The organism is Bernardetia aquimarina (genome assembly GCF_042180575.1).
Classification (GTDB): domain Bacteria; phylum Bacteroidota; class Bacteroidia; order Cytophagales; family Bernardetiaceae; genus Bernardetia.
In genome coordinates this window covers 1,326,444-1,557,129 of the sequence record NZ_CP170094.1, presented here as the reverse complement: position 1 = coordinate 1,557,129, position 230,686 = coordinate 1,326,444, and the positions used below count along the sequence as shown (strand labels likewise).

At 31.6% G+C, this 230,686-nt stretch carries 208 protein-coding genes, 1 tRNA gene and 1 pseudogene (2 of these 210 only partly in view); 98 read left to right on the top strand and 112 right to left on the bottom strand.

Features of this window, described 5'->3' with window-relative positions; all coding sequences use genetic code 11:
* The 4 genes from carA to ACE193_RS06535 form a co-directional block, all read left to right on the top strand.
* Positions 1 to 237, top strand: partial view of a glutamine-hydrolyzing carbamoyl-phosphate synthase small subunit gene (carA, locus tag ACE193_RS06550; RefSeq protein ID WP_375562207.1) — the final stretch only. 873 nt of this gene lie to the left of the window's left edge; the window shows 237 of its 1,110 coding nt (coding positions 874-1,110); the start codon falls outside the window, past its left edge; it ends in the stop codon at positions 235 to 237.
* 80 nt (positions 238 to 317) lie between these two features.
* Complete coding sequence (locus ACE193_RS06545) at positions 318 to 839, top strand: GNAT family N-acetyltransferase (protein ID WP_375562206.1); 522 nt, start codon at positions 318 to 320, stop codon at positions 837 to 839.
* 207 nt (positions 840 to 1,046) lie between these two features.
* Positions 1,047 to 2,171 (top strand): DNA polymerase III subunit beta, encoded by a 1,125-nt coding sequence (gene dnaN / locus ACE193_RS06540; RefSeq protein ID WP_375562205.1) that lies wholly within the window; start codon positions 1,047 to 1,049, stop codon positions 2,169 to 2,171.
* Positions 2,172 to 2,365: 194 nt separating this feature from the next.
* Complete coding sequence (locus tag ACE193_RS06535) at positions 2,366 to 3,343, top strand: glycosyltransferase family 2 protein (protein ID WP_375562204.1); 978 nt, start codon at positions 2,366 to 2,368, stop codon at positions 3,341 to 3,343.
* Positions 3,344 to 3,614: 271 nt separating this feature from the next.
* Here ACE193_RS06535 and eno read toward each other — a convergent pair whose 3' ends face one another.
* On the bottom strand, positions 3,615 to 4,892 hold the full coding sequence (gene eno, locus ACE193_RS06530; RefSeq protein ID WP_375562203.1) for a phosphopyruvate hydratase: 1,278 nt from the start codon (positions 4,890 to 4,892) through the stop codon (positions 3,615 to 3,617).
* Positions 4,893 to 5,402: 510 nt separating this feature from the next.
* Here eno and ACE193_RS06525 point away from each other — a divergent pair.
* The gene (locus ACE193_RS06525) at positions 5,403 to 6,521 is read left to right on the top strand and encodes a YihY/virulence factor BrkB family protein (protein WP_375562202.1); all 1,119 of its coding nucleotides are present in this window, start codon (positions 5,403 to 5,405) and stop codon (positions 6,519 to 6,521) included.
* 7 nt (positions 6,522 to 6,528) lie between these two features.
* On the opposite strand, the gene ACE193_RS06520 is transcribed toward ACE193_RS06525, so the two are convergent.
* From ACE193_RS06520 to ACE193_RS06440, 17 genes are all read right to left on the bottom strand, one after another.
* Complete coding sequence (locus ACE193_RS06520) at positions 6,529 to 10,647, bottom strand: two-component regulator propeller domain-containing protein (protein ID WP_375562201.1); 4,119 nt, start codon at positions 10,645 to 10,647, stop codon at positions 6,529 to 6,531.
* Between the two features lie 210 nt (positions 10,648 to 10,857).
* Entirely contained in the window at positions 10,858 to 12,183 is a 1,326-nt protein-coding gene (locus ACE193_RS06515) for an ABC1 kinase family protein (protein ID WP_375562200.1), read from the bottom strand.
* 207 nt (positions 12,184 to 12,390) lie between these two features.
* Positions 12,391 to 12,900: a YkvA family protein gene (locus ACE193_RS06510; RefSeq protein ID WP_375562199.1), complete on the bottom strand. Its 510-nt coding sequence runs from the start codon at positions 12,898 to 12,900 to the stop codon at positions 12,391 to 12,393.
* A gap of 66 nt (positions 12,901 to 12,966) precedes the next feature.
* The gene (locus ACE193_RS06505; protein WP_375562198.1) at positions 12,967 to 13,617 is read right to left on the bottom strand and encodes an alpha/beta hydrolase; all 651 of its coding nucleotides are present in this window, start codon (positions 13,615 to 13,617) and stop codon (positions 12,967 to 12,969) included.
* A gap of 154 nt (positions 13,618 to 13,771) precedes the next feature.
* Complete coding sequence (locus tag ACE193_RS06500) at positions 13,772 to 14,203, bottom strand: hypothetical protein (protein WP_375562197.1); 432 nt, start codon at positions 14,201 to 14,203, stop codon at positions 13,772 to 13,774.
* 425 nt (positions 14,204 to 14,628) lie between these two features.
* Positions 14,629 to 15,621, bottom strand: coding sequence for a hypothetical protein (locus ACE193_RS06495; protein WP_375562196.1), 993 nt, complete (start codon positions 15,619 to 15,621; stop codon positions 14,629 to 14,631).
* Positions 15,622 to 15,821: 200 nt separating this feature from the next.
* A complete protein-coding gene (locus ACE193_RS06490; protein WP_375562195.1) occupies positions 15,822 to 19,136 on the bottom strand; it encodes an ATP-binding cassette domain-containing protein in 3,315 nt (1,104 codons plus the stop codon).
* 320 nt (positions 19,137 to 19,456) lie between these two features.
* Positions 19,457 to 19,819 carry a DUF1987 domain-containing protein gene (locus tag ACE193_RS06485; protein ID WP_014798847.1) on the bottom strand — a complete coding sequence of 121 codons (363 nt, stop codon included), beginning with the start codon at positions 19,817 to 19,819 and terminating at the stop codon, positions 19,457 to 19,459.
* Between the two features lie 121 nt (positions 19,820 to 19,940).
* Positions 19,941 to 20,495, bottom strand: a complete 555-nt coding sequence (locus ACE193_RS06480) for a SiaB family protein kinase (protein ID WP_375562194.1) — start codon at positions 20,493 to 20,495, stop codon at positions 19,941 to 19,943.
* A 340-nt stretch (positions 20,496 to 20,835) separates the two neighbouring features.
* Positions 20,836 to 24,303, bottom strand: a complete 3,468-nt coding sequence (locus ACE193_RS06475; RefSeq protein ID WP_375562193.1) for a PAS domain S-box protein — start codon at positions 24,301 to 24,303, stop codon at positions 20,836 to 20,838.
* Between the two features lie 56 nt (positions 24,304 to 24,359).
* Entirely contained in the window at positions 24,360 to 25,148 is a 789-nt protein-coding gene (locus tag ACE193_RS06470; protein ID WP_375562192.1) for a GAF domain-containing protein, read from the bottom strand.
* 50 nt (positions 25,149 to 25,198) lie between these two features.
* On the bottom strand, positions 25,199 to 25,798 hold the full coding sequence (locus tag ACE193_RS06465; protein ID WP_375562191.1) for a chemotaxis protein CheB: 600 nt from the start codon (positions 25,796 to 25,798) through the stop codon (positions 25,199 to 25,201).
* Positions 25,799 to 25,898: 100 nt separating this feature from the next.
* Positions 25,899 to 26,735, bottom strand: coding sequence for a CheR family methyltransferase (locus ACE193_RS06460; protein ID WP_375562190.1), 837 nt, complete (start codon positions 26,733 to 26,735; stop codon positions 25,899 to 25,901).
* 284 nt (positions 26,736 to 27,019) lie between these two features.
* Positions 27,020 to 27,190 (bottom strand): hypothetical protein, encoded by a 171-nt coding sequence (locus ACE193_RS06455; protein WP_375562189.1) that lies wholly within the window; start codon positions 27,188 to 27,190, stop codon positions 27,020 to 27,022.
* Between the two features lie 132 nt (positions 27,191 to 27,322).
* Complete coding sequence (locus tag ACE193_RS06450) at positions 27,323 to 28,192, bottom strand: hypothetical protein (protein WP_375562188.1); 870 nt, start codon at positions 28,190 to 28,192, stop codon at positions 27,323 to 27,325.
* Positions 28,193 to 28,218: 26 nt separating this feature from the next.
* Positions 28,219 to 29,139 (bottom strand): ion transporter, encoded by a 921-nt coding sequence (locus ACE193_RS06445; RefSeq protein ID WP_375562187.1) that lies wholly within the window; start codon positions 29,137 to 29,139, stop codon positions 28,219 to 28,221.
* Positions 29,140 to 29,218: 79 nt separating this feature from the next.
* Entirely contained in the window at positions 29,219 to 29,620 is a 402-nt protein-coding gene (locus ACE193_RS06440; RefSeq protein WP_375562186.1) for a hypothetical protein, read from the bottom strand.
* 286 nt (positions 29,621 to 29,906) lie between these two features.
* Between ACE193_RS06440 and ACE193_RS06435 the strand changes: the two genes are divergently transcribed.
* A complete protein-coding gene (locus tag ACE193_RS06435) occupies positions 29,907 to 31,073 on the top strand; it encodes a glycosyltransferase (protein ID WP_375562185.1) in 1,167 nt (388 codons plus the stop codon).
* Between the two features lie 922 nt (positions 31,074 to 31,995).
* A complete protein-coding gene (gene hisG, locus ACE193_RS06430) occupies positions 31,996 to 32,877 on the top strand; it encodes an ATP phosphoribosyltransferase (protein WP_375562184.1) in 882 nt (293 codons plus the stop codon).
* 53 nt (positions 32,878 to 32,930) lie between these two features.
* Here hisG and ACE193_RS06425 read toward each other — a convergent pair whose 3' ends face one another.
* From ACE193_RS06425 to ACE193_RS06415, 3 genes are all read right to left on the bottom strand, one after another.
* Positions 32,931 to 34,487 (bottom strand): PP2C family protein-serine/threonine phosphatase, encoded by a 1,557-nt coding sequence (locus tag ACE193_RS06425; protein ID WP_375562183.1) that lies wholly within the window; start codon positions 34,485 to 34,487, stop codon positions 32,931 to 32,933.
* 248 nt (positions 34,488 to 34,735) lie between these two features.
* Complete coding sequence (locus ACE193_RS06420; protein WP_375562182.1) at positions 34,736 to 35,398, bottom strand: porin family protein; 663 nt, start codon at positions 35,396 to 35,398, stop codon at positions 34,736 to 34,738.
* A gap of 49 nt (positions 35,399 to 35,447) precedes the next feature.
* Complete coding sequence (locus ACE193_RS06415) at positions 35,448 to 36,032, bottom strand: hypothetical protein (protein ID WP_375562181.1); 585 nt, start codon at positions 36,030 to 36,032, stop codon at positions 35,448 to 35,450.
* 479 nt (positions 36,033 to 36,511) lie between these two features.
* Here ACE193_RS06415 and ACE193_RS06410 point away from each other — a divergent pair, with 479 nt between their 5' ends.
* From ACE193_RS06410 to ACE193_RS06400, 3 genes are all read left to right on the top strand, one after another.
* On the top strand, positions 36,512 to 40,765 hold the full coding sequence (locus tag ACE193_RS06410) for a gliding motility-associated C-terminal domain-containing protein (protein WP_375562180.1): 4,254 nt from the start codon (positions 36,512 to 36,514) through the stop codon (positions 40,763 to 40,765).
* Between the two features lie 98 nt (positions 40,766 to 40,863).
* On the top strand, positions 40,864 to 41,961 hold the full coding sequence (locus ACE193_RS06405) for a PorP/SprF family type IX secretion system membrane protein (protein WP_375562179.1): 1,098 nt from the start codon (positions 40,864 to 40,866) through the stop codon (positions 41,959 to 41,961).
* Between the two features lie 554 nt (positions 41,962 to 42,515).
* Positions 42,516 to 43,526 carry an ion transporter gene (locus ACE193_RS06400; RefSeq protein ID WP_375562178.1) on the top strand — a complete coding sequence of 337 codons (1,011 nt, stop codon included), beginning with the start codon at positions 42,516 to 42,518 and terminating at the stop codon, positions 43,524 to 43,526.
* A gap of 198 nt (positions 43,527 to 43,724) precedes the next feature.
* Here ACE193_RS06400 and fabD read toward each other — a convergent pair whose 3' ends face one another.
* Positions 43,725 to 44,597, bottom strand: coding sequence for an ACP S-malonyltransferase (gene fabD, locus ACE193_RS06395; protein ID WP_375562177.1), 873 nt, complete (start codon positions 44,595 to 44,597; stop codon positions 43,725 to 43,727).
* Between the two features lie 192 nt (positions 44,598 to 44,789).
* On the opposite strand from fabD, the gene ACE193_RS06390 reads away from it, so the two are divergent.
* The 3 genes from ACE193_RS06390 to ACE193_RS06380 all read left to right on the top strand — a co-directional run bounded on the left by ACE193_RS06390 (position 44,790) and on the right by ACE193_RS06380 (position 47,541).
* Complete coding sequence (locus ACE193_RS06390) at positions 44,790 to 45,662, top strand: hypothetical protein (protein WP_375562176.1); 873 nt, start codon at positions 44,790 to 44,792, stop codon at positions 45,660 to 45,662.
* Positions 45,663 to 45,786: 124 nt separating this feature from the next.
* Positions 45,787 to 46,572, top strand: coding sequence for a TIGR02757 family protein (locus tag ACE193_RS06385; RefSeq protein ID WP_375562175.1), 786 nt, complete (start codon positions 45,787 to 45,789; stop codon positions 46,570 to 46,572).
* Between the two features lie 18 nt (positions 46,573 to 46,590).
* A complete protein-coding gene (locus ACE193_RS06380; RefSeq protein ID WP_375562174.1) occupies positions 46,591 to 47,541 on the top strand; it encodes a ketopantoate reductase family protein in 951 nt (316 codons plus the stop codon).
* A gap of 269 nt (positions 47,542 to 47,810) precedes the next feature.
* Here the strand turns inward: ACE193_RS06380 and ACE193_RS06375 are convergent, their stop codons facing one another.
* Complete coding sequence (locus ACE193_RS06375; protein ID WP_375562173.1) at positions 47,811 to 49,001, bottom strand: 5-(carboxyamino)imidazole ribonucleotide synthase; 1,191 nt, start codon at positions 48,999 to 49,001, stop codon at positions 47,811 to 47,813.
* A 170-nt stretch (positions 49,002 to 49,171) separates the two neighbouring features.
* Between ACE193_RS06375 and ACE193_RS06370 the strand changes: the two genes are divergently transcribed.
* From ACE193_RS06370 to ACE193_RS06355, 4 genes are all read left to right on the top strand, one after another.
* Complete coding sequence (locus ACE193_RS06370) at positions 49,172 to 49,591, top strand: hypothetical protein (RefSeq protein ID WP_375562172.1); 420 nt, start codon at positions 49,172 to 49,174, stop codon at positions 49,589 to 49,591.
* A 108-nt stretch (positions 49,592 to 49,699) separates the two neighbouring features.
* Positions 49,700 to 50,275 carry a DUF2452 domain-containing protein gene (locus tag ACE193_RS06365; protein ID WP_375562171.1) on the top strand — a complete coding sequence of 192 codons (576 nt, stop codon included), beginning with the start codon at positions 49,700 to 49,702 and terminating at the stop codon, positions 50,273 to 50,275.
* Between the two features lie 297 nt (positions 50,276 to 50,572).
* Entirely contained in the window at positions 50,573 to 50,953 is a 381-nt protein-coding gene (gene rplS, locus ACE193_RS06360) for a 50S ribosomal protein L19 (RefSeq protein ID WP_375562170.1), read from the top strand.
* A 117-nt stretch (positions 50,954 to 51,070) separates the two neighbouring features.
* Positions 51,071 to 51,973, top strand: coding sequence for a UDP-2,3-diacylglucosamine diphosphatase (locus ACE193_RS06355; RefSeq protein WP_375562169.1), 903 nt, complete (start codon positions 51,071 to 51,073; stop codon positions 51,971 to 51,973).
* A 52-nt stretch (positions 51,974 to 52,025) separates the two neighbouring features.
* Here the strand turns inward: ACE193_RS06355 and ACE193_RS06350 are convergent, their stop codons facing one another.
* A complete protein-coding gene (locus ACE193_RS06350) occupies positions 52,026 to 52,208 on the bottom strand; it encodes a hypothetical protein (protein WP_375562168.1) in 183 nt (60 codons plus the stop codon).
* A 139-nt stretch (positions 52,209 to 52,347) separates the two neighbouring features.
* Between ACE193_RS06350 and ACE193_RS06345 the strand changes: the two genes are divergently transcribed.
* From ACE193_RS06345 to ACE193_RS06325, 5 genes are all read left to right on the top strand, one after another.
* On the top strand, positions 52,348 to 52,734 hold the full coding sequence (locus ACE193_RS06345) for a hypothetical protein (RefSeq protein ID WP_375562167.1): 387 nt from the start codon (positions 52,348 to 52,350) through the stop codon (positions 52,732 to 52,734).
* Between the two features lie 128 nt (positions 52,735 to 52,862).
* Complete coding sequence (locus tag ACE193_RS06340; protein WP_375562166.1) at positions 52,863 to 53,969, top strand: chorismate mutase; 1,107 nt, start codon at positions 52,863 to 52,865, stop codon at positions 53,967 to 53,969.
* Between the two features lie 482 nt (positions 53,970 to 54,451).
* Complete coding sequence (locus tag ACE193_RS06335) at positions 54,452 to 55,282, top strand: succinate dehydrogenase cytochrome b subunit (RefSeq protein ID WP_375562165.1); 831 nt, start codon at positions 54,452 to 54,454, stop codon at positions 55,280 to 55,282.
* A 216-nt stretch (positions 55,283 to 55,498) separates the two neighbouring features.
* The gene (locus ACE193_RS06330) at positions 55,499 to 57,433 is read left to right on the top strand and encodes a fumarate reductase/succinate dehydrogenase flavoprotein subunit (RefSeq protein WP_375562164.1); all 1,935 of its coding nucleotides are present in this window, start codon (positions 55,499 to 55,501) and stop codon (positions 57,431 to 57,433) included.
* 84 nt (positions 57,434 to 57,517) lie between these two features.
* The gene (locus ACE193_RS06325) at positions 57,518 to 58,288 is read left to right on the top strand and encodes a succinate dehydrogenase/fumarate reductase iron-sulfur subunit (protein WP_375562163.1); all 771 of its coding nucleotides are present in this window, start codon (positions 57,518 to 57,520) and stop codon (positions 58,286 to 58,288) included.
* Positions 58,289 to 58,383: 95 nt separating this feature from the next.
* On the opposite strand, the gene ACE193_RS06320 is transcribed toward ACE193_RS06325, so the two are convergent.
* Positions 58,384 to 59,280: an FkbM family methyltransferase gene (locus ACE193_RS06320; RefSeq protein ID WP_375562162.1), complete on the bottom strand. Its 897-nt coding sequence runs from the start codon at positions 59,278 to 59,280 to the stop codon at positions 58,384 to 58,386.
* 344 nt (positions 59,281 to 59,624) lie between these two features.
* On the opposite strand from ACE193_RS06320, the gene ACE193_RS06315 reads away from it, so the two are divergent.
* Positions 59,625 to 60,773 (top strand): cystathionine gamma-synthase, encoded by a 1,149-nt coding sequence (locus ACE193_RS06315; RefSeq protein ID WP_375562161.1) that lies wholly within the window; start codon positions 59,625 to 59,627, stop codon positions 60,771 to 60,773.
* Positions 60,774 to 60,875: 102 nt separating this feature from the next.
* On the opposite strand, the gene ACE193_RS06310 is transcribed toward ACE193_RS06315, so the two are convergent.
* The 10 genes from ACE193_RS06310 to ACE193_RS06265 form a co-directional block, all read right to left on the bottom strand.
* Positions 60,876 to 61,355: a GNAT family N-acetyltransferase gene (locus ACE193_RS06310; protein WP_375562160.1), complete on the bottom strand. Its 480-nt coding sequence runs from the start codon at positions 61,353 to 61,355 to the stop codon at positions 60,876 to 60,878.
* 128 nt (positions 61,356 to 61,483) lie between these two features.
* Complete coding sequence (locus ACE193_RS06305; protein WP_375562159.1) at positions 61,484 to 62,029, bottom strand: transposase; 546 nt, start codon at positions 62,027 to 62,029, stop codon at positions 61,484 to 61,486.
* 340 nt (positions 62,030 to 62,369) lie between these two features.
* Positions 62,370 to 62,780, bottom strand: a complete 411-nt coding sequence (locus ACE193_RS06300; RefSeq protein WP_375562158.1) for a hypothetical protein — start codon at positions 62,778 to 62,780, stop codon at positions 62,370 to 62,372.
* A gap of 432 nt (positions 62,781 to 63,212) precedes the next feature.
* A complete protein-coding gene (locus tag ACE193_RS06295; protein ID WP_375562157.1) occupies positions 63,213 to 63,626 on the bottom strand; it encodes a hypothetical protein in 414 nt (137 codons plus the stop codon).
* A 493-nt stretch (positions 63,627 to 64,119) separates the two neighbouring features.
* Entirely contained in the window at positions 64,120 to 65,076 is a 957-nt protein-coding gene (locus ACE193_RS06290) for a hypothetical protein (RefSeq protein WP_375562156.1), read from the bottom strand.
* A 53-nt stretch (positions 65,077 to 65,129) separates the two neighbouring features.
* Positions 65,130 to 65,990, bottom strand: a complete 861-nt coding sequence (locus tag ACE193_RS06285; RefSeq protein WP_375562155.1) for a hypothetical protein — start codon at positions 65,988 to 65,990, stop codon at positions 65,130 to 65,132.
* A 51-nt stretch (positions 65,991 to 66,041) separates the two neighbouring features.
* On the bottom strand, positions 66,042 to 68,279 hold the full coding sequence (locus ACE193_RS06280) for a cyclic nucleotide-binding domain-containing protein (RefSeq protein WP_375562154.1): 2,238 nt from the start codon (positions 68,277 to 68,279) through the stop codon (positions 66,042 to 66,044).
* A 120-nt stretch (positions 68,280 to 68,399) separates the two neighbouring features.
* Positions 68,400 to 70,088, bottom strand: coding sequence for an adenylate/guanylate cyclase domain-containing protein (locus ACE193_RS06275; protein ID WP_375562153.1), 1,689 nt, complete (start codon positions 70,086 to 70,088; stop codon positions 68,400 to 68,402).
* Positions 70,089 to 70,239: 151 nt separating this feature from the next.
* Positions 70,240 to 71,901 (bottom strand): adenylate/guanylate cyclase domain-containing protein, encoded by a 1,662-nt coding sequence (locus ACE193_RS06270; protein WP_375562152.1) that lies wholly within the window; start codon positions 71,899 to 71,901, stop codon positions 70,240 to 70,242.
* Between the two features lie 197 nt (positions 71,902 to 72,098).
* Positions 72,099 to 73,805, bottom strand: a complete 1,707-nt coding sequence (locus ACE193_RS06265) for a pyruvate dehydrogenase complex dihydrolipoamide acetyltransferase (protein WP_375562151.1) — start codon at positions 73,803 to 73,805, stop codon at positions 72,099 to 72,101.
* A gap of 478 nt (positions 73,806 to 74,283) precedes the next feature.
* Here ACE193_RS06265 and ACE193_RS06260 point away from each other — a divergent pair.
* Positions 74,284 to 74,368 (top strand) — tRNA-Ser (locus ACE193_RS06260).
* A 36-nt stretch (positions 74,369 to 74,404) separates the two neighbouring features.
* A complete protein-coding gene (locus ACE193_RS06255) occupies positions 74,405 to 75,622 on the top strand; it encodes a tyrosine-type recombinase/integrase (protein WP_375562150.1) in 1,218 nt (405 codons plus the stop codon).
* A gap of 92 nt (positions 75,623 to 75,714) precedes the next feature.
* Here the strand turns inward: ACE193_RS06255 and ACE193_RS06250 are convergent, their stop codons facing one another.
* The 7 genes from ACE193_RS06250 to ACE193_RS06220 form a co-directional block, all read right to left on the bottom strand.
* On the bottom strand, positions 75,715 to 75,975 hold the full coding sequence (locus ACE193_RS06250; RefSeq protein WP_375562149.1) for a hypothetical protein: 261 nt from the start codon (positions 75,973 to 75,975) through the stop codon (positions 75,715 to 75,717).
* Between the two features lie 24 nt (positions 75,976 to 75,999).
* Positions 76,000 to 76,446, bottom strand: a complete 447-nt coding sequence (locus ACE193_RS06245) for a hypothetical protein (RefSeq protein ID WP_375562148.1) — start codon at positions 76,444 to 76,446, stop codon at positions 76,000 to 76,002.
* 1,363 nt (positions 76,447 to 77,809) lie between these two features.
* Positions 77,810 to 78,007: a hypothetical protein gene (locus ACE193_RS06240; RefSeq protein ID WP_375562147.1), complete on the bottom strand. Its 198-nt coding sequence runs from the start codon at positions 78,005 to 78,007 to the stop codon at positions 77,810 to 77,812.
* A 32-nt stretch (positions 78,008 to 78,039) separates the two neighbouring features.
* Positions 78,040 to 78,579, bottom strand: a complete 540-nt coding sequence (locus tag ACE193_RS06235) for a DNA-primase RepB domain-containing protein (protein ID WP_375562146.1) — start codon at positions 78,577 to 78,579, stop codon at positions 78,040 to 78,042.
* Positions 78,580 to 79,001: 422 nt separating this feature from the next.
* Positions 79,002 to 80,435 (bottom strand): primase-helicase family protein, encoded by a 1,434-nt coding sequence (locus ACE193_RS06230; protein ID WP_375562145.1) that lies wholly within the window; start codon positions 80,433 to 80,435, stop codon positions 79,002 to 79,004.
* Positions 80,436 to 80,631: 196 nt separating this feature from the next.
* Positions 80,632 to 81,078, bottom strand: a complete 447-nt coding sequence (locus tag ACE193_RS06225) for a hypothetical protein (protein WP_375562144.1) — start codon at positions 81,076 to 81,078, stop codon at positions 80,632 to 80,634.
* Positions 81,079 to 81,118: 40 nt separating this feature from the next.
* Positions 81,119 to 81,418 carry a hypothetical protein gene (locus ACE193_RS06220; protein WP_375562143.1) on the bottom strand — a complete coding sequence of 100 codons (300 nt, stop codon included), beginning with the start codon at positions 81,416 to 81,418 and terminating at the stop codon, positions 81,119 to 81,121.
* Between the two features lie 170 nt (positions 81,419 to 81,588).
* Between ACE193_RS06220 and ACE193_RS06215 the strand changes: the two genes are divergently transcribed.
* Positions 81,589 to 82,032, top strand: a complete 444-nt coding sequence (locus ACE193_RS06215; RefSeq protein ID WP_375562142.1) for a helix-turn-helix domain-containing protein — start codon at positions 81,589 to 81,591, stop codon at positions 82,030 to 82,032.
* A gap of 302 nt (positions 82,033 to 82,334) precedes the next feature.
* Here ACE193_RS06215 and ACE193_RS06210 read toward each other — a convergent pair whose 3' ends face one another.
* Positions 82,335 to 82,745, bottom strand: a complete 411-nt coding sequence (locus tag ACE193_RS06210; protein ID WP_375562141.1) for a hypothetical protein — start codon at positions 82,743 to 82,745, stop codon at positions 82,335 to 82,337.
* Positions 82,746 to 82,986: 241 nt separating this feature from the next.
* Between ACE193_RS06210 and ACE193_RS06205 the strand changes: the two genes are divergently transcribed.
* The 10 genes from ACE193_RS06205 to ACE193_RS06160 all read left to right on the top strand — a co-directional run bounded on the left by ACE193_RS06205 (position 82,987) and on the right by ACE193_RS06160 (position 91,633).
* Positions 82,987 to 83,745, top strand: a complete 759-nt coding sequence (locus tag ACE193_RS06205) for a phenylalanine 4-monooxygenase (RefSeq protein ID WP_375562140.1) — start codon at positions 82,987 to 82,989, stop codon at positions 83,743 to 83,745.
* 41 nt (positions 83,746 to 83,786) lie between these two features.
* Positions 83,787 to 84,884, top strand: a complete 1,098-nt coding sequence (gene hppD / locus ACE193_RS06200; RefSeq protein WP_375562139.1) for a 4-hydroxyphenylpyruvate dioxygenase — start codon at positions 83,787 to 83,789, stop codon at positions 84,882 to 84,884.
* Between the two features lie 325 nt (positions 84,885 to 85,209).
* Entirely contained in the window at positions 85,210 to 85,983 is a 774-nt protein-coding gene (locus tag ACE193_RS06195; protein ID WP_375562138.1) for an ABC transporter ATP-binding protein, read from the top strand.
* 87 nt (positions 85,984 to 86,070) lie between these two features.
* Positions 86,071 to 86,865, top strand: coding sequence for a hypothetical protein (locus tag ACE193_RS06190; RefSeq protein ID WP_375562137.1), 795 nt, complete (start codon positions 86,071 to 86,073; stop codon positions 86,863 to 86,865).
* Between the two features lie 164 nt (positions 86,866 to 87,029).
* The gene (locus ACE193_RS06185) at positions 87,030 to 87,611 is read left to right on the top strand and encodes a hypothetical protein (RefSeq protein WP_375562136.1); all 582 of its coding nucleotides are present in this window, start codon (positions 87,030 to 87,032) and stop codon (positions 87,609 to 87,611) included.
* 232 nt (positions 87,612 to 87,843) lie between these two features.
* Positions 87,844 to 88,227 carry a DUF1987 domain-containing protein gene (locus ACE193_RS06180; RefSeq protein ID WP_375562135.1) on the top strand — a complete coding sequence of 128 codons (384 nt, stop codon included), beginning with the start codon at positions 87,844 to 87,846 and terminating at the stop codon, positions 88,225 to 88,227.
* A gap of 45 nt (positions 88,228 to 88,272) precedes the next feature.
* Positions 88,273 to 88,488, top strand: coding sequence for a DUF3185 family protein (locus ACE193_RS06175; RefSeq protein WP_375562134.1), 216 nt, complete (start codon positions 88,273 to 88,275; stop codon positions 88,486 to 88,488).
* Positions 88,489 to 88,714: 226 nt separating this feature from the next.
* A complete protein-coding gene (locus tag ACE193_RS06170; RefSeq protein ID WP_375562133.1) occupies positions 88,715 to 89,638 on the top strand; it encodes a toxin-antitoxin system YwqK family antitoxin in 924 nt (307 codons plus the stop codon).
* Positions 89,638 to 90,852 (top strand): hypothetical protein, encoded by a 1,215-nt coding sequence (locus ACE193_RS06165; protein WP_375562132.1) that lies wholly within the window; start codon positions 89,638 to 89,640, stop codon positions 90,850 to 90,852. The genes ACE193_RS06170 and ACE193_RS06165 overlap by 1 nt, the downstream gene beginning before the upstream one ends.
* Before the next feature lie 160 nt (positions 90,853 to 91,012).
* Positions 91,013 to 91,633 (top strand): hypothetical protein, encoded by a 621-nt coding sequence (locus tag ACE193_RS06160; RefSeq protein ID WP_375562131.1) that lies wholly within the window; start codon positions 91,013 to 91,015, stop codon positions 91,631 to 91,633.
* Between the two features lie 82 nt (positions 91,634 to 91,715).
* Here ACE193_RS06160 and ACE193_RS06155 read toward each other — a convergent pair whose 3' ends face one another.
* Complete coding sequence (locus ACE193_RS06155) at positions 91,716 to 93,203, bottom strand: phytoene desaturase family protein (RefSeq protein ID WP_375562130.1); 1,488 nt, start codon at positions 93,201 to 93,203, stop codon at positions 91,716 to 91,718.
* A 236-nt stretch (positions 93,204 to 93,439) separates the two neighbouring features.
* Between ACE193_RS06155 and aroQ the strand changes: the two genes are divergently transcribed.
* Together aroQ and ACE193_RS06145 are read left to right on the top strand one after the other, a co-directional pair.
* Positions 93,440 to 93,880 (top strand): type II 3-dehydroquinate dehydratase, encoded by a 441-nt coding sequence (gene aroQ, locus ACE193_RS06150; RefSeq protein WP_375562129.1) that lies wholly within the window; start codon positions 93,440 to 93,442, stop codon positions 93,878 to 93,880.
* A gap of 64 nt (positions 93,881 to 93,944) precedes the next feature.
* Positions 93,945 to 94,376, top strand: a complete 432-nt coding sequence (locus ACE193_RS06145; protein WP_375562128.1) for a DoxX family membrane protein — start codon at positions 93,945 to 93,947, stop codon at positions 94,374 to 94,376.
* A 5-nt stretch (positions 94,377 to 94,381) separates the two neighbouring features.
* Here ACE193_RS06145 and ACE193_RS06140 read toward each other — a convergent pair whose 3' ends face one another.
* The 4 genes from ACE193_RS06140 to ACE193_RS06125 all read right to left on the bottom strand — a co-directional run bounded on the left by ACE193_RS06140 (position 94,382) and on the right by ACE193_RS06125 (position 96,593).
* Entirely contained in the window at positions 94,382 to 95,188 is an 807-nt protein-coding gene (locus ACE193_RS06140) for an SDR family oxidoreductase (RefSeq protein WP_375562127.1), read from the bottom strand.
* 26 nt (positions 95,189 to 95,214) lie between these two features.
* Positions 95,215 to 95,475, bottom strand: a complete 261-nt coding sequence (locus ACE193_RS06135; RefSeq protein WP_375562126.1) for a hypothetical protein — start codon at positions 95,473 to 95,475, stop codon at positions 95,215 to 95,217.
* Between the two features lie 95 nt (positions 95,476 to 95,570).
* The gene (locus ACE193_RS06130) at positions 95,571 to 95,765 is read right to left on the bottom strand and encodes a hypothetical protein (RefSeq protein WP_375562125.1); all 195 of its coding nucleotides are present in this window, start codon (positions 95,763 to 95,765) and stop codon (positions 95,571 to 95,573) included.
* Between the two features lie 3 nt (positions 95,766 to 95,768).
* Positions 95,769 to 96,593: an Rpn family recombination-promoting nuclease/putative transposase gene (locus ACE193_RS06125; RefSeq protein ID WP_375562124.1), complete on the bottom strand. Its 825-nt coding sequence runs from the start codon at positions 96,591 to 96,593 to the stop codon at positions 95,769 to 95,771.
* Positions 96,594 to 96,992: 399 nt separating this feature from the next.
* On the opposite strand from ACE193_RS06125, the gene ACE193_RS06120 reads away from it, so the two are divergent.
* Positions 96,993 to 98,348, top strand: a complete 1,356-nt coding sequence (locus tag ACE193_RS06120) for an NAD(P)/FAD-dependent oxidoreductase (RefSeq protein ID WP_375562123.1) — start codon at positions 96,993 to 96,995, stop codon at positions 98,346 to 98,348.
* A 58-nt stretch (positions 98,349 to 98,406) separates the two neighbouring features.
* Here the strand turns inward: ACE193_RS06120 and ACE193_RS06115 are convergent, their stop codons facing one another.
* Complete coding sequence (locus tag ACE193_RS06115) at positions 98,407 to 100,362, bottom strand: DUF3857 domain-containing protein (RefSeq protein WP_375562122.1); 1,956 nt, start codon at positions 100,360 to 100,362, stop codon at positions 98,407 to 98,409.
* Positions 100,363 to 100,542: 180 nt separating this feature from the next.
* Here ACE193_RS06115 and ACE193_RS06110 point away from each other — a divergent pair, with 180 nt between their 5' ends.
* The 3 genes from ACE193_RS06110 to ACE193_RS06100 all read left to right on the top strand — a co-directional run bounded on the left by ACE193_RS06110 (position 100,543) and on the right by ACE193_RS06100 (position 102,245).
* Positions 100,543 to 101,097, top strand: coding sequence for an RNA polymerase sigma factor (locus tag ACE193_RS06110; protein WP_375562121.1), 555 nt, complete (start codon positions 100,543 to 100,545; stop codon positions 101,095 to 101,097).
* A 30-nt stretch (positions 101,098 to 101,127) separates the two neighbouring features.
* On the top strand, positions 101,128 to 101,769 hold the full coding sequence (locus tag ACE193_RS06105) for a hypothetical protein (protein ID WP_375562120.1): 642 nt from the start codon (positions 101,128 to 101,130) through the stop codon (positions 101,767 to 101,769).
* A gap of 101 nt (positions 101,770 to 101,870) precedes the next feature.
* The gene (locus ACE193_RS06100; RefSeq protein WP_375562119.1) at positions 101,871 to 102,245 is read left to right on the top strand and encodes a DUF4870 domain-containing protein; all 375 of its coding nucleotides are present in this window, start codon (positions 101,871 to 101,873) and stop codon (positions 102,243 to 102,245) included.
* A 75-nt stretch (positions 102,246 to 102,320) separates the two neighbouring features.
* Here ACE193_RS06100 and ACE193_RS06095 read toward each other — a convergent pair whose 3' ends face one another.
* The 3 genes from ACE193_RS06095 to cobT all read right to left on the bottom strand — a co-directional run bounded on the left by ACE193_RS06095 (position 102,321) and on the right by cobT (position 104,292).
* Positions 102,321 to 102,650: a HesB/IscA family protein gene (locus tag ACE193_RS06095; RefSeq protein WP_375562118.1), complete on the bottom strand. Its 330-nt coding sequence runs from the start codon at positions 102,648 to 102,650 to the stop codon at positions 102,321 to 102,323.
* A 33-nt stretch (positions 102,651 to 102,683) separates the two neighbouring features.
* A complete protein-coding gene (locus ACE193_RS06090) occupies positions 102,684 to 103,133 on the bottom strand; it encodes a DUF2141 domain-containing protein (RefSeq protein ID WP_375562117.1) in 450 nt (149 codons plus the stop codon).
* Between the two features lie 112 nt (positions 103,134 to 103,245).
* Positions 103,246 to 104,292 carry a nicotinate-nucleotide--dimethylbenzimidazole phosphoribosyltransferase gene (gene cobT, locus ACE193_RS06085; RefSeq protein ID WP_375562116.1) on the bottom strand — a complete coding sequence of 349 codons (1,047 nt, stop codon included), beginning with the start codon at positions 104,290 to 104,292 and terminating at the stop codon, positions 103,246 to 103,248.
* A 272-nt stretch (positions 104,293 to 104,564) separates the two neighbouring features.
* On the opposite strand from cobT, the gene ACE193_RS06080 reads away from it, so the two are divergent.
* Positions 104,565 to 104,711, top strand: a complete 147-nt coding sequence (locus tag ACE193_RS06080) for a hypothetical protein (RefSeq protein ID WP_375562115.1) — start codon at positions 104,565 to 104,567, stop codon at positions 104,709 to 104,711.
* A 129-nt stretch (positions 104,712 to 104,840) separates the two neighbouring features.
* Here ACE193_RS06080 and ACE193_RS06075 read toward each other — a convergent pair whose 3' ends face one another.
* The 6 genes from ACE193_RS06075 to ACE193_RS06050 form a co-directional block, all read right to left on the bottom strand.
* The gene (locus ACE193_RS06075) at positions 104,841 to 106,442 is read right to left on the bottom strand and encodes a T9SS type A sorting domain-containing protein (RefSeq protein WP_375562114.1); all 1,602 of its coding nucleotides are present in this window, start codon (positions 106,440 to 106,442) and stop codon (positions 104,841 to 104,843) included.
* 111 nt (positions 106,443 to 106,553) lie between these two features.
* Positions 106,554 to 108,173, bottom strand: coding sequence for a T9SS type A sorting domain-containing protein (locus ACE193_RS06070; protein ID WP_375562113.1), 1,620 nt, complete (start codon positions 108,171 to 108,173; stop codon positions 106,554 to 106,556).
* Between the two features lie 111 nt (positions 108,174 to 108,284).
* A complete protein-coding gene (locus ACE193_RS06065; RefSeq protein ID WP_375562112.1) occupies positions 108,285 to 109,916 on the bottom strand; it encodes a T9SS type A sorting domain-containing protein in 1,632 nt (543 codons plus the stop codon).
* 155 nt (positions 109,917 to 110,071) lie between these two features.
* A complete protein-coding gene (locus ACE193_RS06060) occupies positions 110,072 to 111,286 on the bottom strand; it encodes a hypothetical protein (RefSeq protein ID WP_375562111.1) in 1,215 nt (404 codons plus the stop codon).
* Between the two features lie 76 nt (positions 111,287 to 111,362).
* Positions 111,363 to 111,695: a hypothetical protein gene (locus ACE193_RS06055; protein ID WP_375562110.1), complete on the bottom strand. Its 333-nt coding sequence runs from the start codon at positions 111,693 to 111,695 to the stop codon at positions 111,363 to 111,365.
* 112 nt (positions 111,696 to 111,807) lie between these two features.
* Positions 111,808 to 113,127 carry a hypothetical protein gene (locus ACE193_RS06050; RefSeq protein ID WP_375562109.1) on the bottom strand — a complete coding sequence of 440 codons (1,320 nt, stop codon included), beginning with the start codon at positions 113,125 to 113,127 and terminating at the stop codon, positions 111,808 to 111,810.
* A gap of 209 nt (positions 113,128 to 113,336) precedes the next feature.
* On the opposite strand from ACE193_RS06050, the gene ACE193_RS06045 reads away from it, so the two are divergent.
* The 7 genes from ACE193_RS06045 (at position 113,337) to ACE193_RS06015 (ending at position 122,497) form a co-directional block, all read left to right on the top strand.
* A complete protein-coding gene (locus ACE193_RS06045; RefSeq protein WP_375562108.1) occupies positions 113,337 to 115,352 on the top strand; it encodes a histidine kinase in 2,016 nt (671 codons plus the stop codon).
* A gap of 228 nt (positions 115,353 to 115,580) precedes the next feature.
* Positions 115,581 to 117,731 carry a histidine kinase gene (locus tag ACE193_RS06040; RefSeq protein WP_375562107.1) on the top strand — a complete coding sequence of 717 codons (2,151 nt, stop codon included), beginning with the start codon at positions 115,581 to 115,583 and terminating at the stop codon, positions 117,729 to 117,731.
* Positions 117,732 to 117,825: 94 nt separating this feature from the next.
* On the top strand, positions 117,826 to 118,569 hold the full coding sequence (locus tag ACE193_RS06035) for a LytR/AlgR family response regulator transcription factor (RefSeq protein ID WP_375562106.1): 744 nt from the start codon (positions 117,826 to 117,828) through the stop codon (positions 118,567 to 118,569).
* Positions 118,570 to 118,658: 89 nt separating this feature from the next.
* Positions 118,659 to 119,639, top strand: coding sequence for a magnesium and cobalt transport protein CorA (locus tag ACE193_RS06030; RefSeq protein ID WP_375562105.1), 981 nt, complete (start codon positions 118,659 to 118,661; stop codon positions 119,637 to 119,639).
* Positions 119,640 to 119,664: 25 nt separating this feature from the next.
* Positions 119,665 to 120,078, top strand: a complete 414-nt coding sequence (locus tag ACE193_RS06025; RefSeq protein ID WP_375562104.1) for a VOC family protein — start codon at positions 119,665 to 119,667, stop codon at positions 120,076 to 120,078.
* 64 nt (positions 120,079 to 120,142) lie between these two features.
* The gene (locus ACE193_RS06020; RefSeq protein WP_375562103.1) at positions 120,143 to 121,381 is read left to right on the top strand and encodes a hypothetical protein; all 1,239 of its coding nucleotides are present in this window, start codon (positions 120,143 to 120,145) and stop codon (positions 121,379 to 121,381) included.
* A 51-nt stretch (positions 121,382 to 121,432) separates the two neighbouring features.
* A complete protein-coding gene (locus ACE193_RS06015) occupies positions 121,433 to 122,497 on the top strand; it encodes a DNA adenine methylase (RefSeq protein ID WP_375562102.1) in 1,065 nt (354 codons plus the stop codon).
* A 5-nt stretch (positions 122,498 to 122,502) separates the two neighbouring features.
* Here the strand turns inward: ACE193_RS06015 and ACE193_RS06010 are convergent, their stop codons facing one another.
* The 13 genes from ACE193_RS06010 to ACE193_RS05950 all read right to left on the bottom strand — a co-directional run bounded on the left by ACE193_RS06010 (position 122,503) and on the right by ACE193_RS05950 (position 135,675).
* The gene (locus tag ACE193_RS06010) at positions 122,503 to 122,910 is read right to left on the bottom strand and encodes a hypothetical protein (protein ID WP_375562101.1); all 408 of its coding nucleotides are present in this window, start codon (positions 122,908 to 122,910) and stop codon (positions 122,503 to 122,505) included.
* Positions 122,911 to 122,977: 67 nt separating this feature from the next.
* Positions 122,978 to 124,204, bottom strand: a complete 1,227-nt coding sequence (locus ACE193_RS06005; protein WP_375562100.1) for a serine hydrolase domain-containing protein — start codon at positions 124,202 to 124,204, stop codon at positions 122,978 to 122,980.
* A gap of 354 nt (positions 124,205 to 124,558) precedes the next feature.
* On the bottom strand, positions 124,559 to 124,957 hold the full coding sequence (locus ACE193_RS06000) for a hypothetical protein (protein ID WP_375562099.1): 399 nt from the start codon (positions 124,955 to 124,957) through the stop codon (positions 124,559 to 124,561).
* 47 nt (positions 124,958 to 125,004) lie between these two features.
* Positions 125,005 to 125,424 (bottom strand): nuclear transport factor 2 family protein, encoded by a 420-nt coding sequence (locus tag ACE193_RS05995; RefSeq protein WP_375562098.1) that lies wholly within the window; start codon positions 125,422 to 125,424, stop codon positions 125,005 to 125,007.
* Between the two features lie 132 nt (positions 125,425 to 125,556).
* Positions 125,557 to 126,381: a hypothetical protein gene (locus ACE193_RS05990; RefSeq protein ID WP_375562097.1), complete on the bottom strand. Its 825-nt coding sequence runs from the start codon at positions 126,379 to 126,381 to the stop codon at positions 125,557 to 125,559.
* Between the two features lie 55 nt (positions 126,382 to 126,436).
* Entirely contained in the window at positions 126,437 to 127,036 is a 600-nt protein-coding gene (locus ACE193_RS05985) for a hypothetical protein (RefSeq protein ID WP_375562096.1), read from the bottom strand.
* A 30-nt stretch (positions 127,037 to 127,066) separates the two neighbouring features.
* Entirely contained in the window at positions 127,067 to 127,477 is a 411-nt protein-coding gene (locus tag ACE193_RS05980) for a hypothetical protein (RefSeq protein WP_375562095.1), read from the bottom strand.
* Positions 127,478 to 127,555: 78 nt separating this feature from the next.
* A complete protein-coding gene (locus tag ACE193_RS05975) occupies positions 127,556 to 128,491 on the bottom strand; it encodes a bifunctional riboflavin kinase/FAD synthetase (protein WP_375562094.1) in 936 nt (311 codons plus the stop codon).
* Between the two features lie 207 nt (positions 128,492 to 128,698).
* Entirely contained in the window at positions 128,699 to 129,790 is a 1,092-nt protein-coding gene (locus tag ACE193_RS05970; RefSeq protein ID WP_375562093.1) for a hypothetical protein, read from the bottom strand.
* 56 nt (positions 129,791 to 129,846) lie between these two features.
* Entirely contained in the window at positions 129,847 to 130,641 is a 795-nt protein-coding gene (locus tag ACE193_RS05965; RefSeq protein ID WP_375562092.1) for a hypothetical protein, read from the bottom strand.
* A 12-nt stretch (positions 130,642 to 130,653) separates the two neighbouring features.
* A complete protein-coding gene (locus tag ACE193_RS05960) occupies positions 130,654 to 131,835 on the bottom strand; it encodes a DUF3419 family protein (protein ID WP_375562091.1) in 1,182 nt (393 codons plus the stop codon).
* A 74-nt stretch (positions 131,836 to 131,909) separates the two neighbouring features.
* Positions 131,910 to 134,561, bottom strand: coding sequence for a PEP/pyruvate-binding domain-containing protein (locus ACE193_RS05955; protein WP_375562090.1), 2,652 nt, complete (start codon positions 134,559 to 134,561; stop codon positions 131,910 to 131,912).
* A 142-nt stretch (positions 134,562 to 134,703) separates the two neighbouring features.
* Positions 134,704 to 135,675: a UbiA family prenyltransferase gene (locus ACE193_RS05950; protein WP_375562089.1), complete on the bottom strand. Its 972-nt coding sequence runs from the start codon at positions 135,673 to 135,675 to the stop codon at positions 134,704 to 134,706.
* A gap of 298 nt (positions 135,676 to 135,973) precedes the next feature.
* Here ACE193_RS05950 and ACE193_RS05945 point away from each other — a divergent pair, with 298 nt between their 5' ends.
* Both ACE193_RS05945 and ACE193_RS05940 read left to right on the top strand, forming a co-directional pair.
* Positions 135,974 to 136,513 carry a GbsR/MarR family transcriptional regulator gene (locus tag ACE193_RS05945; protein WP_375562088.1) on the top strand — a complete coding sequence of 180 codons (540 nt, stop codon included), beginning with the start codon at positions 135,974 to 135,976 and terminating at the stop codon, positions 136,511 to 136,513.
* A 61-nt stretch (positions 136,514 to 136,574) separates the two neighbouring features.
* Positions 136,575 to 137,348 (top strand): SDR family oxidoreductase, encoded by a 774-nt coding sequence (locus ACE193_RS05940; protein ID WP_375562087.1) that lies wholly within the window; start codon positions 136,575 to 136,577, stop codon positions 137,346 to 137,348.
* A gap of 127 nt (positions 137,349 to 137,475) precedes the next feature.
* On the opposite strand, the gene ACE193_RS05935 is transcribed toward ACE193_RS05940, so the two are convergent.
* The 7 genes from ACE193_RS05935 to ACE193_RS05905 form a co-directional block, all read right to left on the bottom strand.
* Positions 137,476 to 138,663, bottom strand: coding sequence for an ISL3 family transposase (locus ACE193_RS05935; protein WP_375558606.1), 1,188 nt, complete (start codon positions 138,661 to 138,663; stop codon positions 137,476 to 137,478).
* A gap of 26 nt (positions 138,664 to 138,689) precedes the next feature.
* Positions 138,690 to 139,433: a hypothetical protein gene (locus ACE193_RS05930; protein WP_375562086.1), complete on the bottom strand. Its 744-nt coding sequence runs from the start codon at positions 139,431 to 139,433 to the stop codon at positions 138,690 to 138,692.
* A gap of 16 nt (positions 139,434 to 139,449) precedes the next feature.
* Positions 139,450 to 140,703: an HD domain-containing protein gene (locus ACE193_RS05925; RefSeq protein ID WP_375562085.1), complete on the bottom strand. Its 1,254-nt coding sequence runs from the start codon at positions 140,701 to 140,703 to the stop codon at positions 139,450 to 139,452.
* Between the two features lie 188 nt (positions 140,704 to 140,891).
* Positions 140,892 to 141,665: a phosphosulfolactate synthase gene (locus ACE193_RS05920; RefSeq protein WP_375562084.1), complete on the bottom strand. Its 774-nt coding sequence runs from the start codon at positions 141,663 to 141,665 to the stop codon at positions 140,892 to 140,894.
* 141 nt (positions 141,666 to 141,806) lie between these two features.
* Positions 141,807 to 142,580 carry a hypothetical protein gene (locus ACE193_RS05915; RefSeq protein WP_375562083.1) on the bottom strand — a complete coding sequence of 258 codons (774 nt, stop codon included), beginning with the start codon at positions 142,578 to 142,580 and terminating at the stop codon, positions 141,807 to 141,809.
* A gap of 120 nt (positions 142,581 to 142,700) precedes the next feature.
* The gene (locus ACE193_RS05910; RefSeq protein WP_375562082.1) at positions 142,701 to 142,919 is read right to left on the bottom strand and encodes a hypothetical protein; all 219 of its coding nucleotides are present in this window, start codon (positions 142,917 to 142,919) and stop codon (positions 142,701 to 142,703) included.
* A gap of 5 nt (positions 142,920 to 142,924) precedes the next feature.
* Entirely contained in the window at positions 142,925 to 143,482 is a 558-nt protein-coding gene (locus ACE193_RS05905) for an NUDIX domain-containing protein (RefSeq protein ID WP_375562081.1), read from the bottom strand.
* 312 nt (positions 143,483 to 143,794) lie between these two features.
* Between ACE193_RS05905 and sufC the strand changes: the two genes are divergently transcribed.
* The 3 genes from sufC to ACE193_RS05890 all read left to right on the top strand — a co-directional run bounded on the left by sufC (position 143,795) and on the right by ACE193_RS05890 (position 146,621).
* Positions 143,795 to 144,562: a Fe-S cluster assembly ATPase SufC gene (gene sufC, locus ACE193_RS05900; protein ID WP_375562080.1), complete on the top strand. Its 768-nt coding sequence runs from the start codon at positions 143,795 to 143,797 to the stop codon at positions 144,560 to 144,562.
* Between the two features lie 119 nt (positions 144,563 to 144,681).
* Positions 144,682 to 146,010 carry a Fe-S cluster assembly protein SufD gene (sufD, locus tag ACE193_RS05895; protein ID WP_375562079.1) on the top strand — a complete coding sequence of 443 codons (1,329 nt, stop codon included), beginning with the start codon at positions 144,682 to 144,684 and terminating at the stop codon, positions 146,008 to 146,010.
* A gap of 119 nt (positions 146,011 to 146,129) precedes the next feature.
* Entirely contained in the window at positions 146,130 to 146,621 is a 492-nt protein-coding gene (locus tag ACE193_RS05890; protein ID WP_375562078.1) for a hypothetical protein, read from the top strand.
* Between the two features lie 93 nt (positions 146,622 to 146,714).
* On the opposite strand, the gene ACE193_RS05885 is transcribed toward ACE193_RS05890, so the two are convergent.
* Positions 146,715 to 148,289 carry a PglZ domain-containing protein gene (locus tag ACE193_RS05885; protein WP_375562077.1) on the bottom strand — a complete coding sequence of 525 codons (1,575 nt, stop codon included), beginning with the start codon at positions 148,287 to 148,289 and terminating at the stop codon, positions 146,715 to 146,717.
* 250 nt (positions 148,290 to 148,539) lie between these two features.
* Complete coding sequence (locus tag ACE193_RS05880; RefSeq protein ID WP_375562076.1) at positions 148,540 to 149,703, bottom strand: hypothetical protein; 1,164 nt, start codon at positions 149,701 to 149,703, stop codon at positions 148,540 to 148,542.
* 337 nt (positions 149,704 to 150,040) lie between these two features.
* Between ACE193_RS05880 and ACE193_RS05875 the strand changes: the two genes are divergently transcribed.
* Positions 150,041 to 151,129, top strand: a complete 1,089-nt coding sequence (locus tag ACE193_RS05875) for an alkene reductase (protein WP_375562075.1) — start codon at positions 150,041 to 150,043, stop codon at positions 151,127 to 151,129.
* Between the two features lie 275 nt (positions 151,130 to 151,404).
* Here the strand turns inward: ACE193_RS05875 and ACE193_RS05870 are convergent, their stop codons facing one another.
* The 4 genes from ACE193_RS05870 to ACE193_RS05855 form a co-directional block, all read right to left on the bottom strand.
* Positions 151,405 to 152,307 carry a histone deacetylase gene (locus ACE193_RS05870; RefSeq protein ID WP_375562074.1) on the bottom strand — a complete coding sequence of 301 codons (903 nt, stop codon included), beginning with the start codon at positions 152,305 to 152,307 and terminating at the stop codon, positions 151,405 to 151,407.
* A gap of 82 nt (positions 152,308 to 152,389) precedes the next feature.
* A complete protein-coding gene (locus ACE193_RS05865; RefSeq protein WP_375562073.1) occupies positions 152,390 to 153,928 on the bottom strand; it encodes an AAA family ATPase in 1,539 nt (512 codons plus the stop codon).
* Positions 153,929 to 154,066: 138 nt separating this feature from the next.
* Positions 154,067 to 154,795, bottom strand: coding sequence for an SDR family oxidoreductase (locus tag ACE193_RS05860; protein ID WP_375562072.1), 729 nt, complete (start codon positions 154,793 to 154,795; stop codon positions 154,067 to 154,069).
* A 112-nt stretch (positions 154,796 to 154,907) separates the two neighbouring features.
* Positions 154,908 to 155,486, bottom strand: coding sequence for a Crp/Fnr family transcriptional regulator (locus ACE193_RS05855; RefSeq protein WP_375562071.1), 579 nt, complete (start codon positions 155,484 to 155,486; stop codon positions 154,908 to 154,910).
* Between the two features lie 89 nt (positions 155,487 to 155,575).
* Between ACE193_RS05855 and ACE193_RS05850 the strand changes: the two genes are divergently transcribed.
* The 18 genes from ACE193_RS05850 to ACE193_RS05765 all read left to right on the top strand — a co-directional run bounded on the left by ACE193_RS05850 (position 155,576) and on the right by ACE193_RS05765 (position 173,916).
* Positions 155,576 to 156,802, top strand: coding sequence for an NAD(P)/FAD-dependent oxidoreductase (locus ACE193_RS05850; protein ID WP_375562070.1), 1,227 nt, complete (start codon positions 155,576 to 155,578; stop codon positions 156,800 to 156,802).
* A gap of 321 nt (positions 156,803 to 157,123) precedes the next feature.
* Positions 157,124 to 158,656: a GH3 auxin-responsive promoter family protein gene (locus ACE193_RS05845; RefSeq protein ID WP_375562069.1), complete on the top strand. Its 1,533-nt coding sequence runs from the start codon at positions 157,124 to 157,126 to the stop codon at positions 158,654 to 158,656.
* 131 nt (positions 158,657 to 158,787) lie between these two features.
* Positions 158,788 to 159,819 carry a rhodanese-related sulfurtransferase gene (locus ACE193_RS05840; RefSeq protein WP_375562068.1) on the top strand — a complete coding sequence of 344 codons (1,032 nt, stop codon included), beginning with the start codon at positions 158,788 to 158,790 and terminating at the stop codon, positions 159,817 to 159,819.
* 160 nt (positions 159,820 to 159,979) lie between these two features.
* Positions 159,980 to 160,708, top strand: a complete 729-nt coding sequence (locus ACE193_RS05835) for an MlaE family ABC transporter permease (protein WP_375562067.1) — start codon at positions 159,980 to 159,982, stop codon at positions 160,706 to 160,708.
* A 3-nt stretch (positions 160,709 to 160,711) separates the two neighbouring features.
* The gene (locus ACE193_RS05830) at positions 160,712 to 161,227 is read left to right on the top strand and encodes a hypothetical protein (protein ID WP_375562066.1); all 516 of its coding nucleotides are present in this window, start codon (positions 160,712 to 160,714) and stop codon (positions 161,225 to 161,227) included.
* A gap of 198 nt (positions 161,228 to 161,425) precedes the next feature.
* Positions 161,426 to 161,860, top strand: coding sequence for a hypothetical protein (locus ACE193_RS05825; RefSeq protein ID WP_375562065.1), 435 nt, complete (start codon positions 161,426 to 161,428; stop codon positions 161,858 to 161,860).
* Between the two features lie 132 nt (positions 161,861 to 161,992).
* Positions 161,993 to 162,493, top strand: a complete 501-nt coding sequence (locus tag ACE193_RS05820; RefSeq protein WP_375562064.1) for a hypothetical protein — start codon at positions 161,993 to 161,995, stop codon at positions 162,491 to 162,493.
* A gap of 126 nt (positions 162,494 to 162,619) precedes the next feature.
* Positions 162,620 to 163,756: a fatty acid desaturase family protein gene (locus tag ACE193_RS05815; protein ID WP_375562063.1), complete on the top strand. Its 1,137-nt coding sequence runs from the start codon at positions 162,620 to 162,622 to the stop codon at positions 163,754 to 163,756.
* A 46-nt stretch (positions 163,757 to 163,802) separates the two neighbouring features.
* Complete coding sequence (locus ACE193_RS05810) at positions 163,803 to 164,864, top strand: fatty acid desaturase family protein (protein ID WP_375562062.1); 1,062 nt, start codon at positions 163,803 to 163,805, stop codon at positions 164,862 to 164,864.
* Positions 164,865 to 165,158: 294 nt separating this feature from the next.
* Positions 165,159 to 165,713, top strand: a complete 555-nt coding sequence (locus tag ACE193_RS05805) for an acyl-CoA thioesterase (protein ID WP_375562061.1) — start codon at positions 165,159 to 165,161, stop codon at positions 165,711 to 165,713.
* Positions 165,714 to 165,878: 165 nt separating this feature from the next.
* Positions 165,879 to 166,757, top strand: coding sequence for a helix-turn-helix domain-containing protein (locus tag ACE193_RS05800; protein WP_375562060.1), 879 nt, complete (start codon positions 165,879 to 165,881; stop codon positions 166,755 to 166,757).
* Positions 166,758 to 166,835: 78 nt separating this feature from the next.
* Positions 166,836 to 167,684, top strand: a complete 849-nt coding sequence (locus ACE193_RS05795; RefSeq protein WP_375562059.1) for an NmrA family transcriptional regulator — start codon at positions 166,836 to 166,838, stop codon at positions 167,682 to 167,684.
* A 3-nt stretch (positions 167,685 to 167,687) separates the two neighbouring features.
* Positions 167,688 to 168,071: a DUF5367 family protein gene (locus ACE193_RS05790; protein WP_375562058.1), complete on the top strand. Its 384-nt coding sequence runs from the start codon at positions 167,688 to 167,690 to the stop codon at positions 168,069 to 168,071.
* A gap of 387 nt (positions 168,072 to 168,458) precedes the next feature.
* Positions 168,459 to 169,199 carry an RluA family pseudouridine synthase gene (locus ACE193_RS05785; RefSeq protein ID WP_375562057.1) on the top strand — a complete coding sequence of 247 codons (741 nt, stop codon included), beginning with the start codon at positions 168,459 to 168,461 and terminating at the stop codon, positions 169,197 to 169,199.
* Positions 169,200 to 169,265: 66 nt separating this feature from the next.
* Complete coding sequence (gene coaD, locus ACE193_RS05780) at positions 169,266 to 169,766, top strand: pantetheine-phosphate adenylyltransferase (RefSeq protein WP_375562056.1); 501 nt, start codon at positions 169,266 to 169,268, stop codon at positions 169,764 to 169,766.
* A 132-nt stretch (positions 169,767 to 169,898) separates the two neighbouring features.
* The gene (locus tag ACE193_RS05775) at positions 169,899 to 171,656 is read left to right on the top strand and encodes an ABC transporter substrate-binding protein (RefSeq protein WP_375562055.1); all 1,758 of its coding nucleotides are present in this window, start codon (positions 169,899 to 169,901) and stop codon (positions 171,654 to 171,656) included.
* Positions 171,657 to 171,753: 97 nt separating this feature from the next.
* Positions 171,754 to 172,329, top strand: a complete 576-nt coding sequence (locus ACE193_RS05770) for a YqgE/AlgH family protein (RefSeq protein ID WP_375562054.1) — start codon at positions 171,754 to 171,756, stop codon at positions 172,327 to 172,329.
* A gap of 93 nt (positions 172,330 to 172,422) precedes the next feature.
* Complete coding sequence (locus tag ACE193_RS05765; RefSeq protein WP_375562053.1) at positions 172,423 to 173,916, top strand: GH3 auxin-responsive promoter family protein; 1,494 nt, start codon at positions 172,423 to 172,425, stop codon at positions 173,914 to 173,916.
* A gap of 29 nt (positions 173,917 to 173,945) precedes the next feature.
* Here ACE193_RS05765 and ACE193_RS05760 read toward each other — a convergent pair whose 3' ends face one another.
* From ACE193_RS05760 to ACE193_RS05740, 5 genes are all read right to left on the bottom strand, one after another.
* On the bottom strand, positions 173,946 to 174,515 hold the full coding sequence (locus tag ACE193_RS05760) for a hypothetical protein (RefSeq protein WP_375562052.1): 570 nt from the start codon (positions 174,513 to 174,515) through the stop codon (positions 173,946 to 173,948).
* A 15-nt stretch (positions 174,516 to 174,530) separates the two neighbouring features.
* On the bottom strand, positions 174,531 to 175,136 hold the full coding sequence (locus tag ACE193_RS05755; protein WP_375562051.1) for a hypothetical protein: 606 nt from the start codon (positions 175,134 to 175,136) through the stop codon (positions 174,531 to 174,533).
* 95 nt (positions 175,137 to 175,231) lie between these two features.
* A complete protein-coding gene (locus ACE193_RS05750; protein ID WP_375562050.1) occupies positions 175,232 to 183,214 on the bottom strand; it encodes an HYR domain-containing protein in 7,983 nt (2,660 codons plus the stop codon).
* A gap of 284 nt (positions 183,215 to 183,498) precedes the next feature.
* Positions 183,499 to 183,711, bottom strand: coding sequence for a 50S ribosomal protein L32 (rpmF, locus tag ACE193_RS05745; RefSeq protein WP_375562049.1), 213 nt, complete (start codon positions 183,709 to 183,711; stop codon positions 183,499 to 183,501).
* Positions 183,712 to 183,896: 185 nt separating this feature from the next.
* Positions 183,897 to 184,553: a DUF177 domain-containing protein gene (locus tag ACE193_RS05740; protein ID WP_375562048.1), complete on the bottom strand. Its 657-nt coding sequence runs from the start codon at positions 184,551 to 184,553 to the stop codon at positions 183,897 to 183,899.
* 197 nt (positions 184,554 to 184,750) lie between these two features.
* On the opposite strand from ACE193_RS05740, the gene ACE193_RS05735 reads away from it, so the two are divergent.
* The gene (locus tag ACE193_RS05735; protein ID WP_375562047.1) at positions 184,751 to 186,172 is read left to right on the top strand and encodes a metallophosphoesterase; all 1,422 of its coding nucleotides are present in this window, start codon (positions 184,751 to 184,753) and stop codon (positions 186,170 to 186,172) included.
* A gap of 147 nt (positions 186,173 to 186,319) precedes the next feature.
* Here ACE193_RS05735 and ACE193_RS05730 read toward each other — a convergent pair whose 3' ends face one another.
* On the bottom strand, positions 186,320 to 186,829 hold the full coding sequence (locus ACE193_RS05730) for a thiol-disulfide oxidoreductase DCC family protein (protein ID WP_375562046.1): 510 nt from the start codon (positions 186,827 to 186,829) through the stop codon (positions 186,320 to 186,322).
* 177 nt (positions 186,830 to 187,006) lie between these two features.
* Between ACE193_RS05730 and ACE193_RS05725 the strand changes: the two genes are divergently transcribed.
* The 3 genes from ACE193_RS05725 (at position 187,007) to ACE193_RS05715 (ending at position 191,235) form a co-directional block, all read left to right on the top strand.
* Positions 187,007 to 189,178 (top strand): hypothetical protein, encoded by a 2,172-nt coding sequence (locus ACE193_RS05725; protein WP_375562045.1) that lies wholly within the window; start codon positions 187,007 to 187,009, stop codon positions 189,176 to 189,178.
* 426 nt (positions 189,179 to 189,604) lie between these two features.
* Positions 189,605 to 190,498, top strand: a complete 894-nt coding sequence (locus ACE193_RS05720) for a hypothetical protein (protein WP_375562044.1) — start codon at positions 189,605 to 189,607, stop codon at positions 190,496 to 190,498.
* A gap of 218 nt (positions 190,499 to 190,716) precedes the next feature.
* Positions 190,717 to 191,235, top strand: a complete 519-nt coding sequence (locus ACE193_RS05715; protein WP_375562043.1) for a hypothetical protein — start codon at positions 190,717 to 190,719, stop codon at positions 191,233 to 191,235.
* A gap of 39 nt (positions 191,236 to 191,274) precedes the next feature.
* Here the strand turns inward: ACE193_RS05715 and ACE193_RS05710 are convergent, their stop codons facing one another.
* Positions 191,275 to 192,288: an IS110 family transposase gene (locus ACE193_RS05710; protein ID WP_375562042.1), complete on the bottom strand. Its 1,014-nt coding sequence runs from the start codon at positions 192,286 to 192,288 to the stop codon at positions 191,275 to 191,277.
* 289 nt (positions 192,289 to 192,577) lie between these two features.
* Here ACE193_RS05710 and ACE193_RS05705 point away from each other — a divergent pair, with 289 nt between their 5' ends.
* Positions 192,578 to 193,003: a hypothetical protein gene (locus ACE193_RS05705; protein ID WP_375562041.1), complete on the top strand. Its 426-nt coding sequence runs from the start codon at positions 192,578 to 192,580 to the stop codon at positions 193,001 to 193,003.
* A gap of 4 nt (positions 193,004 to 193,007) precedes the next feature.
* On the opposite strand, the gene ppk2 is transcribed toward ACE193_RS05705, so the two are convergent.
* Entirely contained in the window at positions 193,008 to 193,805 is a 798-nt protein-coding gene (gene ppk2, locus ACE193_RS05700) for a polyphosphate kinase 2 (protein WP_375562040.1), read from the bottom strand.
* 140 nt (positions 193,806 to 193,945) lie between these two features.
* On the opposite strand from ppk2, the gene ACE193_RS05695 reads away from it, so the two are divergent.
* The gene (locus tag ACE193_RS05695) at positions 193,946 to 194,794 is read left to right on the top strand and encodes a M23 family metallopeptidase (RefSeq protein ID WP_375562039.1); all 849 of its coding nucleotides are present in this window, start codon (positions 193,946 to 193,948) and stop codon (positions 194,792 to 194,794) included.
* A 55-nt stretch (positions 194,795 to 194,849) separates the two neighbouring features.
* Here ACE193_RS05695 and ruvC read toward each other — a convergent pair whose 3' ends face one another.
* Entirely contained in the window at positions 194,850 to 195,404 is a 555-nt protein-coding gene (ruvC, locus tag ACE193_RS05690) for a crossover junction endodeoxyribonuclease RuvC (RefSeq protein ID WP_375562038.1), read from the bottom strand.
* Positions 195,405 to 195,522: 118 nt separating this feature from the next.
* Between ruvC and ACE193_RS05685 the strand changes: the two genes are divergently transcribed.
* Positions 195,523 to 196,560 (top strand): hypothetical protein, encoded by a 1,038-nt coding sequence (locus tag ACE193_RS05685; RefSeq protein WP_375562037.1) that lies wholly within the window; start codon positions 195,523 to 195,525, stop codon positions 196,558 to 196,560.
* Between the two features lie 8 nt (positions 196,561 to 196,568).
* On the opposite strand, the gene ACE193_RS05680 is transcribed toward ACE193_RS05685, so the two are convergent.
* From ACE193_RS05680 to ACE193_RS05630, 11 genes and pseudogenes are all read right to left on the bottom strand, one after another.
* Complete coding sequence (locus tag ACE193_RS05680; RefSeq protein ID WP_375562036.1) at positions 196,569 to 197,288, bottom strand: phytanoyl-CoA dioxygenase family protein; 720 nt, start codon at positions 197,286 to 197,288, stop codon at positions 196,569 to 196,571.
* Between the two features lie 3 nt (positions 197,289 to 197,291).
* Positions 197,292 to 198,101 carry an endonuclease/exonuclease/phosphatase family protein gene (locus ACE193_RS05675; RefSeq protein ID WP_375562035.1) on the bottom strand — a complete coding sequence of 270 codons (810 nt, stop codon included), beginning with the start codon at positions 198,099 to 198,101 and terminating at the stop codon, positions 197,292 to 197,294.
* Positions 198,102 to 198,129: 28 nt separating this feature from the next.
* Positions 198,130 to 198,696: pseudogene (locus ACE193_RS05670) on the bottom strand (IS630 family transposase); the annotation flags it as partial.
* A 31-nt stretch (positions 198,697 to 198,727) separates the two neighbouring features.
* The gene (locus ACE193_RS05665; RefSeq protein ID WP_375558679.1) at positions 198,728 to 199,171 is read right to left on the bottom strand and encodes a helix-turn-helix domain-containing protein; all 444 of its coding nucleotides are present in this window, start codon (positions 199,169 to 199,171) and stop codon (positions 198,728 to 198,730) included.
* 56 nt (positions 199,172 to 199,227) lie between these two features.
* Positions 199,228 to 199,740 (bottom strand): shikimate kinase, encoded by a 513-nt coding sequence (locus tag ACE193_RS05660; RefSeq protein WP_375562034.1) that lies wholly within the window; start codon positions 199,738 to 199,740, stop codon positions 199,228 to 199,230.
* 126 nt (positions 199,741 to 199,866) lie between these two features.
* Positions 199,867 to 200,364, bottom strand: coding sequence for a hypothetical protein (locus tag ACE193_RS05655; protein ID WP_375562033.1), 498 nt, complete (start codon positions 200,362 to 200,364; stop codon positions 199,867 to 199,869).
* A gap of 209 nt (positions 200,365 to 200,573) precedes the next feature.
* Positions 200,574 to 200,879, bottom strand: coding sequence for a hypothetical protein (locus ACE193_RS05650; RefSeq protein WP_375562032.1), 306 nt, complete (start codon positions 200,877 to 200,879; stop codon positions 200,574 to 200,576).
* Positions 200,869 to 201,360, bottom strand: a complete 492-nt coding sequence (locus ACE193_RS05645; RefSeq protein ID WP_375562031.1) for a hypothetical protein — start codon at positions 201,358 to 201,360, stop codon at positions 200,869 to 200,871. Before ACE193_RS05645 ends, ACE193_RS05650 begins: the two co-directional genes overlap by 11 nt.
* Positions 201,357 to 201,680: a hypothetical protein gene (locus ACE193_RS05640; protein ID WP_375562030.1), complete on the bottom strand. Its 324-nt coding sequence runs from the start codon at positions 201,678 to 201,680 to the stop codon at positions 201,357 to 201,359. Before ACE193_RS05640 ends, ACE193_RS05645 begins: the two co-directional genes overlap by 4 nt.
* 49 nt (positions 201,681 to 201,729) lie before the next feature.
* A complete protein-coding gene (locus ACE193_RS05635; protein WP_375562029.1) occupies positions 201,730 to 202,101 on the bottom strand; it encodes a hypothetical protein in 372 nt (123 codons plus the stop codon).
* A gap of 17 nt (positions 202,102 to 202,118) precedes the next feature.
* Complete coding sequence (locus ACE193_RS05630; protein ID WP_375562028.1) at positions 202,119 to 203,186, bottom strand: sodium-dependent bicarbonate transport family permease; 1,068 nt, start codon at positions 203,184 to 203,186, stop codon at positions 202,119 to 202,121.
* A 129-nt stretch (positions 203,187 to 203,315) separates the two neighbouring features.
* Between ACE193_RS05630 and ACE193_RS05625 the strand changes: the two genes are divergently transcribed.
* Positions 203,316 to 203,762 (top strand): hypothetical protein, encoded by a 447-nt coding sequence (locus tag ACE193_RS05625; RefSeq protein ID WP_375562027.1) that lies wholly within the window; start codon positions 203,316 to 203,318, stop codon positions 203,760 to 203,762.
* Between the two features lie 67 nt (positions 203,763 to 203,829).
* Here ACE193_RS05625 and ACE193_RS05620 read toward each other — a convergent pair whose 3' ends face one another.
* On the bottom strand, positions 203,830 to 204,744 hold the full coding sequence (locus tag ACE193_RS05620) for a carbon-nitrogen hydrolase (RefSeq protein WP_375562026.1): 915 nt from the start codon (positions 204,742 to 204,744) through the stop codon (positions 203,830 to 203,832).
* A 321-nt stretch (positions 204,745 to 205,065) separates the two neighbouring features.
* Here ACE193_RS05620 and ACE193_RS05615 point away from each other — a divergent pair, with 321 nt between their 5' ends.
* Together ACE193_RS05615 and ACE193_RS05610 are read left to right on the top strand one after the other, a co-directional pair.
* Positions 205,066 to 205,728 carry an NUDIX hydrolase gene (locus ACE193_RS05615; protein ID WP_375562025.1) on the top strand — a complete coding sequence of 221 codons (663 nt, stop codon included), beginning with the start codon at positions 205,066 to 205,068 and terminating at the stop codon, positions 205,726 to 205,728.
* Between the two features lie 196 nt (positions 205,729 to 205,924).
* The gene (locus ACE193_RS05610; RefSeq protein ID WP_375562024.1) at positions 205,925 to 207,760 is read left to right on the top strand and encodes an ABC transporter substrate-binding protein; all 1,836 of its coding nucleotides are present in this window, start codon (positions 205,925 to 205,927) and stop codon (positions 207,758 to 207,760) included.
* A gap of 28 nt (positions 207,761 to 207,788) precedes the next feature.
* On the opposite strand, the gene ACE193_RS05605 is transcribed toward ACE193_RS05610, so the two are convergent.
* On the bottom strand, positions 207,789 to 208,679 hold the full coding sequence (locus ACE193_RS05605) for a hypothetical protein (protein ID WP_375562023.1): 891 nt from the start codon (positions 208,677 to 208,679) through the stop codon (positions 207,789 to 207,791).
* 660 nt (positions 208,680 to 209,339) lie between these two features.
* On the opposite strand from ACE193_RS05605, the gene sprA reads away from it, so the two are divergent.
* A complete protein-coding gene (gene sprA / locus ACE193_RS05600) occupies positions 209,340 to 216,734 on the top strand; it encodes a cell surface protein SprA (protein WP_375562022.1) in 7,395 nt (2,464 codons plus the stop codon).
* Between the two features lie 89 nt (positions 216,735 to 216,823).
* A complete protein-coding gene (locus tag ACE193_RS05595; RefSeq protein ID WP_375562021.1) occupies positions 216,824 to 217,420 on the top strand; it encodes a transposase in 597 nt (198 codons plus the stop codon).
* Between the two features lie 231 nt (positions 217,421 to 217,651).
* Here ACE193_RS05595 and ACE193_RS05590 read toward each other — a convergent pair whose 3' ends face one another.
* Together ACE193_RS05590 and ACE193_RS05585 are read right to left on the bottom strand one after the other, a co-directional pair.
* Positions 217,652 to 218,236, bottom strand: coding sequence for an IS630 family transposase (locus ACE193_RS05590; protein WP_375558686.1), 585 nt, complete (start codon positions 218,234 to 218,236; stop codon positions 217,652 to 217,654).
* 20 nt (positions 218,237 to 218,256) lie between these two features.
* On the bottom strand, positions 218,257 to 218,691 hold the full coding sequence (locus ACE193_RS05585; protein WP_375558687.1) for a hypothetical protein: 435 nt from the start codon (positions 218,689 to 218,691) through the stop codon (positions 218,257 to 218,259).
* Between the two features lie 92 nt (positions 218,692 to 218,783).
* Here ACE193_RS05585 and ACE193_RS05580 point away from each other — a divergent pair, with 92 nt between their 5' ends.
* From ACE193_RS05580 to ACE193_RS05550, 7 genes are all read left to right on the top strand, one after another.
* Complete coding sequence (locus tag ACE193_RS05580) at positions 218,784 to 219,353, top strand: hypothetical protein (protein ID WP_375562020.1); 570 nt, start codon at positions 218,784 to 218,786, stop codon at positions 219,351 to 219,353.
* Positions 219,346 to 220,185 (top strand): hypothetical protein, encoded by an 840-nt coding sequence (locus ACE193_RS05575; RefSeq protein WP_375562019.1) that lies wholly within the window; start codon positions 219,346 to 219,348, stop codon positions 220,183 to 220,185. The genes ACE193_RS05580 and ACE193_RS05575 overlap by 8 nt, the downstream gene beginning before the upstream one ends.
* 73 nt (positions 220,186 to 220,258) lie before the next feature.
* The gene (locus ACE193_RS05570) at positions 220,259 to 220,429 is read left to right on the top strand and encodes a hypothetical protein (protein WP_375562018.1); all 171 of its coding nucleotides are present in this window, start codon (positions 220,259 to 220,261) and stop codon (positions 220,427 to 220,429) included.
* On the top strand, positions 220,387 to 220,833 hold the full coding sequence (locus tag ACE193_RS05565) for an SMI1/KNR4 family protein (protein ID WP_375563344.1): 447 nt from the start codon (positions 220,387 to 220,389) through the stop codon (positions 220,831 to 220,833). Before ACE193_RS05570 ends, ACE193_RS05565 begins: the two co-directional genes overlap by 43 nt.
* Positions 220,834 to 220,841: 8 nt before the next feature.
* On the top strand, positions 220,842 to 221,669 hold the full coding sequence (locus tag ACE193_RS05560; RefSeq protein WP_375562017.1) for an NAD-dependent deacetylase: 828 nt from the start codon (positions 220,842 to 220,844) through the stop codon (positions 221,667 to 221,669).
* 212 nt (positions 221,670 to 221,881) lie between these two features.
* Complete coding sequence (locus ACE193_RS05555) at positions 221,882 to 222,319, top strand: hypothetical protein (RefSeq protein ID WP_375562016.1); 438 nt, start codon at positions 221,882 to 221,884, stop codon at positions 222,317 to 222,319.
* A gap of 209 nt (positions 222,320 to 222,528) precedes the next feature.
* Entirely contained in the window at positions 222,529 to 222,990 is a 462-nt protein-coding gene (locus tag ACE193_RS05550; protein ID WP_375562015.1) for a PA2169 family four-helix-bundle protein, read from the top strand.
* Between the two features lie 121 nt (positions 222,991 to 223,111).
* Here the strand turns inward: ACE193_RS05550 and ACE193_RS05545 are convergent, their stop codons facing one another.
* A complete protein-coding gene (locus tag ACE193_RS05545; protein WP_375562014.1) occupies positions 223,112 to 224,446 on the bottom strand; it encodes a serine hydrolase in 1,335 nt (444 codons plus the stop codon).
* A 735-nt stretch (positions 224,447 to 225,181) separates the two neighbouring features.
* On the opposite strand from ACE193_RS05545, the gene ACE193_RS05540 reads away from it, so the two are divergent.
* The 3 genes from ACE193_RS05540 to ACE193_RS05530 all read left to right on the top strand — a co-directional run bounded on the left by ACE193_RS05540 (position 225,182) and on the right by ACE193_RS05530 (position 227,648).
* Positions 225,182 to 225,472 (top strand): hypothetical protein, encoded by a 291-nt coding sequence (locus tag ACE193_RS05540; protein WP_375562013.1) that lies wholly within the window; start codon positions 225,182 to 225,184, stop codon positions 225,470 to 225,472.
* A 477-nt stretch (positions 225,473 to 225,949) separates the two neighbouring features.
* Positions 225,950 to 226,987 carry a quinone-dependent dihydroorotate dehydrogenase gene (locus ACE193_RS05535; RefSeq protein ID WP_375562012.1) on the top strand — a complete coding sequence of 346 codons (1,038 nt, stop codon included), beginning with the start codon at positions 225,950 to 225,952 and terminating at the stop codon, positions 226,985 to 226,987.
* 37 nt (positions 226,988 to 227,024) lie between these two features.
* Positions 227,025 to 227,648, top strand: coding sequence for a hypothetical protein (locus ACE193_RS05530; protein ID WP_375562011.1), 624 nt, complete (start codon positions 227,025 to 227,027; stop codon positions 227,646 to 227,648).
* A 1-nt stretch (position 227,649) separates the two neighbouring features.
* Here the strand turns inward: ACE193_RS05530 and ACE193_RS05525 are convergent, their stop codons facing one another.
* From ACE193_RS05525 to ACE193_RS05515, 3 genes are read right to left on the bottom strand one after another with little or no spacing between them, the layout of a single operon-like run.
* Positions 227,650 to 228,057 (bottom strand): hypothetical protein, encoded by a 408-nt coding sequence (locus ACE193_RS05525; RefSeq protein WP_375562010.1) that lies wholly within the window; start codon positions 228,055 to 228,057, stop codon positions 227,650 to 227,652.
* 32 nt (positions 228,058 to 228,089) lie between these two features.
* Complete coding sequence (locus ACE193_RS05520) at positions 228,090 to 228,593, bottom strand: hypothetical protein (protein WP_375562009.1); 504 nt, start codon at positions 228,591 to 228,593, stop codon at positions 228,090 to 228,092.
* Complete coding sequence (locus tag ACE193_RS05515; RefSeq protein WP_375562008.1) at positions 228,586 to 229,218, bottom strand: VWA domain-containing protein; 633 nt, start codon at positions 229,216 to 229,218, stop codon at positions 228,586 to 228,588. Before ACE193_RS05515 ends, ACE193_RS05520 begins: the two co-directional genes overlap by 8 nt.
* 216 nt (positions 229,219 to 229,434) lie before the next feature.
* On the opposite strand from ACE193_RS05515, the gene ACE193_RS05510 reads away from it, so the two are divergent.
* Positions 229,435 to 230,400 (top strand): DUF2167 domain-containing protein, encoded by a 966-nt coding sequence (locus tag ACE193_RS05510; RefSeq protein WP_375562007.1) that lies wholly within the window; start codon positions 229,435 to 229,437, stop codon positions 230,398 to 230,400.
* 171 nt (positions 230,401 to 230,571) lie between these two features.
* Positions 230,572 to 230,686: the start of an NAD(P)-dependent alcohol dehydrogenase gene (locus tag ACE193_RS05505; protein ID WP_375562006.1), read on the top strand. 953 nt of this gene lie beyond the right edge of the window; 115 of the gene's 1,068 nt are visible here — the first part of the coding sequence; the start codon lies at positions 230,572 to 230,574; its stop codon lies off the right edge, out of view.

Here is a 230,686-nt window from a genome sequence, read left to right as displayed (position 1 = left end):
GAAATTACTTCTCAAAATCACGGTTTTGGTGTCGATAGAGAATTATTAAACACTCAAAATGAAATTGTAGAAACACACAAAAACCTAAACGATAAAAGTGTTGCTGGGATTCGTTTTAAAAATAAAAAAGCCTTTTCAGTACAGTATCACCCAGAATCTTCTCCAGGACCTCACGATTCTCGTTATCTTTTTGACCAATTTGTAGAGATGATGCAGAAAGAAAAAGTGATGGCTTAGAAATAAAATCGTATTTGTAGGGAAAAGGCTTGCCTTTTCCCTTATTCAGTTATGTGCAAAATCTAATTAGGAACTTAAGAATGAATAAAAGTCTAGAAACTAAAAGTTTACTTCTTGTTGCTGGTAATCAAAATCTATTAGAAGCTGCTATTGAAGGAAACGAAAAATTATCACAACAATTGGGTATAATCGTCCCTGAAAATTGGACAGAATTTGGTTTAGAACCTCTAGAATATGCTTTAGATAAAATCAAATCTTCAAAAGAAGAAATGGGTTGGTGGAATTTTTTTGTAGTTCATAAATCAGATAACAAACTTATTGGAAATTGTGGATATAGTGGGCAATCTACTGAAGAGGGAATTGTTGAAATTGGATATGAAATTAAATCAGAATACAGAAATAAAGGACTTGCAACAGAATTAGCAAAGATTCTTATTGATAATGCTTTTAGTTTTGAAAAAGTAAAATCTATTCAAGCACATACATTAGGGCAAGAAAATGCTTCAACAAAAGTATTATCAAAATCTGGTTTTCAGAAAATAGATGAACTAGAAGACGAAGAAGAAGGGATTATTTGGGAGTGGGAATTAGAACGGATATAATATTACTCTCTCAAGTAAAAATACCAGTAATTTATTATAGAAAATCAATTTTTTATTTTCTATAAGCAAATTATCACTTATCTAACCTTTTTAAAATTTCCATAAAAAAAGTCAAAGAAATTTTCTCAAAGGTTATGTTAAGGCACTACAAATTTTTATCTTTGTAGTCCTACAAAAAAAAATAATTTACCATTTAATATATACGATATGAAGTTTATTGTTTCGTCGGCTGCGCTGCTCAAACAACTCAATTCGCTTAAAGGACTTGTTCCTAGCAATCCTGTTATTCCCATTTTAGAAAATTTTTTATTTGAGATTAGTGATGGTCTTTTGCGTGTAACGGCTTCCGATTTACAAAATGCAATGACTTTGGAAACGGCTGTTGAAACAGATGAAAAAGCAAATGTAGCTGTTCCTGCTCGTATGCTTTTGGATACACTTCGCAATTTGCCAGAGCAACCTATCACTTTTACGATTGATACAGAATCTCACGGTATCGAAATTTTATCAGATAATGGTCGTTATACATTGGCTGGAGAAGATGCTGGAGATTTTCCTCGTCCTGCTGAGCCAAAAAATACGACAAATTTAATGTTTTCATCAGATGTTATTTCCAGTGCTATTGCGTATGCTCTTTTTGCTGTTAGTTCGGACGAAATGAAACCTGCAATGAATGGCATTTTTGTGAATCTAACTGATGGAAAAACAAATTTTGTAGCAACAGATTCACACCGTTTGGTACGTTATCGTTATGAAGGAACAGAAGGAAATAGCAATTCTTCGATTATTATTCCAGGGAAAGCATTTGAGCAATTAAAAAATGCGTTGCCTTCTTCTCCTCAAGAAATTCAGTTAGAGTTTAATGATACAAATGTATTTTTTAGTTTTGCCAATATCAAAATGGTAAGTCGTTTGATTGATGAGCGTTTTCCAGATTATGAAAATGTAATTCCGACAAGTAACGACAAAAACTTAAATATTGACCGTCAGCAGCTTTTGGGTTCGTTGAAACGTATTTCTATCTATGCAAATAAAACATCTCAACAAATTCGTTTCAAATTAGAAAACAATAATTTGCTTATTTCGGCAGAAGACGTTGATTTCTCAAACGAAGCAAAAGAAAACTTGCCTTGTGATTATGATGGCGAAAGTTTAGAAATTGGTTTTAATGGCAAATTCTTAATGGAAATGTTATCTAACCTAAATTGTGATACAGTTCATTTCGAATTTTCTGAGCCAAATCGTGCAGCCTTATTATATCCACACGAACCAGCAGAAGGCGAAGATATTTTAATGCTTGTTATGCCAGTTATGCTTAATAATTATTATTAATTATAATTGTATCACAGACTTCCTGTCTGTGTAAAAGTAAAATAAATAGTATTTTCTCAAAAATCCTTTATAAATTAGATTTGTAAAGGATTTTTTCTGTTGAATGAAAATTGAATATTAACTTAAAGGTATTGATAATCAATGCGTTAATTCCGTAATCCGTAATCCGTAATCCGTAATTTTTAATTCTTCTTATGATGCTTTCTCCTGTTATTTTATTTGTTTATAAGCGTTCCAATCATACTAAGCAAGTTTTGGAGGCTTTGTCCTTGTGTCAAAAGTCAAAAGATACTCCTCTTATTATTTATTCAGACGGAGCAAAAACAAATTCTTCTTCAAAGGATAAAGAAGAAATTGAACAGACCAGAACCATTTTGAGAGAGTTTAAAGCACAAAAAGAGACTCATTTTTTGAGTATTGAAATTTACGAATCTGAATCAAATAAAGGATTAGCTAAATCAGTAAAAGAGGGAATTACAGAACAGATTAATAAATATGAAAAAGTAATTGTTTTGGAAGATGATATTGTTCCACAAAAAGGTTTTTTAAAGTATATGAATGAAGCCTTAGAAAAATATGAAAAGGAAGATAAAGTTTGGGGAATTTCAGCTTATGCCTATCCATTGGAAAATGAAACCAGTATAAATCAAGAAACTTTTTTTTTACCTATTAATTCTTCTTGGGGTTGGGCTACATGGAAAACAACTTGGAATAAAATAAATTTTGATATAGAAAGTATATTTAGAAAGTTTGAAGAAAAATCAATTACTGCAAAAGAATATAATTTTGGTAGTTATTATTATTATCAAATATTGGAAGCACAACGAGAACAAAAAATAGATTCATGGGCTGTTTTTTTGATGGCAACAATGTTTTTAGAAAAAGGCTGTTTTTTGTTTCCTAAATATTCATTATCAAAAAATATTGGTTTTGATGTAACGGGAACACATTGTAGCGAAGAAGATTTATTTTTTAATAGTCCTGTAATTGATTTTTTAGAATTAAAAACAATTCCAATCACTATTGAAAATGAAGGAAGAAAAGAAGTAGAAAAGACACTAAAAAAACAGTTTGGAAAACCTTCTTTTTTTAAAAGAATTCAAAATAAGTTAGATCCAAATTCGCCCTATTTTATTACAAAACGACTAAAAAGTATTTTGAATAAGAAATAGCAAAATTTGAAATTAGTAGGGCAAAGGCTTGCCTTTGAGTTTTGTAAAGTGATTTTTTTGTAAAAATCCATACTACTAGACATTTTACTAATTACTGTATAGGTCAGCCTCGTAGAGCAGACTGTTTATAGTCAATTTTACTTGTTTTTAGTTTTATATAGACGGTCTGCCCTCTGGGACTGACCTATTTATTTGAAAATGTCTAGTAGTATGGTAAAAATCCTAATACAGTCAAAAGCAAGCCTTTAACCTACCAATATGATATAATTTCTTAGAAATCCAGTCCAGGGAAATAAGCAGCTTCGCCTAACTCTTCCTCAATTCTAAGAAGTTGGTTGTATTTTGCCATACGGTCAGAGCGAGAAGCCGACCCTGTTTTGATTTGTCCAGTATTAAGAGCTACTGCCAAATCTGCAATGGTATTATCTTCTGTTTCGCCACTTCTGTGCGACATAACTGTTTTATATTCGTTCCTATGAGCAAGATTTACAGTATTTATTGTTTCTGTAAGCGTTCCAATTTGATTTACTTTTATCAAAACTGAATTTGCAACTTGCTTTTCAATTCCTTCTTGTAATCTCTTTACATTTGTTACAAAAAGGTCATCACCTACTAATTGAACTCTATCGCCAACAAGTTGTGTAAGTTTTTGCCATCCATTCCAATCGTCTTCATCCATTCCGTCTTCGATAGATAAAATAGGATATTGCTTGCACCAATCAGCCCAATATTCAGCCATTTGCTCAGAAGTAAGTTTGTCGCCAGTTGATTTATGGAAGTGATAAACTTGTTCTTTTGCATCATAAAATTCAGAACTTGCAGCATCAAGAGCAATAAAAACATCTTTTCCAGCTTTGTATCCTGCTGCTTCAATCGCTTGCAAAACGACTTCAATCGCTTCTACATTTGAGCGAAGATTTGGAGCAAAACCACCTTCATCGCCTACATTAGTAGAAAGTCCATTTTCCTTCAAAACTGTTTTTAAATGATGGAAAATTTCTGTTCCCATTCTCAATGAATCTGAAAAACGTTCTGCGCCAACAGGCATAATCATAAATTCTTGAAAATCAATAGCATTGTCAGCATGCGAACCTCCATTCAAAATATTCATCATCGGTACAGGAAGTGTATTTGCATTTACACCACCAATATAACGATACAAAGGAAGATTTGCCTCTTTTGCAGCAGCCTTTGAAAGTGCAAGCGAAATACCAAGCATCGCATTTGCGCCTACCTTTGATTTATTTGGTGTACCATCAATTTCAATCATCAATTTGTCGACGATATTCTGGTCAAAAACTGAAAAACCAATTAGCTCAGGTGCAATAATTTCATTTACATGTTTTACAGCTTGTAAAACGCCTTTTCCTAAAAATGCAGTTGCATCATTATCTCTAAGTTCGACGGCTTCGTGTTTTCCTGTCGATGCCCCAGAAGGAACGGCAGCACGTCCCATATTTCCTTTCGAAGTGTGTAAATCTACTTCAATAGTTGGATTTCCTCTTGAATCTAAAATTTGACGTGCGTGAATATGCTGAATTTGAGCCATGAATAAAATGTGTTTTTGGGAATGAATCTGAGTAAAGTTGCAAACTTATTATTTCTTGTTATTTTTTGATGAAGTTGTTTAAGAATGTTCATTCTTCCTTAGAAGTGGGTTTGCAACCCCATTTCTAAGGAAAGATAAACATAGCCTTTGTTGGTGTTTTAGCGTAGCGACACCAACAAATACATGCAAACTAATTCTTAAATAACTTCGATATAATAAGTCCAATAAGACAAAGGTAATCTCTTAATTGAAAAATGACAAGTCTGAACGTTAAATCTATCTCTATCTTTAAGTTAGCTTATTATTTTTTGTAAAAATGTAACAATAAAATATTGAAAATACATGTTTTGGGTGTAGAAAAATAATTAATTATTTGAATAATTGGTTTTCTAACTAGATTTTTGTTTAAATTGAATGTAAAAACTATTTGTTTTTTTTATCAGTTGAATAAATTATACACACAAGCAGACTTTATTAGCTACCTTCGCCTAGCTAAACCAACTTGAATTTATGCGTAAAAAAATACAGGAACGACTCAAAAAAACTTCTCACAACATTCGTAACCATAAACGAATAGAAGGTTTTGAGCGTTTTTTGGAAAATATTTATTTTAGAAAAAATCCAGAGTTTAATTTATACTTAATTTTGGGAATTTTTTTTTCCAAAATACAAAAAGATGCCGTTCCAGACCGTGCAAGTGGAATTGCTTTTAATCTTACCTTAGCTATTTTTCCATTTGTGATTTTCTTGTTTACACTTATTCCTTATCTACAAATTCCAGATTTGGAAGAACGTATTTTTACAGAACTCAATGCCATTGTGCCTAATGGAATTTATGCTTTTATAGATACGACAATTTATGATGTAGTTAGCAAACAGCGTGGAGGACTTTTGTCTTTTGGTTTTGTGGCTGCTCTTTTTGCTGCGACAAGTGGAACGATTGGTTTTATGGATGCTTTTAGTCGTTCTCAACGAATTATTGATAAAAGAAATTTTATTCATAAAAGAATTACAGCTCTTAGTCTTACACTTATTTTTACAGTTCTTTTATTATTGACGATTGTACTTATTATTGTAGGAGAATCTTTACTCAATTTTTTGATTTTTCATGACCTAATGAGTCAAGATGGACTGTATTATAGTATTCAGATTCTACGATATATTGTTGCCTTTTTGATTATTCTTCTCACTCTTTCGATGTTGTACCGTTTTGCACCTGCCCTCAAAATTCCTTGGCGCACCTATGGTGTGGGAGCTGTTTTGGCTTCACTTTCTTGTGTATTGGTTTCAGTTGGTTTTTCTTCTTATATCAGTTATTTTAATACTTATAACCGTCTGTATGGTTCTATTGGTACTTTTATTGGGTTTATGTTTTGGCTTTTTGTAATTTCTTTAGTGATTTTGTTTGGCTTTGAAATTAATGTCAGTATAGAAAAAGCACGAAAAATAGCAATTAGAAGACATAGAGTTTGGCAAAAAAATACCTCAAATGATTTGGAAACACAAGATGAAGAAGAAAAAGAAGCTGAAGAAAAAATAATCAATGAACCACAAAAAGCAGAAGACAAAGAAACCGAAGACGCAGAAAAGGAAATTGAAGGTAAAGCTAAAAATGAAGCTAAAGACTAGATAAAAATTAAATCTTAATCCCTATCAAGCTAATATCATCTACTTGTGCGCTCTCTTGTTGATGTTCTTTCAAAAGGTTAAGTAATTCAGTACGCTGTTTGGACATTATTTTTGGAGCATTTTTTTCTATGAAATTTCGCAGGTCTAAAGAACCAATTTTTTTACGTTCTGGGTTAGGTTGGTCTGCAAAACCATCTGTCGTGAGATAAATCAATGAACCTTTTCCTAAAATAATTTCATTATCTGTAAATGGAATTGGGTTGTTTCTTGTGCGTCCACCAATCGAACGACGGTCGCCTTTTATCGTTTTTATTTTTGGAGATTTATCTGATTTTTCAATAAAATACAAAGGTCGTTTTGCACCTGAAAAAGTAATTTTGAATTTGTTTTCTTCCTCTTCTTCCATACAAAAAAGTGCAACATCCATTCCGTCATCATTAGAAGTTTGGTCTTGTTTCAAAACGGCACGAGTATTTTTATCTAACAACTCCAATATTTTGGCAGGTTCTTTTATTTGATGTGTCTGTACAATTTCATCTAAAAGAGTTTTACCAATAACGGACATAAATCCCCCTGGTACGCCGTGTCCTGTACAATCAATGATGGCTGCATAGGTACGTGTCTGAATTATTCCATCAATTTCAGTTTCTATTTTACTTACCCAATAAAAATCTCCCGAAACCATAGAAAGAGGTTTGAAGATTACAAAATGAGAGTCAAAAAGTGAGTTGAGAAGCTCTTTTTCTGGCAACATTGCCTGTTGAATAGTGAGTGCGTAACGAATAGAATCTGTAATATTTCTATTGTTGGTTTCAATGGTTTTGTAAGCTCGTGCATTATCCAAAGCAATAGAAGTATAAGCAGCTAATGAACGCAAAATAGTAAGGTGCTGACTAGAATACGCATTTTTTTCAAAACTCTGAACTGTCAGAATTCCGATAGCATGTTGTTCTACACTTAATGGAAAATAAGCTGCTGATTTTGGTGTTTTGCCAAGTTCCATTTCTATTCCTTTACTGGCATGCTCATTGGTGTAGTTTTTATTTTCTTTTTCAAAATCTTGAATAACAATTTCTTTCTGACTTTCATAACAAAGAACAGAAAGACGTTTTTTGTCTCTCAAAGACTTGGTATGAAATGGAAAATAAGTTTCTCCTTCTACAAAAAATGGAAATTCCAAACGCTGTGATTCTTCATTAAAAACTCCAATTCCAAATCTATCAACAGGCATCAGTCCACTCACATTTTGATAAACAGTTTCTATCATTTGGCGCATATCCAACGTAGAAGTAATTTTTTGTCCTACTTCACTCAGAATATTTACATTATCATAAGCGACTTGAATTTCTTTTGACTGTTTTTCTAAAAGAGAATTTTGATTAGCCAACTGCTTGGTCTGACTTTCTAACTCCCATGTTTTTTCAGCTAGTTCATTTGTTCGTTCTTCTACTTGGTACTCCAAACGACGTTTTTGTTCTTGAATTTGGTAGGTTCTTACATTATATCCACCTATTGTAATCACTAAAAACAGAAAAACACTAAGCGTAATAAACCACCATGCACGCCAAAAAGGAGGTGTTACGATGATTTTTATCTCAATTCCTGTATCATTCCAAATTCCATCACTATTTGAGCCTTTTACTTTCAAGACATAACTACCCGAAGTTAGGTTGGTATAAGTAACAAAATTTCGGTCAGTAAAATGCCATTCTTTATCAAATCCTTCTAAGTAATACGAATATCTAGTTTTATGGGGTGCAATAAAATCCAAAACAGAAAAGTCAATAGAAAAAACATTTGCATCATAAGGCAATGTAATTTCATTGGTGTAAGGAATTGCTTTTTCTAAATATGAATTTTTATCAGAGGGAGAAATTGCTTTATTAAAAAGTGAAAATTGCGTAAAAACAAGTTTTGGAACATCTGTATTATAACTCAAACTATCAGGGTTGAAACGGTTAAAGCCATTTATTCCACCAAAATAAATGAAACCTTGTTTTTCTTCTCCTGTCTGTTTATCAATAATTTTTTCTTGAAAAACCGAACCTGAAATAAATTCGTTGCTCTGTAATCCATCCGACATATCATACGAACGAATCGTTTTTGAATAAGGGTCAATTTCTGCTACTCCTTGGCTAGTAGTAACCCAAATACGGTTTTGTATATCACAAACAACTCCATGAATTATATTGTTTGGTAAACCATCTTTTTCTGTAAAAACTGTAAAAAGCCCCTTTTTTACATCAAATTTATTTAGTCCATTGGCTGTTCCTATCCAAATATTTCCATCATCATCTTCTGTAATAGACAGAATTTCATCATTACTGATACTATTTTCATTTTCAATTTGGTGCATATAACGCACAAATTTTTCACTATTTGGGCTGTTATCGTATAGATTTAGTCCATCTTCTGTTCCTATCCAAAGGTTTCCTATTCTATCCTCAAAAATTACTCTGACATAATTATTACTTAAACTAAAATCATTGTAGGTTTCATTTTTGAAAAGCTGTGTTTCTCCAGAGGGTAATAATTGTAAAAGACCTTGTTGATACAAGCCTATCCAATAATTATTTTTTGTATCTTGATAAATCTCTTTTACTGATGTTTTCTTTGGATTGGTTAGTTTTTCATTATAAAGCAAAACCTGTTCGAAAGTCTGTTTTTTATCATTGAAAAGTTCCAAACCTTCTGATGTTCCTACCCAAATTTGATTTTGTCTATCTTCATAAACAACCGAAACTTTATCACTTGCAATAGTCGTTTCATCTTTTTCTCGGTGTTGATAGGTCTTGAAAATTCTTTCTTTTTGATTTTTAGGTGTTAAGAGAGTAATTCCTCCACTCGCTGTTCCTATCCAAAGGTTATCATTTTGGGCTTTAAAGATACTTGTAATTCTGCTATCAGGAAGACTTTTGGGTTTGTCGGCTTCTTCTCTAAAGTGAGCAAATTTATTTTTGATAGGATTAAATTTATTAATTCCTTCGGCAAGAGTTCCTATCCAAAGACTATTTTGATTGTCTTTAAAAATACTTGTAATATGATTGTTGCTGAGTGAATAACGCAATGAAGGATTAGATTCAAGGCGTTTTATTTGATTGTTTGAAGTATTGATAATCAAAATACCATCTTCTTGTGTACCTATAAAAATCTCATCTCCAAAACTCTCAAAAGTAGTAATTATTTTACCCGAAAAAAGATTTTTTGTAGTTGGTTTTCCTGTTTTATCTATTGTCTTTTGTTCTTGTGCTTCCAAAACTGTAAAAATCTCGGTATCCAAATCTAAACTATTAATACCTCCATCCCGAGTAGCAATCCACAATTTATTAGTTAATTGTCTGCTTTCAGAATCTTGTTTTTTGATTATTTCTAACCCTACAATCTGTTCACTACTTGGTGCGCTTGAGCTACTTCCATAAATACTAGGTCTGAAATGCACAAACTTATTTTCGTTTTCCTCAAAACGGTCTAAACCACCTTCAGCAGTTGCTATCCAAAGACGTTTTTGATTATCTTCTAGTATATCTGTAATATGATTTTGAGCTAATGAATTTTGATTGCGCTCGTCATTTCTATAATGGTCAAAGGTTTTGGTTTGAGGATTAAAAAGATTCAGTCCTCCAATAGAAGTGCCTACCCAAAGTCTGTTTTTAGAATCTTTTAGAATAGAAGTAACAGCCCCAGCACTAAGGCTAAGAGGGTTTTGTGGGTCGTGAGCAAAGGTTTCAAATTGTTCTGTGATGGTATTGAGCTTAGAAAGTCCACCATCTTGAGTTCCTATCCAAATAAAATTATCTTCGGTTTGTAGCAGGAAAGTAATATGATTATCAGGAATTGAATTTTTGTTTTGTTCTACTTTGTAGGTCTTAAAATTACTAGCATCATATCGATTAAGTCCGTTTTGAGTTCCTATCCAAACAAAACCAAGATTATCTTGTAACATGGAAGTAACTGTGTTTTGAGATAATCCATCTTGAGAAGTCAGTTTATCAAAACGCCAATCCAAAATAGTTTCTTGTGCATAGAGAACAGAAACCGTATTTTGAGAAATAAGGAAAATAAGAAAGACTACTATACGAAGAAATGATAAATTATTTTTACTAGAAAATTGAAATAAATATGACATAAATTTTTTTAGTGCCTGCTAAAAAGACAGTTTTCCTGTATTGTGATATTGGTTTTGTTCTTATCTAGGAAAGATAAAAAAAAACTAGCAGAATGCAATAAAAAATTAGATAAACCAGTTTTTAGGTTCTGTTAATTTGGGGACAAAACAAAACCTATCAAATTTCAAAAGAATCTGATAGGTTTGAAGTTTATCTAATAAATGGTAGTATTACGCTTTTTTGTTTTTATACCAATAGGAATCTGTATTTACAGTAGCATTGAGTTCGTGTAATAAGAAGTACAAACCAAAATAGGTTCGGTTCAAATAAAGTGAATGCTGCGACCCTCTTGCTTGTTTTGAGTTGCGAAGTTCTGGCATCTTGGAAAGACGCTCACCAAACTCATTCAAATCATTAAAGTATTTTTTATCTCCAAAATAAAATGTATCACTATGAAAAGGTTTCATAGAAAGCGATAATAATTCTTTAAAAACACCTTTAAAAAACGCTCTTTGTTGTGGTGTATCATCGTCCATCAAAAATCCTAATCCTTCAAAGGCAGTTTCTAATTGAGCATCATCTTCTAATATATTTTTTTCCATTATACTAAAATGCTGTAAATAATATTCTTCTGGGATTACTTTTACTGCACCAAAATCAATAAAACCAACTCTTCCATCTTCTTTCATTAAGAAATTACCAGGGTGTGGGTCTGCGTGTACTTCCTTCAAAATATGCATTTGATAATCATAAAAATCCCACAGCGTTTGAGCAACTTTATTTTTGATTTCTTGCGACGGATTGGTAGCCAAAAACTCTTTTAAGTGCATTCCTTCCAAAAAGTCCATTGTCAGAATTCTTTCTGAAGAATATTCTGGATAATATTCTGGAAAAATAGCATTTGGAACAGCTTCTTGAGTTAGTTTTGCTAGTTTTTGAGAACGTTCTAATTCTAAGTTATAATTGGTTTCAGACTTTAACATATCACCTACTTCTTTCATATAAATCTCCAAATCACGCTCACTAAGTCCCAAAATCTGCATTGCAAACGGTTTTACCATTCTCAAATCAGAATCTATACTTTCAGCTACCCCTGGATATTGAATTTTGACAGCAAAAGTTTTATCTCCAATTTTTGCTTTATGAACTTGTCCAATAGACGCTGCATTGATGGCATCTTTTGTAAAATCATCAAAAATATCATTTGGACTTTTACCCAAATATTGCCTAAACGTTTTGACAACTAATGGAAATGACAAAGGAGGTGCAGTATATTGAGCCATTTTGAATTTTTCACTATATGCATTTGGTAGCATTCCTTCGCTCATAGACATCATTTGTGCGACCTTCAAAGCACTTCCTTTTAGTTCGCTCAATGTTTCATAGACATCACTAGCATTTGCATCATCTAATTCTTGACGGCTAAGGTTTGGATTTATTGTTTTTTTGGCATAGTGTTTTACATAATTTGCACCCAATTTTACACCTGTTTTGGCAAATTTTGCAGCTCGTTGTACTTTGCTAGTGGGAATATTGTCTTGTGATTTGCGTTCCATAAAGTTTTATATATAACTATCGTTTTTTTATAATTTGAATTGATAATACAGTTCTTATCAATTAAACTAACGTTTGATTGAAAGCAATAGTTTTATTATTTTTTGTAAAACTACTCAAAATTAAAAATAGCTAACAGTTTGGAAACCATTAGCTATAACATCAAGAAATTAAAATAATAAGTTAAATCTACTCTGGTCTATTATTTATTAAGTAGTCTGTTGAGCAATTAACTGTGCTTCTTCCCAGTTTTCAAAGTCTCTAATGTCATCACTCAAAGAACCTATTGTCCAAGAAATTAGAGCAAAGTCATCCATCATTCCAACAAAAGGAATAAAATCAGGAATTAAATCTAAAGGTGAAACCAAATAAATAATAGTTGCCGTAGCTTTGACAAGTGAACCCCAAGGAAAATCTTTATATTCTTTCTTATAAAGCGCACGAATCAAACGTAAAAGAGTTTTGAATTTTTCCTTTACCTCTTGACTCATCGGTCGGTCATTTTCTTTATTATTAAAATGATTGTAGGCTTTATTTAGCAAAGCAAACATTTTATTTCTGCTTGCAATTACTTTAATGGCTTTTTTACTTGCTGTTTTATAGAATTGAGATTTTTCTACCTGTTCCTCTACTTCAATTTGAGAATTAGGTGTAACAATAGGATTTTTTTGTTGTTCAAAATCTTCTTCTGTAAAGTTTGTAGGGCTTGCTTTTGTCATATTTAGTATAAAATTTTAGTTTAAAAAATGGGTAATGACTTTCTCTATAATTTAATTAACTAAAAACTAAGGTAAAGAGTTTTCAATAAAATCATTCAATACTTCTGTATAAATTTTATGAGAGCCTTTATAAGGAATTAATTTTGGACTGATACCTAACTTTTCTAATTTCATAAGGCTTGTTTTTAAGCCCTCCTCACTTATAAACTCATCTTTATCTCCATAAAAAAGTGTTATTTTATCATGCATTTTTTTATAAAAAATAGAATCTATATCGTGAGCTATCATTCCTCCCCAAACTAGAAAATTATAGACTTTATAATTTGTATGAGCAATCCAACGACTTGCCGTAGCTGCTCCCTGTGAAAATCCTAAAACAATAATTTTTTTGTCAGTAATAGAGATTTCAGCTAGTTCAGTTTTGATTAAAGTTTCTAAATAATGCAGGTTATTCTCAATATCTAACTCTCTGTCGTGCTTGGTCATCCAATTTGCACCTACTCGTCCTGTAAAACTTTCTAAATAAGCTGTTGAAAGTCCTTGAGGAGCAATTATATAGTTTTTATTCGTATTTAATTTTTCAAATTTTTTTATAAAATATTCAGCTAATTGTCCATATCCGTGAAAAATTATCCAAATATTTTCTGTTTGATTAGATAACTCTCCAAAGGTACAATACCTAGCTTGATGTGAAAATGATATTGTTTTTTTTGTCATGATGCTAATATAAGGGGTTCTGTAGTTTGTACACCAAAAAAAAGAGCAAAAGATTTGCTCTTTTGCTCTGTTAATTTTTGGCTAATTCATACAATTAGCGTACTATTTTTCTAGTACAGTTTTCTATATAGGTAGTGAGTTAGTTTCTAACTTTCTAGCGACGGAAGCCTAAAACGGCTGCTCCACAATAGCTATTTGAATCTTTAAAAGTAAAACTCAAATAATAAATACCAGTAGAAGCACATTTGAAGGTCAAACCATCATAATACTTATTATTAAGGTAACTTGTTGCTAATTGTGAACGACGAGAGTCATAAAGAGTAGCAATAAGACCATTTGGGCCTCCATCTTTACCTGCCATACGAATCATATAATCAGTACCTTTACTGAATACACATGTATATTCAATTTTTTTACGTTGTCCTCCTTTACCGTCAATACGGTAACTCTTGACAAATGTATAACCTGGAGCAAGCTTTTTGAGCGCAAGGTTGTTATAAAGGTCAGTATTACATTGCGCTTGAGCATCAGTAGCTGCAAATGCGACAAAGAAAAAAGCACAGAAAAGAATTAATAAATGTTTCATACGTTTTGCTTATTTGGACAAAAACTTGTTCAATTAGGAATTAGGAAATAGTATAATTAATGTAACAATTAGGTTAATAATGAGTGATGTTGCAAATACTTTTCCAAAAGTAAAAAAGATAGATAAAAATAAAGAAACGTTTCTCCTAACCTAATAAATCATACTCAAATTATACTAAAGGTTTTATTACATTTTAGAAGAGTGGTAAAGGTAAAGATAAATTTTAGTCTATTTATTAATTTATCTTTCAAATAATCAATAACTATTTATTGATTATTATTTTTAGTATATACGCTTCTTCCATGTGATGTAATCAAAAAACCGTCCAATCTTAGAATTTCTAGTAATTTCTTGCTAAAAACACCTTTTTAAGCTAATAAAGACACTTTTTGATTACATTTATACACCTCAAATTATGGTGCAATTTAATTACTAATAATTTTATTACGGATAGAAGCTACCAAACTGTTGATAGATTGTACATCAGATTCGGAAATATTAACGACCGTTTCTTTTGTATCTGTAATGACAATTTCACCATTTACTACTTCCATTTTTGGTTGTCCGTCTTTTTCTACAATTTCTACGTTTTCATACACTTTTTTGAGTTCTTCCAAATCAGCTATGAAACCACTAAAATTAGGTTTGTTTTTATATACATTCAAAACTAAAAGAATTCGATTTAAAACAAGTTTTTGCTCTCCTATTTTTTCTCTTAGGTCTGCATTGTTACTTTCTTTATACACTAAAGATGTGATATAATTTGCTTCTAACCAACCCCCAGTAAGGATAAGAATACTTAAATACTCACGTTTTTGTTTACGAAGTTCTGTATTGATTTTCTCAAAATTTTGAGTAGTAAGCTGTAAAAGAGAATCTAAATCTTTATTTGATTGAGTCAATTTTTTGATGGTCGTATAGTCAAAAAACTGTCCGATATTAAGTCCATCAGCCAATTTTTTGACAGAATTAAGGTAGTTTAGAGCATCTTGATTTTTTTCATAAATATTAGCATAACCCAAATCTGTACTATAAACACCTAAGTTTAGAGCTTTTTTGTAGTTATTGGTATAATTATCTACCAAATCAGGATTACTCAAATTATCTTTGTGATAATCTGTTCCTAAATCTTTTATCAAAATAGAAACTTCTAAAGGGGAAGGAATTGACTGAATAATATCATTCATAACTCCTGGTGCTAAAATATCTTCGTCAGCTCCTGAGTCCGTAGTGCCTGCATTGGCTTCTGTTGTAGTTTCAGTAGAGTCTTCTTTTGGCTTGTCATCACAAGATGTAAGTGTAAAAAGACCAAAAGTAAGCACAAAAGCGATGAGTGGTAATTTTTTCATAGAAAGCATTTTTTTCTCAGATAAAGTGCTGAGAGAACTAATATAGATAGAATAAAATAAATGTTTCATATAAGAGAGTATTGGCGTAATTGAAATAATTTTAATATAACTTTTTGGTTAATGTATTACTTAGCAAATTTGATTTTATGTAAAACAAAATATCTAAAGTAATTGAATTTTAATTTTTAGCCTACTTCAAACGCAAGAGCAAGTGAAATAATAAACTAAATTTAGTAAATCTATTAGAAAAATCAAGTAATAACCTAAAGTTATTTTTTCTTCGTTTTAAAGCTAATGCTTCCAAGTATATCAATTATTTTTTTGAGCCATTCAAAATAAAGTGTAATAAGTAGGAAAATAGTCATTGCCCACATGACAAGTACATTGAACCACATAGTGTCAAAATAACGACCAAAGAAATGTTTTTCAGGAGCATAAAAGTGAGTACGATAATCTAAAGGATTAGAAATATTATTTGGATTACGAATAGCAAAAATAGGATCTGTTTGTTGTACCAAAAATCCATTTCCTTCTACATACTTATCTTTTATCATCTCATTTTTTACTTGTGACTCCAAGTATTCATTTGTGTATTTATTTTTCAAATCAACTACTGATAGTTTATTTGATGGGTCTTGTTCCATAGCATTGATGATACTATCTTTTCGTTCATTAGCAGCAACAAATATAGGGTTATATGCTTTATCACGAATCATTTGTAACACAGCCTTTAATTTATCAGCCATTGCCCTATCAAATTCTATGATTTGAAGCATTTTATCTAAGTCAATATTTAATAGTTTTTGTTCTTCCGAAGAGAGTTCCATGTCTTCAGCTTGAATTTTCAAACGGTCAAGTATTTCATTTACTTTCTCACTTTCCCACTCATGGTGAAGGAGGGCAATGTCATTTTGAAGTAAAACCATAACTGAATCAGCCGTTTCATTTTGTGCGCTTTCTGCATAATTAGCTGCTCGGTCTAGAATTTCTTGCATTTTAGGAATCCAAAAATTAGCTTTATGTTGATACTGACTAATCTCAAATTCTACATCAAAAATCTGCCTTTCGAAAGGATTATCTTTAAACTGTTCGACAGCTAATGCCTCATACGCCCAACGAGAAGCCATAAAATCGGCAATAAGTGGAATACGTCCTTTTTCTACAATAGAGTTATTAAGCTGGTCAAATCTAAAAATTGCACCACTCAAAATCATTTGAGGAATCAAAAGAAGTGGAATCAATATATAAACAGTTACGGCCGAATTGAAAGAAGCTGAAATATTCAATCCTAAGGCATTTGCAAAGCAAGAAATAGTAAATAAAACAAGCCAATATTGCCAGTACATGCCTTGAATTTCTAAAACAGTATTACCAATGAGCGCAAAAGTAAGCGTTTGAATAGCTGAAAGGGTAAACAAAATACCTACTTTCGAAGTCAGATAACTCATTCTACTCAAATTTAAGAATGATTCTCGCCTTTGAATTTTCCTATCCCGAATAATTTCCTCTGCACTTACTGTCAGTCCCATAAAAAGAGCAACAATAATAGCAATTAGCATATAAGCAGGAACATTATCATTATATCTAAAAACATACTCTTCGGCATCTTTTGCATTTTTGAAACGAACAATTACAGAAAGTAAAAGTGCAAGCAAAGGAGCTTCTAATAAATTAATCATCATATACTGCGTATTACTAATCTTAGAGAGAAAATCTCTAGTCGTAAAAATAGCAGCTTGTTTTATCTTTGAAGGAATACTTAATGAGTTGGGTGGTGGCTCATTGACTGTTTCTACTGGTGTAATAGAATGAGTTTGTTTGTAAAGGTCATTCCATTCAGCAGGAGCAATTTTTCTGACACCTGTATATTCTCCGTATTCATTTACTACTCGTGCTTCAATAATATTGAATAAAAGCTCTGGCGTAACAGTACCACAGGTTTGGCATTGTCCATTATCACTTCCAACTTGATTAGTTGCACGCTTAAAGTAAGCAATCGCTTCAACAGGATTTCCATAATAAATAGGATAACCACCTGTATCTAGCAAAATCATTTTATCAAACATTTTATAAATGTCTGATGAAGGCTGATGAATAACTACAAAAATGAGTTTTCCTTTGAGAGAAAGTTCTTTCAAAAGGTCAATTACATTTTCAGAATCTCGGGAAGAAAGACCCGACGTAGGCTCATCCACAAACATGACAGCAGGCTCACGAATAAGCTCTAACGCAATATTCAAACGTTTACGCTGCCCTCCACTAATCATTTTATTCAGAACACTACCAACAGTAATATCTTTAATCCTATCTAATCCTAAACTTGCCAAAACCTCCATTACACGAGCATCTAACTCTTCTTCACTAAGGTTTTTGAAACAAAGTTTGGCATTGTAATACAAATTTTGATAAACACTAAGTTCTTCTATCAATAAATCATCTTGAGAAACATAGCCAATTACACCTTCTACTTTATCAGATTCTGTATGAAGATTAAAACCATTTATACGAACTTCTCCCTTATATGGACTCTCCAAACCAGCCAAAACATTGAGAAGCGTAGTTTTTCCTGCTCCACTTGCTCCCATTATACTTAGGAGTTTGCCTGGACCTTCTGCTATATTTACATTTCGAAGACCAATAGTTCCGTCTGGAAAACGAAAGTCTAAATTAATAGCATTGAATGAAATAGGGTTTTGCTGTGCTGTATCATTATAACGAGTAACTAAGTCACTATAATAAAGAGGCGCACCTTTTGGTGTTTTGAAAACACTACCATTTGAGAAAAGAACAATCGTATCTTTCTTGACAAGCTGACCATTTAAGAAAATCTCATCATTTCCATTATACTTTGTGAAGTATAAATCAACACTTTTCAGACGAATAAACACAATTTCGCCATCTAAAAGCCCTGAATCAATGAATTTTTTTCTACTTTCTATTGGAGGAGCTTCTTCATCAAAAACTAACAGGTCTGGAGAATCAAACATTTGAGGAGAATCTGTTGACATAACAAAATTTTCCATTAGCTCGTACTCTTCTTTTGGTATTTTGAAGATTTGAGAAGCTGTTTTGATAATTTCTAATCTATGACTACTAAAGTTTCTGTCGACGGCAAGCATCTCCAAAATCTTGAATGTAACAATTACTTTTTGTTTTTGTGCAAGTGTTTTATTGATATTCTTACATACTTTTAAAGTACGCATACTATCTTTTAGCTGAATATTACCACTACTTCCTCCTTCTGCTGCTTTTTTTGCTTTTCTAGCTGCTCTTTTTATTGCCCTAGCTTTATCTTTCTCCTGCTGCTCTATTTCTTCAGGAGTTTTCCCTTCTGTTATTATTACTATATCTTCAGGATTTTCTGCTGTTGCTTCTTCGCCTTTTTGAGTTTCTTTATCTTCTCCTCCTACTCCAAATTCTGCATACTGGTCATAGAGCGTAACATATTCACTAAGCCTTTTTCTGTCTAATTCTTGTTCGAAGAATCGAATAACAAAATTACGCTCAGCTTCTGATACGCCACCGTCTTGTTTAGAGACAACTGCAAATAATTGGGTTAGGGCTTTTAGTATTTCCTCACTCATATTCTATTCTTTATCTTTCTTTTGGTAGTACTATGTTATAATGGTATGAATAATTTTCTAAATAGAAAATAGTTTTACTCAAAAGGCATAAAAGGGCAAACTTCGAATAGAGAACACTCTGAGCGAAATTACCCTATAAAAAGTAAATCATTGGTTATAATAGGTATAAGAATAGAAAGTACAAATGATATTTACGTTACTTCAATTATTATATTCTATTATTTTATATAGGATTAAAAAATAATTCTATATATAAAGGCATAGTTAAGATAGTTTTTTATCAAAAAATAAATGTATTTTGATAATCTACTTTATTCATTTTAATAGGTTTTGAAATCAAATGGAATATCTACAAGGTCAGAAAATTCTTCTCCTGCTTCTTCCATATCTTCATCATCCTCGTGAAAATACCAAATTACAGATGCACCTTCAATTTCTTCTAGCTTAGAAAGAATATCTAAGATAAGTTTTGAAGAGGCTGTATTAAAGTACTCTAACTTAAACATAAACTTGGTATCTGGGTTTACTTGATTTTCGTACTCATCAAGCCAGTCTAAGATAGGCTGATAAAATTCGGCTGCATCTTCAGGAAGAGAACGACCAGATATTTCGAATACCTGACGGTCTTTGTCTAAGATTACTTTTGGAGTGTCTTCTGTCGGTTCTAAGTTGATTACGTCCATATTCTTTATAGAGTATATTTAGTATAAATTGCTAAAATGAGTTGTAAGTTGAAATAATATAGTGTCAAATTAAATTGACTGTATTTTTGAAATATCTTTTTTATTTAAAAGTCTTCTTTTATTAAAGATTACGAGAAATTGTCATGCGAAGAGAGAAAAATGAAAGTTCATCATTAATTTTCTCAAAGTCAAAACGAATTTTGTTACCTGACTTTCTTGACATATCAATAAAACCAAGTCCTGCTCCACCTTTATCCGAAAGTTCTCCACGAGGCTTACTTTTGATAATTCTTTTGTACTCTTCTTTGAGCTGGTCAGCATCCATTAAATTAATTTCTTCTAACCTTGCTTTTAGTTTTTCGACCTCTCCTGTATAGAGTGGATTTCCTGACAGTACAAAATAATAATCATCTGTTTTGGCTAAAGAAAAGATTGCATTATTTTTTCCATAAATTTCCTCTTGATAACTTTCAGAGTGCTTTACAATATTTTGCAAAGATTCTACCATGACATTAAAAACCTTTGTTTTGACTTTGCGCTGCTCGCCAAAGGAATCCATATTACGTTCTGCCATTGCCAAAACTGACTTTGTTATTTCTTGATTAAACTCGCCTTCATATACCAAAAGCAAGCTTTGTTTGAGCATAACTTTATGTAAGTCATAAATATATTTCATAATTAGTGGCTTAAATGTCTTGAGAGTATCTTTAAAAATATTTTTAGTTCTGTATAAAATATTTGAATAAAATATTTGGATTGATAAACCTTCTAATAAGTCAGTTTAACAAATGTACATAGAAAATAATGTTCTAAGCAAAGGTTTTGTCCAAATAAAAAGGGTTTTTAGCGAAAATCAACACTATTTATACAAAACCTCTTTTTTTTACTTGTTCTTGTTATGCACCTTTCTTTTTAAACATGCCTTTAAGTTAGGATAAATTATTAGAAGAACAAAGAGAGATTTAAAATAACTTTAAAAAACACCTTGATTTTTTCTTTAATTTCAAATAAGGTTATCAAAATTTAATACCAATCATCAAAATATCATCAATTTGCTTACTATTTCCCATCCATTTTTCAAAACGGTTTTCGAAAGTAACGTGCATTTCTTCCATATTTTGTGTTCTGTTTTCTACCAAAATTTCTCTAATTTGTTTTGATGAAAACTTTTTATCTTCTTTTCCTCCAAACTGGTCTGGCAAACCATCAGAGAATATATAAATTGAATCTCCTTTAGATATAGTTTGGCTGTGATTACTAAAATCATTACTTGCACTATAAATAGCCCCCCCCCCAATCGGTTTTCGATCGCCTTTTAGTTGTATCAAATCGCCTTTTTGTGGCAAAACATACAACGGACGGTGTGCGCCAGCAAATTCCACTTTATTTTGTTTTCTATTAATACGACAAAGCGCAATGTCCATACCGTCTTTGGTATTTCCTTCTGTGTCTTGTCGTAGCGTTTGAGCGACTCCTTTATTAAGTCTATCTAATATTTGAGCAGGAGAAAGAACCGTTTGACTAGAACTCAAAATTTCATTTAGAATAAAATATCCAATTAGTGAAATTAATGCTCCTGGAACTCCATGTCCTGTACAATCAACGGCTGCAATATATACGTTGTCGCCTTTTTGTACGTACCATGGAAAATCTCCACTTACAATATCTCTAGGCTTATAGAATATAAATGAATCTGGAAAAATACTTTGCAAATGACGGCTTTCAGGTAAAATAGCACCTTGAATACGTCTTGCATAATTGATACTTTCGGAAATTTTACGATTGGTTTCTCTTACCTCAAATTCAGTTCGTTTACGTTCTGTAATATCATGAGAAACCACTAAAATAGATTCTAAATAGGCTTGGTCGTTATATTCTGGAATAGCTGTTGTTTGCATTACACGTTCTCCTGCAACCGAATCAATTTCTAGTTCTCTGAGTACTTTATTTCCTGTACGGTTTACTTTTTCTGTAATTTCTTCAATTCGCTTGACAATAGCAACAGGCAACTGTGAACCTCTCATCATCTTATTTGTCAGTGTAGATGGTTCTAGTCCTGTTAGATTTTTGATAGTTGGATTTACATAAAAAATCTTTCCTTCTGGATTTATACGCATGATAAGGTCAGGCGAGTTTTCAGATAAGGCTTGCATTTGTCCACGCATACGAGATTCTTGTTCGGCACGTCTTCGCTCTGTAATATCCCTAGAGTTGATAACAATACCTCTAATGGCTGGGTCACTCAAACGATTTGTTCCTGTTGCTTCCAACCAAACAGGGTCTCCATTTTTCTTGCGATATTCATATTGAATAGTTATATTTTCGTCTGGATGCTCCAAAAGATTTTCAAAAAGCTGTCTAAAGGTTTCTTTACTTGCTTGTTGTACATTTTCTACATCGTTTGTTCCGATAAGTTCGGATTGTTCGTAGCCTAAAATAGATTCAATAGACGGACTTATATAACGAACTTTTCCATTTTTTTCATAAATCGTAATTACTTCTGAGGCATTTTCTAATAAAACCTGCATACGTTTTTGAGTACGATTTACTTCTAATACTTGTTCTTCTAGTCGTGCATTAGATTTACGGAGTTCTTCTTGTGTAGATTCCATTTCTTCTGCATTTTGTCGCAATACTTCTTGTTGTAATTGAAGCTCTTCACTCATTTGTTGAGATTCTTGGAGAAGAGAAATAGTACGGTCATTGACTTTTATATTGAAAATTGTTCTTGCAATGATAATACTAATCTCACGAACAAAATTTACTTCTGTATCTGTAAAACGTGACAGTCCTGCAAATTCCATTACACCATATACTTTCTCATCTGTAATAAGAGGAACGATAAGTAAAGCCTTTGGTTTTTGTTCTCCCAAAAGTCCTGAACTAATTGTCATGTAATTGTCAGGAATTTCAGTACGAAGTATAATATCTTGTTCTATGGCTGCCTGCCCAACTAATCCCTCTGCAAAACGAAACGATTTTTTAAGGTATTTTCTTTTGTGATAGGCATACGTAGCACTTATTTCTATATGACTTTCTTGTGTAATTTCGTCTTCTTCTACGACATAGAAACTGCCTTGAACAGCATTTATTTTTTCTGTAATAAAAGCAATAATTTTTTCTGAAAGAAGTTCAATAGTTTGATATTCACGCAAAATCTGTCCAACTTCTGCTACACCTGAAACAATCCAGTTTCTTTGTTTGTCTTTACTATCTGCATCTTGAATACTATCTCGCATCGTAATCAATGCATTACCAAACGTGTCATTATCTCCCATCGGACGAAAAGAAGCTCTGTAGTTTCCTTTTCCAATTTGATACGCAAAATCTGCCGTTCGCTTTAGAGCCTGCACCAAATTATTAACGGCTTCTGTCATCTGACCAATTTCATCATTGGTTTCTTTTTTTATTTCTTTTGGCAATTCTCCTTTTGCTACAATTCCTAAAACAACTTGCAAACGCTCAATAGGGCGAGTAAGCATAGTAGAAAAGACAAAAGCAAGACCTCCAGCAACAACAATAATAACAAATCCAGTAAAAATAAAGGCATAAACAAGCCCATTCAAATCACTATCTACATCATTCTTATCTACTTGGGTAACAATTCCCCAACCTACTGGCTCAATATAATTCCATGCTGCAAGAGTTTCACTTCCTTTATAATCTATCGAAAATCCGTACCCTGTTGTTTTTTCCTTTAATGCTCTTTCTAATCCTTCAGCTTTTCCATCTCCAGTAATTTTTGGAGTATTTGCTCGCTGTGATTTTAGGTCATTTAAGAAAGTAATTGTAGTAGCACTTTTTTGTCTTCCCAACACAATTTCTCCTGTTTGTCCTAATCCTGTTGTGTCTGCAACAACATCATAAACCTCTTGCATATCTAATTCGGCAATAATATAGCCGATGATAATAAAGTTTTGTTCTGGGTCTTTAATTGTAGCAATCGCTTCCATACGGCTAGGTGTACCTGAGAGTTCTTTTGCTATTCTTGGTTCATTGAAGTAAATACCGTCATTAGCATGAGTCAAAAGAACTTGATAACGGTCATAAATTCTACCAAAAATAAGATAATCTGCTGCTGAATTTGTTTTATAAACTATTCGTCCATCTTTATTTACTAAAATCAAATTTGGATAGTTATAAGCTCTTTGAAAAGGCAATAAAGACTCGTCTAATTTATTACGAAGTTGACTTTGTAATGTGTCTGTATAGTTGTTTTCGCTAATTGTATTGACTTTTCGAAGCGATTGTAATACAGAAGAATATTCTTGAAGTAAGCCAATGTGAGAGGTAATTTGAGAAAAAACACCTTGAATTTCTTTGCTTTTTAGCGTATTGATTACTTTAAGGTTTTGCCAATAACGCTGTTCGACAGCTTCTTTTCCTTTATCGTAAGAAACGTAACTAAGCACAAATGCAGCAGCAAGCACTACTACCAAAAGTACTATCGTGATTTTGTTACGAATGCTGAATCGATTGAGCATAAAGATGAATTAAATATTTAGATTTATTTTTAAAAGTAACTAATAATTTTTAAACTTTATAAATGTTTGGCTATTAAATCAGCAACTTTATCTATATATTCTTTTTCTGAATCAGTAAAGTCTTTAAAAGAAGCTAATTCAATCACTCCTTTTACTGGGTTTTCTTTTACTTCTTTTTTTGTATTGTCTTGTTGAATAGGCACAGCTAATAAAACAGATGGTTGGCTTTCTCCCAAGCCTGAAAGTACATTTAGATACCCTTCTGGAATATCCCTAATATATGTTTTGTGTCCTATTTTGGCTACTTGTCCTGCGATTCCTTCTCCAAACTCATAAAATAAGGTTTGGCTATCAGGTAATGCAAACGCATAAGCAGCAACGAGTTCAATTCTTCTCAATTCTGTATCTGTATGAGCTACATAAAAAGCACCTGAAACAGCTTCTAGTTCATTACAAATATGTTTGAGAATATCATTTGAAAACTGTGTCTTATTTGGATTTTTGAGAAGTTTTGATAAAATTTCTCTCTGTGTATTCCAATCTAAAATTTTGGTTTGAGTTTCTGACTCATTTGTTTCTTCATTTACATATCTATCTACATAAATTACCTCTCCTTGTGCTTGTTTGCGTTGCCATCGAACATAAAAAGCGAACATCAAAACAAATCCTAAAAGTAATTCGAAAAATACAAAACCCATCAACAAATTACTATTTTCATCTGCAATTGAAGCTTTTTCAATTGTTTCTCTTAATTGAAGTAAGAAAAACCCAGACACGAAAATACCGATGAGATATATTCCTGCAGCCAAACCAAACCAAATACTATTTTGAAAGAGTTTTTTCATTTATTCTTAAATATTTTAACTTTTTTGCACCCCAAAGAGTACTTTACATTTTATTGCTGATAGACTTTATTTATTTTTAATAAAAAAGCTATAATTTCTTCTATTTTTAGTTCATAATCAATATCTACGATGTTTTTTGCAGCTAAAGGCATTGCATTAATCATACTCTCTTCAATGTTTTGAATAATGGTAAGACCTTTTCGATATTTTATCTTTTGCATTCCTACTGCACCATCTTTATTTGCTCCTGAAAGCAAAACACCAATAAGTTTGTCACGATATACATAGGCTGCTGACTCAAAAGTAATATCTATGGCAGGACGAGAATTATTTATTAATTCTTCAGTATTGAGAGAAACAGAATTACCAAGCTCAACTGCCATGTGATAATTGGCTGGAGCTAAATAAACGATTCCTTTTTTTATACTTTCCTTGTCCATAGGCTCAATAATATCTTTTTGGCTTTTAATAGAAAGAGCTTCTACAAAACCATGACGGACATGTTTGAGCCGATGCAAACACAGAAATATAGGCAACGGAAATTCACGGGGAATGGACGAAAGAATCTGAACAATAGGCTGAAAACTTCCTGCTGATCCACCGATAACAACTGCCTTGTATTTATCTGTAATATGTGTTTCTTTTACCATTTAGCTCAAAATTAGCTTTTAATTTGTTTATTCTAACCTACCTATCAATTTTGTATAATAAAGAATTGTTAAGAGGAAAACTAAGAAGGAAATTAGTAATTTAATCTTTTATTTTTTTGTAAATTTTTTCTTCATTATTAACTACAATAAATTTGTGTGCAATATCACACCAAATTAAAGATTCCTTCGAACCAATTACTAAATAACCATATTTGAATAAACTCTCATGCAAACGATGCAAAACTTGATTTTGAAGTGTTTGATTAAAATAAATCATTACATTTCTACATAAAACTAAATCAAACTTTGAAAAAACACTTCCCTGTACCAAATCGTGTTTGCGATAGGATACATTTTCTAAAAGAGCTTTATTAATGACAGCTTCTGAGCCTACTTCAGTATAATATTTTTCTAAAGAATACTTGCCTTGATAACGCAAATAATTCTTACGATTTACTTCCATGTGTTTGAGGGGGTAACGCCCTTCTTTTGCTTTTGCAATAATAGAACGGTCAATATCTGTCGCTACAATTTTTGCTTTATCTAAGATTCCCATTTCATCTAAGACAATAGACATAGAAACAATTTCTTCTCCAGACGAACAGCCAGCATGCCATATACTTATTTTGTTGTGATTGAGCATAATGTTTGGAATGATGTGTTCACGCAAGACACGCCAAAATGTAGGGTCACGAAACATTTCAGTAACATTTACAGTCAGTTCTGAAACAAACTCTTCAAAAAAGCCTTCTTTAGTGTTCATAATATGAATCAGCTCGTCGACAGTTTGAAGTTTGTACAAATCAAGCATCCGTTTAATACGTCTGCGAAAAGACGACATAGCATAATCTTTAAAATTATAATCGAACTTTTCTTGAATAAAAGTCGTCAGTTTGCGTAGTTCGGCTATTTCTATTTCGCCCATATTTGAAGACATAAGGGAAGTTTTAAGTTGTTTTGTCGTTTTTAAAATCTAATTTCTCCTATTTTTAAGGTTTATTAGGCAAAGTACATGCTTCTTTTAAACTTTACAAGTCTAAGTTAGCATTTTTTATCAATTATCTAAGTAAATTATTGATAATATGTAAATTAAGTTAGATAAACAGGTTTTTTTAGGAGGTAAAGGGTTTTATAATATATAAATCAAATCTTCAAGGCTTCCCATATCTTTTGCTCATTCCAATAGTTTTTCCAGTATTTTTCAATAACCTCCTCTATTACTTATTTTATATTTGGTTCTATTGTTCTGACTTCTTCTAACCATTCTTTAGAAAAAATATAGTATGCGTCAATACCACTTTCTACATTCCAACGCATTTCTTGATGCAATATGCCTAACCAATGTTTTGTTTTTTCTTCTTGGCTTAGGTTTTTATATTCTTCTTTAGTCATAAATGGACTTATACGAGTTGTATTCAATACTTGTTCCTAATTATTAGACTTGATTTGAGTGTGTAAAATTGTTATTAGAGACATCAAAGACACAATTACAGACAATTAATTCTACACCAGTATTATAGATTGTTAATCAATTCTAAAACTTTTATGTACGTCATAATCGCTAAAAATCATGAACGTATTTTGGTCAGTCTTAATTTTTTTTGAAGTCCTTTTTGATAAATAAACCCAAACAACCTCTTTGAAATCAATATCTTCAAACCATTGAGAAGTCATTATAAATTTTCCGTTGTCTGTTTTACAGGTAGTTCTAACAATTCTTTTCATTGTTCCTTTTGGAGTCCAAGTTTGTCCTAAGCTAATATCGCTAAATTCGTTGGTGGTTTTTAGTGTATAATTTAAAGGTTTATTAAATCTCATCGTAATTAGCACTTGCCCTTTATACTTTTCATCTTTACTCCAGTTAATTGTTATATTATTTCCTTTTTTTAGTTTTGTTGGTTCATAATAATTTTCTTTTGAAACTTTTTCTGTGCCTATTTTAAAATCTACACTTACTTTTTTTGGTAGGTAAATTTGTGTAGAGATGCTATCAATGTTTTCTTTTTTATTACCACCCAAGCTTATCCGAACAGTCTTTCCCCAATATTCATCAAAATTAGGTTTGTTTCCTCCAAACCCTAAATGTCCGTAACCATTCATTTTTTTCCAGAACTCCAAATCATTTACAAACCAAGAACCTCCATCAATATCCTTAATTGTATTATTTTCTATTCGATAAATACCTCCACTTGCTCTATTGCTGTTATCTCCTATTCCATAGAAATCGACACTATATAAACCAAAATACCCAGTGCAGTCATCACAACGAGGAGAATCCATAATCATCTCACTGCAATCAAGTGTTTTGTTGGTGTTATTGCTTTTAGGTTGAAAAGAACAGCTTGATGTTGTGATAACTATCAATAGAAAAATGTAAATTTTTAAAAAGTTCATTATTATTATTTTATAAAGTATCAAAATTATTCCATCTCAGGCAATTTCCCTCCACAATGAGGACAATAACAAAGAGTTGTAGAATGAGTTGTAGAATTTTCTGATTTTTCTTCTACTTCTCCATTTCGTTCTTTAAGTTCTTGTAAAAGCTGTTTTTCGATTTGTTCTTTTGCTTCTTTTTCAGCTTTTTTACGTTCTTCGACTTTTTCTAAAAAACCAGCACTCAAAATACTGGTTGGAAGTGCTACTACACCAATTCCGATAAGAGCAGTTGCTCCATTTAGTATTTTTCCTAGCATTGTTACAGGGACAACATCGCCATAACCAACCGTAGTCAAGGTAACAACAGCCCACCAAAGCGTAGCGATAATATTAGGAAATCCTTCTGGATTGGTTTCGTGTTCTACATAGTACATCAAGGTAGAAGAAACTAAAAGTAAAATCAAGGCAAAGAAGACAGTTGTAACAAGCTCTTCTCCTTTCTCTTTTAAGACATCATAAACTAGATTTAAAGCACGAGAATAACGGTTTAGTTTGAAGACACGCAAAAGACGTAAAAGTCGCATCATTCTCAACAATCGCAAATCTTCTACTCCCAAAAAAGGTAAGTAAAATGGAAGAATAGCAAGTAAATCTACCAAAGCAATAAAAGAAAAAATATACTTTAGATAGGCTTTCCAAGCTGACAAATGAGGATATTTGAGAGGAGCAGTCCAAAGACGGAGCAAATATTCTACTGTAAAAATAGCAATAGAAAAATTTTCAAATATATTAAAATACTCGCCGTATTCGCTACTTGCTTTTGGATAAGACTCCCAAATGGTAGAAATTACACTTAAAAGAACTAAGACAATGATGAAATAATCAAAATAGACACTTTTTTTGTCGTGTTTTTCGCCACGTTCTATAATGGTATAAATGCGTATTCTGAAAGTAGAGTACTTCATAAATGAATTTTTAGTAAAAAGTAAAATGCAGAGACTACTTATGTATTGTCGCTGCATTTATTAAAATATATCAATAAATTTAATTTTCTTCTATTGGTTTTACAAAAAGAATTGAATCAGATGCTGAGATAACTTCGTAACTCTGTTTCTGATCCTCTAGTATGATATTCACAGTGTTTTTATTGTTTTCATTTGTAAAAGTCCATTTGCCTTCTTTAGTTACATATGCATCTGTTGCTCCAATGGCTTGTTTTTTGAGAGTTCCATCTTCTTCAAATCTCCAACCTTCACGACCACGAGCAGGAGGGAATTCATACGTTTCTGGTCGATAGGCTTGTGTACCATCTTTGTCATCTTCAAAAGAACGAATCCAAGTAACATCAACTACTTTTTTCATAATATCTTCGGTTTGACAAGCCATTAATAAAATAGCAAATAAGGAAAATGTAAATAATACACTTAATTTTGTGAGGAATTTCATAGATATATAAAGTTAGAAGTCTGAATTTAAGAAGTATAGAATGAATTACGAATTACGAATTACGAATTTATTTTTTTTAATGACAACAAATTCAAAACAATGAGTATAGAAATACAATTTTTTACTAATCACTAATCACTAATCACTAATCACTAATCACTAATCACTAATCACTAATCACTAATCACTAATCACTATTTTGAAACCTGCTCATATTCTTGTACCGACGTTTTTTTCATTTAGAGATGCACTAACGCAAACTTATACATTGCCATACATCAAAATTATGAAAAAATATTTACCAAAAGATAGTAAAATTTATTTAATGACACTAGAACAGTCTCATTTTAAGATGAGCGAAGAGCAAAAAAAGCAGATTGAAACAGAGTTGCAAGACCAATTTGATATTCATTTGTTAGATTTTCCATATTATCCTTTCGGAACTCGTGCTATGCTCAACTGGACACGAATAATTAGTACCTTAGTAAAAATAATTTATGCAAAAAATATACGTTTTATACATCCTTTTTGTGTAACGGCAGGTTCTGGTGGACTCATTTTATCCAAAATTACAGGAAGAAAGCTAATCATTGATAGTTTTGAACCTCATGCAGAAACAATGCTAGAAAGTAATACTTGGACAAAAAACAGTCGTGCTTTTCAGATTCTTTGGAATTTAGAGAAACAGGAAGCTCGGCATGCCTCTGCTTTTATTCCTTGTGTCAATGAAATGCAAAACTATGCAAAAAATCGTTATGGAGTAGATGTTTCTGACCGTTGTTTAGAATCAAAACCTGCTTGTGTGGATTTAGATTTATTTGATTTTGAGAAAAGAAAAGACCCCAAATTACTTGAAGAGCTAGGATTGAAAGATAAAATAGTTAGTGTATATGCAGGAAAATTTGGAAGCTCGTATTTAGAAAAAGAAATATTTGATTTTTGGAAAGTCTGTCATAACTACTGGGGGGATAAATTTAGAGTTTTGATTTTGACATCACATAAAGAAGAAGAAATAAATTTGTATTGCAAAGTTAGTGCTTTGGATAGAAATATAGTTACTACAAAGTTTGTTTTTCATGAGCATATTCCATCTTACATTGGTCTTGGAGATTTTGGTGTTACTCCATTCAAACCTGCTGCTTCAAAACGTTATGGGACTCCTATCAAAACGGGTGAGTATTGGTCAATGGGATTGCCTGTTGTGATTACACCAAATATTTCAGATGATTCAGATACGATAGAAAAGTATAAAATTGGTTCGATTATGAATGAATTTACGGAAAAAGAATATCTACGAATCGCAGAAGAAATAAATGAACTATTGATTCATAAAGAAGAAACAGGTTTACACCAAAAAATAAGAAAAATTGCTGAAAAATATAGAGGTTTTCAAATCGCTCATCGTGTGTATAATGAGTTGTATGGAGAAAATGGAAGAGCTTGGTTTTTTTAATTTGTAGAGATTGATTTTGATTTAAAGCTTTGATTATTAAGCCTTTATGTTAGCCTTGTTTTGCAAAAAAAAATATAGTATTTCTTTATGGTCATCTGACAATTTTTGTAAAGTTTTGATTTTTACTCCGTTAGGAGTTTTATTTTTGTAGAAAAATAGAAACGTTAAAACTCATCTACTCCGTAGGAGTTGTATAGCATTTTTTACTATCTATTCTAAATGCTACCAATGTGTAGTTCCTAACAGAACAGAATACAGTTTCTAGCTTCTTAACTTTGCTACCAATATCAAGTTCCTACGGAACAAAAAGGCAAATAAGTGTATTAATGAGCTGTAATTTAATTACCCATGTTACACGCTCCACAAAAATTGTCAGATAACCTTCTTTAAAAGTATTCTTTTGTAGGGAAATAAAACTTTTTTGGTATTTGTTTAACACTTAATAAACTTTTAAAAATTTCATATTTATTGTATGTGTCTTTTTTTGGCTAAAAAATATTATTTTAATAAATAAAAGATACTTTTTTGTTTTACAGTAGGGAAGTAAATTAAAAATGTAGCAATCAATAATCATCTTTTTTTCGAATACAGACAAGAGTTTTTTGAATAAAAGTAAACTTATTCGTAGTTGTCAAGGTTCTTAGTGGATTAATCTTTTTTAAAAAGGTAAGTAACTGAGCAAAATAAAACATATCTAGAAAAGAATTAGAAAATGGAAATTTAAACTGTCAAGACACCTTTGAGGTGTCAGACAGATTTTGTTAACCTATAAATAATTTTGCCCAGTTACTTATTATTTTACTTCTGACTTTATTTTTTTGTAAGTTTGCTTTTTTTAAAATAGAAAAATAAGTAAAATTTCAAGGAAAACTACCAATAATTAAAATAGAATTACTCACTAGAACACAGAAAATAAATATCTATGTCGCCTAATAATACAGAAAATTCAAATCGCTTAAAAATAGCAATACAAAAATCGGGACGACTAAGTGAAAAATCCCTTGCTTTACTTAAAGAATGTGGAATACAAATCACGACAAGTCCAAATGCCTTACGTGCAGAAGCCTCTAACTTCCCTTTAGAAATTCTTTTTCTTAGAGATGACGATATTCCAGAATATGTACAAGATGGTGTTGCTGATGTTGGAATTATTGGCGAAAATGTAATGCTTGAAAAGGGAAAAAAGTTAGAGCTTATCGATAAATTAGGTTTTGCAAAATGTCGTTTGTCTTTGGCTGTGCCTAGAGGAACAACTTATGACGATGTTTCTTTCTTTGATGGAAAACGTATTGCTACTTCGTATCCAAAAATATTGGGCGAATATTTTAAAGAAAAAAATGTAAATGCCGAAATTCACATGATTAGTGGTTCGGTAGAAATTGCACCAAGTATTGGTCTTTCGGAAGGCGTTTGTGATATTGTAAGTTCTGGAAGTACACTTTTGAGCAATGGACTAAAAGAAGTAGAAACGGTTTTGAAATCAGAAGCTGTTTTGGTAGCCAATCCAGATTTTAATGGAGAAAAGCGTAAGAATTTTGAGAAACTTTTATTTAGAATGCAATCTGTAAGACGTTCGAATAAAAATAAATATATTCTTTTGAATGCGCCAAAATCAAAATTGGATGCTATTATTTCAGTTTTACCTGGTTTAAAAAGCCCAACCATTATGCCTTTGGCTAATGAGGATTGGGTTTCTGTGCATACTGTAATTAATGAAGATGATTTTTGGGAAAAAATTGATGCACTTCAAGAAGCAGGTGCAGAGGGGATTTTGGTTATTCCGATTGAAAAAATGATTGTCTAGTTTTTAATAAACCTATACTATTTTGAAAATGGTATGGGTTTATTTGACTTTGTTTACTCTTTTTCTTGTTGTGTCTCTTTCATTATTTCTCTAAATAAACGTTCTGATTCAGTTTCTTTTATTGTTTGTTGCTCTTGATTCATATCTATTTTTATTCCCACAATAGTAACATCATCTATCTGTTTGACAAAATTACACCATTCTAAAAATGTCATTTTCAAACGAGTTTTTTGTTTAAAAATAGGAAGAGTATGAATATCAAAAAATAATTGTCTTAGATTTTTACTATAAAACTTTCTATTTTCTTTTCCTCCAAACTGGTCTTGATAACCATCTGTGTACATATAAAAAATAGTTGGAGTAGCAACATCTATTTGATGTGCTGTAAATTTATCAAATGATTTTGAACTAATTTTAGATTTACCAATACTCATTTTATCACCTTGTATTGTTTCCATTTGTCCATTCTGAATATAAGTGATTGGATTTCTAGCTCCTGCAAAGTGTAATTTTTTGGTATCATAATTAATTGTTGATATACAAACATCCATTCCATCTTGGATATTATGAACACTCCCTGTAAAAAGAGTAGAAAAATAAACTTGTAGGGCATCTAAAATAAAAGCTGGTTCTGTAATTCCTTTTTCTAAAACAATATTATTCAAAAGACTTTCTCCTATCATAGTAAGCATTGCCCCTGGAACACCGTGTCCTGTACAATCTGCTACTACAATAATTTTATTATTATTTGTTTCTTTTGCCCAATAAAAATCTCCTGAAACAATATCTTTAGGACTATAAAAAACCATTACATTTTTTTCTCCAAATAAACTACTTAAATCTAAAGGAGAAGGCAAGACAGCTTCTTGGATTCGAAGAGCATATCTGATGCTATCTGTTGTATGTTTATTAGCCTGCTCTAACTGCTCAGACTGGATTTGCAGTTCCTCAGTTTGTTGTGCCAGCTCATTATTAAAAGACATTACTTTATTGCTTTGGTCTTTTAACTTACTATTTAATAGAGTTAATTTTTTTGAAGATTCATTAGAAATATAACTATAATACATCGTAACAATAATTACAATGACAGAAACACTAATAATATTCAAAATTTCGAAAACAAATGCTCCCATTTGGGAAAGAGGAGCTATTGGACTTTCATAATTAGTGTAAATAGCAAGAGCAATATAAAAAATGACGCAAGTTGCATTAATAATGTAAGCAACAATAGCATTTGTTTTAGATGTAACTAAAGCTGCTAAAATGGGAATAAAGAAATAAATATGAAAATTAGATTCCCAACCCAATAAAAAAATAGCAAAGGTAGCATGAACAAGTATCTCTAAACTCGCTAAAATAAGTAGAAGAGTAGGGTTTCTTGATAAAGTTCTATTGAAGTAAAAAATACAGGCAAAAATCGATAAACTTCCTATATTCAAATACATCATAAAGTGAGATTCAAATATAAAAAAGAGTATAAAAAACACAATATGAGCTAAAAAACCGAGTACACCTGCAGTAGAAGTAACAGCAAAATCTTTGTGTTCTTCAATAGGTAAATCTAAATAATGTGGAACATCAAATAGAATCGAAAGGGGATTAAATGACATAGAAAAGTTAAGAGAATCAAAAAAATAAAGTCAAATAAATAAGGGGAATTGACTATTTTTCAAGATACATAAGCAAAGATTTAAAGACTTGTTTATCAAGTGATTTTAATAAATATAGTGAAATAAATTTAAAAATTGAAAGATTTTTTTGATGTAAAAACAACCATAACGTCAATTCTTAAATTTATACAATAAAAAAAGAGCTTGATTGCTCAAACTCTTTTTTTTAAATTTATAAGAGATTTAGTTTAGAAAAAGAAACCAATATCTAAAGAGAAATAATGCAATAAGGCTCTAGCTTGAAATTGAGCATCTTCATCCTTTTTATTGAAACGGGTAAGTCCATTATGATAACTAAGTCCAAAGTCTAAAGTTCCTACATTGTCAATATCGTATTCTACACCTGCACCCACCAAAAAATCAACACTTAGTGGTTGGTAATAATTGCTTGTCTTACGGTCTTCTTCAGTAAAGCCACCAATATCTGTTATTGTTTTTGAAGACACATTTAGACCTAACTGACCTCCAAAAAGACCACGAATACGAAGTCCATCAGCAATATCTCCAGAACGCATTTTGAGAGCTAGAGGAAATTCTACGGCTGTAATTTTTGATTTGGTTGTTACATCAATTCCTTCAAAACTTGTTTCATATCCTTTTGAAACGATAAGCAAACCAGTATGAAAAGCAGCACGCTCAGAAAAATTAAAATCTAACATTAACCCTCCTGAAAAGCCTAGTTTAGAGCTTTGTTCGATGCCATCAATAGATTTTTTGTCTTCATCAGTTATTCGTGCATACGAAAGAATAGGATTGAATTTAAGTCCCAAACGCACAGGAGATTGAGCAAGTGCTTTAGATGAAAAGCCTACAAAAATAAAAAATAAGGCTAAAAAAGTTAGTTTTTTCATAAAAATAGAAGAATAAAAATGATAAAAATTGGTTAAATAAAGATTCAAATTACATAAAAAAACGCTTTATATCCTGTGTTAGTAACTCAAGATTAGAAGCTGTTTTTTCAGAAAAAGTAGTTAGTTCGGATGAAGAAATAGATAATGCTGGCAAAGACAAAGTAGGTGCATTATTCAAAAACTTGTCCTTTTGTTTTTCTATACGATGACGAATAGTTATTAGTTGTTCATTGAGTGTTTGTAAAAGAAGTTCTGTTTGCACTAAGGTTTGTTCTTGTTTTTGCTCAAAAGCATCTTTTAGAGCTTTTGTTTCAAACTTTTGCGACGTTTTGGCTACTTGCTTACGTAGAGAAGATATAGAAAGTGTTGTAAACAGTCTAATTTGCGTTTCTATTTGTTGAATAAAATCTTCCATAAACATCATAAAATCCTCCAAGTAAAACGGATTTTTTTCTACTATTGGAAGCATTAAGTCATCCAAAAAGCCAGCAATTTCTACAATTAATATTTGTAGTTGTTGTTTTTGAGCTTCAAATTTATCCATAGTAATTTCTTTTTGCTCTTGTATTTCTGCTTGAAAAGATTGAAGAGCTTCTAACTTTGATTGAAGAGAGTTTTGAAACGACTTTAACATAGGTTTGGAGATAGATTCTGATACAGACGTAGCAAATAAAGATATAGTATTAGTTTTAAAACTTTGAGAAGAATACATAAACAGAGTAAGGTTTGATAAAATAAATTCGTTTTTGTGTCTGTGTTCTTTTTTAACTTATTTCTAATTATACTAAATTTTAGTGCAAATTTACTGACCTTTTTGTAATTTTGAAGCATTTTAAATTTTATTGCACTTTCAAATAAGCAGAAAATATACACAAAAATCAAAATAAAGATTAAATAAATTGAGCTACTTTTCTGTTTTAGAACTAGAAAACTGTAATTTTGTGCATATACTTTCCGTTATGTATAGTGTAGCACTAATTTTACACATACAGCAGTTTTAATTCAAATAGCGTCATTCTAATTATAAATTAGAATAATCTTGCTTTTCAACTTTAGAAATTCTACGAAAAACAGCGTTCTATTACAAATAGATTAAAACGTTTCTACCATACTATGACTTCAATACAAATACTAAAACATTTTCTTACCAAAAATTTTCTACTTAAAAACAAGTTTTCTAACCTACATATAGTTTGGCAAATACTACTTTTAGGGATTTTTATAGTAGGAATAACAGCTTTTACTTCACCTATTTTAAATAAAAAGTTTGATAATTTTTTTGTTCATTCAACAATAGAAAATTCTTTTGCACAAAATAAAGCCGTTCAAAATTATTTTCCAGTCTCTTTCTCAAACTCTATTCTAAATCCCTTTTCTAAGGCTGAAATGTATCGTTTGATGTGCTTACCTGATGATTCATTGGCTTTAGTGGAGCTTTATAATGCTACTGATGGCACAAATTGGACAAACCCATGGGTTTTGACAGACCCTTGGACGACTTGGGATGGTGTCGTTTTGAATGCAAATGATAGCTGTGTCTTAGAACTAAATTTGAGCAACAAAAATATTATAGGGCAAATTCCTGCTACGATGTTTGGGGGAGATAAATTAAATCAAGTACAAAAAATTGATTTATCTAATAATGAATTAATAGGTGAAATTCCGACAGGTTTTGGTACATTACTTACTTTGGAAGAACTAAATTTAGGAAATAATGATTTGACAGGAGAAATACCTGCTTCGTTAAGTGATTTGTTATTATTACAACGATTAGATTTAAGTTTTAATTCTTTGATTGGTAATTTTCCTGCTTCTCTAACAGATATTTCGGTTCTTTTGGCTCTTGAGTCTATTAATATTGATTCTAACTTTATTGAAAATGTCCCTACTTTTCCAGTAAACCGACCTATTACACTTAATTTTGCTAATAATAGATTAAAATTAAATAGTCTTGTTCCTAATAATAAATCTCAATATACTTTTACCTATTCACCACAAGATAGTGTAGGAGCTTTCAAAATTATTAATGTACCACAAGGAGGGACATTTAAGGATACTGTTTCTGTCAATCAAATAAATGGAACAACGACTTATCGTTGGCTTCGTGCAACAAATTTAATAAACGAACAAACAGATGATAGTATCTTGGTTGTAAATAATGCAAATGTAGCAGACCATGAAGGAATTTATACAGCCGAAGTAACACACACAGGCGCATCCGATATAACTCTTAATAGAAAACGTTTCTTTGTAAATGTAATTGAATGTCCTTCTAATAATACGATTGTTACACCTGACACAACTGTTTGTGAGGGAATAAGATTACCTACTTTGGAAGGTTCGGAAGCTGAGTTAGGAGAGGTATCATTTTTTTCTTATCAATGGCAACAAACTTTAGATGGAGATACTACCAACTGGGTAGATGCTAGTAATGGAAATGTTCCAAATTATGCTTTGAATAATTTTGGTCTTACGATTGCAGACACAGCTTATTTTAGAAGAATTGTTATTCCTGCACCTAATCAAGGATGTAGCAACGATACAAGCGCAAAAGTACGAGTAGTTATTTTGCCTAATATTACAACAAATACTCTTTTTCCATCTATTCAAAATGTTTGTTTGGGAGTTGTTCCTACTAATATTTATGGTACTACTTCAGATTCTTCTGTTACAAGTCCACTTCGTTATCGTTATCAAGTTTCTTTAGACTCTGGACAAACTTGGATCGATAGTCTTCAAACTCAAAATTTTGATTTTACAGATACACTTGCTACGGCTGATACGGTTCAGTTTAGAAGAATTGTTACAGGAGCATGTGCGCCTGATACTAGCAATATAATTACAATTAATGCTATTCCTCGTGTAGTAGCTGATTCTATTTTTGAGAGTCAGACTATTTGTATAAACACTCGTCCTGATACATTAATAGGAAGTATTCCAATAGGAGGAGATGGAATTTATAAACACGTATGGCAAATAGCGACACGATTAGACACAGCAGATTGGTTGAGTGTAGATTCAACAGGAAGAAGTTTTGTTCCACCTATTGCTAATGATACTTTTTATGTCAGAAGGGTTGTAGAGAGTGCTTGTTTTGCAGATACAAGTAATATTGTTGATATTTTTATTTCTCCTGATTTGGGAAATGATACATCTGCTATTACAGCAACAAGAACACGCATTTGTACAGGCGACCCAATTCCGACCATTAATGGAACTGCCCCTACTGCCCCAACAGGTTTTAGATATTTGTGGGAGGTTTCTTTAGATTCTGCGCTTTGGACAAGCGTTGATTCAGTTCAGAATTATACGCCTGTTGATTCTACGCTTTTTGATAGTGTTTTTATGCAAATTCCTGATAGTTTTTTGGTAAGACGTTTGGTAATTGATAGTTGTCGTTCCTATCCTAGTAATGTTATAACATTATTTATGATAAAACCGATTGATAGCATCAGTAATCTAATTTCTTATGATAGTACTGGACTTTGTGAAGGCGATACAGCTTGGCAAATTAATGCAACTCAACCAACAGGAGGAAATGGGAATTATGCTTATCAATGGCAAATTTCGTTTGATAGTTTGGCATGGGCAGATAGAGATGATTCTCTGAATATTTCTAGTTTTGCTTTAATAGAACCCACTTACTTTAGGCGTTTGGTAATTGATAGTTGTAGGACAGATACAAGTAATGTAGCTTTTATTCCTGTTTCAAAACCATTTGGAATTAATCAAATTAGTGCGCCTTTTACAGAAATTTGTGTAGGAGATTCTACTACAATCACACTAACAGGAACAGAACAAGAAAATACAGGAGAGTATAGGTATTTTTATCAGCAATCAAGAGATACAGTTGCTTGGTTTAGTAGTTCTACTTTTACATTTAGTACAGGTAATTTTACACAAACACAAACTTTTGTCCCTGATACATTATATGGAGGTGAAAATTATTTCCGAAGAATTGTTTTAGGAGGTTGTGCGCCAGACACAAGCAATAGACTTTTAGTAAATGTAGTTTTGAATGCACGAAATAATTTTCTTTTTGGTAATCAAACTATCTGTCAAGGTGATACAGCTTCTACCATTACAGCAACTGGAGCAGTTGCTGGACAAGCAGGAAATATAATCACTCAATGGGAGGTTTCCTTTGATAGTCTTGTTTGGATTCCTACTGAAACAGACACAGTAACAGCTTATGAACCTGTCACGCCTCAACGGACAACGTATGTTCGAAGGAGTGTCAAGTCTGGAAACTGCCCCCCTGATTTTAGTAATGTTATAAAAATAAAAGTTATTAGATTTATAGAAGATAATGAAATTTCTTCTCCTCAAACAGTCGTTTGTGAAGGTTTTGCTGCTGATACATTACGAGGTACTTTCCCAACACAAGGAGGAAATGACAGTACAGCTTATAGATTCTTTTGGCAATCAAGAAAACTCAATGATTCGACGGCTATTTGGCGAACTGTAGGAGGTGATCAAGATTATTTTACAGGCGTAATAAATTTTGATACTGAATATCGCCGTCTTGTTCGTGTTTCTTGTTTTACAGATACTTCAAATGTTATTTCTCTTGAAATCAATCCTACTATCAAAAATAATGTTATTGATGAAGGGTTTGTAGATTGTAGCTTAGATACCTTGGGAAGACTTAATGGAACAGTTCTTTTAGATACACTCAATGAAATAGGACAGTTTCGTTATCAATGGCAAAGCTCTAGAAATAGAAGAAATTGGACAGATATTACCAATACGAATACAGCTAGTTATCTTCCTACACCAGTTGATACAACCACTTTTTATAGAAGGTTAGTTATCAATGATTGTTTTACAGATAGTAGTAATATTGCAACTATTACAATCCGTCCAACACCAATTTTGGAAATTATTCAAGATACAACAATCAATATTGGTTATGATGTACAATTATTTGCTAATGGAGGCATAAATTATATTTGGACACCAAGTGAAACTCTAACAGGAGATTCGACTGCTACACCAACTGCCAATCCTACTATAAGTACAATGTACACAGTGCGAGCCGAAAATATTTATGGTTGTGTTACGTATGATAGTGTTTTTGTAACTGTCATCGGAACACCAAAAGTGAGAACAGTAGATGTAATTACACCAGATGGAAATGGATTAAATGACCAACTTTTTATTGAAGAAATTGAGCGTTATCCTGATAATGAACTTGTAATTATTAATCGTTGGGGACAAGAAGTATTTCGTAAGAAAGGATACCGAAATGATTGGGAAGGAACAAATGAAACAGGAGGAGTGCTTCCAGCAGGAACTTATTTTTATATCATAAAATTTGAAACTGTCAGAACAATTTTAAAAGGCTCGTTCGAAATTATTCGTTAAGAAGTAATAAATCATCTACCAGTAATCAGTTAAAATCAATTCTGAATAGTAATTTTCAAAAATTAAATTGCTATTCAGATAGAAATCGAAATTATTTTATGAAACAGATACTACATATACATTCAAAATCTATTTTATTTCTAGCATTCAACTTCTTTTTAAGTAGTTTAATTTTAGGAATAAGTAGTTTTTCGAATCACTCTTTTGCTCAACAAGTACCCATTTATAGTCAGTACTTTTCTCATCCTTTTGTTCAAAATCCTGCTTGGACAGGACGTTCGGATTATAGTTCCGTTTTTATGACATATCGCTCGCAATGGGCAGGTTTTGAAGACGCACCCAAAACAGTTCTTTTGACGGTTGATTTACCTTTTTATGAATACCGTTCAGGCTTAGGTTTTTTTGTTCAGCAAGATCAAATAAAAAGTACAAGTCGTACAAAAGCAATGGTTTCTTATGGTTATCATTTGTTAGGACAATATGAAAATAGCTCAAAATTATCTTTTGGATTAATGGGAGGGCTTGTTTATAATCAAATTAATTTTGATGATTGGTTTATTCGCCATCCTACTGACCCTGTCTTGCTTAATAATACAGGAAATTATTTGGGTTTTGAATTAGGTTTTGGAGCAAGTTATACCTTTCGCCGAAATTTAGAAATTGGTCTTTCTGTACCTCAATTATTAAATCCTGCTTTTAGTCCTGAAGATGAAACAGATGATAATATTCGCCTTCAAAATCACTTTATGTTTTCTATTCGTGGAATGATTCCTGCTGGTATGGGTGAGTTTCGTCCGATGGCAGTAGTCAGACAAGTTCCAAATGTACCTATTCAGTATGAAGGTGGCTTGCAATATATGTACGATAACCAGTTTTGGGTAAGTACAGCTTATAGAAGCAATTTTTCTATAAATGTAGGTGCAGGTGTAAATTATGGACGTTTTAGTTTTGGTTATATTAGAGATTTTCCGATTGGTGATATTGTGGGAGCATTTGGAAGTACCAATGAGTTGATGTTAGGATATAAGTTTAATGAACTTCCAACTGCAGATTATGAAGGAAAACGAGGCTATGGACGTGGACTTATTCGTAAGAAAAAATATCATCCATCTCGTCCAGGTCCTCTTATGAAAAAATATCCTAAGAAACCAAAAAAGAAAAAACCAAAAGCAAAAGGAAAATATCGTAGATTCTAAAAATAAATGTATCAAAAAAAACTTTATAAGTGAGAACAAGATTTTATCTTCATTTATAAAGTTTTTTTGCATTAATCATTTAGATAAAGCAAATAAAGAGTAATTACAGATTGCGATTTTAATTCTCTATATTCTTAACCACTCTGTATTTAAAAAATAATAGAGTACGTAGAGTAAATCTATTTTCAAAATTTTTACTAAAAATACTTTGTATTACCAAAAGGAAAGTGTAAATTAGGTTAGTATTTCGATAAAAGCCGTCAAAATATTTATAAAAGCAGAATTTAAAGGTATAAACAAACCTAATATTACTTTTATTGTTATTAGCACAATGTCTATTTGGTTTCATTTAGTCTAAATTAAACTAGAAAATAAATTATTGAAACAATTCTATCCTATCTGTATAAATCTAGTATTCTTATTCGTTATCTCTTTGATTTTAATGTCAAATAATATAGAAAAATAGTGAGGTAAGTTGAATGAAAATATAAAAACAACCTACACACAAAAAAATAAAAAAGAATATGAAATTTATATAAAATATATATGTATTTATGGAGTCTTCGACACTCAAAGAAAAAAAAGTTATCCAAACTAAACCACCCGTAACCAAAGCAAAAAAGAAAACTTCAAGTAGGTTTTCAAGAGGAAGGCGATTTGCTAAAAGTAAATGGCGTATGCGTCTTGACCGTCTTTTTTTTAAATCAAATACCATTGAAGGAAAAGTGTTTGATACGGCTCTCTTGGCTCTTATTGTACTTAGTTTAGTTGTTGTGATGATGCAAAGTGTATCTGAAATTGATCAACAATATGGTACGTATCTTCTAGCTATCGAAATGGCTGTTACGGCACTTTTTGCTATTGAATATGTACTCCGAGTAGCTACTTCGCATCGTCCTATGCGTTATATCCTAAGTTTTTATGGGATTATTGATTTATTAGCTTTTGTTCCTGCTATTTTTTCTTGGACATTTGCAGGTAGTAACTTTTTTCTTCTTCTTCGTGTAACTCGTATTATCAGTATTTTTAAAGTATTGGATATGAATCAGTACACAGGTGAGGCACAGATTCTTAGTCAAGCCCTGCGTGCTAGTCGTCATAAAATAACTGTTTTTGTGATTTTTGTAGCTACAAATGTCGTATTACTTGGTTTTATTATGTTTTTGGTAGAAGGGCGAGATAACCCTGGGTTTTCAAGTATTCCAAAAAGTATTTATTGGGCAATCGTAACACTTACAACGGTAGGATATGGAGATATTGCTCCTCAAAGTGCATTAGGGCGAGCGATTGCAGCCGTTGTTATGGTACTTGGTTATGGAGTGCTTGCCGTTCCGACAGGAATTGTATCAGCCGAAATTGCTACACAAGTAACTCACAAATCAGATGAAGAAGAATTTGAAGAAGAAAGAGAATTAAGACAAGAATTAGCAAACGAAAAACATAAAAATCAACCCACAGAACAACAAGAAGCTAAAAGTATAATTGAAGAGTGTTCGCATTGTGGAGCAGAACATCATACCGAACTAGCTAGTTTTTGTTATAAATGTGGAAACGAATTAGTTTAGATTTTTAATTGCTAAGTAAAGATGCAAAATAAAATATACCTAATCTTGTATTTTAAATTGGTCAGACCTATGGTACAGACTTCGATAAAATACAAGATAGATTTTTAGGTATAAATAAAATAATTAAGCTCAATTACTTAGAAACTATTAAAGAGATGTAAAAAGAACATTCATCAAATTTCATTCACTAATCACTATTTATACAGAAGCAACTTCTGCACTTCTTTCAATTTTCTTTACCAATCCTTGCAATACTTTTCCTGCACCACATTCTGTAAATTTTGTTACCCCATCGTTGTGCATATTTTGGATAGTTTGTGTCCAACGCACAGGTGCAGTCAGTTGAGCAATAAGATTTTCTTTTATTTTTGAGGCTTCAGTATATGGTTTTGCATCTACATTCTGATAAATCGGACACGAAGGCGATTCAATTTTTACGTTATGAATAGCAGCAGCTAGTTCTTCTCTAGCTGATTCCATCAAAGGCGAATGAAAAGCTCCTCCTACATTGAGCATCAAAGCACGTTTTGCTCCAGCCTTTTTCATAGCTTCACAAGCCATTTCTACACCCTTTATCGAACCCGAAATAACAAGCTGTCCTGGGCAGTTATAGTTTGCAGGAACTACAACTTCGTCTATACCTTCACAAACTTTTTCAGCCGTTGCATCATCTAAAGCCAAAATAGCAGCCATTGTAGAAGGTTCTTTTTCACAGGCTTTTTGCATAGCTTCTGCACGTACTTTTACAAGTCGTAGCCCATCTTCAAAGGAAAGCGCACCAGCAGCTACAAGTGCCGAAAATTCTCCTAAAGAATGCCCAGCTACGGCATCAGGTTTGAAATCTGGTGTTACCTTTGCCAAAATAACAGAATGAAGAAAAATAGCAGGTTGTGTTACATTAGTTTGTTTGAGATCTTCAGTTGTTCCTTCAAACATCAAATCAGTGATTCTGAAACCTAAAATTTCGTTTCCTTTTTCAAAAAGCTCTTTTGCAGTTTCGTTTGTTTCGTATAATTCTTTGCCCATTCCGACAAATTGTGAGCCTTGACCAGGAAAAACATAAGCATTCATATAAAATAGAGTTTTATTGTTGTTTTTGTAAAATATTGTAGAATATCATAAAATTTGATAGACTAAATTAAGCCAAAAATAAGAAATTTTTATGTTCTATTAGTTCATAGATTGCTTTATCTATTTCAGACCAAAAAATATTTATGTAATTTTAGACACTCAAAGAAACAAAACCTCTCAATTAAAAAAACTATGGAAAACGAATCAGATTTTTATGCAGGTGAAGATCTTCCACAAAACAACCTCGGACTTACACCGAAAGATGAGTTTGCAAATCTTCGTATGCAAGGATATAGTGTAGAGTTTAGCGATACATTGAGTCGTTCGTGGGATTTTATGAAACCCTATTTGGGACAGCTTGTTTTCTACACACTTTTTTGTTTGTTTGCTGACCTAACTTTATCTTTTTTTATTCCAGAAATTGTAAATTTTATGGGTAGATTAGGTTATATAGTGGGTACAATAGTAAATCTTACTCTAATTTCAGCTCTTTTGGCTGGTTTTTATGCTTTTTTCAAACCCATTTATCAAAAGGATAAATCTTCGTTTCATAATTTATTTGATGGTTTTCAATATATCGGACAACTTGCTTTGCATCAAATTTTAGTTGTTGTAATAATAACTCTCCCTTTTTTGGGAATATTTTTTTTAGCACAAAAATTTGGTGTCAATCAAACAGTTGATATTTTTGATACAAATACTTACGAAACATTTACACTCTTTTTCTATTTTATTTTTGCGCTTCCTTCTCTCTTGGTTTTTACGCTCTATATTTTTACTCCTCTTTTGATTGTGGCTGCAAAGATGAATTTTTGGTCGGCGATGGAGGTTAGTCGTAAACTTGTTTTAGGAAATTATATCGGTGTTTTCGGATTTGTGCTTGGCTTTACAATCATCAATGGTATAGGTTTACTTTTATTAGGTCTTGGAACATTACTTACAATTCCTTTTACTTTTGCTGCTACCTTTATTCTTTATACAAAATTGATTGAAAAAAATGGAGGAGGAACAGATTTTAGTGGCGATTTTTATAGTGATGAAAACGCTCCTTTAGATGTTTTTTAAATAAAGTTAGAAGTCAGATTTAAGAAGTCAGAAGTAAATACAAATAAAATAATGTCTTTTTCATTATCTTGGTTTTTCTCCTCATTCTCTGTGCCTTTGTGAACTCTGTGTTTAAATAAAAAATATGATAAAATTAAATTCCAAAAACTTCCAAAAGACAAAAGATTTTTTAGAAGAAAAATATGAGAAATACAACCATATTGATTTTATAGAAAATGACCCTATTCAGATTCCTCATCGTTTCACAAAAAAGCAAGATATTGAAATTTCTGCTCTTTTTGCAGCCGTTTTGGCGTGGGGATTACGAAAAACAATTATCAATAAATGTAATTTGATAATGGAATTAATGGGTAATTCGCCTCACGATTTTATCCTAAATCATAAAGCATCAGACCTAAATAATGTCGGTTTTCAAGAATTCAAACATCGAACATTTAATTCTACTGATTTTCTGTATTTTATAGACTTTTTACAGCGATTTTATCAAAAAAATGATTCTTTAGAAATTCTTTTTTCCTCCAAAGAAACTCAAAAAGAAAATATAGCTCATTTTCACAACACTTTTTTTGATATAGATTATGCCCCACAACGCACCAAAAAACACATCAGTACGCCAGAAAGAAAATCAGCTTGCAAAAGATTGAATATGTATTTGCGCTGGCTAGTCAGAAAAGATGACAAAGGAGTAGATTTTGGGATTTGGGAGAATATATCGCCTTCTATTTTGATTTGTCCATTGGATATTCACGTAGAAAGAGAAAGTAAAAAACTAGGTCTTTTGGAACGCAATATTTCAGATTGGAAAGCAGCCGAAGAGCTTACCCAAAATTTGAGATTATTTGATGCAACTGACCCAGTAAAATATGATTTTGCCCTTTTTGGATTGGGTGTGGAGAATAAAAAGCGATAAATTGGTCAAATCAATACTATGAAAAAGATAAAAATACTTATTGCAGGAATTGGAGGAGTAGGTGGTTATTTTGGAGGGCTACTAGCAAATCACTTTTATAATCACTCTGAGGTAGAAATTATCTTTTTATCAAGAGGTCAGAATCTTTTATCAATTCAACAAAGTGGATTGAAAGTTATAAAAGGAGATAAAGAATTAATTTGTAAACCTAAATTAGCCACTGATAAACCAGCAGAAATTGGTACAGTAGATTTCATTATAATTGCTACCAAAACATATCACCTTCAAGAAATAGTCAGACAATTAGAAGTTTGTATAAACGAACAAACAATTATTTTGCCTTTGCTTAATGGTGTTGATAATAGAGAGAAGATACTTAAAATTACACCAAATAATCTTGTTTTGGAAGGCTGTGTTTATATTATTTCACGTTTGACAGAAGCTGGAAAAATTGAAAATATTGGCAATATTGAAAAACTCTTTTTTGGAATAGATGATTATCAAAATCATTCTGAAAAACAAAGCAAAAATATAATCCTTCTTGAAAAGCTATTCAAACAGGCTAATATTGATGCAACTTTATCTACTACTATTTCTCAAGTAATATGGCAGAAATTTATTTTCATTTCTACAATAGCTACTGCAACAACTTATTTTGACACCTCAATAGGCAAAATTTTGACAGACAATGAAAAATTCGAAATTGTAAAAAAATTAATAAATGAGGTTACTCAACTTGCAAAAGGCAAAAACATCACCGTTTCAGAAGACATAAAAGAATTGACTTTGCAAAAACTGAAATCTTTACCCTTCGAAACAACTTCTTCAATGCACTTTGATTTTGAGAATAAAAAACAAAACACTGAATTAGAATCTTTGACAAATTATGTTGTTCTAGAAGGACAAAAATACAATGTCAAAACGCCAATTTTCAGTAAATTTGTTTCAGAAATTAAAGCAAGAAAATAAGGTTATCTGACAATTTTTGTGAAGCGTGTAACATGGAGGAGTTAAATTACAGCTACCATTAATACACTTATTTGCCTTTCTGTTCCGTTAGGAACTACACATTGGTAGAATTTAAAATAGGTAGTGAAAAATGCTATACAACTCCTACGGAGAGATGAGGTTTAATTTTTCTACCAATATAAAACTCCTAACGGAGTAAAAATCAAAATTTTAAAAAAATTGTCAGATAACCGAAAATAACAGGTTGATTTTGATAAATACTAATCAAACTACTTCGTAATCACCCGAATACTACTTTTTACTTTATCGATTTTTTCTTTTAAAGAATCAATATCATTTCCTAAAATGGTAATATGTCCCATTTTTCGTGCAGGTTTGGTTATTTTTTTTCCATAAATATGAGGATAAACGTTTTCCAAATCCAATAATTTGTCTAACCCTTCATAAAATGGCTGACCTGTGTGATTTTCTTCTCCTATTAAATTCAAAATCGCAGCCGAACTTCGAAGTGTGGTTTTGCCTAAAGGAAGGTTCATAATTGAGCGCAAATGTTGTGCATATTGTGAAGTCGTGCAGGCTTCTATGGTGTGATGTCCACTATTATGAGGACGTGGCGCAACTTCATTAACAAGAATATTTCCTTTTTTATGATTATTTTTAGTGAGAAATAATTCTACTGCTAAAAGCCCAACCATTCCATTTATTCCCTCTTTTTGCCCTAATTTTGTTATGACTTCTGTTGCTAACTGTATAGATTCTTCTTTTTCATTTTTTGTAAGAGTGGCAGGAGCTAATAAATAATCAAGCAAATTATACTTTTCATTAACCACCATTTCAACAGCATCAAAAACAGCTATTTCACCTTTTTCATTTCTTGCTACAATCACAGAAATTTCCTTTTCAATGTCTATTTTTTCTTCTAAAACTGAAGGAGCATCAAAACCATTTTGTTTTGCATCTTCTAAATTCTTCAGAATCTGAACACCTTTTCCGTCGTAACCATCTTTTCCTAATTTTTGTACAATCGGAAATAGATTTGAATCATTCTTACTTTTTTCTGTCAAGTATTTTATCAATTCTTCTTTAGTAGAAATCAAAACAAAATCAGAAGTAGGAATATTGTTTTCTTTATAAAACTGTTTTTGCAATCTTTTATCTTGAATAAGACGAATAATAGCTGGTTGAGGAAAAATTTTTTTGCCTTCTTTTTCTAATTGCTCAAGTGCATCAGCCGAAACTTTTTCAATTTCTATGGAAATAATATCCATCTGACGACCAAAATCCAAAACATCTTGATAGCCTGTAATATCTCCTTTATGAAAATTTCTTGAAACTGTCGAACAAGGCGCAGATTCATCGTTTTCTAAAAAATGTAATTCAATATCTAAATCAATGGCTGGAGAAATCAACATTCTACCAAGCTGTCCACCTCCCAAAATTCCTACTTTTTTTTGTTGCATAACTAATTTAAGACGTTTTATAAAAATGCTCTACCTTACACGATTTTTTGGTTATATATCGTTTCAAATTGAGTAGAGTTGTGTAATTTTGCAACTCAAAACTAACAATTATCTAGTAAAAAAAATAGCTCTCAAGAAAAAGAAAATAATTAGCCTAAAAAATTACCACTATGGAAAACTCAATCATTTATACAGATTCTCATGTAGAGATTCATTTTGAAAAAGAGAAAAAGTATTTGCGTTGTCATTGGCGTGGAACAGTTTTGACAGAAGAAGCACTATCAGCCTATAAAACAGGATTGAAATTTATGAGAAAAAATGATATTTTGATGTGGGTAGATGATTTTACAAAAATAAATCTTCCTCCTGAAGAAACACTCATGTACATCGAACACATGTGGTATCCTGATGCAGAAGAGTATGGAATGCAAAAACACGCCTTTTTGGTAGAAAATATGGGTTTTGAAACAAATGTTTTTGAAGATGCTGTTGTGATGGCAAACCGAAAGACAAAAATCAAGGTAAAATTCTTTACAGAAATAGAAGAAGTCGAAAAATGGCTCAATACAATACAAATAGACAAAGAATAAATAATTTCTTCAAACAAAAAAAGGATTCAAAAAGTTAGCTTTTAAGATAATCGTTTAATGTTTAATCTAAAAAGCCTAAACAAAATCCATCTATAAAAATCACTTATTTTGAATACTGTCCTTATGAGCAATAAAGAAAAATCAAGAAAAGACGAGAAGAATAAAAATAAAACAGAAAATCTTTTTTTTGATGAAAAACAAAAACAACAATTCGAAAATTTTGTCAATCCGATTGATGCTGATAAAATAGCGACTAATCCAGGGTTGTTGCCCTATGCTCATACTGTTGGAAGTGCTATTATTGTTCCTACTGAAAAAGGTATCATGAAAAGTAAGGCTCTAGCTGCAATGGAACAACAAACTGAAATGCAGCTTGACCAAATAAGAGAACAAATAAATCTTTTGGCACAACAAGCAAAAGAAATTCAGTCCAGAACGCATATTTCATTAGAGATTTATAATGCTGATATGGGTTTTGAGCCACTTGTAAATCATACTTATTTTCTCTACGAACGCCCAAAAACAGGCGAAAAAGTGCTTTCTATGATTGCTCCTGAGCAATGGGGAAGAAGTTCTAAACTTACTTTTATAGCAGAAGTTTTATTATTGGCTGATAGAACTTGGAAAGTAGTTAGAGAAAATAAAGAAAGTGATGAAGATAATGAGAATAATATTGATATTTAGTTGTATCCTAATATTGTTGGTGTCGCAAAATTTGCAAAGCCGAATAAAAAGCTCTACCTTTGTGGTTCGTTTTGAAATGCACAGCCTCCAACATTTTCCCTTATCTTGTTTTTATTTTTTATAAAAATGGGAATAATAAAATTTCGTTTTGGACTGTCTTTAATAGAACTTTTTTATTAAATGATTATTAAAATCATTCAAAACCAAAATTATTTTCAACCCAAGTTGTGGAATATACTTTGAGGACTTTAATTGTCTATCAAACTCTTTATTTCAAACTTACCTATTTAGTTTCTCATGAGAAATGAATTAATTCAGATGGTAGAGGCTTCTAACGCAGAAGCTCGTAAAAAATTTCCTCAATTTCGTGCTGGCGATACAGTGAACGTAAGAGTTCGTATCAAAGAAGGCGATAAAGAGCGTATTCAGCAATATCAAGGCGTAGTTATTCAACGCAAAAACCCAAATACAAACGGAGAATCTTTTACAGTACGTAAAGTTTCTAACGGTGTTGGTGTTGAGCGTATCTTCCCACTTCTTTCTCCAAATGTAGAAGGTGTTGATATGGTTCGTCGTGGTAAAGTACGTAGAGCTAGATTGTACTACTTACGTGGTCGTATGGGTAAAGCTGCTCGTATCAAAGAACGTCGTGGTAACTATACTGCTTCACAGGCTTAATTTTAAATTATTAAAATTAGCTTAGAAAAATCTTTTTTGAAAACCAACTCTATTTTTTTAGTGTTGGTTTTCTTTTTTTATTTAAACCTATAAGGTTTGAACTTTTATAATTTTTGTATGCAAAATCTAACCCTTTCTCCGTCCAAAAAAATTTACATTGCTTCTGATTTTCATTTGGGATATTCCAAAGATGAAGCTGGTTTGGAATCTTTAGAAAGAGAAAAAAAAATACTTCGTTGGTTGGAAATGGCTCGTAAAGATGCAGAACTTATTATTTTATTGGGAGATATTTTTGATTTTTGGTACGAATATAAAAAAACTGTTCCAAAGGGTTTTGTACGTTTACAGGGGAAGATAGCAGAAATTGTAGATAGTGGAATTGAGGTGGTGTTTTTTACAGGAAATCACGATTTATGGATGTTTGGGTATTTTGAGAAGGAGTTGGGGGTAAAAGTTTATCATGAACCTCAAAGTGTTATTTGGAACAATAAAAAAATTCATTTAGGACATGGCGACGGATTAGGAAATGGCGATTATTCCTACAAGTTTATGAAAAAAGCTTTATTTAAAAATCCTATATGTCGTTTCTTTTTTGAATGGCTACACCCAAATATAGGAATTGGTTTGGCTCATTTTTGGTCGAATAGCCGTAAACCTGCCAAAAAATCAGTAAATAATAATCCTAAAAAAACGAAAGAAATAGACACATATAGAGGAAAAGAAAAGGAGTGGATTTGGAATTATTGTAATGAAATTCATCAAAAAACTCCACAAGATTATTATGTTTTTGGGCATCGTCATTTGCCCTTGATGATTGAGGTGGAGATAGAAAAAGATAAAAAAATAATAGCTTCTACCACCGATTCACAAACTGAACCTAATGATAAAAGCTATTATTTTAATACAGGTGAATGGATGAACCATTTTACCTATTTAGTTTTTGAGGTTGAAAAAATTAGCCATACTGCAACATTTAAACGTCATTGTTTTGAAGCAAATACAGAATGGATTATTGATTGATTGAATAAAAAATAGGCTTTTGACTGATAAGAGTGAAAACTTAAACTACTTCCTAAGCAGAAATATTTATGTTCTTATTATGAAAAGACTGCCAAACATTTTCTTGGTCTGCAAAAAGAACTTGATTTAATGGACTTTTAGAAAGCCATTTTTGTAGCTTTTCAGATTCTTTTTCAGTAATTTGTCCACTTAATTGTTTGGTAATAAGCTGAAGATATTTTATTTTTATTGGCATGGTTGAAATGGATTTTGAAAATAGTAAGAAAATAAACTTTAATTGAGATAAAGACGAACAAAAAACAGTTTTACCCTATTTGTTTATCTTTAAAGAGTGTTAATTTATGTAGTAATTATTTTTAATAAAAAATAGACCAATGAGAAATACTTCTGATACTAATTCTGAAAATCTTGAAAATGAGGCTTTTCAAACAGCTCATCTTACCAAAATCATTGATAAAAATGGAGAACTTATCTTTGTTCAAATTTCAGCTTCTTTATGGAAGGAAATAGAATCAAAAGTAGAACCTATTGTTTATCAAGAACTTAAAGAGCAATTCAGAAAAACTCAAAAACAAAAATCAGATGCTGAAAAAGAAGAGTTTTCTCCCTTCGAACATATAGAAACGCTGCAAGCCGAACAATTAAACAACGATACTTTTATAAAGAAACGTTTCAAGAATAGTACGGAACAATCGCAGCAAGTGCAGCAATATTTATACGCTTTACAGCAAAAATTAGCCGAACATAAACCTGTAAAATAATTTATTTTAACATTTCACTTCTTTTTCCTTGTTTTTGTTCGAAAAATCATTTTGATTACCTTTGAACTTTACTTTATAAGAATTACGTTGTTGTTTGTATTTATACAGACAATTTTATCTATATATTTATGGAATTTGCCCCTTTATCATCTTGGTTTCCAAACAACCCAAACTGGAATACCGAAAAAAATCCTTTGTTTATTGCTGGTCCTTGTAGTGCCGAAACGCCTGAACAATTAATGGAAACTTGTCAAGAAATTGCTAAAAATGACAAAGTACAAGTTTTGAGAGCAGGAATTTGGAAGCCTCGTACACGCCCAAATAATTTTGAAGGAGTAGGAAAAATTGGTTTAGAATGGCTTTTAGATGTCAAAAAAGCAACTGGAAAACTCATCACTACCGAAGTAGCCAAACCTGAACACGTAGAAGAAGCTCTAAAACATGAAGTGGATATTCTTTGGATTGGTGCAAGAAGTGTCGTGAATCCATTTACAATGCAAGAAATTGCTGATTCGTTGAAAGGAGTTGATGTTCCTGTTATTGTAAAAAATCCAATTAATCCAGATGTAGCACTTTGGATGGGGGGAATTGAGCGCATTCATCAAGCAGGAATAAATAAAATGGCAGCCTTGCATCGTGGTTTTTCAAGCTATGGAAATACAAAATACCGTAATGAGCCGATGTGGCAATTAGCTATCGAAATTAAAAGTAAATTACCTTCTTTGCCTCTTCTTTGTGACCCTAGTCACATTGGAGGAAAAAGAGAATTGATTTATCCACTTTCTCAAAAGGCAATGGATTTGAATTATGAAGGTTTGATGATAGAAACGCATCGTAGTCCTAATGATGCTTGGAGTGATGCCCCTCAGCAAGTTACACCACAACGATTAGCCGAAATTTTGGATAAATTAGTTGTTCGTACAGGAAGTTTAGAAACACTTGAAAAGGCAGGACTTTCAGACAAATTACAAGACTTACGTAATCAAATCGATAAAATTGATAGAGAAGTCGTGGAAAATTTTGTTGCTCGTTTGGAGCTTGTCAAGCAAATTGGAGATTATAAAAGAGAAAATAATTTACCTATCTTTCAACTAGACCGTTGGCAAAAAGTTTTTGAAAGCCGTCCAGAATGGGCAGAAACAATGGATATTAATCCCGATTTTGTTTCAGCGATTTTCAAACTTATTCACGACGAATCAATACGTATTCAAACAGAACGAAAAGAAGATTTTTAGATAAACAAAAAACACCTATTAGATTCAAGATTAATTGAAAATGATAGGTGTTTTTTTTGATAAAATTTCAATTATAATAATTTTATAATCGCTTTATTTAGAAATATTCAAAATAAGCAAAAATTACTATTACATATTGCAATGCCATTTTTTGTAGCGTACCTTTGAAAAGGTTTTATGTATTCAATAAAAAACTATGTAAATAGCCTTTTAAACAGTATATTTATCGCATCTTTATAAATGAAGTTTACTCTTGAAGTAGGATAACAAAAGGAAATAAACAAAATCAGTAACGAAAGATTTATTTTATATCCTTTCAATCATTCTCATAATTTAGAAACAAAAATTAATTAAAACACTAATTTTAAAATGTAATTCATTGATATTCAGTGTTTTTAGGTTGTGATTTTTAATTCGTAATTATTCCTTGGTAAATTTCAAATTCTAATTAATTAATTTTTAATCAACTTAACCAACTCCCTATGAATTGGATTATACGCACCCTGACAAGCAGCGTAGGCAAAAAAGTTTTGATGTCGCTGACAGGGTTATTTTTAGTAACGTTTCTGATTGCTCACATGGTCGGAAATATTCAATTACTCATCCCAAATATTGAAAGTGCAAGCGAAAAGTTTAATATGTATGCCGTTTTTATGACGACATTCCCTCTCGTTAAAGCTATTTCTTATTTGCTTTATGGTTCTATTATTCTTCACGCTTTAGTAGCTCTTTTTCTCACTTTACACAATAAAAAAGCTCGTCCAACAGGATATGCTATTGCTGGAAGTGCAGAAAAATCTTGGGCTTCTCGCAATATGGGTATTTTAGGTTCAATCCTATTGTTTTTTATTGTTATGCACATGTATCAGTTTTGGGGGCAATACCATTTTGGAGGTAATCAACCTGTGATGGAAATAGATGGAATGGCTTACAAAAACTTATATGCACTCGTAGCTACTACTTTGTCGGTATGGTGGTTTGCAGCTTTGTATCTTGTAAGTATGGTGGCAGTAGGTTTTCACTTATGGCATGGTTTCCAAAGTGGTTTCCAAACGCTAGGTCTTAATCATGTAAAATATACTTCTCTTATTTCATTAGTTAGTAAAGCATTAGCAGTACTTTTTATTGTTGGCTTTTCTAGTATGCCTTTAGCTATGATGGCTCAATTTGGAGTGTCAAATAGTATTGAAGAAGCAGAAGGTAAAGTAAAAGTAGAATATGAAAAAGAAAAGATAGAATGGAAAGTAACCAACTGGTCAGATTTAGAAGCTGATACAGAATGGGACAAAATACCAACTACTAACGCAGAATAATTTTGGTGAATGATTTTAAATTAGTAGGGAAAAGGCATGCCTTTTCCTAAATATATTCTAAATTAAGGTCAGTTTCAAAACTTTTTAAACAAACAAATTATTCAGTATCATATAGTTAAATAGTTGTTTCAAAACATTCAGTTTAAATTGAATCTCATTGAACCGACATTTGAAAGAAGTGTATTATTTGTAAAATACAAACAAAAAAGAACAATTATGTCAGAACTCAATTCAAAAATCCCTGAAGGCTCAATCGGCGAAAAATGGGACAAACATAAATTCAATATTCGCCTCGTAAATCCTGCCAACAAACGTAAATATACAATTATTGTTGTCGGAACAGGTCTTGCAGGCGCAGCAGCAGCAGCTTCTTTAGCAGAACTTGGCTACAATGTAAAAGCATTTACTTTCCATGATAGCCCAAGAAGAGCACACTCTATTGCAGCACAAGGAGGAATCAATGCAGCAAAAAATTATCAAAATGACGGAGATAGTGTTTATCGTCTGTTTTATGATACTGTAAAAGGTGGGGATTATCGTTCAAGAGAAGGAAACGTACACCGTTTGGCACAAGTCAGTGTAAATATTATTGACCAATGCGTTGCTCAAGGTGTGCCTTTTGCTCGTGAATATGGTGGAATGTTAGATAACCGTTCTTTTGGTGGAGCTTTGGTTTCACGTACTTTTTATGCAAAAGGACAAACAGGTCAGCAACTTCTTTTGGGTGCTTATTCTGCCCTTAGTCGTCAAGTAGCGACAGGAAAAGTAGAAATGTTTACTCGTACAGAAATGCTTGACATTGTCAAAATTGATGGAAAAGCAAGAGGAATTATTACTCGTAATTTAGTAACTGGAGAAATTGAATCTCACGCAGGTCATGCAGTTTTGCTTTGTACGGGTGGCTATTCAAATGTATTTTTCCTTTCTACAAATGCAATGGCATGTAATGCTACGGCAGCTTGGAGAGCGCACAAAAAAGGTGCTTACTTTGCAAACCCTTGTTACACTCAAATTCACCCAACTTGTATTCCTGTTTCTGGTGACCACCAATCAAAACTTACGTTGATGTCTGAATCACTTCGTAATGATGGACGTGTTTGGGTACCTCGCAATCCAGAAGATAAAAATAAAAAACCTTCTGAAATTCCAGATGCAGACCGTTTCTATTATTTAGAAGAAAAATATCCTACATTTGGTAATCTTGTGCCTCGTGATGTGGCTTCAAGAAATGCAAAATATGTGTGTGATGAAGGTTTGGGAGTGGGAGCAACAGGAAAAGCTGTTTATCTTGACTTTAGAGATGCAATTAAAAGAGATGGACAAAGCAGAGTAGCAGATAAATATGGTAATTTGTTTGATATGTACAAGCAAATCACAAACGAAGACCCATATAAAGTTCCAATGAAAATTTATCCAGCACCTCACTATACAATGGGTGGTCTTTGGGTAGATTATAATCTTATGACAAATGTTGATGGATTGTATGCACTTGGAGAAGCGAATTTCTCTGACCACGGCGCAAATCGTTTGGGAGCAAGTGCATTGATGCAAGGTTTGGCAGATGGATATTTTGTTGCACCTTATACAGTTGGAGATTTCTTGGCTACACAGCCTTACCAAATTGAAGATACTTCACACGAAGCATTCGGACAAGCAAAACAAGAAGTAGAAGCAAGAATCAAAAAGGTAATGAGTATTAATGGAAATCAAACTCCTGACGAAATCCATAAAAAATTAGGTCGCATTATGTGGGATCATTGTGGAATGTCAAGAAATGCAGACGGTTTGAAATTAGCTCGTACAGAAGTTCAAAAACTACGTGAAGAGTTTTGGAATGATGTAAAAGTAGTCGGAACTGAAAATCAACTCAATGCAGAACTTGAAAAAGCTCTTCGTATTGCTGACTTTTTAGAACTTGGCGAACTTATGATTATCGATGCCCTTGATAGAAATGAATCTTGTGGTGGACACTTTAGAGAAGAGTACGAAATCAATGGCGAAGCAAAACGTGATGATGAGAATTATTCGTATGTGGCAGCTTGGGAATTCCCTAGAGATAGCAAAGGCGAGTTTATGACAGGCGACCCAGTTCTTCACAAAGAAGAATTAGTCTTCGAAAATGTCAAACTTACGCAGCGTAGCTACAAGTAATATATAATCCTCAGCGACGGCAAAGCCTCGTTGACGGTTGAAAACAAGTAACAACTTTCAATTAAATAGAAATACATAAAAATTATGGCAGAACAACATAATTCATATAAAATAAAAGTTTGGAGACAAGCCAATGCAAATGCAAAAGGCGAGTTTAAAAACTATAAATTAGACGGCGTTTCAACAGATATGTCATTTTTAGAAATGATGGATATGCTCAACGAAACTCTTGTACGAAAAGGAGAAGACCCAGTAAGTTTTGACCACGATTGTCGTGAAGGAATTTGTGGTTCTTGTGCTATGTACATCAATGGACACCCACACGGAAATGTACGTGGTGTTACGACGTGTCAGTTACACATGCGTTCTTTTCCAAACAACACAACCATTACTATTGAGCCTTGGAGAGCATCAGCCTTTCCAGTTATTAAGGATTTGACAGTCAATAGAAGTGCTTTTGATAGAATCATTCAATCAGGAGGTTATATTTCCGTAAATACGGGAAATGCTCGTGATGCAAATGAAATGCCTATTCCAAAAGAAATTGCAGATGAAGCATTTGAAGCAGCAGCTTGTATTGGTTGTGGTGCTTGTGTAGCTGCGTGTAAAAATGCGTCTGCTATGCTTTTTGTTTCAGCTAAAGTTTCACAGCTTGCACTTCTTCCACAAGGAAAAGCAGAAGCTCAAAAACGTGCTGAAAATATGGTGGCTCAAATGGATGAAGAAGGATTTGGATCGTGTACAAACACAGGTGCTTGTTCGGCAGAATGTCCTAAACTTATCGGTCAAGAACATATCGCTCGTTTGAATAGAGAATATTTGACTGCAAAAGCATCTTCTGATTTTGTGAAGTAAAAGTGTAGTTTACTCTTTAGAGTGAGAAAATAAAATTCCCAATACAGAAAATATTTTTTTGTATTGGGAATTTTTGTAGCATTCTTTTTTTTATTTTAAAATTTTTGTCCTAAAACAGTAACTAAAGGTGCATTTTTAATACGTTCTTTTACAAAATCAATATCTTTACAATAAATTGTATTATGATTTCCAAAAGATTTCACTTCTGTTAATTTTCGTTGTAAAGGGTTGTAGGAGTAAGGTTTGTATCCCCAGTTTTCTAATTTTTGATGAATTTTGGCTTCATCATATCCATATCTTTCTCCAGAACCATTGAGTTCTATAATAATTGCTTTTTGTAAAGGAGAAGAAAAAATAGTTTCGCCACCATTTATAACTTCAGTTTTGAATCCCTCTACATCTATTTTTACCAAAATAGGCGTTTTTTTAGCTACATCACTCACTTTTTCAATCTGTACATCAATTCTTTGGTCTTTTGGTGTCTCTTTGGTTGCTACGTGATTGACTGTATCTAATGACTTTGTAAACTGTAAAACACCCTTTTTACTTCCCAAGCCAATATTTAATGCTGTTGCCTTACTTGCCAAATCATTTACTTGAATATTTTTTTGAAGTTTTTGATAAGTTGTTGGAATAGGTTCTATACTTGTTGTTTGTGTGCCAATTACTCCTGCTGCCAAAACAGTATAACTACCAATATTTGCACCAATATCCATAAAATAATCATCGCTTTCTTCTTCTGTATTCCTAAGAAAATGGAGCAAAAATCCCATATCGTTAAATTCATGCAGACCAGTATAAATATTTCCTGTTGCACCTGTCATTCCATTCTGAGCAGCTAATTTTGTGTTTTCTACAAAGGGTACAATATGAACTCCTTTATTTAATCTTGATTGAAATTGCCACTTGAAATACCTAAAAATAGCCGATATTTTTTGATTTTGAGTAAGTGGGTGTGAAGTAATATGTTTTAGGGTAATAGATAGTGACATAATAAGGGTTAGTGATAAAATCCATTGAGAAATATGTGTTTTATAAAACTGTTAGTCAAAATAACTTGTTAAGCAAAGATACTAGAAAGCTATTAATTTAATCTAAAGGAACTTAAAGTAAATTATGAGTTTTCCTAAATTTTTAATCAATTCCTAGGGCAAACGCACGAAATTTTATTTTTTAAGAATTGGTTCAAGCGAGGACGCTTAAACCAGTTTTTATCTAATTCAAGCGTCCTCGCTTGAATTTTAAAACTAAAAAAATAGGTCAAAAAGAGTATAAAATTACACATTTTATTTTCGTGCGTTTGTCCTAATCAATTCCCCAAAAACCCTCATTTTATATGAAATTTGCTACTAAAGCTATACATGCAGGTATAGAGCCAGACCCAAGCACAGGAGCTATCATGACTCCCATTTTTCAGACTTCTACTTTTGCACAAACTTCTGTTGGTCAGAATAAAGGTTTTGAGTATGCACGTTCGTCAAACCCTACTCGTCAAGCCTTAGAAAAATCACTTGCAGCCTTAGAAGATGCCAAGTATGGTTTTGCTTTTTCTTCTGGAATGGCAGCTATTGATGCTGTTATGAAACTTTTAAAACCTAATGATGAAGTTATTTGTGGACAAGATATTTATGGAGGCTCGTATCGTTTGTTTGTAAAAATCTATGAAGAAATTGGAGTTAAATTTCACTTTATAGATATGCAAGATGAAGAAATAGTAAAAAATACTATAAACCCAAAGACGAAAATAATTTGGATAGAAACACCTTCAAATCCACTTTTACAAATTGTTGATATTGAAAAAATAATTAAGATTGCTAAAGAAAATATTCTTGTTTCGGTAGTTGATAATACATTTGCAACGCCTTATTTACAAAATCCGATTACGATGGGAGCTGATATTGTGATGCACTCGGCTACAAAATATTTAGGTGGACATTCAGATGTAGTGATGGGTGCTTTGATGCTTAACAATGACAAATTAGCAGAACGAATTTATTTTATTCAAAAATCCTGTGGTGCTGTTCCTTCTCCTTTTGATTGTTTTTTGGTGCTTCGTGGTATCAAAACACTTCATTTGAGAGTAGATGCAAGTTGTAGAAATGCTGAAAAAATTGCTGATTTCTTAGTACATCATGAAAAAGTAGAAAATGTTTATTATGTAGGTTTGCAACATCACAAAGGACACGAACTTGCTAAAAAACAAATGCGTCAGTTTGGTGGAATGATTTCTTTTGATTTGAAAGAGGACACTCAAGCAAATGCCTATAAATTCTTAGAAAATATTACAGTTTTTGCATTGGCTGAGTCTTTAGGTGGTGTTGAGTCGTTGGCTTGTTATCCTGCGATGATGACACACGCCAGTATTCCTGTTGAAAAAAGACACGAAATTGGAATTACAGATTCACTGATTCGTTTGAGTATTGGCTGTGAAGATGTAGATGACTTGATTGAAGATTTGGATCAAGCTTTGACAAAAATAGATTAAAATGAAGTTTTTTAGATTATGATTATCATAACAGTAAGCTGAAACTAAAGTATTCTAACACAAGATTCTATCTTGCGCCAAATAGACTTCCAAATGACTACTTTAGTTTCCTGTAAATAATCCATTCAAATCTTTCACAAAAAACAATTTATCTAAAGGATTTTTCAAGAAATTAGGAGGTAATTCATTTTCCAAAACTTCTTGAAATCCATTTTTCTTATAAAAAGATTGGGCTGCTTTAAATTGGTTCATTGTTCCAAGGTAGATTTTAGAAATTTGATTTTCCTTGCTCCATTCAATAACAGTTTCAAGTAATAGTTTGGATAGTCCGAATTCTTTTCCACGAAACTCTTTTTTTAACATCATTTTTTTTAAAATTCCAAAGTCATTTTCTACCACAACAACTCCAGCTGTTCCAACAACTTTTCCATTATATAGAGCCACCCAATAGTTATTAGGAATACTAGGAGTTTCAACTGTTACTTTTGGAACTATTTGTTCCTCAAATTCCAATGCAATTTCATTCATCATCTCATCAATTCCGTTTTGATGAACATGGTCATAAATAACAATTTTTGTCATGTGTGTCATATTTCTAGCGCAAAATTCTATCTTGTGCTTATAATTTGGCTACCAGTTCGCAAGCATATGCTTGCTGAAACGGTAGGCACAAGGTAAAACCTTGCGCCAGAGTAAATGAATTATGATTTTTATTCAATAAATAAAATATCTAAAAGCCCTTTTTCTTTTTTTGTATCATCGTAATCTCTTGCACTACTGTAAAGCCACGCACTTGCATCATCTACAAAAGGATTTTGATGAATATATTCTAATTTTTGATCCATCATAAAATTATTAAAAAGTACAATCGGATGATTATCTTGTTGCCAAAATTGCCAATCTAAATTATTTGAATTCTTTTGTCCTTGCCACTCAAAAATACGCAACATCCATTGTTTACGACTTTCAGTAGGATGTCGGTTTATAGCTGCTCGTAATTCTCTTGAAGTAAACGATTTGAAATCTCTCAAAATATCTGAAAGTGGTTTGTCATTCGTTCCGATTATCAAATGTAAATGACTTGGCATAATACACCACGCATAAATTTCTAAGCCTTTATTTTTCTGACAAAACTTCAAACTATCAATAATAATTTCTCTATACTCCTCTCTAATAAAAACATCTACCCAAAAAACAGTTGCAAAACTCACAAAATAAAGTTTTTCATTGTCATCAAATTTATATTTTCTACTCATTTTGTTTCTAAATCAGTTTAAAGTATTCTAGTGCAAGATTCTATCTTGTACTAGCTATTTGGTCAGCATCTGCTGACAGAATCATATACACAAGGTAAAATATTTTTTTGCTTTTTCAATCATTACTACAAAAAAAAGCAGTCTAGCGCAAGATTCTATCTTGTGCTTATGGTTTGGCTACGCCGACTTTCAGTTCGCAAGCATATGCTTGCTGAAATAGTAGGCACAAGATAGAACCTTGCGCCAGATGGGAAGTATTCAAATAACCAACAAACAGCAAAATTATTTCTTGTCTGTTGATTTTTAGATTTCTAAAAATTGGAACAGCAACAAGTTTCTTTCAAAAAAAAGGTTTTTCATCAGATTCGTCTTGATCAATAATTCCATTTTCTACCATATACTTCGTAAAATCAGCATAGAAATGGGTTAGTTCAAATTTACGATATACATCTGCTAATTCTACAACTTGTCCATCTTCAAAATAAAAAAAAAGATTTGATATTTTTTCTCCCTGATTCAGTTCTCTTTTAGGTGTGTTATTCAACACATGATTTATCAACTCTTCATTTTTGTCTTTTATAGCGTTGAGATAATCATAAAGAGAAGCTGTATTATTTATTTGAGATTGATGTAAAAACTCATTCATTCTTTTTATGTGTTGCTCTGTTATGGAAAGAAAAACAGTAGTTATTTTTTCATAAGGACCTAAAGAAGGATTAGTATGCTGGAGTTTTATAGTTTGTATGTTCATGAACGTATATTTAATAGATAGAAAATTTATCTTGTACTATTTGTCAGGCTGTCAGTCATCGTAATTAATGGCATTGTAGGAATGTGGAAGAACAACAAAAACATAGGTTAAAAAATCTGATAACTATTTTTTTATTCTGCCCCTGCTGCTGCTCGGCTATCCAAAAATTGCTGTTGCTTGGCTTTGCCGAGTGACTTATATGTATTCGGCATCTCTGCCGTGTATTTGTATTTCGCTATTCAATACTCACAAATCTAAAAAAATAGCAGTAAAAAATATAATGTTGCAGCTAAATAGGTGCTTTTTTATAGCTTATGTGCTGCCACTAACAACAAATACAAAAACCACGGCTACAAGCCGAATACATATAAATCACTCGTTAAATAACGAGCGATAGCCACAAAAAAAACCTCACTATGATTTTTATAATAATTATTGTTTATTCTGTAAAGTTAAAATGCTAAATGTTTTTGCTAAAAGGCTACTATCTATATCGATACTCATCTTTCGTTTAGATTTTCTATTGGATAGATTAAATAATTGTTCCTTACACTCAGAACTGTAACATACATAATCTATTTTTCCCACCTTTAGATATATCGTATCAATTTTTGTTCTATACTCATCCACAAATGCCTTATCCCATCGTGTACTAAATCCTAACATTACATAACCTACTTGTTTAGGTTGAATTTCGTTAATATGTATTTGAGAGTATTCATTTTGATTTTTAAAAGAACAAGTAACTTTAATATTTTCATCAAGTTTATTTTTAACTTCTATAACTCCAGGTACGTCGCAACTCATTAAACTTGAAACAAGTAAGAACAAAAAGTAATATTTCATTTTTTTATCTAATTTTAAAGTTGAAATAATTAGAGGTTTTTTCTAATTTAATAGCTATTCAGACTAGTAGTTTTAGCTTACTAAGTAGTAAGACATTATTAGCAAGTGATTTGGCTTCGCCGAACTATCGGTTTTATGATTACTATGATAATTACAGGATAATACAATAAAAACAAAATAAGTATTAAAAAGATATTATTACTTAGGTTTTTCTAACTTTCATTTGTATTTATCTTGTATTTCATCTTAAAAATCATATAAATCACTCGCTAATCAGTTATATGTATTATTAATTTTGTACAACTACTTAGTATATGTGTTTGAGTTGTTGGTCAAATACAAAAACCACGGACCACGGCTACAAGCCGAATACATATAAATCACTCGTTAAAAACGAGCGATAGCCATAAAAAAAGCCGAGCAAGGGCAGGGGGATAATCTACGACCAACGAGGGATTGTAGGAATTTGGAAGACCAACAAGAACGTATCAAATTATTGTTTTTTTTCAGAATTTACTTCTTCGTAATCAGTAAAAAACTCTTCTTTATTTTTACCTTCTATTTTTAAAGGTTCTAATAATTCAAATTCTTGTTTTTTTACTCTAATCTTATTACTAAATGTAAATGTTTCCAAAAATATCTCTGGAGTAATCACTACTGAATCTTCAAGTTCAGTTTCTATTTGATGAAGAATATCTACAGTTTCTAAAATATTATTCTTAATATCTGAACTTTCAACTTTGTTAATTATATTTATTGCACCAGTAGCGATTCCACCTAAAGCACCTAGTATAAAAATAGCTTCTCTTATTTTACCTGTAATGACTGCCCAGTTAGAATTATTTGAATCTAATTGACTCAATATTATTTCAAATTCTTTTGTAATTTTATTTTTAGACCCTTTTTTTAGGGAGGTGTCTTCTTCTATTAATCGTATGCACTTCTCAATCAAAAATTTTATTCTGTCTTTACTTGTATTATCTGGGTTGAAGTATCCTTCAAATTCTATATAATGACTATTTTCTAAAACTCTTTTATATGTTGCTATGAACTCGCTATACAATAAGTTAAATGCTCTTTTTATCGCAATATTTCGTTGTTTTCTAAATGAAAATGATAATGGTATTAAAGATGATATTGCAGAAGACAGAATCGAATAATGGGAAGAAAGATTTATAGAAATAGGAGAAGGACTTACTACTACTTCCGTCTTTAATTGATCTGTATATTTCTTCATATTATCTAGAAGCACCAAATCATTATCTAATAAATGTGAACAACAATCAATATACTTATTAATAATAGTATCTAGTATATTAACTTTATTTATTGCAAAATCACTTGACTGAATTTCGTTCAGATAAGAATCTACATAGCTAAATATACTATCAAGGTTTGCTCTATTTTTCACATCTATCCTTAAAAAATCTGCAAGAGATAAATTATTCATTTTCTGTACTATATGTTTTATTTGAAATAGTTTTTTATTTTAAACCTAACTGGTTACTTTCCTATATAATTTGCAATCAAACCTCCAACTACTGAGATTACTAGACCAATTATAACAACTGTATTAACTGTTTTACGTAAACTTTCTCTTTTTCTGAAAGTTTCTAAATAATCTCCCCAACAGAAATTATAAACAGGATAAAGCCATAGAAAATAAAAATAAATAGTTATTACAGAAATTATAAGTACTCCTAGAGCAGCAAAAATATACTTCAATGGGTTTAATCCTTCTAAACTTTGTCCACTTTCCTGTATTCTTAACAGAGCCTCTATTGGTTCAGTAAGTTTACCTGATTCATAGTCAGCTCTAATTTCTTTAATTGTATCACTTCTTTTTGTAAAGCCACCAAAAACTAGGAATATTAATGGAATAAGCATAAATAACGGAATAATTATAACACTAAAATGTCGGTATTTTCTGCCTTTTGAGTCATAACTTAAATTCCATCTTTTAATTTTCTTTATTCTTTCTTCTATCAAAGAACTAGTTACAAATACCCAATCTCTAGTTAATCCATTGATATTATATCGAATACTGACTTCAGTAGAAGCATTAGCAGAATCAGTATTTGTAAATTCTAAGGATATTCGTCTAGTATCTAGTATCTCGCAAACTACCTCTAGTTTTACAATTTTAGATGAACCACTATTTTCTATTATAAATATTTCCTCTATATCATAAGTTTCTGCAACTACACCATTTTCAAAAATAACAGAAAAGCTATTCTGTATATCCCCACTCTCTTCTTTCTTAAGCTGTTCTTGAATTAGGTCATTGAATCTTCTTAACTCTTGTTCACTTAGAACAAAACCTTGATAAAATGATTTATTTGCTTCTACATTTATTTTCTTCATTTTTGTTTGAATAGTTAATCATAATTAATAAGAACGTTTACACATAAATTCCTAAACCCTCCTAAACCGTTTCTCATAACTTTCAATAACCTTCCAATAAACGACAGGAATTTCTTGTATCAAATCGGCTGCAATGGCAAAAAGAGAAGCGTCTTTTGAAAGTGTAACGCTGTATTGTCCTGCATTTTCTTCCCAGTTTTCGGCTGTCAGTATTTCGTTTGCACCAAAAAAATCGCCTTTTTGTAGGGTTTCTACTCGTGTTCCATTTCGTTTTATGTTTACTGTTCCTTCTTCTATGATGTAGAGAATATACTTTTGAGAAAGCTCTATTTCCTGTCCTTTTGTTTGGGTCATCGCTTTGGCTATGCGTGTCAGGATAGGAAAAGAAACCACCTCGCCAAAAAGCCACGTATTTTCTAAAAACAAAATATTTTTTTCTACTCGTTTGAGTTCGCTATACAAATCATTGCGTTCTACAAAATCGTGATACGATTGTAAAGGAATTTGAATAACGGTAATATTACTGGCTGCTCGGTAGGTTTCAAGAGCTTTTCCACCCAAATAACCCGAATAAAAACCTATCAAAGAACCTGCTGGCAAAACATGTTGATTGCCTCGTTGCGAATCTATAAACTCCACCGAACCTGTGATAAGCAAATAAACATATTCGCTATTTTGTCCTTTTTTGAATAAAATTGTTCCTGCATTGAAATGCCTAACCGAATGATTAAGCAAATAATTGACCTCATGCTGAGGTGCGCTAGGAAAATAAAACTGCAAATACTTACTCGCAAAATCAAATAAATAATCATGACTAGCAGGAATAAGCGTATCAATCATTCCAAAGGCTGCCGAAGAACCAATTTCACGCTCTTTGAAAGTGAGTGGCTTGTGTGTGTGCGCCAAAACGATTTTCTTAGAATCATCTTTTCGGTAATCTTCTGCTTGTCCGTGAATCATTCCACCACCAATATCAATTTTTTTGAGATTAGCAGGTATCAAATAATTTTGCGTGATTTTGTCATACCATTCTTGAGAAACTTGTAGATTATCATTTCTTTCTGTCATTTTTTTGAATACATCAAAAGAAACTACATCAGCTAAATGAGCATACGTTTTGTAAGTATCTTTCCATTTTGCTCTAAAATAAAACAAATTCGTTTCGACAGGATGAGGAGAATACAAAGGCATTACTTCCAGTCCGTCGACATCGTTCCATTCATCAAAATTAAGGTCGTGAATATCAAAAAAGTTAGAAAAATTATTTTCTTCAATAGACATCAAAGCACATAATTTTTTGGTAATGGCAGAACGAACCAAAGGCGTTGCATAATATTTAAAACGTCTATCCGTTCGGATAAGTGTAGTAAGTCCTGCAAAATGGTCGTCGTGAGCGTGGGTATGAAAAATACCTTCAATTTCATTGACACTAATTCCTAAATAATTCAGACTTGTCAGAATATTTGGACCTGCATCAACTAAATAAATTTTTCCTTGAAAAATAAGAATACTCGCCATACAAGGACGGTTTATGTCCCAACCGTCACCCTCGCCAGAATGCACGACAGCAAAATATTCTCTATTCAAATAATGATAACCGAGTTGATACGGAGCTTCATAACGGTCTTCTGCACCTAGATTTAGATTTACTTCAACACTTTCATCTTGATAACTAATCTCATAAATATTAAATCCTTTTCGCTCAATAAAAACACCATTTCGGATTTCAGTTTTTTTGTTTTCTTTTTCTACTTCATCCTTATTTTCTGCTTCTTCTATTACTCTTTTATCCAAAATTGCATCGGTAGGATTGATTTTTCCAAACGCAAAATTGAGTTTTATACGCATCATTTGTTCGGCAGTTTCACCTGTTACTCCTGCTGCTTCGTATTCTTCTTTATTTATCAAACCATAATTTCCACGATAAAAATATTTCATCTGAGCTTCGATTTGCTCATCTGTTCCAATAATCATCGGACGAATTCCTGTGTTATTTGGATGATTCGGAATTCCCATTCCTTGCAAATAAAGCATCTGCATGGCAGGAAATTCTATCAAATTAGAAAAACTTCCATTTTGCATTAATACCTCAGAAAGCAAAATACAGTTTGGACCCGATTCATAAGAAACGATATTTTGACCTATCTTTTTGTCTATTGTTTCGACAAGACCTCGTTTTTTCAAATGTTTGACAGCATCGGCAGGACAGCCACAAAGCATAAAAACGTTTGCTTCTGGTATTTCTACCCAAAAAATTCCTGTACTGACACTCAATTTTTTTACCAACATATAATTGAAATTTATGCTCTAAATTATTCTGCTTTTCAACCGTCAACGAGGCTTTGCCGTCGTTGAGGATTATGTTTGAAACCTCGTTGACGGCAAAGCCTCAACGACGGTTATAAATACTTAACTGATAACTGTATTCACAAAGTACATATCTATTTCCCCTTTATTTTTAGCTGTAATTTTCCCTCTATACTCACACTCAAAATCATTTTTGACGTGATTGTATGTAGTTTCAGAAATATTTACTTTTCCAACTTCTCCACTAGACTCCATTCTTGCAGCCAAGTTTACAGCATCTCCCCAAATATCGTAAGCAAATTTATTTTTACCAATAACGCCAGCTACAACAGAACCTGTATGAATTCCTAAGCGAAGTTCGAAAGTTGGTTCTCCTAACTTTTCTTGGTAAGTTTTCCAATCTTTCATAAACTTTTGCATTTCTAACCCTGCTTTTACAGCATCTTTTGGATTGGAAGTATTCGCCACAGGAACGCCACCAGCACACATATACGCATCGCCAATGGTTTTGATTTTTTCTAGATTATTATTCTCACAAATTTTATCAAATTCGGTAAAACAATACTCTAATTTTTTGACTAAATCTTCAGGTGATAATTTTTCAGAAATCTGTGTAAAGCCTTTAAAATCTGTAAACATAACTGTTACAAGGTCGTAAGAATGAGGTTGTGCATGTCCTGTTTCTTTGAGTTCTTGTGCTGTTTCTTCTGGAAGAATATTGAGTAAAAGGGTATCTGATTTTTGACGTTCTAAGTCAATTTCTTTGTTTTTGGAGTTGAGTTTTCTGTTACTATTAAATTTTTGTACAAAAGCAATTACTGAAAGGAGAAGAACGATTCCACCACCAATTAGACCAATCAAATACTGATTATTGGTTGCTTTTTGTGCTTTTGCTTCGGCTTCTTGTTCTCTTGCTATGGAGGCTTGTTTTTCAGCCTCAGCTTTTTGTCTTTTGCCTTCCGTTTCTTTCATTTTTAAGTCAAGGTTTTTGAGTTGAAGCTCTAATCCTTGCCTTTCAATAACATATTTTTGAGAATCAATATCAAGTGTAAGTTCTTTCTTTTGGGTACGCAAAAACTCTAATTCTCTTTGAGAAAGTAGCATAGGGTCAATTTGCATGGCTTCTGCTAATTCTCTTTTTTTATCTCTAGGGTCTGGCTTTTCGTTTTGTGCCTGTTCCCACATGAGTTCGAAGAGTTTTACCTTTTCTTCACTTCCTTGCTTGGTATGTGCTTCCATCAAGACAGTAGAAAGATTTATTCTGTCCTGACGAGTGATTTGAAATGTATCAGATTTTGCTAAAAGTGTTTCGGCTGTCGGGATTAGATTTTCATAATCTCTTTCTTTGTGCGTAATTTTTACTATTTTCCGAAGTATATTTCCTTCTTTCTCAAATTCATTTATTTCATTATAAAGTTGTGCAGCTTCTTGATATTGGCTATTTTTTTTTGTAAAATAATCAGGCATCTCATATTTATCGCCCAGTTTTTCGTGACTTCTTGCTTCTAAGAGTTTGTCATTATTTTTTTCAGCAGAATAAATTGCACGTTCATAGTAGCGCACCATCAAACCTATTTGCTTGATAAGATGATAACTTTCTGCAATTTGCCAACTAAGACTAATTGCTGTTTTGTAATCTCCATTTTTTAAGGCACGTTTTCGCTTTGCATCATAATCTCTAATTTTAGAAATTACTTGACGACGATTATAATTTTGAGCTTTTCCCCAATCATAAGGAACAAAAAGCAATAAAATAAGCGCAATAATAAGAACAAGGTACTTTTTTTTCATGATGAGTGCTCTGTTTTTTTGGATAGAATTTTTAAAAAAAGCTCTTTTGACAATGAATATTTTTATTGAAATAGTATTTTTTATTGTAAAAATAGAATTGGCTTATTTGTAATTCTCCAATTCCTAAATCCCAATCTCTATTTCCCATTTCCTAAAACTTAGAAACGACAAAATACATATCTACTTCGCCTTTATTTTTAGCTTGAATTTTTCCACGGTACGAACAGAAAAAATAATCTCTTACAAGCGAATAAGTATATTCTGAAATATTTACTCTGCCTACTTCTCCACTAGATTCCATTCGTGCAGCAAGATTGACAGTATCGCCCCAAATATCATAAGCAAAGCGTTTTTTTCCAACAACACCAGCCACAACTGCACCTGTATGAACTCCCAAACGCATCTCAAAATAGGGTTTGCCTTGTAATATTTTTTTCTGTTTTAGTTGTTCTATGACTTCTTGCATTTCCATAGCTGCACTGATTGCATCCACAGGATTTGTATAATTGGGAGTAGGAACACCACCTGCACACATATAGGCATCACCCATAGTTTTGATTCGCTCCAAATTCCAACGCTCACAAATAGAATCAAATTCTGAAAAACACTCTGCAAGTTCGTCGATGAGTTCTTCTGGGGTAAGTTGTTCGGCTGCTTGTGTAAAACCTTTAAAGTCTGTAAAAATAACAGTTACTTGGTCGTAAGAACGTGGTTTTAACTCTACATTATGTTTTAGTTCTTCGGCTATTTCTTTTGGTAGAATATTGAGTAGTAATGCTTCTGAGCGTTCTTTTTCTTTTTCTATCATTTCTTTTTGCTGCTCAATTTCCTCATTTTTGGCTGCCAGTTCGTGATTTGCTGAGGCTAATTCTTTGTTAGCTTTCTTTTTTGCTCTTACAGTACTGCTTTGAAGAAGAATAAAAATAATTAGAATAATAGCGAAAACGGCTGCTCCAGCGACAATATAAGTAAAGAGTTTTTTGTCTGCTTCTCGTGCAGCAACTGATTTTGCATGAAGTTGTTCCAAACTATCAGATTTAAAACTATTTCTTTCTAATAATTCTTCTATGGTAAGTGTTTTTACTTTTTGTTGTTCTGAAATACTTTCTGCTACTTTTTTCTTTTTTTCTAGCTCTGTTTTACTAATTGATGCAGAGTCTATTAATAGAGCATCTTTCTGTTCTTCCAAAGCCATTACATCTTGGGCTTGGTCTTTTATCTCCTCTTTTACCTTTTCATACAAATTAGCATTGCTATTATCTCCTTTTTTTCTATATATTTTGGACAGGTATTCGGTACTTTGCAAAACTAGGTCGGTAGCATTAGCTTGGTTAGCTATCCGTATTGTTTCCTTCAAAACAGTAATAGCTTTATCGTATTGTTGAGCATCAGCATATAATATTCCTTCTAAGTAATGCGAACTAGCTACCATTTTTTTATTCCCAAGCAAATTGTAGGCTTGTGTTGCTTTACTATAATTAAAAATAGCTAAACTATAATTTTTATTTTTTTTATAAATTACTCCCAGCAAGGAATATACTTTTCCTAGATTTCCATAGTCTTTTACTTTAAGTGAAAAATCAGTAGCTTCTTTGAGGTAATTAATTGCTTCTCGTTCGTTTCCCTCTCTATAATATCTTTGTCCTATTTGATAAGCTAGTTTTCCTGCTTTATTAGAATTACCTTGATTTTTGGCAGTTTTATATTGTGTTTCTATGTTTTGGGCAAAACTACTTATAGGCATAACGAAAAAACATACTATAAAAAGTAAGAAAGTAAAAAGTAATTTATTTTGAGAAGTAAACTTGTCCATACATTTATTTTTGTTGTGCCTTTTCATTCTGAAAACTAGCTATATAATGACTAAAGAAAGAGTAAAAAAATAGAACACTTAAATTAGATTGATTCTAGTAGAAATACAAATTTTTTTTGAAAAAGTTAAAGAAAAAAAATCCCTTTCTCATTAAAATAATAAGAAAGGGATTAGAAATTAATCTAGCATAAATTAAATTAGACCAACATTTTCAAAGGATTTTCCATAAATTCCTTCAAAGTCTGTAGGAATGCTGCGCCAACTGCGCCATCAACCACTCTATGGTCACATGATAAAGTCATTTTCATAATATTTCCAACTACAATTTCACCTTCTTTTACGATAGGTTGTTGAGTAATTGCACCAACAGCCAAAATACATGCATTTGGAGCATTGATAATAGCCGTAAATTCTTCAATGCCGAACATTCCTAGATTAGAAATTGTAAATGTACTTCCTTCCCAATCTGAAGGTTGTAATTTTTTGTCTTTTGCTTTTCCTGCAAAATCTTTTACTTCTGTATTTATTTGAGAAAGTGTTTTCATTTCTGCAAAACGCACCACAGGAACTAACAAACCTTCATCTACTGCCACAGCAACGCCCATGTGAACATTATCGTAATAACGAATCGTATCACCTTGCCAAGAAGCATTGATAGCTGGATGTTTTTTGAGTGCTAAAGCTGTTGATTTGATGACAATATCATTAAATGAAATTTTTGTATCAGAAAGACCATTGAGCATTTTGCGTGTTTCGATGGCTTTATCCATATTTACAGCAATCGTTAGATAAAAATGAGGTGCTGTAAATTTACTAGCTGAAAGACTTTTTGCAATGGCTTTACGCATCTGCGAAACTTTTTCGTCTTGTGTTCCTTCTTGTGCAAAAGCTGGTGCTGATTTTTGAGCTTGTTGTCCGTTTGATTGACTAGACTGGCTTTCAGAAACCTGTTTTGTTTCTGTTTTAGATGAAGACGAAGCAGCTTTTTGAGGAGTAAAGTTTTCTATATCTTTTTTAGTAATTCTTCCATTTTCGCCACTCCCTTCTATTTGATTAATATCATACCCATTTTCTTCTGCCATTTTTTTGGCTAAAGGAGAAATAAATATGCGTCCTTCCGAATTTGCATTCGAAGAAGTAGAACTACTTGAAGACGACATAGAAGCTGATTTTACCTCTTCTTTTATTTCTTTTTGCTCTTGTTCATTGGTAGTATCAGAGCTATTTAAACTTTCAGCATCTAAAAGAGCTTGATAATCTGCTCCTTTTTCTCCAATAACAGCAATTGGTGTGTCAATAGGAACACTATCTCCTTCTTCTGCTGCCAAATAAAGTACTTCGCCATCATCATAGATATCAAAATCCATTGTTGCTTTGTCTGTTTCTACTTCAGCTATAACATCACCAGATTTGAGTTTGTCACCTACTTTTACAAGCCAAGAAGCCAAAACGCCCTCTTCCATTGTATCAGTCATTTTTCGCATACGAAGAACGATAGCATTGATAGAAGAAGTATCAATTTTTTTGGTAGAAGATTTTTCTTGTTTTGGTTGTTCTACTTCTTTTTTAGAATCTGTTTGTTTTGGTTCTTCTTTAGACTCAGAAGAGCTATTTCCATTTTCTCCACTCTGTCCAAACTTTGCTTTTAAGTCTGAAATATCTTCTCCTTTTTTGCCCAAAATCAAAACTGGGTCATTGACAGGAATACCATCACCTTCACTGACACCAATATATAAGACTTCGCCATCAACAAAACTTTCCCATTCCATTGTTGCTTTATCAGTTTCAATTTCTGCCAAAAGGTCGCCTGACTTTACTTTGTCGCCTTCTTTTACGAGTATGCTTGCTACAACGCCTTCTTCCATTGTGTCGGTAAGGCGTGGCATAATAAGGATTTCAGCCATAAGAACGTATTATTTTATGTGATTTGCTTTTGTGTGTATCTTTATTTCTTTGAATGGAACTCAAAATGAGTTCTGATTTTTTCTAGTACAATCTAAATAAAAAATGATTTGTTTAGTTTTAGTGAGCTAGAAATGAAAATTCGATTCTTGTACTTCAAAGATAAGAATTTAATTTGTGAAGGCAATTTTAGAATAAATTTATTAGTGTTTTTTTGATAAAGAAAGATTTTTAGGAAACTCATTATCAAAAAATGAGCAATATGTAAAAAAAGCGATTTTTTCTAAAAAAAAAGTAACACACTAACCTATTGAAAGTCAATCACTTTTATTTTAAAAACAAAAAAACATCGAACTTTTTCAAAAAAAGTTTGGTTAGGGTGTTGTATAATCAAAAAAAGCGTGGTACATTTGTATCGTCTTAAGGGCAACACCACATAAGTTTTGCAAAATAAGTATTCTTTTTTGTAAGATTTCATTTAGAGAAATGGCAGAGTGGTCGAATGCGGTGGTCTTGAAAACCATTGTACCGTGAGGTACCGGGGGTTCGAATCCCTCTTTCTCTGCAAATCAGCCTTCACGGTATAGTGAAGGCTTTTTTTATGTCCTTGTCGCCAATTTGTCGCCAAAACCTACTAATCTCTTTTTCGATTGGCTTTATTATTACCTTAGATTTATTCAACTTAGGAATGGCAAAACACGAAAACAAAAAATTTCCTTATAAACCTGCAAAATTAGTCGATGGAGTAAAAAAATATGTTGAGTTTTGGGTTTGGAGTAATGAAACAAAAAAACTAATTAGAAAAAGACTTTATAAAAATGCTAGTCTTGAACTGGTAGAAATAATAAACAAAGATTTAGAAAAAGAAAATATATATGCTCCTTCAAAAATTGAGGTTGCTATTGCAGAAAAGGAAGAAAAAAAACAATCTGAAACGGCTATAAATGCCTTTCAATATGCTTTAAATTCTGCTTATCCACGACTAAGAAAAAAAACAAAAGAACGGTATAAAAGTCAAATAAATAACTTTTGTGATTTTCTAACAGAAAATTACAAAGGTCTTACTATTCGTGCCTTACAACAATCTCATGTAATTGAATATTTGAATCTAGTACAAGAAACTAGAAAAATTAGCAATAGAACTAGAAATGCTTACGGCTCTACTATTCGAATAATGTTATCTGACTTAAAAGAACTAGATTATGTTGATACTAATGTAATGAGTGGTTTTAAAAACTTAAAAGAAGGTAGTAGTACGGCTCATAAATTTTACACAAACGAACAAAGACAAAAACTAAAAGAAGTAATTAGTATAGAAAATCCTAATTTATGGCTCATGTGTCAATTTATGTTTTATACTTTTGCACGTCCTAATGAAATACGATTACTAAAAATTGGCTATATAGAAACCGATACAAACAAATTATACATACCTGCAGAAATAGCAAAAAACAAAAAAAGTGAGCGTATAGATATACCTGTTCAGCTCATGCAAATTTTATATAAAACTGGTTTTTTGTCTTATCATTCAGATTCTTATCTTTTTGGAAAAAATGGCACTCCTTCCAATATTCCCACACAAAGGGAACATTACACAAAGGAATATTCAAAGATTAGAAATAGGCTAAAAATCCCAAAAGAATATACTTTATACTCGTGGAAACATACGGGAGTAATAGAGGCATACAAAAACGGTCTTGATATGATAGAAATTTCGCAACAATGTAGGCACGCAGATTTAGACGAAACACGTAACTACATGCGTGGACTTGGTGCATACAGTTCTGAAAAAATAAAAAATAAATTTCCAACACTCTAAAATTTAGGCACAAAAAAAGCATAGAATTTTGTTCTACACTTAATTTGTTATCAGACTATGGCAAGTCCAAAAAAACCGTCTTACATATTTTTCTAGTCCTCAAAAGCATCATCAGAATAGGTTATTTCTTGGAGTAATTCCCATTCTGTCTTTTCTCCTACTACTTTGATAGCTCCGTAAAGTTTTAAACTAAAACCTTCTTCTTTTTTCATCAATGCACGTTCACGCTTTTCGAACTCTTTTTGTGCCTGTTCTGCGCTCATAAATTGCGCCCTTTTGCCCCCTCCTGTTACTCGGTAAATATTAAATACTCCTTCTTGTGGGGTTGCTGCTGTTGTTGCTTTCTTAGCCATTTTTTTACTGTTTTTTGGTTTGTTTTAATTAAATAAATTTTCGTTTCTGTCGTTGTCTCTGTCGTCTAATTCGTCAAGTATATTTTGAACTTCTGAAATATCCACGCCTACTACTTCATCAATTTTTTGTTCTGCTAAATATTTAATCCTTTCTAAAAAGTAAACTAAATGAAGTTTGAATTTAGCTTTGTAATTTTCTTCATCTTCTTCGGTTTTTAGCGTATCACTAAATAATGCTAAGTTTTGGGCGTGTTCTACGTATTCTGTTATTTCTCCTAATGATTCAAATAGTTCTTTACCTTCCTTTGAAATTTCACTTCTTTTGTATTCGGTATTTCCTACGGTTGCGATACATTCACTATATTTTTTTCTACAACGGTCTGAACACGTTTTTTTATCGCTTCTTGATTTTCTTGGTAGAATTGTACCACAACTCAAACATTTTTTTTCTTTGATTATTTCTTTTGCCATTCTCTTTTTATTTATTCTATACTACTAATATACGGCTTAATTGCCTTTTATGATACGTTTTTATGTTCCTTATCTGACACTTAGCAAAGTTCAACAATTACAAAAACCTCAAAATTTATACTCTAATAGCTATATGTACACTTTTTGAAAGTTATAACTTTTCACACTTAGCAAAAAAGTAAATTGATAGGGTAAGATGATTTTTGATTGATTTTTCTACTGGTGCAAATTTGAAGTAAGAAAAAGCTATAAAATTAACCACTTCAAAAACTGACTTTTTTACGAATCATTGTTTGTAGGCTGCAAACACACTTTTTTAATTTTGCCATGCTCTCAGCTTCTTATACTCCTGTTCTCATCAAAATATTTTTCTCTTGTAAGGAATAGAGAAAATAGTAATTTTTAGATTTTGACTATTCTATTTTTTGGCTATTCCTATAAACCTTCAAAAAACCTTAGTAAAACCTTGTAACAGACTAAACAGAAGCGTTTTTTAATCGTTCCGTTTCCTTCGTTCCGTTCCGTTGTTTTGCCTTGGAACGGTTGCGTTATACGGTTGCGTTCCTTCGTTCCTTTTTACTGTTTCGTTCCGTTGTTTTTGACTTGGAACGGCTGCGTATTACGGTTGCGTTCCTTCGTTCTAACAAATGCGTTGTAACCATCAAAAAACCTTATCAAATCCTTATTACAAGATAATTGAGGGCGTTTTTTGATTTTCCTATCTTTCTGTTTTTTTGGCTCTCATTTCTAACCTATTTTTTTGACTTTCCTGTGTGTATCTTATTGTTTTTTTATTGAAACACGCCTTTACGGTGTTGTTTCGGCTGTTTCTTGTTTCTGTTTCTGTTTCGTTTTGGTGTTTCTTGGGAGCTTTTAGGCTGCTGTTGGTCGGTGTTTGTTCCTTCTTTGTTCTGTTTATGAGAATGAAAACCTATGTAAAACCTTAGTAAAACCTTGTTTTGAGCTTTTTTAGTGATTCTGACTATATTTTGTATAAAATCTTTATTTTTGATAGTATAAAGGCTGTTTTTCACCATTTTTACCTCAAAATAAACCTTACTGAAACCTTGATTTTGACCTTTTTCAATGATATACGGCTTTTGTACTCTATTATATGCGTTTCCTTGCTGTATAGTCTGTTTTTGACTAATTAGAGATAAATAGCAACCTTATGAAAACCATTATAAAACCTTATAAAAACCTATCAGAAACCTATACATATACCTTTAATGTAGTAGGAATATGTACTGGTTACTGGTAGGTTTTTTAGTATGTGTCTATCTTTTTATTTTCTGTTTTGTGGCTGTACGCTTGTGTATAGCTGTTTTTCTGTTTTTGTGTTGTTTCTGTTTTCTGTTTTTGATTATCTATTTAATCGCTTTCTAGCGTTTTTGATTGTTGTATCAATATAGTTATCTCTACGACCTTGCGCCTTTTCGCTGTTCTTTAATAATTCATTTCTAATAAACTCATCGGTTTTGTTTTGCCTAATGAGCATACAACATGTATTAAAATCTTGTCGGCTTCTGTCAATTCCTTGCTTTTCCTTTTTTTTAAGCACACAACCAACAAAGTTGTTAGAATGAGTAATATTCAAATCGTAGTCTTTGGCAAATCCAATAGGAATAGTAGAAAAGCGTTTTTTTTTTTGTGTAAAATAACAGTAGGAAAGACACCGTTTTTTTTGTGTTTTTCTTTTTGGTTTGTGAATGAAGGCAATCGCCCCAAGTGGTCAGGTTCTGCGCTTCCTTTATCTGCGTCATGTTCGTTTGCTAGTTTTCTGCAAATTTGGAAAGCGTGTTCTCTATTATCTGGATTGAAAGAAGTTTGAAACCAAATTTGATAATTATCTTTACTGGTTTCCACAAGGGCGCACGGTGCGAGTTTTGCTAGTTCTGACAGACTTTCACGACTTACATCGTCAAGTAGTATAACATTGTATGTTTGAGGTCTTATATAAATGTTATAGCCTTGTACGTTCTTTGCAGCGTAAAATTTCAAACTTTGGTTTATTCGTTCCTTGGTACAAATAAATCTTAATTGAGGTTTTGATTTGTCAAAATGTATCAATGCTATTACGAATAGTTCGCAATGAAAGGCATTGAGGAAATTATTTATTACTGTATAGTTCATTCTACCTTTTGGGTTGTGTGCTTAAAAAAAACAACTTGTAAATAAATTTAAAGTCTTGTACTTTTTTCTTTCAAAACCTAATTTTAAAAAGTGTGTGTAGAGAGTTCAAAAAAAAAGTTACTTTGTTACCTTTTACCATTTTAACACCTTAACTAACTGAAAAACAGATTATTAACTAGGTAACAAAAGTGGTAACAAACTGGTAACAAAATGAAGATTTATTTTTTTTGTTACTACTCACTTTCTAAACACTTTCAATTTGTTACCGATTTGTTACCAACTTTGTTACCTTTATTTTTTAGAAAAAATTAGCTTTACAGTATATTAGAACTAGATTTTATAAAAAAAAGTAACAAAGTAACAAAAGTAACGTTTTTTTGAAGGCGCAAAATTAGGATGTATTTTAAGCGTGTAAGAAATCTTTAAAATAAATCTTTTGTTAAGTTTTTGGTGTTTTGTTCCGTAGCATCAATAAAAGGATTATCAATAGCATTATTAACCTGTTCATTTTCAACGACTTCTTTTTTCAAAGTTTCCGTTTTTGCTTCTAATCCTAAACATTCTCTAGTAAATCGGTAACACCTACCTGTTTTACTAATGTCTTCATTGCTTTCATCGTAGTATTTGTATTTTTTGGGATTACTAGCAGTCAAAGAAAAGTCTTCAAGTAATATTTTTTTTAGATATGATTTTTCTACACTTTTTAAACCTTCCTCTTTCACTATTTCCATAAGCTCCTTCATTTGATATTCTACAAAATCCAAATCATAGGTATCTAAAATATCTCCTATATAATTTTTTAATGCCTTATAAGATTTAGACATATTTGCATCCATAACACGCTGTAATGCTTCTGTATGAATTTGTTTTTCAGTAAACCACATACGAGTTTCATTTTTACTTTTGATGCCTCTATCTTTTAAAAAATGAAGAAAAAAAGGGATTTCACTTATTAGAGTGTCTAACATATTTACATTCTCTTTTACTCCTTTACTTTCAAAAGTATGTATTTTACGTACCCAAAAACGTATCTCTTTTGCATCAACTGGCATAAATGTTTCTTCAAAATTGGAACATAAGATAAATTTACCAAAAAACTTACCTTCTGTTTTATCTTTTCCTTTTGCTTCTGTTTTGTGGCTTCTTGCAGTAGAAAGGCTTTTAATACGTTCATAGACTGCCTTTTTTTCGATTAGTGTTTCTTCTACTGAAATAATTAATTTTGTAGTCCAATCACTATTAAAATTCCCTTCAAAGGCGTGTTGGTCATTGATAGTAGCATTTGAACCAAACAACTCATTAAGCCAAAAAATAAAAGTGCTTTTACCTGTCTTACGTTCATTACTAACAAGCGCAAGAATAGGCAAAATCTGCATTGGCTTCAAATATAAAATAGCTAAGTAATCTAAACCTAATTCGTAGTGTTCACCGAAAATATGTTTTATAAAGTTTAAGGTATTTGGGCAATCTCCTTGTTTTGGTTCGTACTTCAATTTCTTGTACTCATTGTAAAAACCGTGTACACTTTGTTTGTAATCGGTATGTGAAGGAAAAGTAATAAAGCCTTTATATTTAGGTATATCATATAAAAACTTCTTTCCAAAATCATCTATTATAGTTTGTTTTTCCCAAGGTTTCAATACAGATTCAAACATGTATTTATCTTTCTCTTTTGGGTGTTTGCTTATTGGCATATCTGTAAGACGATAATATTTTGTACCTACTCTTAGATACTCGTTATTTACTTCTTTCTCTTTACTCTGTTTTTTTCTAACTACTTCATTTTGAGGTTTTTGAGTAGCTTTGTTTGTTCCATTATTTGAAACAAAATTTGTATTTTCTGCGTTTAATTCCATATATTTACGGTGTTAAATGTTTATAGTATTTTAAATATTTACGTTGTATAATAATTTATTTACTGGAATGAATAAATTTACCTATTGGTAAACTTTTTCGGCTTTCGGCTGCCAAATGAAAAAGTTTGTCATCTTTCACTTAGACACAATAAAAACCGTTCAGAATGCTTCTGAACGGTTTTTTTATGCCCTATTTTTAGGCTGCAATAAGTTGTTTTTTGTTCTTAGTCTGTTCTTTTAATTCTAGTTCAGAAAGACTAATAAGACGTTCGTAAATAGCTATTTTTTTATTAAAAATGTTTTGCCATACCAAACTATCAGTATATTTTTCAAATGTATAACTAGCTTTCTGCAAGTCTTTACTACAAATCAAATCTATAAAAGTAGGAAAACAACCTATTAATTGAGTTACGGACGTTTTCAAGTCAGTTTTACTATTTGCGCCAATGATAGTGCCTACACAACTAAAAAGTTGGTCTATTACTTCCAATTCTTTTTTACTTCCTTTCTTACTGTTTTCGCTATCTACATACAGTCTATATAATTGTATATAAAAGCCATTTAGATTTTTGTCAGTCCATACGCTTTCGAAAACTGGATAAATTGCACCTTTTTGGTCGTTTGTTAATTCAGAGAATTTCATAATAATTTGAGGTTTTGGAATGAATAATAATTGATAAATACTAAGATTTTATTAAGCCTAATTTTTTGTAGTCTGGCTTATTTTTTTGTGATAGTGGATTGTCTTCTGACAAATATTTGAGTGTACACTCGTGTAGCTCGAAAATGTGAACATTGAAATATTTTGCAAGTCTTTGCATTTCATCAAACATCATAGGCTTTTCATTTCTGATTAATTGGTAGAATCTTCTTGAGCCTATTCCTATATGAGTAAAAAAAGCTCTATTAGGCTTAAAAGGCATTTTTGTTTGCTTTTCGTGAGCTTCTAATATAGCTTTTAAGGTATTTTTTGTTTCATTCATATTCTTAAAAGTTTATTTCGTTTCTCAAATATACGATTTAAGACAGATAAATAATAATTATAAGCCTTAAAATACTACAATATTAACACTTATTAATTTTATAGTCTTTATAAGAATAGAAATATGAAGTATAGTTGTATATTTTTGTGTTAATTATAACTATAGTTACTATGAGAGGAAAAGAAATACATGCAGCAATAAAATCAGAAAGAAGTCGAAAAGGATATTCTCAATTAGATATGTCTGAAAGACTAGATGTTACACAAAACGCATACAGTAAGATTGAAAGGGGGATTAGTGCTATGTCTTTAGATAGATTTTTAAGAATATGCGAAATACTTAACTTCAATCCTTCCAAATTTTTAGAGTATTGTAAATACAGTATGGAAAAAGAAAGTTATGATGAATATGAGCAGCGACAAAAATTACAAGATGATAACCGTAGGAATATTATAAATTCTGATTCAGATTTAGAATGGAAATTGTTTACTTTAAAAGAAAGACTAATTGAAAAAGAAAAGCTAGTTAAAGAAAAAGAAAGTTTAATATCTATTTTAATAGAAAAAGTCAATAGTTTAGAAAAGCAGATAAAAGAAAACTCTAAAAACAAATAATATTTTTGTTATTCTTAGAAAAATACCACAAACTAAGGTGTTTTTTTTATTTCGCTGTCGCCAAAAAATAGCCATTTACGTACTCTAAACGCACTTTTTATGCTGTCGCCAAACTTAATACAAACAAAAAAACACACCTACGTGCTTGTATGCGTGTTTTTAGTGGTTTTTGTGGTTTTCCCTCTTTCTCTGCAACTATTCAGTTTTATACTGAGAACCGTTTTTATATTAATTTATAAAAACGGTTTTTTTTATGTCAATTTTCTACCTCAAAGGTATCTTTATAGTTTAAACTTCCTCATTTATTTCATTTTTTCTACTATTTCATCTAAAAAATCTTCGGCTTGTTTTTCTGTTTTGAAGTGTTTGACAGAAAGTTCAGTACGTTCGACAGTTCTCTGAACTTGTAAAAGAGCAATATCATCTTCTGACATAACTGAGGCTGAATAGAGAAAACCATTCTCTAATTGATATTTTTGCAATTCTTCCATTACCTTCTGAAATTTATTAGGCATAGGTTGCATAAGTTTCAAGTCTGCCAATACAGTAAAGTTTTTTTGTAGGCTATCTATTGCTTTTATCCAATCTAATCGAAATTGTTCAATCATATCATCATTTTGCCATTTTGGTTTTAAATGTGTATAATAAATTCTATTTTTAGAATAATCTACTGATAAAGAATAGCATTCTGTTAGATTTATTTCTGTTTTCATTTATATATTAAAGTAAAGGTAGTAAGTGATTTTTTCTGTACGAATTTAATAAAAAAAGTAGTTTTTCTACTTTTAGGTTTGCTAGGCTCTTCAGAATTCTATTTTTGATAATTTTTTTAAAATCTATTACCCTATAAATAAAATAAAACTCTAAAAATTCCGTATTTTTGAGAATTAGCGTAATAATAGAATACAGAACACACATATTAAATAAAACACACATCTATAAACTATCAAAACAATGACACAAAAAGAACGAAGAGATGAACAGCTTTCTCACCAATATTACGAAAAATATACACAAGAAAATCATCAAGTTTGGCAAATTCTTTACGAACGTTTGATGAAAGTATTACCTAATCGTGCTGATGAAGCCTATTTTGAAGGAATGGAAGCAATTGGTTTTGAGCCTGACCGAATTCCTAATTTTGAAGAAGTAAATGAACATTTGAAAGCCATTACAGGATGGAGTTTGGTCGTTGTTCCAGGGCTTATAGACAACGAACCTTTTTTTAATTACCTCAAAAACAAACGATTTCCTGCGACTACTTGGCTTCGTAAAATGGAAGAACTGGATTATTTGGAAGAGCCTGATATGTTTCATGATGTTTTTGGACATGTTCCTATTCTTACCAACAAAAACTTTTGTCGTTTCTTAGAAGAACTTAGCCGAATGGCTCTCAAGCACCTAGGAAATGCAGATTCTATTGAGTTTATTTCTCGTATCTATTGGTACACCGTAGAATTTGGACTTATAAACAATAATGGCAATTTAAGGATTTATGGAGCAGGGATTATGTCTTCGGCTGGAGAGTCTGTCTATTCATTAGAAAGTGATATTCCTAAAAGAGTTCCCTACAATGTAAATGAGATTTTGCATACACCGTATATAAAAGACCGTTTTCAAGAAAAATATTTTGTTATCAATTCGTATAAAGAACTTTTTGATTCATTACCCGAAATCGAAGAAACATTAGATAATATGCTTGTTTCTAAATAAATAAAATAAAACCATTCACTAATAACTAACCATTAAAAACTATGACACAGGAAGATATTTTGCCATTAAAAGGCACAGACCATATAGAATTTTATGTAGGAAATGCAAAACAAGCAGCCTATTATTATCAAGCAGCTTTTGGTTTTGAAGTAGTTGCGTATGCAGGACAAGAAACGGGCGTTCGTGACCGTTCATCGTATGTTTTGCAACAAGGAAAAATTCGTTTTGTACTTACTTCACCAATGACTAGCGATTCGCCTATTGCAGAACACATCAGAAAACATGGCGATGGTGTAAAAGTACTAGCTCTTTGGGTAGATGATGCCGAAAAAGCATATTATGATACAATGAGTAGAGGTGCAAAATCTGCCTTCGAACCTACTCGTTTGTCAGACGAACACGGAGAAGTAGTTGTTTCTGGAATTCATACTTATGGAGAAACAATCCATAAATTTGTAGAAAGAGGAAACTACACAGGTGCATTTATGCCAGGATATAAGCCTAAAAAATCATTTTTTAAGGTAAAATCAACAGGTTTAAAATTCATTGACCACTGTGTTGGAAATGTAGAACTTGGAAAAATGAATGAATGGGTAGAGTTTTATGAAAAAGTAATGGGTTTCAATTTGCTCGTAACTTTTGATGATAAAGACATTTCTACTGAATATACAGCATTGATGTCAAAGGTAGTTTCGAATGGAAATGGTTATGTAAAATTTCCAATCAATGAACCAGCAGAGGGACGTAAAAAATCTCAAATTGAAGAGTATATTGAGTTTTATGAAGGTGCAGGTGTTCAACACATTGCTATTGCTACTGATGATATTTTAGAAACGATCGAAGATTTGCGTAGTCGTGGTGTGGATTTTCTTTATGTTCCTGATAATTACTATGAAGATTTAGCAGAACGAGTTGGCGATATCAAAGAAGATATGGAAGAACTCAAAAAGTTAAATATTTTGGTAGATAGAGATGATGAAGGTTATTTACTTCAAATTTTCACTAAACCAACAGGCGACCGTCCGACTGTTTTCTTTGAGATTATCCAACGCCAAGGCGCAAAATCTTTTGGAAAAGGAAACTTCAAAGCTCTTTTTGAAGCCATCGAAAGAGAACAAGAGTTGAGAGGGAATTTGTAATTATATAATGTAGAAATTGTTTAAGAATGTTCATTTTTCCATAGAATTGGATTTGCAAACCCAATTCTATGGAAAAATAGCACTGCTTTTGTTGGTGTTTTAGCGTAGCGACACCAACAAAAACACGTACAAAACTCATTCTTAAACAACTTTGTAATTTACTTTTTAGAGTGAAAAATTGTACCGTAAACTTTAGTTTTCGGATAAAAAAACATTATTTTCTTATAAATTCATTTCAAATAAAACCCTAAACGTAACTAACAAAGTCAGTCGTTTAGGGTTTTACTTCTAACATTCATTTTATCTAATATAATTCTATAAAAAAGTGATTACAGTAAAAGACATCAAAAAAAGTTTTAACGGAAAAGAAGTTTTGAAAGGAATTAGTGCTGAGTTCAAACAAGGTGTTACCAATCTAATTATTGGCTCAAGTGGTACAGGAAAAAGTGTACTTTTAAAATGCACAGTTGGACTTATAAAACCAGATGAAGGTTCTATTTTTTTTGATGGAAAAAATTTATATGAATCAGATAGAGAACAGCAAAGAGCTATTAGAGAACAACTAGGAATGCTTTTTCAAGGAAGTGCACTTTTTGATTCGATGACAGTAGAGCAAAATGTACGCTTTCCATTAGACATGAGAAGTAGAGGAATGAGTGATGCTGATAAATTAGAGCGTGTAAATTTTTGTCTAAAAAGAGTAGGCTTAGAAGGCTCAAATGATAAAAAACCTGCCGAAATTAGTGGTGGAATGATGAAACGTGTAGGAATTGCACGAGCAATAGTGATGAATCCAAAATACCTTTTTTGTGATGAACCTAATTCTGGACTTGACCCACAGACTTCTATCATGATTGATAATTTGATTTTAGAAATTACAGAAGAATACAATATGACAACAATCGTAGTAACTCATGATATGAATTCAGTTATGGAAATTGGAAAAAATATTGTCTTTTTAAGTAACGGATATAAGGAGTGGGAAGGCACAAAAGAACAAATTGTACATTCGGATGTAGAATCTCTGAATGATTTTGTATTTTCTAATTCCTTAATGGTTGCCTATAAGAAAAGCGAAGAGGAAAGAGCCAATCGCTAAAAATATTCTATCAAAAAAGAACTTTTGAATTTTTATAATAAGAATATTTTGTCTAACTTATAGTAATCTTAAAAAAACAAATAGCTTATGAAAAATTGCAACTTATTTTATTCCTGTTTTTTTACATTATTTTTTATTGTATTATTTACAGCCTGTAATTCTTCTTCAAGCACAATAAGTCAAGATGAAAGTTCGGATTCTACAAAAATAGCAGTTGCTTCTGAAAGTGTAGAAAGTGAAGTAGAAAAAACAACTCTTCCTTTTATAGAAGATAATTTTTCGAAAACTGTTTTTCCTTTACTAATAGATACAGTAGTTTTTGAAGGAAAAAAGAAATTGCCAACTGATTTTATAGTAAAATTAGAAAAAATGGTAACAGAAGAGGATAAAAGATATGCACTTCAATTTCCCTCTTTTGTTAAATTAAATAAACTAAAAAAAGAACAAGACCCAGTAGAAAGTGGCAATTTTGATATTGGAGAATCTATATTAGTAAATCATTATGAGATGGGATACTATTTTTTAGAAGAACAAAAAAAATGGCTTGCTTTTATTGGTGTAGAATATGAATCTTATCCTGCTTGTCCGTGGGGAAATGGGCGTGAAATTGTACTTTGCACATTTGATATAAAAGGAAATTTAATTGATTTGGTTACCATTGCTGAAAATTCTGAAGGAGGAGACCCACCAGCTTGGGGAACAGGAGAAAAAAAGATGCGTTCTCAAAATGGAACTGAATATTTGCTAGAAATAAAAAATGTGTATGGAGAATATGATGATAATGGAGAAAGAGCGTTCGAAGAAATTGACAAACAGACTCAAAAAATTAGTATTGTAGCAGGAGGGAAATTAAAAATAGAAGAACCTAAAAAGCAGCTATAAAAGTAAAATTTAGGAAATAAAATAATAAACTACTTTAAAATTAGTTCTTTTAGTAAACTTTTTGCCCAAAATTTGTATTTTAGAAGCTACAAAACACAGCTACTAAAAATGTTAGATAAAATATAACCCATTTTTATAATTATTAAAAGAATAGAAATATGTTAATGAAAATCGTACTTATATGGGCAGTAATAACAGGAGCAACTTATCTTGTAAGTGCTATTGCTTCTGAAGTAAAACAATGGGCTACTCGTCGTGCCTTGCGTCATGTAAGTCCAAAAGAAATTGCTCAACTTATCAAAGAAAATGAAGGCAAAATTACAGCGCAAGAATTGCATCAGCGCACAGCTATTCCGTATTGGGTGGCACAACTTGTCTTGACAGAACTTACAGAACAAAAACTTTTAGAAGAAAAGTATGAAAAAAATAGATTTGGAAGACGTATCAAACAATTTTCACTGTCGGTATTTCCAACAGAGCAAAATCTTCGTTTTCAGTTGCAAGGACTAACCTCTACAACACAACTAAAAGCAAAAGATCCTTTGTCGGATGCTGATGTTATTCGTCATGCCGTAGATGCACATGGAGATATTACAGCTACACGTCTTTGTTTGAAAGCAAATGTAACAATAGAAGAAGCTGCCAAAAAACTAGACCAACTACACACAAAAGGCGTTTTTGATATCCAAACAAGTGAAGAAGGAGGATTTTTTTATACACTTAATGATAAAAGTTTGCTAATTTAACAGAGCTGAAAATAAAAATAGAGAGTGAAATAGATTAATTTTAATTATTTGATTTTAATTATTTTTTTTCTAAATTTAGAATTACCTTTTACAAAACAATTTGTATTGATATTTTATTACAGCATTAATTTTGTAAATTAGTTCATAACTATTTTTATAGAGTATTCTTATGGAGCTTATTTCTATAAAATACTAGCCATTTTATCACACTTGCTAACTTATCATAAAGTACATGAATCCACCTATTTTTTATATAGAAGGAAAAAAATATATTCCAGAAGTACGTTTTGATGCTACAAAAGGGCTTTTGGAGTTTTCAGGGCAATGTTATCACGAATATACAGAAGAATTTTTTGCTCCAATTTATAAGTGGGTAAACGAGTATTTGGAAGAACCAGCACTTACAATTACATTAGAATTCAAAATGAATTATTATAATACAGTTTGTTCTCGTTGTTTTTTGGAGTTTTTGGAAATATTTGAAGATTATGCACTCAATCAAGGTGGGCAAGTTACAGTAAATTGGTATTACAAATCAAATGACTATGATATGATGGAAAGTGGAGAGGATTATCAAGACGATTTAGAACTAGATATTAATCTCATTTCACATTAGTTTAGTATATATTTTTTAACCTTTATTTTTTAAATCTATTTTTCTATGAAAAAGTCTGTTGGAATTGCTGTTTTAGTTATTGGTATTTTATTAGCTGCTTTTGGTTTTTATCAAAATGAAGCTTCTTCGAAAACACTCGTACAAATTGGAAAAACAGAAATTAATACAAAAAAAGAAGACCCTATGACCAACCCTCTAATTATTGGAGGTGGTGTAGTAGCTATTATTGGTCTTGTAGTAGTGGTTATAGCCAAAAAATAATTTCATGTTTATCAAAAAAATAATAAAGTCTGATTTTTTATATAAAGAATCAGACTTTTCTTCGTTTAAATTACATAAATTTATAATTATTCTAATCCTATTTATGATTTTTATAGTTAAAATTTAGATAAAATAGAATGAATAGGTGTAATTTTTGTAAATTTACAGTAGATAAAACTATAATTGATACTACCTAAGTGTTATTAAAAAACAGAAAAAAAATAATATGAATTTTAATATAAATTATTGCATTTTTATAGGGGTTTTTCTTTCTATATTTTCTCAAAAATTGTATGCTCAAACGGATTCTCTTTCTACTGAACTTCCAAATCAATTAACGACAGATACAAAACCTATTATTTTACTTAATGGAGATAAAAAAAATAAAGATGTAGCAAGTCAATCAAATACAGAAGGTGAAGCTATGCTTTTTTTAGATTTGAAAAAAAATGGCTCTTCTTCCAAAAAAAGAAACAAAAGAAATAAAGAACCCAAAGGGTATTATTATGGATTAGAAACAAAACGTATTTTTAGAAAGTACGAACAAGGACGCAAGACGATTGTAGAAACATTTTATTATCTCAAAGACTTCAAAAATCCTGACCCTTTGGTGGATGTTTATTATGTTTTTGATATAAAATCTGAAAAAATAAAAACACTTCCTCGTATAAGTGCTGACAATCATTTGGTTTTACACGGACCTTATGAGCGAAAAGAAAATGGAAAAGTAGTCGAAAGTGGAATTTATTATGTCGGTACAAAACATGGACGTTGGGAAAGCTATCACTCTAGTGGTGTACTGACCAACAAAGAAATCTATTATAAAGGGTTTCCAAAAAACACAAAGTTTGTTTATTATGACAAGCAAAAAACAAAAATAAAAGAAATAATCCCAATGGAAAGTAATTATATCCACGGACATTATATTATTTTTTATGAAAGTGGAGCAATTAAAGAAGAAGGAAATTATCAATATGGAAGACGAGTAAAACGTTGGATGAGTTATTATGATGGAAAAGCAAAAAATGCAAAAGGGCAACGCCACATAGAAACTCAATATAGAGAAGACCCTTTTGACAAAGCTACAAAGCCCTATATTATAAGGGAATGGGATGAAAAAGGTAAGTATATTCAAGATAATCGAAACTAATGAAATCAATTTATTCAAAACTATTTCTTGCTAGTTTTATTGTTTTATCTTTGCTTCCTTTTCTTGGTTTTGCACAATTAGATAATCGTTCGTTTTATCCTAAAAAAGAGTTTTATTCATTTTCTGACTCTTCTTTGGCATTGAGTCAAAATTCAAATCAAAGACAATTAAATCTTGAAATAGCTTATTTTGGCTTTTTTAGAAATAGAGAATTTTTTGAAACTATTGCAGATGGTTATACACTTTTTGGGTCACAATTTTTGAGTAAATTATCTTATTCTGTTGATACAACACTCAAAATTTCGGCAGGTGTTTTTTTGAGAAAAGACTTTGGAAGTGAGCATAATAACTCTCATTTTAATCAAATTCAGCCTTATTTTCAATTTTTATATAAAAAAGATAAGCATCAGTTTGTTTTTGGAAACTTAGAAGGAAATCTACAACATAATCTAATAGAACCTTTATTTAATTTTGAAAATATTATAAATAGACGGCTTGAAAATGGAGTTCAATATAAATACATATCAAAAAATACATCTTTAGATACATGGATAGATTGGGTAACAATGATTTATCCGTATTCAGATTTTGATGAAGAACTGCATTTTGGATTGAATGTAGAACGAAATATATTCACGTATAAAAAATGGAAAAGTGCAATTCCTATTCAACTTACAGCAATTCATAAAGGAGGACAAATCAATACTACAAATAATCCTTTGGTTACCATCTTTAATGCTGCAATAGGAAATAAAACAACCTATTATTTTGATAATAATGAGAAAAAAAATTCATATTTAAAATATATCCGAACACATCTTTATGGAGTTTTTTTTATAGATAATTCTTCTGTTCCTAGTTTTACCTTTGAAAGTGGAATGGGAATTTATGCAAACTTAGAATTTGCTACCAAAAAACATCAATTCATGTTTTCTTACTGGCGAGGACAAGATTTTGTAGCTCCTTTGGGTGGCGATATTTATAGTTCGACAAGTCGTATATTTGACCCAAATGCAGAAAACGAACCGTTAAGAAGTTTACTTATTCTACGCATTCTGACAAATTTTTCTATTCCAAATCTTGCAAAAGATGATGCCAAAATAGTCTTTCGTGTTACGCCTTATTACAATTTAGGAACACAAGAATTTAATTTTAGCACAGGGTTATATGCTACTTTTACGACTGATTTTTTGTTAAAAGGATTTAAAAATTAATATCTTTGTTCTTTAGGAGGAATAAATATAAGTTACCTTTTAGTAGAAAATACGTTGTTCTTAATTCCACAACTCTATTTAATCTTAGACAACTTTATTTATTTCATTACGTTTTAACAAATCTTGTATCTTTATTATTTAATCAAAATCTATATTTTTTATGAAAAAAATTATTTTCCTCTTTTTCTTTCTTGTTGGTTTTTCTTCTATTGCTTTTTCTCAAAACAAAAAAGCTGATGCTGTAAAAGATAAAATGGCTCAAGAAATCTGTGATTGTATTACTACAAGTGATGTAGATTTGGATGATGAAGAAGACCTAAAATTAAAACTAGGAATGTGCATGATGCAATCCATTAGCAGTAATCAGAAACAATTAAGCAAAGTGGGTATCAATATTAAAGGTGAGGATGATATGTCAGCTTTTGCTGAGGATTTGGGGTTAAACATGGCTACCAAATGTCCTGCTGTGTTTATGGGATTTGCAAAAAAAGAAATGGAAGAAGAGAGAAAAAAAGAAGAAGTTGTAAGTCAGGCACTTACAGGAACTATTTCTTCAGTCGAAGAAGGTAGTTTTGTAACTATAATTATTAAAGATGAAGAAGGACGTTCGCATAATATACTTTGGTTAGAGTTTTTTGAAAATGCAGATGAAGTAAAAGAAAACTATAGCAAACTCAAAGGTATGTCTGTCAGTGTAGAATATTATGAGAAAGAATATTATAACCCTAAAATTGAAGATTACGTAAAAGTAAAAGTTTTGAGAAGTGTAGAGTTTGAATAATTTCTTTTAGGCTAAAAAATATAGTTGTTATTTGTTTCTAATAAGAATAAAAAATGAATAACAACTATATTTTACTACTAAATTAAACTTCCTCAAAAATCTTCTTCGCTTCCTTTGCCACTTCATCAGCCACCACACGACCCGAAATAATGGAAGGAGGAACACCTGGACCTGGCACAGTCAGTTGTCCTGTGAAAAACAAATTACTTATTTTTTTAGATTTCATTTTAGGTTTGAAGAATGCTGTTTGTGAAAGTGTGTTTGCAAGTCCGTAAGCATTTCCTTTGAAAGAATTATAATCAGCCTTAAAATCATCTAAAGCATAACTTCGCTTCAAAATAACATGTTCTCTAATTTTTTGTCCTGTTAGATTTTCCAATCTATCCATCACTAGGTTATAATATTTTTCTCTAATTGTTTCTCCATCTGGCAATCCAGGAGCAATCGGAACTAACAAAAATAGATTTTCTTTTCCTTCTGGCGCAACTTCATTATCAGTCTGTGAAGGACAACACGCATAAAATAACGGCTTTGAAGGCCAACGAGGATTTGTATAAATTTCCTCTGCATGTTTATTAAAATCTTCATCAAAAAATAAATTGTGATGTTCCAAGTTATCTAATTTTTTATCTATTCCTAAATAAAATAGCAAACTGGAAGGCGACATGGTTCTATCATCCCAATATTTCTCGGTATAATTTCGGTCAGCTTTGTCTAATAATTTTTGATCGGTGTTGTGATAGTCATTTCCTGCCACAATCCAATCAGCATGAAACTCTCCTTTTGAAGTCAAGACAGACCCAGCTTTGCCATTTTTAGTAACAATTTTCTGAACTTCGGTTTCAGTTTTGAATTTTACGCCTTGTTCTTCTGCTACGCTTACCATGGCCTCAATGATTTTATTCATTCCTCCCATCGGATACCACGTTCCGAGCGACAAATCAGCATAATTCATCATACTATACAATGCAGGCGTATTTTGTGGAGTTGCACCCAAAAAAAGCACAGGAAATTCTAATAATTTTATTAGTTTTTCATGGGTAAAGAATTGCTTGACATGTTTACTCATCGAAGTAAGCATCTGAATACGCAAACTTTCTTTCATCAAACGATAATCTATAAACTCGGTAATTGAATGGGAAGGACGAAAAACATACTCACTCATTCCAACTTCATATTTATATTTTGCTTGCGCCAAAAACTCACGTAATTTTAAGCTACTTCCTTCTTCATAACTCTCAAAAAGATTTTCTAATTCTTCCATGTTTGCAGGAATATCGACAAAATCATGTTCTTCAAACCAAACTCTATATGCAGGGTCTAGGCGATGCAAGTCATAATAATCACTTACTTTTTTTCCAAATAACGCAAAATATTCTTCAAAAACATCAGGCATCCAGTACCAACTTGGTCCCATATCAAATGTAAACCCTTCTGTTATCCATTGCCTAGCACGACCTCCAAGAGAATCATTTTTTTCTAAGACAGTTACATCAAAACCCTTTTGTGCTAAACACGCAGCAGCCGAAAGACCAGCAAAACCAGAACCAATTACTATTACTTTTTTCATAAATTTAGTAGAAAACGGTCGCTCGTGGGGACACAAGCAACGGTAAAATGTAGCTGACACTTTTTTCCAAGTGTCATTATAAAAAATGCTTATTTAAACGACACTTTGAAAGCATCGGCTATATAGTTACAAAAAGTTTGAAAATAAGTTTGAAAAAATCAATTAAAATATGCTTTTTGCAGAATAAATATAGAAATAAACCTATAAGGTTTTCAATAGGTTTGAATAAATAAACTATGAAAAAACAGTTATGGATAATAAATGGTACAAATCTCAATCTTTTAGGCAAACGAGAGCCGTCTATTTATGGAAATCAGTCATTTGAAGCGTATTTTGAAGAATTGCAACACGATTTTTCGGATAAATCAGTAGAATTACATTATTTTCAATCTAATCACGAAGGCGAAATTATAGATAAATTACACCAAATTGGTTTTAATGCTGATGGTATAATTTTGAATGCAGGAGCTTTTACACATACTTCGGTTGCTATTGGGGATGCCATTTCAAGTATTTCTACACCTGTCATTGAAGTTCATATTTCGAATACTTTTGCACGAGAAGAATTTAGACATAAAAGTTATTTGAGTGCAACCTGTATTGGTGTAATTGTAGGTTTTGGAATGGAAAGCTACCGTTTGGCATTAGAATTTTTTGAAAGAAAGTTTAATAATTGATTTTAAATAAATATTTGTTTTTATTTCATTTGTAATTTATCACGTACAATTTACCATTTCATTTATGTTACTAGATATACTTTCATTTTTTACTAATCCAGCAGAAGCCAAGTTGTTTTTACAAATAATTTGCTCACTATTTTTAGCTATTTTATTTATTCAATCTGGCTTTAATAAGGTTTTTCGTTGGGACGAAAACTGGTCTTGGCTTGTCGATCACTTCAAAGACTCGTATTTGGAAAAACCGATAACTCCTCTTTTAGTTATTGTTACTATTTTTGAAGTAGCAGCAGGTGTTTTTAGTGCTATCGGAGTTATAACACTTTTACTTACAGGCGATGTAAAATTTGCTTATATAGGAGCTGTTTTGGCAACTATCAATATTACAATGCTCTTCTTTGGTCAGCGAATTGTCAAAGATTATGTAGGTGCAGCTAATTTAGTGGCGTATTTTATCTTGTGTGTAATGGCAACTTATATTTTGGGTGGAATATAAATATTTTATTCAGGAGTTTGTTTTCTAGCAATATTGAAAAATAGATTGGGGAAAAATCGTCTTAGATATAACCCTAAACGCTCTTTTCCAAAAGGTTTGCCTACATAAGTTTCTTTTTTTTGATTCTTGATAGCCTGCAAAATTTGATGAGCACATTTGTCAGCAGGATAACCTTCGCCTGTGTTTTTACCCATTTTGGCAAATGTTTCTCCTGTTTCTGTGAGTGCGTTTATGGCAACATTGGTACGAATAAAACCAGGGGCAATCATCGAAACTTTTATATTATCATTATAAAACTCAGCTCTAAGTCCATCAAAGAAACCATACAAAGCGTGTTTTGAGCTTGAATAAGCACCACGCATAGGAGTTGCTAATTTCCCCAAAACACTCGTAATTACTACAAAATGTCCAGTTTGATTTTCTACAAAGTGAGGTAAAATTGCTTTTGTAAGTCCGACATAACCAAAATAATTGACTTCCATAATCTTGCGATAAACTTCCATTTTGGTATCTTTTATATACGAACGCTGACTAATTCCTCCATTATGAACTAGAATATCAACCTTTCCAAAAAATGAAATTGCTTCTTTTGTTTTTTCTTCAAAATCAGATTTTGTCAAATCTAAAGGAAGAATAGCTATATTTTCCCTGTTTTGGCTTATTTCTTTTACTCTTGCTAATTCTTCAATTCTTCTTGCTGAAATAATGATTTTCGTATCAAGATTCAGATTTGATAGTGCATAAACAAGCTCTTCTCCAATTCCAGAAGATGCACCTGTAATCCAAACTGTTTTGTTTTTGAAGTAATTCATTTTTTAGTGGTTTAGGTTTTTAAAAACTACGCTTCTCCATTTACCCTGAAATTATAATGCTGTTTTTTTGATAGATTAATTTTAAGATTAAAGTAACAACTTCCTCCATCTTTAACTTGCACTATTTCTTGTCTCCAATTGCTTTCTGTGTTTCTACAAAAGCAGTTTATCCAAACTTCTTTCTCTCCAAGTTTGTTTTTTACCACTATATACTGTCTATAATAATCGCCTATTTCAATTTTATTTCTTGTAGCTTGATTATGACTTTCAATAGATTCTCTAATCAATTCTTCTATTATTTTAAAATCTGTACTTGTTAATTCTGATTTTTCTGCATCTTCAAATACTTGATGAAGTCCATCTTTTTGATAGTCTAAAATAGCTATTTTTGAAGTATCAAGAGTAAATTTTTGACTAATTGTACATTTCTTTCGTGATTGCTTTTTTCAATGGCATCTCCAATAGCTGTATCAATTACGTTTCTTAAATCTCTATATATTTTTAAAGATTCAAAAGAGTCGCCATGTATTTTTGCATACTCTTCGTAAGTATTAGGGCAAAATTCTTCTAGTGTCATAATTTAGTTATTTTTTAGTTTTTCTACTTCGGTTGTAGATAATTTTAAAATTTGAGATATTTTCTCAATCGGCATTCCTTCCTTCAATAAGTCTTTGGCTATTTCTATATGACTTTCTCTTACAGCCGTATCAATTACATTTTTCATATCTCTATACACTTTCAAACTATCTTGATACGCATATTTTTCTTGTTCGTTATACTTTGTAATTTCAGCAATTTCAAATACTTTTTCAAACATACTTGTCTTTAATTTATCTGGAATTCTGTCTAATCTATGCAAATTTTTGAGTACATAAAGCCATTTATCAAATTGTGTTTCTAGTTCGTCAATCGTTTTATTGAACTTTGGCATTTCTAAATAAATGAACAGCAATTTATCATAAAAAACTTCTTTCGTTGACTTTTCCATTAACGCTACATCGTGCCTTAGCTGGTCTTTGTGTGTATCATCAAAAACAAAATCCATTATAGAAATGGTATAAACCCCTTGTAATTTAAAATTCCACTCACCTCTCTGTGCTTGTTCTTGAATGGGAAAAGTAGAATAATAAATACTTCTATCTTTAAAATAATTCTGTTTTGCTTTCTGTAATTCTATAATAAAACGCTCGTCTTTTTCATTTCTACAATACAAATCAAAAACAGCTTTTCTGTCTGTATCTCCTCTTCCTAAATTTTCATTTTTTAGATACGTAATTTCTTTTATTACTCCTCTTTCTGTAAAAAGTTGATTCAAAAAATCTAATAACAAATCTTTGTTTGCTTCTTCTCCAAATATTTTTTTGAAACCAAAATCAGTAAATGGATTTATATATCTTTCAATCATATTATCTTTATTAATTTAATCGGAATCTTCTCAACACTTATAACTAATTCTACTTTATAAAGAAGGTGTTTAAGAATGAGTTTTGTACGTATTTTTGTTGGTGTCGCTATGCTAAAACACCAACAAAGGCAGTGTCATTTTTCCATAGAATTGGGTTTGCAAACCCAATTCTATGGAAAAATGAACATTCTTAAAACCATTTCAAATAGAATAATCAAATTTACTCAAAAAAATCAAATTATTCCACAAAGAAAACTATCTAAAACTCTTCTATTTTACAATAAAATACTAACATAATCTAAACTTACTAAGCTAATTTACGTTCAATAAAGCGACTTTAGTTAGTCAAACTTAAAAATTAGAATACTAAAACGCCTTTTTAATAAAAAACAACTTATTATGTTAGTGCCTGCCACAAACTCGGAACTCAATTTTACATCAGAGCTACACATTCCTGCTGCCAACAAACCACGTATTGTGATTATTGGAGGAGGTTTTGCTGGATTAGAACTTACCAAAAAACTACGTTCGGTTGATGCTCAAATTGTGATGATTGATAGGTATAATTTTCATACTTTTCAGCCTCTTTTGTACCAAGTAGCGACAGCAGGATTAGAAGCCGATGCTATTGCAGGACCTTTGCGTAAAGTTTTGAAGAGTAGTAAAAGTAAGTCTGATTTTTATTTTAGAGTAGCTACTGTTACCGAAATTCATCACGATAAAAGTACAGTAGATACCAATTTGGGAACATTACGCTACGATTATTTAGTGATTGCGAATGGCTCAAAAACTAATTTTTATGGTAATAAATCGATTGAAGAAAGAGCATTTGCACTCAAACAAGTTCCTCAAGCATTAGCGATTCGTAATCACTTATTAAAGAATTTTGAAAAGGCACAGCTTGCCGAAACTATTGAAGAGCAGCAATCTCTTATGAATGTAGTTATTGTTGGTGGAGGTCCAACAGGTGTAGAAGTGGCTGGGGCTTTAGGAGAATTGAAATTACATGTTTTGCCAAAAGATTATCCTGAATTGGATTTTAGAAGAATGCAGATACACTTGGTAGAAGCAGGAAAAGGTCTTTTGAATGGAATGACAAATAATGCAAGCCGAAAAGCAGAAGAATATCTAAAAGATTTTACAGTTCAGATTTGGAAAGAAGTAAGTGTAAAAGCATTTGATGGGAGTCATGTAGAGCTTTCTAATGGAATGAGTTTGCCTTCTACTACACTTGTTTGGGCAGCAGGAGTTACAGGAAATTTGATAAAAGGATTGCCAGAAGAAGCAATCATGAAAGGAAATAGAATTATTGTAGATGAGTTTAATAGAGTAAAAGGAATCGATAATATTTTTGCTTTGGGTGATATTGCTGCCATGGTTTCGGAAGACCACCCAAAAGGTTTTCCAATGCTTGCACCAGTAGCCATGCAACAAGGAAAAGCACTTGGCGATAATCTTGAAAGAATGCTCAATAAAAAAGAAATGAAACCATTTAAGTATTTTGATAAGGGAAGTATGGCAACTGTTGGGCGAAATCGTGCTGTTGTGGATTTACCTAACAAAATGAGTTTTCAAGGCTTCTTTGCTTGGTTTGTATGGCTTTTTGTTCATTTGATGTTTATAATTGGTTTCAAAAATCGTTTTATTATTCTTACAAGCTGGGTTTGGAATTATTTTACGTATGACCGTAGCAATCGTTTGATTATTCCAACTGAAATAAAATCTAAAAAAGCAGAAGAAGAATTGTATGTTTAGATTTAACCCCTAAGAGTCTTCACAGACTCTTAGGGGTTAATGAAAAAGGGTGAATAAATTACCTTTGCAAAACAATATTTTGTCGATACGCTTTATGCAACTGTTTTACCATTTCATTCCAGTTTCTATATTCTGAAATAGGTAAAATCAAATAATTGCTATAAACGGTATGTTTTAGAATTATCTGTTCGGAAGTACGGGTGTATTCTACTGAAAAACCAAAATATTCTGAATCATAATTTTGATTTTGAGGTAAATACTTTACTGCTGCACCTCTTGGAAGTTCTAGCACATAAACTTGTGTTTTTTCGAATTTATAATTTGCACTTACAGGCGTTTTTCTTAAACTATCAATTTCTGTATTTCTCCAAATAGGATTTAAGTGAAGATTGATATAAAACTCGCTATACAAAGCCTGTGTATGATTTGGAATGTCATATTCATAATTTATCTGCAATGGTTTTTCTCTTTTGGTAGGCAGAATTTCTGTTTTTTTGAGTTGTAATGTTGGCTCATGAGGATTTAAAAGACGTTTGAAGGCTTCAGTTTCTTTTTCTTTATCTTGAAATTGTAAATAAGGAGCTATTGTAGTTTTGGGAAATCCTTTTAAAATTATACTTCCTGTTATAGTTATTTTTGCGCTTTCAATTTTTACTTTTGCACTATCATAAACAATATTTTGAGAGTAAGGTGTAGAATCAACCTTCAAAACTTCAAAGTTTTCAGAATCAATCGCTACTAAAGCCTCTTTATTTTGTGTAAAATAAGAAGGAGTACCAAATATTTCTTGATTTCCTGTAGCATCTAAAAAATAATTCTTTCCATTAATTTTTGCAACCACAATCATGTGATTATCCACCAATGGAATAGGAGTTTGAGAATAAGAATAAGGTAAATCTCTAGAACCCAACCACGCAAAATGTGCCTCAATTCCTTCAATACGCAACATTGCTAAAAGTGCGCTTGCCATATCCTTACAATCTCCATATTTTCGTTTACAGACTTTTTCGGGGTGTGCTGGTCTGAAACCACGTTCTCCATCTTCAAAAGCAATATACTGAACTTGAGTAGCAATCCAATCAAAAATAGTTTTAGCTTTTTTTAGTTGTGTGGTATCATTGGCTGTCAATCCATCTACAAAATACTCTAATTCTGGAAACTCTTTTAGTGTATCAATTTCGTGTATAAATGGATAATACCAATTATATAAATCTTTTATAGAAGATGATAAGGGAGTTTTTTTGATTTCATCATCATCATTTTGAGTAGTTTTTAGACTTCTATTTTTGATAAACAAAACTATATGAGGTTCGTAATAACGAAGGTTAGGTGAAGATTTTTCGTCTGTATATTTTGGTGCATTTTCTAAAGCCCACGTATAAATTTTTCTATTTCCTTGTATTTCTTCTGTAAAGTTGATTTTACTCGTATCCATTCCAAAAAGCTGAAAACCAATTTCTATATTATTAGCTACCGAAACAGAAATTTCTGTTTTTTTAGAAGGAATATAAGAAGTAAAGAAAAAACTACCCAAAAAACGAGGTTCTAAAAGCTCTTCGGTATAAGCAAGATGGGTTTGTGTTCCTGCTGTGATATTAGAAAATAGAAATACTTTTTCTTTTACATCATTATAAAAAACATCATCAGAAACGGCATCACGAGTTTGAAAATTATTAACCTGTTTTTTTTGTATTCCCTCAGCAGTCTGTACCAAAGAATAAGCATCAATAGCTGATATTTTGGTGTAATCTGAATACGTAATTGCTTCTTGTGCGTAGGCTTGTGAGTGAAGGCGCAAATGCAACATGCGTGATTCTATCTGTGAAATAATTTTGAAACTATCCTTTTTTACATCAAAATCAATAGTTACTTTTTTGTTGCGATAAACAAAAACAGCTTTTTCTTTGGGATAAAATTTTCGATATTCTTCTAAAATAGAATTTTGTGAAAAGCCATCATTCCAAAAAGAAAAATAAAATAAAAAGAGAAGAAAGAGAAAAGAATATTTTTTCATGAATAATTTTAATTACAATTAGTTAGGATAGTTTTTATGATTTATACTATTCAAATGATTAGCCATAATTTTTAAAATAGAAAGTAGTAAGAACTAAAATAATTTAATTTTTTTGAATAATTCTGTGAGAAAATACAAACTCTGACGAATAATAGAGTAAACAAACACGTCATCAAAATTATGTTTATCAAAAAAATACTCCGAAGAAAACAAAAAGAACCTCCTCTAAAACAGTCAGCAGAAATAAACAAAGAATTTTTGCAGGTATTGGAAGCAAATAAAGGAATCATTTATAAAATAGCTAATTCGTATTGCAAAGAACCAATGGACAGACAAGATTTGGTACAAGAAATTAGTTATCAGTTGTGGAAATCTTTTAAAAAATATGATAAAACCTATCAATTATCAACTTGGATTTATAGAATTTCTTTGAATGTAGCGATTTCTTTTTACAGAAAAACAAAAAAAAGAACTCGTTATGAAAGTAATTTTGAAGGAAACGAACTCCTTTATTTTGAAGAAAACGAAAATCCAGTAGATGAAAACTTACAACTACTGACTACTTTTATTTACCAACTCAAAGAAATAGATAAAGCAATTATTCTACTGTATTTGGAGGATAAAAATCAGACTGAAATTGCTCAAATAATGGGCTTATCATTGAGTAATATTTCTACAAAAATTTATAGAATCAAAAAAATATTGAGCAAAAAATTTCAAAATCTTAAAAAATAAATCATTTATAACAAATCAAAATATATCATCATGAACGAAATAGAATTAAAACAAATGTGGCAAAACTATGATTCTCAGCTTAATGAAAGTTTGACTATCAATAAAGAAATCTTGAAAGAAGTAAAACTAGGAAAGGTAAATCAACTCATCAACTCTATAAGTTGGACAAGGATTATATCTATATTTATTGGTATAGTTTGGATTATTGGAATAGATTCTATTCTTGTTTTGGCTTTTGAAGTAGAAGGTTATTTTCTCTTCTTTTCTCTTTTGATTCATTCAATGATTACCAAAATTGCGATTGGAATTTCTATTTACCATCTTTTTTTGATTAAACAAATGAATGAAATGGATTCTGTTGTTGAAATACAGAAAAAAATAGCAGATTTTAGGCTTACAACACTTACAACTGTTCGGTTATCACTCTTGCAACTCCCTATTTTTACGACTTTTTATATCAATTCTGAAATGATTGTTACAATGAATTTGACAGCTTGGATTATTCAGATTTTAATTACTTTGATGTTTCTATTTATGGGAATTTGGTGTTTTCTAAATTTTACACCCAAAAACAGTAATAAAAAATGGTTTAGGCTTTTCTTTTCTGATAAAGAATCTATAAATCTAAAAAAAGCTGATGCTATTTTGGAACAGTTAGAAGAAAATAAATAAAATTATTTTTCGATGGGTCTTTTGAATTGTTTTTTTTGTATATTAAAGTCAAAGCCAAATTTTATTTTTTACTAATTTTAAAAAACCAACTACTAAAAATTATGGAATCTCAAGAATCAAAACAATCAAAAAACTTTTCAGATATAGAAACAGCGACTGAAAGAAGTCTTACTATTTCCGAAAAAGAAAAGTCAAATGGTATTATTGCTTATATTACCATCATAGGATTAATTATAGCTTTTGTTCAAAATCAAGAAGAAAAATCAGAATATGTAAACTTTCATGTTCGTCAGATGATAGGATTGGCTCTTATCGGAATTGCAGTAAGTTGGATTCCATTTGTAGGTTGGATTATTGGTCTGGCTACTATTGTTTTTTGGATAATAGGACTTATGGGAGCTATGAATGGAGAGCGCAAACCTGTTCCTATTGTAGGAGAGCATTTTCAAGAGTGGTTTAAAAGTGTAGGTGCTTAAAGCTATCTGAAACTATAAATCATATAAAAATGACCAATAAAATAGATTATTGGTCATTTTTTTGTCTTGAAATAATTACTTTACTTCTGCTAAAGTTTTGGGTTGAAAAACAAAACCTTGTTCGCTGCTTCGCTCTTCAAAATCAATTTCTAATCCTATCAAAAACAACATATCTTTTTTTTGATAAATAACTTCTAATTTTTCATTATTATTTGCAGGGTTTTCTAAAAAATAAGATTCATCTTCTTCTTTTTTCTTATCAAAACCCAAACGAAAATTAACTCCACTACAACCATTTCCACCCTGTACAATCAAGCGCAAGCCGTATTCTTTTGGGATACTTTTAGTTTCTAAAATAGTTTGAATATGAGAAAATGCTTTATCAGTAATAGTAACAGGAATCATTTTTTAACAAGATAATATAAATTGAGAATTGTTTTAGTTTATAATTTTGACTTTTTGAATGGTATCACTTTCTATTTTAAAATCAGCTTCATCAAAATCAGGTGCACTCATCGTCGGTTTGTAATTGGTAGAAAACCCGTAACCTTCTTTAGGTATTCCGAACATATTGCTATCCATTTCATTATTGCCATTTTCATCATGGAATAACGCAAAAGCATACTCTCCAGTTTCCAAATCTGTAAAGGTAATTGTTGCTTTTTTGTCTTTGATATTTACTTTCATTTTTTTGATAGCCTTTGAGTCGTCTTTTGGAAAACCTTCTTCTCCTTTAAAAAGAGCTATCATTATTGTTCCTTTGTCACTTTTGATATTCGAAACTTCTACTGTGAGAGTGTGTTGAGCAAATGTGTAGCTAGAAAACGAAAAACTAGCCATAAATAAAACTATAAATAAAGCTTTTTTGATAAAGTGAATCTTTTTCATAATTGGTTTGATATGAGTTAAAAATAAATTACTTCTTAACTACTCTATTATTATACCAAATGTTTGTGAAATTAGCAGGTAAAATGTGATTTTTAGTAGATTTTATGTTGTATTACACTTTTTCTGAGGATACTCCAGCCGTTTCGAAAGAAGCCATATTATTCAGAAAGCTGACAGCCGATTCTAATAGAGGATAAGCAATGGCACAACCTGTCCCTTCTCCTAATCGCATTCCTAATAAAAGAAGTGGCATTGCTCTCAAGTGTTCTAGCATGTGAATGTGTCCATATTCACCAGATTGATGAGAAAAAATCATATATTCTTTGCTTTGTGGATAAAGTGCATGGGCTATCATGGCAGCCGAAGTAGCAATAAAACCATCTACCAAAATAACTATTTCTTGTTGGGCAGCTTCTAACATTGCACCTACCATGTGAGCAATTTCAAATCCTCCAAAGGTACATAATACTTCAAAAGGTTTTAGGTTTTTTGGATATTTTCGGTCGGCTTGTTTTAAGAGTGTAAGTTTTTTTTGTATTCCATTTTCATTTAATCCTGTTCCACTTCCTATACATTCAGCAAGTTTTATACCTGTCAAGTGATGCAAAATAAGAGAAGCAGAAGATGTATTTCCAATTCCCATTTCTCCAAAGCCGATTATATTTGTTCCGTTTTTTGCAATATCTTCTACGACTTTACTTCCTTGTTTGATACATTTCCAACCTTCTTTCTCTGTCATGGCAGGTTTTTCCATAAAATTATTTGTCCCAGAGGCTATTTTTAAGTTTAAAAAATTGTCTTGCATTTCTTCAAACTCTCCTTTTACTCCTGCATCTACTACTAGAAGTTCAATATTATTTTGCTTAGAAAATATATTAATAGCTGCTCCACCACTCAAAAAATTCTTTACCATTTGATAGGTTACTTCTTGTGGATACTGACTAACACCACTTTCTGCAATACCATGATCAGCAGCAAAGACAACAATGTGAGGATTTGTAAGCGTTGGGGAAAGTGTTTGTTGAATAAGTCCTATTTGAAGAGCTACCCCTTCTAATCTTCCTAATGAACCTAACGGTTTGGTTTTTTGGTTTATTTTGCGCTGTAATTCAGGCCGTAAACCCAAAGAAGGAGCTGAAATAGTAAAGGATAATGACATACAACAATAATAATTAATAAAATAGGTGTTAGATTTTTTCAAAAATACAATACTTTATTTGATTCACAATAAAAATAGTCTAAAAAAGTTGTATAGAAAAAAGAATTTTCATTGCTTTGTCATATTAATGCAATTTGTATTTTTTAAGTATATACAACCTTTTCTTTCCGAATAGAGTATTATAAGGTAACGTTTATTCATTGTTATGTTGCTTGTTATATCTCATAAATAGCTATCATTTTCATTTTTATTACTCTCAATTTATTTTACTTATGCGTTCTATTTGTTTTCGTCTTTTTATTGTTTTTACGTTTTTAGCTTTTGCTAGTGTAGGTACTTCTTGTCAGCGTTCTGCTTGTTATGTCAAGCCAAAAGCAGCTAAACAGAAACGAGCACATTATAATAATCAGTACAAATAATTTTCTATTCTTGATTAGAAATACTGTTTTTTTAGGAAAGATGTATTTTTTTCTAAAACTAAAAAAGCCATTACAATTTCTGTAATGGCTTTTTTAATTTTGTCTTTGATGAAGATTGAAACTATATTTTTATTCCTTTATAATACGAATATGTTCTGTTCCCTCTTTTGTATTTACCTTTAATAAATACATTCCAACAGGAAGATCTCCAATATATAATTCAGTTTTAGTATTCCATTTTTTTACTTCTTGTCCCTGAACATTCAGAAGAGATATAGATATAATCTCTGATTTTGATTTTATATTTAGGACGTTAGTAGCAGGATTTGGATATACAATAGAATTGATTTCTGAATTTTGTATAGCAGCAGTCATTTTTCTACTTGGAGTATGTCCACCTCCTTGTGGTGTAGTAGTTGTTCTACAAGCTCCCAATGATGGACAAAACTCGTATGCACCAATATCTACTGTTCTTTCTAATATTCTACTATTTCCTCCTAATCCTCTAGTCATACTGACAGGAATAAATGAGTTACCTCCTGCATTGCGAGCAGGTGAATTGTTACTTAATTTTAGAAAATCAGTAGAGTTAGGATTAGTGCTAACAAACTGAGGATTTGCTACTATAGTATTTGTGAAACTGACAGTAGTTTGAGGATTAATTAGGCTTGTTGTATTGATAGAAGTATTAAATAGACAGTTTTTGAAATTATATATACCACCTGCCATATATCTATTTACAGAAGGGTAGCCTATGTTGTAAAAAATGCAGTTTTCATAAGTTTGCTCATTCATTGACAGGAACATTTCAGAGCTTGAAAACGTACAATTAGTTGCTACAAGTTCTGATGCTCCATATATATGGAATTGAAGAAAAGGATAATTAGAAGGAGGGTGTAAGGTAGAAAAGATAGAATTACTTGCTTCCACATGAGAGTTATGATTAGCAGTAATTGAGCTGTGCATAAATTTACATCTATCAATAACTATATTACTAACCTTGTTTTGTATAGAGTTTGAATAACAACGGATACTTGAATTTTTAAATGTTGTCTGAGATATATTTAGATCTAAGTCGTCTGGGCTAATTACATAGACATGAATACCAGTATCTATTGTAGCCGATGTGGTAAAGCTGCTTCCTACTATTGTAGATGTAAACCTAGTAAGTGCTCCACCTGAGACAATTCTTGAATTATAAAAGGAGCAGTTTATAATTTTTGCGTTAAATGAAAGAGCAGAGTTTATAATAATTCCGTTTGTAGCATTTCCATTTTCACCACGAAAAAATAAACCGTTTAATATTGTTTGGTTACCCAAATTTTCATCTACTTCAATACCCACATTTTGTCTATGTTCAATAGTGGTAGTAGTTTCATTGAAAAAACGAGTAGCATTAATCAACCAATCGGGTAGTATGCTTCCACTAGAGTTTGTGCGTACATTATAGCCACCCCAAATTTGCACCCCATTTTTTAGTTGAAAACCACTTGCAGGTGTAGGATACATTCCATCTGAGACACGTACTATACCAGCTACTCCATTTGAAGAAAACGTAGCTGCTGCATCATCAATTCCGTCTTGTAAGTTATTGTAAGCACTAGACCAAGACAATCCATTCCCCCCTGCTGGTGCATCTATGTCGACATAAAAATAGCTTTGTGCTTGAGCTTCTATTCCTAAGAATAAGAAAGCTATAAATAGAATTAATTTAAAAGAAATATTTTTCATGACTAAGAAAATTTGTATGAAGTACATTAGACAATTTGAAGTAGATTAAATAAGCCATTGCAACTTTTGTAATGGCTTATTTTTATGTTGTTTTGATAATAAAATAAATTTTTATTCTTTTATTATACGAATATGTTCTATTCTTTCTGTGGTATTAACCTTTAATAAATACATTCCAATAGGAAGATCTCCGATATATAATTTATTTTTGGTATTCCATTTCTTTACTTCTTGTCCCTGAACATTCAGAAGAGATATAGATATAATCTCTGATTTTGATTTTATATTTAGGACGTTAGTAGCAGGATTTGGATATACAATAGAATTGATTTCTGAATTTTGTATAGCAGCAGTCATTTTTCTACTTGGAGTATGTCCACCTCCTTGTGGTGTAGTAGTTGTTCTACAAGCTCCCAATGATGGACAAAACTCGTATGCACCAATATCTACTGTTCTTTCTAATATTCTACTATTTCCTCCATATCCTTTAATGATGCCAACAGGAATAAAAGAGTTATTTCCTGCATTACGTGCAGGTGAATTAGTAGAAATTTTTAAAAAATCATTAGATACTGGATTAGTAGTAACAAATTGAGGGTCTGCTATTATAGCATTTGTCACATTTACAGCAGAATTATTTGTTAAGTTTCCATTGAAAGAATAATAATCAAATAGACAGTTTTTGAAGTTGAAAATTCCAGTTGGAAAAGGATAAGTTATATTACGGAATATACAGTTTTCAAAAGTTTCATTTCTATTTCCAAGTATTCGAGATCTAAAAAATGTACAATTAGTTGCTATAACGCTTGGTGTGTTAGATAAAGAAGATGTACCAAATTGATAAAAAGCATTAGGAGGAATGACAGGATTCAAGTTAAAAAAAGTTGAATTACTTACCTTGATCTGAGTCAGTGGAGTGTCCAAGTCACTATCTATAAATTCACACCTATCAAAAGTTATATTAGCTATGTTTGATTGCATATGATGCCAAAAATACCGAATTTGTGAATTTTTAAATGTTGTCTTAGATATAATTGGATTTAGAACAGATGTGAAAGAATTTCCTGTAATAGAAATAGCTGTAGAATAATAACTTAAGAGAAAATCGCATTCTGATATTATAGGATTAAACAAGGTAGCTTGTCCAGAAATACCATAACTACCACCTGTATTGTCTCTATAATATTGTATATCAAATATACAATTTATAATTTTTGCACTAAATGAGGTATAAGCATCTATCCTAATTCCCATATTCACAGACATCCTTAGACCATTTAACATTGTTTGGTCACACAAATCCTCCCCTGCCACAAAAGCTCTATTACGAGTTAATAGATTAGTTTGTACTTGCCTCGTAGAACCAGTGTTACCATCTGGTCCGATAATCGTAATAGCTCCATTAAAAAAACGTGTAGCATTGATTAACCAATCAGGTGCGCTACGTGCATTATATCCTCCCCAAATTTGAACTCCATTTTTGAGTTGAAAACCATTTACAGTAGGGTACATTCCATCTGAAACACGCACTATGCCAGCTCCATTATTGACAAAAGCAGTAGCTGCATTATCAATTCCATCTTGTAGATTATTGAAAGCAGTAGACCAAGACAATCCATTCCCCCCTGCTGGCGCATCTATGTCGACATAAAAATAGCTTTGTGCTTGAGCTTCTATTCCTAAGAATAAGAAAGCTATAAATAGAATTAATTTAAAAGAAATATTTTTCATGACTAAGAAAATTTGTATGAAGTACATTAGACAATTTGAAGTAGATTAAATAAGCCATTGCAACTTTTGTAATGGCTTATTTTTATGTTGTTTTGATAATAAAATAAATTTTTATTCTTTTATTATACGAATATGTTCTATTCTTTCTGTGGTATTAACCTTTAATAAATACATTCCAATAGGAAGATCTCCGATATATAATTTATTTTTGGTATTCCATTTCTTTACTTCTTGTCCTTGAACATTCAGAAGAGATATAGATACAATCTCTGAGTCTGATTTTATATTTAGGACGTTAGTAGCAGGGTTTGGATATACAATAGAATTAATTTCTGAGTTTGAAACAGCAGCAGTTATTTTCCTAGAAGGTAAATGACTTGAAGAAGAACAGGCTCTTGAAGGACAAAGCTCATAAGCTCCCATATCCACTATATTTTCCAAAATCCTACTATTTCCTCCATATCCTTTAGTAACCCCAACAGGAATAAAAGAGTTGTTGCCAGCATTGCGAGCAGGCGAACTGTTACTTAGTTTTAGATAATCAGAAGAGTTAGAATCAGTACTTAAAAATTGAGGGTTTTGATTATAAATCACATTATTACAAGTAATATGATTAGAAGAAGGATTTATAGCCGAACAAGAACTAACATCTACCAAACAATTATTAAAGGTTGCTGGAACAAAACCTGAAGTACCTGCATCTACTATAATATAATTCGAATCCCAAAAAATACAATTATTAAAAGTTGATAAGACAGTATTAGTTTTCATTATTGGCTGAGACAAACCATATAGAGTACAATTAGTTGCTGTTAAGTCAGTATGAAATCTAAGGTCAATTCCTGTAGAGTTAGTATATGAAAATGAACTTGTAAGTATTGAGTTAGTCACATTTGCATTACTAGTCATATTATTTCCATGGAGTTCTAACCAAATTCCATTACGGTCTATATTAAAACGAGAGTTATTAATATTCAAATCTACATTTCCTATGTTGTTAATAGTTGTAGAATAATGAGAATACAAATGAATAGAAGCATTATGGTTGTTATGAAATGTAGAATTATTAATAGATATATCTGCTGCTATTGTACCACCAATTTCTAAATTAATACCTACAATAGTATAAAAAGTACAGTTATTTATTTTAGGATTGAATGTTCCTGTAACATAACTATTTTGGGTTGAAGCTATTCCATATAAACCAGAAAAAAAGTGGTTCATATCTCTACCAAAGCTACAGTTATTAACACTCATTTCAAATACTTGACAAGTATTTTTTATTTCTATTCCATAGAATGTTCCTGTGCTGGGTGGTAGTATATTCATTCCATCAAGAATTGTTTGATTGCCTAAATTTTGATTAGCTATAAAACAACTTGTACCTAATACAGTAGTGCTAACACCTCCATAAAAACGTGTAGCATTTATTAACCAATCAGGCGCACTACGTGAATTATATCCTCCCCAAATTTGTACTCCATTTTTTAATTGGAATCCAGTTACAGGTGCAGGATATGTTCCATCTGATACACGTACTATACCAGTTCCATTATTAGCAAAAACAGTAGCTGCATTATCAATTCCATCTTGTAGATTATTGAAAGCTGTAGCCCAAGTTAAACCATCTCCCCCTAATGGCGCATCTATGTCGACATAATAGGTAGTTGTTTGTGCTTGTAGAGCAATTGCAGTAAAGGATAAAAATAAAAAAAGCAGTGTTTTGAAAAAATAATTTTTCATAATAAACGGAATTTGTGTGAAATAAACTAGGTAATTGGAGTTAATTTTTTAAAAAAGCCATCATAAAAATTATAATGGCTTTATAGGTTCGCTACTACTACGTGTGCGAGTTATTTTAAATATTTTTCAATTTTATTGAATAAAGAGGCTTTGTATTATTCATCATACCATTCTCTGAACTGCTTAAACCACTTTTCCATTTTTGCAGCTTTATAAACAAAACTAATTGTACCTTCAGCAATTTGAGCTTCGTTATTTCCATCATTATTAGAATACATTTTTACAGTCATTTTGTAAGTTTGTCCTTCTTTCAACTCAGCTTTATTTTGATACAATGTGTACATAAAAGCATAATCAATGATGTTTTCACGAGAAGAAATTAATTGATGTCCGTGGTTATAACAAAATTTATCTGTAACCTTTTTAGCAGAAATCATTTTGTTCCACTTTGCAGTAGAGTTACGAAGAGCTACACGGTCGCCTTTTTTGCCATTCATTTCATAAACAATATTAAGCTGACAATCTGCACCACAGCTTGTTCCAATTTTTTCCTTAAAATAAGCACCTAAGAAAATATCATCTCCCATATCTCTTGTTTTGATGAAGTTTTTTGGATCTTCAGTGGGCTTATCTCCATATTTGTAATTGAAACGAGTATAGCTATCTACAAAAACTACTTTACCTACATTTTCTTTATATGCTTTGTATTCCATAAGCTGTGCTTGTTTTTTCTTGTCTTCTTCTGCTTTACCTTTGTTTATCATTTGCTCAAATTTTGCTTGAGCAGTTTCAAGGTCATACACTTCTAACTTGGTTTCATCCTTAACAAAAACATCTGTTACAGTTTCGTCTCCCCTAAGGATATCTAAATGAGTTGTTTTGTTGTTGAGCGCAATAAGTACCCCTGGTTCTGCTTCAACCAACCAAACAGAATAAAAATTATCTAAGCGATATACTTTTGCACCTAACTTTTTGGTTTCTTTATCTTTAAGATAAAATGGGTGTTTATTTCCTTCTTTGTTGTAAAAAACATCTAGTGTATTTACAAACTTATCACCATCACGCCCTACAAATTTCAATTTTAAAGTTCTCTGACGACGTTTTGCTCCCATTGCATTTTCAAACTCTACACCATCTAGTGCTTTGTATGTTCCAGAAACTCCTGTATCATCTGAAAAATCTTCCCCATAAGGAGCACCTGCTTCTTTTGCTTTCTTAGAGCTTCCACCACTTTCAGCAGCAGCTAGTTTTTTTTCTAGTTTATCTTTTAATTTTTTTCCAAATTGTGCATTTGCATCATTTGAAATTCCGATTGTACACAATAATGCCGTGGCAAGTGTAGCTGTTTTGAATAAATTGACTAATTTCATGATAATTGTTTTTTAGTAGTACGATGATTAAAAATGATTGTGTCTGTTAGATACAGAACTAAAATTGATTGATTTTTTATAAATACTTTGAGAGTTTGATGGTTTTCCCACACATGCTGTCATCTACTTCAAAGATAAAATCGTCTTTACTGCCATTTGGAGCAGTATGGATTTTTCTACCATTATTGCAGCTAATACTTGTAGAGCTTCCATTATTTAAACTTACTACACCAGAACCTGTATGAATACGGATTTTGCTGCCTGTGTCATTTAATAGTTTGAAAGAACTTCCATTTGGAGCAACAGTAGCGTCAATTTTGATAGAATGGTTTGTAGTTTCTGCACTTTGATTGCTATAAAAGCTCATCATAAATGCCATCATTACAAGAGATAAAAAGAGTGTTCTCATTTTATTTTGAATTAAATAGGTTGAATAAATAATAATTTTGTTATTGATTTGAATATCAACAACTGAGTGAGATTGATATTTTGATGATTTTCTTTTTATAGGCTATTTTATTTTACCAGCCGAAACTGACAGTAGAAGTACGAACGTTTACAGAGCCTTTTGAACCTCTGTTTCCATCGTAAGGACTATGATTTTCGTGTTTTCCACCATTTCCACCTTGATTATTGATGGTGTAATTGAAGGTTGTTACACTTGAGTCTTTGATGATAGTTACATCTCCACCGTCTCCACCATTTCCTCCTCGTGTGCTATCTCTGCCATAGCTTCCACTTCCTCCTTGTAAATTGAGTGTGAGAGGAGCATTCGGACTCATTTTTAACTTTCTCAAAACTTGCCCCGAACTAGCATCTTTGATTTCTATTTGATTGACTTTCTCGCCATTTCCTGTTGTGGTTGCTTTTACAGAAACAATGACATCTTTTCCATTTTTTCCTCTATATCCTGCCGAAACAGTCAGATGAACAACACCTCCACGTTCTCCAAAATAATTGACATGCAAACCAGTATTGTAATGTACTGGAAGTTTTGCCATAGTTTTGATAGTTGATTGATGTTTAGATTGAACATTTACTACTAGATTATCACTTGGAATTACATCTGCATTTTCTGCTATTGTGATAGTTTCTTCTCCAAATAATCCACCATTTACAGTGATTTTGAAGTCATCCCAAGGCATTTTTCCTCCTAAGTTTTTTGTCTTGAGAATTTTTCCATCTGCTAGAGTTGCCTCAATTCCATAATTTACTTTTACCAAATGTCCTGTTTCGTTTTTATCACTAATCCATTTTACAGTGATACTTTTTACACTTTTTCCTTTGAGAGAATTAGCTAATGCCTCTGCTGCATCTTTTTCTGCTTGTTCGGCTGCAATTTCTGCTCTATCTTCAGATTGTGCAGCGACTGTTTTTTGGATATAATTTTCTATTTTACTGATATGCTCGGCGTGGTCTTTTCCAACACTTTCATTTTCTGTCAAAATATATTTGATGGTTGCTTTTCCTCCAGACCATTTGATGTAATAGAAATTATCATCAATAAATACAACTCTGTGTTTGATGTCTTTAAAATAAGCAGGATGTTCTGCCAAATCAGGTTCATACGGCTCTTCTATAATACCTGCTCGGTTGATGACAACTTTTGAAATAGCATCGCCATTTTTCTCTATTGTAATAGGCCAAGGTTTGGAGGCTTTTTCAAAAACGTATTTGTGATATTTTGGCTCTGTGAGTTTGAAAACATTGAGCGAAGTTGCTGTAAAATTTTTTAAGAGTTCATTCTGACTTTGTTGTGCAAAAACTGTATTGGAAAGCAAAACAGGATAAATACACAAGAAGAGAAAAGCAATTTGGAAATTTTTTGTTAAAAGTCGCATTGTACTAATTGTTTTAAGTTGATAGTTGTAGTAGTTTTTTGGCTTTTTCCGTTTGATTATGTTTCAAAACTACGCTATCACTAGGGAAGTACAATGTTTAGTTTCATAAATGGTAAGTTTCATTACACAAATGGTACAATATTACTATTAAGCTATTTTAAGAAGTTGTATATTTGTAAAAAATCATTCTCCAACTACTACTCTATTTTATGAAAAAGTTAATTTGTTTACTTGTTTTTAGCTTTATTACTTTATTGGGTTTGGCTCAGAATAAAGAAATAGGTTCTTTGAAGCATTTAGTTGCTCAAAGCGAAGGAAAAGAAAAGGTCAAACACCTACAAACTTTATTTGACAAACAACTTTCCTATAAACCAAAAGATGCTATAAATACAGTATATCAAACGTGGGAAATTGTAGAAAAACTAAAGGAAGGAACAGAAAACACAAAGCTAAAAGCAAATACAGCACAGATGTATATGACCATATATTCTAGTGTCTTGAAGAAACACGATAGCACGATTTATTGGTCAAAAAAAGCTATCAAATGGAGTGAAGAGGTTAAAGATTCATTAGGAATACTACACACGTATCGAAATGTAGCACGTAGTTTTTATTATCAAAAACAGATGGATAGTGCATTTATTTATTACTCTAATGCTATGGATCTGTCAGAAAAAATAAAACAGCCACAAGAGTTAGTAAAATCGTATGATAATATGGCTATGATGTATAATATTACAAGACAATTTGAGAAATCTTTGGAATTTAGAAAAAAAGCATACACTCTTGCTAAGAAACATAATTATGAAAAAGAATTATTAAAAATTTCGGTGAATTTGGGTGCATTATATCGTTCTATAGATTTAGATTCTGCTATTTTTTACACTAGAAATGCTGTGAAAATAGCAAAAAATATAAATTCAAATATCGGATTGCATCGTGCTATGACTAGTCTAGCCGATCTTTTATATCTTAAAAAAGAAAATAAAGAGTCTTTGATGGTTATAGAGCAAGTCATAAATATGCCTAAAGAAAAAAAAGATCCCAATTATGAACTAAGGACTTTAATTACATATTCTGGTATTTTGAAGCAAAATGGAAGGTATGAAGATGCTAAAAATAATATTTATAAAACACTCAAAGTAACCGAAAGCCAAAGTGATGATATTCAAACAGTTGGTAATTATACTTTATTAGGTGTTGTGTATGGATATTTGAATGAGCCTGATAGTACAGATGTGTATATTAAAAAATCTATTGCTCTAAAAAATACAATTACACAACAAGAAATACTAGCTAAAACATCAGAACTCCAAACCAAATACGAAACTGAAAAAAAAGAACAGCAAATAAAAGAGTTAGAGCAACAAAAAACGATTACAGATTTAGAAAATAAAAATCAAGTTGCAGCACTTCAAGCACAAGTTTCAATTTTAGGATTGATTTTATTAGCTCCTATTTCTCTTTTGATTGGTGGAGGTTGGTATGTCAATCGTCGTCGTCTGACATTAAAATTAGAGGCTGAGCAAAAAGAACGAGCCAAACAAATGAGCGAACTAAAGGCGTTGCGTTCTCAAATGAATCCTCATTTTATTTTTAATGCGCTCAATTCTATTCAAGATTTTATTATGCTTTCTGAAAAAGAAAATGCACAACATTATTTAGGTAAATTTGCAACGCTGATGCGTGGATTTTTGGATTCTTCTTCTAAAGAAAAAATTAGTTTAGAGAAAGAATTACCTTTATTAAAATCGTATATCGAACTAGAAGGATTGCGATTAGGAGAAGAGTTTAGTTATGAAATTAATTTTGGTAATAATGAAAACACAAAAATTGATGAAGATGAGTTAGATGAAATTGAAATTCCTCCACTTTTGATTCAGCCCTATTTAGAAAATGCTTTTAAACACGGACTTTTACACAAAATGGGAGAGAAAAAACTACTTTTAGAATTTGATAAAGTAGAAAAACAAAACGAGAATTTTCTTCAACTAAAAATCACAGACAACGGAGTAGGAAGACAAAAATCTGCCGAAATAAATGCACGAAAAGCAAAAACACATCAATCTTTTGCAACACAAGCCACAGAAGAACGACTAGAACTTATGAAAAATCAATCTACAACGAATAAAAACATTGAAGTAGAAATAAATGATTTGAAAGATAATCAAGGAAATGGAAACGGAACAGAAATTGTAATTCTGATTCCTTTTAATAGATATTAATTTTTTACTGGGAACTACGGAAAACTCAAAAAACTGATTATATCAACATATAAATATTGTCTACCAAAAGAATAAAATTTAGTTTTGAACTATAAAAGTTATTATTCGGATACTTTTTGGCTGAAAAATAGAATTTTATTTTTTTAATATTTATTTATAAGATGTTGATAGTCAATTAGTTAATAGCTGCTTTGTAGTTCTCAGTTTACTATTTAACTAAAATTCAAAATGAAGACTATATTATTTTATAATAGATTTTTGCTTTTATCTGTACTATATTTATTACTGTCATTCTCTAGCTTTGGACAGAATGAAGGTGCGATTTTAGAAGAAATAGATAAAAAAATATTAATATTGACAGATAGTTTTATAAGAAAAAATCCACAAAAGTCACTTCAAATTGCAGAAAAGATGCTAGTAATAGCTAATAAGAATGAATATAAAGAAAAAGAGGTTATTTTTTTAGAGAAAAAAGTTTTTATTTGCCTTCTTTTAGCTAAAAATGAAGAAGGTATTTCAAATGCAGAGTTGGCTATAAATTTAATTAAAGAGCATAAACTAAATCATAATTTAGCCAAACTATATACCCATAAAGGTACTGCACTAACCCGAATAGGAGAAGTAGATGCAGCTTTGCTTGTCTTAGATTCTGTAATACATTATCTAGATACAGCTCCTAAGAAAAAAGTGAACTCTATTGAATATCAAATATATTATTTAAAAGGTAGAATCTATGATAGAGAGGGGAAAATGGAACAAGCTGTAGATAGTTATTTAAAAGCTATGAAAATAGCAAAAAAAATGAACTCAAAGCGTAAACTTGCTAATATATTATATGACTTAGGTTATGTACATAATGCACAGGAAAACTGGAGTAAAGCAATAGAGTTTTATGAAGAGAGTTTAAAGTTAAGTACGCAAGTACAAGATACCATGTACATGGTTTTTAATCATGTTTTTATTGCAGGCTCATATATGGAACAAGAAAAGAGGACAGAAAGTAAAAACAATTTTTTAGAGAAAGCACATAGGCATCTACAAGAAGCTCTACAACTTTCTCAAAATCAAATAAATAATAAACCCTACGAATTAGAACTTATATATTTTGAGTTTTCAAACTATTATCAAGGGTTAAAGGAATATGAAAAAGCGATCGAGTATATTTATAAAAGCAGAAAGTATACTAAACAAATAAAAAACAAAGAAACTCTAGTAGCCAATTACACACAAGCTGCAGATTGTTATTTTGATAATAAAAAATATCAAAAAGCAATGCAAGAAATAAAACAAGGCATTAGTTTAGCTAAAGAAATAAAAACATTTTATCATTTAATAGAACTTTATGAATTAGCTGCAAAAGCAACTGAAAAGCAAAACAAAATAAAAGAGTCTTACCAATATTATAAAATATATTCTACGATAAAGGATAGCATTTTTAATGAAAAGAGAACTAATCAAGTCAATGAACTTCAAACCAAATACGAAACCGAAAAAAAAGAACAGCAAATAAAAGAGTTGAAACAACAAAAAACGATTGATGAACTAAAGAGTAAAACTGAAATATCCTCTCTTCAAGCACAGCGTTCAATTTTAGCATTAGTTCTTTTAGCTCCTATTTCTTTGCTGATTGGTGGTGGTTGGTATGTAAATCGTCGTCGTTTGTATTTAAAGTTGGAAGCCGAACAAAAAGAAAGAGCCAAACAACTCAGCGAACTAAAGGCGTTGCGCTCACAAATGAACCCTCATTTTATCTTTAATGCCCTCAATTCTATTCAAGATTTTATTATGCTTTCTGAAAAAGAAAATGCACAACATTATTTAGGTAAATTTGCAACGCTGATGCGTGGATTTTTGGATTCTTCGTCCAAAGAAAAAATTAGTTTGGATAAAGAATTACCTTTGATAGAATCGTATATCGAATTGGAAGGATTGCGTTTGGGAGAAGAATTTAGTTATGATATTATTTTTGATGATAAAATTGATAAAGGTGAGCTAGATGAAATTGAAATCCCACCACTTTTGATTCAGCCCTATTTAGAAAATGCTTTTAAACACGGACTTTTACACAAAATGGGAGAGAAAAAATTGCTTTTAGAATTTGATGAAATAGAAAAATCAAATGAAAAATTTCTTCAATTAAAAATTACAGATAATGGAATTGGAAGACAAAAATCTGCCGAAATAAATGCACGAAAAGCCCAAACGCACAACTCTACACATCAATCTTTTGCTACTCAAGCTACAACAGAACGATTAGAGCTTATGAAAAATCAATCTACAACGAATAAAAACATCGAAGTAGAAATAAATGATTTGAAAGATAATCAAGGAAATGGAAACGGAACAGAAATTGTAATTCTGATTCCCATTAATGAATAAAATAATATAGGTTAAAGGCTCGCCTTTGACTTATTTATACAGTAATTTTTATAATGCAGTCAAAGGCAAGCCTTTTGACCTACCAACTGAATATATGAAAGCTATAATCATAGACGATGAACTCCGTGCAAGAAGAATTTTGAAAACTCTCTTGACAGAACATTGCCCACAAATAAATATTGTTGGAGAGGCTGAAAATGTGCCTGATGCTGTTCAACTTATTCACAAAACAAATCCAGATATTGTCTTTTCGGATATCGAAATGCCTGAATATTCAGGTTTTGAGCTTCTCAAATTTATTACAAATATTGACTTTGCACTTATTTTCGTAACGGCTTATCAAGAGTATGCCATTCGTGCTTTTGAGGTTTCGGCAGTAGATTATTTACTCAAACCTTTAGAAATAGATTTACTCAAAAAAGCCGTACAAAAAGTAGAAAAACGACTTGAGGCAACAGGAAATGCTCAAAACAATCAAAAAATGGAAGCCTTACGAGAAAATTTGAAAGGCGAATACATTACTCGTTTTGCTTTGCCGATGGCAGACGGACTGATGTTTGTCGAAGCTGATGATATTATGTATTTAATTGCAGAAGGTTCTTATACAGAAATTGTTTTTTCGGATAAAAAACGAGTTTTGGTTACCAAAAAAATAAAGTATTTTGAAGAAAATTTAGTCCATCCTTGTTTTTTTCGTTCTCATCGTTCGTATATTGTCAATCTAAACAAAATCAGTCAGTATATCCGAACAGGAAATTATATTGTCATGGATGATGGTTTTAAAGCCAGTGTAGCTAGAGATAGAAAAGATGATTTTTTAAAAATTTATCAAGATTAAAATAAAGTTAGAAGTTAGATGTATGAAGTAATACAATTCAATGTAGGGCAAAGGCTTGCCTTTGACAATCATATATTTCAAAAAACAATATGCCAAAAACATTTTTAGAAAATACGACACTTATTCAGTACAATGAAAAAGAATACCAAAAAAGTAGTTATGATACTCCAGAAGATATTATCGTAACACAAAAAGATGGTCTGTTGCGTTGGATAAATACGTATGGAATGCAATATGAAGACCAACTAAAAGAAGTTATTACTCAAAATAAATTAGATGATTTTCTATTGAAATTAATCAAAGATGACGAACAGTCTAATAAAGTAATTGAGTTAGAAGATTTACTTTTTGTTTCGATTAGAGTATTAATAACTGAACATGATGATTTGGATTCAGAACAGATGTTTTTTATTGTTTCTTCTGATTTTGTGTGGAGCATTCAAGAGCAAAAAGGTGATTATTTTGGTTGGATTAGAGAGCGAATTAGAGATAATAAAGGAATTATCAGAAAAAAGAAATCTGATTATTTGCTTTTTCTTTTGATAGAATCAATTATTGATAATTATTATGAAACGAATCAGAATTATATCGAAATGTATTCTGAAATGCTAGACACAACCAAAGTAAAGCCTACACCAGAGTTTACCAATCAAATTGAAAAACAAAGACGCAACCTTTTAAAGTTTAAAAAATCAGCAAACAGTCTGCGTACTACGCTTCTTCGTTTAGAAAAAGTAAAATACAAAAATATCAAAAACAGCTATTTTTCAGAACTAAAAGAACAGACCAACGACCTAATTACAGATATTGATTTCGAACTCCAAACACTTGAAAGTAGTCTAAACTTAGTTTTTAGTATTCAAGGACACAGACTGAATGAAGTAATGAAAACGCTTACTATTTTTTCAGTTATCTTTATTCCTCTGACATTTTTGGCAGGAATTTATGGAATGAATTTTAAAAATATGCCTGAACTTCAAACACAGAATGGTTATTATGTTTTGTTGGGGGTAATGTCTGCTGTTACAGTCGGAATTATTATTTATTTTAAACAGAAAAAATGGTTTTAGTTTTTAATCTAAACAAACAACAAAAATGAAAAGAGTTACAGGAATTGGAGGAGTATTTTTTAAGTGTCAAAATCCTACAGCCATGAAAGAATGGTACAAAAAACATCTAGGGTTTGATACAGATGAATATGGAACAACCTTTGAATGGCGACAGGCAGAAAACCCAAATCAAAAAGGATTTACACAATGGAGTCCATTCGAACAAACAACAACCTATTTAGAACCTTCTAAAAAAGACTTTATGATAAATTATAGAGTCGAAAATTTAGAGAAATTAGTAGAAGTTTTGAAGGAGGAGGGAGTTACTGTTCTTGACGAAATAGAAAGCTTTGAGTATGGAAAATTTGTTCATATTTTGGACACAGAAGGAAATAAAATTGAACTTTGGCAGCCTAATGATATTGAGTACGATAAAATTGTGAAAGTAAGAACAAAATAGATTCATATAAATTTGTATTTTGCATTCACTTAACACTAATCACTAACAACTTATCACTATTTTCATGTCGCATTTAGAACAGTTACAAAATACTATTTCGGAACTCCAAACCCAAAGCAAAACTCTAAATTCTTTGACGGAAGTCTATGCAAAAGCTGAAAAAACTGAAGAGAATTATAGACAAAATTTAGAGCTTTTCGAAAAATTGCGACTACAACTAGAAAGCTATGAAAATCTGCTTGACCAAAAAATAATTTCTATTTCTAAGCAAAATACAGATTCAGTTTCTGCGCTTCAAGCCACCAATCAAAAAATAGAACAAGCTGAAAATCAAATTAAGCAAACAAGAGATGAGCTAGACGAACAAACAGCATCTATAGAAGCACATTTAAAGGAAGTAAAATCTCAGAATAAGGCTTTCTATGAACAAACACAGGATTTGCTTGTCCAAAAAACAGATAATCTTAATGCCAATCACGAAAAATTTTACTTAGAAACAACAGAAAGAATACAAAACCGACTGGCTGCACTAACACAAAAAAATGAAGATTTTTATTCGCTTACTTCTCACACGTTAGCCACACAATTACAGAGTTTAGACAAACAAACGACTACTTTTTATGAGCGTTCGACGGAAGGAATTAGAAATAATCTGTCTGATTTTGCCTCACATACAAAAGAACGAGATACAGAGTTAGAAAAAATGCTCGTCTTGAAAATTGATACAATTCAAGGGGAAAATCAAGTTCTTTTTATTCAAGTAAATTCACTTTCAGAAAGATTAGAAAAAACATACAATCAGTTTAAGGCTGTTTTGGATAAAATGGCTGAATTCCAAATGCAGTTTGATACCATCGGAACAAACCTAGAAAATCAAGAACGAGAAATTTATAATCAATCCGAACTTTTAAAAGAATCTCAATCTACTTTACAATCAACTCAAAAAAATCAATTTGATACCTTTGCAGATTATCAAAAAAAGGCATTAAAGTTCATTTATGACAACCAAAGTAAAGAATTTAAAGAAATAAAAGAGAATTTAGAAAATAAATTTGAGTTGCAAAGTGAAAGTTATAATCAAAATCAAATTAAGTTAGAAGAAGAAATTTCTTTGCAGCAAAAAAAACAACTTGTGTCATTACAAAAGGCTCAAAATGAAGCAATTATTCCAATCAAAGAGCAAATATCAGAAGAATTGAACCTACAAAAAGGAAAAATAGATAAAATTAGTACGTTTCAAATCATTACCTTTGTAGGATTGCTAATCAATTTGGCTTTACTCATTTATTTGCTAATAAAATAAGTTTAACTACTGGTTCAAGCGTCGACGCTTGAACCAGTAGTTACAATAGAAATGAATTACATCGGCTCAAAACTTCGTCTTTCAGATTGGATAATAGAAACTATTACCAAAACTTATACAAAACTCAGTACTGATTATAGTCCTTCAAAACCTCTTTCTCAAATCACTTTTGCAGAACTTTTCGCAGGAACAGCAATCATTAGTCGTAAACTAAAATCACAGGTAAGTCAAATTATTGCAAATGATTTAGAACCTTATAGTTATGTTTTGTTGAAAAATTATATTGAAAATACAAAAGTAATTCCGAACGAAAGAATTGTTTTTTTGATAGAAGAATTGAATAATTTATCTATAAAAAATCAAGATAATAAAGAAAAAAACGTTTTTATTTATCAAAATTATTGCCAAGGAAGTGGAAGTGAACGCCTTTATTTTAGTGATGATAATGGAAAAAAAATTGATGTAATTAGACAAAAGTTAGAAGAATGGAAAGTAAATAATTTTGTTTCTCAAAGTGAGTATTATTTCCTCTTAGCTTCTCTTTTAGAAAGTGCTGATAAAGTGGCAAATACGGCTTCTGTTTATGGCGCATTTTTGAAACAACTCAAGAAATCGGCTCAAAAAAATCTAGTTCTTTCTCCTGCTCACTTTCCAAAACCTCAAAATGGACACAACCAAGAAAATCAAGTTTTTAGAGAAGATGCAAACGAATTAATACAGAAAATAAAGGGCGATATTCTTTATTTAGACCCACCATATAATGCTCGTCAGTATGGCGCAAATTATCATCTTTTGAATACGATTGCGTTGTATGATAATTTTGAGCCAAAAGGAAAAACTGGTTTAAGAGAATATGAGCGTTCGAAATACTGTCAAAAAAACGAAGTAGAAACGGCTTTTGAAGACTTAATAAAAAATGCAGACTTCGAATTTATATTTTTAAGCTACAACAACGAAGGCTTGATGAACCTAGAAACTATCAAAAAAATAATGAGTAAATACGGTTCATACTCCTTAGAAAAAACAGAATACCAACGTTTTAAAGCTGACAAAGATATTAATAGAGAACATAAAGCCAATGCAACAATGGAGTATTTGCATATTTTGAGAAAATAATACTTCTATCCTTTATTTTTTCTACTTACCCTTTTTACAATTTTCTGTTTGGCTTTATCACTAAAAACAACCTTAACCCAATAAGTTATTATGATATCATATCCTCCAGTATCAATTTTTTGTTGTTCATTTAAGTAAAAAACACGAGTTGCAATTTTGTGTTCTCCTTCATCAAATTCTTTTATGGCATTAAAATAATCAGATTTTGTTGTTATGTCTTTACCTGATGAACCAGTTACAAAAATTACTTTTTTTCCAGTAAAGTCAATGTTTTGGTCAGAAAAATAACTATTGAGAAATTCAGATTCTACTTGTGAGAACTCTGGATTATCATCATTTCCACACTCATCTAAGTTTTGTCCGAAAGTAGTTAGAGAAATTAGAAGCAAAAGTAATGTTAGGTAGTTTTTCATATTTTTCTATTTGTTGAGTAGAGTCTTGTATAAAATAACACTGAATTGTTTTTGTTCGTACAAATTTTTATTCTAATCTATCTTGATATTTTTCAAGTGTATTCCAAACATCCCAAAACGCTTGATTTGCTTCATCACTCTCACTTTCTGTGTTCTTAATTAATATTCGTCCTATTTTTTTTTCTGGGTCAAAAAACATTAAAGTAAAAACACCTAGGTCGCTTCCACTATGCCCAATGACATTTCGTGTAATAAGTTTTTCAATAAATATTCCAATATTATCATCATCTCCTTCTTCAAAATGCTTTTTTTCTAATTGCGATTTAAATAGCTCTGAGTAACTATCTTTATTGAGTAAAGTTCCATTACCAGAATATCCTTTTATGAGTTCTTCTAATAACTTAGCTAAATCACTACTTGAAGTTATCAGATGTCCATCTGGATAAGTGAGTCCGATATAATGAGGAAGTTCTGTCTTATCAATGTAGAGTTTAGAAAATTTATCCAAATCAACCTCATCAAAAAACCATCCTGTAGAATTCATTTCTAAAGGTGTGAAAATATGTTTTTTAGTAAATTCATTGAAAGGAGTCTTAGCTGCAGATTCTATAACTAAAGCACATAAAGCAGCTCCTATATTGCTATACTCATTAAATTCTCCAGGTTTTCTGTTTGCAAAAGTTTCTTTTTTAAACCATTCTGAATCCTTGTGCAATATTTTTTCAAGAAACTCAGACAATGGAAGGTAGCTATCTTGATTATTAAAAAAATCTACAAACTCTTTATTTTTGGCTTGCTCATCACTTAGTTTATCTTTTAATACATAAACTTTTTCCCAGTAGAAATCCGAATCAAGAATGGATGATGTATGTGTAGCTAACTGTCTAATTGTAATTTCTTCGTTAGGAAAATAAGGATTCACAACTTCAAAAGGTAAGTGTTTATTGATTGCATCATCCAGTTTTAATAATCCCATTTCTTTGGCTTTGAGAAGTGCAACTGCAATAGAAATTTTAGAAATAGAGGCAATATTTTGAATCGTATTTTCAGTATATTCTTTTTTATCTTCAATATCAGCATATCCGAAACCGTTCTGATAAAGTGTTTCATTCTGATTTACTATAGCTACAGAAAATCCATTTATATACCCTCTTTTATAAATTTCACTCAACTCATTTGTCAGTGAATCTACTGTAAGTGTATTCTTTTCTGTTGGTTCTTTTTTTGAATTTGTTTTTTGATTACAAGAGGCAATCATAATTCCGATAAATAATAGAAAGATTGTGTTTTTCATGTTTTTTCAATGTATGTGATTAATTCTTGTGCTTTAGAATTAAAGTTTCTTTGTTGTATAGACACAATAATTAAAAGATAGTTGCTTATTTTTTAAATAAAAATTTATTTTCTATTTAAAAGCCATCTTATAATGCTTGTCAGTACAGAGCAAATTATCATTTTTTGAACCAAAATGCAAAACAGGTTTGAGAGAATACGAGCGTTCGAAATATTGCCAAAAAAATGAGTAAGTACGGTTTGTGTTTTTTAGAAAAAACAGAATACCAACGTTTCAAAGCCGATAAAGACATCAATAGAGAACACACAGTGGAGTATTTGCATATTTTGAGAAACAGTATCTAACTTTGACTTGTCACATTCCATTTCCAACTATTAATAGTATTCCAATAGCTAAAAGAACTATCCATCCAGGGTGTTTACCTTTTGTACCAAGCAATACTAAGCAAGAACCTATAAACATTGTAGAAGTTAGTAATTGAATAAGCATTTCCATAAATGCTGCATTTAGCTCATTGTGAATCAATGAAATTTGTATGATAATTCCTGCTAGACACCAGCCAAAAACGGAAGCTAGATGCCAAGTTGCCCATATTATTCTTAGATGCCTTTCTTTTAATCCATCACTTCTCTTTGATGGAACTACACTATTCTTATTTCTTTTACCATTGAAAATCATAATTTCGCCCAAAATTGAGTGAACAACTCCCAAAATAAAACATAGAATCCCAGCAGTTAGAAAATAGTTATTCATTACATATTTATTTTTTGTTTTGAAACTTCATGTTTTTTTACTTCTGATTAATTTGCTAGTTTACCTTTTAAGAAACGAATAACACTTCCCAAAATAGGAACATTTTCATAAAAGAGTTCGCCAGCATCAAAATAATCTCTTTGTCGGATTATTTTTTCTTCAAGAGTCAGTACTGAAATCCCTAATGCTTTTACATTCTTTTTAGGTCTTTTGAGTTTTAGATTCATTTCCCAAGTCAAATAAGCCTTATTTTCGATAATATCTTCATCAGTAAAGGTAAAAGAACCTTCTACTAAATTGTCATTTAGTTTGTTAAAATACTGTTTTAGATTTTCTATTCCTTGTATTTTATGAATGGGGTCTATAAAGACGATATTATCCGAATAAATAGTGTTTAAATCAGCTATATTACTAAAATCCATTTGCTTGAAATAATGCTTAAATGCTTCTATGCTGTTCGTATTCATAAATTTGGTTATTTGGTTAATATCTTTTCCAAAATAGTGATAATTTACCAAATAATATGACTGTACTAATAAATTATTGCTTTAAAAAAGCCAATGCAACTATGGAATATTTGTGTATTTTGAGAAAGGGATTTATTGTGCCTTTTTAAAGTCTTCTAAATCAAGCCCATTTCCTATTAATTCTGTTTCATTCAAAATTCTATCAAAAGGAATTATTTCTTTTTCTTCCAAATTTTCTTTCAATTTGTCAGCATATAAATGAGCAAATGATTCTTTTTCAGATTTTGGTAAATTATGATAATTATTCCATCTTTTTTCCCATTCTTCATACTCTTCTTCTTCAGTTGCAGGTCGTTCAACCATTTCTAAATAATGAACAAAATGCCCAAATTCGTGTGGAAGTGTTCTATAAAGTTGAGTGGCTCTGATTGCATCTAATTCATACTCTGATTCATAATACCTTTTTTCTGTTACGATTTTATGACCATCTTCTTTCAACCTTTTCAGTTCTTTTTGAGAATCAATATCTAGCTTTTTTGTCCATTTAAAAGTTCTTTCTAAATCAACAGCTTCAAGTATAACGGCTGGAAAAAAATCCTTTTCGAATTCATAAGAGTATATTAACCTTCCCCAAACAGGTTTGAGATTTTCTTCTTTTCTAGTGGGTTGTCGTAGTATAATCAACTCTAAATCTCCATAATCTTCTTTAGGAATTTGTAAAAGTAGCTGCTCAATATCTTCTATTGTACAGGCATGAAAAGAATTTTTCCTTGTTTTCTCTATAATAAATCTAAATTTATGCCCTTTGACTATTTTTTCAATGGTTTTATATTCTCCTAATCGCTCAAAAAATGACTTCATTTCAACAGAAGGAAAAGGAACGACTAATTTATTATCCTGTCCATGTCCCTGTTTTGCTGTTCCGATATTTCGATTTCTTCTTATTGGATTTATCATTAGTATTCTAATTAATTGTAGTACATCATTATTTTTTTGTAATCAAAAACTATTTTTAATGCTCATATAACCAATAAATTTTCTCATTTCTGTCTTCTGCTAACCGACAAAATTGAAGGACTTGGTCTAATTTCTTAAAATGCTTCTCATACATTGATGTTTTCTTTAAATAATACTTTCTGCCTTCTATTTTAATCTCATCAGAAATTGTAACCCATATATCCACTTCATTTTTTTCTGTTGGATAATTTATAATTCTAACTTTATCAGAAATTGAATGATAAAGTGATTGTCCTTTTATCCAGCATTTACTTTCATTTATGATTATATCAGTTTCTATATCTTCTTTATCCATTCGTTCGAAATCTAAATCAATTTCGAAGGGTAATAAATCCTTATTTTCCTCTAAATATTTTTTGACTTTCTCAATAACAACTTTTAAGTCATTAGGATTTATCTGTTTTACAGAATTATCTTCAAAATCCTCGTAAAAAGGAGCTTCTAACAAATTAATTTCCTCTTCGCTAAGAAAAGGTTCTTGATTTTCCCTATATCCTCGTGTTATTTCCCAATAAAAATCACGACCAAGAAAAGGAGCTAATTTTTTGTCATCATATTTATCACTTTCTAATCGTATATTAATTTGTGCGCCCATAGTGAAGGTTATTTTTCAATTCATTTTTGCTTATAAGTCATTTGGCTTTTTAATTTCCTTTTTTAATTTCCATTTTTTATTATGTAAATTAATAATTTTATTTTGCTTTATTTTCCACTTGGAATCTTTGAGTACAATTAAACTTGAGCTTGAAAGAGCATACATCAAACTGTCAGATTTATCCAAAGTCTTAGAGTTTAAAATTAAAAAATCATTTGAAGTTTTCCATTTCCCTTGAGTGAAGTCTGAAGCATGTCCTTTATGAATCCAAAATTTGAATTCATTATTATCTTCTAATAATAATTCAACTCTATAATTTTGCTCTTCAATTCCTACATACTTTCCCTCTAAAATATCAGAATTTAAGTTCAGATGCTGAGTTTTGCAGCTAACTAAGATTAGAATTACTAAACAGGATATTTTCAAAAAATGTGTTTTCATTTTATATTAATTAGATTTTTTATAAAATAGTTGAAAACGTTGATAATGATTGATAACCCAACCTTAGCAATCGTTGAACTAAACCTTCAAAACCTCCAAACTCTCCTCTTTATCCTTAGCGAGTTGTATTTTAAGCTCATCTAAAGAATTGTATTTTTCTTCTTCTCTCAAAAATTTCACAAACTGCAAAGTCAAATTTTTATCATAAATATCTTTATCAAAATCAAAAATATTTACTTCAATGGTTTGTTTGAGGTTTTTTCCTATCGTCGGACGAACACCAATACTGAGCATTCCACCATAAAATTCGTATTTATGAAAAATTCGGACGGCATAAATTCCCTGTTTTGGAATTAGTTTGTGTTTGTAATTCAGTTTTAAGTTTGCTGTTGGATAGCCGATTGTTCTTCCGATTTGCTTTCCTTTTACTACTTTTCCAGTAATCGAAAACTCATAACCCAAAAGTTCGTTTGCTGTTTCTATATCGCCATCAAAAAGTGCTTTTCTGATTCGTGTGCTACTGATTGCATTGTCTTCTATGTCTTGTCTTGAGATTTCTTCTACCTTAAATCCAAATCTATCTTCATTTTCTTTTAAATAATCAAATCCTCCTTCTCTATTTTTTCCGAAACGATGGTCATAACCAATTACAAACTGACGAGTTTGCAGCTTTTTTTGAATAATGCGTTTGATAAAATTTTCAGAAGATGTAGAAGCAAAACGCTTTGTAAACGGAATTATGCACAAATGGTCAATTCCCAAATCTTCTAACAAAATTGCTTTTTCCTCCAAAGTAGTCAGTATTTTGAGGTCTTTTTGTTCTGGAAAAAGCACCAAACGAGGATGAGGATGATACGTCAAGACAACCGTTTGAGCATTTGGAGTGCATTTTTTTAGGTCGACAACGTGCTGAATAATTTTTTGATGTCCTAAATGTACGCCGTCAAACGTTCCACTTGTCAGGATTGTATGTTGAAGTTCGGGAAACTCTGAAACCTTACGGTAAATTTTCATCTAGGAAGAAACAGATTTATTAGTAGAAATTTGGAAATAAAAGTAAAGGTAAAATAATCAATTATCAATTAAAAACTTTTAATCAATTAGGAGTTACAAATTAAAAATTACAATAAATTTTATTACAAATCAACCATAAATGCTAAAGGATAGTTTGATTTTATTCCCATTTCCTTGCCGTTGATTTATGTCCCCACAAACGACACACTATTCTACATTCATTCCATAAAGTGTATAAGTTCTGTATTTTTGTTTTGCAAAATTTTGAGAAAGCTCTGACGACAAACTATTTTCTATCATAAAAGCGTGAATAAAAGCCGAAAAGCCATCTTTTTTAGCTTGTTCGGCTACTTTATAAGTCATTACGTGTCCTAATCCTTTATAAAAATCGTCTTGATTTCTACCTATTGTCTTACAAACTAATTGCTTTTCAGATTGAGAATAAATAGAAGAATAAAGATTTGGATAACAAAAAATAAAGCCTACAATTTTAGTTATGTTATTGATTTTATGTTCTGCAATCAAAACATAATCAGGATTTATCAACTGTTTTATGGGTAAGTACTTTTCCTTAAAACTCTCCAAACTAATAGGCGTATAAAGAAAATTTTGCTCAAATAAGTTGCTCACAAATGGAAAAAGGTTTTCTAATTCCTGCTCAAAACTCTTTAAATTAATCTTTCGGATAGTTATATTTTCATTTTCTAATCGCTTTTGTTGTCGCAAAACTTCCTTATTTCCATAATCCATTTTTGTATCTAACAATGAAAAATACGTAGAAATAGGCTCAAAACTAGCATTCAAAAACTGTTTACTGTAATAATTTTGATGAATAGGTTCTAATAAAAAAGTGTTTTGTAGATTTTCTTCTAATGTTGTCGTTTTATCAAAATTCAGAAAACGATATTCATTCCACGTAGAGCCATTCATAGGCGCAATCAAAAATTCGGCTTTGAGTTTTTTTGCTTTCTGCTTACAAAAATCAATAATTTGAGAGGAAATTATATATTCATTTTCTAAGTCGTTGATACATTCATAATTTCCGATACAAAGCGTTTTTTTATTTTTATAAATCAAATTTGGGTTTTGATAGAGCGCAAAATAACCTTTTATTTTTTCTGTATTTTCTTCAAACTCTTTTATACAATAAACCCCTTCCAAAAATTCGGTTGGAAAATGTTCGCTTTTTTTAAATTTTAATTCTTTTTCTGAATAAATTTGATTTACAAAGTTTGATAGTTTTTCTAATTCTTCTCTTTTTATTTTTTGAATTTGATATTTTGAAGTAGTTTGTATCATAAGTAGAAGGCATTTTCAAATTTAAAACCTCGTTGACGGCAAAGCCTCAACGACGGTTAATATGTAACAGGAAGTAAAAAACTAAATAAAAAAAGTACAATGATTACTGTTGCAGGAATTGTTAGGTTATCCCACCCTTTTTTACTAAATGCTTCCGAAAAAGTAGCGCAAAAAGCAATTAAGAAAGCTAAACCAATTCCTACAAAAAATGAAAGTTCATTCAGACTAAAAAACAAAACTATTCCTATCAAAAAAGCACTTCCAAAAAAAGCCGTCGAACCAATAATGGTTTTACAAGGTGTCGTAATTTGATAACTATTAGTAAAATTAGATGTTAAATTTTTTGATAATAATAAACTCAAAATCTTATTATTAGAAAAAAAAGAAAATTGTCTTTTTGATAAATTTCTACCTAAAAGTGCGGCCATTGGGTCAGAAATAGCTAAAGTAAGCATTGGTAAATAAAAATAAATCAAATTTGCATTTTTGCTAATGGCTGGATTTATACTTTGATGCTGCATAAAATCAAACGCCAAAAAAGAAATATAAACAGCCAACGGATACGCCAAACTTCCCACCGATTTTCTTTCGATATTATTGATAGAAGGTAGAAAACTAAATTTCAAACTAAGCAAAAGCAAAACTGCAAAACTAGAACAGAGAAACAAAACCCACAAATGATGAGTCAGAAGCAACGGAAAAAGAAGCGTAATAAGTCCTGTCCCTACGTGAACAAGTTTACGAGTGTATTCTGTTTTTACCTTAAAAAAATTATATAAAATTTCAGCACTTCCAAATAAAGCTAAAAAGCCAAAAGTGAGAAGAATTGTATAAAAAAGATTGTCATTCATAATTTTTTGATTTTATTTTTTTTGAGTAACACAAAATCTATCATAGAAAAAGCCATCGTCTTTTTTTGAAGAATTTTTTAATTCAATATTTTTTGTTTCTTCTATAAAATGATTTGAACTAATGCGTTCAACCATTAGATTCCAGTACGCAAGTTTTCCCTCTTTTGCTGTGGCAGAAAGCAAAGTTTTTGAAGTTTTGATAAAGGTTTCTTCATTCATATACTCAAAAATATTTGACAAATTCATTGCATCAAATTCTATATTTTGATTCTTATATTTTGTTGCTATTTCTTCAGCAAAGCCTTTTTCTAAAATAATTTGAGTAGAATTTGAAAGTAAATTTTGTTTTATTTTGTTGAAGCTTTCTTCTTTCAGATAATGAGGAAGCGTATTTTCAAAATTGCCTATAAAATCTCCACAGAGCATAAACCGAAGCATAAAATTTGTCTGGGCATTGGTATCAGAAAGTTCTTTTGCCGTTTTATTAAAAATATGTTTGCCCACATTTACACCGACTTCTTTCAAAAACTCTGGACTTCTTCCCAATCTTCCCATCCAAAAACGACTGAAAAAAATCTTAAATAAAAGTTTCCATCGCCAATTATTCCATTTTTGATTGTAAAATTTTAGTTGTTCTTCCTGTGATTTAGGTTTGAAAAGTTCGTTTATTTTAGATTGAGAATGAATAAAAGGTAAAATCTTTTGACTAAAAAGAAGTAAATATTTTTCAAATTTTCCTTGATAAATAATTCCATTTTTAATCAAATCAATATGTGTTTCGAAATAGATTTTTGCAGGATTTGAAAGCTCTTTTTTTAAGGTTTCAAATTTTCTAATTCTGAAATCTTCGTAATTTTGTTTATTTATCTTTTTATTTTGATAGCTTTCATAACCTAGAAAAATTAAAATTTCTTGATAATTTAGATTTTCAATCAAGAGTTTTTTGAGTTCAATCAAATACAACTGAACTTCACTTACATCACAAATGACAAGTAATTTTGGATTTTTGGTAAGCAATGAAAAGCTATTATCACCAGCCGAACCAATCGATAAAATGTTGCTATTTTCTTCTAAATCAAGCTTTTGTAATAAAAAATCAGCATCTTCCCAACAACACGCATAACGCAAAACCTTAAAATCTACTTTTTGAGTAAGGTCATTTTTTTGTTTTATTTTTTGTGTAGTTGTATTCATTTTTTATAATTTTTGAAATACCGTTTTATAGTAAAAGGCTTGCCTTTTACCTACTTGGTTTTACTTCTAACTTCTTAAATCTGACTTCTAACTTTATTTACCTCACCTGTGCTTCCGTCCATTTCCACCTCATCGCCAGTTTTTAAAAACTGCAAAAGTCCTGAAAGTCCGACGATACAAGGAATGCCCATTTCCCTAGAAACGATTGCCGAATGACTCAAAACACTTCCTCTTTCCACCAAAATAGCCGAAGCACTTGGAAACAAAACCACCCAACCAGGGTCTGTGCTTGTCGTAACTAAAATATTTCCGTTCAAAGATTCCAATTCTTCTGGATTATTGACAACTTGTACTTTACCACGAACAATTCCGTGAGAACAACCTATTCCTTTCAACGTTTCTCCTTCCATACTTTTTACACTTTCTATCTTTTTTCTACTAAAAAAATCAGTCGCATGATAAGGCAAACCGTAAGAAGCAAAACGTTCGGAAGGAACAGCTAAATTTTGATAATTTTCAAACTCAGCTTTTCGAAGTTGAATTAAAGAAGCGATATTTTGAGTAACACTTCGTCCTTCTATAAACGCAAAAATCTCTTCTTTGGTCATGTAAAAGACATCTCTTTCACTTTCGATGATTGACTCTTCAAAAAACCGTTTTCCTATATGAGTGAATATTTCTCTAACTATTCCAAATGCTCTAGTGCGTTCATAACGTAGGTTTTCTCTTGCACTTACAAGCTCTCTTGCTTTTTTGAGTGTATTTTTAAAAGTCAGTTTTTGTATAAATTTATTCTTTAGATTTTCTTCAAAAATGGCTTCTGCTTGTTTTCTTATCTGCTCTTCGTGGTTTGTACTAAGATTTGATTGATTAATATTTGTTTCTGTGTAAGACTTCAAAATTTTGATAAATTTTGCAGGATTCTGCGTATAAGAAATGGTTTCTAGCTTCAATTCTCCTACACAACGATCTCCAAAATCGGTTATAAATTCATCTATTTTTTGTTTTACTTGTATTTTATTATTGTTTTCTTTTAAATTTTCTGAATTACTCAAAACTTCCCAAATAAATTGAGGAGAATTAGTAATAAAAAGTTTTTTTAGTTCTTCATTATTTTGAATAAAAGTAGCTATTTCGATAGTTCTATGAATGGGTTCTACTGAAATAATATCACTACTTCCACAAAGTAAATCATTATGAATATTTTGATATTTGTTAGATTGTTTTTGTGCTTCTGTAAGAAATTTTTGACTTCGTTTTTGTAACATTCCATACCAAATCATCGCAAAAAAATCATTTAATAAAGGAGCTTTCCATTCGTTTAATAATTTTTTTTCAAAATTGAGATACAAATTCATAAGTTCATGAGCATCTTTTTTATAAAAATTGATTTGCTTATATTCTGAAATTATTTTTTCTACATCTTCAAAAAAATGTTTTCTTTTTTTAGGTAAACTTCTAAATCTGACAAACATTGTTGCTGCCGTTTTAGTGATTTTCCACCACGCTAAAGGTTTAGAAATTTTATAATTTTGAGATTTTGGAATGTCAAAACGTTCGTTTACGCCCATCATTTTTTCCATAAAACGAGCGTTTATGCTATATCCTGGGAGAAGTGCAAGCATATAATACCACGTTTTGAGATTGTAATAAACCCTTCCATTGATAAGGCCAAGCGTATTTTCAAAGATTTTTTCATTATTTTGAATAGTTTTTTTATCCACTCCCATATAATTTGCAAAAAGAGAGTAAGCCGTTTTGTAGGAAGAACTAATAAATGAAAAAGTAAGTGGCGTAGTTGTGTTTGGGTACGATTCTACAATATTACTATTGTCCCAAAGTGTATATTCTCCTCCGTTTTTTTGGGTTGTAAATGTATTTTGAAGTCCTGTAATTGGGCGAGCTTGTAAAAAATAAAACGTGTTATTTTTGATACAAAATTCTATATCTTGAAATTTTCCGTATTCTTTGTGAAGAGTTTTTAAGGTTTTATTTATTTCTAAAATTTGATTTTCATTAAGTGTTGGTTTTTCTTGTTTTTCTAGTGCTACATTTGTTTTTTTTATAATTGTACTTTTTATAGAATTATCTTTTTTATTAGTAACAAAACTATCAGCTTCCAAATTTCCTGAAACCAAACCTTCTCCGACACCAAAAACTGAATTTATGAGTGTTTCTTTTCTACTTCCATTCATTGGATTTATTCCAAAAGCAACTCCTGAAACATCAGCATCAATCATTTCTTGAATGATAATGGCTATTTTAGATTTTTTTGTTGCATCAAAATTTTCTGTGGCATTATGGTTTTCTTGATAAATTTTGATTCTTTCAGAATTGATAGAATTATAAACTTCTTGAACAGCCTTTTCTAACTCTTCAATTTTATTCTCTATAAATAATTTAGTTTCAAATTGTCCTGCAAAAGAAAGTATTTTTCCATCTTCTTCAATAGCAGACGAACGAACAGCAAAAAACTGACTTTTATTATTTCCTTTATCAAAATCATTCTCAAAGTAAATGATAATTTCTTTTAACAAATCCTGCAAAACTATTTTTCCTTTATTTTGTATTGCTTTTTCTATTTCGTCAGCAGGAATAACTATCCAATTCGGAACATTTAGATGCAGTTTTTGAAGGCGTAAAAGCCCATTTGCTTTTCCTCCAATTTTTTGTAAAACTGAATTATCAAAGTCAGATTGATTTTTTGAAGAGAAGAAATTTTGCATAATTGAATTTATATAAATCTAAACTTTGACAGACCTTTCAGAAGGCTGTCAATAGTTTGAAAACCGTTTTTTAGTAGTGAACTATTGTCAGAGTTATTTCGGATTACCGAAAAACTACTTACAAAGTTCTTATAAATAGGGTTTATGAAATTAAATTTTTAATCATCGGAATTGCTCCCAAAGTGAAATACATCATTATTGTCCAAAGTCCTGATGAAATTTCAATCGCTTTTGCTGATTTTTGGGTTTGATTTTTTAGAAAAAATAAAGCTGGAATTAAGAAAATTACAAATAAAATAGTCAGAATTATAAATCCTAGATTGCCATAATCTGCAAAATAGGAAGCTACCAAGCTCAATAAATAGGTGCAAAAAAGTACCACAATCCATAAAAAAGTTGCTTTTTTTGCTCCCAAAAGACTAGAATATGTCAAAACTCCTTTTGCTTCGTCTTCTTTTATCTTTATTTTTCGTCCAATTTCTAATACAACGCCATTCATATACGAAACGGCAAAGAAAAATAATAATCCTTTTGGTGCAGCATCATTTTCTAAAAGCCAATCTAACCCACTTGCATAAACATCAACCAATGGAATAATAAACATGTGAGAAACGACATACCAAAACTGATTTTTTCTTAGCCATTCTTCAATAAAAAATTCTTTTGTCATAAAAAATAAATACACCATTACAAGCACATACAACAAAAGCATTTTAGGGAAAAATAGTGCATTAATAGCTATTTGAAGTATAATAACAATGATTGCAATCGTTTTGAGTTCGGAGAGTTTGACCAAACCACGAGGAACAGGAAGGTTTTTTCGGAACGCTGCATCATCTTTTGCATCTTTAAATTCATCAAAAATTCGGACTAATAAAAAAAGAGTTATTGTAGTGAAAATTCCTATCAAAAAGGCTTTCAGACTTACAAAATCGCTTTCTCCTCGGCTAATTCTGGAATAGGAAATGGCTGAAAAACTAAAGACTGTAATCAAAATTCCGTGAGCGAGAAGTGGAAAACGCTCTTTTTGATAAATATAAAGGCGTTTGAGTAGAGAAGAATTGTTTTCTTTTTCGTTTGAAAATTCGTTTTTGTTGTTTGTGTGTTCTTTCAAAGTTTGAAGTGTTTTTTATTTTTCACTTATAAAAATAGAGAATATCTTTTCGCATCCTAAAGGATAGACTACAAGAATTACGAAAAGCAATATACAATTCGTTGCAGACTATTTTTATAAAACTGACTTTTCAGAATTCAATAACTAAATCCTAGATTATTTCGTTAGGCAAATACTCTTACAGACTTTCAAATTAGATTGAAATTTGAGTTGAAATTTTGTACTTTTATAATAAATTAGCTCATCAGAATTAAACGAAAAATACAAAGAATAACTTAACTATATAATTAATAAGACGATGAAATTAGACGAAGCAAAAGAAAAATTTATCCAAGCATGGGGCGTTTTGGGAACAAGTTGGGGAATTAGTCGAACGATGGCACAAATCCATGCACTTTTATTGGTTTCTGCCGAACCACTTAGCGCACAGGAAATTATAGATACTTTATCGGTTTCACAAGGAAGCGCAAATATGAATTTGAGAGCCTTAATCGACTGGCAACTTATCGAAAAAACAGTCAAGATAGGAGAACGAAAAGAATATTTTTCTGCTGAAAAAGACATGTGGGAAATCACAAGACGAGTAATGAGAGAGCGCAGAAAACGAGAATTAGAACCTATTTTGAAAATGCTAGAAGATGTTAAAAATGTAGAACTTTCAGAAAAAGACAAAAAAGAATTAGAAACAAACGAACTTATAGAACAAAAAAATAAGGAAATAGAAGAGTTTAAAGAAATGATGGAACAAATAGATTCCTTTGCTAATCGTGCCGAAAAAGCATTAGAAGTAATGATAAAAGCCTCTGAATCTAAAATTGTTGAGCGTTTTCTCAAATAGTGATTAGTGATAAATTATTAGTCAGATACAAATTACCTTTATAATTGAATATTATTTAAAAATGAAAACTTTTTGGAATCTCAACTATAAAAAAGCCTTTGTTACAGGTGGCTCAAAAGGAATTGGAAAAGCAACTATCATTGAATTTTTAGAATTGGGGGCAGATGTTTTGTTTTCTGCTCGCAATGAAGATGAAATTCAAAACCTAGAAAAAGAACTAAAAAAAGAGTTTCCTAACTCTGTCATAAAAGGAATAAAAGCAGATGTAACAAGCAAAACAGATAGGCAAAATGTCTTTGATTGGATAGAAAGTAATTTTCAAAAACTAGATATTTTGGTAAATAATGCAGGAATAAATATCAGAAAATCAGCTTTAGAATATAGTGAAGAGGAATATCGTAAAATATTGGAAATCAATTTAGTTGCTCCTTTTGAGATGTCAAGAATTTTATATCCATTACTCCAAAAAACTGGACAGGCTTCGGTTATCAATGTAGGTTCGGTGGCAGGAAGTCAAGATGTAAATAGTGGTTTGCCTTATGCGATGTCGAAGGGTGGAATTAATCAACAAACACGTAGTTTTGCAACCGAATGGGCAAAAGACAATATTCGTGTAAATACTGTTTCGCCTTGGTACACCAAAACACCACTTACAGAAGCAGTTTTTGAAAATAAAGAAAAATTAGAGCGCATACTTTTAAGAACACCATTAGGAAGAATAGCCGAAGCATCAGAAATGGCTTCTGTAATTGCATTTTTGGCAATGGATAAATCTTCGTATCTGACAGGACAAAATATTACTGTTGATGGTGGTATGAGTGTGAGTGTTTTTTAGGGTTTAAGTATTGGAAATATTATTCTCCTCATCTTTTATTTTTTTCATGAGTTCGTCATAATGTTCTACATTTTTCATCATTAACCATTCACGAATAAAAATATTGGCTCTTCCGACTTTTTAGCGATTATATGAATTTGACTATCATTCTCAATCTAAAATTTTGAAAGTTTCTAAACCCATACCCACTCCTTTTGAGGGTCTTAATTTTATTATTAATTCCCTCTACTATTCCGTTAGAATATCTATCTTTGAAGAAATTAATAATATCATTTTTCCAAGAATTAAACGTATTTATAAATCTATTTAGAGCCTTATGATTTATTTTTTGAGCTTCTTCTATCCATTGGTCTAGTAGTTTTTTAGCTTCTTGTTTACTCAAATCAGTATTAAATATATTTTGTAATTCCACTTTCATAAAATACACCTGTCTAAGCGTTGAGCTAAACCTAAACGCTTTAAGTAAAACTCGTCTTTCTTTATAAGTAAGGTCTTTCCATGCCTTGTATAAAAGCCATTTTATTTGCTTGAAATGAACGTTTTTATCATCTTTTCGTCGTAATTCTTTACGAATGCTATCTAGCACTTTATTACAATGCTGAAAAAAATGAAAGCGATCTATTACTACATCAGCGTTAGGAAATACTTCTTTTGCTGTATTTGAAAATCCCTCCCACATATCACAAGAAAATACTTCTATACTAGTACAAAAAACTTCGCCTTTGGATAAAAAATAGGCTTTTAAATACTCTTTATTACGGTATTCTAAAATATCCCAAACTTGACCTGTATCTAAATCTACTAAAACAACAGCATATTCCTTTTTTCCTTTTTTGTAAGCAAATTCATCAATACCTAAACGTCGAGGAAAATAATCTAGGTGTTTTTTTATCTCACGTTTACTATAGGTTTTAAAAATACCATCTAAAACATCCCAAAGTATGTTTTCTCGGATAGCTACTTCTTTGAAACTGCTATCTTTCAAACATAAATAAAGATATTTTTCCAAACGATGAGTTTGATTTTTTTGCTTAGAAACAAAACTAAAAACTTCTTGAAAGTAACGAGTACAATCTTGACAATGAAATTGACGAGAAGTTAAGTGTAAATAAACCTCTTTGTCTAAAATATTTCGGTCACGAACAATACGTTCTGAAGTAGAAGTCACTTTATTGCACTTTTTCAAGCAATTAGGACAAATAGAATCGGCTAAATTACTTTCTCCATAAATAGTTAAGCGAAGTGGAGAAGATTCTATTTTCGTTACTGAAAAATCTGAAAAACCTAATAAAATTGCTATTGTGTTAGTATCCATAGAAAGGCTAAATTAAGAAATTATCGCTAAATTGTCGGAAGAACCAAAATATTCTTTTTTCTCTGCGTTATTCTACATAATATTTTGTCAATATCACGAATGAAGTTAGCTCTTAGTGCTTGTATATATCTATGACTAGAATGCAATAAAATCATAACAACTAAGCAAATCATCGAAAAATATATCAGTTTCTGAGAAATAGTCATAGAATTTTTATTCTGCTCGTTTACTAATTCTTGCTCGTTAGCTAATTCTTTTACAAGTGAGTCTAAAAAAATGTATTGTTTTTTTAACCGATTATCCATGCTAAGTAATGAATCTCTTGAAGGAATAGAAACTTCTGTAGTATCAGTAACATACATAGTAATTGATTTTAACTTGCTTTGTAAATCTTCGTTAATTCTTAAATCATTCTTTATATCTTGTTTAATAAATCTAATACTATTACTACTAGTCGATGACATCAGTAATATTGAATTCGAGCTATTTATTGATAAATTAAATAAAGTAGATATAAATACAAGAATAAGAATAAACCCTAATGAGTTATCATTTTCTGTATGTATTGTTCTTGCAGCTTCTTTTATTAGATAATTTTGGTACACTTTTGAAAAGCGAGCAAGCCATTTGATTATCATTGTTCCTATTTTACGAACAATTGGAACAAGAATGAGTGTTACTATTAATCCTGTAATTAAAGTAGATATACTAATCTCTAATTTCGTGTTTATAAAATCTATTTTCTTGCTTTTGTTTATTTTTTTTATCAAAAATAAACAAAATAATCTATTTCATTTTAGGATAACAAAAATAATTTTTAGTAACAGCTTGTGTAAGTGATTGAAGGTAAGGAATATCGGAAGCGTTTGTAATGTCTATCACTTCGCCAGTTTTTTTCAAAATACAGATTTCTTCACCTGTTCCGAGTGCATACGCTGAATTACTAATTTTTCCTTCACAAACCAAAAAAGACAAATCTTCATCGCTTATCCCAAACTGTTTTTTTACTTTTTCTTTTACGTCAGTTTTGAAGTTTTGGTCTAACTCTTCGGTTGTCAGATGCGTTTTGAAAAGCCTTCTATTCACTAGCATATTGCTAAGAGAAGAAAGAATTTTATCCTCACTTTTTGTCCAAACTTTTATACTTGCCCAAATATCATAATCATCTAATTGAACAAAGAAATCTAAAACATTTTTGTCATTTTTAAACTGGTTCAATGTAATTTCATTTTCTAAGAAAAAAGAAAGAGAAGGAGTAGCAAATAATTTTGTATCAGTATTATTATTGCTTTTTTGAACCAAAAATCTAGCTCTACGAATAGTTTGAATAAGCATTTGTTCTGTCGACACAGTGGTTTTGTGTAGATAAACCTGCCAATACATCATCCTACGAGCATTCAAAAAATGTTCGATGCTATAAACGCCTTTTTCTTCTACAACTAATTTGTCATCACTCAAATTAAGCATTCTGATAATTCGTTCTCCTCCGATTGTTCCTTCCGAAACGCCAGTAAAAAAACAATCTCGCTGTAAATAATCCATTCTATCGACATCAATCTGACCTGAAACAAGCTGATGAAAAAAAGGTCTGTGATAATTTCCTTTAAAAATTTCTATTGCTGTTTTGAGTTGTCCATTAAACTCGTCGTCTAATTTTTCCATAATCAAAAGCGATAATTCCTCATGATGACAATCTTTCAAAATCGTACATTCTAGCGCATGAGAGAAAGCTCCATGACCCACATCATGCAGCAAAATAGCAATCAAAGCTGATTCATATTCTTTATGAGAAATTTTGTGTTCTTTTAATCTCAATGTATCTAAAGCCATTCGCATCAAATTCATTGCGCCCAAAGCATGATGAAAACGAGTATGCAATGCCCCTGGATAAACGAACTCAGTAAGTCCTAACTGTTTTATTCTCCTCAAATGCTGAAAATAAGGATGATTGATGAGTTTCAAAATTAGTTTGGTGGGAATGCGAATAAAACCATGAACTGGGTCGTTTATGATTTTTCTTTGTTGTGGATAATCGTTCATAAGAAAATATATTTTATTGTTGGTGCGACACCAACAATGGCTGGTAAATAGATAGACAAAAGTACAAACAAAAAAACTCTTCAAAGTTTTTGATTTTGAAGAGTTTTTTGAGATAATAATTTGTGCAGTTCTACTTTTGCTATTTATATAACAAGCTATTTTTGATATTGTGTTAATGAAAAAAATATTTATTTTCCATTCAAAAAGAAATCAAAAGTATCTCCACGAAGTCCTAAACGAATGGTTTCTAAAGGAACGAGTTCGTTAGGAGCTATATTTCCTAAGTTTACATTTGCACCAATGAGTTTGATAAAATAAACTTGTTGAGCTTTTTGAGGAGCTTCCCAAATGATTTTTTCAGCTGGAATTTTTGTTAAAATCTCTTGTACAAGTCCTGAACGAACTTCACCAGTAGAACGGAAAAGTCCAACATTTCCACCTTCTCTAGCTTCTCCGATTACTTTCCATGCTCCAGCAGAAAGTTCGTCTTGCATGAGTTGAATCCATTGATAAGGAGCAATTATTTTTTCAGCATCTTTTGAGCCTACTTCTGAAAGAACAGTTACTTGTTTTGAGAAACGTTCAATAAGTTTGCATTTTTCTTCGTGGTCTAAATCTAATGACCCATCCGAAATTTCTGCGTATTGCATTCCATATTTATCCAATACTTTTTGATATTCATCTACTTGATTTCTGACCAAAAAAGCCTCAAAAAGTGTCCCACCAAAATAAGTAGGAATTCCAGCAGCTTTATAAACATCTAGTTTTTCTTGTAAATTCTGAATGACATACGAAGTAGCCCAACCAAGTTTTACAATGTCTATGTAATCGCCTGCTACGCTAATAAGGTCTTCTATTTCTCTGACACTCAAGCCTTTATCCATTACCATAGTAATTCCTGATTGGCGTGGTTTGGAAGGACGTTCTGGAATATGGGTGAGTGAGTAGTTTTGTTCTTGCATTTTTTTGTTGTTCTAGTGCAATTTGAAAAAATGAATATATTGCTCATTTTTTGTCAGTTAATTAAGCAAAATTAGGCTACAAAGATATTGAATTTGAATGAAAAGTATATTTAGAAGCTAAAAAATTATGATTAATTTATTTTAGGGATTCAAAATTTCTGTAATTTCTCTTACATCTAAATGAATATCATCTTCTCCAATTTCATCATAAGGGTGTTCTAAAAACTCTTGAATATTAGTCAGACTTACCAAAATAAAACAGTAAAGCACAGGCATCATATACGCCAAATGCGTTTCGTATTCAGAAAAAGTATAGGCAAAGTAAGAACCATAAATAATAGGAAAAGAGTAAATAAAAACTTTACTATAGGCTCTGAGTGTAATTGGAGTACGATAATAAGCAATATTTCGCATCGTTTCGAAAGCAACAATGGCTTTACTTAAATATTGGTTGGCACGAGAAATTTCAGAAGCATTGAGTCCTACTTCTCTCAGTTCTTGAATCAATTTTGAGAGTTTATCAAACTCTAAATAGACAAGTTTATCATGTTCGAAGGAATTATGTTCTTCTTGCATCAATAGTTTTTTGATGGCTCTTAACGTATGTTCAAACTGAATAGCAAATTTTTGAGGATATGGGTTAGGGGAATAATCTATCCAATCTCTAGAAGCATAAAAAATTCCAATCAAATGACCTTTTATGATTGCATACTGTTGTAAGGCATGTTCTCGTCTTTTGTAAGCACTATTTATTGAAAAGACAATAGGAAAAACAATCGCTAAACTCACAAGTGTAAGAGGAAAATTTGCAACTAAACCAGTTATATGACACAAATGAGTGGAAGCAAGTGATAAGGAAGAAACAATGAATGTCTTATAATTGACAATCATAAAAAAACTACGGAGGGTTTTCATAAAGGAAATATAAAGATAGAACTGTAAACACAAATATAACATTTATTCTATTTTGTTCATATTCCGTTCATATACAAAGAGAGTTTGTGAGTGTTGATAAGTTGTATATTTAGTATTATTTTACTCTAAATTCAAAGCAAATAAACCAACATGATGAGGCAATAAATCTTGATTAATATCAATCATCAATGATTTTAAAATCCTTTCTAAATCTCTAATTTTGAAAGCATCACTATCACTTCTGTCTTCTCTGTTTTTATGAAAAGCTATCATTTTTTGAGTTTCAAGAATTAAATGTAGTGTTCTGAAAATTCTTTTTTCTTCTACTGTTTCTTCCATAATTTCTATAAATTCCCATTCAAAATAACCTTCACTCTCAAAATCCCTGCAATGCTAATCGCATCAGTAATTTCTCCATTCAAAACCATTTCATACGCCTTTTGAAAAGGAAGTTTTTGTATTTTTAAATTTTCAGTTTCTTCCCAAGCCATTTCTCCTTGTTCTAATTCTTGTGCCAAAAAAACATAACCTATTTCATCACAAATTGAATTTGAAGTATGGAGTTTCATAATATTTTGCCATTTTTTGGCTTTTAAGCCTGTTTCTTCCTCTAATTCTCGCTGTGCGTGTAGCAGATAATCGTCTGTTGGTGCGCCTCCCATTGGCAACTCCCAAGAATATTCATTTAAAGCATAACGCCATTGTCCGACCAAATAGGTATTGTTTTCTTCATCTAAAGGAACAATTCCGATAGCTGCATTTTTGAAATGAACGACACCATAAATTCCATTATTTCCACTTGGGTTAATGACTTGATTTTCTTTTACATGAATCCAGTTATTTTCATAAACTGTTTTTGTAGAAAGGGTTTTCCAGTCGTTTTTTTTGTCTTTATTACTCATTAAAATACTATGATAGGATTGGTAAATGATTTATATGATGAAATACAGGATAAATACAAATATATTTTTGAATATCAATAATAAGATTCTTGCCGTTGTCGGTGTTTTACTGACGACTTTTACCTTTACACACTTATTTTCACACAAAATAAATCATAAAAATTGCATTTACCTCAATAGTTTACGAACTTTGCACCCAAATTCTAGTTAGTTTGTAATTAGTCTAAATAATTCATTTCTATTCAGAATATAGTTTTAGGCTTTCTTACTTTATAAATCTAACGTTTTTCATAAAAAAGAAAATACTCAAAAATGCTCAATATAAACAACTTACAGGCTAGTATCAATACAGATGCAGGCGCAAAAGAAATCTTAAAAGGACTTAGTCTTGAAGTAAAAGCTGGCGAAGTTCATGCTATTATGGGACCAAATGGTTCTGGAAAAAGCACATTGGCTTCTGTTTTGGCAGGAAGAGAAGAATACGAAGTAACAGGAGGAAATGTAGATTTTGAAGGAAAAGACCTTTTAGAACTTGCGCCAGAAGAGCGTGCTGGAGAAGGAATATTTTTAGCTTTTCAGTATCCTATCGAAATACCAGGAGTGAGCAATGCGACTTTTATGAAAACGGCTGTAAACGAAATTCGTAAATACAAAGGGCAAGAAGAGCTAGATGCAGTTTCATTTTTGAAATTGATGAAAGCAAAAGCTGCCGAAATGGAATTGGATTCTTCTCTTTTGACAAGAGCTTTGAATGAAGGTTTTTCGGGTGGAGAAAAGAAAAAAAATGAAATTTTTCAGATGGCAATGTTAGAACCAAGGTTAGCTATTTTGGACGAAACAGATTCTGGACTTGATATTGATGCACTCAAAATTGTTGCTAATGGCGTTAATCGTTTCAAAAATAAAGATAATGCAGTTATTGTAGTTACTCACTATCAACGACTTTTAGATTATATCGTTCCAGATTTTGTACACGTTTTGTATCAAGGACGTATCGTAAAATCAGGCACAAAAGAACTTGCTTTAGAATTGGAAGCAAAGGGTTATGATTGGATAAAAGAAGAAGTTGCAGCTCAATAAATTGAGCAATTACGAATTACGAATTAAAAATTACGTATTATTCTTTTAACTTTTATCAGAAAAAAAGCCTTTGTTGGTGTTTTAGCGAAGCGACACCAACAACAAAAACACCACCATTTATGACAACTACCTTAGACGATATAAAATCAACTTTTTTAGCTCCCTTTGAAGAACTAGCTGAAAAAGTAAGTGAAATTACAGGCACAGATAAAATTTCTACTGCCAAAAAAACGGCTTTAGAAGCTATCGAAAACAATGCTTTTCCGACAACAAGAAACGAAGAATGGAAATTTACAGATATAAAATCTATTATTTCCAATAAATTTGAGTTGCAAAGTGATAAAGATTCTTCAAACTCTGATTTAGACTTGAATTTGAATGAATTTGATTACTTTTTGAATAAAAATAAAGACTTAAACTCTCATGTTCTTGTTTTTATCAACGGTCATTTTTCTGAAAAACATTCTTCAATTAAGAAGTTGAATGACAAAATTTCTATCAAAACGCTTTCAGAAATAGAAAATACAAATTCTATTTTTGATAAATTTGAATCTGATTCGGTTAGTATTTTTTCTGATATCAATGCTGCCTTTGCTACCGATGGTTATGTAATTGAATTGGCAGCAAATCAAGAAATGGAACTTCCTGTTTTTGTTTATTTTGTAAATGATGCAAGCCAAAAAAACACGCTTTCACAGGTCAGAAATTATATTTCTGTTGGAGAGAATAGCCGTTGTACAGTTGTAGAAAACTATATTACAAAAGGCGAAAATCCGAACTTGACAAATATCGTAACTTCTGTAAATGTAGAAAAGTATGCAAATGTAAAGCATCTCAAAATTCAAGCTGATGCCAAAAGTCAGTTTCAGATAGGAAGTACGCACGCAAAACAAGCCGATAATAGCAGTTTTACAAATACGACGATTTCACTTGCAGGAAAGCTAATCCGAAATGATTTGAGAATTGTTTCTGGAGAACATTGTGAGTCGTATATGAACGGACTTTATTTATTGAACGATAAAACACACGTTGATAATCATACTGTTGTCGATCATCAACGACCAAATTCGTACAGTAATGAAACGTATAAAGGCGTTTTGGATGGCAAGTCAAGAGCTGTTTTTAATGGAAAAATATTTGTTCGTCAGGCTGCACAAAAAACAAATGCGTTTCAATCCAATAAAAATGTATTGCTTTCCGATGATGCAATTCTGAACACAAAACCTCAATTAGAGATTTGGGCAGATGATGTAAAATGTTCGCATGGTGCAACAACTGGCAAATTAGATGAAGAAGCATTATTTTATTTACAAGCAAGAGGAATTCCAAAACAAAAAGCAAAATCATTACTCTTACAAGCCTTTGCAGAAGAGGTATTGGAAAGTATAGAAATTGAGGTGTTGAGAGAGTTTTTGACAAATGAAATTGAAAATCGTTTGAGTTTGTAATATTTTGTTAAACACAGAGAATAAAAATTCCTTTTTGAATAGATTGTTTTATGCAATTTATCTAAAAAGGAGTTTTTTTGACTAATTTTGATTTTTGAAGCATAAATCGACTTTTACCTATGAAACCCAACGCAAAATTTTCTAAAATAGAATTATTCAAAAATACTATTTTATCTTATGAAATTATAGTATTGATTATTGTGGGTGTCATCGGTTTGGTTTTAGTTTTTAATACAGGAGATGCAACTCAAACAGATATGTTAGGTATGATTGCCGTTTTTATTATTCTGTTGGTTTTGTGGATTTTTGTGCTTTTTGTGTATAGAAATTATGTTTTAAATGATATTCTGAAACAATTAGAAAAAAATAATTTTGAGCTTTTAGAATTTACACTTAATCCTGTTCAAATAGAGTTTCAAAAACAACAACAAGCATTTATGTTAAAAACTGAAGATATAAGTTTGAGAAATATTGATTTTGCAGTAGAACCTACCAACAGAATAAAGACAAAACACAAACAGCGAAATAACTGGAAAAGAGAAGTAAGAACTTATTTTTATACTTCAAAAGTTACTCAAAAACTTCTTGATTTTGCAGAAAGTCAAAAATAAAAAAATCCTTTCTGAATAAACTGCTTAAAACAATATATTCAAAAAGGAATTTTTCTTAACTGATTACTGGTAACTATTTACTGGTTACTGTTTCTATTTTGCTTCCAGTTCAATAAAAGGAATTATCATTTCTTCCAATGAAATTCCTCCGTGCTGAAATGTATCTTTATAGTATTTTACGTAGTGATTGTAATTGTTTGGATATGCAAAGAAGTAGTCTTCTGTCGTAAATACAAAACTTGTTGAAACATTCTGACGAGGCAAAAAGAATTTTGCAGGGTCTTTGGCTACCAACACATTTTTAGGATTGTAATTTAGATTTTTTCCTTGTTTGTAACGCAAATTTGTATTTGTATTTCGGTCACCTATAATTTTATAAGGACGTTTTGTGCGAATTGTTCCGTGGTCTGTTGTGATAATCAAACGACCATTTACTTCTGCAATTTTTTTCAACATATCCCACAAAGGAGAATGTAAAAACCAAGATTTTGTTACAGAACGATAAGCAGCTTCATCAGGCGCAAGTTCACGAACCACAGCCGTATCAGTACGTGCATGTGAGAGCATATCTACAAAATTATAAACGATAACATTGAGTTCGTTTTGTTGTAGGTTACTAAAGTTTTCTACGAGTTGTTTTCCTTGATGATTGCGAAGAATTTTGTTGTATGTAGTTTTTGTATCTCCAAAACCAAATTCTTTCATTTGTCTGCGTAAAAACTCATCTTCAAAGTTATTTTTTCCTCCATCGTCTTGGTCTTCTACCCAAAGGTCTGGATGGTCTTCTGCCATTTCGGAAGGTAAAAGCCCTGAGAAAATAGCATTACGAGCATACGCTGTAGTAGTTGGTAAAATAGAACAATAGACTTTTTCGTCTTTTACTGTAAAATATTCTGCTAAAAGTGATTCGACTACTTTCCATTGGTCGTAACGCAAATTATCTATTAAAATAAAAAATAAAGGTCGTTCCTCATTGAGTTTTTTGTCTTCCAAAAGTGGAAAAACCCATTCCCCCATAATATCGTGCGACATCATCGGATATTCGTCATCTCCTGCATCATTGAGCCAGTATTCGTAATTATTTTGGATGAATTTAGCAAAACTAATATTTGCTTCTTCTTTTTGAGATTCTAAAATCTCTTGCATACTTTGATTTTCGGTATCTTCAATTTCAAGCTCCCAGTAAATCAATTTTTTATAGGCTTCTACCCACTCATCAAAATCCAAATCATCTTGAAAAATCATAGATAGATTCCTAAAATCTTGTTGATAATTTAGATTTGTTTTTTCTGTAACTAATCTTTTTTGGTCTAAAATCTTTTTGATAGAAAGCAAAATCTGATTCGGATTGACAGGTTTTATCAAATAATCAGCAATTTTTGCACCGATGGCATCTTCCATAATATGCTCTTCTTCGCTTTTGGTAATCATAATGGCAGGCAAAGAAGGACGAACTGCTTTTATGGCTGTCAAAGTTTCTAAACCAGACATCCCTGGCATATTTTCATCTAAAAATACAATATCAAAATTTTGTTTTTCGGCTGCTTCAAGAGCATCTGCGCCACTATTTACGGCTTTTACATCGTAGCCTTTTTTCTCTAAAAATAAAATATGAGGTTTGAGGAATTCAATTTCATCGTCTGCCCAAAGAATGGAGTATCGTTGCATAAAGGAGGTTTTAAGGATATAAATTTACATCATTTCTCGTTCAAGCATGTGCTTGGACGCTCTATTTTTGCAAGCATTATGCTTGCGAAACAATAAGTACAAGATAGAATCTTGCACTAGAAAAGAATTATTCTTTTAGTAGAATTTTATCGTATCAGCTTATTTGGGTTTTATTATTATCCTATAAAATCTCACAAAGATACATTTTTTTTGGGGTTTAGCAATTTAAAGAAATGTAAAAAGGTGGGATTTAGTTTTTTCGTTTTTTTAGATATACTACAAGAAAAATAATAGCTATTGCAAAAGCTCCTACCAATAATAGTGAATTATAATCAACTTCTCTAGGAATAAATTTTTCTTTTATTGCTTCGTGAGGTTCATTAAATTCAATTTTAGTAATTTTTTCTGTTGTACCTTTCTTTTCTACTATTTGAGGCTCTACTTTAATTGAATTACTTGCTTTTATACGTTTAGGTATTTGCTCAAAATCTACCAAATTCAACAAAGAATCTACATTAGTATTAATTTTAGACCAGTTTATTTTTTGCATAGGAAATTTTTGCAAAAATTGCTTATAGGTAAGATATGTCATTTTAAAATGGTCAGAGTGATCTACTGTCTTAACTGGATTTTCAATTTCTTTATTTGCATACTTCATCTTCAAACCTTTCGTTTCTTTTATCCTTGTTTGAAGGTATTCAGAGTTATATTCGTAATATTTATTTACAAGGTTATAAAGCGCATTTGCATATTCTACGGATTCTATATTTGTAGCACACTCGGCAAACTCCATAATTAAATGTGCCATTATTTCATTTGGAGGAGGACTAAAAGGAAAACGTTCACGAAGTTGTATATTTATTTGTTCATAAGTCTTCTTATCGTTTTTTTGCTTTTCTGATAATTGTAAAATGCTATTTTTAGTTAAATAAGAAGGGTTTTGTTTTATCTTCTTCTTTGCTTCCAATATTTTTACATGAACCCATTCACTTTCTCTGTGAGAATTTGGATTAAGTTCTAGACCTTTTTTGATATATTTCAATGCACTATCTAGCTCTGAGTTGAGTTCGTAAGCTGTTCCTAAATTTGCTGTAATTTTATAGTCATTTGGATAATGATAGTTTAATGCTTTCAATAATTCTAAAGCAATATCAGCTTTTCCAAGTTTCATAAGTGCAATAGAATAATCAGATAAGTATTTGTAGGAATGTTTTTTTTCTAAATTTTTGATAGATTTTTTGAGACTACTAAAGTGTTTTTGTGAATTAAAGTTCTCATAGAAAAAAGTTTCCATTATATAGGTCGCTTCGTGTGTGTGTCCATCTTTATCTACTCCATAGAAATAATTTAGACAAGCAGTTGCAGAAAATTGAATATTAAATAATAAAAATAAAGTTAGAAGTAGATTTTTCATTGTGATAAAATTTGGGGGCAAAAATAAATCTTCTGCGCTAATCGATACGTATCTGCATGCGCCTCTACAATATCAACAATTTTGGGAGAATATCCAATCCTTTGATTAAAAATAGGTCAGTCTCGTTAGAGCAGACTGGAGGTAGCTTTTATGGTGTATAGAGAAGTATGTTAGACTATTTTTTATGCCAAGTTCATGTTACTTAGAAGGAATTGAATAAACAAATTAAATTAGTTTAGATATTTTAACGTAACCTTTAAACAAAGCAATGCGTTAGTGTTTTGGAACAATCGTTCTGTTATTATTAAATATATTTTTTATAAATTTTATAGACATTATGCTTTTTGATTCATTCAAACTCGGAAATATAACTCTTCAAAATCGTGTTGTGATGGCACCTCTTACTCGCTCAAGAGCAACAGACAATATTCCAAACAATTTGATGGCAACTTATTATGCTCAACGTTCTAGTGCTGGTTTACTTATTACAGAAGGAGTTAGTCCTTCTCCAAATGGTTTGGGCTACCCACGTATTCCAGGTGCTTTTTCTGACGCTCAAACCAAGGGTTGGAAAAAAGTAGCTGAAGAGGTTCATAAAGGAGGAGCAAAAATTTTTATGCAATTGATGCACACAGGTAGAGTTTCACATCCTCTTAATATGGCAAAAGATGCTGAAGTATTGAGTACAACTACAACTCCAGTAGAAGGTGAGATGTACACAGATCAAGAAGGTTTGAAATCATATCCAGCAGCAAAACTAATGACTGAAAGTAAAATCAAAAATACGATTCAGGAATATGTAGATAGTGCAAAAAATGCTATAAAAGCAGGTTTTGACGGTGTGGAATTACATGGTGCAAACGGTTATTTAATAGAACAGTTTTTAAATCCTCTTGTAAACTCTTTAGACAATAGCTATAACGGAAACAACGAAGCAAGAGCAAAATTTGCATTAGAAATAGCAAAAGCAACTATTGCAGAAATTGGAGCAGAAAAAGTAGGTATTCGTCTTTCTCCTTATGGAGTCTATAATAGTACAGGAGTTTTTGAAGATGTCGAAGAGTTTTATGAGTATTTGGCAAAAGAATTAGGCAAACTTAATCTTGCTTATATTCATATTGTGGATCATTCTTCAGTAGGTGCGCCTGAGGTTACTCTTTCTGTAAAACAAAAAATTAGAGATGCGTTTGGTGGAACAATCATTATTAGTGGTGGTTATGATAAAGAAAGAGCTGAAAAAGATTTGAAAGATGGTGTGGGACATTTAGTAGCTTTTGGTCGTTCATTTATTTCTAATCCCGATTTAGTAGAAAGAATGAAACAAGGTACTCATCTTAATGACCCAAATCCAGATACATTTTATACATCAGGAGCAGAAGGTTATACAGATTATCCGACTTTAAAAGAAGAAACTCAAAAAGTATAATAGGTTGGAATGTTGCTTGGAGTCCCTATTAGTTGGTAAATCTTCAGATTTACGTTGTCAAATGGTTTAAATACAAAATAGTACACTCGTAAATCTGAAGTTTTGCCATACTGATAAATCATGATTAGAATCATAGAATCAAATCGACTTGGAGGCACTGTGCTTAACAAAGTCAAAAACAGAACACCTTGCGATAAGAATGGATTAAAATTAAAAGCTCTTCTAAAGGCAGGTTTTACATAGAAATAGATTTTTTATTCTAATAAAGTTTGGGGTCAAAAATAAATCTCTTGCGCCAAACGATACGTATTTGCATGTGCCTCTACAATATCAGCAATTTTGGGAGAATATCCACCTCCCATGCTTACAGAAACATGAATATTATTTTTTTTACATTCCTCAAAAACAAATTTATCACGTTCTTTACAGCCTTGTAAAGTCATTCCCAAACGTCCCAGTTTATCAGTTTTAAGTATATCTACACCAGATTGATAAAATATAAATTGTGGTTTTTGTTCTTGAATAATTCTGGGCAAGGTTTCTTTTAAGACTTGCAAGTAGGTTTTATCATCTATTTCATCTTCTAGTTCGATATCAAGGTCTGACTTTTCTTTTTTGTAAGGATAATTTTTTGCTCCGTGCATACTAAAAGTAAAAACTCGTTTTTCATTTGAAAAAATCTCTGCTGTTCCGTTTCCTTGATGAACATCCAAATCTACCACCAAAATTTTATCAAAATTATGTTCGTCTATCAAATGATAAGCACCTAAAGCAATGTCATTCAGAAGACAAAAACCTTCTCCATGTTTTGTAAAAGCATGGTGTGTTCCTCCTGCAATATTCAAACTGACACTATATTGTAAAGCAAATTCTGTATTTTGAATTGTTCCTCCTGCAATCGTAATCTCTCTTTCGATGAGTTTGGCTGAAAGTGGGAAACCTGTCTTTCGTTCTTCTTTTCTAGTAAGAGAAAGGTTCTTTAATTTGTTCCAATATTCTGCTGTGTGCGCTCTCAAAATTTTCTTTTCTGAAATAGGAATTGGCTCAAAGAAATTTTCTTTTGTAGCTGTTCCTTCATAAATTAATTGCTCTGGCAACAACTCATATTTTAACATCGGAAAGCGATGATTTTTGGGCAAAGGATGTGCATAGATAGGAGAAAAGGCGATTTTGAGCATTTTTTTGATAAATGAGTAGAATAATGAAATTTAGAAACTGTAAGGACTAATTTGTAATTTATAGTAATGGACAAAAGTAAAATTACCCTTCCAAATTCTTATAATAATATTTCAATTTCTCTAGTTTTAATTGAATATCATTGAGTTGATTGACAGAATCATTCAAATTTGCTTTTACAATCGGTGCTAGACGAGCATCTACAAATAGGTTTTGGTCTAATTCATACCATTCTTCTGGCTTTTCGGTATCTAGTTTTTGTAGATTTTCATTTACATAACTCAAAAGTTCCTCTAGTTTTTCATTCCAATACTTTTCTATGAGTTGATGAGGTTTTCTGTAAATAATTTCATCTTTTTCTACCTTATGCGTGCGTAAACCCAAGGCTAAAAGTTGGGCGTTATGGAATAAATGAACTTGATGCTGTACAGAAGGCTTTTTTGCTTTTACTTTATAAGTCAGTTTGAAATTATCATCATAAATATTAATGGTGCTTTCTTCTTGATTTAATTTATCAAAATCGGCTCGTTTGATATATTTTCCGTCCATTGAAGTTTCCAAATTCAGAACTTGATAAAATTCTTGCTCAACAGGATAGAGTTCTTCTCGTGTCGTAACATGTTTTACTTTTGTTTCTTTCTCAATTTCGGTTTCTAATTCTTTTATTTCTTGTCGTAAACCTGTCAGATTTAGCGAAATAGAATAACCATGTTTGCGTATCACTTCCGAAACCAAATGACGAACTTTATCAAGCTGCTCTGGCTGATTCCAAACGCAATGCGTAATCAAGAAACAATCCATTAGATTGACTTTTTTTCTGCCATTCAGAAAAGCACAAGTTTTCAGAAGACGAATTACTTTTTTCCATCTTCTATCTGAAACAAAATATACATTTCCAATCTGATTATCGGTATCATCAAGCTGTTTTTTGACGAGTTGAATTGTATTCAAAACTTCTGTTGGTAGTTCTATTTCATCAATTTCTTTGCTCCAAAGCTGATTTTCTTCTGCTGTAATCTTTAGTTCGTCTGAAACGGTATCTTCATAAACATCGTCTGAAGAGGTTAGCATTTGCAGAAAATTACCACTTTCTTTTATTTCAGAAATCATATAACGTACCAAAAACCTATCCCAAAGAGCTTCTAAACCTTCATTTTTGGGTGGAAGTTCGTTTGATGCTGCAATTAATCCTTTTAGTTCTACTTTTACTTCTTCTTCTCCATTTCTATAAATTTTTTCATTCAGAACTGTCAGAAGAGCATTCTGAATAGAAGGACTAGCTTTCCAAATTTCATCTAAAAAAACAACTGTTGCCCCAGGTAAATATTTTTCTGTCAGTCGTTCATATTTATCCTCATCTTTCAATTTTTTGATAGAAACAGGACCAAAAACCTCATCAGGCGTACTAAAACGATTCATCAAATACTCAAAAGATTGTCCTGCTGTAAAGGCAAATTTTAATTTACGAGCAATCAAACTTTTGGCTACCCCTGGTGCGCCAAGCATAAACAAACTTTCCCCAGCAACTGCCGTCAAAAGAGCAAGTTGTATCGGTTCTTGTCGTTCGTAAAGATTTTTATTGAGAGCAGAAAGTAAATTTTTGATTCGTTCTTTGCGTTGCATTGAAAGTGGATTTGTAAGACCCTAAGGGTTTTCAGAAACCCTTAGGGTCTAAAAACGAGGTCTGAATAATATTTTGAAATAAAACAGTCTAACTTTTTATTAATGAATAAGGTTTTGAGAATTTTATTTAATACATGCTTATTTCCCTCTCATTATTCTATCAGCCAAAGATGGACTAATTCTATTCATTATTTTCAATAATTTTACTTTTCCAATTTTTACTTCAAATTTATCTTTTTTGAAGGCTTTTATAAACTCTTTTACCAACTGTTGAGGAGTAATTTTTCCTGTTCCTCTTCCTTTTGTCATTTCTGTATCTACTAAAGGAGGAATAATCTCAAAAACTTTTGTGCTTTGAAGTTGGTAACGCAACGATTTTGAAAAAATATGAATGGCTGCCTTTGTAGCACAATAAACAGGACTTGTCATTTTAGGAACTAATCCCAAACCCGAAGAAACATTTACAATAGCTGCATTTTGATTGATTTCTAAAATTGGTAAAAGCAAAGAAATCAGTTTTAGAGGAGCTAAAAGATTTACATTTATTTCATTTTCTAGTTTTGGAATAATATATTTTTCTTCCAAAAAATGGTAATTGTATTGAATACCAGCATTATTGATTAGAATATTCAAGTCTTTGTGTTCTTGCTCAATAAATAAAACTAGGCTTTCAATATCTTCCTCTTTTGAAATATCTGCACAAAAGGGAATTATTCTTTTGTCTTTTTGAGCAAGAGCTTTTAGTTTTTCTTTATTTCTACCAACTGCAATAATTTGATTGTCATAATCAAGAAATTGATAAAGTAGAGCCTCGCCAATTCCTGCTGTTGCACCTGTGATAAGTATTTTGTTCGATTCTAATTTCATAATAAAGGAGAAAAAATGACTGATATTTATCCAAACTGATAGCACAAATTTCTACTTTACTTTTATCAAAAGCATTTACCTATGTACATGAATTAATCATAGATTTGATAAATTACTCTTTTTTTCCTCTAATTCTACTGAGTTGTGTAGGTGTAACTCCTAAATAAGAAGCAATATGATATTGGGTAATTTGATTTTCTAATCCTTTATGTTCTTCCAAAAAAATCTGATACCGTTGTTTTGCTTCAAGAGTTACCAATTCAATTTCTCTTTTTTCCTTGTTTACAAAAAACTGTTCTGCCAAAAGACGAGACAAACGCTCTATTTGGGGATAATCATCATAAAGCCTTGTAATATTCTCAAAATTAGCAACCCATATCACACAATCTGTAAGACATTGAATATCAATTAAGTTTTGTTTTTGACTAACTAGAGAAGAATATGCTCCAACAAATTGATTAGAGGTAAAAAATGTTTTGTTGTACTCTTCACCTTTTTCATTGCTATAAAAAGCTCTTAAAATACCTGTTTCTATAAAGGCAACTTGTTTACTATACTCTCCTTTTTTGGCGAAAAAGTGTTTTTTAGTCATCTTCTCTTTTTCAAATAAAGATGTAAAGAGTTCTAATTCTGTTTCAGAAAAATTGACAATGGAACACAAAAAGTGAGTGAAAGATATAGGTTTTTCCATCATTATGACTTTAGTAGATTGCAAAGGCAAAGTAAAAAATATTTTTCTGAATGAGATTTTGTAAATTTGTAGCTCAAATTTAATAAAAGATGAAAAACAAAAGAGTCATAATTATTGGTGGTGGTGCAGGTGGATTTTTTGCAGCCATTAATTTAAAAGAAAAAAATCCGAATTATAACGTTTCTATTTTAGAACAAACCAATACACTACTCAAAAAAGTAAAAATTTCGGGTGGTGGACGTTGTAATGTTACACATTCTTGTTTCGAACCTGAAGAATTAACTAAAAATTATCCACGAGGAGAAAAAGAACTTTTAGGCGCATTTTATCAATTCCAGCCTCAAGATATGATAGAATGGCTCAAAAAAAGAGGTGTCAAAACCAAAACGGAAGCAGATGGACGTATGTTTCCTGTTTCAGATGACTCTCAAACGATTATTGATTGTTTTTTGAAAGAAACTAAAAAGCTAAATATTGATATTCAAAAAGGCTGTGCAGTAGAAAAATTAATTCCTCCAACCGAAGAAACACATCAAAAGTGGCAAATTCAGATAAAAAACAAACCAAATTTAGAAGCCGATGCACTTATTGTAGCAACTGGAAGTCAGCCAAAATCTTGGAAAATGCTTACTGATTTGGGGCATTCTATTTCAAATCCTGTTCCTTCGCTTTTTACAATGGACGTGAAAAATGATGAGCGTTTAAAAGATATGGCAGGAGTTTCGGTAAGTAATGGTGCTGTTTGGGCAAAAGATACCAAACTTTCTACTGAAAATGGAGCTGTTTTGGTTACACATTGGGGACTTTCTGCGCCTGCTGTTTTGCGACTTTCTGCGTGGGGAGCGAGAGAACTGGCAGACAAAAACTATAAATTTGAAATGGGTGTAAACTGGATAGAAGATACGCCAAAAAACACGCTCAAAATCTTGAAAGCACACCGAGAAGAATGGCGTAAAAAACAAATTGGAACAATTTCTCCTTTTGATATTCCGAATCGTCTTTGGAAAAAACTCATCGAAGCTGTAAACATAGACCTCACTACAAACTGGGCATCACTTTCTAATAAAGAATTAGATAGCCTTTCAAACGAACTTACACAGGGAATTTTTCATGTAAGTGGAAAAAGTACTTATAAAGATGAATTCGTAACTTGTGGAGGAATTGCTTTATCAGAAGTGGATTTTAAGACGATGGAAAGCAAAGTTTTACCTAATTTGTATTTTACAGGCGAAGTATTGGATATTGATGCCATTACAGGAGGTTTTAATTTTCAAGCAGCTTGGACAACGGCTTGGATTGCATCACAAAATATCTAAAAATAGTTATTAACGTTTAGTTATTTAGGGGCAAACGCACGAAAATAAAATGTGTGATTTTACACTCTTTTTGACCTATTTTTTTAGTTTTAAAATTCAAGCGAGGACGCTTGAATTAGACAAAAACTGGTTTAAGCGTCCTCGCTTGAACCAATCTTAAAAAATAAAATTTCGTGCGTTTGCCTTATTAGTTATTAATGAATTACTCAATTTTTTAAACTTACCGTTGCTTGTGTCCTCACGAGCGATTTTCTAAACAACTGCCGTTGTTGGTGTCCCCACCAACAACACTCTAATTTTTTTATTCAAACTCTATAATTTATGAAGTCATTTGTTAATTGGATTGGTACAAAAATATTTTCTACTCGTTTGGAAAAAATAGAAAATTTCAAAAATAATCCTTTTCAGGTGCAAGAAGAAGTATTTAAGTATTTAATTGCTTCAGGGAAAAATACTGTTTGGGGGAAAAAATACGATTATTTTTCTATCAAAAATCAAGAACAATTTATTAAAAATGTTCCTGTTTCTAGTTATGAAGAATTTTATCCGTACATAGAAAGAAGTCTGAAAGGAGAACAAAACTTGCTTTGGAATAAACCCATTATTGGTTTTTCAAAATCTTCTGGGACGACCAATGCAAGAAGTAAATATATTCCTGTTTCGGAAGAAGGACTAGACAAAAATCATTATGGCGCAGGAAAAGATTTGATTGCCATTTATGCGAGTAATACTGAAAATACAAACTTTTTTTCTGGAAAAGGTTTGGGAGTTGGTGGAAGTATGCAGCCAAATCCAGTTACAGGAGAAAAAAATTGTGGTGATGTTTCGGCTCTGATTATGAACCATTTACCTGCGTGGGCAGAATATCTCCGAACGCCTAGTTTGGAAATTGCCTTGATGGATAACTGGGAAGAAAAAATGGAAGCGATGGCACGAGCAAGCTCAAAAGAAAATGTAACAAGCATTCAAGGCGTTCCGACATGGACACTTTTTTTAATCAAAAAAATACTGGAAGTTACAGGCAAAAATTCAATTTTGGAGGTTTGGCCCAACTTAGAATGTTTTTTTCATGGAGCAGTTTCTTTTACGCCTTACCGTCAGCTTTTCAAAGAACTTATTCCTTCTGATAAAATGAATTATATGGAGGTTTATAATGCTTCCGAAGGATTTTTTGCACTGCAAGACCAAAAAAATAGCGAGGATTTATTGCTTCTTTTAGATTATGGAATTTATTATGAATTTATTCCGATGGATGAGTGGGACAAAGAAAACCCAAAAACAATAACATTGCAAGACGTAAAATTGAATGAAAAATATGCAATGATTATTTCGACAAACTCGGGTCTTTGGCGATATAATATTGGCGATGTTATCAAATTTACGTCACTTAGTCCATTCAGAATACGAATTACAGGACGTACAAAACATTTTATCAATGCTTTTGGAGAAGAGGTCGTTGTCGAAAATGCTGATATTGCGTTGGCGTATGCGTGTAAAAAAACAGGCGCAAAACTAAAAGATTATACAGCAGCACCGATTTATATAAAAGACGAAGGAGAAGGAAATCACAAACAAGGAGGACACGAATGGATTATCGAATTTGAGAAAAATCCAGAAAATGAAACTCTTTTTGTGGAATCTTTAGACGAAAAACTAAGAGAAATAAATTCGGATTATGATGCCAAAAGACATGCAAATATTGCTTTAGTGATGCCAACCGTTCATTTTGCAGAGCCAAATACATTTTACAAATGGCTACACTCAAAAGGAAAATTAGGAGGACAACACAAAGTACCACGCCTTTCGAATGATAGAGAATATGTAGATGCAATTTTGGAAGTGATGGGGGAATGAAAATGAAATAAAATTTCTATACTTCTTCGTATCTTTGCAACTCAATTCAAAAAATAGTGATTGTATTCATTTATGCTTAATTACTAACATTAAAAATTATTTTACCACTTAGCTGAAACTAAGAACTAGGTATGAAAACAACAGAAAATAAGCAAGAAATTGCTGTAAACAACGTCGAAAATTCTCATTTTCCGTATCGTGTCCTTTTATATTATTGCTTTACTCCAATAGAAAACCCAGAAAAGTTTAAAGAAGAACATCATCTTTTTTGTATCAAAACAGGACTTTTGGGAAGAATTATTGTAGCCGATGAAGGGTTAAACGGAACAGTCTGTGGAACTCCAGAAGCATGTCAAAAATATATTGATGCTTTAGAAAGTGATTCTCGTTTTAAAGACATTGATTTCAAAATTGATGCTTCAGAGCATAATACATTTAGCAAAATAAATGTTCGTCTTAAAAAAGAAATTGTTCACGCAGGTATTCCAGACATAAAACCCTATCACGGAACAGGAACTCATCTTTCCCCACAAGAATTCAAAAATCTTAAAGATATGGAAGATGTCGTTATTCTTGATGTGCGTTCGGATTATGAGCATAATTTGGGACACTTCAAAAATGCTGTTACCTTAGATATTGAGAATTTTAGAGATTTTCCTGAGAAAGTAAAAGAACTTCAAAAGTATAAAGACAAAAAAGTTTTGACCTACTGCACAGGTGGAATAAAATGTGAAAAAGCGACTGCTTTGCTCATGAAAGAAGGTTTTAAAGACGTATATCAGCTTCATGGAGGAATCATCAAATATGGAAAAGAAGTAGGAGGAGAAGATTTTGAAGGAAAATGCTATGTTTTTGATGAGCGTGTTGCCGTTGATGTAAATGAAATCAATCCAACCTTGGTAAGTACTTGTTATGTCTGTAAAGAACGAAGTGATTATATGGTAAACTGTGCCAATCCAAAATGTAATCGCCACACAACGATTTGCAAGCCTTGTTTGGAAAAAATGGATGGTGCATGTAGTGATGAGTGTAAAAACCATCCAGAAAAACGCCAGTACGAACCAGAAGGAAAAGGAATGTACAAGAAAAATCTAAATGGTTACAACCCTTATATCGGTTGGAATGTTGATAAAGTGATTGATAAAAACACAAATAAAAAATAGAAAAATTAGAATTATCTAAACTGTTTTGACTTGAAAACGTTTTATGCTTTGTTTGGGGGAATTTAAGTTCGTTTTTCTTAGTTTCTCAAATGAAGCATTTTTTATAAATTTGTATCGCAACCAAAGATAAAACACACATTTTTTCAACTAACTATCCTACATGAAAAGTATTGGTAAGTATATGATTTTTTTGAGCCGAACGGTTACAGACATGGAACCTTGGCACGTTTATGTTCGTCTTTTTGTTGAAGAATGTATGCGAATTGGTATTAGTTCGGTATATATTGTTACAATCATTTCGACATTTATTGGTGCTGTAACGGCTGTTCAAACTGCTTACAACCTTGTAAGTCCTCTTATTCCTAAATCTCTTATTGGTACGATTGTACGTGATATGACTGTTTTAGAACTTGCTCCAACAATTACGGCTATTGTTTTTGCAGGAAAAGTAGGTTCGAATATCGCTGGTGGATTGGGAACAATGCGTATTACAGAACAAATTGATGCTATCGAAGTAATGGGGATCAATGCTACTTCTTACTTAGTATTCCCCAAAATTTTGGCAGGATTAGTAACTTATCCTTTACTTGTTATTTTGGCTGCTTTTTTAGCTATTACAGGTGGATATTTGGCTGCGACACTTACAGGACAAGTAACTTCGGTAGAATATGTTTATGGAATTCGATTAGATTTTGTGGAGTTTAATGTTGGTTTTATGCTTATCAAATCAGTAGTTTTTGCTTTTTTGGTTACTACTATCTCTGCTTACAAAGGGTATTATACACGAGGTGGCGCATTAGAAGTGGGAGAGTCAAGTACAAAAGCAGTTACTACAAGTTGTATTGCTATACTTTTAGCTGATTATTTACTCGCTCAAATGCTTGTTTGATATATGAAAGACAAAATTATTTATATTTTTATTGTTGCTTCGTTCATAGTAGGTCTTATCGGCGCAGGACTGACCTTTACAGAAAAACTAAGTGAACAAGGCGAGTACTTAATACAAGGAGGCTTTATCCTTACTCAATGGTGGGGAATCTATTTAATCTTCAAGAATGGAACTACAAAAGATACATTCTACTGGCAAATCATAAAAGCTCTACTTATTTTATTAGTTGTAGGGGTAAATTTCAAGATTATGCACTGGCCTTTTGCAGGAATAATGCTGATGATTTCTCTACTAGGAATTTCTTTTACCTATTTAGTTCGCTTTGTTACTAAGAATGATTTTTCAGTTTTATCAATATTAAAATTTCTTTGGCTCTTTTCAGCAGGGATAATTAGTTTTTTAGCTCTTAATAAAATGATTTCAAAGGATTATTATTCTATTTCTTTTGGCTTTTTTTGGGTGCTTTTTACATTTTATTTACTACAAGAATATAAAGCTAGAAAAATTACTAAACATTGATAACTACGGAAAAGTATTTACCTTGTAGGTTAAAGGCTTGCCTTTGACTGTATTTGCGTTTTTTCTGAATTACTTGACAAGTCAAAGGCAAGTCTTTGCCCTACAAATACACCTATTTTCAAGTTTTCCGTAGTTGTCAGTAAACAGTAATCTAGTCCAAAAATAGTACAAACTCATCATAATTAACCCTCAAAAAAATTGTCAGACCAAAACCTTACCCCAAAAAAAACTATTCGCCCACAGATTCCTGCTGCATTGATTGTAGATACAATGAGTGGCGAAGAGCGTTTTCAAAATGCTACTTTGCGTCCTATATTGAAACTTCAAAATAAGATTTTACTTGCTATTTTTAAGGATTATATCACAGAAAAGGAATCAAAAAAAGGTAGCAAAAAAGAAAGTGAAAGAACCTATTTCAGACTTTCGGCTACCAAACAGCGAGAATATATTGATATCGTTTTTCAAAAAGATATAAAATTTAAAAGTCAGTTATTAGGAATGATAATCGGACATTTTGATTTGGAAGAATATAATCTGTATGCACAAAACAGAACAGGAACAGACAGAAGAATCATAAATCTACTCAAGGAACGTATTTTTAATGGCTTGGCAGAACTTCCACAGGAGTTTTAACCTCACACATTTAAAAAGTCAGTTTTCAAAATAAGAGTAATCTTCCTTTCCTCATTTTCCCCAACTCTTGTATTTTATTTGCGTATTTTTCGGTAGAACAAATTATTTCTTTTCTACTTAAACCAAAACGCAATGCAAAATCTATTTCAAAAAGCTACTTTACTATTTTTAGTGTGTAGCTTTATTTCTTTCAACAGCCTTGCTCAACAAGATTCAATTTCTCTAAAATATATAAATGACAAAGAAAATGTTGTTTCTTCTGCTATGGAAGGCGAATGGTTTTCTCGTCAAGAAGGCTACACAATGATTTTCAAAAAAGATAGTACCATTCTAGAGCAAATCCCTACAAAGTATCAAGGTTTTTTGAAAGACAAAACCATTTATTCGGCTGGTTATATTACTATCAAATCTGAAACAAAAACTTATACAGAAAATAAACCTTATCTCTTGACTGTTTTGAGTGGTAATCCTCATATTTTTTGGTTTAGAGAACGAAATGGCGACCCTTTGGGCGATGCTGAAAGTTTTAATGTCTTTATTGCTATTGGAGAAACTCCTGCTGACGACCTTTTGTATGTGGGTGGAGATTTTAATAATCAGCCTTTTTTGAGATTTACACGAGTGAAAAAGTAGCGTATCCTTTAGGATGCGAAAAAGTAATGTACTCTTTAGAGTGCAATGTATTTGTATTTCAAAAATTATATTTTACTCTACACTCCATAATAGCCAACATACTCTAAAGAGTGTGCTACATTCCTTATGAAAAAACTAAAATTTGCCACCGACGAAGGCACAGACTTTTATCGTGAACTCAACGAAAGAGTAAACGACTATTTTTCTGAAAACAAAATTGAAAAAACAGGAAATAAAACAATGCTTTTCAAGATTTTTCTCTATTTCGGATTAGATATTTTGTTTTATTATTTGATGATAACGAGCAAAACAGAATTTTCTTTTTATGCTTTTTATCTGCTTATGGGACTTTCAGTTCTTTTGACAGCCTTTAATGTTTCGCATGATGCAGCACACAATGTAGCTGTAAAAAGTAAGTTTTGGAATAACTTTTTGTTTTCTTTGAGTTTCAATTTGCAGGGAAATAATGCGTATGTGTGGGGAAAGAATCATAATGAGTCGCATCATCTTTATACAAATATTGAAGGAAGTGATATTGATGTTTTGCACAATCCACTTTTCAGAATGACAGATACACAGCCATTGAAATGGTTTCATAAATATCAATTTCTGTATGCTCCTTTTTTGTACTTGTTATATTCTCTGAATTGGTTTTTGTTTCGTGAATCGCTAATGCTTTTTAATCTTTCTAGCCGAACCATAAAAGTAGAAATTCCGAAAATTGAAGTCGTAAAACTCATTTTTTACAAGTTTTTCTATATCGGTTATATGATTGTGCTTCCTATTTATTTGCTTGATTTTGGATGGCAAACGGTACTTTTAGCTTTTTTATTCAATCATTTTATGGTTTCTATTTTGTTTGTTGGTGTTTTGGGAGTTTCGCACCTTTCTGATTTTGTGCAGCATCCAAAGGCAGATAAAGAGGGAAAAGTAAATATGAGCTGGGCAAAACTGCAAATGTGTACTTCGGTAGATTATGATGCAGAAAGTACTTTTTTCAACTGGACATTAGGAGGATTTAATGCACACGCTTTGCACCACCTTTTACCTCATGTTTGTCATGTGCATTACCTCAAAATCTTACCTATTTTTAGAGAAACAGCCAAAAAACATGGCGTAACTTATATGGAAATGCCCTATCATAAATCTCTACTTTCTCACTTTCGTTTTTTGAAAATAATGGGGAGGGAAAAACATGTCGTTCCTACTGAATTTATAAAAGTAGCTGATAGCTTCCAAGCTGTCAGAAAAATAATTTATTGAGTTTTTAAAACGATAGCTTGGAAGCTATCGGCTACATTCTGAAACTATGAAACAAAAACATCTTCAAGTAGAAAAAGACAATCAACTTTTCAAAGAAATTTGCACCAAAATCAATCAAGAATTAGTCTTTGATAAATCTGAAAAAACTAAAATTGCTGTTTTTTTAGTGATAAAATTTTTAGTTTATTTTTCTTTGATGGTTGTCGTTTATAGTTTGCTTTTTATTGTTCAAAATCCAATTCTATTTTTGATTTGCTTTGTGAGTTTTGGTTTTGTGTCACTACTTTTTGCGTTTAATTTCTCTCATGATTTTTCTCACAATACTGTTTTTAAATCTAAAAAGCTGAATAACTTCTGTTTTACGGCTATTTACACACTTGTAGGCGCACATGCAGCAGCTTGGAAAAAACGTCATGTTCATTCTCATCATTTTGCGCCAAATGTAGAAGGCTATGATTCAGATTTAGAAATTTCTCGTTTGATTCGTGTTACTCCAGAAAGTAAATGGTATTCATTTCATCGTTTTCAATATATTTATGCATCTTTTGCTTACACAACATATTCCCTTTTTTGGATTTTTGTAAAGGATTTTGTGATTCTTTTTTCTAAGGATTGGAACAAAGGTTTTTCATATCACTTTGTTTTTTGGTATCAAAAAGTATTTTATCTGACTTATATTTTAGTTTTGCCCTTACTTTTTTCTTCTTTTTCTGGGCAAAATTATCTACTTGTCTTTACAGGATTTTTATTGATGCACAGTTGCCAGTCGCTTTTTCTGCTTTTTACATTTTTTATGACGCATCACGTCGAAACAACACATTATCCCACAACCGATAAAGACGGTTTTATAAATTCGTCTTGGCTGATGAATCAAATCAAAAGTTCAAACGATATGCACCCTTTTAGTGAACCTGCTAATTTTATTTTTGGAGGATTTAATAATCATATTGCTCATCATCTTTTTCCAAATATTCATCACATTCATTATCCAAGACTGAATCGTATTTTGTATAAAATCTTAGAAGAAAATGGAATTTATCCCAACAAAACGAGTTATTTTGGTGGTATTATTTCGCATTTGAGGTTATTGAAAAGTAGAGGGAAATGAATTGAATCATAAAAATACATCTTATAAGACAACATGAGTGACATTTTTCAAATTCTGTAAATTGACCAATTTTTGACAAAATAATAGTTTGCTGTTTTCCATAAAGTAGGATTTGCAAACCCTACTTTATGGAAAAAAGACATTTACACAGAATAAAATTTGGCAAAAATTTGCCTTTTTTAAAATGTCACTCATGTTGATAAGAAGTCAAAATTTTTATTTGGTATTTAGATTTAAGCAAAATTTTACTTTATTTACATTTACACAAATACATTTTAAAGCTCAAAAAAACACATGAACAAAAAATTCAAACACATCAAAGACTCTAAAGTAACGATTACACAATTAATGCTGCCTTCTCATTCTAATTTTAGTGGGAAAATTCATGGAGGTCATATTCTAAATTTGATGGATCAAATTGCTTTTGCTTGTGCTTCCAAACATTCCGAAAATTATTGTGTAACTGCTTCTGTAAATAGAGTTGATTTTTTGCATCCAATAGAAGTCGGCGAGTTGGTTACTCTGAAAGCCTCTATTAATTTTACTGGACGGACTTCTATGGTGGTTGGTCTGCAAGTAGTTTCTCAAAATGTCATTAATGGAGTAACTAAACATTGTAATTCTTCTTATTTTACAATGGTGGCTAAAGATGAAAATGGAAAAAGTACGCCTATTCCAGGGATTATTCTGACTACAAAAGAAGAAATAAGACGTTTTGCTAGAAGTATCACAAGACAACAAGAAGGTAGAAACAGAACTTCTAGGTTCAATAGTAGAATATTTAAAGTAGAAGATTATTTACACCTTTTTGAAAACAGTAATTCTAAAATTGAATTGAAGGAGAAGTAGGAAGAATATATTACAAATGAGACAATTATTTATTAACTCACTTATTAAAAGTGAGTGTGAGCAATTATACGAGAAACAACAGAGGAGATTTTGAATAGTACTATCCAATTTCTTACGAAATAGCCCCCTAAGTATAGTGAATATTAATAATTAAATTACTTAATAATGACAACAGATATTATAGAAATAAATAATTTTATTGTTTTAATAGAACAATCCAATGCCGAAAATACTATCATTCAGAAGTGTGATATAGAGGGAGAGACCCTAGGTTTTGCTTTCTATAGCTCTGGCAATGTAGAATTAGAAATAAAACATCAAAATCAAACTAAAATAGTAACAAACACAACAGGTATTGCTATTTCTTTTTTTGGAAATACTAGAGTAGAATTCTCTCATAAAATAGAACCAAACAAACCTCTCCAATCTATTAGTGTTTTTTCAAAATTAAAAAACCTAAATACCTTATCTAAAGAAGAACAGAAAATTTTTAATGATTTTTTGCCAGAATTAATTAGTCCAAAAGAAGACTTTGTAGAAGGACCAAGATTTTACATGACCCCTTATATGCAAAATGCTGTGTATAAAATTATGACTACTACCTATAAAGGAAGCACAAGGCGAATGTTTTTAAAAAGCCAAGTGAATGAGTTACTTTCGCATTTTTTTGCATTTCTTGCTACCGATAAGAAAGATAGGTTAACGAATGAAGAAAAAAGCAAACTATTTATGGCTAAAGAAATTATGGAGAATAACATTTCTACCCCCCCCTCATTGAGTGAATTATCAAAACTTATTGGACTGAATAATAATAAACTAAAGAAAAATTTTAAAGAGCTTTTTGGCATACCTGTTTTTAAATTTTTGCAAGAAGAGCGTTTGAATAAAGCCTATGAAATGTTAAGTACTAATCACCAAAGTGTTCAGGAAGTGGCTTGGTATGTAGGGTATGATAGTTTGAGTTCATTTTCCAATGCTTTTTTGGGGAAGTTTGGAGTTCGACCTAATGAAATTAAACAACAGTTCCTCTTAAACAAATCATAATGCTTTTGAAACAAATGTAAAAGAAGAAATTTTTCCAACTTTGTATTATCATTAATTCACAAATAAAATAATTTAATTATGATACAAAGAAAAATTTTAGTTCTTGGAGGAAAAGGAAAAACAGGAAGCAGAGTTGTTGATCGATTACGCAACTTAGGTTATACAAATATTCGCATTGGCTCACGAAGCGAGACACCAGCTTTTGATTGGGAAAATCAGGATACTTGGTTAGCTGTATTACAAGGGATGGAAATTGTGTATATCACTTTTCAGCCAGATTTAGCTATTCCTTCTGCCTTAGAAATTATTAAACAGTTTACAACTCTTGCTGTTGAGAATGGGGTAGAAAAAATAGTCTTGCTGTCTGGAAGAGGCGAAAAAGAAGCACAACGATGCGAAAAGGCAGTAATGGATATTGCTCCAAAATGGACTATCGTTCGGGCAAGCTGGTTCAACCAAAATTTTAGCGAAAGCCTATTTCTTGACCCTATTCTTGTAGGACATGTGGCTTTGCCTAGAGCCAAAGCCTTGGAACCTTTTACCGATGCCAACGATATAGCTGATGTAGTAGTTCAAACCATTATAGATGATAAGCACAATGAAGAAATTTATGAATTGACAGGTCCAAGATTGCTAACAATACCCCAAGCTGTAGCAGAAATATCAAGTGCTTGTGGCAGAAATATTCAGTTTCAACCTCTGACTTTAGAAGAAAACGTAGAGCTTTTAAGGAGCTTTCAATTGCCTGAAGATCATATATGGTTAGTCAATTATCTTTTTGAGCAAGTATTAGATGGACGAAATGCAACAATATCTTCTGATATTGAAAAAGTACTAGGTAGGAAAGCAACCGACTTTTCAGAATATGCGAAATTAACAGCAGCTACAGGAATATGGAATCCAGCTATGCAAACTAATAAAAATTAAAAAATGAAATATTTACGAGCAATTTTCATAGGTGGCATGGTTTGGGGACTCATACTTCTGTCATTTGCCTTACTAGAGTTTATCCCTTCAATACAAGATTCGTTGTATTTACAAGCATTAATAGTGGGCATTTTACTAGTGCCTTTTGCAATGTTTGGAGCATCTGTTTTCTACAAGAATGGCAATAAAGAAAATGGAATGATCATAGGCATTATTATGGCACTTACAGCCTTAGTTCTAGATGCCTTAATTACTGTTCCATTGGTAGAAATACCTAAAGGGGGAAGTTATCAAAGTTTCTACTCCTTCCCTCTCCTTTGGTTTCTTGTCATAATAAATATCACAACAGTTTACTTTTTTTGGAAACTAAAAATTAAATTAAGCTGAAAAAATGTAGTATTCTATTTTAGGAATAGATACACTAAATAACAATGAATTGCATAATATTGCCAAAATGAGAGCTGACAGAAGTCTATTACCACTTCTGTCAGCTTTTTTTGTAGATAGCTGCACTAACAGTTTTTAAGTATCTATTTATAGTAATGAATGATTTATATATATTTGAACTCTAGCTCATGGTAAATCGTATTCATTATTATTAAAGCAAAAACAAGAAAAACATAAGTCGCTGATATTCAATTTTTTAAAAAAAGCACTACTCTGATTTTATTTTGTTTGAAGAAACTAAAAGAATCTAATTTTTGTATATCCATTTTTTTAAACAAATAATCTGTATTTTTGTGTGAATTTATATTAAATAAGAAACAGAGTAAAATGGCAATTACAGAAAAACCGTTCCGAGTTATCTACGAAGATAATCATTTACTTATCGTCAATAAAGCAGCAGGATTGCTTTCACAAGGCGACCATACAGGCGATGATTCATTAGTAGATGTTGCAAAAGAATATATTAAAGTAAAATACGACAAACCAGGGAATATTTTTTGTGGTTTGGTACATCGTCTTGACCGTCCTGTGAGTGGCGTAGTAGTACTTGCCAAAACCTCAAAAGGACTGGAACGTATGTCCAAACTTTTTAGAGACCGAGAAATCAATAAAGTATATTGGGCTGTTGTAAAACGCAGACCTCCTAATAAAGAAGACAAACTCATTCATTATCTTGAAAAAGACCCAAAAACAAACACTACACAAGCCTACGATGAGCCACAAGGAAAAGCACAACGAGCAGAATTGAAATATAGATATGTTGGAAAACTAAATATGTTTCATTTATTGGAAGTTACGCCTCTGACTGGCAGACCTCATCAAATTCGTGTTCAGCTCGCTGCAATCGGTTGTCCTATTCGTGGCGATATAAAATATGGCTACAAAAAACCTAACGAAGAAGGCAACATAAATCTTCATGCACGAAGAATTAATTTTATTCATCCTGTCAAAAAAGAACCTATAATTTGTGTAGCAGCTTTACCTCAAAATCCGTTTTGGGAAGAATTCTTAACTTTAGATGATTTTAAAATAAAAGATAAACAATTAGATTATCTATATTCAATGTAATTTTATGAATTGAACAGAGTTTTGAACTCTGTTTTATGATAATAAATCACAAATAGCAACATTATCATGGAGAAAGAAAATAATACACCAACAAAACATATTCCACGCATTGCCATTTTCCCAGGTTCTTTTGACCCATTTACAAAAGGACATGAAGATGTAGTAAGACGTGGACTTCATCTTTTTGATAAAATTATTATTTCTATTGGATTTAATAGTACAAAAAAACGTTTTTTTCCTTTAGAAACAATGGAAAAAATGATACAAGAAACTTTCAAAGACGAAGAAAACATCGAAATACAAGCCTATTCTGAACTTACAGCTCACTTTGCAAAAAAAAATAGTGCAAGATTTATTCTTCGTGGCATTCGAAATACGACTGATTTTGAGTATGAAACACCCATTTCTCAAGCCAATAAACACGTAGATTCGGATATAGAAACTGTTTTTTTGATTACTTCTCCTGAATATACCTTTATCAGCTCTTCTATTGTGAGAGAATTGTATCGTTATGGACAAGATGTAAGCAAATTTGTACCGTATCAACTACCTCCAGTAACCAGTTAATTTCTTTGGAGAATACTATTTATTACCTAATATGCAATTCTTAGCTTTCAGTATCTTATTATTTTTTATATTCAGTAATTGAAATTCTGTATTTTCACTTACCATTTATCACTTATCATTTATCACTATTTCATGCGTTTTACTTTATTTTTAAGTGTAATAGCTAGTTTGCTATTTATTTTTTCGCCTTTATCTTCTTTTGCTCAAGTAGATTATCAGAGTTATTACCAAAAAGGTAAAACAGAACTTTCTAACAAAAATTATTCGGCAGCTCGCCAAAGTCTAATTATGGCTATGCAAGAAAATCCTAATAATGGATTCTTTTATCCTGCTAGTTATCTTTATTCCATGGCAAGCTATAAAGGAGGTGACCTTGCAACAGCTTATACCAAAATTAGTGAGCTTTTAGCAAAAGCAAAAAATGCTTCCCTACACGCTGACCAATATCAAGAAATGCTTTATTTAGGTGGAGTAATTGCTTTCGAAAAAGACCAATCTTTACAAGCCATGACGTGGCTAGATGAAATCAAAGGTTCAAAATTGCGTGTAGCTGTTCAAAATTTAAAAGGAGCATTTTTACCTCAAAAATCTGTTGCAGAATTAAAATTATTATATCAAAAATTCTCAAAAGACCGTGCTTTATCAGAAGCTCTAGCTGATAAATTAGCAGGGCAAAATGAAACATCAGAAGAGGATACAAAATTATTGAAAGACATTGAGTTTGCTTATGGTTATACATCTCCCTATCAAAAAAAGCAAAATGCAGTATCAGATAAAGTTGTCAAAAAGAAAGAATATAATGTAGCTGTAATGCTTCCTTTTAGGTTACAAAATGAAAGTTCGGCTCGTGAAGTGCAATCATTTTTAGATTTGTATGAAGGAATGAAAGTGGCACAAGAAGACTTAAAAAATGAAGGAATTATAATCAATTTATTGCCTTTTGATACAGAAAATGATGCCAATAATGTAAAGCGTTTGGTTGGTCTTTCAGCCATGAAAAATATAGATATGTTTTTTGGTCCTTTATATCCTACTACATTTCCTATTGTATCCGATTTTGCACAAAAAAACAGTATAAATATGGTAAACCCACTTTCTTATACACCTGATTTGATTGAAGGAAAACGAAATACCTATCTTTTCGAACCTAGTTTTTATACACAAGCAAAAGCAGTTGCTGACTATTCGTTTGACTCCTTGAATGCTGATAAAGCCTATATTATTTATGGTGATTCTCGTAAAGATTCTACTTTAGCTTATGCTTATAAAAAAATTGTAGAAGAAAAAGGAGGAAAAATAATGGTGTTTGAGAAAGTGAGTGCTGGAAAAAGTACTTTTAATAGAATAAATTCTCTATTAAAACCGATTGCTTCCAAACCTCCAAGACTTAAAGAAGGCGAAACATTCAAAAAACCTGAAGGAGATACAACAGCTCATATTTTTGTAGCAAGTTCAGAACTGGCTGTGGCAGGATCTGTAATTAGTGTTTTGAAAACTTCCAGAGTAGATATTCCTCTTTTTATAGATAAAGATTGGCTCAAATTTGACCAAATTGATATGAATGATTTTATGGATAGGTCTGTGTTTTTTATCTATACCGATTATGTTAGTCCATTAAAAAATAAAGAATTTGTCAAAAAATATATCAACAAAACAAATCTTTTGCCTTCGGAATATGCTTATGTAGGTTATGAATCGCTCTACTTTTTTGGAAAAACGATGTACAAATATGGAATAAACTTTGAAAATCAATTACAACAAGAACGCTTTAGAGAAGGAAAAGTAATGATAGGTCAAAATTATTATGGTTCAAATGATAATCAACTTGTTCCTTTACTTCGTTTTGTAAATAATCGTTTAGAAATTGTAAACCATTTTTATCAAGATTAAATGATAGTTAATAATTAAAATATACAGAAAACATTATTAATTTGTAGTAATTAATTTTTCAATCTTTCATTTTTATAACCCCTAATATCCACTTTCAATGCAATTTTTTGACTCTCCTTTTAATGATGATAATGCTATACAAGCAGGCTTTTTCTTGTTAGCAGAACCTTTATTAGATGACCCAAATTTTGACAGGACTGTCATATTAGTTTGCCAACATTCAGAAGAAGGTGCTTTTGGCTTAGTAGTCAATCGTCCAACTGATATTAGTGTGAGTGAAGCAACTGATTTATTAGAAATTGAAAATAGATTATTTGTAGGAGGTCCTGTTGATCAGCACACAATGCACTTTTTGCATACTCTTACTTCATTCAAAGAAGCACTCACTATTTCAGAAGATATTTTTTGGGGAGGAGATTTTGAAGACCTTCAAAAACTTGCTTTAAAAGGGAAAATTACAGAAGAAAATTGTCGTTTTTTTGTGGGTTATAGTGGGTGGTCAGAGTTACAGTTGGAAGCAGAACTAGAAAATAATACATGGATTATATCAAAAGTAAATCCTAAAATTATGTTTGAATATGAGCCTGAAGACCTTTGGAGTGCAATTTTGAAGGAAATGGGAGGGAAATATAAAATATATTCAAACTATCCAACTGACCCACGCTTAAATTAAAAATAGCTCATAACTTCCAAACTATCAGAAAAAAATAACTTAACATCGACTTGCCGTTGTTGGTGTCTCCACCAACGACATAATTACCAAATTATGATTCGTTCTCTTCTTTCTCGTCCATTTGCTTCATACATTGTAAGTCAGCAAAAAAAATGGATTCAAAATTCGGAAAAAATTCAACATCAATGGTTACAGAAATTGGTCTTTGAAGCAAAAAATACAGCTTTTGGAAAAGACCATAACTTTGGCGATATCAAAAATTATGAAGACTTCAAAAAGAATGTTTCCATAAATGATTATGAAGATTTGCGTTCTTATATTGACCGTATTTTGAAAGGAGAACAAGATATTCTTTGGAAAGGAAAACCATTGTATTTTGCCAAAACATCAGGAACGACATCAGGAACAAAATACATTCCGATTACAAAAGATTCTATTCCAAATCATATCAATTCGGCTAGAGATGCGCTTTTGTGTTATATCAATGAAACTGGAAAAAGTCAGTTTTTAGATAAGAGCTTGATTTTTCTTTCGGGTAGTCCTGTTTTAGAGGAAAAAGCAGGTATTCCGTTGGGAAGGCTGTCGGGAATTGTAAATCATCACGTTCCTTCTTATCTAAGAACAAATCAAAAACCTTCTTACCAAACAAATTGTATTGAAGATTGGGAGCAAAAACTAGATAAAATCATTGATGAAACCATTCATTCTGATATGTCTTTGATTTCAGGGATTCCACCTTGGGTACAAATGTATTTTGACCGTTTGCATGAGCGAACAGATGGAAAACAGATAAAAGATATTTTTCCAAATTTTGATTTGTTTGTTTATGGTGGGGTTAATTTTGAACCTTACAGAAATAAAATTTACGAATCTATTGGAGAAAAAATAGATTCTATCGAAACATTTCCTGCTTCAGAAGGATTTTTTGCCTACCAAAATTCTCAACATGACAATTCACTTTTATTGCTTTTGAATAGTGGGATTTTCTTTGAGTTTATCCCTGCTGAAAATTTCTATGATGAAAATCCACCTCGTTTGAGTATTTCGGAAGTAGAATTAGATAAAAATTATGCACTTATTTTGAATAGTAATGCAGGACTCTGGGGATACAGCATTGGGGATACCATCAAATTTGTGAGTAAAGACCCTTATAAAATTATTTTTTCTGGTAGAATAAAACATTTTATTTCTGCTTTTGGAGAGCATGTCATTGGAAGTGAAGTCGAACAGGCATTGCGTTTCGCTTTAGACAAACATCCAGAAACAAGAACGACAGAGTTTACTGTTGCGCCACAAGTTACACCCAAAGAAGGTTTACCATATCATGAATGGTTTATAGCTTTTGAAAACCAGCCGAATGATTTAGAGAAATTTGCAACTGACTTGGATAATAAATTACAAGAATTGAATTCTTATTACAATGATTTGATAAGAGGTTCTATTTTGAAAAGATTAGTTATTCGCTGTCTTCCTGCTGAGGGTTTTCAAACGTATATGAAATCTATTGGAAAATTAGGAGGACAAAATAAAGTTCCTCGCCTTTCAAATGATAGAAAAATTGCTGATGAGTTGGAAAAAATTATTTAAGTTTACGTAGTAGGATTATACTTATTGAATTAGATTTGTATGGAAATAGTATATTTATCCTTTTCCCAACAAGGTTTTCCTCCTTTTTTATTTCTGCTTTCTTTTATACAGTTTTTTATTTTTTCTCTGTTTTTAGAAAGAGGCTTTTTAGAATTGATTTGATAGATGGTTAATTCTGGTTTCATTTTCAGATAAATGTCAAAAACAAGTTCTTCATTTTCTTCTATTTCAAATTTGAAATCTAAACGTTCTGAATAATAACTTTCTACATTTGCTTTATATTTGCCTTTAGGAATTTCCATTTCAAAATTTCCATTTAATTCTACATCTATCATTGTTTCAAAATTACCCTCTAAGTTTATTATCTGCAACACATAAAACTCTCCCTGACCGTTTTTATTTGAAACAATACCACTTATTTTACTTTTTGTAGTTTCCTTCTTTTCTGTCTTTACTTTACTTTTATCGTCAAATGAAAAAACATATTCATACTTGAATTCTGAATTTTTGTCTATTCTATAAGAATGATTTTTTCTACTGCACGAATTAAAAGCGAAAAGAATTAGAAGTAAAAGAAGAGAGGTTTTGTAGATTTTCATAAGCGTTTTTTTAGATTAAATACTACTTGGGAATTGTTCTAAAATCCACATCAAAAAAATTACAGATGATAAACATATCATTGAAATAAAATAAGGATTACTAAATTTAAAACCTTCTTTTTTGATGCTTTTATAAAAACTCACAAAAAACCAAATCAAAAGAGGAATAGAAACAAAGAAATAGAATATTAGTAAAAAAGCTATAAAGAAAAGTATATTACCCATATCTCCTCCATCATGCCATCGTGTCCAAAATATAGGTTTTAAATTATTTTGTTCTAAGAAAATATCCCATTCTAATTCTGTTTCGAAAAAATGGGATTCATAGGTAGTTTCATTGAAAACAAAATAATTACCCAAATCTATTTCTGCTCTAATTCTATCATTAAAAGAAGGTGAACAGCTACATTTTCCTATGATAAAACCCTTATAAAAATACCATGTATCTAGTCCTGTTAATTGTTCTTTTCCGTCTGCTCTCAAAGTATTTCCTGTCCAATTATCTATTTCATTTCCATAAGGTGTGTAATATGTTTCATCTGCTAAACCAATCATCCCCCATGTTTGATTATAAACTAAGGAAGCAGCAAACAGCAAAAATAAAATTATGTATTTTTTCATTAGAATAAGTAGGTAAAATAATCCTTAAAAGTAAAAAATCTCTTCCTTATTTTTCAACAAGAAAGAGATTTTTAATAAAATTATCAATTTAAAAATTAATAAATCACAGTAACTGTTCCTGTGCGTTTAATAGTTTGGCTATTATCGGCAGGGCTATTATATGTGATTTCGTAATAATAAACGCCAGCAGGAACTTGTTTTCCTTTGTACTGTCCATTCCAAAACTCAATTTCATCAGACGAGGATTCAGTATAAGATTCGTGCATAATCATTCCCCAACGGTCAATAATTTTGATACGAAGATTTGCATAATAACGTCCGAAAAGTTCCCATTCATCATTAAAATCATCATTATTTGGTGTAAATGCTGTTGGAATATAAAGTTCGGGTTCGCAGCTTGCCTTTATTACCAAACTCGTCATTGCATTACAAGAAGTTTCGTATTCTGCTGTTACTCTGACTAAATAATTTCCACCGTATTTAGTTTTCAAGAGTGAATCTTCGCCTACAATTTCGCCAGTTTCATCTAGCCATTGATAACGGTATCTTGCCGTAGAATCGTAGTTTCTAATTTTTACTCCTAATTCGTGGAAAATCAATTTTGACTCTTCATCTTCAAAACAAAGAACAGTGTCTATTGCTGTCAATTTAGGTGGGTTGATATATGAAATAGTAACCGAATCGGTATAACTACATTCATTTATTTTTACTTCTACATAATATTTTCCACCAAAAGTAACTGTAATAGAATCACTTGTTGCTCCTGTACTCCATAAATATTCTGCTCCAAAAGGACGAGGCGCACCAATAATTGTTGTATCGCCTTTACAAAGTTGCTGGTCTGCACCCAAATCAATTTGAGGTTGAGCCAAAACAACGACAGTATCAGTAGAAGAACAACCTAAAGTATCAAAACCAGTAACCACATACATCGTCGTATCAGTTGGATAAACAACAACCGTATCGCCTGTTTCGGTAGGAGTGTGCGACCACGAATAAGAAGCTCCACCACTTGCAATAAACTGAATTGAATCACCTACACAAATACTGACTGTATCAGGTTTATTAAGTTTGATAGTCGGAACACCTTTGAATTGAACTAAAATACTTGTTCCTAAGCTATCACATACATTTTCGCCATCGCCATAACTTCCCAAAACAGTATATCTAAATACACCTGCTGAATCGGAAGAAACTGTAATTGATTGCGTTGTTTCGCCTGTGTTCCAAGTAAAATTAGTTGCTCCTTCGGCTGTAAGTGTGATTTGTTCGCCTACACAAACAAGCGTATCTGATGCTGTGATAGTTGGTGTTGCAGACCTTGAAAAAGTAACTGTAATTAGACTTTCTATTCCACAACGTCCACCACCTAGCGTATCATAAACGCCTACTTTGAAAGTTTGAGGTTGATAAGTAACATTCGCAGAATCTTGTTTGAAAACGTGCAGAGCTAATGTATCAATTATTTCTCCTGTTGTTTCGTTTGTCCATTCATAAACATAACGAGGCTGATGAGAAGGCAAGAAAGCATCTACTTCTACCGAATCGTTTTCACAAATAACAAGCGTTTCAGGTACAGATAATTCAGGAACATTGACTACTCTAAATTTGATTGTATCTGCACTTGCTCCACAAAGATTAGGAGAATTGAAAGTGCCATTGACAATAAAAGTGTAATAACCTGCTTCTGTTGGTGTAACTTCAATGGTTGAACTGGTTGCTCCATTACTCCAAGTATAAGCATCTGCGCCTGTTGCTGTAAGTGTTTGAGTTTGACCTAAACATAACGTTTTTATGAAAGTAGAATCAATCTGAACTCCTGTTTTTCTATCAAAACGAACAATTACAGTATCTAAAACAGAACAACTTCCACCACCAGTAAGATTTGGGTCACTTACTTTTACCTCAAAACGATTTGAAATATAATTATTTACCATTTCATAATTGATAGCAATTTTTGAACTTGTAGAAACGACTTGATTGCTTTCAATTATTCTCCATTGATAATTAAAATTATTATTGTGTTCTGGACGGAAAGCATTTAAAACTAATGAATCTCCTTCACAAAGACGAAGTGTATCGCTAGTTGCAGAAAGTCCTAAATCAATATTCGGACGAACAAATACTTCAACGGATTGAGAATAGGTACAATTTGCATCTGTGTTATTATCTATTACGGTAGCTGTATAAATTCCACTTACATTTACAATAGCTACTTTATTAGAATCAGAAGTAGAAACAATGCCATTTCCAAACCAATTAATTGTCATATTTCTGACATTCGTTCTTTCAATACGAAGCGTATCAAAAGTAGAACAATTTGGGCTTTCATGTCCTGTAATTACAAAATCTGGAGTAGGAGTAAAATTAATACGAATGGTATCACTTATTCTACAACCTCGTGGATCTTGAGCGACAACGCTATATGTATTTTCTGCTGTTACATCAAGAACTGAATCTGAACCAATTATTGTATTTGTTCCTGCAACATACCATTCATAAGTTGTTCCTGCAAGGTGTGATAAATCACTTCCTACCAAACGATAAGGCAAGTCAGCAGGGTCGCAAATGGTTTTGTCTGCACCTAAATTAACAACTACATTATCATCGTAATTTCTGACTTTTACTCTATTACTTGTATTCGAACATCCTGTAACTGTATTAGTAACATTTACAAAATAAGTTCCTGTATCAAGGGCTAAAAGTGTATTGTTTCCATTTCCTACCGAAACGGCTGTACCTGTTGCATCTAATTTTTTCCAATCAAAAATATAATCGGCATTTGCAGGAACAGTCAGAGTTGCAGTGTCATTTTGACATTTGAATCTATCAACTCCTAAATCAACAACTGGCAAAGGATTTACAATAACAGTCATTTTTCGTGTCGTATCTGGGCAGCTATTAGTCTGACCAATAACCCAAACTTGGTCGCCATTTTGGAATGTTCCAACTGGTGGCTCATACGTAGAACTTGTCGAAACTTCTACGCCATTTCTATAAAAGACATAACTTGTTGCGCCTGTTGCTTCAAAAATAGTAGTTTCATTGGTACAAATAACTGTATCAGGCGATGAAATAGCTACTGTTACAGAGGCAGGATTGCGTCTTACATTTACAACTTGTGTTTTGGTTACTGTATTTCCTGCTCCGTCGGTTGCTGTCCAACGAACATTTGTAGTTCCGATTGGGAAATTTGCAGGAGCATTACTTGTAACATCTGCAATCGTACAATTATCACTCGTTGTTGGTGGAGTAAGATTATTTGTTGCTGTACAAGCTCCTATATCTGTCAATAAATTTACAGGAACAGGATTTGTCATTGTTGGATTGATTCTATCCAAAACCAAGACAGGTTGTGTAGCTGTTGCTGTATTTCCTGCATTATCCGTTACTGTCCAAATTACATCTGTATTTCCTAATGGAAAAATAGAAGGTGCATTATTAGTAACAGTTGCAACTCCACAATTATCTGCTGTTGTAGGAGTTCCTAAATCAACACTAGAAGCTGTACAAATTCCTGCATCAGTAGAAACGACTACACTCAAAGGAGCTGTAATAGTTGGGTTCTCTGTATCTGAAATAGTTACTGTTTGAGTTGCCGTAGCTGTATTTCCAGAGTTATCTGTTACTGTCCAAGTTACTGTTGTAGTTCCTAATGAATATGTAGCTGGTGCAATAGGTGCATCATTCGTAACACTTGCAACTCCACAATCATCGTTTGTTGTTGGTGTTCCCAGTACTACAGCATCAGTACAACTCAAAGTCAAGTCTGAAGGAGCTGTAATTGTTGGATTGGTTACATCATTTACTGTTACTGTATTTGTTGAAGTGGCTGTATTTCCTGCTGCATCGGTGACTGTCCAAGTTACAGTAGTTGTTCCTTGTGGGAAAGCTGTCGGAGCATCATTTGTAAGAATTGCACCTGTACAGTTATCACTTATTGTAGGATCTACTAAAACTACATTTTGAGGACAACCAACAGAAATATCTGCTGGCGTAGAAATAGTAGGGTCTTGGGTATCATTTACAGTTACAGTTTGTGAGGCTGTGGCTGTATTTCCTTCAAAATCTGTAACTGTCCAAACTACTGTCGTAACTCCATTTGGAAAAACAGTAGGCGCATCATTTGTTGTACTATTAATTCCACAATTATCACTTGAAGTAGGTGTTCCCAAAACCACATCATCAGGACAACTAACATTTACATCAGCAGGTGCTGTAATAGTTGGATTTTCATTATCTGTAACAGTTACTATTTGAGTAGCAGAAGCTGTATTCCCTGCTGCATCGGTTGCTGTCCAAACTACATTTGTAGTTCCACTTGGAAAAACTAAAGGAGCATTATTTGTAATAGTTGGTGTTCCACAATTATCATTTACGGTTGGTGTTCCTAAAGCGACTCCAGAAGCCGTACAAATTCCTGTATCTGTATCTGCTGTTACAGTTGTAGGTGCTGTAATTGTTGGGTTTTGTGTATCTAGTTCTCCTCGTCCTTTTATATCAAAAGTATAAGTTGCTTCATCATTATCATTACTCAAAATAGTAAGTGTTTGAGTTTGATTACCATCAGTAGATGGGTCAAAAGTAATAACTATATCTTGACTATTTCCTGCTGCAATAGTCAAAGGAAAAGTAGGTAAAGGAAATGTAAAATCAGTTCCTGTCACAGAAATATTACTGATATCTAAATCAAGAGTTCCTGTATTTTGGATAGTAAATGTTTTGCGAATAAAACCATTACAAGTAAGCTGACTTCCAAAATCAGTATTATCTGCAAGACTTGGTGTAATATCCCCACTCAAAATAGAAACAGAATTACCTACCACATTTATTTCAGGGGCATTTATCGTAACAGTTACGGTATTCAAAATTCTTTCACAACCTGTTACTGGATTTGTTGCTACTACTCTAAAATCAGTAGTAGAAGTTAAATTTCCTGTTGGAATAGAAAGCGTTCCTCCTGTTCCTGTTTGTGGTGTGCCTATGTTAGCATTACTATTCGAAACGTCTTGTAATTGGTAGTTTACAGTAGTTTGTGAATTAGGAATTTCTATATTTGAAGAAGCTCCTAAAGCGATAATAGCAGGGTTTGCAATTATCGTTCTATCCAATGGCAAAGGCAAAACAGTAACATCAAATTCTGCACTTGTAGTAAAAGGGTCAGAACCAATTACACGAACTCTATAATTAGTAGAAGGTGTTGCTGATGCAGGAATAAATAAGGAAATCGGACTATTAAATGTATTTTCAACTAAAGGAATAACAAAATTTCCATTTTCATCAGATAATTGAGCTGTAAATGTATTTCCTGCACCAAAAGCACCCGAAAAAGTAAAAGGAACACTAATAGTTGCTGTTGGACAGTAAGTTATTGGTGTAATTGTTCCTAAAGTAATGGTCGGAATATTACAAGGTGTAGGCGCAGTAAAAGCATTCGTTTGAGTAAATGTACAAGCTGCATCGGCTGAAAAAGAAACTGTTATATCTACAGAGTTTCCGTCGGCTATAAGTCCTGTAAGTGTTACTGTTTGAGGACTTGTAGTAATAGGAAAGTTTTGACCATTGACAACTAAATCTCCTGTTACTGGTGGCACTACGTAAGTAACTGTAACATCCTTAGAGTAAAGATTTGTTGTTGCATCACAAGTTCCAGTCGATCCTTCTGTAATTGCAGAAATTGTACAAGGAACTACAACAGTAACCGTTGTAGTATTTAAAACTCTTTCACAAGTCGCTGTATTTGTTGCAATTACTCTAAAGTCTGTCGTAGCTGTTAGGTTTCCTGTTGGAATAGAAATCAGTCCTCCTGTTCCTGCAACTGGCGTACCTACATTGGTATTTCCTGCTGTTACATCTTGTAATTGATAGCTTACTCCTGTTTGAGAGTTTGCAATATCAATATTTGCACTTTGTCCTGTATTTACTGTATTCGGATTTGCAATTATTGTTCTATCTAAAGGAAGTGCATTAATAGTCAAGTTTGACGAATTAGCACTAATAAGACTAGGACTAGAAGAAAAAACACGAATTTTATAAGCTGTACCATTTGCTGCTGTGTTCGGAATTGTGATACTTATCGGACTTGTTCCTGTACCAGTTGCAATAGAAGCAACAAAATTCCCTCCTGCTGATGATAATTGTGCTGTAAAAGTATTTCCTGCATTAAATGTTCCTCCTGTTGTATAAGGAACACTAATTGTTTCTCCTGCACAATAGGTTGTTGGTGTAATTGTACCTAAAGTAATTCTAGGTTCGCAAGCTGCTGGTGCAGTAAATAAAGCTGTTTCTGTAAATGGACATGTTCCGTTTGCTGAAAAAGTAGCTGTTACATCTACGGTTGCTCCATCAGAATTTAACCCTGTAAGTGTTACTGTTTGAGGACTTGTAGTAAGTGGAAATGCCTGTCCGTTTACTACTAAATTACCACTAGAAGGTTCATTTGCAAACGTTACGGTTACTTGTTGAGTATATTCATTGGTAGTTGGGTCACAAGCTGTTTGTGTTCCTGCTGTAATAGCTGTTATATCACAAGGTAAATTTGTTTCAATAATTACTGAAAAATCTTCAGCTTGTCCTTGATCAACTGTACATGAAGTAGGGTCTGTATTTCCTTGAAAATCGCCTACTACACGCATACGTAAAGGTTGATTAAATGGAACTCCTGTTGTCGGAATGACTACACTTGCAATGTGTTCTATGCCACTATTAGACACTAAAATTTCTTCTCCTGCATCTGCAAAATCTCCGTCATTATTATAATCAATATAAGCTCTTACTTTATGAGAGTTAGTAAAAAAGCTATTAACTCTTAGTTCGTGTGTACTTCCTGCAAGAACAGTTGTTCCTTGCACACAACTTCTATCTACATAACTTCCTTCATCATCTGCTGCCCCAGAAGTAACATCAATAGTATTAAAACGTACCCTTTCCATTCCTGAAAAGCTAGGTGTGCCTGTTGTTGGAATACAAGCAATGGCAGCTAAAGAAGCAGGAGGTGGCTCACTTCCTAAAGAAGAAATAAGCCCAGGTCGTTGTGTTTCTAAGGCTGTACGCATACGATTTTTTTGTCCTAATGTAAATTTATCTTGACAACCCGAATATGACATCGTATTTTCCAAAACTGTCAAATCTGCATCACATACATTCGTTGTACACTGAAAATGATCAACATCATGAGGAGCTGTATCACATACAAAATCTCCTTGTGTGGCACAATCTGCATTTGGAGGACAAACACCTACTCCTCCACTTCCTTGAAAAGTATGAGATAATCTCAAAGCATGTCCAATTTCATGAGGAAGAGTAATTTCTCCTGGATCTATTTGTGTAGCAAGCATGACTGTGCCATCTACATCTGAACCAGCACCTGGGAAATAAGCATAACCTGCTGTAAATGAACCTATTGTTCCGTCTGCGCCATTCAGTTTATTTACAATCCAAATATTATAGTATTCTGTATTTGACCAACGACTTAAATCTTTAATTTGTATTTCGGGTACACCTGGATTTGCTCCTCCAGTAGAAATACCATTTGCTGTATATCCTGTTACACCACTTGCATCTACTCTATTTATTCCAGTTGTTGCTGTACAATTTTCCGTTCTTTGTGCTAATTCAAATTGTATTTCTACATCTACGCCACCTGCTGTATTGAAAGGAGCTTGATTTCGGTACATTTGATTAAGGTAGGCTACCATATCATTAATTCTTGCATCAGTTGGATTATAGATAGAACCTACTGCACCTCCTGTGTGCATAATATGTACTACCAAAGGAATAATAATCAAATCGCCTTCTCTTCTTTGATTTGGGGTGTTTTGAATATATTCTCTCAAATCATCGTTCATCTTTTTATAGTTTTCTCTATAGGCTGGATCTTCTGCCATTTTTCTCTGATGAATAATATCAGTTGCACACGGTTCTGGCTCGCCTGCTTGATGATTTGTTCTGTCAAATTGAGAATAAGACAAATGAGAAAAACTAATAAAAAACAAGAGTAGTACTAAACGAATAGCATTCCTTTTTTTAGGAAAATTAGAACAGCAGTTCTGTAGGTAAAGTATAAATTTATTGGACATAGCTTGGGTTTGTAATAATAAATTAGGAAGTAAGCAAGATTAAATCTAGCAACATCTGTAGTTTAGGCAAAAATACAAAAATGTTAATGAAATAGTTGTAAAATCATAAAATACTCATAACAAAGATTTTGCTATACTTGAAAAAAACAAAATAAGAACTATATTTTATGGTTTATAGTAGCTATAAAAACGTCTAGAAATTATAAATGCACAAAAAAACCTCACTTTCTATTAAAAATAAAAAATAAGGTTAGTTATTTGAGACAATAAATAAAAACTAGAGGTTAGTCTTCGTCTTCATCTATTACTACTTCTTTTGCAAGTTCTGCAATCATTTTTCCTTTAAGGTAAAGATTGCCTTCGTGATAATAAGCACGGTGTTGTAAATGCGCTTCGCCTGTATTTGGACAGATAGAAATCGCTTTAGTATCACATTTGTGGTGTGTACGACGCTTATCACGGCGTGTTTTGGAAATTCGACTTTTAGGATGTGCCATAAGATTTTTACTAAATTTTTAAAGAAAGACTGCAAAGATGAAGATTTTTTGTGTAAAAACAGAATTCAAGCTCTATTTTTATCACTAATTTCTCAATAAATATTTTTAGGTCTTTCTATTTAAGGTTCAACAATATTTTTAAAGACCTGTTTCTACATCTTGAAAACTATAAAATTCAATCAAATTTAATTTTGATTATTTTTTAAGTTTTTCAAAATATTCCAACGTGGGTCTATTTTTTCCTCTTCAGAAGAAGAATCAGCTTTATCTTTGCTATTCTTTTTTTCTTCTTTTTTATCTGTTTCAGAGGAATAAATGAAATTGATTTTTTTTGCTTTTTGCTCAGACTTATCATTAGACTCTTCGTCATCCAAATTATCTAAATCTTCACTTTCAGAGTATTCATCATACTTGTCGTCTTCTTCCCAAAAACGAGGGTGTAACTTTTTCATTGGAATATCTAACATCAAAAACTCATGCAAAAGCTCACCTACATTGATGTTTGGCGTTCTACGAGTAATTAATATAATCTCTTCAGTAAGTTCTCGTTCTTCCTCACTGTATTTGTAGAGAATAGTTTCATCGACATCTACTTCATAATCAAATTCATCTAAAGAACGGTCACAGACCAGCTCTATAGTTCCATTGATAATAAAAGTAGCACGAATAAGTTGTTCGTTTTTTTCGAGAATGACTTCAGCATTACAATCTCCTTTTTCAACAAATCCATTTAGATGCTCCTTGACATAAGCAAAGAATTCATTGTCTAATTTGAAAGTAAAGGAATGCGAACCTAGTTTGAGCGCAATAATATCAATTTCGAAAGTGCGTAAATCTTTCACTTGATTTTTAACTTTTTGATTAAGACCACAAAGATACCATTTTCTATCGAAAAACAAGTGCTTTTTTTATAAAAAATAATTTTTGATGAAATAAAAATTAGACAAAACGATTCGACTAAAATCTTGCAAAACTCATTTTATTTTTAGATTTTACAAAAAAATAAACTCATTCTTTAATTACCTAACTACTTATTACCATGATAAATTATGTTTGTGTTTCTGATTTACATTTGGGAGCAGCTTCCAGTTTGATGACGTATGTAAATCCAAATAGTTTTCAGACTGACCCACAAAAACCTAGTCCAACGTTAGCAGAATGGGTAAAATGTATGGAGAAAATTATTTCTCAGACCAATCCAAAAGGCACAAAAAAACCAAAACTAATTTTGAATGGCGATATTATGGAACTTGCTCTTTCGAATACTAATGAAACTGCAATGGCTTTTGAGCAGTTTGTAAGGTTGATTTTTCCTGCTGATAAAAGTACCGAAGAGTGGGTTTTTGATACAGAAATGCACTTTTTACCTGGAAACCACGATCATCATTTATGGGAAAAGGCTAGGGAAACACAGTATATCAATTATATTGAAACTTTACCTCCAAATAGTTATTTGCCGATTCCTTGGCATACAACCAAAATGTATGAACCTCATCCAATTCCTGATTATTTTATGAATGGAATTATGCAAAGACAACCTCATTTGAAAGAAGCCTGTGTATGTATTTCTACAATTTATCCAAATTATATTGTAACCAATCAAGACAAAAGTAAAGGTGTAATTTTTTCTCATGGACATTATATAGAATCACTTTATACATTAATGAGTGAGTTGAAAACTATGATTTTTCCTGACCGTTTGCGTCCTCAAGACATGTGGGATATTGAAGCTGAAAATTTTGCTTGGATAGATTTCTTTTGGTCGACAATGGGACGTTCTGGTGAAGTTGGAAAAGATATCGAAGTAATTTATAATAAAATGCAAGACCCTAAAGAAGTGCGAAAACTAACTGATAATCTAGCTGAAAGTATTGCAGAGCGTTGGCAAAAAAATGCAATCAAAGAAGTAATTACAGAAAAGTCTTTGCAATGGATTTTGGGAGAAGTATTTGAAAAAATTGCCAATTCTGAACGTGGAGTTCCTCACAAAGTATTAGATGACAAAACAAAAGCAGGACTAACAGATTTTATAGAAAAACCTGTTTTGTTACAAATGAGAGCCGAAATGGGACAAATCCCACCTAATTTGAGTTTTATTTTCGGACACACACACAAACCGTTTGAAAAAATGATGACTTTTAGTGGCTTTCCACAAGCTGTAAAAGTCTATAATGACGGAGGTTGGGTTGTTGATACAGTTGAACAACAGGCTTTTCATGGTGGAGCTGTTGTTTTGGTAGATGATAATTTGGATTGCCTTTCACTACGTATGTATAACGAAGGCAAATACGAAATTTCGGTAGCAGAAGCCAAATATGAAACTGAAGAACATTCAGAATTTTTCAACACTATTTCTAATTTAATAGATACTCAACATGAGCCTTTTGCTAGTTTTTGTAAAGTGATAGAAAAAGAAGTAGCAATTCGTCATGCTTACCTGCGTTCTAGTGTGGAGAGTTAGGAATTGGGAATTATAGCATTTTTCAACTTTGACAGTCCTTTCACAAGGCTGTCAATAGTTTGAAAAATAAGTACTTCGCACCAAACTATTGTCAGAGTTATTTTGGATTACCAAAAAACTACTGACAAAGTTTTTATGAACAAACACCTATTCTCTCTTTTTTCCTAATCTCAAAACTAAACTTCCTCCAATAAGCGCACCTACACCAGCCCAAACCCAAAGAGAAGGACGTATTTTTTTAGGATTTTCTCCCAAAAAGAAATGTGAAACGTCATATAAAAAAGGACGGTTGTTAGCTACTTTTTGATAAAGCCATTCGGTAAGTTCTGCAAAATTTGGATTTAGTTCATACCAACTCATCGGCAAATCAGTTGCGCCTCCTAATTCCAAACTTTTAAAAGCAGCCGAAGCACCTGAATAAACTGTTCCGTCTGGTGTAATCAAACGAACAGCTTTTTGAAATAATTTTGTATCTAAATCGGGAAAATCATTCGCTGCTTCTTGATAAGGATGCAAATCAATATTTTTTTCATCGACAATCATTTGCCATTTGGTTATCCAATATTTACAAAAACCACACTCTGCATCCCAAATTAAGACTGTTTTTTGTGGAGCATGTAAAGTAGAAAGGGAAGTTTGAGAAGGAAGAGAAGACATGATATATTTGTTTTTGATTGATAAGAATTTGTAAATGGTTATTAAACAGAGTTAAAACTCTGTTGATATATTTTTGTTATCTGTTTTATTAAAATGCCTCAGAACTCCTTTTTTTCGTATATTTGATTAATTTTATTTTTTGTTCCTTTTTTCTGTAATCTTCTCTGTAACTATTTCATGAATACGCATTCTACCTCTACAATCTGTCTTTTGATTACTGAAGAATATTGTAGTGCAGCTTTTTATAATTCTCAAAACTTACTTTCTATCCCTTATCAAGGAAAAGAATGTGTAGAACTTTTCTTTGAAATAGATACTCAAATAAAGCCTATTTCGAAAAAACAGTATGAGAGTTTGGATGCTTCTGTCAATGCACTTCGTCATCCTTCTTATGGAATGGAAAACAACAAAACCTTTGATTGGCTAGGTGCTTCTCATCCCTACGAAAAATTATTTGATAGCATCATAGAAAATATAAAAATAGAATTTGAACGTTTGTCGCCCAGTTATCAAGGTGTTATTCCTTTATTATGTGTTTTTTCTCCTGCTTTTTCAGCAACACTAATTGAAAAATTTAATTCTTATTTTACAAAAAAAGGTTTTCATATTCTACCTTACCAGTCTTATATTGGTTCTTTGGTAGAAGGCAAAAATCTTGCTTTACAAGCTTCAAAATCGTCTCTTACTTTTATAGAAAGTTTTGGAGAACGGATTATGCTTACGCTTATTGGAGAAGAAAGTGCAACAAGTTTTTCCACTAAAAAACTACAAGATGTTTCAGATTGGGATTTTGAAAGAGAGCTAGTAAAATTTGTTTTGCAGCGAGCCATGAGACAAGTTCCGACAGGTGTAGATTTGGATGAAGAAGTCGCTTTGCATTCTCACAGAGCAGAAGAATGGCTCAATCAAATTAGAGAAGAAAAACAGAGCTTTATTACAGTTCGTTTGTCAAGTGGAACAAGTGCGACAGCAACCATAACGGCACAAGAAGTTCAGTTATTACGTATTCAAGACCGAGAGCTTGCCGAAAAAGTCGTTGAACATACCAAAACAGATTCAGAAATTTATTTGATAGGTAATTTACTTTTACAATCCGAATTAAAGGCATTATTAGTTCATAGACATTATACCATTCATACGCTTACCGACGAAGAGGCTACTCGTTATATTTTGAGAGGAATGAAAAATCATTTGGACAATCAAGAGAGGGATGAGCCTGTTTTGGTAGAAGAAACACTCATAAAAGAAGCCATTCCACAGTTTTTGGTGTATCAATATTTTTTACCTAAAAAAATATGGAATGCTCATGTAAGTTCGCAAAACTGGAATCAAGAAACGGTAGATAAAATAGTCAAACAAAACGGTTTGGAGGTTTTGCCTGCTTTAGAAATTTTATTGAATCAAGCACAAGAACTAGCCAAAGATGAGTTGCTTTCTACCGAACAAATGAAAAGTTTGCGTATAAAAGCACGAGAATTAGATATTAGTGAAAATGAATTCGAACAGCGTTTGCAGGCAGCAGGAATACGTGTTTTGCCGTTGCGTGAACTCTTAGAAACCAATGTAGAAAGACGAAAAGTAGGACGTTTTTTTCCAAGTGAATATTACCCTCAACTTTTGGCAGTAGCCGAACAAAATGGTTTTTCAGAGAAAGAACTCAATATTTTTTTCCGTCAAAGAAATTTAAAATTACAAACACGAGAAGAAATTTTAGATTTAGAACTTCAAGATAGAATGAAAGGAAAAGTGCTTTCACAAGAACACTTTCAAGAGATTTTGGAAGTCGGCGACAAACTTCATTATTCGAAATCTGATATAGAAATTTTGTTGGATAAACGCAAAATAAAGGTCAGCAAACCTAAAGGAGTAGGTGTTTTTCTGATTGCAGGAATTGTATTTGCTGTTTTGGCAGTCGGAATTATTTTAGCTCTTCAAATTCCAAACTCTCCTTTTTCGTTTTCTACCAGCAATTCTACTGAAGTAAAAAAAGAATTTAGTAGTGATAAAATAGAAAATCCAGAGCAACTTATCGGAAAATATGCAGGTACTGTTTTTCATACCGAACTCAACAGAATCAAAAATAGTAGAATAGAAATTTTGGCTGTCAGAGAAGAAAATGGAGAATATATTTTTACGTATTCCATTCCTCAAGACCGTTTTACGACGTGGAAAGGAAAGATAAACCTAGAAGAAAAAACGATTGATTTTATGCCTCCCGAAAATGCTCGTCATAGAGTAGAAAAGTATCGTTTTTATAGAAAAAACTACAAAGAATCCGACGGAACAATTCGTAGAACTGATATTGTACTTGAAAATCTGAAAGATACGACACAGGTTTTTGTGAAGTAAAAAATGTATAACAGACTTCCTAGTCTGTTCGAAAAGTAGAAAAACACCAAACTCTAAATTTTATAAAGATTTCTTTCTTTTTAAGTTTAGGTTTTTTTGTTGTTTTATGAATTTTAAATTTTAAATAAAAATATAATTGTAATTTGATTCATTGAATAAAAATGCTATTTTTAGAAAATAAAAAAATGATACATAAAATAAATTTGTTAAGCGTTGTCTTTGACTACAATTTATCAGTTTGGCAAAGGTATTTTGTATTTGGAATACTTGACAACGTAAATCTGAAGATTTCCTAACTGATAGGGTTTGTACATACATTTATGTTTTTTACTGTTTTTTGTTTCTAATTTATTAGATTTGTAATCGTTGTAGAACAGAAATACAGAATACAAATACACGGCTGGAAGCCGAATACATAGTCCTCACTTGCGAAGACGCAAGCGAGAGCAATCTTGCGAGCGACGGCTGGGGGAAGCTGCTACAATCGGAGCAGGAGTTGCTGTTGCTTCAGCTCTTATAAGTACTGGTATAGGTGCAGTTGCAGGTGCATCAATGATGAGTACAGTAGCTGGAACAACATTAGCAGGAGTAGGAGGTGCAGGAGCAACAACGTTAGCAGGAGCATCAGGTGCAGGACTTGCGATGGGAAGTATAGGGATAGTAATAGGAAGTACTATTGTAGGTTCTTTGGTTACTCAAGGGCTAGCGAATGTCTTTGGATTACAAGACGGATTTGATAAAAGAGGGTTTGAAGCTGACTTAGTCTATTCTTTGCCTGACGGTATCATTACTGTAATGACAGGAGGACTAGTTAAAATTCCTAAGAAAAACTGGCTTAATAAAATTTTAAGAAGAAAAGGAAAAACAGAAATCGATGCAAAAAACATAGACGAAGTTGGGGAAGTTTTAGAGGCAACAGAGAAGCAATCAAAGAAAATAATAGCAAACACGACAACTGTTGATAGCCCCCTAGGTATAATAGGTGCAAGTTCTAAAATAGTAAAGCTAATAGGAAAGGATCTAGAAGATCTTATACAAGCTGACGCAATAAAGAATGGATACAAATATACTGCAAAAGAATTGAAAGAGATGACTAGAACAATGGCAACAAAAATGGTTAACAATGAAAGAAGAATAAGAAAGGAGGCGTTCAGAACACTAGAAGATGTTAGTGAAATAAGACATCTCATCACTATAGTAGATGGTGTATTCGAAGTGAAAACTGCAATGATACAAGTAAATGGTGGTACTATCATAAAGGAAGAGTTGAAACAATACATAGAGGGTGATGATGGTAATACAACACCTGAAGGAAATTAATCTTATTAATACGATAAATCACTTTAAAAGTAGGTAAGTTCTAATTATATTTGAGCATAATATTAGACTACTAACTATTTCTAGTGGCAAACAAAGTTAGAACCTTAAGTTTGCTGCTAGAATACTAACAATAAAATAATTCAGTTGATATGGAAAATAATAGTAAGCCATTTTTATTCTTAATTACGTTCTTTGCAATTCTTTCTATAATTTTTCCTATGATATTCCTTGGAATCCCTTTTGGGTCTGGAATAAAGAGTATCATATTTAGTGCTGCTTCTGCCACTGTAGTAACAGGAGTAATTATTATGTTTTCTTTTTTTTACGAGAAAATTAAAGTAATAAGTTGGAAAAATGTAATTGTAGTTTGTTTGGTATTTTCAATTGGATATTTTGGTTTGGCTTTTTTCTTAAAAAAACAAAGTCAGCAAAACCTATCTTTCGAAAATGAAAAAAGTTATTTTGAAGTTTTACAAGGTAAGTGGAAATGTGAAGTAGATAGTAGTACGAAGATGACTCTTCACTTTATTTCAAGAGAGAAAATTACTATTGAAGTTGATATAGTAGAGGAAGGTGTAAGTGAGCATTCTATGTATACAGGCAATTACACTCTTATTGATAAAAAACAAATATATGCTGTGGACACTACAAACACTTACGAACTATACATAAACATTGTAGATAATAATACTCTTATGATAGAGAATGAACCAAATAACTTATTATTCTATAAATAGAAAATCGTAGTTACCCCGAATTCTATGGTAAAACCAAGTCTATCCTTTAGAAAAATTGTTAAATTGTATTCCGTTTCTATTATATAGCGTTTTGTTTTTTACACAAGCAAAAACACGGTGTATAATTTTATTTCTAATGGCATTAATAACACTCATTTTAGCTTTCCCTTCTGCTACTTTTCTTAGGTAGTAATCTCTCATCTCCCCCTCTACTTTCATAGCAGATAAAGCACACATGTGCAAAGCTGTTTTGAGGGTTTTGTTCGCCATTTTTGACACTCTTGCCCTTCCTTTAAATTTTCCAGATGAATTTTCAAAAGGCACAACACCACAATAAGAAGCTAGTTGTTTGGCAGTATCAAATTTGGTAAACCCGTCGGTAGCTACTAGTAACTGAATCGCTGTTACTTTTCCAACACCTACTACAGAAGTGGTGAGCCGATAGAGTTCTTTAAGCTCAGGGTCATCTTTGATAATTTGATGCATTTGTTTTTCTATTTCTTCTATGCGAAGACTCAAGTGTTCCAACGTTGTTTTAGAGCTTTCCTCTAGAAGCTGCTGAATAGACGCTTTGCTAAATTGACTCTGCTCACTAACGTAGGTTTCTAGCTCCTGTCTATGAGTAACTAGCTTTTTTCGTAGTGTCTGCAAGGTTTTTAGGGTTTCTAGCTCTTGAGTAGGAGGAGTATATAAGTTCGCTTTGTCTTGAAAACGAAAGGCATAAGCTGCGATATTTTCAGCATCAACTTTGTCGCTTTTGAGCTTTTTGACACCCATAGAACGTTTAATTTGAATAGCATTTTCTACCCAAATGGCACAATCAAATTTCATCAAAGCGATAACAAGCCAGTTGATATACATACCTGTATGTTCCATACAAAACAAACTTTTCTCTAGCTCATAAAGGTCTTGAAAAGAAAAAAGATAGGTCTGTATTGTCTTTAAATTATTTGCAATACGCTGGTGATCTACTAACTTTCCTTCTTGAAGAATAGCAATATCTAAATGTTCTTTACTCACATCGATGCCTATAAAATTTTGGTAAGTCTGCATAAAAAGTTAATTTAGGGTTACCTAATTTAAAAAATGATTCATCATATTCAATCGGACTTAAAACCTTATCTAATGAGTTTATTTTTAGGTCAATAAAAATACTCCGAAAACTATTTGAGTTTGAGATTGAATAAAGGTAGGAAGAGGCTGTTTCGAGAGATAGATTTTTATAGTCTGGCTCGTTTCATAGGTTCTCTTCCTACTAGATGAATTCTTAAATACAAGATAAGAAATTACATCTATTTTATCTACTACAAACCTAAAGGCTCGTTTTTAACGAGTGATTTATATGTATTCGGCTTGTAGCCGTGGTTTTTGTGTTTTTTATTCAAGTAGTCTTTTTTCCTATCAGATAAATAAAACTTCTCAAAGCAAGTCTAGGGTAAACGCACGAAAAAAAAAATATACTCGTTTAAAGCAAAAAATTGTAGCTCTTAGAAGTCAAACCTCTTTTTTTGATAAAAATAAGTTTTTATCAGGTAGTAAAGATAGAAATTACAGATATACGACTACTACATATCAAACACCTTCATTAGATATATTAGCCTCAAATATTTATCTAAATGCTAGTTCATTTGGAAATCATTCTTCAAATCAACCTCAAAACGTTGATGTAAAATATTGGGAAATGCCTACCAAATATGCTATAAAAAGTGTTTTTTATGCTTTATTAGAGCAACTTATTTGGTTTAAAGAATTAATGAGAAGAATATAGATTTCTACTCAAAACTCCCCTTCGTATAAACCTTAGAAACAAATTTCTGCTCATCTATTGGCGTTCTAGCATAATGATTTGTTTCATCAATATCTGGAATATTTACTGGTTCTGGCAAAACATTTTCGTATTCTATTTGACTTAAAATATGTGTTATACAGTTTAGACGAGCAGATTTTTTGTGGTCAGAATCAATAACATTCCAAGGCGAAGTTTTGGTGTCGGTGTGAGCAAACATAGTATCTTTTGCTTTTGAGTATTCGTGCCATTTTTCTCGCCCTTTTAAGTCCATTCCACTTAGCTTCCATCTTTTTCTAGGTAAAAGTGTGCGTTCTTCGAAGCGTGCTTTTTGTTTTTCTGGACTGACCGAAAACCAATATTTTATCAAAATAATACCCGAACGAATCAGCATATTTTCAAATTCTGGACAGGAGTGCAAAAATTCTTGGTATTCTTCCTCTGTACAAAAACCCATTACACGCTCTACACCTGCCCGATTGTACCAACTTCTATCAAACAAAGCAATTTCTCCTGCTGCTGGTAGATGTGTAACATAACGTTGAAAATACCATTGAGTTCTTTCTCTTTCATTGGGCTTGTCTAAAGCTACAATCTTACAAAAACGAGGGTTTAGTGCGTCAGAAATTCTTTTTATTGCTCCTCCTTTTCCTGCTGCATCTCTTCCTTCAAAAATAATGGCTACTTTCAACCCTTTTTCCTTCACCCAAAATTGAAGTTTGACGAGTTCTCTTTGTAATTTGATAAGTTCTTTGTTGTAATTGATGTTTGTTTTGTGTTCCATAGTGATAAGATTTGCTAAAAATGGGTAGAGTTTTTTATAATTTTTATATAGTACTCAAAAAATACGTATTTTTGTAATTCATTTTGGTTTTTTTACAAAAAAAATCCATTAATCGTTAATCACTAATCACTAACAAAGTCTTGAGTAACAAAAAAACATTTTGGCAATGGTTTACACATCATTATTTGATGGTATTTCGTGATGAAGAAAATTTTGAAAAACTAAGAACAATTCGCTTCAACTTTGCAAGAGTTGTAGTTGTTTTGGCTGCTTTTGTTTTGCTTGTCTTTATTCCGTCCTTTTTTTTAGCAAAAGCTATTGCTGATTATCAAATTTCGACTTCTGAAAATCCACAGGCAAGGCTTTTTAAGCTAATGGAAAAATCAGATTCTTTAGAAGCCATAGTAGCAGAGCAAAATGCTTATTATGAAAACCTAAGACAAATTTTGGGAGGAGAGATTCCTACAACTACTATTTCAGAAGATTCTGCTGAATCAACAATCAATTCGACAGATGTAGATTTAGAAAAAATAGATTCGATTGATTTGGCTTTCAGAAAACAGTTTGAAAAAGAAGATTCAGAAACAAAAGGTTTGCGTACTTCGAAAAGTGAGTTGCAACAAGTTTTATTTTTTGCTCCTATTTCTGGAATTGTTACTAATAAATATAATTCGGCTAGTTCGCATTTTGGAGTTGATGTAGTTGCTCCAAAAAATGAAGTTATTAAAGCTGCTGCCGACGGAACAGTTATTCTATCTTCTTGGACACAAGATTCGGGACATACTTTAGCTATTCAACACAAACATCAGTTAGTTTCTTTCTACAAACATAATTCGGTTTTGCTCAAAAAAGTAGGAGAAACAGTAAAAGCAGGTGACCCTGTGGCAGTTATTGGAAATTCTGGCGAACTTACAGATGGACCTCACTTACACTTTGAACTTTGGTATGAAGGAAATCCTGTAAACCCTCAAGATTTTATTTCTTTTTAGAGTCTTACTTTTATAGGAAAAGGTGTGCCTTTTCCCTACTATTTTCTTACTTTATTTATTGAATTCTGTCAGGATTTTCTTCTAAGAATGCAGCCCATGAAGTACTTTTTGGAAGGAGTGCATTTTGCTGAAAATAATGACAAACTGCTACACCAACGGCATCAGTAGCATCTAATAAATCTGGAATTTCATCAAAAGAAAGCAATGTTTGCAACATACTAGCAACTTGTTCTTTGGATGCTGTTCCTTTTCCTGTAACGGCTTGTTTTACTTTTCGTGGAGCATATTCTTCTACCGAAACGCCACGAGAAAGGGCAGCAGCCATGCAAACACCTTGCGCTCTACCTAATTTGAGCATTGACTGAACATTTTTACCAAAAAAAGGAGCTTCTAAAGCCATTTGTTGAGGGTTAAATTCTTCGATGATGGTGCTTACTCTTTCATAAATTTTTTGCAGCCTTACATAATGGTCTTTCCATTGGGCTAACTTGATGACTCCAAATTGAATCAAATACATTTTATCGTCTTTGATTCCCAAAACACCATAACCCAAAACAACTGTTCCAGGGTCTATTCCTACTATAATTTGGTCAAAAGAAGTTGGTTTCATAAAGTAGCTGACACGTTAGCTTCGCTGATTTGCAATTCTAAGTGTCGTTTTTTTTAAGGTAAACTAAAAGTAGTGCGTTTTTTGTTTATGGATTGATTTCTACTTTTAAAATTAGTAAATGAAAAAACGTATTAATAAGAATAGTCAAAAAAATCTCTCCAAAAAAAATCTTTTTAGGCTTCTCAATTTTGTATTAATGTCTTTGGCTTGGGTTTATTTGTATTCTCAAATCAAAAATCATCAATCCTTTTTTTTACAAATAACCGATTTATGGAACGAATTGCAAAAAAATAGAGCAATTTTATTTATTGTTTTTCTATTAATGTTCATAAATTGGATTTTAGAAGCTAAAAAGTGGCAAATTTTGATAAAACCATTAGCAAAAATTAATTTATTTCAGTCTTTACAAAGTGTTTGGATAGGTCTTTCTTTAGCTACTTTTTTGCCTTTGGGGAATTTTTTAGGGCGTGCAAAAAATCTACCTCAAAAAAATCGTTTTGATTCGGCTGGTGCTTTGATTGTAAATGGAGGTTTGCAGTTTTGGGTAACTATGTTGGGAGGAGTTTTTGGAATAAGTCAGTTTTTAGAAATTAATAATTTTATTACTTTTCTGTTTTTTGGGTTTTGGATTTTGATTTATTTATTGGGATTGTTTTTTTATAAAAAATGGTCGTATAAGCAAGTGGTCGTCGGTGGAGACACCGACAACGGTAGAAAAAATAGAATTGTAAGACACTTTGAAAGTGTAAGACAATTAAAAATAATAGATAAAATTTTTTTTTGGCTACAAAAAAATCTTTATTTCGCCAGTCAATACTCTAAAAAAGATATTTTCAAAACTACTTTTTTATCTCTGGTTCGTTATATTGTTTTTTTAGTGCAGATGATTTTGATATTCAAAGCTGCTAATTTTTCTCTTTCTATTGAAAAAATAATTGTAGGTTCTAGTCTTTTATTTGCTGCAAAATCTGTTTTACCTGTGGGTGGTTTTTTTGTCGGACTTAGTGTAAGAGAAGCTACGGCACTTTACTTTTTTGGCTCTTTGGGCGAAGAGAAAGTTGTAACAATTACTTTTTTACTTTGGATTATTAATATTGGAATTCCTGTTTTGGTGGGTTCGGTTTTGCTTTTGAAGAATGCTAGAAAGGTAAAATGAATAGTCTTTTAAAAATTATTTAAAGTCATTTTTTCTGCCCAGTTTAATTTTTTTGGTAATTCTTGATTTGAAAGTTCTATATGAATCACTCGTCTTTGTTGGTCGTTTGTTGTTCTCTTCGAACTGTGTAAAAGCAAAGGTTTCATTAGCATTATTCCTCCTTTTTCCACATTACAAACTGTTTCTGATTCTATTTTCCAATCTATATTTTGGGGTTTGTATATTTTTTTGCGATGAGATTTGGGAATAACTCTCAATGCTCCATTATTTTTATCCGTTTTATCAAGATGAATACGAATAGTAATTATATTTTCCAAAATCGGCAAAGGAGGCTGAACAGCAAATTGATTTTGTTTGATTGTCCAATAATTAAAACCTTCTAATTCTATTTTTTTATCTACTGAAATAGTTAAATCTTGATGATAAGGAACATACCAATTTGAATTTTGAGGTTTATCAAAATAAATACTTTTGACAACAAAAAAGTCATTTTCTGCTAGTTCTTGAAGGATTGATTTGAGGTTTTTTGTAAAAATCAAATTGCTAATTTCAGGGCTTTCTTTTAAAAATTGACGAATGGCAAACAAATCAATGGATTTTCTAACTGTACTTTTTGTAGTATCTATTTTATCTATGAAGGTCGTTATTTTTTCTATTTCACTTTCAGAATATATCTGTGGAAAAATAGAAAAGCCATTCTCTAAAAGTTCTTTTTTATGTTTGTTCATTCTCTACTCTATCTTTGTTACAATTGGTAAATGATCTGAAGGATAATGACCATTTGTAGAAGTATTATCTATCAGAAGGCTAGTGATTTTACACTTATTAGATACAAAAATATAGTCTAGCCGATGGTGCAGATATTTAGAATAGAAAAGTCGTAATAACATCTTCTGAAAAGTATATTTTTTGTGTATTCCAACAAAGCTATAATTAATTTTATTTTTTACATTTAACGGATTTTCAAATGTATCTTTCAAATCACTTTGTTTAGCGATAATATTGTAAACAGCAGAGTTTGGTATAGAGTTAAAATCTCCTGTCAGTATTACGACATCATCATCGTTTTTGAGTTGCCTAATTTTTTGTAAAATAAGAGTAATTCCTTCGCTACGTGCCAGTTCGCTTTTGTGGTCTAGGTGTGTGTTGAAGTGTAAGGTTATTTTGTTGTTTTTTGTATCTCTTAGTTTAACGTAACTACATATTCTGTGATGCGATGAACCCCAACTTTTAGAGTAAATATGAGGTGTTTCGGATAGCCAAAACGTGTTTTTATCTAATAATTCAAAGCGTTCTTTATTAAAAAAAATACCTGTTTGTTCTCCAAAATCTTCATTTTTAGATGCACTCTTGCCGTAATATTCTAAATAGTTTAAATCATTTTTAATATCTTCGATTTGGTTTATTTTTGCTTCTTGTATTGCCAACAAATCAGGACGATGTTTTTTGATGAGTTTAATGATATTACCTTTTCGATTTGACCATTTTTTAGGAGAGTTAGATGAAAATTTAGGGTTGTCATTCAAGATATTATAAGTCATTATTTTTAACATAAGTAGTTAGACATAATTATCGTAACAATTTTCCTTTATATATAGTAAAATCAATTTTATACTTTTTACTATTGTATTTTTTTAGAATATTTTTTACAGCTTGATGTAAGTCTTCTTTACTCGTGAAATCTTGAGGTCTTAACCACTCTATTTTGATTTTTCTCCATAGTGTTTCTATGGGATTCAAATGTGGACTGTAAGAAGGTAAGTAGAAAATAAGTACTCCTTTCTCTTCCCATTCCTCTATTTTCTCTTCTATTTCTTTAGAAATATGCCAAGGTCCATTATCTAACACTAGAACAGTCGTTTTTTCAATTGTTTCTACAAACTGATCTATACAATCAATGATAACTTTAGAATTAATGTTTTGGGTGCTTACAAAACTGCTTAGTTCTCCACGCAAGTTAAGCAATCCAAATACATTTAAATTACCTCCCTTACTACTTTTAATGCCTACTTGTTCTCCTATTCTACACCAACCATAAGGAACATTGGGTTCTAAATTGAAGGAAGACTCATCACAAAAACGCAAATCTATACAGCCTGCTAAAAATAAAAGAATGAGAAATTCTAAACTACGTTTTTTTTCTTCATATACAACAGGGTCAGGTTTCTTAACAGTTACTTTTCTGAAGCGTTTCCAACACCATTTTTTTTTTAAGCAACCTTTTTAAAGTCTTGACTGACATAGATTTACCCAATTCCTCTTCCAATTGAGAAACAACTACTTTCAAACTTTGAGGACTGGCTTCAACTAGAGATTCTACTTTATTCATTTCTTCTTCATTATCTATACGAAGAATAGGGCGACGACCTTGTCCTTTACTCGTCTCTAATCCTGCTATGCCCTCTTTTTCATACCGATTAAACCAACGAATAACTAATTGGCGAGTAACTTGATAAAAATCCATTATCTCACTAACCTTTTTTCCTTGATGGCTTAAAAGAATGTAATGACAACGAGTACGGAAAGTTGATGATTTACCTTCTTTCCAACCTTGCTCTAAGGAAGATACTTCCTCTATACTCAAACTAATAAAACGTTTTTTTCCTCTCATAAAACAAAGATAAAAAAAATATTTAATAATTTTGTCTAACTACTTAACTTCATTTTTTAATACGTTTCTAATTTCTTCAAAAACATTTCTACATTATTGTTTTCTACTTCAAAATGAGCTTGCTCATAATATTTCTTTCTTTCTGTCCATTTTTTCTCAATCATTTCATAAAGCATTTCATAAGAAGTAGCATCTTTAAAAAGTGGACGATTATCGTTTTGTTTTTGCTGGGCTTCAAAGGTTCTTTGTGCTAAAACATTTATTTTGATATTCAGAAAACAAACAATTCCGTTTTCTTTCATTTTTTCCAAATTATCAAAAAAACAAGGCGTTCCTCCACCTGTTGCGATGATAGTTTTTTCTAAATTAAAGGTAAGCTGAAGTGCTTTCTGTTCTTCTTTTCTAAAAAAATCTTCTCCTTTTTGTTCAAAAATTTGTGGAATGGTAGAATTGTTATCTTCTTCAATTAAAGCATCTAAATCTAAGAAGTTATAGTTTAGTTTTTCTGCGAGAAGTCTTCCAAAGGTAGATTTGCCTGAAGCTGGCATTCCAATTAAATAAATAAGCATAGATGAATTACGAATTATGAAATAATCAGCATAGCTAATTACGAATTTATTTAATGATAACAAATTCAAAACAATGAGTATAGAAATGCAATTTTTCACTAATCACTAATCACTAATCACTAATCACTAATCACTAATCACTGTATCCTGTTTGCTGATAACTGCTTTATGTCGCATTTCACGAGCAATAATCGAATCTTGAAGTTGCTGAACGACTTGACGATGTAATTTAGATTCTTGTTGAGATTCTTTTAAAAGCTCTCTTTGTCTGTCTGTTTCTAACATTTGAAAAAATGCAAGTCCTCCCAAAATGAGAATTACACCCAAAGAAACAACAGCCACCAAACGCATTTTTTTGCTTGTCTTTTTGACTTTTTCTTCTGTTTCTGATGTGATTTCTGATTTTAATTTTTGTTCTACTTCTTCTCGTATTTCTTCTTTTACTTCGTTTCGTAGTATGTCTTTTGTCTCGTTTTCTTTTTTTCTCAACTGTTCATTTACTTCTGTCTGAACATAACTATCTAGGGCTTCAATTCGGATTTCTTCCTCTTTGAGCCATTGCAATAATTTTTCTTCCTTTTGTTCTTTTTCAGAATCAGATAATGAAATAAGAATACGTTTCATAGGTTTTGATACAGACAAAAATCAATTTTTCTCAAAAATACGTTAAAAAATATTCTATTTGGTAAACTTTGAGAACAGATAATCAAAACTAAAAAAAAAGAAGGAGAAATAATAGTGTTTTTTTGGTTTACAACGCATTCAACTCTTCTAAAACTTCCAAAGCTAAGAAACCATACGTTTTTTTAATTCCTTTTTTATATTCTGAAATTTCATATTTCTCTGTGATATCTTCCCACTTCTAAAAACATTAATTCTGTTTTATCTTTATTCAAATCCATTGAAAACGATATAAATTTCTTTTCAGCAGTTACGATAATTCCCTCATCTGTATTCATTCCGTGAAAATCTTGCTCATAATCTAAAAATAGAGTGGTTTTTGGATTAATTTCTTTTTCTAGCAAAATTTTATGAAGTGCTAAAGGTATTCCATTTTCTCTCCAATATTTTGCTTCTGAAAGAATATTATCTTTAGTAATAGCATTTTGTTCTTGTACATTTAGTCTTTTAATACTCATTTCTTCGTGCTTTTAAATAATCATCAAAAGTCGGATAGTGGATAATATTTCCTATTTCATCTACTTTCAAATACTGATTTTGATATTTTAGTAAGTGAGCCAATAGTTTATTTTGATGTGGAAAGGGAAGAATTTTTTTGAAAATTGAAATTAATTCTAATTTAGAATCCAATTCAAAATGACATTCTCCATCATCATGAGAAGATAATTTTCCATAATTTTTGATTATTACTTCAAAATTAATCAAACCTAATTCTTGTTCATTTTCTAAAAACCTAACTACATCTTTGACAGTTGATAATTTTGGAATATCGTTTTGAGTAGCCCAACCGAATTGCTTATATTCTGTTGCACCAAAATCTGTAATATCGCTTTCTAACTCTTGAGGTAATAATTTTAGACCATCTAAAGTAGAGAGTTCAAGGACATAAAATAAATACTTGTCTTCTATTTTTTTGTATAAAAATAAGCTAGGAATCATTTTGAAGGTAAATTTTGTAATTCTGTGATTGCGAATTTTATAGTTTCTTTTAGCTTAGAAATATCATAGCAAGAATACACTGCTATCGGATTATCCCAATCCGAATTTTGGATAATGTAAATCTTAAAATGAGAATCTTTAGTTATTTCTGCATATTCTGGATACCATCCTATATCAATTAGACTATTTTTTTCTTTATATTCTATTTGACAAATATCTTCAGTTAAGCATTCTTGCTGCTCTTCTAAGGGAATAGTTAGATTTAAATATGTATTTCCGTAATATATTCCTCCAAATAAATTCAATTCTTTTATGGTCATTATTTTTATAAAAATTGATGAAAATTATATATTTGGCAATATTTGATTTCTATTGTAGGTCTAATAATTCCTTCAATAACATGTGAGGTAATGTAGAATAACTCTTACCTTTCTTTTGCAATTTGGAATAAATAGTTTCAACAGTTTTCCAAAATATTTTTCTCTGTTGCTCATTAAGTTCTGAAAGAGGAACAATACGATCAACTATGTCATTTTCTGTTACAAATCCCCAACCCATCTCTAAACTCTCATCAAAATTTCGTGGAGGTGTATAAGATTGAAGGAAGCTGGAAACAATGTTAGCATCTACATCTTGTTCTTGATTCAACTCATTAATAAGAAGGTTTAAAATCATATCATAGGCAGTCCATCTTACACTAAACTCTTTATTTTCATCAATTTCTATGAAACCACTAGCCATTTTTTTGATATTTAAAATTACTGAATCAACATAAAATAAATAGGCATTCCGACAGTAATATTGAAAGGAAATGTTACAGCTAAAGCCATCGGAATAAAAAGACCAGAGTTAGCTTGTGGAACAGCAATTTTCATCGCAGCAGGAACAGCAATATACGAAGCACTCGCTGCCAAAATTGCAAAAATAAAACGATTTGCAATATCATCTGTAATAAATCCACTCAAAACAGCCGTCAGAGAACCATTAAAAATAGGAATAATAATCGCAAAAAGTGCTGCAAACCAACCAGACTTTAAAAAGGCACTTAGTTTTTTTCCACTTTCAATTCCCATTGCTAAAAGAAAAATAGCTAAAAATCCTTTAAAAATATCAGTTGTAAAAGGCTTGATTCCTTCGGCTTGTTTTTCGTCTGCAATAAGTCCGATAATCAAACTTCCCAAAACCATCAAAACACTACCATTTGTAAAAGAGTGAATAATGATATTTTTCATTTTACTAACAGAGGAAATATTTTTTGGAGTAGCATGGTAAGTATCATCAATCTGAAAATCGTGAGTAGGAATAATTTTAAATTCAGATTCTTCCATTTCTTCCTCTTCATTTCCTTTTGCTTTATCTTCTTTTTTATTGTAAAGCATAATCAAAGCTACACCAACAACAATCGCAGGAGCTTCCATAAGAGCCATAACAGCAACCATGTGTCCACCAAAAGTGAGATTTTGAAGTTCTAAAAAAGAGGCAGCAGCTACAAACGTAACGGCACTTACCGAACCATAAGAAGCTGCAATCGCACCAGCATCAAAAACAGAAAGTTTGCGCTTCAAGATAAAAAATGTATAAAGAGGAACAATTACAGAAAGAAAAATTCCAAACAGAAGTGAAAATAAAATTTCTAAATCAAATGTACTATGCGAAAGTTCTTGTCCACCTTTAAAACCGATAGCGAAAAGAAGATAAAGTGAAATAAACTTGACCGAGCCAGCAGGGATTTCTAAATCACTTTTTACTTTGACAGCAAAAATACCCAACACAAAAAATAAAAGTGTAGGGTTGGTAAGATTGGAGAGCAGTAAATCAAAATTCATTAGTTGTAGGGCTGATAAATAAAAAGAAAAAATAAATTATTTATTTATGCAGAAAGAGTATGCAAATGTAGTGAAGGAATTTGATTTTTATCTAAATTTACCTTCATAAATTCACTATTTATTAAAATTATGCAAAGACATTTCAAGTACTCAAAGGGTTATGTCAATATTGATGACACAAATATTTATTTAACTGAAACAGGAAATTGGTCTGAAACCAAAGAGCTTTCTGAAAAAATGAGTAATCAGTTATTTAGGAGGTATGGAAATGCTATTGCTATTTTAGGAGTCTGTTTGGTAATTGCTTTGGGTGGAGTTTTTGCTTTTATTTCTAGTCAAAAAATTAGAATTGGTGGAGTAATTAGTGTGATAGCTGTTCTATTTTTCTTTTATCAAGCTGTAAGTTCTAAAATGGGATACAAATTTTACATTCCAAAAGAAAAAATCATCAAGGTTTCTTCTCATAAAAATATATTATTTCTCAAGTTTAAAAATGCTTCTGAGAAAGAAGAGATAGTGAGAATTTCTGATATTGAAAAGATAGATGAGGTAATTGAACTACTTAAGAAGGAATAATAAATTTCTAATATTGAAAACCTCGGCGACGGCTTCATTTGAGCCTCGCCGACGGTTCAAACATGATTTAACTACGATAACGTTTCAGTAAATCCGAATACGCATCAATTCGTCTATCTCTAAGAAAAGGCCAAATACGACGGACATTTTCACTTCGTTTCATATCAATCTCTACAACATTATTTTCTTCTTTGTCTTTCGTTCCTTCAAATAAAAATTCACCTTGTGAACCTGTTACAAAACTATTTCCCCAAAAGGTAATTCCGTCAGTTACACCTGTCGAATCTTCTTCAAAACCTGTGCGATTAACAGAAATTACTGGCAAACCGTTGGCTACTGCGTGTCCTCGTTGTGAAATAATCCAAGCATTTCTTTGTCTGTCTTTTTCGTCTTGTGTATCGCCTTTTTCCCAACCGATAGCCGTCGGATAAATCAAAACTTCTGCACCAGCGAGAGCCATAAGTCGTGCCGCTTCTGGATACCATTGATCCCAACACACCAAAACTCCCAAACGTCCGACAGAAGTATCGATAGGCTCAAAACCTGCTCCTTCATCACTCACACTTCTTTTTTCATAATCCCCTGGGGTAAAATAGAATTTTTCATAATAGGCTGGGTCGTCTGGAATGTGCATTTTTCGGTATGTTCCTGCTATTGTTCCGTCGTTTTCCAAAACTACGGCTGTGTTGTGATAAATTCCTGCTGCACGTCTTTCGAAAATAGAAGCAACTACAACTACACCATATTCTTTTGCCGTTTCGGCAATGGCATTTGAAGTATACCCCGGGATAGTTTCGGCAAGGTCAAAATAATTTACATCTTCACTTTGGCAAAAATAAATGTTGTTGTGAAGCTCTTGTAAGACAACTAGATTAGCTCCTTTTTTGGCACATTCTCTGATGCCTTCTTGGCTTTTTTTGATGTTTTCTTCTCTGTTTGTACTGCATGTTTGTTGGACTAAACCAACTTTTAGATTTTTCATAAATTAATTACGAATTAAAAATTACGAATTACGAATTTAGCTAACCAATAGTTCGGCAAAGCCAATTACGAAAACATAATTATTATTTGAAAGGTATTTTAAAGGCTTCAAGCCAAAATTTAATTTAAAACTTGCCGTTTTTGGTATTATTACCAACAATGCCTACTCTAAATTTTAAACAAAATAAGTCTATTAAGCGTATTTTCTATTGTAGAATGAAATTAACTGGTTACTGTTCACTACTTACTGGTAACTGCTAGTCGTATTTTGTAATTATAATAGAAATTAACTAAAAACTGTTTACTGAAAACTGATAACTGAATGAGCGATTTTATACAAAAACTCAAAAACCGTTTGGATTCTCCTCTTCGTCCTGCTGAAAAAGCACAGCGATTGATGGAATCTTCGGCACGAACAAAAGAATTTTCATTTCAATACAAAGAAAGAAAAAAAACACGAGTTGCAGCCGTTTTGATGTTGCTTTATCCGTATCAAGACGAAAATGGAAACGAAAAATTTGACTGGAAGATGCCTTTAGTTTTGCGTCCTCCTTATGACGGAATGCACAATCACGGAGGACAAATCGGCTTACCAGGAGGAGGAAGAGAAGAACAAGACGAAAATTTGATGATGACTGCCATTAGAGAAACACAAGAAGAAATAGGCGTTATCGTTCCAAAAATCAATATTTTGGGTTCTTTGTCGGATTTATATATTCCACCGAGTGATTCTATGGTAACTCCTTTTGTTGGTTTTTTGGATTCGAAACCTGATTTTATCCGTGACCCAAAAGAAGTCGATAGAATTATTGAAGCTCCTCTTTCGTCTCTTCAAAACCCAAAATTACGTTTGCAGAAAAAAGTAACTCTACCAAATAAAATAGTTTTAGACGTTCCTTATTTTTCTGTAAATGAGGATTCTATTTGGGGTGCAACGGCAATGATGTTGAGTGAATTTTTGCATTTGATAGAAGAAATTGATTGATTCAGAATGTAGCTTACTCTTTAGAGTGAGAAGTATTTTCTATATAGATCAGTCTCGTAGAGCAGACCGTTTGTAGTCTGTTTTCAGTAAACAGTCTGCCCTTTGGGACTGACCTATTTGTATTTTTCTGAAAAATGTCTAGTAGTATGAGGAATTATATAACTTTGTAACTCACTCTAAAACTCTACCTGCTAAAATGAAATTTTTATTCTACATTTTCCTTTCTATTATTTCCGTTATTTTTCTTTTTTCCTGTAAAACTGAAAAGGAACAAGAACAAATCAATCAAAAAATATTTCGGTATAATGAATTAGAAATTGTCAAAACTCTACATCCACTTTCTATAACCAATGAAGCTGAGAGAAGAATTGTCCATCAGATTTTTAATGGACTTTGGAGACTAGAAAATGACGGAAATTTTTATCCTTCTTTGGCAGATTCTACAACGCAGATTGATAGCTTGACGTGGGAATTTGTCTTGAAACCGAATATTCAACTTCATAGCACTTCTTCAAAAGAGTTTTTAGAAGCAAAAGATGTAGTAGAAAGTTTAACAAATTGGGCGAAAAGTGAAGGAAAAAAGAATATAAATAATGAAAATGAAATCTCTACTCAAACACAGATTTTTAAAGAAATAATAGGAACAGATTATGAAAAGGCATTTGAAATAATCAATGAAAGAAAATTTAGAATACATCTGCAAATTCCTTTTTCGCCTTTGATTCAGTTGTTTTCTTGTACTGAATCTTTGATTGTTCCTACTAAAAAAAGCCGTTTGGGAGATAAATTTTCGCCTGTTGGTTCAGGGGCTTTTTATGTTGATTATTTTGAAGATAATCGTAAAATTACGTTGAAGAAAAATCAAAATTATTTTCACAAGACAATCAAATTAGATACGCTTCCACTTTTAGATGAAATACACGTTTATTTTTATCAAAACCTTGAACATATTGCCTACAAAGTTTTAAATGATGAATTAGATTGGCTTCCTTCAACACAACAAACTCAAAACGTTTTGCCTTTTATTATCCAAAAAGAAATACAAAATAATAGTAAATCAAATAATTCTGAGATTCAAAGTAAAGAGTTTGTTTCAAAGTTTATTCGATTAGATTCTTTTCCTATTCTTCAAACGGCAGGTTTTGAGATTCAAATTTTAGATACTTCTGAGGTAGAATTAAATGCTAATTTTTTTACAATTCAGTCTTTTCGACAGGCTTTGAATATGGGAATTTATAGAGAAGAATTTAAAAAGATTTCGTCTTACTCTTCGCCAGCTCACGAGGGAATTTTTCCGAATATTCTACCAAAAAATACGCAGAATAAAGCAGATGGTTATTATTTCCATCCACAAAGAAGCAGAGATATTTTACAAAAAATAGGTTTTGATTCTACGAATGTTATAAAGGTTTTTGCAGAAAAATACGATACAGTTTGGGTAAATCTAGCACGAAAACAATGGAAGAGTCTAGGAATAAATTCGATTTTGTACCTAGATAATATTAATAAAAATAAGGCTGATTTAATTGCAACCACTTTTAAGGCTTCTTTTGCAGATGAGAGTTTTCTGTTTTGGAAGTATTTTGATATACAAAGTTATAGTAATTTTTTAGTGGAGAAAGAAGGTTTTTTAGAGTTTGAGAAAGAAGAAACTAAAACAGTAACCCAAACAAATAATCAAAATGATTCTAGCAAAATAAGTTTTATTAATAAAGTTGATAAAAACGATTTATTTTCCATTAAAAAACTTCGTTTTGATTCTCTTTTTATAGAATATCTAAAACAAAAAAATGAAATTGAAAGAGAGTTTCTAACCAATCAACTCAAAAATAAATTGATTCGTTCTGTGCCATTTATAGAAATTTTTCATCTCCAAACGCATCAAATTAGACGTTCTTATATTGCCGAACTTGTTCCAAATGCGTTAGGGATTTATCATTTTGATAGATTGGATAAGTCATTTTTAGAACCTGCAGAGCTTATTAGAGAAGATTATATGTACGAGGAAGAATCAGTTAGCAGTGAACAGTAATCAGTTACCAGTTAATTTCAAATAATTTTTACTCTATATTATTTTTTTCTACTTGAAGTACAGAATCAAGTTCTGCAAGTGTATAACAATTGTAGAGTATATAGTTGTCATAGTGTTTATATTTACCTAAGTGTTTTTTATCTCCTGCTCTGCTAGTATCTCCTATCGGTAAAAATAGGTTCGAGTATTTTTTTTCAATGACTTTTATTTGTAGAAAATCCCCTAATTCTACAATTTTTTGCAATGACTTTTCAAAATTTGATGAGTCACTAATTTGTTCTAAACCTTTCTTTGTATTTCTATATTTTATTTTTTTTGTTATAGATACATAATTAGTAGAATCAATTTCACTATAATCATATCTTTCTAAACGAGAATGAGGAATATAAAACCCATTTATGATTTTTTCATCACGATAATAGTCAATCATATCATAGTTAGAATAAAAAGAAGTATGAAGACTATTTCCCTCTTCTACAAATAATAATTCATATTCAATTTCAAATGTTATATAACCTCTATTTTCCTCAGTAGAGTCTATCCAAAATGTACAAGCGTCATGAGTTGGATAAATATCAAATATAGATAATCCCAAACTAGGATTTTCATGTTGTGTAGCTATAGGAATCCATTGTGAAATTCCATTTATCCATCTTTTTTCAAAAGTAGTTTCAAAGTAATACTCAAATTCTTCATCATCTATTTCTGGGAAAAAGAAATCTCTCGCTCCTTGAAACTCTATTCTCCACCTTGCTTCGTACTTATCACATCCTTCTTCCTCACCTAAATATGTAGATGTTTCATGCTTAATTTCATCATAAGATATTATTTTCGTTTCTAACATTACTTTATTATCCGAACAAGAAACAAAAATAAGCAACCCCAAAACTGTAAAAGCTATATTTTTTATAAAGTTCATTTTCTAATTTTATTTCGTTTAATTTTTTGACAAAAATACATCAAATAATCTTTCTTTTTGGAAGTTATAGTTTTAAAATAAAACCAAAAACAGACGAGTAGAGTTTTTTGTAATGGAAAAAGAAGGTTAGTAAACTCTTAAAATTGATACAATTACTTATAATCATTTTGAAATCTGTGTTTTTTTAAGAATATTTGTATTCCCTTTCCTCTAAAATTTTTGATAAACATATAAAAACTCAAATTATATAACTCAAGCAAGAAAATATAGTATAAAAATTATATAATATATCTAGTCAAAAATTATAACTTCAAAAAGCAAATATAAGCTGGTCAATTCCTCTATGAAAAAAATCTACTTTTCTATTTAATTGTTTTAGTCAATCTTTTTAAACTCTTAGTAATAAGTTATCTAATTCTACAAAATCTGAATTTTGAATTTAGTTTGTTTTAAATTCTAAAATGCTAATTTTGTAATTGGCTTATTATTTATAGTGCCTTTAATTTTCTGTGTTACTCTAAATCAAGTAAAAATTTGATGTATCAAGTTTTTAACAAAAGAAAATTATATAAAGACAATTTTGATAGAAATTCTATTTCAAGTTATAAAATGAAATAGAGTAAGATAAAAATACGATAACTCTTTTAGCTACAAATATTTATGCAGCGAACCCATTTCGCCCACTCGTTTTATAGTTTATATTTGCTTTCTGCAAATTCTATATATTTTCGTTTTCTTATTCCTAGTATCACTACGTTATGTGTTTTTTGTGGTATTTCTATTGCAAATATTGCTTTTGCTCAAGATACAACTGTAGTAAATAATATAGATTCACTTCTATTTTATGACCAACAAATAAAATCAAGTTCTACCGAAGGAGAAACTCAAAATCCGATGTTAGAGCCTGATTTGTCTTCACCACTTTTGCAGCTTCCAGACCCTAGAAGTCTTGATGCTGTTTATCGTTTGGATGAAACTGGAGAATTTTATGATGTTTTGCGTCGTGATGCTCCGAATTCTTATACTCCGTTGGGTAGAATTTCGGTAGAAGATTATACAAAGTTGAAGACCTATTATGATGATGTTGCTTATTACAAAGAAAAAATACAAGAAGAAAGTGAAGAACAAGCAGCGACGACAAGTTCAGTTCCTAAAATTGAAGTTGCTTTGCCGTCTGGTTTGGGAAGACTTTTGGGAGGAGATAAAATTGAAATTCAGCCTACTGGTTCGGTACTTTTAGATTTTGGTGGAAAGTGGCAACGAATTGATAATCCACAAATTCCTGTTCGTCAGCAACGCAATGGAGGAATTAATTTTGATCAACGTATTCAGTTTTCAATTTTGGGAAAGCTAGGCGAAAAAATGCAACTCAATGCCAATTTTGATACAAAAGCTGCTTTTCAATTTGAAAACAAATTTAATCAAGGTTATACAGGCTATGAGGAAGATATTGTTCAGCAAGTACAGTTTGGAAATGTAAGTTTGAATACCACAAATACACTCATTACAGGAAGTCAGAATCTAATGGGTATTACTACTCGCCTTCGTTTTGGTAAACTTTGGTTGAATACATTGGTAGCAAATCAACGAGGAGTTTCTGAAAGTATTACGATTAGAAATGGAGCGCAAGGACAAGAATTTGAAATCCGTGCAGACCAATATGAAGCCAATCAACACTTTTTCTTAGGACAATTTTTTAGAGATAATTATGAAGAGGCTCTTCGTGCTGTTCCAAGTATAGTTTCAGGAGTCAATATTACTCGTGTAGAGGTGTATGTTACTAACAGAAATAACGATACCGAAACGCTTCGAAATATTATTGGTTTTATGGATTTGGGAGAGGGTTCACCATTTAGAGAACGTTTTGCAGGACAGGGAGGAGCAGCAAGAAATGGAGCAAATAATTTGTATCAGCAAGTAAAAGATTTGACTAGAACACCTGACCAACTGACACAACTTTTAGAAAGTGGTGCATTTAATCTTGAAAATGGAACAGATTATTCTTTTCTTCGCTCGGCAAGAAAATTAAGTAATAATGAATTTACATTTCATCCTCAACTCGGTTATATCTCATTACAACAACCACTTAGAAATGACGAAATTTTGGCTGTTGCTTATGAATATACGTACAATGGAGAAGTTTTCAAAGTAGGAGAGTTGACAGAAGATTATCAAAATAGAGATGCAAATTCAGCTATTTTTATGAAATTATTAAGTCCTCCAACAATTCGTACCGATTTGCCTTTGTGGGATTTGATGATGAAAAATATTTATTCTCTTCAAGCAACACAGTTACGTCAAGAAAATTTTAAGTTACAAGTTATTTATCGTGATGATATTACAGGAATTGATAATCCAAGTTTGCATGAAGGAAGAAATACAGAAGATATTCCACTCGTTCAGCTTACCAATATGGATAGATTGAATCCAAACCTTGACCCACAAGTAGATGGAAATTTTGATTATTTAGAAAATATTACGGTTCAGTCTGACCAAGCACGGATTATTTTTCCAGTTGTTGAGCCGTTTGGAGATAAACTTCTTACTTATTTTGACCCAGTCGATGAAGTCCAGTTTATTGATAAATATGTCTTTCAAGAACTCTACGATGGAACTCAAGCCGATGCTGTTTTGTATGCCAATAAAAGTAAATATTTCTTGAAAGGTTCGTATCAAAGTGCAGGAGGAAATGAAGTAGTTTTACCAGGGATTAATATTTCTGAAGGTTCAGTTATGGTGCGTGCAGGTTCGGTAATGCTTTCTGAAGGTGCAGATTATACGGTTGATTATCAATTCGGTAGAGTAAGAATATTGAATGAAGGTGTTTTGGCTTCTGGAAAAGACATTACAATTCAATATGAAAGAGCTGATTTGTTTAGCGTTCAACAGCGTAATATCATGGGATTAGATGCTGAATATATTTTGAATAAAGATGTGAAATTTTCAGCAACACTTTTACATTTGAATGAACGACCAATTATTACTCGTGTTACGACAGGACTTGAGCCAGTCAGAAATACGATGATAGGAGCAACAGCAAGTATTCAGAAAGAATCAGGATTTTTGACAAGAATGGTCGATGCAATCCCAGGACTAGACACAAAAGAAAAATCAACGATTACTTTTAGAGGAGAATATGCACAGCTAATTCCAGGAGAGAATAATGTAATCAAAAGAAACGGAGGAGAAGCAGCTTCTTATGTAGATGATTTTGAAAGCAGTGAAATTCCGTATGACCTTACTCGCCAACCTGTAACGTGGAAATTGGGAAGTACACCTCAACTTTTCCGTCCAGAAAATGGCTTTGATTCATTGAATTATGCGTATAAAAGAGCTAAACTTTCGTGGCATACAGTTGATGTAACAGCATTTTTTACAAGTGGACTTGTCGATCAAGTTCCTGATAATATTACAGACCAAGACAAACAAAATCATTATGTTCGTCAAGTAGAGTTTAATGAAATTTTTCAACAGCGTGATAATCAACAAATCAATCCACCAGAAATTACATTTGATTTAGCCTATTATCCATCTTATCCAGGACAATATAATTACAATCCAGAGTTAAATGTAGATGGAACACTTCGCAATCCAAAAGAAAATTTTGCAGCGATTACAAAAGGAATTACGTATAATGTAGATTTTGATAATATCAATGTTCAGTATATTGAATTTTGGCTAATGGATCCATTCATTCAAAGTCAAAATGGACGTGTAGAAACGCCAGATGGTGCAGGAGTTTCGAATACCACAGGAGGAAAGTTTTATATTAACTTAGGAAATATTTCAGAAGATGTAATTCCTGATAGAAGACATGGTTTTGAAAATGGCTTGCCAGTCAATGATGCAGATTTGAATGATGTAGAAGAAACCGATTGGGGACGAGTAACGACACAACAATTTTTGACAGATGCTTTTTCAGCAGAAGAGGGAGCAAGAGCAAAGCAAGATGTAGGACTTGATGGACTTAGCGATGAAGACGAACGTTTTTTTTATAGAGATTATTTAGCAGCCGTTCAGCCACGTTTGAGTGCAGCAGCTTTTCAAAGACTTCAAGCAGACCCTTCAAAAGATAACTTTAGATATTATTTAGGGGGAGACCAAGATGATGCAAATCGAAAAATCTTAGGACGTTATTTTGATTTCAATGGAACAGAAGGAAACTCACCTGAAAACTCGGGAACAGCTTCTTCAACAACATTGCCTGATAATGAAGATTTGAACCGAGATAATACACTTTCAGATTTGGATGGATATTATCAATACGAATTGGATTTAAGACCAAATCAGTTGGAAAGTAATAAATATGTAGTTGATAAAGTAACTGTTGAACGCAATGGTGATAGAGTAAATTGGTATCAATTCCGTATTCCGATTCGTGAATTTGATGATAAAATTGGAAGTATTGATGGCTTTAAGTCTATTCGTTTTATTCGTTTGTTTATGACAGATTGGGAACAGCCTGTGGTTATGCGTATGGCACATTTTCAGTTTGTGGGAGCGCAATGGAGACCTTATTTTGCTTCGTTGCAAGATGAAGGTTTGGCTCGTCCTGTTGAACCTTATGACCCTAGTTTTATTATTTCTACTGTTAATATTGAAGAAAATGGAAGTGATGCAAGTCCTAATTCTCAAGGAATCTCGTATGCCGTTCCACCGAATTTTCAGCGTGATACTGACCCAACTTCTATTACTCAAGCTCGTCTAAATGAACAATCTATACAACTTTGTGTAGAAGATTTACAAGATGGAGATAGTCGTGCAGCCTATAAAAATATTATTTTTGATTTTGTGTTTTATAAGCGTTTGAAAATGTTTTTGCACGCAAATAGTGCAACAGCACAAAATGGAGATGTAACGGCTTTTTTACGTTTGGGAACAGATTTTAAAGAAAATTACTATGAAATTGAAGTTCCTCTGACAATGTCGGCAGCAGGTTCTTCGCTTCCAAATCAAATTTGGTTACAAGAAAATGAAATCGATTTGCCTTTTGATGCTCTTTATGATACCAAAACAGAACGAAATGCAAGTGGACTGAGCGTAAGAGTTCCGTATGAACGAATTTTTGAAAAGTATAAATTACGAGTAGTTGGAAATCCAGACCTTAGTAGTGTTCAGACAATTATGATAGGAATTCGAAACCCAAAAACAGAGGACGAACAGCCAAAATCGGTTTGTGTTTGGGCAAATGAACTCCGAGTAACTGACTTCAATAAAGAAGGTGGCTGGGCGACAAACCTACAATTACAAACCCAACTTGCTGATTTTGCTACCGTAAATGCAGCTTTACGATACAGTACGCCATTTTTTGGAGGAATTCAAGACCGAATTTCTGATCGTTCTAGAGAAACAAATTTATTTTATGATGTTTCTGCTGCTACTCAATTAGATAAAATATTTTTGAATCGTTTGGGGATTTCACTTCCTTTATTTGTAGGTTACGAACAGACACGAATAACACCACTTTTCAATCCTCTTGACCCAGATATTCGATTAGAACGTTCACTAGAAACTTCTTTTGATAATGATGCAGCACGGAGTGATTATAGAAAGTTGGTGCAGGATAGACTCACAAGGCGAAGTATAAACCTAACCAATATCCGAAAACAGCGAGTAAATCCAGATGCAAAAGAGGATTTTTGGGACATTGAAAACTTTGCTGCTTCGGTTTCTTATACCGATTCGAAGCGTTCGAATATTCGTTTGGCTACTGATGAGCTACGAGAAACTAAAGTTGGTTTGGTGTATAATTATGGTTTTGATGTAAAACCGTTTGAGCCATTTAAGAAAAATGAATTATTGAATGCGCCTTATCTCAAATTTATTAGGGATTTTAATTTCAATTATCTACCCAATAATATTACAGTTGCAGGACAAGTAAACCGTCGTTTTGCCAAAACACAATATCGAAATGCCCAACTCAACACAGATGGAGTTTTGCCATTCTTTCAAAAATCATTTTTCTTTGATAGAAATTATACCGTTCAATGGAATTTTACCAAAAGTTTGTTAGCTGATTATAATGCTACGGCTTCAGCAATTATTGACGAGCCAGCAGGAGAACTCAACACACAAGAAAAACGAGATTCGGTTTGGTCAAATATTCAATCTTTGGGTAGAATGAAGTTCTTTTCACAAGCCACAACATTAAATTATCGTGTTCCTTTGGATAAATTCCCAGCTATTGATTTCTTGAATGCAGATATTCGTCGTTCTTCCAATTATACGTGGACAGCAAATGCCGTTGGAGTTGCTGATACGCTTGGTAATATGGCAAGAAGTAGCAGTCAGTTTTTGATAAATGGACAAATTGATATGCAGAAATTGTATAATAAAAGTCCGTATTTGAGAGAAGTAACTGCACCAAAACGAAAAGGTAGGGATAATCAAAATAATGCTACTTCTCGTCCTACCGAATCGCCAAAACAAAAGCGTTTGGAATATAGAATTAAGAAATTTAGAGATAAAAAAGAACGAAAAAATAAAGTTCGAAATATCAAATTAGATAGACTTGTCGATTCTGTTTTGATAGATACTATTTTAGTTGCTCAATTAGATTCTTCAAAACAAGAAAAAATCAATGAAAAGTATGATAGAAAAGTTGCGAGGATAAATAAAAAACAGCAACGCATTGAAGAAAAACTAAAAGCAGAAATAGCAAATCAGAAAGGTAAAAAAGGAGGTTCTTCTGGTGGTGGAGTTGGTGAAGGTGCAGTAAAAGCACTTTTATCTGTCAAACGAATTACCTTTAATTATTCTGTCAATGGAAATACAATGCTTCCAAATCTTCTGACAACACCGACTTATTTAGGACTAGACCAAAACTTTGCAGCTCCTGGAGTGCCGTTTGTTTTGGGAAGCCAAAGCCGAGATAATATTTTGGATATGGCAAATAATGGTTATTTATCAAGGTCGGCATCACAGACAAATCCGATTGTTCAAGATCAAGCCAAAACGTTAAGTTTACGACTAGATATAGAACCATTGAAGGATTTTCAGTTGCAGATAGAAGGACAACGAACACAAGGCGCAAACTATTCAGAAGTGCTGCGTTATGACCCTTTTACAGATGATTATCTTTCAGAAACTGCTGTAAGAACAGGTAATTACAATATTTCATATTTTAGTTTGTCGACAGCCTTTACTGGCGATGATGAGTTTGGAAACTCTCCTTTGTTTGATGATTTTATTGCTAACCGAGCAACTGTAAAAGCTAGTTTGGATGCTGAAAATCAAGCAGGAAGTTATGATTTGGGTTCGCAAGATGTTTTGATTCCTGCATTTTTGTCTGCTTATTCAGGTAGAAGTACGACCTCTGAATTTCCACGTATTCCATTACCAAATTGGCGACTGACCTACAATGGTCTTACTAATTTAGAAGTTTTCAAAGACCGTTTCCGTTCTATTAGCATTACTCACGGTTATCAATCTACGTATGCAGTTGGTAGTTATACGTCTTCGCTTTTGTATGATTTCTCTTATCTAAACTTAGGAATAACAGAATACAATGTTCCTTTGGCTGACCTTGTCGACCCAGAAACTGGCGATTTATTACCTGTTTTTGTGGTAAATCAAGTCAGTATTACAGAGCGTTTTAGCCCACTTATCGGAATTAATATCCGTACTAATAATGATATTACTTTCCGTTTCAATTTCAATAAAGACCGTACACTTTCTTTAAATCTGTCTAACTCACAGCTTGCCGAACAGCGAAATAATGACTTTGTTTTTGATGTTGGTTTTGTCAGAAAAGGCGTAAAAATTCCATTTACGGATGTGATCTTAAAAAATGATTTGACGTTCCGTTGTGCTGTTACACTTAGAGATACAAAAGTGATTCAGCGCAAAATAGATACTGATGGAACACAAGACAGCGATTTTACAGGTGGAAACTTCAATTTACAGTTCAAACCAACGCTTGCCTACATGGTCAATAAGCGTGTAAACTTGACAGCTTATTTTGATAGGGCAATTAATAAACCACGTTTGAGTAATTCGTTTCCTCGTTATAATACTGCCTTTGGTGTGCAGGTTAGATTTAATTTGGCGCAGTAGGATATTTCCAAACCTATAAGGTTTTCAGAAACCTTATAGGTTTAAATCATTAAGTTTGGAGCTTTTGCGTTTATTTTTTATTTTTAGAAATGAAATATCAAGATGCTTTCGAAGCTGATACATTTTACCACGTTTTCAATCATGCTGTGGGAAGTGAAAACTTATTTCGTAATGATGATAACTTTCGCTATTTCCTCAAACGTTACAACCATTATATGAGTCAAGTTTGGGAAACTTATTGCTATTGTCTGATGCCAAATCATTTTCATTTTTTAGTGCGTATAAAGGAGGAAAGCGAACTTGCTAAACTTCCAAAATACAAAGGAGACACACACAAGCTAGTAATGCAACACCTTAGCAATTTTTTGAATAGCTATGCTAAATCTTATAACATAAAATACCAACGAAAGGGCGCACTTTTCTTAGATTTTACCAAACGCAAAGCTGTAAGAGAAGAAAGCTATTATACTACGCTTATCAATTATATTCATCAAAATCCTGTTCATCATAAATTTTGCAAAACTACTGATGAATGGATATATTCATCTTATGATGCTTTTTTATCACAAAAATCTACCAAAATAAAGAGAGATGAAGTATTAGACTGGTTTGGAGACAGAAAAGCCTTTCAAGAATTTCATAAAGAACACGCAGCAGTATTAAAAGAAGAACTAGAGTTTGAATAGACAACAAACCTATAAGGTTTCTGAAAACCTTATAGGTTTAAATTTCTTTTCCTCGTTATAATACTGCTTTTGGTGTGCAGGTAAGGTTTAATTTGGCGCAGTAAGGTTTTTGAATGTCATATACATGGAGCATTAGAAAATTGATAATTATTTTATATATTTAGGTTTTAAGTAGTTGCTCATAACAATTTTGTTATTTTTGATTTTCTCTTATTAATAATGCTATTTTAATTAAGAGGGTGCAAAATTTATAGTATATTCTTTTTCTTTTCCAAACTGAGCTAATATATCTAAAACAGCCTTTTGGAGCGTTTTCACATTTGTCCAAGCTGCTATATCTAACCAATAATGCTTAATATGTTTCCACAACATTTCAATATAATTTAAGTCTGAACAATAAGAAGGAAGGAATTGAATAAATACATTTTTTTCTTTCCACTTTTTTATTGCTTTATCTACTTTATGATTGCTGTGAGAGGTCGCTCTATCTAAAATCAAGAGTATTTTCTGCCCTTTTGCTCGTTTTTCAATAAAATTATTTACACAAGCAATAAACGTATCTGCATCCATAGATTGATAGAATTCATAAAATTCGCTTTCATTATTAGTTCGCATAAATCCTAAGATATTTGCTCCTCTAGCACGGTTGGCAGGTAAAAATACTTTTTTAAGCGTCTCCAAAGTCTTTTCTTGCCAACCATACATACTATTAGGATTTAGATGAAAACTACTCTCATCACTAAACCACACTTCTACCTCTCCCTTTTCTTCTTCTTTTAACCACCAGTCAAGCTCTTTCTTAAAAAAGTCGTGCATCCACTCATCTCGTTGAGATTTTAGCGATTTTTGTATTCGTCTCCAACTCCACTTTTTTTTTTAAGAAAACGTTTTAGAATAGAAGGATTAGTTTCAATTTGATGTTCTTTTTTCAATAAAACAACGGTTCTTTTTAAATTTTGAGGTGTTTGTTTTACAGCTTCTAAAATAATTTCTGCATTTTCAGTAGCTAAACTACTTTGAGAATGAGCCATGTTTTTATCTAAAAGCCCCAAACAGCCCATTGATTCGTACCTATCAAACCAACTTTTTATACTATTTTCACTCACATCAAATTGTGCTGAAAGCTCCTTAATAGTAAACTTATGTTTGGAACTCAAACAAATTGAACTAAATCGTTTACGTTCTCTTGGTAAGAGTTTTACATCACTACTAGATAAATAACGACGAAGTTCCTGTTCTTGAAAAATACTTAGGGGAGCTATAAAACGCATCAGAAATATAAAATTGTGTTTTTTGAAATAAAAAATCAAATCTAACAAAATTGTAGCATATAACTACTTAATGTATCAATCAATAATATTTTATGCCTGAAAAACCAAATAAAAAGATAGTTGATAATTATCATATATACGAAAAAGTTAGACATGAGAGTAAAGAAATAGATAGAGCAAATATATGTTTGATAGATAAAAAAAATAAGGCAAATGCTAAGATAGCGACTTGTAATGTAAAAAGTGTTCAAGTTGGTGATTTAGAATTGCTTATAGAAGCTAGTAAAGATTATACGAAGAGATATGGCTTCAAATTAATGTCTAAAACAATATGTCCTCAACCTTTTTTTCGATTTGATGCTTCTGGAGGGGCGCATAATAATAATTCTCCAAACACGCCTCTTTCTAACAGACAGGTTCGTACTCCTCATTTTCAATATTATGATGATTTGGGTCATAATACAGCTTATCAAACTGATGAATTGAAGAATTCAAAAGTAGTTGCAGAAATAGAAAAAGACATTAATAAAGGAGTTGAATTATTTTGTGAAGAAAGTGTTACATTTACGGATAATATGAGCTATCCATTTATTGAAAGATATGATGGAGTTATTTTTAAAACAAGTAATACAGACCCTCTAAAAAATATCAATTTTGAATAATCATATTGAACTATATAATTTGGTGAAAAAAGATTTTTGTAACTTGTTTAGTTTTAAGTTACATGAATCTACTCTTGAAATAATTACTCCTCTTGTTACTATAACAGATAAGTTTGTTTCTGTATTTGTAACAGAAAGAGGAAATAGATTAATTGTAACTGATGGTGGTTGGATTAGTCAAGAAGTTTACGGTAATTCAATTTCCTCTGAAGATATAGAAACAATTTCTGTTATATTTCAACAGTATAAATCTTATTATAATATTCAAGAAACAAAGGCTAATAGTGATAGTACAGATATTTTTTATTATGTTCCAATTGATATAAAAAAAGTAGAATTGTTGTCTGCTGCTGTTTTTGATGTAGCCAACTTTATAGTAGGAATTGTAAATAGTCATTCTTTATCTTATAGGGAAAAAAAAGAAAAAGAACAGAGAGATAGGTTCAAACATGACACCAATAAGCTATTAAAGAATATTTATAAGGATAGTTTTAGTAGTCATCAAAATATAGGCATACAAGGAGTTACCTATAATGGGGTAATAAAATATAGAAGTAAATTGTATTTACTAGAGTATATTACAGGTTCTACAACTAAATATTTTCAACAAGATGTAAGAAAAGCAACTATTAATTTTCAGTTAGTTGAGGAAGTTGATTACATATTTAGACAGGTTGAAAGTAGAATAGCTATAATTAACGATGATTCTAGTGGGTATCAAAATAATGGATTTCCAATTGTTTTACAAAAACATTTAGAAAAATCTACAAGTGATTTAATATTCAGAACAGAAAATGATAAGATATTTAATATAATACCTTCTTTAAACTAGAGATATATAGTCAACCTCCGTGTTCTGTGGCACACAGAACACTCACAACAATTAATTTAAAATTATCAAAAATATGAAATGGTTATATAAAATAGTAGATGAGGTTTTCGAAAGAATGCAAAAAGAAGAGTTTGCTATGAGTGTTGAAGATTATTATTTTCCTAAAGAAATGATTGAAAAGGAAGATGCTAAAAATAAAAAATATGGAAACCTGTTGCTAGTTCTATTACAGATGAAGAATTAGATGAGTTAGAGAACAAAATAAATAAAAAGCTACCCAAATCTTACAGAGAGTTTTTGAAGTACAAATATTTTAAAGAGTTTATGTTAGAAGATTATGGAATAGACTTTCCTTCTCATTTACCTAACAAAACGATTGATGATATTCTAGAACGAGAAGAAATATTTGCAGATGAATTTATGCCAAATGGTTTTATTTATTTTGCCGATTTTTCTGATTGGGGCTTTCTTTGTTTTGATACAAATCAAAATAGAGAAGAAAATGAATACCCTATCGTAATGATTGACCACGAAGACACAGAAACTATTCATTTATATGCAGAAGATTTCAAAGATTTATTAGAAAGTGATGAAGATAGAAGTAATAGATTTATAGAAGATTTGAATGATTTTAATAAAGAAAAATAGAATCAAAAATGAACAAACAACCCCTAAAAGACCACCTAAAACAAGCCATAAATTCCAATAAACGAATTACATTTTTAGTAGGCGCAGGTATTTCGGCTGAAAGTGGTATTCCTACTTTTAGAGGAACAGAAGGCTATTGGAAAGTAGGCTCTACCAATTATCAACCCCAAGAAATAGGAACATATCAAATGTTTTTGAAGCAACCTTTAGAAGTTTGGAAGTGGTTTTTATTTCGTAATACGGTTTGTAGAGCTGCTAATCCCAACTCTGGGCATCACGCCTTGGTAGAGATAGAACAAATGCTAGGAGATAATTTTGCGCTCATTACTCAAAATGTAGATGGATTGCATATCAGAGCTGGAAATACTTATCATCGAATGTATCCCATACACGGAGATTTGAATTATGCTAGATGCAGCAAAGAATGTTCGAAAGAATTATATCCCTTTCCCAACATTCCCAAACAAAGAGAGGAAGATTTGACAAAGCAAGAAATAAAACTACTCAAATGCAAAAAATGTAATGAATTTTTGCGTCCTCACGTTCTTTGGTTTGATGAATTTTACAATGAAGAATATTATAAAGCTGAGTCTGCCTTGAAAATAGCAGAAGATACAGAGGTACTTTTTATCATAGGAACTTCTGGCGCAACAAATCTTCCACACCGTATTTTCAAAATTGCTTTGCTTAACCGTGCTGTCGTTGTGGTTATTGATATTGCAAGTAATATTTTTTCAGAGGTAATAGAAGAAGATTATGAAGTAGGTTATGTTTACCAAGAAAAAAGTGGAAAGGTTTTGCAACAAATAGCAGAAATGATTAAGAATGTGATTTAATGGGTTTTGTGTAGTAAAAATATAATACTGAAAGAGTTAGCTGTTTTGTAAATGATTTTTTGAATAATTATAAATGCAATGTGAAGTTTTTGAGAATAAATTTAGTGATTTTTAACAAATTATTAAGGAATTATAAAAACAATCTAAGGAAGTAGGTTGTTAGTGTGGCTGATTACTTTAAATTATTTTTTTTTACTAAAACAAACCCTATTATGAAAAATTATTGGAAAACAGCAATGTGGAGCATGGCTCTAATTTTATTCACATTTATGGCTGCTAGTTGTGGTGATGACTCAGATGACGAAGATCCTTTACAAACTAAAACATACACGCTTGAAAGTGTTGGTGGTTCTGGTGTAGCTGGTACAGTTACTTTCACTGAAGTAAATGCTACAAGTACGACTGTAACTACGAGTCTTACAGGTGCGCCTGATGGAGGTAGTCATCCTGCACATATTCACGATGGTGTTTCAGGAAGTGGTGGTGATGTAGCATTCAATATTGGACCTATTGAAAACTCTACAAATACAGCTACTGTAACTGCAAGTTATGATGAACTTATAAACTATAATGGTTATGTAAATGTACACCTTAGTGCAGATAGTTTACAAGTAGTGGTAGCTACGACTAACATCGGCTCAAACGAATAAAACTATTCTGAATACCAATTAATTGAGTATTCATTCAAAGCAAATTACTTTGAGGGCAATTTTATTTCTGAATTTCTTTATGAAATTTTGAAATAGAATTGCTTTTTTTATGTCAAAAAAAATGAAACAATAAAAACAATTTAGTATATCAAGTGTTATATAGTTATAAATACATTTTTTAATATTTAATTTTTTAAACTACAAATAATATGAACAACGAATCAAATAGAAAAGCAGTAGAAGCCTTAAACGAACTTATCGAAAAAAATTATGATGCTGAAAAAGGCTATACAGAAGCTGCTAAAGAAGCCGAAAATCATGAATTAAAAGACTTTTTTACAAAATCAATAAAACAACGTTATGATTTTGGACACGAATTAAAAACAGAAATAGCCAAACTAGGAGGAAGTCCTAAAAAAGAAACAAGTATTACAACAGATTTACATCACCTATGGATAAATTTAAAATCTCTAGTAGGTGGAAAAGATGTTGAAGTCGTAGTAGATGAATGCGAGCGAGTAGAACAAGCAGCCATTGAAGATTATGAAAAAATCTTGAAAATAGATGAAATTCCGATGGAAACAAAAACTGTTATTCATAGTCATTTACAACAAATTCGCCCATCATTAGAGCATTTGAAGCAGTTAAAAGAACGCTTCATTACTGCATAAATAGCTAAACAGAACTAAAACACAAGCAAAAAACCAATTATTTTACAATATACTGTAAAAATAATTGGCTTTTTTTATGTTAGAAAACAAACTAACTCAAAATATAATTTTTTACTAATGACTAATCTTTCACAATCTTCAAATAAGTAGTTGTTTTTGTTCCGATAGGGGTAATTTCGACAAAATACATTCCTTTTTTCCATTTACTGGCAGCAATACGAACAGAATGAGTAATCTGTGCTTTATAAATAACCTTCCCCAAAGCATCACGAATAGCAATATCATACCTACCATTCGGAATCTTTAAAAAATAATTCTCATTACTTGGATTCGGAAAAACTTTCATATTTTCTTCTCCTTCGTCTTCATTCGTCAAAACAGGTGAATCACAAGATAAATTAGAAATCCTACCCCAAAGCTCATTATCAAAAGAAGAAACAGCATTTAATCTATCAGATTCGGCACTATTTCCTACCCTAACAACTACTAAATTCTGACTTGGAACAACATAAATTTTTTGGTCATTTGCACCCAAAGCTGCAATCATATCAGAAGGCGCATTTGGAATCATAGAACCTTCATAAATCTCATCCGAAGCAGGAATTTTAAATTTATCTTTTCCATTGAGCCACCACAAATAACCATACGCAGGATTAAGAAGTTGAGAAGTCGTTGTCATTTGTTCAAAATACATAGCATCATTCAAAACAGGATTGTTTTCCCATTTTCCTTTATTCAAAATCAAAAGACCAAAACGAGCCATACTACGAGGTTTGGAAACTAAAATATAATTTAAAAAAGCTCCTGTAATTCCTGTTTTGCGAGTAACTCGCTCTGCAAAATATTGATTGATAGGTTTTCCTGTTGCGCTATCCAAAACATGTTGTAAAAGACGATACGGAGAATTATAGTAATACCAACGAGTATCAGGTTCAGAGCCGTAATTTAAGCAAGAAGGTTCAATACAATTATCTACTCCTGTAATATCAGCTTCTCTCAGCCCTGTTGTCATTGTCATTTGATGGCGAATTGTGATTTTATCTTCTTGTTCTTTTGTTAGACTTGTCCAACCTTCCCCCAAATAAGTTGAGGTTTTTTTATTAATATCCAACAAACTAGAACGCTGTGCAATTCCTACCAACGTAGCGACCATAGATTTTCCTGCTGAAGCCCAATACCAAACACTATCACCAGTAAAAGTTCCAAAATATTTTTCCAAAACAATTTTACCATTTTTCAAAACAATAAAACCTTTTGTATTCTTCTCTTCTAAAAATGTATATAAACTATCGATATGCTGCTCACACCATTCTAGTTCTGAAGCTGACATTGTTTCCCAGTTATTTTCTTCCGTTTCTATAAGTGGAGGAAAATATAAATTTTGAGCATTGGCAAACTCAAAATGAAACAAGAATAAGACAAAGACTATAAAAATACGTGTAAAAATTGATTGCATAAGGTTAAAAAATTAAATAGGGAAAGAAATTAGTATTTAGATAAAGGTTTTTCTATAAAGTTTAATCCAAGACTAATTTCGCTACCAAAGTTGAACTATTTATTATACATAAACCTATTTAGGAGGGGTAAATGTTTACTCAATCAAAAGTAGTTGTCGAAACTCTAAAGAGTTCCAAGAGCCTTAGGGTTAAATATATTTTTAAAAAATAAATGAATCCAAATATCTTAAAATTATTTAAAATTTGTATAAATGGTGAAATTATTTGAGTGAAGTTACTAAATATTCAAAATAAATTCAGAATTTGTAAATAATTATTGTCTTTTAAGAAACCCAAGAGATATATTTTCCGTTCTAATAATACAATCAACAACTAAACACTTATAAATCAATGAGTTATGGTGTAAGTGTACTTGTTAATTTGATTGTAAAAGAATTTTTTTCAAAGATAGTTTTAGGGATTCTTTGAGAAACAGAAATTCAAAGTTTTGAGAGCTTAAAATAGTAGAAGAATGATAGTTTTAGAAAATAGTTTTATTTATCTTCTATTAAATTTTAACGTTTTCATATCAATAGGGTTAAGTTGTAAGTTGAAAAGAGTCCGATAAGTTATCGGACTTTTTTTTGTATAATAGTTTTCAAAACATATTTATGCTCAACTAATTATTTCTCTAACTCTAGTCTTACTTTGTATTCACTTCTAAAATCATACTTCTAACTTCTAATTTTATTTTTATGGCTGCCCTAATGATGATTTTTGCTTTTTCGTGTTCTATTTTCCTTATTGGAATCCTAACCAAAATTGCCTTTTTTAATAAAAATACCATTTCAGAGAAAGAAAAAGAAGAAGTTGCAGAGCTAAAACAACGCAATCACGAATTAGAAATGCGTATGGAAACACTAGAAACCATCGTAACAAGTATAGACCCAGAGCTTTTGGGAGGGCTTTTAGAAATGAATTCTACAAAAAAGCGAGTTCCCAAAAATGTAAGAGATAAAATTGATAAGATTAAAAGAAAAGGATAGGTTACGAATTACGAATTGAGGTTATCGGACAATTTTTGTGAAATTTTGATTTTTACTCCGTTAGGAGTTTTATAGCATTTTTTACTACCTATTCTAAATGCTACCAATATCAAGTTTCTATGGAACAGAAAGGCAAATAAGTGTATTAATGAGTTGTAATTTAACTACCATGTTAGACGCTCCACAAAAATTGTCAGATAACCCAAATTTTTTCATCCTAAAAACTGTATTTACTTTACAATTCATTTTATTCTAATAAATTTGTATTCAATCTGTATTTTCAATCCTAACAACCTCTCCCTAACCATATCTTACAGAAATAATTGTATTTTTGTGAAATCATAATTTTACACTGTATGCAATAGAAATTAATTAAGGTACTATTTTAAAGAAATAAGCTATTAATTTTAGTGTATTAAATTAGCTTCGCTGAATGTTCATTTCGTAATCCGTAATCTTTAATTCGTAATTGTTGTTATGTATTCACTTCTACGCCCTCTTTTTTTCAAACTTGATGCTGAAAAAGCACATTATACAGCCATTGCAGGATTACAAACCCTTCTAAAATTTGGAGGGAAAACGATTGTAACAAATTCCATAAACTCAGACAAACGATTAGAAAAAGAAGTTTTTGGACTAAAGTTCAAAAATCCTGTAGGTTTGGCAGCAGGTTTTGATAAAAATGCAAAATGGATTGAAGAGCTAGACCAGCTCGGTTTTGGATTTATAGAGATAGGAACACTCACACCAAAACCACAAGACGGAAACCCAAAACCTCGTTTGTTTCGTTTAAAAGAAGATAATGCACTCATCAATAGAATGGGTTTTAATAATGAAGGTGTAGAAATTGCCGTCGAAAGATTGAAACAAATAAAAGCCAAAAAACCACATATTATTATTGGTGGAAATATTGGAAAGAATAAAGTTACTCTGAATGAAGAAGCGACAAACGATTATTTGATTTGTTTTGACGCACTCTTCGATTATGTGGACTATTTTGTGGTAAATGTAAGTTCGCCAAATACACCAAATCTTAGAGAGTTACAAGAAAAAAAACCACTAACAGAACTTTTACAAACCCTACAAAATCACAATCAAGAAAAACAAAATCCAAAACCGTTACTTCTCAAAATTGCGCCAGACCTTACTGATTCTCAACTTGATGATATTATAGAAATTGCTAAAGAAACTAATCTTGCAGGAATAATTGCCACAAACACAACCATCAGCCGAGAAAATCTCAAAACAGAATCTCAAAAAGTAGGAACTATCGGAAATGGTGGACTAAGTGGAAAACCATTAAAAAACCGAAGTACAGAAGTAATTGCTTATCTTCATCAAAAATCAAATGCAGCCTTTCCAATTATTGGAGTAGGAGGAATTCATAACCCAAAAGATGCACTAGAAAAATTAGAAGCTGGAGCATCTTTGATTCAACTTTATACAGGTTTTATTTATGAAGGCTGGGAATTGATTAGTAAAATAAATAAAGAAATTTTAAACAGTAAACTCTAAGGGTTTTCAGAAACCTTTAGGGTTAAAGTTTACAATTATGGACACACAAGAACAAGAATACGATTTTTTGCCCTACGTTTTTACAGAAAAAATGTATTACATTGATGCAGTAAAATCAGAATGGGAAATTGAAGCAAACGAAAATCCAACACAGGAAAGTCAAACAAGACAAGTTTCTCAAAATCAAGAACCAAAAACTCTAAAACAAGAAATTAATAAAATTAAATCAGATAATTCTGAAAATCAAAATAAAGAGGTTTTAGATACAGATTTTTCTTATTTCGGAAAAAACCGTAAAAACTTTTTGATTTTGATAAAGGAAACTGAACAAGAAAACCTAAAAGATGCTGACAATAAACTTCTGACAGGAATTTTGGCAGCAGGACAACTTTCGCTTAATGATGTAGCGATTGTAAATATGGCAAAAACAAAGGCGAATTTTCTGGATATGTACAAAAAATTAAAACCTACTTCGGTAGTTAGTTTTGGTGTGGATACAAAAAATTTAGGCGTTCCACATGAGTTTGAAACATATAAACCAACCAAAATAAAAGCAATTACGTGGATTGTTTCGCATAATTTTGTGGCTCTACATTCTGACAAAACCAAAAAACTAGGACTTTGGACGGCTTTGAAAGAATTGGAATGTTATGTTTCTTAATCTATAAACCCAATCGTTCGGCTTCCTCTGGATTCTGTTTTTTGAGTAATGCAAAATCACTGTATTGCGTAATAATATTAAATTTCAAAAGTAGATTTGCTGTGTCTTCACTTGCCTCATAAAGTTCTTCATGCTTTTTTATGTAAATAGCATTGTGTCTTTCTTGGTCTAGTTTGAAATATTCTTGCATAATATCATTATCGACTTTTTCTCGTTCTTCTGTGGATAATGCTTCTTTTTCCTTGCCCATTTCTACAAGTTGAGCAACATATTCATCAAACCATTTTTGTAATTGGGAATGAATATCGTTTATGTTGCTTTCAGTTTTGTATAAAAGGTCATAAATTTTATCGTTAAGTTGATTGGCAAGGTTCATAATGCGTTTGCCTAAAGACGTTTCATTTTTCATAAGATTTTTGATTAAATTTAGTTGAATTAATTTTACATTCTCATTACTCTAGAAAATTTTATTACCCATTTTCTATTTCCATAAATAGTTTTGATTTCTAACATTGAACTTGAAAGTGTAATAACTTCCCAAAAAACATTAGGTTCTTTGTGTCTATATAAGGCAATTTGTTTTTTTTCTTTCAGATAATGCCAAGAGATAGGTTTTTCAGTTTCAAAAAAGTTGCTTTCTAGTTTTCCATTGTTTGTATCTCTGAAAATAAAACTACTTGTTTCAAAATTTAAGAATAAAATCTTTTTCTTTGAAAGAAGGACAGAATCTCGTTGAAGAAGAATTTGTTTTTGTTCTTCTGAATAATACTTTTTTCCTTCAATAAGTGCTGAACTCATCTGTTCGATTTTCCATTCTCCTACTAAATCACTGTCTTTTTCTAAAAATTTACTTCCAAAAAAGTAAAAAACAGAAAGTGCTATTACCAAAATAAAAGTAATAGCACCATAAAAAATAGCATTTGTAATTCGCAAAATATTATTCATAAAAATTACTACCTGTATCTTCTTTATTTCTAATTTTTTTGCTGTAACTCATTCGTGATGCTTTTTCTTTGCTAAACATTTTTTTGATGTCTTGCTCATTTGCCTCAAATTTCATTGTGTTATTGATAGAAATTGTTGCTGCAAATTTTTCTACATCGTGATTTGCACCAATATAGGTAAATGTCCAGTTTTGTGATTTTAACTCTTCTACCATTTTTTTGATGGTTGCTCCATTGTATTCTTTTGATGAATTTTCTTCTCCGTCTGTCAATATAGTTACCAAAACATTATAATCCGAATGTGTTTGAGTGATTTTACGAAGCTGTGAAATGCTATTTCCCATCGCATCAAAAAGAGGTGTTCCTGCTGTGGGACTGTACTGTCTTTCATCAATTTCTTTTAGTTTTTCTACACTTTCATTTTCTAAAAGAATATTTATTTTTAGAGAATTGAAGGTAACAAGTGTAATAAAATGAGCCTGTTCTGGATATTCTTTGGCTACTCCTTTGACGGTTTGGACGACTTCATTAAAACCACTAATAATAGTTTTTTTGATTGATTCCATCGAACCACTTTCATCAAGAATGATAAGGTTAAATACTTTGTGTGTTTTTTGATTTGACATAATAGGTAATTTGGATTTAATTAAAATAAATAAGAAAATAAGTCTTCTTGAACTTTTTTTGATTAGAGATATGTTGCTAGTCCGTACAGATGATAAATAGTATAAAATCAGTATAAGATGATTTTTTATTGTTAATAAATTTATACGTATCTTTACATCTTTATTTTTTAGAACTGTTTTATTACATCAAATTTAGATTTGATTTTGTAATAAAAAATGAAAAATAATTTAGATTACACACCTAATTTTACCACAGAACACTTATTTACATTACTCAATTTAAACAAAAATTATAACATGAAAAAAATAGTATTCAGTTTCTTGTATCTTTTTATGACTCTTTTTAGTTTTACTGTGCATGCTCAATTAGTAGTAGAGGATAGCACACAAATTTTGATTGATAACGTAGAACAATCACTTAATTATCAAAAAGGTATCATTGAGTTTGAAACAGGAAATGCAACACTAAATGTTCCTGAAGGTTTTGGTTATCTCAACAAAGAACAAGCTAATTATGTCTTGAGCGATTTATGGGGGAATCCGAAAGATGAAACTATTTTAGGAATGCTTGTTCCGTCAGATAAAAGTGTTTTGGCTGACGATGGCTGGGTTTTTACAATTAGCTTTGAAGAAATGGGCTATGTAGAAGACAAAGATGCTGATGACATTGACTATGACGAGCTTTTGGCACAAATACAAGAAGAAATGAAAGAATCAAATCCTGAAAGAGTACGTTTGGGATATGAGCCAATTACTTTAGTAGGTTGGGCATCCAAACCTTACTATGATAAAGATAAAAAAATATTACACTGGGCTAAAGAAGCTAAGTTTGGAGAAAATTCTAACAATACATTGAATTATAATTTACGTGTTTTGGGACGTAAAGGAGTATTTATGTTAAATGCTGTTGCTCCTATGAACCAATTACCAGAAGTAAAAGCAAATATTGATAATGTTATTGGGAGTGTGAAATTCAAAGAAGGACACACTTATGCTGATTTTATTCCAGATGTAGATAATGTAGCAGCTTGGACAATTGGAGGCTTAGTGGCAGGAAAAATCCTTGCAAAAACAGGGTTTTTCATTGTACTTCTAAAGTTTTGGAAAGTTATTGCATTAGCTGTTGGTGGTGCAGCAACGACTCTTTGGAAATTTTTAAAAGGACGTAAGAAAGGAGAATAATTTAGGATAAGTAAAAAACAGTAAAAAGTCATAGAATCCAATTCTGTGACTTTTTTATTTGCCTAATAGAGCCATACATTCTTCAATTTACTATTTTTTATAATAACATTAAAGCTATCCTACTGTTGATTAGAAGTAAATTATAAAATAACTAAAACCTAATTAAACTATATGTCAAATCAAGTAAAAGCATTTGGAACAGAAGCAAAAGACAAGCCTTTAGAACAAATAACCATAGAAAGAAGAGAAGTAACTGCAAAAGATATTGAAATTGATATTTTATATT

Coding starts and splice junctions, on each gene's coding strand:
- ACE193_RS06545 (WP_375562206.1), top strand. CDS start 318: ATGAATAAAAGTCTAGAAACTAAAAGTTTACTTCTTGTTGCTGGTAAT.
- dnaN (WP_375562205.1), top strand. CDS start 1,047: ATGAAGTTTATTGTTTCGTCGGCTGCGCTGCTCAAACAACTCAATTCG.
- ACE193_RS06535 (WP_375562204.1), top strand. CDS start 2,366: ATGATGCTTTCTCCTGTTATTTTATTTGTTTATAAGCGTTCCAATCAT.
- eno (WP_375562203.1), bottom strand. CDS start 4,892: ATGGCTCAAATTCAGCATATTCACGCACGTCAAATTTTAGATTCAAGA.
- ACE193_RS06525 (WP_375562202.1), top strand. CDS start 5,403: ATGCGTAAAAAAATACAGGAACGACTCAAAAAAACTTCTCACAACATT.
- ACE193_RS06520 (WP_375562201.1), bottom strand. CDS start 10,647: ATGTCATATTTATTTCAATTTTCTAGTAAAAATAATTTATCATTTCTT.
- ACE193_RS06515 (WP_375562200.1), bottom strand. CDS start 12,183: ATGGAACGCAAATCACAAGACAATATTCCCACTAGCAAAGTACAACGA.
- ACE193_RS06510 (WP_375562199.1), bottom strand. CDS start 12,900: ATGACAAAAGCAAGCCCTACAAACTTTACAGAAGAAGATTTTGAACAA.
- ACE193_RS06505 (WP_375562198.1), bottom strand. CDS start 13,617: ATGACAAAAAAAACAATATCATTTTCACATCAAGCTAGGTATTGTACC.
- ACE193_RS06500 (WP_375562197.1), bottom strand. CDS start 14,203: ATGAAACATTTATTAATTCTTTTCTGTGCTTTTTTCTTTGTCGCATTT.
- ACE193_RS06495 (WP_375562196.1), bottom strand. CDS start 15,621: ATGAAACATTTATTTTATTCTATCTATATTAGTTCTCTCAGCACTTTA.
- ACE193_RS06490 (WP_375562195.1), bottom strand. CDS start 19,136: ATGAGTGAGGAAATACTAAAAGCCCTAACCCAATTATTTGCAGTTGTC.
- ACE193_RS06485 (WP_014798847.1), bottom strand. CDS start 19,819: ATGGACGTAATCAACTTAGAACCGACAGAAGACACTCCAAAAGTAATC.
- ACE193_RS06480 (WP_375562194.1), bottom strand. CDS start 20,495: ATGAAATATATTTATGACTTACATAAAGTTATGCTCAAACAAAGCTTG.
- ACE193_RS06475 (WP_375562193.1), bottom strand. CDS start 24,303: ATGCTCAATCGATTCAGCATTCGTAACAAAATCACGATAGTACTTTTG.
- ACE193_RS06470 (WP_375562192.1), bottom strand. CDS start 25,148: ATGAAAAAACTCTTTCAAAATAGTATTTGGTTTGGTTTGGCTGCAGGA.
- ACE193_RS06465 (WP_375562191.1), bottom strand. CDS start 25,798: ATGGTAAAAGAAACACATATTACAGATAAATACAAGGCAGTTGTTATC.
- ACE193_RS06460 (WP_375562190.1), bottom strand. CDS start 26,735: ATGTCTTCAAATATGGGCGAAATAGAAATAGCCGAACTACGCAAACTG.
- ACE193_RS06455 (WP_375562189.1), bottom strand. CDS start 27,190: ATGACTAAAGAAGAATATAAAAACCTAAGCCAAGAAGAAAAAACAAAA.
- ACE193_RS06450 (WP_375562188.1), bottom strand. CDS start 28,192: ATGAACTTTTTAAAAATTTACATTTTTCTATTGATAGTTATCACAACA.
- ACE193_RS06445 (WP_375562187.1), bottom strand. CDS start 29,139: ATGAAGTACTCTACTTTCAGAATACGCATTTATACCATTATAGAACGT.
- ACE193_RS06440 (WP_375562186.1), bottom strand. CDS start 29,620: ATGAAATTCCTCACAAAATTAAGTGTATTATTTACATTTTCCTTATTT.
- ACE193_RS06435 (WP_375562185.1), top strand. CDS start 29,907: ATGAAAAAATATTTACCAAAAGATAGTAAAATTTATTTAATGACACTA.
- hisG (WP_375562184.1), top strand. CDS start 31,996: ATGTCGCCTAATAATACAGAAAATTCAAATCGCTTAAAAATAGCAATA.
- ACE193_RS06425 (WP_375562183.1), bottom strand. CDS start 34,487: ATGTCATTTAATCCCCTTTCGATTCTATTTGATGTTCCACATTATTTA.
- ACE193_RS06420 (WP_375562182.1), bottom strand. CDS start 35,398: ATGAAAAAACTAACTTTTTTAGCCTTATTTTTTATTTTTGTAGGCTTT.
- ACE193_RS06415 (WP_375562181.1), bottom strand. CDS start 36,032: ATGTTAAAGTCGTTTCAAAACTCTCTTCAATCAAAGTTAGAAGCTCTT.
- ACE193_RS06410 (WP_375562180.1), top strand. CDS start 36,512: ATGACTTCAATACAAATACTAAAACATTTTCTTACCAAAAATTTTCTA.
- ACE193_RS06405 (WP_375562179.1), top strand. CDS start 40,864: ATGAAACAGATACTACATATACATTCAAAATCTATTTTATTTCTAGCA.
- ACE193_RS06400 (WP_375562178.1), top strand. CDS start 42,516: ATGGAGTCTTCGACACTCAAAGAAAAAAAAGTTATCCAAACTAAACCA.
- fabD (WP_375562177.1), bottom strand. CDS start 44,597: ATGAATGCTTATGTTTTTCCTGGTCAAGGCTCACAATTTGTCGGAATG.
- ACE193_RS06390 (WP_375562176.1), top strand. CDS start 44,790: ATGGAAAACGAATCAGATTTTTATGCAGGTGAAGATCTTCCACAAAAC.
- ACE193_RS06385 (WP_375562175.1), top strand. CDS start 45,787: ATGATAAAATTAAATTCCAAAAACTTCCAAAAGACAAAAGATTTTTTA.
- ACE193_RS06380 (WP_375562174.1), top strand. CDS start 46,591: ATGAAAAAGATAAAAATACTTATTGCAGGAATTGGAGGAGTAGGTGGT.
- ACE193_RS06375 (WP_375562173.1), bottom strand. CDS start 49,001: ATGCAACAAAAAAAAGTAGGAATTTTGGGAGGTGGACAGCTTGGTAGA.
- ACE193_RS06370 (WP_375562172.1), top strand. CDS start 49,172: ATGGAAAACTCAATCATTTATACAGATTCTCATGTAGAGATTCATTTT.
- rplS (WP_375562170.1), top strand. CDS start 50,573: ATGAGAAATGAATTAATTCAGATGGTAGAGGCTTCTAACGCAGAAGCT.
- ACE193_RS06355 (WP_375562169.1), top strand. CDS start 51,071: ATGCAAAATCTAACCCTTTCTCCGTCCAAAAAAATTTACATTGCTTCT.
- ACE193_RS06350 (WP_375562168.1), bottom strand. CDS start 52,208: ATGCCAATAAAAATAAAATATCTTCAGCTTATTACCAAACAATTAAGT.
- ACE193_RS06345 (WP_375562167.1), top strand. CDS start 52,348: ATGAGAAATACTTCTGATACTAATTCTGAAAATCTTGAAAATGAGGCT.
- ACE193_RS06340 (WP_375562166.1), top strand. CDS start 52,863: ATGGAATTTGCCCCTTTATCATCTTGGTTTCCAAACAACCCAAACTGG.
- ACE193_RS06335 (WP_375562165.1), top strand. CDS start 54,452: ATGAATTGGATTATACGCACCCTGACAAGCAGCGTAGGCAAAAAAGTT.
- ACE193_RS06330 (WP_375562164.1), top strand. CDS start 55,499: ATGTCAGAACTCAATTCAAAAATCCCTGAAGGCTCAATCGGCGAAAAA.
- ACE193_RS06325 (WP_375562163.1), top strand. CDS start 57,518: ATGGCAGAACAACATAATTCATATAAAATAAAAGTTTGGAGACAAGCC.
- ACE193_RS06320 (WP_375562162.1), bottom strand. CDS start 59,280: ATGTCACTATCTATTACCCTAAAACATATTACTTCACACCCACTTACT.
- ACE193_RS06315 (WP_375562161.1), top strand. CDS start 59,625: ATGAAATTTGCTACTAAAGCTATACATGCAGGTATAGAGCCAGACCCA.
- ACE193_RS06310 (WP_375562160.1), bottom strand. CDS start 61,355: ATGACAAAAATTGTTATTTATGACCATGTTCATCAAAACGGAATTGAT.
- ACE193_RS06305 (WP_375562159.1), bottom strand. CDS start 62,029: ATGAGTAGAAAATATAAATTTGATGACAATGAAAAACTTTATTTTGTG.
- ACE193_RS06300 (WP_375562158.1), bottom strand. CDS start 62,780: ATGAACATACAAACTATAAAACTCCAGCATACTAATCCTTCTTTAGGT.
- ACE193_RS06295 (WP_375562157.1), bottom strand. CDS start 63,626: ATGAAATATTACTTTTTGTTCTTACTTGTTTCAAGTTTAATGAGTTGC.
- ACE193_RS06290 (WP_375562156.1), bottom strand. CDS start 65,076: ATGAATAATTTATCTCTTGCAGATTTTTTAAGGATAGATGTGAAAAAT.
- ACE193_RS06285 (WP_375562155.1), bottom strand. CDS start 65,990: ATGAAGAAAATAAATGTAGAAGCAAATAAATCATTTTATCAAGGTTTT.
- ACE193_RS06280 (WP_375562154.1), bottom strand. CDS start 68,279: ATGTTGGTAAAAAAATTGAGTGTCAGTACAGGAATTTTTTGGGTAGAA.
- ACE193_RS06275 (WP_375562153.1), bottom strand. CDS start 70,088: ATGAAAAAAAAGTACCTTGTTCTTATTATTGCGCTTATTTTATTGCTT.
- ACE193_RS06270 (WP_375562152.1), bottom strand. CDS start 71,901: ATGGACAAGTTTACTTCTCAAAATAAATTACTTTTTACTTTCTTACTT.
- ACE193_RS06265 (WP_375562151.1), bottom strand. CDS start 73,805: ATGGCTGAAATCCTTATTATGCCACGCCTTACCGACACAATGGAAGAA.
- ACE193_RS06255 (WP_375562150.1), top strand. CDS start 74,405: ATGTCCTTGTCGCCAATTTGTCGCCAAAACCTACTAATCTCTTTTTCG.
- ACE193_RS06250 (WP_375562149.1), bottom strand. CDS start 75,975: ATGGCTAAGAAAGCAACAACAGCAGCAACCCCACAAGAAGGAGTATTT.
- ACE193_RS06245 (WP_375562148.1), bottom strand. CDS start 76,446: ATGGCAAAAGAAATAATCAAAGAAAAAAAATGTTTGAGTTGTGGTACA.
- ACE193_RS06235 (WP_375562146.1), bottom strand. CDS start 78,579: ATGAACTATACAGTAATAAATAATTTCCTCAATGCCTTTCATTGCGAA.
- ACE193_RS06230 (WP_375562145.1), bottom strand. CDS start 80,435: ATGGAATTAAACGCAGAAAATACAAATTTTGTTTCAAATAATGGAACA.
- ACE193_RS06225 (WP_375562144.1), bottom strand. CDS start 81,078: ATGAAATTCTCTGAATTAACAAACGACCAAAAAGGTGCAATTTATCCA.
- ACE193_RS06220 (WP_375562143.1), bottom strand. CDS start 81,418: ATGAATGAAACAAAAAATACCTTAAAAGCTATATTAGAAGCTCACGAA.
- ACE193_RS06215 (WP_375562142.1), top strand. CDS start 81,589: ATGAGAGGAAAAGAAATACATGCAGCAATAAAATCAGAAAGAAGTCGA.
- ACE193_RS06210 (WP_375562141.1), bottom strand. CDS start 82,745: ATGAAAACAGAAATAAATCTAACAGAATGCTATTCTTTATCAGTAGAT.
- ACE193_RS06205 (WP_375562140.1), top strand. CDS start 82,987: ATGACACAAAAAGAACGAAGAGATGAACAGCTTTCTCACCAATATTAC.
- hppD (WP_375562139.1), top strand. CDS start 83,787: ATGACACAGGAAGATATTTTGCCATTAAAAGGCACAGACCATATAGAA.
- ACE193_RS06190 (WP_375562137.1), top strand. CDS start 86,071: ATGAAAAATTGCAACTTATTTTATTCCTGTTTTTTTACATTATTTTTT.
- ACE193_RS06185 (WP_375562136.1), top strand. CDS start 87,030: ATGAAAATCGTACTTATATGGGCAGTAATAACAGGAGCAACTTATCTT.
- ACE193_RS06180 (WP_375562135.1), top strand. CDS start 87,844: ATGAATCCACCTATTTTTTATATAGAAGGAAAAAAATATATTCCAGAA.
- ACE193_RS06175 (WP_375562134.1), top strand. CDS start 88,273: ATGAAAAAGTCTGTTGGAATTGCTGTTTTAGTTATTGGTATTTTATTA.
- ACE193_RS06170 (WP_375562133.1), top strand. CDS start 88,715: ATGAATTTTAATATAAATTATTGCATTTTTATAGGGGTTTTTCTTTCT.
- ACE193_RS06165 (WP_375562132.1), top strand. CDS start 89,638: ATGAAATCAATTTATTCAAAACTATTTCTTGCTAGTTTTATTGTTTTA.
- ACE193_RS06160 (WP_375562131.1), top strand. CDS start 91,013: ATGAAAAAAATTATTTTCCTCTTTTTCTTTCTTGTTGGTTTTTCTTCT.
- ACE193_RS06155 (WP_375562130.1), bottom strand. CDS start 93,203: ATGAAAAAAGTAATAGTAATTGGTTCTGGTTTTGCTGGTCTTTCGGCT.
- aroQ (WP_375562129.1), top strand. CDS start 93,440: ATGAAAAAACAGTTATGGATAATAAATGGTACAAATCTCAATCTTTTA.
- ACE193_RS06145 (WP_375562128.1), top strand. CDS start 93,945: ATGTTACTAGATATACTTTCATTTTTTACTAATCCAGCAGAAGCCAAG.
- ACE193_RS06140 (WP_375562127.1), bottom strand. CDS start 95,188: ATGAATTACTTCAAAAACAAAACAGTTTGGATTACAGGTGCATCTTCT.
- ACE193_RS06130 (WP_375562125.1), bottom strand. CDS start 95,765: ATGACACTAGAAGAATTTTGCCCTAATACTTACGAAGAGTATGCAAAA.
- ACE193_RS06125 (WP_375562124.1), bottom strand. CDS start 96,593: ATGATTGAAAGATATATAAATCCATTTACTGATTTTGGTTTCAAAAAA.
- ACE193_RS06120 (WP_375562123.1), top strand. CDS start 96,993: ATGTTAGTGCCTGCCACAAACTCGGAACTCAATTTTACATCAGAGCTA.
- ACE193_RS06115 (WP_375562122.1), bottom strand. CDS start 100,362: ATGAAAAAATATTCTTTTCTCTTTCTTCTCTTTTTATTTTATTTTTCT.
- ACE193_RS06110 (WP_375562121.1), top strand. CDS start 100,543: ATGTTTATCAAAAAAATACTCCGAAGAAAACAAAAAGAACCTCCTCTA.
- ACE193_RS06105 (WP_375562120.1), top strand. CDS start 101,128: ATGAACGAAATAGAATTAAAACAAATGTGGCAAAACTATGATTCTCAG.
- ACE193_RS06100 (WP_375562119.1), top strand. CDS start 101,871: ATGGAATCTCAAGAATCAAAACAATCAAAAAACTTTTCAGATATAGAA.
- ACE193_RS06095 (WP_375562118.1), bottom strand. CDS start 102,650: ATGATTCCTGTTACTATTACTGATAAAGCATTTTCTCATATTCAAACT.
- ACE193_RS06090 (WP_375562117.1), bottom strand. CDS start 103,133: ATGAAAAAGATTCACTTTATCAAAAAAGCTTTATTTATAGTTTTATTT.
- cobT (WP_375562116.1), bottom strand. CDS start 104,292: ATGTCATTATCCTTTACTATTTCAGCTCCTTCTTTGGGTTTACGGCCT.
- ACE193_RS06080 (WP_375562115.1), top strand. CDS start 104,565: ATGCGTTCTATTTGTTTTCGTCTTTTTATTGTTTTTACGTTTTTAGCT.
- ACE193_RS06075 (WP_375562114.1), bottom strand. CDS start 106,442: ATGAAAAATATTTCTTTTAAATTAATTCTATTTATAGCTTTCTTATTC.
- ACE193_RS06070 (WP_375562113.1), bottom strand. CDS start 108,173: ATGAAAAATATTTCTTTTAAATTAATTCTATTTATAGCTTTCTTATTC.
- ACE193_RS06065 (WP_375562112.1), bottom strand. CDS start 109,916: ATGAAAAATTATTTTTTCAAAACACTGCTTTTTTTATTTTTATCCTTT.
- ACE193_RS06060 (WP_375562111.1), bottom strand. CDS start 111,286: ATGAAATTAGTCAATTTATTCAAAACAGCTACACTTGCCACGGCATTA.
- ACE193_RS06055 (WP_375562110.1), bottom strand. CDS start 111,695: ATGAGAACACTCTTTTTATCTCTTGTAATGATGGCATTTATGATGAGC.
- ACE193_RS06050 (WP_375562109.1), bottom strand. CDS start 113,127: ATGCGACTTTTAACAAAAAATTTCCAAATTGCTTTTCTCTTCTTGTGT.
- ACE193_RS06045 (WP_375562108.1), top strand. CDS start 113,337: ATGAAAAAGTTAATTTGTTTACTTGTTTTTAGCTTTATTACTTTATTG.
- ACE193_RS06040 (WP_375562107.1), top strand. CDS start 115,581: ATGAAGACTATATTATTTTATAATAGATTTTTGCTTTTATCTGTACTA.
- ACE193_RS06035 (WP_375562106.1), top strand. CDS start 117,826: ATGAAAGCTATAATCATAGACGATGAACTCCGTGCAAGAAGAATTTTG.
- ACE193_RS06030 (WP_375562105.1), top strand. CDS start 118,659: ATGCCAAAAACATTTTTAGAAAATACGACACTTATTCAGTACAATGAA.
- ACE193_RS06025 (WP_375562104.1), top strand. CDS start 119,665: ATGAAAAGAGTTACAGGAATTGGAGGAGTATTTTTTAAGTGTCAAAAT.
- ACE193_RS06020 (WP_375562103.1), top strand. CDS start 120,143: ATGTCGCATTTAGAACAGTTACAAAATACTATTTCGGAACTCCAAACC.
- ACE193_RS06015 (WP_375562102.1), top strand. CDS start 121,433: ATGAATTACATCGGCTCAAAACTTCGTCTTTCAGATTGGATAATAGAA.
- ACE193_RS06010 (WP_375562101.1), bottom strand. CDS start 122,910: ATGAAAAACTACCTAACATTACTTTTGCTTCTAATTTCTCTAACTACT.
- ACE193_RS06005 (WP_375562100.1), bottom strand. CDS start 124,204: ATGAAAAACACAATCTTTCTATTATTTATCGGAATTATGATTGCCTCT.
- ACE193_RS06000 (WP_375562099.1), bottom strand. CDS start 124,957: ATGAATAACTATTTTCTAACTGCTGGGATTCTATGTTTTATTTTGGGA.
- ACE193_RS05995 (WP_375562098.1), bottom strand. CDS start 125,424: ATGAATACGAACAGCATAGAAGCATTTAAGCATTATTTCAAGCAAATG.
- ACE193_RS05990 (WP_375562097.1), bottom strand. CDS start 126,381: ATGATAAATCCAATAAGAAGAAATCGAAATATCGGAACAGCAAAACAG.
- ACE193_RS05985 (WP_375562096.1), bottom strand. CDS start 127,036: ATGGGCGCACAAATTAATATACGATTAGAAAGTGATAAATATGATGAC.
- ACE193_RS05980 (WP_375562095.1), bottom strand. CDS start 127,477: ATGAAAACACATTTTTTGAAAATATCCTGTTTAGTAATTCTAATCTTA.
- ACE193_RS05975 (WP_375562094.1), bottom strand. CDS start 128,491: ATGAAAATTTACCGTAAGGTTTCAGAGTTTCCCGAACTTCAACATACA.
- ACE193_RS05970 (WP_375562093.1), bottom strand. CDS start 129,790: ATGATACAAACTACTTCAAAATATCAAATTCAAAAAATAAAAAGAGAA.
- ACE193_RS05965 (WP_375562092.1), bottom strand. CDS start 130,641: ATGAATGACAATCTTTTTTATACAATTCTTCTCACTTTTGGCTTTTTA.
- ACE193_RS05960 (WP_375562091.1), bottom strand. CDS start 131,835: ATGAATACAACTACACAAAAAATAAAACAAAAAAATGACCTTACTCAA.
- ACE193_RS05955 (WP_375562090.1), bottom strand. CDS start 134,561: ATGCAAAATTTCTTCTCTTCAAAAAATCAATCTGACTTTGATAATTCA.
- ACE193_RS05945 (WP_375562088.1), top strand. CDS start 135,974: ATGAAATTAGACGAAGCAAAAGAAAAATTTATCCAAGCATGGGGCGTT.
- ACE193_RS05940 (WP_375562087.1), top strand. CDS start 136,575: ATGAAAACTTTTTGGAATCTCAACTATAAAAAAGCCTTTGTTACAGGT.
- ACE193_RS05935 (WP_375558606.1), bottom strand. CDS start 138,663: ATGGATACTAACACAATAGCAATTTTATTAGGTTTTTCAGATTTTTCA.
- ACE193_RS05925 (WP_375562085.1), bottom strand. CDS start 140,703: ATGAACGATTATCCACAACAAAGAAAAATCATAAACGACCCAGTTCAT.
- ACE193_RS05920 (WP_375562084.1), bottom strand. CDS start 141,665: ATGCAAGAACAAAACTACTCACTCACCCATATTCCAGAACGTCCTTCC.
- ACE193_RS05915 (WP_375562083.1), bottom strand. CDS start 142,580: ATGAAAACCCTCCGTAGTTTTTTTATGATTGTCAATTATAAGACATTC.
- ACE193_RS05910 (WP_375562082.1), bottom strand. CDS start 142,919: ATGGAAGAAACAGTAGAAGAAAAAAGAATTTTCAGAACACTACATTTA.
- ACE193_RS05905 (WP_375562081.1), bottom strand. CDS start 143,482: ATGAGTAATAAAGACAAAAAAAACGACTGGAAAACCCTTTCTACAAAA.
- sufC (WP_375562080.1), top strand. CDS start 143,795: ATGCTCAATATAAACAACTTACAGGCTAGTATCAATACAGATGCAGGC.
- sufD (WP_375562079.1), top strand. CDS start 144,682: ATGACAACTACCTTAGACGATATAAAATCAACTTTTTTAGCTCCCTTT.
- ACE193_RS05890 (WP_375562078.1), top strand. CDS start 146,130: ATGAAACCCAACGCAAAATTTTCTAAAATAGAATTATTCAAAAATACT.
- ACE193_RS05885 (WP_375562077.1), bottom strand. CDS start 148,289: ATGCAACGATACTCCATTCTTTGGGCAGACGATGAAATTGAATTCCTC.
- ACE193_RS05880 (WP_375562076.1), bottom strand. CDS start 149,703: ATGAAAAATCTACTTCTAACTTTATTTTTATTATTTAATATTCAATTT.
- ACE193_RS05875 (WP_375562075.1), top strand. CDS start 150,041: ATGCTTTTTGATTCATTCAAACTCGGAAATATAACTCTTCAAAATCGT.
- ACE193_RS05870 (WP_375562074.1), bottom strand. CDS start 152,307: ATGCTCAAAATCGCCTTTTCTCCTATCTATGCACATCCTTTGCCCAAA.
- ACE193_RS05865 (WP_375562073.1), bottom strand. CDS start 153,928: ATGCAACGCAAAGAACGAATCAAAAATTTACTTTCTGCTCTCAATAAA.
- ACE193_RS05860 (WP_375562072.1), bottom strand. CDS start 154,795: ATGAAATTAGAATCGAACAAAATACTTATCACAGGTGCAACAGCAGGA.
- ACE193_RS05855 (WP_375562071.1), bottom strand. CDS start 155,486: ATGGAAAAACCTATATCTTTCACTCACTTTTTGTGTTCCATTGTCAAT.
- ACE193_RS05850 (WP_375562070.1), top strand. CDS start 155,576: ATGAAAAACAAAAGAGTCATAATTATTGGTGGTGGTGCAGGTGGATTT.
- ACE193_RS05845 (WP_375562069.1), top strand. CDS start 157,124: ATGAAGTCATTTGTTAATTGGATTGGTACAAAAATATTTTCTACTCGT.
- ACE193_RS05840 (WP_375562068.1), top strand. CDS start 158,788: ATGAAAACAACAGAAAATAAGCAAGAAATTGCTGTAAACAACGTCGAA.
- ACE193_RS05835 (WP_375562067.1), top strand. CDS start 159,980: ATGAAAAGTATTGGTAAGTATATGATTTTTTTGAGCCGAACGGTTACA.
- ACE193_RS05830 (WP_375562066.1), top strand. CDS start 160,712: ATGAAAGACAAAATTATTTATATTTTTATTGTTGCTTCGTTCATAGTA.
- ACE193_RS05820 (WP_375562064.1), top strand. CDS start 161,993: ATGCAAAATCTATTTCAAAAAGCTACTTTACTATTTTTAGTGTGTAGC.
- ACE193_RS05815 (WP_375562063.1), top strand. CDS start 162,620: ATGAAAAAACTAAAATTTGCCACCGACGAAGGCACAGACTTTTATCGT.
- ACE193_RS05810 (WP_375562062.1), top strand. CDS start 163,803: ATGAAACAAAAACATCTTCAAGTAGAAAAAGACAATCAACTTTTCAAA.
- ACE193_RS05805 (WP_375562061.1), top strand. CDS start 165,159: ATGAACAAAAAATTCAAACACATCAAAGACTCTAAAGTAACGATTACA.
- ACE193_RS05800 (WP_375562060.1), top strand. CDS start 165,879: ATGACAACAGATATTATAGAAATAAATAATTTTATTGTTTTAATAGAA.
- ACE193_RS05795 (WP_375562059.1), top strand. CDS start 166,836: ATGATACAAAGAAAAATTTTAGTTCTTGGAGGAAAAGGAAAAACAGGA.
- ACE193_RS05790 (WP_375562058.1), top strand. CDS start 167,688: ATGAAATATTTACGAGCAATTTTCATAGGTGGCATGGTTTGGGGACTC.
- ACE193_RS05785 (WP_375562057.1), top strand. CDS start 168,459: ATGGCAATTACAGAAAAACCGTTCCGAGTTATCTACGAAGATAATCAT.
- coaD (WP_375562056.1), top strand. CDS start 169,266: ATGGAGAAAGAAAATAATACACCAACAAAACATATTCCACGCATTGCC.
- ACE193_RS05775 (WP_375562055.1), top strand. CDS start 169,899: ATGCGTTTTACTTTATTTTTAAGTGTAATAGCTAGTTTGCTATTTATT.
- ACE193_RS05770 (WP_375562054.1), top strand. CDS start 171,754: ATGCAATTTTTTGACTCTCCTTTTAATGATGATAATGCTATACAAGCA.
- ACE193_RS05765 (WP_375562053.1), top strand. CDS start 172,423: ATGATTCGTTCTCTTCTTTCTCGTCCATTTGCTTCATACATTGTAAGT.
- ACE193_RS05760 (WP_375562052.1), bottom strand. CDS start 174,515: ATGAAAATCTACAAAACCTCTCTTCTTTTACTTCTAATTCTTTTCGCT.
- ACE193_RS05755 (WP_375562051.1), bottom strand. CDS start 175,136: ATGAAAAAATACATAATTTTATTTTTGCTGTTTGCTGCTTCCTTAGTT.
- ACE193_RS05750 (WP_375562050.1), bottom strand. CDS start 183,214: ATGTCCAATAAATTTATACTTTACCTACAGAACTGCTGTTCTAATTTT.
- rpmF (WP_375562049.1), bottom strand. CDS start 183,711: ATGGCACATCCTAAAAGTCGAATTTCCAAAACACGCCGTGATAAGCGT.
- ACE193_RS05735 (WP_375562047.1), top strand. CDS start 184,751: ATGATAAATTATGTTTGTGTTTCTGATTTACATTTGGGAGCAGCTTCC.
- ACE193_RS05730 (WP_375562046.1), bottom strand. CDS start 186,829: ATGTCTTCTCTTCCTTCTCAAACTTCCCTTTCTACTTTACATGCTCCA.
- ACE193_RS05725 (WP_375562045.1), top strand. CDS start 187,007: ATGAATACGCATTCTACCTCTACAATCTGTCTTTTGATTACTGAAGAA.
- ACE193_RS05715 (WP_375562043.1), top strand. CDS start 190,717: ATGATATTCCTTGGAATCCCTTTTGGGTCTGGAATAAAGAGTATCATA.
- ACE193_RS05710 (WP_375562042.1), bottom strand. CDS start 192,288: ATGCAGACTTACCAAAATTTTATAGGCATCGATGTGAGTAAAGAACAT.
- ACE193_RS05705 (WP_375562041.1), top strand. CDS start 192,578: ATGTATTCGGCTTGTAGCCGTGGTTTTTGTGTTTTTTATTCAAGTAGT.
- ppk2 (WP_375562040.1), bottom strand. CDS start 193,805: ATGGAACACAAAACAAACATCAATTACAACAAAGAACTTATCAAATTA.
- ruvC (WP_375562038.1), bottom strand. CDS start 195,404: ATGAAACCAACTTCTTTTGACCAAATTATAGTAGGAATAGACCCTGGA.
- ACE193_RS05685 (WP_375562037.1), top strand. CDS start 195,523: ATGAAAAAACGTATTAATAAGAATAGTCAAAAAAATCTCTCCAAAAAA.
- ACE193_RS05680 (WP_375562036.1), bottom strand. CDS start 197,288: ATGAACAAACATAAAAAAGAACTTTTAGAGAATGGCTTTTCTATTTTT.
- ACE193_RS05675 (WP_375562035.1), bottom strand. CDS start 198,101: ATGACTTATAATATCTTGAATGACAACCCTAAATTTTCATCTAACTCT.
- ACE193_RS05665 (WP_375558679.1), bottom strand. CDS start 199,171: ATGAGAGGAAAAAAACGTTTTATTAGTTTGAGTATAGAGGAAGTATCT.
- ACE193_RS05660 (WP_375562034.1), bottom strand. CDS start 199,740: ATGCTTATTTATTTAATTGGAATGCCAGCTTCAGGCAAATCTACCTTT.
- ACE193_RS05655 (WP_375562033.1), bottom strand. CDS start 200,364: ATGAAACGTATTCTTATTTCATTATCTGATTCTGAAAAAGAACAAAAG.
- ACE193_RS05650 (WP_375562032.1), bottom strand. CDS start 200,879: ATGAGTATTAAAAGACTAAATGTACAAGAACAAAATGCTATTACTAAA.
- ACE193_RS05645 (WP_375562031.1), bottom strand. CDS start 201,360: ATGATTCCTAGCTTATTTTTATACAAAAAAATAGAAGACAAGTATTTA.
- ACE193_RS05640 (WP_375562030.1), bottom strand. CDS start 201,680: ATGACCATAAAAGAATTGAATTTATTTGGAGGAATATATTACGGAAAT.
- ACE193_RS05635 (WP_375562029.1), bottom strand. CDS start 202,101: ATGGCTAGTGGTTTCATAGAAATTGATGAAAATAAAGAGTTTAGTGTA.
- ACE193_RS05630 (WP_375562028.1), bottom strand. CDS start 203,186: ATGAATTTTGATTTACTGCTCTCCAATCTTACCAACCCTACACTTTTA.
- ACE193_RS05625 (WP_375562027.1), top strand. CDS start 203,316: ATGCAAAGACATTTCAAGTACTCAAAGGGTTATGTCAATATTGATGAC.
- ACE193_RS05620 (WP_375562026.1), bottom strand. CDS start 204,744: ATGAAAAATCTAAAAGTTGGTTTAGTCCAACAAACATGCAGTACAAAC.
- ACE193_RS05615 (WP_375562025.1), top strand. CDS start 205,066: ATGAGCGATTTTATACAAAAACTCAAAAACCGTTTGGATTCTCCTCTT.
- ACE193_RS05610 (WP_375562024.1), top strand. CDS start 205,925: ATGAAATTTTTATTCTACATTTTCCTTTCTATTATTTCCGTTATTTTT.
- ACE193_RS05605 (WP_375562023.1), bottom strand. CDS start 208,679: ATGAACTTTATAAAAAATATAGCTTTTACAGTTTTGGGGTTGCTTATT.
- sprA (WP_375562022.1), top strand. CDS start 209,340: ATGCAGCGAACCCATTTCGCCCACTCGTTTTATAGTTTATATTTGCTT.
- ACE193_RS05595 (WP_375562021.1), top strand. CDS start 216,824: ATGAAATATCAAGATGCTTTCGAAGCTGATACATTTTACCACGTTTTC.
- ACE193_RS05590 (WP_375558686.1), bottom strand. CDS start 218,236: ATGCACGACTTTTTTAAGAAAGAGCTTGACTGGTGGTTAAAAGAAGAA.
- ACE193_RS05585 (WP_375558687.1), bottom strand. CDS start 218,691: ATGCGTTTTATAGCTCCCCTAAGTATTTTTCAAGAACAGGAACTTCGT.
- ACE193_RS05580 (WP_375562020.1), top strand. CDS start 218,784: ATGCCTGAAAAACCAAATAAAAAGATAGTTGATAATTATCATATATAC.
- ACE193_RS05570 (WP_375562018.1), top strand. CDS start 220,259: ATGAAATGGTTATATAAAATAGTAGATGAGGTTTTCGAAAGAATGCAA.
- ACE193_RS05560 (WP_375562017.1), top strand. CDS start 220,842: ATGAACAAACAACCCCTAAAAGACCACCTAAAACAAGCCATAAATTCC.
- ACE193_RS05555 (WP_375562016.1), top strand. CDS start 221,882: ATGAAAAATTATTGGAAAACAGCAATGTGGAGCATGGCTCTAATTTTA.
- ACE193_RS05550 (WP_375562015.1), top strand. CDS start 222,529: ATGAACAACGAATCAAATAGAAAAGCAGTAGAAGCCTTAAACGAACTT.
- ACE193_RS05545 (WP_375562014.1), bottom strand. CDS start 224,446: ATGCAATCAATTTTTACACGTATTTTTATAGTCTTTGTCTTATTCTTG.
- ACE193_RS05540 (WP_375562013.1), top strand. CDS start 225,182: ATGGCTGCCCTAATGATGATTTTTGCTTTTTCGTGTTCTATTTTCCTT.
- ACE193_RS05535 (WP_375562012.1), top strand. CDS start 225,950: ATGTATTCACTTCTACGCCCTCTTTTTTTCAAACTTGATGCTGAAAAA.
- ACE193_RS05530 (WP_375562011.1), top strand. CDS start 227,025: ATGGACACACAAGAACAAGAATACGATTTTTTGCCCTACGTTTTTACA.
- ACE193_RS05525 (WP_375562010.1), bottom strand. CDS start 228,057: ATGAAAAATGAAACGTCTTTAGGCAAACGCATTATGAACCTTGCCAAT.
- ACE193_RS05520 (WP_375562009.1), bottom strand. CDS start 228,593: ATGAATAATATTTTGCGAATTACAAATGCTATTTTTTATGGTGCTATT.
- ACE193_RS05515 (WP_375562008.1), bottom strand. CDS start 229,218: ATGTCAAATCAAAAAACACACAAAGTATTTAACCTTATCATTCTTGAT.
- ACE193_RS05510 (WP_375562007.1), top strand. CDS start 229,435: ATGAAAAATAATTTAGATTACACACCTAATTTTACCACAGAACACTTA.